The sequence below is a fragment of the Methanolapillus ohkumae genome (genome assembly GCF_032594355.1).
GTDB classification, from domain to species: Archaea; Halobacteriota; Methanosarcinia; order Methanosarcinales; family Methanosarcinaceae; genus Methanolapillus; species Methanolapillus ohkumae.
Genome location: NZ_CP131061.1, coordinates 1,557,129 through 1,787,814 on the forward strand (window position 1 = coordinate 1,557,129; position 230,686 = coordinate 1,787,814).

Consider the following 230,686-nt stretch of genomic DNA (forward strand, 5'->3'; position numbering starts at 1 on the left):
ATTTATTTTCAAATTCATTCAAAACCATTATCATAAACCATAAACTCAACTTCAAATCGCAAGGTGAAAAAATGTCAAAAACTGTAGCCGTAATCCGTGGAGACGGGGTCGGACCCGAATTGGTCGACGCCATGATGAAAGTATTAAAAGCCGCCGGAACAAAAGCGGATTTTGTCATGTGCGATGCCGGTGAAACCTGGTGGAAAGCGCATGGCGGAAACTCATTGGTTCCCGACAAGACCTGGGAAATTTTAAAAACCGCCGATGCCTGCTTTAAAGGTCCGACCACAACACCCGGCGGAATCGGATCTCCAAAAAGCGTTGCGGTGTCCATCCGAAAAGCATTCAATCTTTATGCCAATGTCCGCCCCATTAAATCCGTTGATGGCGCCATTGGTCCGTTGGGAAAAGTCGAACACGTCTGCGTCCGGGAAGGAACAGAAGGACTCTACATCGGCGAAGAAATCGAATTATCCGACGATATGGTGATTGCCATTCGAAAAATCACAAAAAGCGCCTCTCGGAAAATCGCGATTTACGCCTTTGAAGAGGCCCGCCGCCGTGGATACAAAGCGGTTGTCCCGATTCACAAAAGCAACATCCTCAAAAAGACATGCGGCACATTCCTTGCTGTGGTCGAAGAAGTCGCCAAAGATTACCCCGACATTGAAGTTTGGGAATACCACATTGACAATGTCGCAATGCAGCTCATTAAAAACCCGCAAACCTTTGATAAAACAGTTCTTCTCTCAACGAATTTGTTTATGGATGTAATCAGCGAAGAGTGTTCGGCCTTGGTTGGCAGCATCGGCATGATTTATTCCGCCAACATCGGCGACAACTACGCCATGTTTGAGCCGGCACACGGTTCCGCGCCGAAATATGCCGGTATGGACAAAGTGAACCCATATGCGACAATTCTCGCGGGCGCTTGGATGTTGGATTATTTGGGTGAAAAAGAACAATCCAAAAAGATATTTGACGCTTCCGAAAAAGCAATTGCGCAAGGATACGTGACTTACGATTTGGGCGGGGATAAAAAACTCAGCGAAGTCGCCGACAAAATCATTGAAATCATGAAAAAGAATTAAAATATTTGAAAAAACCGATTTTGAAAAAAAATGAAAAATCGAGTTTCTCGATTTGAATTCAACTTGAATTAAAAGAAAAATATAACAATAAAATAACAAACAAAATGCAACCGCATTTTGTTATTATTTTTAAAAACAGAAACAAATCCTTGTTTTTTTATTTTTTGAGTGTAGTTTCAAAAAACATTAACCCGGTTCTATTTTTGGATATTAGTTTCAAAAAACATTAAACCGTTTCTGTTTTTTCGACTTTTTTTGTTTTTCCCGCCTTTTCTTTTTTATTTTTTTTGCTTTTCTTTTTATTGTCACATCCGCATATTCCATCGAGGCAGCCACATTCTCCCATATGACCTTTAATAAAAGAATACGCTGCGGCGGCGGCAAAAACAACAAGGATGATTTTGAGCAATTTTTTGAATTTCATAGGGACTCTCCTTTTTATTTTTAAGTAAGATATCATAGATTTGACTCATATATAAGAGCTAGGGTCCATGAAATTACATTTATAAACATATTTACAGTTATTTTATAGATATATTTATATAATTTAATGAATATTTTTATCCCAGATCGTTGAAAATTCAACTGATTCACCAAAAGGAGGAACATCTCATGAGAAAGATGATGAAAATATTAAAAATCGCTGCCCTTGTTTTAATTCCGGTGGCAATCGTTGCCCTGGTAAAATACCATCACATGAACGGCTTGTGCTGTTGCGGAATGTGCAGCAAAGACAAGAAGAAAAAAGAAAAATAACCAATTTGTTGCATGTGTTTTTGTAAAACCATTTGAAAATAATTTGAATAAAGAAAGCAAAAACAAAATGAATTCATTTTGTTTTTGATTTTTACTTTTGATTTTTACTTTTGATTTTGAGTTTATATTTATGTTTGACAGATCCGACATTGTTTTTAAAAATGTTCTTTAATTTTTTTCGGATTACTTGTTTTTTCGGGACGCTTCCCGAGCGAAAATAAATTCACGCATGAGTTTTGCCGCAATGTTGGCCGACATGCCGTTATCGTATTCAGGTGCAATTTCCATGACGTCAAATCCAACCGTATACGGCGCGATTTGCCGGAGAACTTCACGGACTTCGCGGTCGGTCATCCCAAACGGCTCCGGCGTGCCGAGTCCCGGACAGAAAGACGGATCGAGCGCATCCATGTCAAGCGAGAGATAGATGTGGGTGCTGTCCAAATATTCAAGAGTTTCCTTGATCACGTTTTGGATACCCATTTCAAAAACGTCGTCGGCGGAGAAATATTTCAAACCGGTGTCGCGCGCGTATTCCCATTCTTCCTGCGGACCGCTCCGGATTCCAATCGAAACATATTTTTTGGTGATGTCGTCGATGATGTGGCGGGACACGCAGGCATGATTGTTTTTAAGGCCTCTAAATTCGGTTCGAAGGTCGAAGTGGGCATCCAGGACAACCACCGCAAAATCATCTTTGTCATCGCAGGCTTCGTAGCACGCTTTGACCGGCGCGTATGTCATCGTGTGTTCGCCGCCAAGCATGATTGGGAATTTGCCATCGTCGACAATTCTTTTCGCGTCTTCGTAAACCCACCCCAGCGTTTCGTCGGAATTGACGGAAACTTCGGAATTTCCGGCGTCGTGGACCAAAATGTCCGTCATGTTGAGATTATATTTTGGGCTGTACGTTTCGAAATTAAAAGCCATTTTCCGGATGGTATCCGGCGCCCAGCGGCTGCCGGTTCGAAAAGAGGATGTGTTGTCAAATGGGACGCCGAAAATAACATATTCAGCATCGTCATACTCGTAAATCGCGTCATACATCGTTGGTGGGAGAATCATTTTTATGCCTCGATATCCATCGTTTCAATAATTTCAATAAGTCATTTCAATTTTTCAAGAATTCAAAAATTAAGATTTGAATTGTTATTCAGAAACATAAATATTTAAAAATTGCTACGGAATATTTTATGGAACGGACATGCGTATGTCACAAAAATTCATTTCCAAAGACAAAATCGCAAGCGAGTAAATTTTTAGAGAAATAACGAATATTTAAAAATGTCAAAATAGAGGAATAAAAAGAGGAGAACAGAAAGAGCCGGCTGGAATGTTATGCCAACTTTACAGCCATTCGTATCCGAAAAATGATTCAAGATTATAATTATTCATCAAAGTCAGTTCGTAATATCCAAAAAACTGGCAACCGTCACAAGTCTTTATTTTTTCCATCCGCTCAGCTTTGCTTTTGTTCCAAACTTCAGTGATTCCGTTCTTTTGAATGGTTCCATAATCATCCAAAACGGAAGCTTCGAGAACATTTCCAAGCGGCCGGTTGTGAATGCGGCAATTGTACATATTTTCCTGAGAGTCAATCGCCAAAATTCCGGTATCCACCCGGCAATTGGAAATCGGCTTTTGGTCGCGGATTTTTTTTAAATAGGTTTTAGAATTAATCAGCGGATACCCTTTTTTCTTCATATCGATGAGTTGATTCATCAACCCGATAAATTTTTCCCGCTGTGTCTCTTGAATCATGAGATCGTCCCAAGAGGTGTCATTCATCCGTTTAAAAAGATAAATGGGCTCGACCGCCATTTTGACATTCAGTTCCTTTGCGGTCTTTAGCAAATCCGCCACCTCATCCAAATTTTTGGAGCTGATGACACAATTCATCAAGAGCGACCGGTTGAGCTGACCGCTTTTTGCCGCAAATCGAATGCCGTCCATAATCTTTTCATAATTCGCCCCCCGAATTTCACGCGTGGATGTCGGACCATCCATCGACACCGAAATGTAGTCCACGTCTTTTAATTCGTTCAGCCTTTTTTGAAGCAAAATTCCATTGGTGATGAGAAAAGTTGTCATGCCTTTGGATTTGGCGTACGCCATAATTTCCGGCAAATCTTTTCGAAGAAGAGGTTCGGTGGACCAGGCATTGTAAGACAAAATTCCAAAATCACATGCCAGGTCAATAATTTTGAAAATGTCAGAAAGAGATGCATCGGAATAAGAATCCGCGGAAAAACAATCCAACGATGATTTCTTTTTCCACTCGTCGCAAAAAACGCACCGTAAATTGCAATCCGCATTAATGGAGTGAGACAAAATAGACGGGCGTCGTCTTACTTTCATTTGCCAAACGTTCTTGGCCATAAAAACCGGGTCAAACTTGGACACACAAGGAAAAAGCGTTTGCCTGTTCAAATAGTTTGTTCAAAAAAACAGAAATTCCCGAATTTTTCCGATTTTTTTTCAAAAAAAGATCCGTCGTGCGTGCGACAAAGCGAAAAACATCCTGCCGTCTTTTGATTGAGTTTTTAAAAAAATGCTGCCGTAACGCGCGCGGTGCAGATACAAAATAAAACGAAGAAAGAAAAAAAATTAAAAAAAATTAAAAAAATAAGAATAAAAGAATAAAGAAGGACGAATTTAAGATTCGTCCGCTTCATTCACATCAGCGGCAACTTCAACCGTGTTTGCCGGAGCGGCAACAGCTTCTTGTTGCGGAATTCTTCTTTGGCTCGGGGTCTTGACGACTTCGGTCTTTCTGACTTCGACACGTCTGAGCGGGTAGATGTTTTTGGTTTGTTTGTAAATCGCGGAAGACATTTTTCCGGTGACGATTTCTTGAATCAAGTCTTCAAAATTGGATTTGACAGCCCGGCGGACAACGATTCTGGTCATCATGTTGCGGATGGCTTTGATTTGGCTGGTTCTGGCTCTTTTGACAGTAAAACAGGTCGGCTTGATGTTGATAATGTAGCCGTCAGCGGTCCGGACGGTCAAAATCGCGTCGATTTTGGAGGTCTGGCGTTTCACAATGGAGCGGAGGTAGTCGTTGGTGAGCATGTGTCCCAAAAAGGCGGTTTCCGCGACATCGCCGTTGACGCGGACGATTCTGAATCTCATTTTCATGTTGTTTTTGGACATGTCGTTGGTCATTTCGCCGACGGTCGTCTCAATGATTCTATCCATCATGAGAGCCGGGTCGGATGCGATTGTTTGACCGACTTGGGTTCTGTTTAAAAATTCCGGCGCAACAATGTTGTACCATTTCTTTTCTTTCCAGCTGTCCACTTTCTTTTGTTGTTTTCTTGCCATAATTCGTTCCTCCGAGTATGAAATTTAGGATTTATTGAATGAGTTGATAAATTGAATTAAAATTATTATAAATTGAAAATTTTGAAAATAACGATTCAGACGACTCAAAAAAGATGCAAGCATCCGGGATAAATAAAGAACACAATTTTTTTTTCAGAATTTGAAAAAAACAAGGTTGACTTTAAAATCCATGCCGATTGGACAAAATACAATCATTTGAAGTGATAGATCAATCAAAACAAAATTGCGGACTGTTGTCCCTTGGATTTACAAGAGTCGTTTTCGATCCCAAGAAATGGAAAATCGAGATAAATAAGAAAAACTTGGATTGGCGAAAGAAGAAACCCTTTTTTGTATATAAAGAATATGGTTCATTTGGCTTAAAAACAGGAAAAGAAAAAAACCGGAGAAAAAAATAAACAAAAAAATAGAAAAAAGAAGTGAACTGAAAACTTCAATTACACTTCTTCCGCTTCAAAAAACTCTTTTCCTTCCCCGCAAATCGGGCAGCACCAATCATCCGGTAATTCCTCAAACGGGATGTCACCGTCATAAACATATCCGCAAACCGTGCAAACGTATTGTGTTGCCATATTTTTACACCTCAATTTTTAATATTCTTATCTTCAATCAAGAAGTGCATAATTTCATGACTTCCAAAGGAGTCATGAAATTTAAACACTTTCTTGGCCTGTTATTCAGCCACTCTTCTAATTCTTTCACTTGTTTTATTGAAATCAATGAAAAATTTGTACTTTTAGGGAATATTCTTCTAATTATCCCGATCGTGTTTTCCACCGTTCCTTTTTCCCAACTGGAATAGGTATGACAGAAATAAGTATCAATATCCAACTCATCCTTCAATCTCATATGAGCAGCATTCTCTGTCCCATTATCGAAAGTGATTGTTTTTCTGAATGCCGGATCCAGTTGTTTTAAAGTAGCAATCGCCTTTTCCATCATTTCATGAGCAGATTTATCATTCAACAAATTAATCCAGGTATATCGCGTAACCCGATCCACAATTACCTGAAGGCATGATTTAGATTTTTGTGACCCCAAAGTGTCAATTTCAAAATCGCCCACTCTGATTCTGAGATTTACAAACTCGGGTCTATCCTCAATTGAAACTCTGTTTGATATCTTTCCTTCATGCTTTTTTGATTCCTTTCCTCTTTTCCTTCTGATTCGATGATGTCTTGGCAGATACTGAATTAATTCTTTCCCGACAGAATAGATGTATCGATAAATTGATTCATAATTGGTCTTGAGATTTGGATAATCCATGGATATTCTTTTAGCAATTTGTTCCGGCGTCCATCGGTTTTTCAATTTTTCATGAACGTACCGGCGAATATATCTATCCTTCAATATTTCCTTCTTTGCAGCATCATACTTTCGTTTTTCGCTTCTTTTATGTGCTTGGAGAGGATTATAGCACACATCATTATGTGGTGGTTGATTCCGCTTTAATTCCCGGGAAACAGTTGATTGTGAACAGCCAATCACGGTTGCAATCTGAGTTTGAGTACATTTCTATGATTTGTACATTCCAATGTCTATTCGTTGTTCTAATTCTAGGTGCGAATATTTTTTATCTTTCAATGTGTTTTGCATCATGGGTGCTTTCCTCTTCTTTTTGTGCAAGAATTAGATAAGTTAAGCACCCACATTATTTTTTCGGAGATTATGCACTTCTCCATTGAATGTGGGTTTCATTTATTTTTAATTTATTTTCATTTATTTTACATTTATTTCTTTAAATTTTAAATTTCCTTTAAAACGAAGTTTTCCTTTCCTTCCCCGCACGTCGGGCAAACCCAATCGGCCGGCAATTCTTCAAACGGAATATCCCCGTCATAAACATGTCCGCAAACCCGGCAAACATATGCTTTTTTCTTTTCCGTTTTGGATTCGGACTTTGTTTCCGAACTTGTTTTCAAACTTGTCTCTATCCGGTCTGTGTTTTGTGCCGATTCCGCGGGTTTTGTCGGATCCGCCACATCCGGATTGAGATGAGTCGGAGCGTTTTTCGGAGCGTTTCCTTTGACCACATGGTGGTAATAAGCGTAAGTCATCGGCGTTTCCCGTTCAAGAATGCCGCTGTCTGAAACTTTGGAGATGAAAACAGTATGTGTTGGAAGTGAAACGGTTTCCATCACTTCACATTCCATCCATCCGCACATTTTTTCCGTAACATATGGCAAGCCGGATGGCAAAACTTTGTAGGAGACGTTTTCAAATTTGTCGGTCTTGCGTCCGGTTCTAAATCCGAATGTATTAATCACGCTGACCGGTGTATTTTCAGAAATTACGGAGGCGGTAAATCTTTTTTCTTTCATGATTAAATCATGCGTATAATTGTCTTTGCTGATGCTGACACCGATTATCGGTGGCTCGGATGTTAATTGAAAAACCGTATTCACGATACATCCTGAAAAACGGTCGCCATTTTTAGTTCCAAGAACATACATCCCGTAAGATAATGTTCGAAATATGGATTTGTCCATGTCTTTTCCCTCTCAAAAGTTAAACAATTTGCTTCGTTTTTTTGAAAAATAAATTTATGAAAAATAAATTAAGAAAAATAAATTATAAAATAGATAAATCTATAATTAAATCAGAATTTATTAATAATTATTCCGACGAATAATTATCATAGTATTAATTATATATTTTTAATGCGCCATTTTACAGTTATATAATTAATCTTGCGATTATTTAGATGAAAAAAAAGAGAGAAAAAAGAGAGAAGAAAATGGCTTCAGATTCGCTCCAAACCTTTTACTTTGCTTCCGGTTGTTTTTGGGGAACAGAGTATTATTTTCAAAAATTAAACGGTGTCGTGTCAACAACCGCCGGATATACCGGAGGGTGTGTTTTCTTTCCGACTTATCTGCAGGTTTGCACCGGAGAAACCGGACACGTCGAAGCGGTTAAAGTGGTTTATGATGAGAAAATCATTTCAGAAGACGCACTCGTCCGGCTTTTTTTTGAAACCCATGATTTTACTCAAAAAAACGGACAAGGCCCGGATATCGGTTCTCAATATTTGTCTCGCATATATTATACGACGGATTCTCAAAAAAAAACCGCGGAAAAATATGTCAAGCAGCTTGCCGAAAAAGGATACAATGTCACAACTGAAATTTTGCCGGCCGACCTTTTTTGGGAAGCGGAAGAATATCATCAGAAATATTATTCCAATAGAAACAGCCGTCCATACTGTCATTCCTACAAAAAAATATTTTAATACATTATTTTTAAGATTTTTAATAGTTAGGATTTTAAGGATGGAAAGGACGGGCACTGCGCCGAAAATTCACACCACCGGCAAAAATTCCCGACAGATGCGGGAAAATTGTTTTCCCAAGACGCTAATTCCACCGTTTGGATCAATCCGACAATCTTCTTTTTCAAGTCTTCCAATTCTTCTTCCGTTTTTTGAAAGCGAATTTCTTTTTTATATTTTAAGAAATGATAAACAATATCGCAATCTTTACCGTCAAAATTGTACTTCCTTTGAACCCCGATTTGATAAAGAGCCAACTGGCGGTCTTTTAAAAGGTCCGAAACTTCCGGCAAATTTCCCGACGTTTTATAATCATGAATTTCAAGCCGGCCGGTTTCCTTATTGACGGAAACCCTGTCAATAAAACCCATCAATTTAAATCCTTCAATTGAAATGTCAATCCGCTCTTCAACCGAAAGCGTTTCGTCTTGGTCAAACGGCTGATAAGTATGGAAATATTCCGACAAAATCAATTTACCCTGGTCCAAATAATCAGCAGCCGTCATTCCTTCTTTGATTACTTTCACGTCGTCCGACCATTTATTTTTCCATATGAAAGTATAATAATTCAGGATTTCGGACAGCGTAATCTTTTCAAGAGGGGATTTTTTGCGCTGTTTGTACACATATTCCAATGTTTCATGAACGCGGGAACCCATAAACATTTCAATTCCAATAAAACCAACTTCCGGCTTGATTTTGTCAATGTAGCGGAATTTGTAGGCCAGCGGACATTTTTCATACAGAGCCAAGCGGGTATGGGAATAAACAGTCATCCGATTCACCTGATAATGAAAACAAACAAAATGAAAACATGAAATAAATAAAAACTAAACAAATGAAAACTCAACCAAATGAAAAACATGAAATAAATAAAAATGAAATGAGATAAATGAAATGAGATAAATGAAATGAGATAAATGAAATGAGATAAATGAAATGAGATAAATGAAATGAGATAAATGAAATGAGATAAATGAAATGATAGAATAAAGTAATCGGATGTGTTCGCTTTCATATTAATCTTTGCCATCCGGGGTGAAACTAAATATTTTTGCATTTCAGAGGTTATATATAAAAAGCCGATTTAATGTTGATGAAAGAACAAGTAAGCTAAAAGAATAAAAAAACAGAGAAAAAAGATAAGTAAAAATGAATTTGAAGTTATCGTAATATTCAAATGAATTGATTTGATTTTTATGAGAAGTTAACAAATTAAATCAACCCAAATCCCCGTGTTAAATCAAAATTATCGTTGGAAACAAGTATCAATCATTTCCGGCGACTGAAAAGAATAAAAACAGGATGAAACGTATGAATTCAACGGAAGAGAGAAACGGCGCGCAAAAACCAAAATCAAAAGACCCGATCGTTGCAGACGCACCTGACGGTGAATCCTTTGAAGAGTTTGATGCAAGTAATGTCATTATTATCCCGGTGAATGACGATTCTAAAAAAATCCGGCAAATTTTATCAAATGAAACCTCCATGAAAATTTTAGAGACGCTGAAAAAAGAAAGCATGTCCTCCAGCGAGTTGGCGGAAAAATTGGGCCTCCCGCTGACGACCGTCAAATACAATCTGGACATTTTGGTGGAAAACGGATTGGCCAACGTCAAAAAAATAAAATACAGCGAGAAAGGACGTCAAGTCAAAATTTATGAAGCGCCGGAAAAAGTAATTGTTTTCGCGCCGGAAAAAATCAGCCGCATTTCCATTATTTCCATGCTTCAGAAATATGCATTCTCATTTGCTTGTGCCGTTTTTGCAGGACTGGGTTTGGGATACATTTCCAAAATGCACAGATCCGGCGTCGAAAATGCAACCAATGCCAAAATCGCAAATGATTCCGGTCTTTATTATGATACGGTTTCTCAAAATCGACTCATGGAAGAAGCATCTCAGATGGCAACCACCGTTATGGAATCCCCTGCACCATCATCTGTGCCTTCCGCCATGGTGCCGGAGAGCGTGTCAATCGCCGGAGCCGGAAGTACGTATCCAAATATTCCCTATGGCGGAGAAATTGACACCTCCTTTATTTCCGAAATTCACAATTTGCACCCTGCGGCACTTATGAGTCCGGCGCCGATGGATCCCACTGCCCTGCTGAATGAAAGTACCTATACTTATGTAAGTGAAAACATGTCGGTTGCCACACAGACAGCGGTACAAACCGTCGCCGACGTCGGAAACAGTACAGACATCCATGGCGGTCTTGCGTCGCTGAGCACTTGGATTTATGATACCATCGGATACCAAGCCTTCTGGTTTATCTTAGGCGCCCTTTTCGTCTGCGTGATTATTTGGCTGGCGGAATATGTTTCCGTTTCAAGAAACCGGCACCAAGATGGAAATCAAGGATGAGACGGTGTAATGCCAAAAAGGAAATGAACAAATCTGCGTTGGGAAAAAATGAAAATCGCTTTAAAAATCGGGTACGAAGGAATGAATTTCTCGGGTTCTCAAATTCAGCCCGATAAAAGAACGGTTGAGGGAGAGCTTCTGACGGCCCTCAAAAATGCGGGCGTCATCGACAATTTTGAATCGGCAAATCTATCTTCCGCCGGAAGAACGGATGCAGGTGTTCATTCTTATGGCCAAGTTGTTTCTTTTTTTGCCACCCGGCCGGAACTTGCGCTTCCCCGTGTAATTAATAACAAACTACCCCGTGATCTTTGGGCGTGGGCATCCGCAGAAGTTCCCGATAATTTCGACCCCAGGCGGCATGCTGTCCGCCGAAAATACCGCTACATTCTCACCGGCGACTATGACATTTCTAAAATGCGGGAAGCTGCCAAACTGATATTAGGTGAACATGATTTCTCCAATTTTTCCAAAAAAGATAAAAAATGCCAAAAAACAACAATCCGCCGGATTGAAAAATTAGACATTCGGACCGGAAATGGAATCATCCGAATTGATATTGAAGCCAATGCGTTTTTATGGAATATGGTTCGAAAAATTGTTACCGCATTAACCTACGTTGGAAGCGATTACCGGTCAGTCGAATGGATTGAACAGATGCTGGACCCGGAAAATTATGAAGAAGGAATTGAACCGGCGCCGGCTTACGGTTTAACGTTAACGGAAGTTGGGTATAATCCGGAACCGGAGTGGAGTATCGACGGTTATGCCATCAAAAGCATCAGCGATTATTATGCCAAAGAAGCCGAACAGCACAAAATCATGTCAACCGTTATGGGATATGTTGTAGCTTTCGGAAAACAAAAAACAGAATAAGGCGAATAAATGAAACGGTCTTTGAACTGATTTTTCTTATTTTTTTTCCAGAACCGTAATGGTCCGCGTCAGACTTCTGTGAACCCGTTGTTTGTATGTGTTTTGGATTTCAAAACCGGCATTTTTCGCAAAAACCTCTACTTCAATTTCTGAAACGACGACCGCTTTTTTATTTTTCTTCAGCAGCCGAAACATTTCCAAAAATGAATCTGAATACAATCGTTCTAAGGATTCGGCTTTAATCGCTGCCGAACGGCCATATGGTGGATCTGTGAGGATCACATCGGCGATTTCATCTTTAAAAGGCATCCGACAAGCATCTCCGGCAATTAATTCATAAACAATATGGCTGCCGACCGGACCGCCGCTTCGTTCTTCTTTGGGCAGCAGTTCTCCGGTAATGGAGTAGCCGCTCATGTTCATGTCGGCGCCGGCAATTATTTTTTCTTGAGCGTCCGTTCCAAAAACTCGGGCGCCTAAAAGTCCCGCTTCCAGCAAAATTCCGGCGGTTCCGCAAAACGGGTCAATAACAATGGAATCTTTGGTCACGCCCGCCATATTGCAAAGCACGCGGGCAACCCGGGGCATGAGGACTCCCGGATAAAAAAACGGTTTTCTTTGCGGGGAACGAAATTCATAAGAGCCGCGGTCAACTGTTGCAACCAAAATCCCAAAAACCGCTTTGTCCGAAAGTGTCAGCCGGAAAACAACCTCCGGATTTTTTAAATTGGCGCGAAAACCGCGGCGGAAAATACGTCCCCCGATCCGGCCTTCGATGTCAAGGGATTTAAGAGCGGAATTGTCCCCCAGCCGCCGGACCCGGACCGCAAACGTCTGGCCGGCTTTTAAGTAATCCCCAACCGGAAATTGTTCGGCAAAATGAAGAACTGCCTCTTCATCCACCTCCGTTATTCCGATAACTTGAGAAATCGAGTGGGACATCGCCAACACATTTGCAACGTCATCCTTTAAAAGAGAAAAAATTTCAATATCCGATATCGATTCGGAAGAAATATCCAAAACCAAACATTGTTTGTATTCGGCAAAAATAAAAGAGCGTAACCCCCGAGATTCCAAAACACCTAAAATTTCCGCAACCGGCAAAGTTTGATGTTCTCCGGAAAGCTCAAACGTGTACAACATGAAGCATTAAACGAAAATCGGGTATAAAAATGTACTTAAAAATTCGCTCCCTTCGGTCGCGAATTTTTCAAAGGGCGGGGGGACAACTGCCGCCAAAAAGTTTGCTTCGCAAACAGCTCCCTTCGGTCGCGAATTTTTCAAAGGGCGGGGGGACAACTGCCGCCAAAAAGTTTGCTGGCGCAAACAGCTCCCTTCGGTCGCAATTCGGTTCTGTTTACTATTTCTGTTCATGATTTTACAGTTCGCCGCATTTCTGTTCATGATTTCACAGTTTGTTTCTGCCACATTTTTTGCCGCTGCCACCCGCGCGCGTTATAGCATCATATTTTAGACGAAGGCAACAAAAAATGAGAGACGGTTTTTTATAAAAAATGAGAAGGATGAAAAAAATTCAAAATAAATTCAAAAAAAAACCAAAAAAAAGTCCCGCAGGAAAAACCTGCGGGACTTGGGAGCACTGAAAAAAAAACGCTCTTTAGAATTAGCCGAAGAGGGCACCAAGGCCGGCCATTCCTTCTTCTTCGGAGTGGTCTTCTTCTTCAACAACCGGAGCTGCGGCGGCAAAGGCTGCTTTGGAGATCGCGTCTTCGATGTCGATGCCTTCAAGCGCAGAGACGAGTGCTTTTACACGGGCTGCGTCAACATCGCTTCCGGCTGCTTTAAGGACAGCTGAGACTGATTCTTCTGTGATTTCTTTTCCGCTCTTGTAGATTAAAAGTGCTGCATAGATGTATTCCATTTGTATTCACCTTTTGTTTAATTTTATTATTTAATTTTGAAATAAGATTGTTTGAACAATTTGATTGATTGAACAATTTAATTTAAAGATTTTTCAATTCGTCATCAACGGCATTGGCGTCTTTTGCGGCCACGGCGGACGCAACAGTTGCCATTTGCATGTTTGCTTTTCCGATCAACAACTCAACGACATCCCCTTCAAGAATGACGGCTTCAACACCCAAGTTGACCGCTTCTCTGTGAGCCTTACCGAGGATGGCTTTAATGGTGTCTTTCGTTGGAATGGCGGCATTCACCGACAAGTTGTTGGCCTGCTGAACAGCAGCAATGATGTTGTTAAAGATCTGGTCTTCATCCACCGCCAAGACGTCCGGCAAATAAATGGTTCCGTTCTCGTAAACAGCTCTCAGATTTAATCCGACTTCAAGCGGATAAATTTCAAGCTTGTTGAGCGCGGCCGCCAATTTTTGAGAAACTTTCTCTCCGGCCTTACAAACAACTTTTGTTTCCTTAATTGCAATTTTTCCGGCTTCGACAGCGGTCGGGATACCAGCGGATTGGAATTCTCCAAGCAAAGGTCCCGGCGGGAATCCGGTCGGACCCTTGGTCACACTGATGTCGGCCGGGGCGATAGCTCCTGCTTTAATCGGGGAAGGGGTCTTTGTTTTTGAAAGGGTTTTGTATAATCTGAATGGGTTGTCATTGGTAAAAATCAGAGCGCTTTGCCCTTCAATGTACTGAACCATGTCCGGAACGTTACCATCGCTTTCATTGAGTGCTTTGGCGTTTAACGTGTTTCGGGTCACTTTCAAAACAGACGTTTCTTTTAAGTCCCGTCTCATCTTTTGAAGCTGATCCGCCATGATTCCTTCAAAACTGACAACTCCGAAAATTTTGTAGGATTTGACCAAGTCTTTCAACGTGTTGACTTCGTCCATTTTCCATTGCGGAATTTGTTCTGCGCCACGTGATTCTGTCATCAGATCACCTTCTTAGAAGTTCCCATAGTCGTTGTCACATAAACGGACCGGATGTTGAACTTTCCTTTAACCAAAGAGCGTTCAATTCTTGCAATCACGGTTTCAATGTTTTGTGCCAACTTCTCAGGCGGCATGTTTTTGCGGCCGATCGCGACGTGGAAGGTCATTTTGTCTTTGGATCTGATTCGAACAGCGCTTTGTTTGGTTTGAATCATGTCAGCGATGCTTTTTCCCGGAAGAAGCGGAACCGGCATTTTACCGCGCGGACCGAGGACCGTTCCGAGGGTTTTACCAATTACCTGCATGTATTGCGTTTCCGCAATGAAGAAATCACATTCTTCCGCGATTGTTTTAGCGTAAGATTTGTCGTCTTTCATGGCTTCAATGGCTGCGTCATCAAAAACATAAGCCGCACCGGCTTGTTTTGCTTGAAGACCAACGTCTCCTTTTGCGAAAACTCCGATTTTTAAGTCTTTTCCAAGACCATTCGGAAGAAAAACCTCTTCATCGATTCTGTTTTTTGGTTGGTTTAAATCGATGTTTTTGAGGTTTATCGCAAGGTCGACGCTCTCCATAAAGTTTCTTTGAGGCGACTCCTCTAATAATTCTTTTACGATTTCTGCGATAGATACATCTGCCATTTTAAGGCCTCCCCGTAGTCTTCTAAATTTCATAAATTTGGCCGGATTAATATTGAATTGACAACAGTAAAAACAATAAGATCCGATAAAATTTCCAATTTTTAGACGCAGCCGATTTGGCTTTCTACGGTTATTTTAAAATAAAAACAATCCGATGGATTGTTTTTATAAATGGGATAGGGAATGATTGAGTAAATGAATCATGAACAGAATCATGAACAGAATCATTTACCGGTTTTTTCATTTACCAGCTTTCTTTGCTGAGAATATCGTCGTATTTTCCGGCATCAACAGCCTTTTGGAAATCGCGAACGTCCATGCCTTCCACCGTCACGCCGACGGAAACACCGGTTCCGGTGACTTCTTTGATGGCGGACTTTAAGTCGTAAGACAAAATGGCGTCTTTTTTCATGCGGGCGATTTTCGCAGCTTGTTGAATCGTAATGTTTCCGACTTTTTCGGCGTTTGGTTTTCCGGAGCCTTTTTGGACGCCGGCTTCTTGAAGAAGAAGAGAGGCGGTCGGCGGGGTTCCGACTTCGATTTGAACGCTTTTGTCGTCGGCGACGATAATTTTAACCGGAACTTGCATTCCGTTGTAGTCTTTTGTTTTCTCGTTAATCTGTTCGATAACTTGTTTAATGTTGATACCGAGCGGACCGAGAGACGGACCGAGCGGCGGACCCGGTGTTGCTTTTCCCCCGGGAACTAATGCTTCGACAACGCTTACCATTGCAAATCACCATTTTTTGGTTTTAATAATAAATAAGTGTAAATAAGTTAATAAATATCATTACAGTAACCGATAATGAATTACGGTAATTATTTTTCCGCACGAACGCACGGAAAAGTTTGGGGTTCTTAATAAATCGGATTATTCGATTTAAACTTTTCTCATGAAATCTTGGTCATGCCTTCTTTTCAGATATTTTGTTTAAACGATAAAAATAAAAAACAAAATGAAATAAATGAAATAAAAATCAAAAAAGAACCAAAACAATTTTTAAAAATGAATTGAAAAAAATTTAAAAAGATTTAAAAAATATTTTTACTTTTTTAAAAGGATTTAAAAAATATTTCTACTCTTTTTAAAAACATATTTAATTATTTTTAAAAAATTTTGGTTTTTTAATTTTATTATTTTTTTTAATTAATTCTGCTTCATTCTTTTTTTCCAAATCATTCTTCTTCCTTTTTCAGAACCCGGACCGTGTCGCCGCGAATTGTAATCGGGATCGGCACGACCGCATCAAAGAGTTCCACCGTAATTTCATCATGTTGACCGGTACCGATACGTTTGACTTTAGCTTTTTCGCCTTTGAACGGACCGGATGTAATTTCGATGATGGAACCTTCCGTAATGCCGGTTGAAATCGGCTTGGGTTTTAAGAAGTGTTCAATTTCGGCAATAGAAGAATGACTTTTGAGCATGGATTTGGCATGAGGAACCGCTTGGATCAAGCTGTCAATAACGGCGGAACGCGGCGTTTCGACAAAAACGTAACCTTTCAACTCTTCGGGAGCTAAAATGGCACGTACGTCCAAATGTTCCTTTTTGGCAACCATGGCCATGGACTTTGCCACGGACTTTTCCTGGTTGACGGTTGTCTTCACAATGAAGATCTTCGTTTCGTCATTCTCTTCGTATTCGCTCATATAATCATCTGCGGGAAAACATCCATTAACACATAGAAGAGGAAGCCCAAAATACCGATGGCCAAAATGCCGACGGCTGCGACTTTCGCGATGGTCATGAACTCCTCACGTGTGGGTTTTTTTGCCAATTTCAAAATTCTGAAATAAGAACGAATGGTCGGAACGATGTTTGATGCCGATTCCTTAATTTGTTCTGTTTTATTGCCTGCTTCCGACAATTTTTCACATCCGATATTATCAATCAAAAAGTAACGTGTGTTACTCTCTTATCATATATAATTAAATCCTTTTTATTTGCCAAAACCGGCTCATCGGAAAAATCCGAAAAAGCGAGGAACCTCACAGGTATCCGAGCAAAAACTCAAAAAAGATATTCCCGTTAAATACGTTTCTCCTAAATATACCTTACCATATTTAAAAGAAAATCAAAAAAATGAAATGAAAAAATCAATCATCAAAAAATCAAAGCCTGACCGTCGCTTTTATAAATATTTTTAAAAACTTGTGACCATAACGCGCGCAGCGGCACAATACAAATAAAAAAAGAAAGAAAGAAAGAAAGAAAGAAAGAAGAGAAATGGGGAAAATTCCCCATGTCCAGAATTATTCAACGAAATCGATGCCGTATTTCATGGCGATGGATGTACCGCTGCCTTGTCCGTAGATTTGAGAGGATTTAACGCCGGTCACAATAATCATGGTTCTGATTTTGTTTTCCAGTTTCGGGTCAATCCGGGCTCCCCAAATGAGGCGGGCGTTGGGGTCAATCCGATTGTGAACTTCTTGGACCACGGTTTGCGCTTCCTCAATTGTCATGTCGGGACCACCGGTTACGTTGACAAGCGCGGAAGTCGCGTCGGAGATATCCACATCCAAAAGAGGGCTTCGGAGTGCCTTTTGAATGGATTCGACCGCTTTGTTTTCGCCGGACGCTTCGCCCAGGCCAATCATGGCAACACCGCCGTTTTGCATAATGGTACGGATATCGGCAAAGTCGACGTTCACAAGTCCGTCTTCGGTGATGGATTCTGTAATTCCTTTGACGGCCCGCATGAGAACCTCATCACAGACTTTAAAGGCTGCTTGAAGCGGAAGTTTGGGAACCATTTCAATCAAACGGTCATTTGGAATCACGATCACGGTGTCGGCCACATCGCGGAGGCGTTCAAGACCGGCTTCCGCATTGGATCTTCTGACACGGCCTTCGACCGCAAACGGCAAAGTCACAACAGCAATGGTTAATGCACCAGCTGCCCGTGCGGCTTCGGCAACAACAGGCGCGGAGCCGGTTCCGGTTCCGCCGCCAAGACCGGTTGTAATAAAAACCATGTCGGCAGAATCAACCGCTTTTCTGATGTCATCCACACTTTCTACCGCCGCGTCTTCTCCGACTTGCGGCAAGCTTCCGGCGCCCAACCCGCGTGTTTTCTTTTTGCCGATGAGAATTTTTTTGTTGGTTCCGATTTTTAAAAGGTGCTGAGCGTCGGTGTTCACGGCATAAAGTTCCGCGCCGGAAATGCCTTCTTCAAGCATCCTTTGGATGCTGTTGGAACCGCCGCCACCGCAGCCGATTACTTTAATATTGGTTTTTAAACCTTCCAAAAAAGCACGAAGTTCTTCATCAACATCTTCTCCGGTGAGATTGGTGTTGGTGTTGTAGGAGTAGCGGGAGGATTCGCGGTCCTCTCTGGCGGTACGAGCTAATGCTTCTTCAACGATGGATTTCATGTGTGAACCTCTGGTTTTTAAATATCCTGATTTTCTACCAAAAAAATTGGTACAAAGTGGGCAATCAGTTTTGAAAAATTAATCGAATAATTAAAATTATGTTAAAAATTATGTTGCAAATTAATTTTGGATAATTTATGATTAATTTTAATAAATTTTAATTTTAAATCAGCGTAAATTGACTTAAAAATTATTCTGAAATATTGGGTTATTGGTATTAATACTTTTTATTCACCGTTTGAACGAATAAAGTAATAATTTGGATTATATATTTCCATGGTATAATATATGTTTTTTGATACAAGAGTCCATTTTATCAAAAAAAAAGAGATTTAACAGAGAATTAAAAAAGAGATTTAACAGAGAATTAAAAAAGAGATTTAACAGAGAATTAAAAAAGAGATTTAACAGAGAATTAAAATAAAGAATAAAAACAGAAAAAGGAAATCATTGAAAAAATAATAGACATTCTCCTATTTTTTCAATGATTTCATGGAAATTACGTGTGTTTTGAAGTTATAAAAACATGTTTTCCGGAACCGGAGGAATGTTTTCTTTTTTCTTGGAACTCATCACTTTTTCTTTCGCGCTCACGAAATCGATTTTTCCGATCGATTCTTTTTCTTCGCGGACGGCAAACATGCCGGCTTCCGTCACCATCGCTTTTAAATCGGCGCCGCTTGCCCCTTCCGTCATTTTGGCAATTTCTTTCAAATTGATATCCGGAGACATTGTCATTTTTGAGGTGTGAATCTTTAAAATCGATTCCCGGCCGGCTTCGTCCGGAAGCGGCACGTAAACCATCCGATCAAACCGTCCGGGCCGAAGAATGGCCGGATCCAAAATGTCCAGCCGGTTGGTCGCAGCAATAATTTTCACATTGGAGCGACGGTTAAACCCATCCATTTCCGCCAAAAGCTGCATCAGTGTCCGGTGAATTTCTCGGTCGGCGCTGGTTGTGTCATCCAAACGCTTCGACGCAATCGAATCCACCTCATCAATGAAAATGATGGAAGGCGCTTTCTTTTGAGCCATTTCAAATAATTCATGAACCATTTTTGCGCCATCGCCGATGTATTTTTGAACCAATTCGGAACCCACGACCCGGATGAATGTTGCATGCGTCTTATTGGCCACCGCTTTTGCAATCAATGTTTTTCCGGTACCGGGAGGACCGTAAAGCAAGGCGCCTTTGGGCGGCTCAATGCCGATACGCTCAAAAATTTCCGGCTTAATCAGCGGCAATTCCACAACTTCTCGAATCTCGCGCAGCTGGTCGGAAAGACCGCCGATTTGGTCATACGTCACATCCGACGCCTCAATCAATTCCAAAGCCGACACTTCCGGCTCTTCCAAGACCGGAATCACTTTCGCGATGGAAAAGGTCTGCTGGTTGAGAGCGACATTTGCTCCGGGCGCCAATTCTTTTTCCGTCATTTCAAGCGGTGCGCTCACCACAAGCTGCGGGCCTGCGGAACTGCGGACGACGACGTTTTCATTGTCAATCATTTTCACGACTGTTCCCAAAAGGAGCGGTGTTGTTTTCATCCGGTCCAATTCCGCGCGAAGGCGGCGGGTTTCCCGCTCAAAATGAATGCGTTCGTAGTCGGCGGTTTTTTTGTCCGCTTCCAAATGCTGAACTTTTTCACGAAAAAGCGTGTTTTCTTCAGCGGTTTTTAAAAATTCTTCCCGGCTTTTGGATAAATCATTTCGGACGTCTCCTAAAATGTCTTTAATCGCCGAAATTTCCTTTTTAGACCGTTCCAGCGCCCGTTTTAAATCATCTCTTTCTTCCAAAAGACGGTTGAAATCTTCTTGGATTTCACGGGAGACCGTATTGTTTTTTTCTATTTCGTCTTGGAAAATTTTACGTTCAGTTTCAAAAGTTTCCTTGAGAATCTTGACTTCTTCCAGTCGTTGTGCCGAAATTGTTTTTGTTCTTTTCAGCAAAGTTTCCGTCTTTTTCAATTCATTTTGGAGACGGCTGATTTCTTGACCGGAGATATCTTCCGATAAGGGTTTTAAATTACCGGATTCTGAATAAATGGGTTTATTTTTCGGGTTGACCATGTTTTCCATTTTTATCCCCTTCGTCACTGTTTTTATTAAAAGTTGAAGTGTTTCAAATGACTTTTCAAAATTTGATTTTGAATAAAATTTAGGTATACCAAATAAATTTGGTAGATATATATTCCTTTCTCATTTATTTTCCTTAAAGAGATGAATTTATGCCAAAATACAGCGAAATTGGTGGACATACCACGAACAGAAACGCAATATTAAAAAATATTATATTTAATATATTAAAAAGACAATAATAAATATCTTTTCCTTGAAAAAACCGGGAAAAAGTTTGCCCGCAAGAATTAAAACCGATCCCTCGGCGGAAAAAGGCAAAACCAATGACAAAACCCCAACCAATTCAACAAAATCAATTAATTATCAAATGCGAATCGAAATAGATATAATCTTTTAATTCCACATTTGCAACTACTTAAAAACTCTTAAAACGCCTATTTTTTTGAATAAACAGAAAAGAACAAATCAAATAATAAAAATTAAAAACAAATGGATGAGTGATGATTTTGGAAACAAACGAATGTGAGATTTGCGGTAAAAAAATAAGAGGAGAGACGGTTGCCGTTAAAATTGAAGGCGCGCAGTTCAACGCGTGTCCGGAATGTGCGAAACTCGGAGTTGTCGTCGTTAAAAAAACAACCATTGCACCTCTTAAAAGTTCAGGCATACCGACCAAACACGTCAAGAGCCCGGGTTCGGGTCCGACCGCCGGCCGGCCTCCCAAAAACTACTTCGCCGGCCTTGACAATGAAATCATCGAAGATTACGACATTGTCATTAAAAAAGCACGCGAAGCCAAAGGTTTGACCCAAGAAGAATTGGCGCTTCAAATCAAAGAAAAAGCGCCGCTGATTAAGAAAATTGAGAGAAAGGAAATTCACCCGGAAGAAGCCGTCATTCAAAAATTGGAAAAAGCGTTGGGCATCCAATTGATGGAATCAACCAACACCGGTGAAACCTTTAAAAGCCACAAAAGCAATGAAATGACCTTAGGAGATATCGCTTTCGTGAAAAGAAAATAAGGCGGACGAACTTTCGTCACATGTCACCTATTGAATAATAAAAGATGATTTTTGAATCATGAATCCATTTCCTAAAGATTATTAATAGAAGAAAAACATAAACAAATTTCATGTCTCGCATTATTCCGGAAGAAGAACGTTCGGCGGAGCCGTTGGATACGGAAAACATCATCTATCACCCCGACATGATCCGCGCCAACGAATGGATTGTGACCGAATACGAAATTCCGGTCCGAAAAATTTGCATTTTTGTTCCGTGTTCCAAGAAAAAACCATATCATGAGAGCCCATCCCATCGTCAGTTCGACAAAGTGATTTTTTCCATGCTGGAGCAAGATGACGTCCATATTGTGACGTTTGGAACCTGCGGGGTAACGCCGCGGGAATTGGATACGGAATATCCATTTATGAATTACTCATTCATGATGGGAAAATGCAATGTGACCAAAATCAAAAGCGATTTTTTAAAAATCGAAACTAAACGGCTTTCCGAATATCTTCTCCGGACCAAAGACAATTATGAGTACCGGATTGCGTATTGCATCGGAGATTTCCGGGAAGCGATGACGCGGGCGACTCAAGAAACCGGAATTGACGTCAAAATTGTCCCCGATGAGGAAACCATCCAAAAGAACATCCAGCCGAATAAAAAATTTGTTTTTAGCAGCCTATCTTGCCCGGATTATTTAAAAGACTTTAGAAACGCGATTCGAAAAGGCATTAAAAAAACCGGCCTGCCGCAAAAAGAAAAAATGAAAATTGATTCGGAAGGAGATACGAACGACACGGAATGGTACGAGTTCTGATTTTTAACTTTTTTTCATTTATTTTTTCTTTCTGCTTTTTTCTTTCTGCTTTTTTCTTTCTGCTTTTTTCTTTCTGCTTTTTTCTTTCTGCTTTTTTCTTTCTGCTTTTTTCTTTCTGCTTTTTCTTTCTTCTTTTTTCTTTCTGCTTTTTCTTTCTTCTTTTTTCTTTCTGCTTTTTTTCTTTCTGCTTTTTTTCTTTCTGCTTTTTTTCTTTCTGCTTTTTTTCGTTTGATTTTTGCTATAATTCTTCCGTGTTTTATATTTCATCATTTTATTTAAAAACAAATAAATCCGGCATAAATTTTTACCCAATATGTTCTCAGATTATTTTTTCATAAAAACCGTCCTTTGTTTTTTGTTTTTGACCGCCGCAGGATATCAAGACATTCGGACGCGGACGGTTCCGGATTCACTTTGGGGAAAGTTGCTGCTGCTGACATTTCCAATTTTAATATTGGAAACCATGAAAATCGGAGCAGAAATCGGGATTGGATCCGGATTTCAATATATTTTTCAAATCTTTTTTTCCGGACTTTTGATGTTTGTGGCCAGCACCGGACTTTTTTACATGAAAATATTCGGTGGTGCCGACGCCAAAGCACTCATTTGCTTGTCTCTTATTTTTCCGGTTTCGTTTGCGGACATTTTCTCCGCTTTGAATTCCATCGCTTTGGCAACGCTTTTGAATTCCGTTCTTTTTGTGTCTTTCTTGCCAATCTTGTTTTTTTTGAAAAATCTATTCCATTTAAAAAATCAAAATCAAACTCAGAAAATGAATTTTGACCTGCTTTTGTGTGGAATCGGATTTAGAACCGATATCCCAAAAATAATTCAAAAAAGTAAATCCGGGAAAGATTTTTATTATTTGCTGCTCCTGGAACGGTATGATTTCTCAAGTCCGGACCCAGCGTCAACAAAAAAAATCCGGCTGCAAGGAATAGATTTTCGAGACGAGAATGAAACGGTGTACACTTGCCGGCTTTTGGAATCCATCCAAAGCGGAAAAATCAGCAAAAGCGGATGGGTGACGGTGGGATTGCCGTATTTGGTTTGGATTGCCGCCGGATTTGTTGCCGCCCTATTTTTTGAAAACTTAATTTTAAAAATTATTTTAAAAATCATTGTTTTATTTTGATTTTTTGCCGGATTCATTTTTTGCCGGATTCATTTTTTGAAGAAGAAAAGCTTTGACCAAGCGGGTTTCGCCGTCAGAACAATCTTTGCCGGACCGCTCGACAATGACGGAAGTCTCCAACCGTTTTAGAAATTCCAACTGAAGGCTTTGGATAATATTTTCAATTTCCGCCTGCCTCTTTTCAAAAACAAGACCGGATAAATGAGTAATCCGGCCGGCCAAAATCAACGCTTCCAAATGAGCCGTGATTTTAGAGACGGAAAGACCACGAATCTCAGAAATCTCACCAGCGGATAAGCCTTGGGAATATAATTTGTAGGTTTTATTCAAATCATCTTCGGAAAAAGACTCACCCGATGCGAAATTTTTTTTCAAATCCATGCCCAAATCAGAATCGGAATCCAAATTCATATCCGAATTCATGTCCGAATTCATATCAGGATCAAACTCAATTTCCGAACTCAATTCCAGATCTGAATTCGATTCAGAATCAGACCTCGATTCCAAATCCGAATAAGAATTTGAATCAAAATCCGAATCCGGTTTTGATTTTTTTATTTTGGATTTGCTTTTATCCGAACCGGAAACATTTTGTGAACTGCCGGTAGCGGATTCCTCTCCCAAATAATCGACGATTTCCACAATAAACAGGCGTCCATACTTATGAAGTTTGTATTCGGCAACGCCTGAAATTTTCAAGAAGGAAACGTCATCCGTCGGAAAATCAGTCGCCATCTGGCGCAAACTGGTGTCCGCAAAAATGATGTACGGCGGAAGATTCTTTTCGCTTGCGATTTTTTTCCGAAGGATTTTGAGGCGGTCAAACAAAACCGGATCAAAGCTGCCTTTTTTAACTTTTCTTGCCGGCGGCTTATCAAAAGAATCCAAAGCGGAAACCTTTGTCTTCGATTTTGGTTTTGAGCCGGATTTCGGAGAAACGGGTTCCTCAAAGGACACCGGACCTTTTTTAGAGGCGGGAACCGAAATCTGATTTTTCTCCAATTCCTCCGACAAAAGAGAGCGTTTGCCGTTATAGACCATGGCCCCGCCGGATTCATCCGCCCCATCTTCCGATTCATTGTCAAAGCCTGCATCAAAATCAGAATCGGATTCGTTGAAATCAGCCTTAAAATCAGAGTCCGGTTCTTTGGAATCAACAAGTTCGCCGGCAAATTCATCATTGTCAAAGTCAAGCGGTTCAGATTCAAAATCCGACGGGTCGGCGTTAAATACGTCCGGCTCGGGTTTCTTCCCGGCTTCGGAAATATGAGAAATCAGCGGCTGTGTCAATTCAACCGTCAGCGTTCCCGCCGTAATTTTTCGGCTCTTTTCATTCAATTTGACAATCGGGTACCGCTCCCCGCTGACACTTAAATATCCGGACTGAATGAGTTCATTTCCGACACGTTTCCACTCGTCCTTAGAATAATTCTTTCCGGAACCATGAGCGTCCAACCGGTCGTGCCGAAATTCTTTGACTTTTTTGGTTTTGGCGCCGTACAATACATCAATCACATGCGACAGCCCGAATTTTTGACCGGTCTGGGAAATACAATCAATCAAAAGACAGGCTTGCGCCGTTCCGTCAAACTTTTTCCGGGGGCGCAGACAAGAATCACAATTGTCGCACGGCTCCGTCCAATTTTCCCCGAAATATCTCAAAAGTGTATTTCTGCGGCACTCCGTACTTTCGCAATAGCTCATAATTTGAGACAGCTGTTGGAAAGCCAAATCGCGCTCCTTTTTGCTCGGCTTTTTCTCAATGAAAAAACGGATTTTGTGCCAGTCCCCGCGGTTGAAAAAGAGAATACATTCGCATTCCAACCCATCCCGACCGCCGCGTCCTGTTTCCTGATAATAGCTTTCCAAATTTTTCGGCAAATCGTAATGAATCACGAAACGAACGTCGGGTTTATCAATGCCCATTCCAAAAGCGACCGTGGCAACAATGATATCCACATCGTCGCGGATAAATTTTTCCTGGTTTTTGGAACGTTTGGAATCCGCAAGTCCCGCATGATACGGCAAAGCCGAAAAACCGGCTTTCGTAAGCCTTTCCGCCAACCGCTCCACCGTCTCCCGGCTTTGACAATAAATAATGCCGGATTTTTTGCGGTTTTTTTTCAGATAAGAAATAATTTGTTCGTTGGGATCCTTTTTTTCAATAATTTTGTAAGATAAATTCGGGCGGTTGAAACTGGAAATCACCACAACCGGATCTTTCAGGTGCAGAACTGATACGATATCCTTGCGCACCCTCTCGGTTGCGGTCGCCGTCAGCGCAATCATGCTGACATTTGGAAAATGAGTCCGCAGTTCGGACAGTTTTCGGTATTCCGGGCGGAAATCATGCCCCCATTCGGAAACGCAATGCGCTTCATCAATCGCAAACAAACTGATATTGATTTTTTGAAGCAAAGAAAGAGTTCCCGGCATCATCAGCCGCTCGGGCGCCATATAAAGGATTTTGAGTTTTCCATCCGTTAATTTTTTTCGGACTTCCACAAATTCGGAGTCGGATAGCGTACTGTTCAAATACGCGACGGAAATTCCGTCCGCCAAAAGTCCGTCCACTTGGTCTTTCATGAGTGAAATGAGCGGTGAGACCACAATTGCCGTTCCTTTCATCATCAGTGCCGGGATTTGGTAACATAAAGATTTACCACCTCCGGTCGGCATGAGAACAAAAACATCTTTTCCCTGCAAAACGGATTCAATCACTTCTTCTTGGTTCGGGCGAAAAGAAGTAAACCCAAAGTTTTTTTCAAGAACCGTTTTCATTTCAGTCCGAAGGCTTGTCATTTCAAAACCATTAGAACATTACTCCTAAAAGGGCTTTTGGTTAGCGCAGTGAAAGTAAAAAGTAATCCAATAAGAAAGTATATGCGGTGAATTGCAATAAATTGCGGTGAATTGCAATGAATTGCGGTGAATTGCAATAAATTGCGGTGAATTGCAGTAAATTATGGTGAATTGCGGCAAATACCCAAGAAAATAGGTTTTATAGATTTAAAAGTATAATATATGAAAATAAAAATAAAACCATGAGTCAAAAAGGTTTTTTCAAATGAAGAGGAACGGAAAAAAAAAAGGAGACGTTAAAACGGCAAACGCATTGAACAGTGAAATGGTAAAAGAATATGGACTTAAGGCCGGAGCGCATGTCGTTAGAATTGCCGCTGCCAAAGATTTTGGTTTAGCGCCGGACGGATTTAAACCGACGGACGTTCTGGAAGGATTCCTTTCTGTGATTGTTTTTGGTTCCCCTTTTCCAAAAGAAACTCTCCTCGGCGATTCAGACTCATATATTGACGTACGAACCGCAATGAATGAAAATGTGTTGAAATGTGTCCGTCCGGAGCACTTGACAATCCGGCCTCATTCGGAAAGAAAAGTTGTTCCAAAACGATTGTTTAAGATGGTGAATAAAAAGTGGAAAAATAAAGTGTTATTTATGCCGTACTGTGTGCCCCCATCGTTTTGGTAAAATGGGCTGATCGCATTTATAGAACAGTTTCATCGAGTGTGTTATTATGGAAAATATGGAAAAATCAAAACTTGCAATATTTCTGACATTTTCGGGACAGGCGGAAGAGGCGATGCAATTTTATGCGTCCCGCCTCCCGGATGCAAAAATCACAACGCTTGTGCGTTACGGAAAAAACCATCCCTTTGCCGGAGACGGTGACGAAAATAAAATTCTTCACGGAGCTGTGTCTTTTATGGGACAGGAAATAATGTTTTTGGACATGGACGCTGCCCATCCGGCTCCGAATTTTAGCTGGGCGTCGTCCATCTACGTGAATTGCCAAAGCGAAGAAGAGTTTGATGCCGTTTTTGCCGGATTGGCGAAAAGTGGCACAGTTATGATGGGACCGGAATCGGTCGGACATATTCGCAAGTGCGCGTGGGTGACTGATAAATTTGGAGTGACCTGGCAGCCGGTTTGGGAATAAAAAAACCGGATGGATCCGGTTCTTAATTTTGCAGCTGCTGTATTTACTATTTTATTGCCGCATCTCTACGGTTTTAGTTTGCTGCGTCTCTACGGTTTTAGTTTGCCGCATCTCTACGGTTTTAGTTTGCTGCGTCTCTACGGTTTTAGTTTGCCGCATCTCTGCGATTTTAGTTTGCCGCATCTCTGCGATTTTAGTTTGCCGCATCTTTACGGTTTTAGTTTGCCGCATCTTTACGGTTTTAGTTTGCTGCAATCCGCATATTATTTTCAGCATCGCTGCGACTGTTTCCATCGACATATCTATTCATAATTGCAATCCAAGAAATTCGGACGCGGGAACGCGTCCGAATTTTCGGGAGGGTTTGTACGGAATAAAAAAATGAAATGAATCGAAATGAAATGAATCGAAATGAATCGAAACAAATAGAAAAATGAAAAATCGGATTTTAAAAAAATTAAAAAAAGCTGCCATTCAATCTTGTTTATCTTTTCAAAATTTGCGGTCGTAACGCGCGCGGCAACGCCTCAAAACAACAAACAAAAAAAATACCCGCCGGTAAATATTTAAAATAAAAAAGAAAAGACGGGCTTTTGAAAAAAATCAAAAGCCGAATGAATGAATAAAATTAAAATACTTTTTTAAAATCAGTATTTGGGAGCACGTCTGACTTTTCGGGTCACATAGCCGGCCACTTTGTTGCGGATGACTTTGCTTTCGATGGTGGTGTACTTGGACACGAGCAATTTGTTTTCGTCAAAGTCACCGGTAAAAGCGTCACCGTATGTGTTTAAAAGTTTAAATGAAATCGTTTTGATATTTGATTGTCTTATGTTTCCCATAATATCTCCTTCTGCTAGTGTTTAATTCAAATTTAATATTATTTTATTTCTTCTTTTAAGTCGATGAAATGATCAATAAAATGAAAATGTTATCTTTGGATTTACATTTGAATATCTGATAATCTCCGTAGAGGTCATCCAAATGATTGTCCTTATTTAAATAAATTCCGTTTCAAATCAAAACTCAGAATTCAAACTGAAATTCAAAATTCAAAACTCATCCCATCATATGCCAGCGGATAATTTTTGCAATCAATATCGTACGGCTTGTAATAATGACTCAAATGTGTAAAAACCGTATTTTTAGCGCCGATTTTTTTGGCCGTCTCAAATGCGTGATCCGAATTCATATGCTTTTTCACATCCATAAATTCGGGAACAATCGCGTCGGCAATAAAAAGATCCGGATTTTGAATGTAATCTAAGCTCTCTTGCGGAATATCTACCTCACAGTCACCGCTGATCACAATTTTATGCTTCCCGTCCGAAATAACAATTCCGGCAGGATGTTTTTCCGGAAAATGCTTGACCTCAAACAACGAAAATTCAAGTCCGATAAGCGAAAACGGCTCATAGAATTTCACATAATTTTTAGAAGCCGTCAAGAAAAAATAAATGTTTGTAATGTAGTCGACCGTCTCTTGAATGCCATAGACGGGAACATTCGACTGAACCCGGTAAAATTCGGCAAATCCGCCGTAGTGGTCATAATGGCCGTGCGTCCAAACAACCGCGTCGACACGTGAAACATTCGAGCGGAGAAGCTGTTCGCGCATGTCGGGACTCGTGTCAATAAGAACATTCCCAAGATCGGTCGAGACCAATATCGAAAAACGGGTGCGTCGACTCTTACTACCCGGATTTTTCGCATCTGTGCAAGCCGGACAAGAACAATTAATCGTCGGCGTTCCCGGAGCATCCCCGGTTCCAAGAAGTGTAATTTTCATGAAAAAGCCACCCGCTTTTTTAAATTATTTATATTTCTTTTTTCATACTTGTGAATTGAATGAAATCAAATTCTTTCGATGTAAGACGCCGATTTTAAGCCGGAGCGCCGGTCAAAGGATTTGATGGCGTTGTCCAAATCCGTCTGGATGAGATTGTACCGGTTTTCCAAAAGTGCCGACAAAACAGCTTCCCGGACAACCATACGCAAGTCGGAGCCTGTGTATTCTTCCGTTTTTCGGGCAATCGATTCCGTGTCGATTGTTCCTTCAATTTTTTTGAGAATGGAATCCAGAATCTGGCGTCTCATTTCAAGCGTCGGGCGCTCAAAGTCGACGATTTCGTCAAACCGTCGCCAAACCGCATCATCCAACCTTTTGGTGTGGTTGGTGGCGGCAATCAGCAAAACCCCATCTTCGACCAAACTGATGTTGTCAATCGCTTTTAAAAGTGTGTTGACGGCTTGTTTGATGGCGGCATGCTCATCGGCGGAACTCCGCGACATGGCGATAAAGTCAAATTCATCAATAAACATAATGCATGGATTGAATCTTTTGGAAAGCGCAAACACCCGGTCGATATTTTTGGACGTTTCGCCCAAATATTGATCGGTGATCATGGACAGATGAACTTCAATAATCGGAACCGCAAACCTTTTGGAAAGCGCGCGCGCGAATGATGTTTTTCCGGTTCCGGGCGGACCGACGAATAAAACTTTTCCGATATCGTAAAGGCCGATTTGTTTCAAATGTTCTTTGTTTTTAATCGCCATTTCGATTTTTTGAAGCTCATTCTTTTGCCGCTCGGTTAAAATCAACTCTTCCATCGTCTCCCGAACTTCTTCCGGTGCCTTGATGTATGCTAATTTCAGCCACTCTTTGCCGTTTCCTTTGTCGTCCTCCAATTCTTCAATAATGGATTGAATCCATTCCCGAGATGCTTCTTTGGGCGGATTTTTGGACGCCGTATCTTCATAATTGACGTTGCTGCGCTTTAAAATTTCTTGGAAATAATAGGCCAAAACCGGATTTAAATTAATTATTTCCTGTGCCCCCTCTTGTTTTTCAAACCATTGGGCCGCCGCCTCAAGCCCGCCATCGGTCAGCCGGACGGTGCCCGAATTTTCGTCGATGATGGCATAGCTGAATTTTTTGCCGTTGATTTTTAAAGCCTCTTCCACGTTGTCGATATCGTAAATCTTTTTGACCACCGCTTTCGTAACCTTAATCGGTTTTTGGATACCGCGGATTTTGCTGTCCCAAAACGAGCGCCGGATTTCGGACGGGATGTCGTTGGCAAACAAGCGGTCTTGTGTGTTATAAATCTCAGCCGTCAAAAGCAATTCGATGACGCTTAATGATTTTTCAGTCATGTTTTTTCCCCGGGTTCTCTTGAATTTGGATTCGAATAAAATTGAAAATTTTCAAATTGATTTGAAGTCAATAGAAAAATCAACCTAAAGATTACCGATTTTTTCAAATTCAAAGGTTTTAAAGTGAATAAAGGATTATTTTTTGAAATAACACGGTATATACTTAAACGTAATAAAATTTTGCTTTCGATTTTGCAGTTTTTCTGTTTTCAAAATAAAAAAATCAGTATCAAAAAAAGATCCAAATGATTGTCGAAAAAAATTAAATTCTGACAAAATCATCCATTAGCAATGGAATAATTCATCCATTAGCAATGGAACAATTTATTCATTCACTATGTAGAGACAGAAAGATGATTCGGCACATGAATACATGAGCGGTTAAAAAAATATATAAGAACCAAATCTATTCATCCATCAATTCATCAAAATAATTTTATCCAACATATCAAATTAAAATTCAAATAAAATCAATCCGATCAACTCAATAACTACAAAATCAATAAAAATATCAAAAACAGGAGCAATCATTATGGTGTCAAAAGACCTGCCGTTTAGCCTGGAAAAAATCGAAAAAGTAATTCAAACCTATCCGACTCCGTTTCATATTTATGATGAAAAAGCAATCCGTGAGAATGCAAAAGATATGTTGCGCGCCTTTTCGGCCGTGAATGGATTTAAAGAGTTTTTCGCCGTCAAAGCGCTTCCCAACCCGTATATTTTAAAAATTCTCAAAGAAGAAGGATTCGGCGCCGACTGCAGCTCACTTGCGGAACTCCTGCTTGCGGAAGAGGCAGGAATTACCGGCGAAAACATCATGTTCAGCTCCAACGATACGCCAGCGGATGAATTTATCAAAGCAAAAGAACTGGGCGCTATCATCAATTTAGATGATATCAGCCACATTGAAGTGCTTGAAAAAGCCGCCGGCCTTCCCGAAATATTGTGTTTCCGGTACAATCCCGGACCTCTCAAAGAAGGAAACGCACTCATTGGAAAGCCGGAAGAAGCAAAATATGGTTTTACCCGCGAGCAACTCTTTTTGGGCTATTCGATTTTGAAGGAAAAGGGTGTTAAGCGATTTGGCCTTCATACAATGGTTGCGTCTAACGAACTGAATCCTGATTATTTCGTGGAAACCGCCCGCATTTTATTTGAAGTCATTGTTGAAATTTCAAAGAAAGTCGGCATTGACTTTGAATTTGTAAATCTCGGCGGCGGAATCGGAATCCCGTACCGCCCGGAACAAGACCGTGTGCCGTTTGATAAAATCGCCGGCGGCATTCAAAAAGCCTATGAAGAAATCTTGTCCAAAAACGGCTTAAACCCGAAAGTTTATTTGGAATGTGGCCGCGTCATCACCGGTCCTTACGGCTATCTGGTTACAACCGTCCGCCATCTGAAATCCATTTACAAGGATTATGTCGGAACGGATGCCTGCATGGCGAATCTGATGCGCCCCGGAATGTATGGAGCCTACCACCACATCACGGTTCTCGGGAAAGAAAACGCCCCCCGAAATTTCAAATACGATGTCACCGGATCCTTATGTGAAAACAACGACAAATTCGCGGTTGACCGAATGCTTCCAAAAGTAGAGCGTGGCGATATTCTTGTCATTCACGACACCGGCGCTCACGGCTACGCCATGGGCTTTAATTACAACGGAAAACTCCGGTCGGCCGAACTTCTGATGCGGTCCAGTGGAAGCATTGTCCAAATCCGCCGGGCGGAAACCATTGCCGATTATTTTGCTACGCTGGACTTGAAAGGATTGAATCATTTCAAATAAGAATCCGTCGCTGTTTTTGTTGAAAAATTTAAAAGTTGTTGCCGCCGAACACGGCGGCACAACACAAAAACAAAACCAACAAAAACAAAACCAACAAAAACAAAACCAACAAAAACAAAACCAACAAAAACAAAACCAACAAAAACAAAACCAACAAAAACAAAACCAACAAAACCAACAAAAACAAAACCAACAAAAACAAATTAAAAGGTATTACACCTTTTGATTTTTGTATTTGCGTTCTTTTTTAAAATATATATAAAATTATTCGTATTGTAATATTCTTAGGGATTTGTTTTTATCTGATGGGGAACTTTGCTTATCATTCACTCTTTTTTCTGAGTATAATAATCAATGAATAAAGATTCCCGGAAAAAAAAATGGCAAGGACAGTGACCTGCCGGGAATTTACGGAAAAAATAAATCCGGAGGAAATTATGGTTGAAATGAACATTATCGAAGAGGTGGTTGTCGTTGATAAAGACAAAATGGATGTCGAAATCAGCATAGATGCGATGATCATCGATGATAAAAATTCCGAAAAAACGCAGGAAGAAGCCGAAAAGAAAAAGGCGTTTGAGATGGAAAAATGGTCAGCGCTTTCAATTCGCCACAACCAAATCGATCCGGAACTTTTTGTCAAATATAAAGTAAACCGAGGCCTTCGGGATGTGCAGGGAAACGGCGTTTTAACCGGACTGACCGAAATCAGCGAAGTTCTTTCCGGCCGCGCCAAAGATGGGGAACCGGAAGGACACGGCCGCTTGTTTTACCGCGGAATTGAAATCAATGACTTGGTCGATGGTTTTGTTTCGGAGCGGCGGTTCGGATTTGAAGAAGTCACTTATTTGCTTTTATTTGGAGAACTGCCCACTCAAGAAGAGTTGGAAGAATTTAAAAACCGGCTCGGTCAAAACCGGACACTTCCGATCAGTTTTGTTCGCGACATCATCATGAAAGCGCCCAGCGACGACATGATGAATACACTTGCCCGCAGCGTTTTAACACTTTATTCTTACGACAAAAACGCAAACAATACCTCCATCCCAAATGTTCTCCGCCAATGTTTGGAGCTCATTGCTCTTTTTCCACTTTTGGCAGTCTACGGTTATCAAGCCTACACACATTTCCATGACGGCAAAAGCCTGTTTATTCACAGTCCGAAACCTGAGCTTTCCACCGCGGAAAATATTCTTCACATTTTACGCCCGAGCAGCGAATACACCTTCTTAGAAGCACAATTGTTGGACTTGACACTGGTTCTTCATGCCGAACACGGCGGCGGAAACAATTCAACCTTCACCTGCCGGGTGGTCAGCTCATCCGGAACCGATACATATTCCGCAATCGCGGCCGCATTGGGAAGTTTAAAAGGCCCAAAACACGGTGGCGCCAACATAAAAGTCGTCCAAATGTTTGATGACTTAAAGAAAAATGTCGGCGACTGGAAAAATGAAGAAGAGGTCGGAAATTATTTGCGTGCGCTTTTGAACAAAGAAGCGTTTGACAAAGCCGGTTTAATTTACGGAATCGGCCACGCCGTTTATTCTAAAAATGATCCGCGAGCGGATATTTTCAAAAAATTCGTCCGGGAACTATCCAAAGAAAAAGGTTGCTATGAAGAGTTTTTGCTGTATGATTTGGTGGAAAAACTTTCCCCAATCATAATCGGTCAAGAAAAACGCATTTATAAAGGCGTTTCCGCAAACATTGACTTTTACAGCGGTTTTGTGTACAATATGCTGGGGCTTCCCGCGGAACTGTATACCCCGATTTTTGCGATCAGCCGCATTTCCGGATGGAGCGCTCACCGCTTGGAAGAACTCATCAATTCCGGAAAAATAATCCGACCGGCCTACAAAGAAGTGTGTGCACGGCGCCCGTATGTGCCCTTGGATCAAAGAACACCACCGGGCGAATGATTTAGAAGAATAATATTTCATTTTTATTTTTTGGGATCTTATTGATCTGATTTTGTTGTTTTTACGCTGCTGTCGCGCGCACTATTGCGTCGGTTTTTAATTATGAACCACAAATCAGAGAGCGGTTTTTTTTTCAGTTTTTATTTTAAATTGTTTCCATTTTTTAATTCTGTGCAAATTTTAAAAAACTTCGTTTTAAGATATATTTTTTAAAGTTAATTTTTCATTTCAGCTGGTTGTCATTTTTCATACATCCTTTTTATAATTATTTGTTAATAATTATAAAACGATTATTATTTATAATATTGTCAAAAATAGTTTCTTGTGGAAATTCGTGATTGATTTGAAAAAAAGAGTCATGAATTCTGCTGAATGAGGTTCATTTTGAATAAAAATAAGCACTCACCATTCTGATTATTGTCAAGTAGAAGTTGGCAATAATCACTTGTTTGATGGCGAGTTAATTTTTCAGTGCATACCGAAAATTCACTCCTATTTTGATTTTAAGGTATATTAAATAAATGTTTGTAATTGCCGATTGGCAAGAAGGAGCTACTAGAAACCTGATCAATAAAACAGCAACTTGTTATGGGGGAGGTGAGTTTGGGATTGCACCTTATGCTTACAAATCTAATATAAGAGTAGAACTAGTATGTAATGCAAATGGAGTGGTAACTCCTATTATAACTCCCCAATGATTAAGGTATTGAATAATAGATTTCAAATCTATTATTCATTTTTTTAATGGATGTGATAAAATGGATCTTACATATGAATCAATTTATTCTCTTGTTGAAGCAGGTTTTATTTTTTTATTTATTGTTGGCATTATTTCGTTTGCTCTTTATATCCTAATCAAACGGATGATTCAAAAAGAGCGAAAAAAATAGTAATTTTTTTATTTTAATCAGCATTTCATTTTTTTATTCCAAGCAACCCCTCCCGAAAATTCGAACGTGTGCCGTGTTTCAAATTTCCCGGATTGTCATTTAAGGAAAGATATATTGGTGAAAATGTAGCAATGCTCAAATGCAAATGATTGCAGCAGTTGTAAAATAATAACAGATTACAGCAGTTACAGTATCAGCAGTTACAGTATCAACAGTTACAGTATCAGCAGTTATTGTGAACAAATATGGCTTTGTTCATGAGAGCTTGAAACATTTGGTTTTAATAATCAAGTTCCGTCAGCTTGAATTGCTTGGTTTTCGGTTTTTTAGAGATACCAAAAAAGTCATAGGCCGCCTTGGAAACAACTTCCAGATGCTCTTTGGGAGAAAAAACACCCATGCGCCAAGCGCCGGCCTGTGCGGTTTCCATGACTTTGACAAAAGGAGACGCGTCGGAAAGCCTCTTGACCGTCCGGTCCATAATAAGCGCTTTCATTTCGGCCAGTTCCGGTTTTTGCGGGATGTCCACCATAACATATTCCGGATCGACGCCGGCATTTTCAGCAATCTCTTTTTCAACACGGGGAATGTTTTTCCGGTGTTCAAAGACACCGGTCCCGACAACTTCCAGTCCATCGTAAAGCGCCCGCTTGTATAAATTCCGGTTGTCAAGGCGTTCGGCAATTTCGCCGGGGAAGCCATCTGCGTTTCGAAGGACGCACATGAGTCCCAAATCATCCAGCCGGGAAAAATCGGACGGCCGAATCGCACCCGATTCCAGCAATCGTCCGCATGCCCGCGAACACATGGTTTCCGAAATCCGGGAAACGTGGTGATAGTAAACGGATGAGTTCATCCAATACCGTGACACCAATAAGGATTCCGCTGCCCGGATCGCGTTGTTGGACAGCACCAATTTGTCTTCATAATAATTCATGTGGTTTAAAAGCCGCATGTAGTCCACGCTTCCGGAAGAAACACCGGTGTAATGCATATCACGCGCCAGATAATCCATTTTATCGACATCGATTTCGCTGCTGAGAATTTGACTTTGTGGCGTGTCGCCGGCGATATGCTTTGCGATTTTGGAGGGCGTAAACCCGAAATCTTTTAAAACGTCTCCGACTTCGTTTTTAGAGATCAGATGAAACACATCGTCGTGCTTTTTGTGGGTATAATTTTCAATAAGTTTTTCGGTCGCATGCGAAAACGGCCCGTGTCCGATATCATGAAGAAGGGCAGAGACAACGATTTCATCTAATTTGCTTTCGCCCACGTTTTCATCCAAATTTTGAATTTTTAAAAAGAGAGAAGCAAGATGCATCGCACCCATGCTGTGTTCAAAACGGGTGTGATTAGCACCCGGATACACCAAATTGGAAAAGCCGAGCTGTTTAATCCGGCGCAGACGCTGCATTTGCGGTGTATCGAATAAGCGCTGCTCCAACTCATGAAATTCAATGTAGCCATGAATCGGGTCAAGAATAACGCTTTTTTCCATAAAATAACATCCAAATTTTTAAAACATTAAACAATAATGGGAATGAATAATGAAAATAGATAAGCGATGTATATGAAACGATGTATTTAAAGGTTCATTTTTTGAACCGGATAAATCCGATTTTTTCGCAATCAATGTCCATATTGTTTACCGGCATGATTTTACGGCAAGTGAACGATAAATTAACTATATATAGGTTTAGAATTTTGAAATAGTCGGAGATTTCCGATGGATCCAAATAAATTCAAAAACAAAGAGATGTCAAAACGGGAATGTTTAGAACTGTTTGAGAACGATGCGATTTTTTTTGACACTCTCCATGCGGCCGACAGTGTCCGCCGGGATCTTTGCGGAGATGTTGTTACCTACATCCTAAACGCCAACATTAATTTCACAAACGTTTGCACCGGAACATGTCAATTTTGTGCGTTTAAGGTTTCCAAGAATCATCCGTCCGCGTTTTTTTTAACGCCCGAGCAAATCGGACAAAAAGCCTGCGATGCGAAAATGGCAGGCGCGATTGAAGTGTGTGTCCAGGGAGGATTGCTTCCGGAAATTGATACGCATTATCAGGTTGAAATTCTCAAAAACATTCGCAAGCAAACCGGTCCGCTCGGCGGAATTTCCATTCATGCGTTTTCACCCATGGAGGTTTTTGCCGCTGCTGAAAATGCCGGCCTGGATTTAAAAACCGCTCTGACGATGCTCAAAGAGGCCGGATTGGATTCTATCCCGGGGACCGCTGCCGAAATATTGGTAGACGATGTTCGAAAAACATTGTGCCCGGATAAAATTTCAGCGGACGAATGGGAAAAAGTAATTACTGCCGCGCACAAAACAAAAATTCCGACCACCTGCACCATCATGTACGGTCATATTGAAGAAAATGAAGACCGTGTGGAACATTTATTCCGGCTTAAAAAGATTCAGGAAGAAACCGGTGGATTTACAGAATTTATCCCGCTTACGTTTTTACATGAAAACACGCCGCTTTCCAAAAGAGGACTTGTGGAAAGCGGCTCTTCCGGGCTTTTGGATTTGAAAATGTATGCAATCCCCCGTCTTTTGTTTAAGGAAAAATTGCCCAACATTCAAGTGTCGTGGGTCAAATTGGGAACCAAGTTCAGTCAAGTCGGGCTTTGCGCCGGCGCCAATGATTTTGGCGGAACGCTAATGGAAGAGAATATATCAAGAGCGGCCGGCTCAAAATATGGATCTTCCATGACCCGGCAAAAAATAGAAAATTGCATCCGGCAAATCGGACGTGTTCCAAAACTTCGAAACACGCAATACAAAATCATTGATGAATCTCAACAAAAAGGTTCGATTCCGGTCTATTAAATCAAAACCAATCGTAAAATGAAATGAAGAGCGACACGAAATGAAAAACGACACGAAATGAAAAAGGCGTAGAATTAAGATTAAATAGAACTTCCAACTCAATGGAAAATCCTGTTTATTCAAATGAAAATTATTCAAACTGCTTCAATCGTGATTTCATGGATATTATTTTTGTCATTGTGATTTTGATTTTACTGGGTTTTTTTCTCAAATATTTCGGCATTCTTTCCGAAAAGGATAAAGTGGCACTGAATAATATTGTGATCTATGTGGCGATTCCCGCCACGCTTTTTTTGTCTCTTCTCAGAAATGTCGACGCGAAGGATTTGGGTTCTTATTTTAAATTAACGATTTTCATTTTAATCATTACCCTTGCCTGTGCTGTCCTCGCTTATGGAATCGGAAAACTTTTAAAAATGGATATTAAGTCGTTGGCCGCCTTTATTTTGGTGGCGTGTTGCGGCAACACAGCCTTTATGGGATTTGCCATCGCCACCGGATTTTATGGCGTCGACGGCTTTATCCGCGCGATTTTTTGCGACACCGCCACTCTTTTTGTCATCATCATTTTAGGAACGTACCTGGGGATTAAAGTGAGCGGGCGAAAGGTCAGTCTGCTTAAACAGGTTGTTCGATTTCCGCCGATGATTGCTTGGGTCGTGACAATTGTTTTGGTGATTCTCGGATTTCAAATCAGCATGCTTCCGGCGTTTGTCGTCACAACGCTTGGGTATTTATCCGGAATTATGGTTCCCTTGATTATGATTTCATTGGGACTGTCCTTGTCTCCCAAATATCTCAAAGTTGCCGCCATTCCGGCGATTCTTGTCACCGTCATTCAATTATTTTTCGCGCCGGCTCTTGCGGTTATTCTTTCCAATTTTTTTGCATTATCGGGATTAGACCGAAACGTCGCCATTTTGCAAGCCGGAATGCCGCCGGCAATGACACCCCTCGTGTTTTCCGAAATTTATGGCATGAATTCAAAACTCATCTCCGGTGCCACTTTTTTGGCGACGGTTGTGTCCTTGGTTTCAATTCCGGCTTTGCATATGATGCTGGATGCGGGATGGATTTAAAAAACCAAAAAAAAACAAAAAAACTAAAAAAAATGAGGACAATTAAAATAAGAGGAGCCAAAATTAAAATATTTTGACAATTTATTTGAAATGAAATTATTTTTTTATCTTTAAAAAAGGTTATATTAAAAAATGACATTGTGAGGCATTTTTTCAAATGATTGTTCTTTCCGGCGGAACCGGCACCCCAAAACTGATTGACGGCCTTCGGGCCTGGCTTCCCGATGAGGAAATTTCCGTGATTGTTAACACCGCCGAAGACATTTGGATTTCGGGAACATTTGTCTCGCCGGATGTCGATACCGTTTTGTATCTTTTTTCCGGTGATTTGGATAAAAACCGATGGTGGGGGATGACAGATGAAACGTACACGACTTACAACCAACTCAAAAAGATGGGAAAGCCCGAACTTTTGATGCTTGGGGACCGAGATCGGGCAAACAATCTGATCCGGACCGAACTGCTTAAAACCAAAACGTTATCTTACGCGACCTTGGACATCGCAAAAAAACTTGGCGTGAACGCGAACATCATTCCCATGTCGGATGACCCGGTCAAAACCCGGATTTTTACGCCCGAAGGCGTTATTCATTTCCAGGATTTTTGGGTCGGAAAAAAGGGCGCTCCGGATGTTTTTAATTTCAGTTACTTTGGCATAAAGAATGCGAAAATTTCTCCAAGAGCGAAGACGGTCCTTTCCAAAGAGAACTATGTGATTATCGGTCCCAGTAACCCGATGACCAGTATCGGTCCGATGTTAGCGCTTCCCGGGATGCGGGAAATTTTGAAAAATAAAAAAGTGATTGCGATCAGCCCGATTATTGGAACGGAACCGATCAGCGGGCCGGCGGGAAAACTCATGAAAGCCAAAAAAATGGATGTGACGGCAAAAGCCGTTGCCGAATTTTATCAAGATATCATTGACATTTTCGTGTATGACATTCGGGATACCGTCATCAATCCGGAAGAGATTCGAAATATGGGAATCAAACCGGTTGCGTTTGACACGTTGATGACAGATTTTGAGAAGAGAAAAGATTTGGCGGAAAAGGTTTTGGAATTGTTGGATGTATCCAAAAATAAAAAGCAGGCCCAGGCTCATCAACTCAACCGGCCTTTGAAAAAACCATCCGGCCGAAAGCCGTGTCGCCGAATTGCCTGATTTTGAAAGAGAAAAAATCCGATTACATATTTAAAAAATACAAACAATGATGAGGATTTTGAAAAATATTTGGATTTAAAAATCTTCCGATTTGAAACAAATCAATATATTTTTAAATTATTAGGTTGTGGTTCTAACAAAAGTGACGAGGTTTTTAAAAATGGACGACAAAATAAAAGAATTGGGAAAGGACGCTTTAACAGTCATCGCGATTGTCACTGCTTTTCTGATTTTTTGCCAACTCTTTTTCGGCCTTTGGACACCTATGTATGTCGTCCAATCCGGAAGTATGGAACCGCATATGAAAATAGGGGATATTATTTTTGTCAAAGACAGTGACCGTGTCACCATCGAAACAAATGCCCAAGCCGTTTTATCTGAAAACTCGAAAATAAAATTTAGCGGATATGGCGATGTGATTTTATACCGCCCAAACGGCAATAAAAACGCAATTCCGATTATTCACCGTGCGATGTATTACGTGGAAGCGGGCGAACCCATGTGGGAAGGCGGCCCTGCGGCTCCACATGCCGGCTACATTACAAAAGGAGACAACCCACAGACAAATCCGCTTTTTGACCAGCAAACCATGATCAGCTATAACACCCCAATCAAAGAAGAATGGGTCATCGGCGTCTCAACACTCAAAATTCCATACCTCGGGAAAATCCGGCTGATTTTCTCGTAATCTTTTTACTTTCGTTTTTATTTTTTTACTTTCGTTTTTATTTTTTTACTTTCGTTTTTATTTTTTTCATTCTTGTTTTTGTGCCCGCCCGCGCGCGTTACAGCGGCATATTTAATTTTTTCCAACAAAATCCGGGATTGGCTTTTTCTTTTTTCAGGATGAGAGCAAAATCAATCAAAACAAACATTTGGCACTCAAATCGTGACCATACGGAGGAAAATGGTCAGAACCATTTCTTTTTTTTGAAATAAAGAAGCATCCCCATAAAAATTAAAAACATGCCGCTCAGACAGATATAGTATCCGTATCTTGCTTCAAGTTCCGGCATATAATTAAAATTCATGCCGTAAATTCCGACAATAAACGTCAGCGGAATGAAAATGGTGGAAATGACGGTTAAAATTTTCATGGTTTCATTCAGCCGCTTGGAAGTTCCGGAATTATAAATGTCAAAAATACCAGTGACGGCAACCCGTCCGGATTCAATGGATTCAATAATTCGGACCACATGGTCTTGAACGTCCCGGAAATAAACACGGGTTGACTTTTTAATGAGCTTGGAGCCGGATTTTTCCCAATTGTCCGCCACGTTGGTGAGCGGCCAGACCGATTTGTTGAACCGGAAAAGTTCGGAACGCATGTGTATAATTTCACCGACAGATTCTTTTTCCGGTTGATTGATCATTCTTTTTTCGACTTCGTCAAACCATTCTTCAAATTCTTCCAAGACAAAAAAATAATGATCGACGACAATGTCCATCAAAGCATATGTCAGGTAATCCGTTCCGTTTTTTCGAATCCGTCCATCCTTTTTGATTCTTTTGAGGACCGGTTCGAAAATATCCGCCTCGTTTTCAAAGAACGTAATGACTGTTTTTTCCAGGGTCACAATGCTGATTTGATTGTCTTGCAATTCTTTTTTCGTATCGTCAAAAACAGTATGCTTTAAAACCGTATAGAAATAATTGTCAAATTCTTCCATTTTCGGACGCTGCTTCATGCTGAGAATATCTTCCAAAGTCAGCGGGTCAATATCGTATTTTTCACCGATTTTTCGAACCGCTTCCGGGTCATTCAGTCCGGCCGCATGAATCCAAGAGAGAGTATCCGGAGAAAATTCCGCACGAATCAATTCATCCACCGTTGCGTATGTTTTCTCAGAGAATCCGGATTCGTTGTACAATATTACAAAAAACGGATTCATAAATACCGGGACCGATTCAATATTTTGTGGTTCTCCGTCATTTCCGCCGGCCGGGTCATTTTGATCTCCGGGAACATAAATTAAAGAACCCGGCGGCAAGCCGGCTTTTTTCGATTGTTTAGATACGGCAGACAGATTCATAATCGCATTCATTTTCATATGTCATCCCCATTTTCATACCCATTTATCTTTATTTTTTTACTTTTCTATTGTTCATTTAATCTCATTTTCCAATTATAATTGAATAAATATAGATATTCAGATATATTAGAAACTTTTATATAATTATAATCATATATCATCGGTAAGCGCATAATAAAAAATTGTGCGTGTCCAGAGTTGTTATTTTTGTGTATATTTTTAAAATGAGTGTGAGGATATCAATATGGATGAACAACAAAAGAAATACTTAACTTATGGCGCCGTTGCGATTGTCATTATTTTAATCGTTGCGCTTGCGGTTTATTATTTCTATTACATGTAATATTTTTTTTCCGGTTTCTTAATTTTGATTTTACGTTAATATTTAAACCGGAGTTTTTAATATTTAAACCGGATGGTTTTATTTAAAGGAATTGTCTCAAAAATCGAAACGACTAAACTCGTTTTTGATTTTTGTTTCTTTTTTATTCAAATTCAAAATCAATCAACTTAATGCGATGAAAGGCACTTGGTCGATTGATCCGTCCGGCCCGTGTTCCTATGTTTTTGATGTGGACAATAGCGAGGAGGACTTAAAAGCAAAAATGGTTGGAAATGTTCTTGTTTTTGAACCGTTTGATTATTCCGGTAATAAAGAATGGAATGTGAAAGAATTCGTTTTGAGCCATCCAATTATCTAACACTCAAATCATTAGCGAACAAGCACAAATTTGGATTTTGAATTGAAAATCAAAATCAATTCAAAATCTTTTTTTATTTTTTCATAAATGTGAAGCGGTTTTTCATATATTTTTTGATGTTTCTTGATTTTTTTCTTGTTGAAACAGCATTATCTACTAATTTTTATAAGTTTGCGGAAAAAAAAATGTGAAATTGATTTAAAATCCGCGTAGTTGTTGTCATTGTCTCATTTTTCTGATTTATAGTAATATTTGTGTAAGAACTTGTTTTTTGATTATATATTATTAAAAATATTTATATACCGTTTTGACAATCTATTGTCGATGCATAATGATTTTTGCATCAACAATATTTACAGAATAATGAGTTAAATTGACATTTATGGGGCGATATTTATGAACTCGAAAAACACAAAAACATTATTCGCAATTGCGTTGATTGCAATTGTTATTTTTGCGGTCGCCGCAAGCGGCTGTACGACCAAACCCCCTGTCGAAAATGAAAGTTCGACACCAACCCCTCCGGAACAACCCAAGAATGAGTCAAATGGTTCCGGTTCAGCCGATGGAAATGGCTCATCCGATGGAAACGGCTCAACGAATGAAAGCACGCCGGCCACGGGTAGCAACACCGATAAACCGGTCATTCATGTGATTCCGTCAACCGGTGGCGGCGGCTCTTCTTCGGGTCCCTCCTCCATTGTCGGATTTTGGAAGGTGAACAGTTTGGCTGGAACGATTGGTGAAACAGATGTGGATGAAACGGATGTGAGTGGTGGAAGATATTTCATTGTTTATCCGGACAATACCTGCGACTTTGAAATTGGAATAGAAGAATATGTTTCAGGAGATACGGGGACTTGGGAAACAGGTGGTTCCGGCTATGTTTTCACATTTGGCGGAACGGATGTCAATGCCATATTGAATGCGGATGGAAATTTGGAATTTGTTGACGGTTTTAATTTCCACGATGAAGGGATTGACGGTGAAGTCACCGAACTCATTTTGGAAGAAACTCTTCCGGAAAATTGGAAAGTCATCACAATGAACGCAACTGTAACAACTCCTGTGGGTGACGATCTTGACCTGACTGAAGAAAACATTAGTGAAGAGGGCAGTAACTTCTTCACATTCACGGTTTCAACACCCGATAACACATTTACTGAAAGCCTGGACTTGTCCGTCGACCTGGACGGGGAAGGAGAAGATGGTCCGACTGAAGGCAATATCGAAGTGAGTGACGGAACCTGGGAAGTAGACAAATCGACCCGCGATTCCGGAGATTTCATTTTGAAATCTGTCGATGGAGCCGTCATAACTAAGGCTAAATTGACATATGATTCAGAAAGCGAAGAATCCTATCCGTGGATTTTAACATTTACACCATATGACTTCACAACCCCTGGAAATTATGTGTTTGATTTCGAGGAATTTGTTTTGAAATTCTTGGGTTTTGAATTATAAATTCAATCAAAGTGGTTTGAATTGATTTTTAAAAAATCAATTCAATTTTTTATTTTTAAATGTCGTAAATATCATTTTTTGAGCATCTTGTTTTTGTTTTTGAGTGAATATTTTTTTCTGAATGCAAATTCTTATTCTTAAAAAAAATCAAAAACGGAATTTACAGAGGTGAAAAATTATGGATTATGAAAAATTAAAAGTTCCTATCGGGGTCCTTATTATTCTTCTTTTTATTATTGCCGCTCTTTTTTTAATCAGTTCAAGCGGCTGCTTTAACAGCCCGGAAAATGAGACAATTAATGAAACGAATGAGACCGGCGATGTAGCGCCGCCAAAACCCGACCCTGAGCCGTCCAATGGTACAGAGAATAGAACAGAGAATGAAAAACCGGTCATCCAAGTGATTCCAACGATTGGCGGCCGGTCCACATCAGACTCGGCATCCATTATCGGATTTTGGAGAGTGAAAACCATTGTTTTTGAAGAAACGCCGGATTCTTTCCACCAGGGTCAAATTATTGCCGTTTATCCCAATAACTTGTGGGCTCGCAATGAATACGACACCCCCATGTGGGCCTGGAGACAATCAGGCTCGGACTATATTTTTACGGTTGGTGAAGGAGAAGGATCCTTTGATATTACTGCAAAACTGAATGATGATTGTGAGTTGGAATTTGACCCCTATGACGACTCTCCCGAAAACCCGGTGACAACTCTTGTAATGGAAGAAACACTTCCGGAAGATTGGTACGTTGACTCTTTGGAGGCAATGGTCGAAATTCCGGATACCGGTGAGATCTCTATTGGTGAGGGAAATATCGTGATGGATCCAAATTATTTTACTTTCGACGTTGACATCTATTTTGATCCGAGCGATTTTTCCGGAAAGTTGGGATTAAAAAAATCAGTGGAGGGGGAGGATCCAGACGGCATCGTTGAATATGGCGGAACCTGGGCCGTTAATAAATCCACCCGTAATTCCGGAGATTTCATTCTGACCGTGAGCGAAGGTTCAAGTGCGGGAAATTACAATGTGAAATTAGAATGTGATATTTCCAATGAAAACCCCTGGTCATTGGTATTTGAAGAACATAAGTTTACGACGCCTGGAGAATATAAATTCGATGTGGATGAGTTTATTTTAAAACTAAAATTTCCGGAACCGGAATAATGATTTTTGAATTGATTTTTTCAAAAATCAATTCATTTTTTCTTTTTTTAACTTTCTTTTTTTAATTTTTTTAACTTTCATTTTTTCTTTTTTTAACTTTCTTTTTTTAATTTTTTTAACTTTCATTTTTTCTTTTTTTAACTTTCTTTTTTAATTTTTCAAATGAATTCTTTTTTCATTTTTGACTCTTTTTTTCCGCTCGCTCTCATTGTTTTTATATTTCAGCCATGAAATAAAAAAATGAGACTATTTTTATTTATTTCAATTCATTTATTTAATATATTTTATAAAATTTTAGAGGAAGTGCAAAAATTATTATACAATTATTCCCTTGAAATAATTATCACACAATTATAATTTTTCATAAAAATTATAGATGTGATTAAACGAGTGAATATTTTTTATATGGGGTTGACATTATGGACAAAAATACACAAAATTATCTGATTGTGGGTGCCATTGTTGCCATCGTAATTGTTGCCGCTTTATTATTCTTTTTCTATTCCGGCAATGACGACAACACACCGCCCGCAACAAATACCACACCAAACACACCATCCAACACATCAAATACATCCAACACATCAAATGCGACAAATGAAACCGCAAACACAACAAACAGTACGGGAGCCGGTTTATCGAGTTTGCCGCCGATTGTTGTCACGCCATCTCTTGGTGGCGGCGGTTCTACGTCTTCCAAGGTTTCTCCGGTCGGATATTGGAAAATCAACGATGCTGACATCTCCGTCACATATGGAGAGGAGGGTTCAGAAGATTTGGATGAAGGCGATTATACTGACCAATATATGTGGATAGACTATGATGGCACATGCTATATGGAAATTGAAGCATTTGGCATATCCATGGACAGCGACGGCACTTGGAACTACACCGGCTCGGACAGCTATGAATTCTATATGGAAGACTTTAATGCCACCGCCCGTGCAACAATGGACAGTGAGGGAAACTTAGTCTTTGTGAGCGGCATTCATTTTGAAAATTCCACCGATACTGATTACGGAGTAATCGAAGGAACCATTTCAACGCTCGTTTTGGAAGAAACGCTTTATAATGAATGGTATCTGAATGAATTAGAAGCAACGGTGACCGTTGATGAAGAACCGAGAGATATCACTGATTCCGATGTTGGATTTGATATTGATATTTTAGAAAGTACATTTGATATTGATATCAACACGGACTTTGGATCCGCGACCTATGCCGGTGACTGGCGAGTCGATAAAAGCACACGCAATGCAGGAGACTATATTTTTATAGCCGAGGATGGTATTGAACAAAAAGCAAAATTAAACAGCTCAGACATTCATTGCATAGAAATTGTAACACCCTATGAATTCGAGATTGAAGAGGGTTATTTCATCAAAGTCAATAAATGTATTTTAAGTTGGGCAACTTGAATAAGTAATCCATTGAATTGATTTTTTTTCAAAAATCAATTCTTTTCTCTTTTTTAATTTCTCAAAATTTATTTTTTAGATTTTGATTTTTGTAATTCATTTTTTAAGATTTTCCATTTTTTCAAAACCCCCCTCAATATATCTTTTTTAAAAAATATTTCACATTGAATAATATTTTGGAAATTTTTTTATATAAATCCATGATTTAATTAACATGCATAATGCCAATTATGCATACGTTAAAAAAATCAAATTTATGTGTTTTAAACGGTTTTAGGGGTTAAACTTATGAACGCGCACCAAAAGAGAATATTATTGACCGCTGCTGTCATCGGGATTGTCATCTTGTCAGTTTACGCCGGCGGCTGCATTTCGCTTAAAAATTTCACCGGCCCGGATCCCACACACGGCGACCTGAACGATACAAACAATACCGACGCAAACAACACCAACAACACAAGCAATGTGACCGGAAACCCGGCATATAATGAATCCAATGTGAACAACACCTCCGACAATATTACCTTCCAATACACAAAATTCCCATTCGGCGGATGGGTTGCCAGCATTGACCAAACCCTTGTTTATCTTTATGTGGATGAATACGGAAACGGCTTTACGACAAGAAACTTGCAAAACACGCCACCGGACGAAACCGGTGTGGAATACAAATTCAAAGACAATGAAACCGTCATTGAAGTTTACGACAATTCTCCGCTCAACAACTATCCCAACAGCTTTGATACCACCTATTTGAATTTCATCGGAACCGCCAAATTTTTGGATGACGGCAGCATGCTGATTACGTTTTTGACAGGGGACACCGCCCTTTACTATCCGGCCCGGTTCCCGACTCTGCAAAACGCTGTCCCAAAAACAATTACAGTAGATGGAAAAACAGTGACAAATCTGTCGGACATCCGTGTCACGATCGACAAAACCGGAAAGGGAAAAATTGTTCTGAACGCAAACACGACCGACCCGGCATTAAAACCCGTCGTAAACGGACTTGAAAAAACAACCTTTGACTTGGAATTGATCTACACCCAAGATTTCTACAAATTCAATGGAACCTGCGACGAAACAAAAGTCAAAGATATTGCGCTCTTAGATTCCCCGCAGAAAAATTATATGACGATGAAACTCACACCGGTTGGCATGACGTTAAGCGACGTTACCCTGACGTTTGACCATTACGGCACCCTTGTACCGTCGTAATTTAATAATTTCATCAGAATCAACTGTTTAAGAACAAATAAAGCTCAAAAACAAATGTGAAAGGCGATTTTGAATTCATCCGATTCAGTAACCGCCTTTCTATTTTTCTGATTTTGCGTTTTATATTTTCTCTGATTTTGCGTTTTATATTTTTTTCTAAGTTTCATTTTTTATAATTTTATATTCGTTTTACGGAAACTTTTATATTCTTTTCAACTCAGTGAGCGTATCTTCTTTTTTTGTAATGCTTCTTTTATTTCTCTCTTTTTTGTAAAAGGAAATTCCTTTTATACATCGTTTGTGTGTTCTTCTGTCCTTTTGACTTTTTGAGGCAAAAAATGCCGCCGGTTTTGCCGGCGGAAAAAAACTAAGTTGAACTTAATTATTCGAGGTGGACCTTGTGGATTTTTCAGAGATTCTCATGTATGTTTTATTTGTTTTCGGTCTTTTGTTGATTACAAAAGGAGCGGACTGGTTTGTGGATGCCGCCGTCAGTATTTCAAAACGCAGCGGCATTCCAAAAGCCGTCATCGGCGCGACCATTGTAAGTTTTGCGACAACAGCTCCCGAATTTTCGGTCAGTTTTATGGCGGCGATTTCAGGACACGCCGACATGGCGGTTGGAAACGCGGTCGGGTCCACCATCTGTAACATCGGAATCGCGATTGGTTTTATTGCGGCCATGCGGGCGATTACCGTAGATGACAAAGCGTTTAACGTCAAAGCCATTTTACTCCTTTTGTCCGGCGGCGTTTTGGTTCTCTTGTGCTTGGATGGAATTATTACAGCCTTGGACGGAATTATTTTGCTCATGATTTTTGCCGCCTACATGATTTACACCTACATCGCTCAAAAAAAGAACTCGGATAGCAACGTTTGCGAAACGCCGGATGAGAAAAAAGGAATCTGGGCGAAATTGCCACTTTCCGGCTATCCACTCGATGCCATCATTTTTTTGGCCGGCGCAATTTTTGTGATTTTAGGAAGCAAATTGGTTGTAGACAACGGCATTTCCATTGCGCAACACATAGGCATTCCGGAAATCATCATCAGTTTGACGGTCATATCCGTCGGAACGTCACTTCCGGAAATTGTGACTGCCATTACCTCTTTTCGTAAAGGATGCCAGGAACTTTCCATTGGAAACATTGTCGGCGCCAACGTTTTAGACATCACCATGATTTTAGGCGTTTCATCCATTTTCGCACAGCTTCCGATTAATCACCAGCTGATGGATTATGATTTTATCTTTATGATGATTTTATTTGTTCTGCTTGCGGTTTTTGGCTACAAAAAAAGAATTACCCGAGGACAAGGCGTATTGATTGCCGCAATTTACATTGTGTATGTCATCGGACTTTTTGTTTGGTATAAATGACCGGACTCTTATTTTTCCGGCATTTTTCTTATTTTTTATTCTTGTTTTGCTGCGTTGTTGTTTGATTTTTTGGATTTATGTGTTCGCTGTCGCGCGCGTTACAGCATCATTTTTTTAAAAAAATCAACAAAATCCATCGTCTGGTTTTTTGTTTTTTTTGTTTTTTTGTTTTTTTGTTTTTTTGTTTTGTTTTTTTGCTTTGCCATATTTACTCCCGACAGTGTAAATATTTTACAATCCATAATCATTAATAAAATAAGGCATAACTGATGAGAAAAGGAGATATTATGAACAGTGCCGCATCTTTAATCGAAAAATCAACAGGCGCCACGGATGAAAAAATTCAAAAGTTGCAAGACCTGGCCAAACAGGCGGCGGAACTGATTCAAAAACATTCTTTTGTTTACCTTTTTACGCACAACGATGCCGACGGACTCACCAGCGCTGCCATTATGATTCAGGCATTGACGCGGGCACGCATTTCCTACCAACATTTTGTCGTTGCCAAACTGGACAACGGCATTGTTTTTGGATTTAAGCAGAACTTGAAAAAAGACGCGCTTTTGATTTTTTGTGACATCGGAAGCGGCCAATCCCGGGCACTTGAAATTTTGTCAGAAACAAATCCGATTCTGGTTTTGGACCACCACGTTCCCTCCGGAAAATCGCCCGCAAAAATCGTCGTAAGTCCCATGGAAGTCGGACTTGAGGGCGCCAATATGATTTCGGGCGCCGGTGTGACGTATTTGACCGCCAAAGCCATGAATCCCATTAATGTGGATTTGTCAACGCTGGCCGTCGCCGGAATGATTGGAGACCGCCAACTGATGATTTCCGCCAACGCTCTTATTTTGCAGGACGCAAAAGAAGGCGGCTATTTAACGGTCCGAAACGGCTTAAAAGTCGGAAACGGATCTTTGTTTGACATATTTATGACGACAACTGAGCCTTATTTAGATATGACGGGAAACCCTGAAAAAATCAAATCGTTTTTGTCCGGCTTTTCATTTTCGGATAAAACCATCGAAGAGTTGACGGACGCGGAAATGAAAAAACTAACGGACGCAATCCTTTCCGAAATATCGGCGCATGGCAGCCCGGACGCGGTGGAAGCGGCCGCCGGAGAAATATATTATTTAAAAAACAGGCTGATTGAAAATGTTTTTGATTTTGCCGGCATTTTAGGCAGCTGCGGAAAAGACGAGGAGTTTGACATCGCCGTCGCGCTTTGTTTTGGAGATGCGGCTGTTCTTGAAAAAGCAAAAGAAATTCATTTCAAAAACCAAGAATATTTAATCAAAAGTTTGAATGAAGCCATCCCGCAAGTGCGAAGTTTGGACAACATTTCCTATATTCACGGAAAAGATTTGCAATCCGCCGGAGAAATTTCCACGACATACATTCGCTATATTAATCCCGAAAAACCATTTGTTTGTCTCAATGAGAATGATGACATCATTAAAATTTCAGCCCGCGGAACTCGGGATTTAATTCAAAAAGGACTGGATTTCTCAACCGCTGTCAAAACGGCGGCGGAGTTTGCCGGCGGGAGCGGCGGCGGGCATAATATTGCGTCGGGCGGAGCCATTCCGCTGGGGACCGGAATGTTCTTTTTGAAAAAATTAGACGAACTGGTCGGTCTTCAGATGAACAGAAAATTAATTAAAAATTCGAAGTGATTTTTTTGCCTTCCATCAAAATTTCAGGAACAATCCGCTTCATCGAGGAAACAGATGATGAAAAAAGAGAAAATCTTTCCCAAAAAGTCATGAATTCTTTAGCCCCTGACAATTTTTTGGGAATGACCACCGTAATGGAAGAGGAGTATGCCGAAATCCACTTAAAATCCGAAAAGATCGGATCGGTTTTGGCAACGGCAGACGACCTGCTTATGAACGCGGACGGGGCGGTTCGCGTTAAAAAGTCCTCCCGGAAACAATAAATAACTTTTAATTTTCTTTTTTAATTTCATCCCAAACTTTAATTAAAGGGAAATGCTTTTTTCTGACTCATTTATAATTCATTTATAATTTTACATTCATTATGAAAACCAGGTGTTTTTTCATGGAATTTTATCTCAAATGTTCTTTAAAAACAAGCGCGAATCCGGCAGCGGCAAAAGCTGCTGTTGAAACAATTATGAACCAAGCCGAAACCGGACTTTTGGCAAAAGGAGCGCCGGCCGGTGAAGGCGCCAAAATCAAATCCTGGTCACTCGATGACAACCGGATTCATATCGAACTGACTTCCGGAAAACATGTCCGGGTTCATGACGCCTTGATGCGCCTTAAAAAATCCATTTCTGAAGCCTTGGGAAAAGAAAAAATCGGTGTCCGGGGCGTGGAAGTTGAAAAATTCACAATTGTCGTATCGTCCGCCCATGATTTGAAAAACAAAACCATTCCGTATGTCAAATCCGTTTTCTTTGACGAAATCCAAAAAATCCTTTGCTTGGAATTGGACGTTGGGGAAGCCGAGATGAAAAACCAGGTTCCGGACCGTATTTTGACATTGATTGAAGATAAATTGGAACAAGGCGACTATGGCGCAAAAGCCGAGCACTGGAATTTGCTTTGGGAAAGTGAAGACCGTCCGTTTTCTTATACGGCTGACCCAACCGAAGACATGCTTAAACTCGGCTGGCTCAAACGCGGCTCCGGACGCGGACAATGGATTCACGGACCGGTTTCCACCAAATTGTTCCGGACATTTGAAAAAATCGTCGTGGACGAGATTTTAAATCCGCTCGGCTACAATGAAATGATTTTCCCCAAGATGGTTATGTGGGATATTTGGAAGCATTCCGGTCATGCCAAAGGGATTTACCCGGAAATTTATTACGTCTGTCCGCCCAAAACCCGAGACCCGGCTTACTGGGAAGATGTGATGGACTACTACAAGGTCACCAAAGAAGTTCCGGTCGAATTGATTAAAACAAAAATCGGCGACCCGATCGGTGGCATGTGTTACGCGCAGTGTCCGCCCTGTTGGGGATTTTTCCAAGGAGAAACAATCTCAAAAGACAGTCTCCCAATTGCTGTTTTTGACCGTTCCGGAACGTCACACCGCTACGAAAGCGGCGGCATTCATGGAATCGAACGGGTGGATGAATTCCACCGGATTGAATTGGTGTGGATCGGAACCAAAGAGCAAGTGGTTGAAACAACGCAAAAGTTGCACGAACGCTACATGCATATTTTTAATGACATCTTGGATTTAAAATGGAGAAAAGCCTGGGTGACGCCTTGGTTCATGGCCCAGGAAGGAATCGCAGGCATCGCCGCCGACGAAGTCACCGGAACAACCGACTACGAAGCACCGCTTCCGTACCGTGGAAAAGATGGGGAGTGGCTGGAATTCCAAAACGTCAGCATCAATGGCGACAAATATCCGAGCGGCTTTAATGTGAAATGCCAAACCGGCGAACAGCTTTGGAGCGGTTGCTCCGGCGTTGGTTTGGAGCGGTGGACCGCCACCTTTTTGGCGCAGCATGGACTGGACCCCGACAACTGGCCGGCGGAATTTAAGAAACGATTTGGAGAAATGCCGAAAATTGTGAAATTCCTGTAAAAAAAATCGCTCCCTTTCGATTGTGAATTTTTCAAAGGGCGGGGGGACGAAACATAACTACGGGCGCTTCGCGGGAATTTCTCGCTGCGCTCGAAATTTATTTTTTGATTTACTTTTTTCATATTTCTATCTTTTTTTTCAATTTTTCGCTGCGCGAAATTTAGGCTCGCAACACTTGCAAGGACTGTTTGCGCGAAAAGGCGTACGCGCGCGTTATGGCAACACATTCGTTTAAAAATCGAAAACCTGACAGCTGTTCTTTAAAATAAAAATGAACAGACGGCTGCTTTTTTTAAAAAAATAGAAAAACCCGCAAATGTTGCAGGTTTTTAAAAAAACATTCAAAAAATCGAATTTAGGTTTTCTTGGATTTGGCTTTTGCTTCCGGCTGAGACTGAATCATTTTAAATCCGCGGAAAACCAATGCAGCCAAGGCGCCGCCAATGAGCGGGGCGACAATAAAAACCCAAACTTGCTGAAGAGCGACACCGCCGATGAAAATTGCGGGGGCAAGACTTCTGGCCGGGTTTACGGAGGTTCCGGTAAGCGGAATTCCCATGATGTGCACAAAGACCAAGACAAGACCGATAACAATTCCGGCAACAGCCCCGTATTTTTCGCTTTCGGTCACACCCAGAATCGTGAAGACGAACACGAAAGTTAAAATGATTTCAACGACAAGCGCGCCGACCATATTGAGGCCGACGGCGGATGCGGCATCAAAACCGTTTTGTCCAAGACCGGTGGCATGAAATCCGCCAAGGTCGGCGGAATTAATGAGGAAAGCTAAAACGGCAATTCCGGCAATGGCTCCCAACACTTGGAACACGAGGTAGGCGGCAAAATCTTTTACGGAAATGCGCTTGTCAATCAACATGGCGATGGAAACAGCCGGGTTAATGTGGCATCCGGAGATTCCGCCGATGACATAAGCCATTGCAACAATTGAAAGACCAAAAGCCATCGCAATGCCCAAGGTTCCAAGGGTGGAGCCGGCAATTGCCGCGCTTCCGCAACCGAAAAGAACCAAAACAGCCGTTCCGATGAATTCGGCAAGATATTTTTTCACATCCGACATTAATAATTCTCCAATTATTTTATAAAATCTTTTGAATTGAAATAAAATAACATAATAATTTTTAAAAATATTACAAATAGTCGTTAGAATATTACAAATAGTCCGTTAGAATATTACAAATAATATATAATTGGTTCATGAGATTTATTTTTTAGAAATAAGCTTCTTGTACCGCTTTTTAAAGAGGCAAATGGAGTATATATAACTTTCACTCCCCTCTGAAAATTTAAAACTAAAAAGATTTTGCAATAATTTTAAGTTATATTTTGTAAATATTATATATATCAACTCATTATTGACTATATATATAAATAATTTTATGATTTTTTTTAAAAAATTTGCTTCCATTTTGTGTTCACTATTTTTAACACCCGATTCATTTTATTCATCAATCGTCCGATTTTTTGATTTTTTTTCAAAAAACTTGAGAGTAAAAAAGGATTTTAATCTTTTTTCCGCCTCTTTTTTTAAAATTTCAAAAAAATAGACTTAAATATGATAACTTCTTTTAGATTCAAAAGTTCAGGACTTATTTTTATGGTAGTTACAAAAGAACACATTTCCAATATTGTCAAGTCATACGATCTTGAAAATATTACAATCGCAACGATTTGTTCCCACTCCAGCCTTCAAATTTTCGATGGCGCTCGAAAGGAAGGCTTTAAAACTCTCGGGATTTGCCTTCGGGAACCGCCGAAATATTACGATGCCTTCCCGCTTGGAAAACCGGACGAATTTCTCATTTTAAAAAGATATGATGAACTTTTGGATCACATTGAAGAACTCAAAGCCAAAAACGTCATCATCATCCCGCACGGATCCTTTGTTGCCTATATGGGACCGGACACATTTGTCAAAATGGACCTCCCCACCTTCGGAAACCGGTTGGTTCTCGAATGGGAATCCGTCCGCAAAAAAGAAAGACAATGGCTCGTCGGCGCCGGTATTCACATGCCGGACGTCATTGAAGACCCGCACGACATCGATGGTCCGGTCATGGTGAAATATGACGGCGCCCACGGCGGAAAAGGATTTTTCATCGCCAAAACCTATGAAGACTTTATGGAACACGTGGACTTAACCAAAACCTACACCATCCAAAGATTCATTGTCGGAACCCGGTATTACATTCACTATTTCTATTCCCCGGTGAAGGAAACCGGTTACACCCTCAGCAAAGGCAGCCTGGAAATGCTCAGCATGGACCGCCGCGTCGAATCCAACGCCGATGAAATTTTCCGTCTCGGCTCCCCCAAAGAACTCTTAGAAGCCGGCATCATTCCAACGTATGTGGTGACCGGAAATACGCCGCTTGTCGCCCGCGAATCGCTCCTTCCGTTGATTTTTGAGCTCGGTGCTCGTGTGGTCGAAGAATCCATCAAACTTTTCGGCGGCATGATCGGATCTTTCTGTTTGGAAACAGTCTTTACCGACGACTTGGAAATTAAAGTTTTTGAAATTTCCGCACGAATCGTTGCCGGAACCAACCTTTATGTTTCAGGCTCGCCCTACTCCGATTTATTGGAAGAAAACATGTCCACCGGACGAAGAATTGCCCGCGAGATTAAAAACGCCAAGAATATGGATAAATTGGACGACATTTTATCGTAAAAAAAATTCGCTCCCTTTCGGGACCGAATTTTTCAAAGGGCAGGGGGACAACTCATAACTTACGGGCGCTTCATGGGAATTTCTCGCTGCGCTCGAAAGTTATTTTTTGGCTTTTTTGACTATTTTTTCCCATATCCTCTGTTTTTCACTTTTATTTTATTTCTGTTTTTTATTTTTCCGCTGTGCGAAAACTTACGACACTTGCTGAGGATTTGGAGCGGCGGCATGCGCGCGTTACGGCACCCGTCATTTAAAATCGGAAAAATCCAAGGGATGATTTCTTTTAATCGGAAAAATCCGATGGATGATTTTCTAAAATCGGGAATTAAAGACAGATAAAAATGCCGCCTTAGATTTCATCGAATGTGTTTGATATATAATTATATATAATTTAGTTCTTTATTATTTTTCAGATTTATTTTAATTTTAATTTTATAACAAGGAACGTTATTTTTTTTGGATCCGAAATTTGGTGTTTCATCATGTTTACAATAATTGATTTATGGGCCGGAGCAATGACCGGAGCCTTCTCTTATTGGATTATCATTGCGATTTTGGCGGTCAATTTCGTCTTTATCATGACCCTGATTTTTATGGAGCGGGCAGACCCGCGCAGTACTGTGTCGTGGATTATCATTTTAGTCTTGGTGCCGATTCTTGGATTTATTGTCTATTTGTTTATCGGGCAGACCTTTTACCGGAACAAACAATTCCAACTGAAAAAGAAAGACGATGACCGGCTCCTTTTAGCAAAAGAAAAGGTTATTGAACTTCTCCGGACTCGGGAAAAGGAGGATATGCCGGCGGAGGAGCGAGAAATTTACCGGGTCGGCGAATCATTGATGAATGCCGGCGGCTCTTTTTTTACGGAAAACAATGACGTTGAACTCTTTACGGAAGGAGAGAAAAAGTTTGAGCGCATGTTTGATGACTTGCGCCGTGCGAAAAATTTCATTCACATTGAATACTACATTATCCGAAATGACCTGCTGTCTTATGAATTCATGGACATTTTGATTGACAAAGTCAAAGAAGGTGTGAAAGTCCGGCTGATGATTGACGCGGTCGGAAACAACAAAGGTCCCAAGAAAAAAATTATGGAATTTAAGAAAGCCGGCGGAGAATTCGCAACGTTTCACAAAACAGTCACCGTTCTTCTCAGTCCGAAGAAAAATAACCGCAACCATCGAAAAATCGCCGTCATCGATGGAAAAATAGGATACGTCGGCGGATTTAACATCGGGGATGAATACCTTGGAAAAGGGCCGCTCGGCTATTGGCGCGATTCAGCCGTCCGGGTGGAAGGAATCGGGGTCTACACCATGAATCTTCGGTTTATGATGGACTGGGACTACGCCACAAAAAAGATGCTTTCCGCGGATGAAAAATATTATCCGGAAATGGAACAAAACCCGGCTTGGACCCAAAAATTCCAGCTCATTTCCGGCGGCCCGGACACGCAAAGAAATCCGATTCAGACGGAATACTTAAAATTAATCAACATTGCCAAAAAATCCATTTACATTCATACACCTTACTTGATTCCGGACACAACCATTCGAGACGCTTTGATTTTGGCCGGTTTTTCCGGCGTGGATGTTCGAATCATTATGCCGGACAAGCCTGACCATCCGTTTGTTTATTGGGCAGGACTTGCCTTTGCCGGACAATTGATTAAAGACGGCTCCGTTCGTGTTTATAATTACAACCGCGGATTTGTTCATTCCAAAACAATGGTCGTCGACGGCAAATATTGTTCCGTCGGATCCGCGAATTTGGATGAGCGCAGCCTGAAATTGAATTTTGAGACAAACGGTGTGGTTTATTCCGACGAGATCGGAAAAGAAATGATGGACGCCTTTATGGAAGATTTAAGCTACTCGTCCGAATACACGGAAGAAATGTATGACCACCGCAGCCTTTGGGTTCGGATAAAAATGGGTGTTTCAAGGCTTGCCGCCGGTTTGTTGTAAAAATCCCCCCATTTTGAAATTTTTCAAAAGGGAGAGGACGTTTGGTTCTAATGTTCACGATTGAGATCCTTTTTTTGGTCTTTCAAAATTACCAAAATAAAAAAGAACGGGGAAATGCTTTTGGATATGCCATCCAAAAAAACATTTCCCGCTTTTTGTGATTTTTATGAATCGATTGCCGTAACGCGTATATGACCGCCGCAAACCATCCATCAAAATACGATGATTTGATCAAATGGTTTGGTCAATAAATCGATCAATGGTTTGGTCAATAAATCGATCAATGGTTTGGTCAATAAATCGATCAATGGTTTGGTCAATAAATCGATCAACGATTCAAATTACATGAAGCGCTTTTTGTTGATTTCGGCAACCGCGCGTTCCACATTTTCATTCAAGCGGGCAATGTTGTTCTCCAAATCCGCTTCGACTGTCATGATACTGACCCGGATGGATTTGTCCCGGGCTTCCATGCGTCCTTCCAATTCTTTGAAGCGGGTGTTGATGGACAAAATCATCAGCGAGAGAATTCCGATGACAATTAAAAGGCAAAGAATGATCACCCAGTTAAACGGGTTGTAAACGAATCTTTGGAACCAGGCGTATGCCATAACAAGTGTGGCGACTTCAATTAAAATGAAAGCAATAATGTCTTTTGTTTCCATATTGTTTCCTCAAATGTTCTTCTTTTGAAAAATTGTGTGTGACGAATGAAAAAATGGATATTTGTGTGACAAAACCATCCAAACGATTTTGAAAAAGATTGTGACAAAATCAAATTCAAACAGCTGTAACGTTATTTGAATTCAATAATAATATACAACACAAAATAATGAATAAATCCCGCGAAACTATATAAATATTGACTCTGTATTTGATTTAACATTTGCGGAGTTTTTCACGTGGAACAAAAACAATCTTCCGATTCTCTTTTAGAGCGGCTCAAAGAAATCATGCCGATGATATTCATGGGACTTTTGATTTTGACCGTTCAGCTTGGCTCTCTTTGGCTGTCGTCGCGGGAATACATAACAGAGCAGCCGGTTTTTGAAAATCCGGAAAGTATCGGAAACGCGATTTATTACATTTTGGTTTTGCTGATTTTTTCCGCCATTGTTGTTTTTGCCGTCAAGAAAAACAAGTCCGGATTTATTCGAGGCGTTGTTTACCTCTCGATTACGGTGACTTTTTTTTATGTCATCAATTCCATCCTGTCCGAATTTGTGCCGCCGGAAGGAATTTTCCTGCTTTTGTCCGGAATTTTAGCGGTTCTGCTGTCCGTTGTTTTGTACAAGCATCCGGAATGGTATGTGATTGATCTCGCCGGCCTTGTGATTTCAATCGGTGCCTGCGCGATTATCGGCGTTTCTTTGTCTATTTTGCCGATTTTTATTCTCCTGCTGGCACTTCTCATTTATGATTTTATTTCCGTTTACAAAACCAAACACATGCTCACGCTGGCCAGTGGCATGATGAATCTCAAACTTCCGATTCTGTTCGTCATTCCAAAGCACTTGAATTATTCTTACATCGATGACGATTTTTTAAAAGAAATCGATGGGGAAAGTAACGAAAAAAGTGAAAAGAAAGCCGATAAAGAAAGTGATTCAACAGATATCGAAAAAATGAATTTTGATGAAACGGCTTCAGAAAAAACAGGTTCTGAGAAGACAGATTCCAAAAAAATAGATTCTGAGAAGATAGATTCAGAAAAAACAGATGCGGATAAAAAAGAGCGAGGCGCTTTATTTATGGGTCTTGGCGATGCCGTCATTCCAACGCTGCTGGTCGTTTCCGCCAATTATTTTATTCCACACACCGGTTTTATTTCAACACCCGCGCTTTTGACAATGATTGGGACGTTTGCGGGTTTTGCGGGTCTTATGTATGCGGTCTCCAAAGGAAAGCCGCAAGCAGGGCTTCCTTTTTTAAACACGGGGGCCATGGCCGGATTTTTAATCGGGGCGGTTGTGTCCGGAATTTCTCTGATGAGTTTTTTGCCGATTTGATAAATTGAACTTTTGCCGTTTTAATAAATTGAATTTTAGTTCCGATTTTGTTAATAGGTTTTGAACGTCAAAACAAATTCAAGCAACAAAATGACAAAAACACAGGCGGCATAAATTAATTTTTGAACTTGGTCATTTCCTTTTTTGGCGGCGAAATATCCCGAAAAACCCCAGACAACAGAGAAAAGAAGTGTTTTTGGAGCGAAAAGAAAATCCAATCCACCTGCAAAATTCGAATCAATCATTGAAGAAATAATAAAATCAAATATTTCCATTGCTGGAAGAAGTAAAAATCCGAAGAGGAATGATTTGATTGAATTTTTTGAAAAAAAACCGAAAACAATCGGCGCAAAATACATGAACAAAAAGAGAACAACTCCAAAAATTCCGGAAAAGTAGCCGATTCCGAGAATAAGCAAGACTAAAAACACATAGGATAAAACAAATAGAATGTTGTTGGCTTTTTCATTTTGATTCAATAAACGAGTCATACTATCCACTCGAATAAATTAAAAAAATAAGAGTTTATAATATAAGTTATAAACTCTCGAAGTTATGCATATTTATATGTATTGTTCTCGCTCTACCCAGTCTACTTTCTCTCCATATGAGTTAACAATAGTATCATTGTCAAGTACAAGCAATTCCCCTTGAACAGGATAAGCGAAATAAAATTCCGATTTTGATACTTTTGTATTTTCAATGTCTTTATATAAATAGAGAATCACATCATCATTTTTTTGATAGTTGATTGAATCTAGATTTATTCTAATTGTATTGTCTACCGCTCCCCCGATCTGTCTAAAAATAACAGTTTTATTTTCAGTTTTTCCCTTGTAAATCTCATTTATTTCAATGACAACATCATGATAAATTTCATATTTTTGTGATTCTTCCCCATATTTATCTGAAGGAGCAAAACCATCATCTGTATTCCAATAGGCCGGCAGAACGTTGATTACTTTTCCCCTCACGATCAAATCAGCATTATTTGCCAAGTCTTCTTTAGAGATTGGTTGATATGTAAATGTAATTACCACAATATCATCAAAATTTTCAAGATTCTTATCATTTAGAGTACTGCCATAAGATTTATTAAATTCATGATTTAAATTCAATTCTAAGGTTGAATCTAATCCAATTGATTTTAGAGCACTACGGACCCCATAAATATACTTAACTCCGTTTTTATCATCATTACCTAAAGTTCTTTGGGTCCAAAATGGTGGTGGTGTCATCATAATTGATCCAATTGCATATGATTCATTTAACCCCAATGTATGACCAAACTCATGGAGAGTAACTGTTTCCACATCATTTTCAAAAAATTGTATTAAACCAGGATTTGTTGTCCAATTTCCAGATGAATTTAAAGTAATAGCACATCTATCGAATTGAGACCGATTAGAGGCATTTAACCATCGAAGTGTTACAGCTGCTATGCCGGGATATTGTTGTGTTGATTCAAAAGCAACGGTAATATTTGCATTAGACGCACTTGATGTGTTATAATAAGAAAAATTTGCACCCGCTTGATTCCATGTAGAAGAGGCATTTCCCATTGCGGTTTTGTATTGTGAAGGTACTGATGATTTATAATAAATTGATGCTCTATGATCGGACCATTTGCAACCAAAGGGGACGTACCCAAAAACTGATGGTGTTAACAAACAGACAATAAGTATCAAACAGAACGAAATTTTTAAGACAGATTTTAATTTCATAATATTTTCTCCATATCTTTATATATTTTTAAATTAAAGATCGGAGCGAATTCTATGGCAACTACCTTGAATTCGCTCACAAAAAACATTGAATTTTGATAGTATCAATATCAAAATTCAATGGTGAGGTTTCGTCTTTTTTAACGAAAATATTCACAAAACAAAATTAATTATAATGTATAAATAACTATGGTTTTGTTGAATTTATTAATATAATTATGAATAAAAAATACATATGAATTGAATTTTTTATCTATGTTTTAAAAAAAGTCGATAAAAAAAGGCGCATTCCAGCGCCTTTTCTTTTTTAATTAAAGAGGTAAAAATATTCAATTTAAAAACAAAAATTAAAATAAAATTAAAATAAATTTAAAAAATCAATCCATTGAAATTAAACACGGATATCGATTTTAGTTTTCTCAAGAGCGGACAAATACTGAACTTCTTCGCCTTCCTTGACTTTTCCTTGGTATTCTTCCGGAATCGGAATTTCAAAGGTGGTGAAATCGGCAAGGTCCATCAGTTGGGCCATGGTGCCGGAAATGGAAAGCACTTGAGCGCTTTTTCTCTCGACAATCGGAATGTAAACTTTGGACGAAACCGAACTCACAATGGAACGTTTTTGATTGTCAAAAACACCAATCGCGTCAATTCTCGCTTTGGCAGCGCCGTGTTTTCCGGGCTTCGATTTCGCAATGCTTTTGATAATACATGCTTCATCGTCAATGATAACATATCGTCCTTCTTTTAATTCCTTCACTTCAACTTGCTCTTTCATTTAGGATTCCTCTCAAATATACAATAGGATGCGTGATAATTGAAAAATAATAATTCAAATCTCATTTCAAAAAAGTGATTTTTGTATCGCGAAAATGATAAAAATGATAATTTTGAAATTTAATTACCTTAAAACAGAAGAAGGAGTATATAATGCTTATTCTGAAAGGTAAAATGAAAAATGCGGCAAACGGTCATATTTTTGGAAATAAAAACGGTCTGCCAGCCTTTTTGAAAAATAAATCTAAAAATTACCGCCATAACGCGCGCCGCCGCCGCCAAAAATAGAAAAAAATAAATGAAATAGAAAGAAAATAAATGAAATAGAAAGAAAATAAATGAAAATAAAAAAAAAGTTGAGATTTGATTTTTCAAATCTCAAACCCGACTTCCGATTTTGGTTTTATTTGAACCAAAATGTAGTCGTTTAGTTTTGATTTTGTGATGTCCGCGATATCGGAAAGCTTAGGTCCCTCGTCAAATTCCACATTTTCCACTTTCTCATGGAACAAATCATATGGCAATTTGACCCGGATGCCCGTTAATTTCAGAGATAGCGGGGCCGGCGCCAAACTGCGCGTAATTTCCGGAACCTGGTTTTCAATTTCCTTCATCGCCCGGGCAGGAAGCACAGCCGGCGGGTCTTTCGCAATGATGTCGCGCAATTTATCGGTGAGTTCCGACACCTTTTCATTTAAAACATCCAGAGAACTGATTTCATCCGCCCCGCGCCAGCGGTGGGAAGAACGTCCCAAATGCCCGACATACAAATCCGCGCCGTCAATTTCTTCCGTTTCAATATCTCCGGGACCGCCTGTTGCGACAATCGGAACCTCAATGCCCTCAAACAAACGGATTTTGTAATTCATAATGCAATCCCGAAACGATCCGAGACAAAAAACCGCTAAGTCGTGCTCGTTAATCAGCCGCCGCTCATAATCATCATTAAGCGACACACGTTTCCCCATCCCGCGGGCGAGTCCGATCATGGTGGTTTTCGCACCCGGATGACGCAGATATTCCGCAATGTCACACGCCGAGTGCGGCAAGTGGTGAGAAGCAAGCGTCGGGGACACAACAGCAATTTCCACACCGGTGAGCGGTGATTTAGTAAGTGTTCCAAGCAAGCTTTTGGCCAGCGCCTCCAAAAGCGGCACATCCTCGCGTGGAACCATCATGTCCATCGTGACTTCCGCGACCGACACGATTTTGCTGACCAAATAACCGCCGACGTCCTCTAAAAGCTCAATTACAAGACCATGCTTGTAAACGCCGCCGTTAAAAACATAAGGCTCAAAAACAGTTGCCATTCTTTATTCCTCCGACCGTCCCGGACGGTATTTGTAGGGTTTTTTCACATCACTTTCATTGCCGTTTGGCTTCTTATCCAAATCCGCCCGGATTCCATCCTCAGCGTCCGCCCCGATTTTCATGGTTTTGAGTTCCGCAACCATCGCAACCCCCCGGTCCAGCCATTCTTTTTCCAAAATGTCTTCCGACGCGACAAACATAAAGGCGTTGTTTTCAAACGTATGATACCGCACCCGAAAACCTTCCGGAACGGACCGGATGGAAAACTCAATCATGTTGGCATGCAAACTTTGAGAGGGGTTGGCAATAATTTCGTTTTGAATTTTTCCGGCACTTTCCACCGGATCATCAACGGTGACCAAAATTGTCCAGCGATCCGTCTGATTCACATTTGCCGGTGTAAACTGTTTCCACAAAAACCGCGTAAGCTCCGGCATGTATTTTTCCCGCTCAATCGTCAGGCGCACAAATCCTTTCCCGCCTTCGTAGACGGTATCCACTTGGGCGGCATCCGATACCCGGATTGGAATTTCAATATCCCGCAAAAGCGCCGCCAGAATAAACAGCGCCTTTTTGGGAACAACTTCCACATGAATGCGACCGATAGCGGACGCAAGCCTTAAATCCGACATCACATCGGCGACAACGTCCTTATACACCTGCGCTTCGCTGGGAATTTCCGAGTCCACGACAAAATATTCCAGCGGCTCCATGACAACCATGACGGCTCAATCCTCCACAAATCCGGATGACAAAAGCGCCGCGCCGACGGCGCCGATATATTGAGAGTTTTTCGGAACCACGACTTTGACGTTAAGCAAATTTCCAAGTTCTCGCGGCACACCTTTAATGAGAGAGGAGCCGCCCACCAAAATAACCGGCTCGCGCACATCCACTTCTTGAAGCTGCTGCTGGAAAATCTGCTCGACGACGCTGCGGCAGGCGGCGGCAGCAACGTCTTTAGGAAGCGAGCCTTTCGCAAGCGAATTGACCAGCGACTGCGTTCCAAAAACAATACAGTAACTGTTCATGTTCACTTTCGCTTGGTCGCCCTGCATTGCCAAGTCACCCAGTTCCGTAATGTCGACATTCAGACGCTTGGCAACGGTTTCAAAGAACCGGCCGGATGCGCCCGCGCAAATGCCACCCATCGTAAACATGCCGGGAATTCCGTCTTCGACCGAAATCGCTTTGTTGTCCATTCCACCAATATCAATGACGGTTGCCGGACCTTTTTGACAGTCCGCCAGATAAACCGCCCCTTTGGAGTTGACCGTGATTTCTTCCTGAACCAAATCCGCATGAAATCCTTCCCCGACCAAATACCGGCCGTAGCCGGTCGTCCCAAGTGCTTGCACGTCTTCCCGCCGAATTCCGGCCATCGTCAACGCAGCGGAATAAGCCGCTTCGGCGCTGGCCAAAACTTCATTGGTCGGCACCCAGCCAAATCCGACAATTTGATTGTCCTTCATTACCACCGCTTTCGTGGTCGTCGAGCCGGAATCAATGCCGGCCGTAATTCCATGCTGTGTCTCCCGGGCCAGTAAATGACGGCGTTTGGCCACGGTGGTCAGCGCCTCAAACCGGGTATACAGCGTGGCCGCATCCGTCTGCTCCGTAAAAGAGTAACTGATGACCGGAATGTTGGAATTTTTGTGAATATAGCGCCGCACCTCATTTCGAACAATCGCTGCTTCCGCGCACCTGAAACACGTGGTCACGAAAACACCATCGGCCGTAGTTTCCCCCCGAACGACCGCTTGCGCGCGCGCCATCATCAGCCGAAGGTCGCCGCTGGCCGCTTCAATTCCAAAATCCTTGCCGATCGTATCCAAGCTTGCGATATTAATTTCCGGATAAATAAACTCGGCGTTGACTTTCGCCGCCGCCGCCTCAAACGCCGCCTGAACGCCGCCGTATTCGGTTCCGCAGGATACAAGCGCGATTTTGACTTTAGCTTCCTTTTTTTCTTTTTTCGGAGCCGGCGGAACGGTTTCCGGACCTTTTTCAAAATTTTTCGGCGGCTCGGAATCCAAACACAATTTTTCCTCGCCGGCATTGGCCAATTTCAACGGAATTTTTTCACTCATTTGGGGCCCCCCCCATGTTTTCGCCGGCCGGAAGCGTCTTTAAAAAGTCCAAAATCACGTACACGAATTCATGCATCTGCTCTTCGTTTTCCGGATATTTGATTTCCAAAATTTTTTCTTTCCCCACAAGCGTCCGCACTTGGTACTTGGAGAGTTCATTGGTCCGGTTGCAGCCGGAACAACCGAAATCCGCGGGCGCGCCTTCGACAATGATGGCAGCCTGTGCTTTTTCCGCAAGCGGACCCAAAAGCGCCATACGTCCTCGAACTCCAGCCGGAACCTCAATCGCCGCGTATTTTAAGCCAGCTTTGGGGTCTTCCGCCGTAATATTCAGAGGCGGAGAATCCACACTCAACTTTGTCACTTTCTCCCGAACTTGGTTCATGATGACCAGCGGCTCATGGCCGGCACGGGTGACCAAATCCGCCAAAATAAAACTGTTGGTCGGATACACGAAAACTTTTACCAAAACTTCCACCTCATATCGAAAAATTTATTTTTTGATTTTGTTCATTTGTATAATTGATTGATAAAACATAAAACGAATTGAAAAAAACAAATTGCAAACGGTTTGAAAACCGAATTGAAAGCCGGATTAAGATCCGTTTCAACCGAGTTATTCTTCAGCCGTGTCCTTTTTTTCATCCAATGTTTGATGAATGAAATCCTCCATGTCAAAAGACGATGGTTTTTTGGGCCATTTCGCCGGCGGTTTCTTGACTTTTGCGTCGTAGTCGTCTAAGGCGTCGCCAACCATGCCCATTCGGGAAATTTCGGCGTGCAGCGTATAAAATCCGGGGCGTTGTCCTCCGTTTCGGGCCGCGCGGCAGCGTCGTTTGTCCCCCGCCGGAAAACCGCGGTCTTTGACAAAAATATGATTGTAATCCAACGCTTGAACCGCTTTGACGACGGCGTTGACATTTTCTTCTTTTCCGGTCACCACAAGCCCGTAACATGTTTCTTTAAGAGATACCGGATACCCGGACGCAAAAGCTGCCCGGGCGGCATCGGCCGGAAGAACACTGTCGGAGCTGACCGCGATAATTTTTGTAATTTCACCGGATTTTTGCTCAGGCATTTCATCACTTTCAGATGCGGATAACATATTTTCCGGATTTTTTGGAGTCGGAGTTTTTATTTTTTCCGTTGATTTTTCTATTGACTTTTCCATTGACTTTTCCGTTGGATTGTCCGCCGATTGTTTCATCATTTCATTACTCCCCCGCCGGTTTTTGTAAAGATTCGTTATCCAACTCGTCGCCGATTTCCGAGTCGTCGCCGGTTTTTATTCCCAAAATTAACCGCTTTGCGCTTTCGCCGTACACTTCTTTAATGTAAATCCTGTCGCCTTCTTCCAACGTTTTTAAATTTTCAGGATTGAGCACACGTCCGATGATGTTGGTCGCGTCAAATTTCTCGCCGGTCGGACCAAACATGCTTTCATCCGCAAGCCGGACACCGACGTAACCCATTCTTTTCGCCGACTGGTTGGTCACCCCCAAATCACACGCTTTGACTACGTCTTTGGGTGTGTTTTCCGGCATGATTTCCTTGTATTTTTCCGCCTCTTTTTCCGCTTTGAAAATGTAAGTATCCTCATAAATCATGGACGACGGCAAGGCACCGATCGGCTTTGTTTTAAGCTCAATCGCATGCCGGAAAAATTCAATCGTTTTTGGGGCTAAATCGTAATAAAATTCAACTTCAATTAATTTCGAGCGGGGAACAGCTGTCACAAAAACTTCTCCCTTTTGCAACACTTCCAAAGTGGTTGCCGGATCCTGATCCACAATAACATTGTCCGGACCGTCGTACCCATCATGTAAAAATTTCACGTCGACCGTATCCAATAACTCTTTGGACTCTTCCAGCGTGTGCCCAAGAAGCATTATGTGCGGTGGGCTTGTTTCCACCGAAAATTTGCCACCGGCACCGGAAAAGTAAGGCAGTTCCATGCCGTGGACCACATGCCCGATGACCGAATGCAAAAGACTGGACGCCCGATTGGCGGTGGAAATATACACCCGGCCACGTCCGGTTCCAGCCGTCCGGATAGAAACGGTACCGGTTTTGCGCGGCTCAAAATTTTCATAGTCGCACGGCTCGCCCTGGAGCGTGTCATCCGACCGAAAAGCAAAAGCTGTGGAATGAATTTGATAGGTTCCGTCTTTGGTGAGCGCATAAAAAGTTTCGGCGCCTTTGGGAGAATGCGGGGAGAGTTCGATTTCGGCATACGTAATTAAACGGTCACCGTCCTCTAATCGAACCGACAAATCCGACGTGCAAAATCCCTTCAAATCAGCATCGTCTTCCTTGTGCGGTTCAATGGATTCGATCACATCACCGCGTTTTAATTTTTCCAAATTCGTCCGGCCGGCAATCAACGTCGCAAAAACACCGTCCGCCGGAGTCCCGTATTCTGCATAATGTTCTTTTTTACAAAAAATCAGAGTCGTCTGCGCCGGATCAAAACCGCCGGCACCCAGAAGCACATCAAATTTCCGGAAACGTTTGTTGGCTTTTTGGACATCGTAATCGCATTCAAACGGGCCAAAGGAAACCGCATTTGAATTTTCCAAAAGGACCGGGAATTTCAAATTTGAATAATTTTTCATCCAAATTTGGGAAGAAATCGAATTCGGGTCCTTGAGTTCAATCACCAAAACACCTTTCGACGTCTGAATGGTAAATTCTTTTGTCGGGGCGGATTCTTCTTTTGTTTTCTTTTTGACAACACAGACAGACGCGCCGGACGCATACGGATGTCCAAACAACGGAACAGCGTCGGAAATGGTTGATTCCGCCTCCACCGCGCAAACCAACCCGTCAATTTCGACATTAATTTTTGTCATCTTCTCAATCCCTCAAACTTGATTATGCCGGTTCATGACCACCTTTATGACCACATTCATGCCGATTTTATCAGATACAACAGCCGCCGTCTGTCTTTACGTCGCCCTTTGCTTCGTCTTTTTCGGACAAATCATCCAAATCAATACCATCCGGTCCTTTTTTATCACCGTTGTTTTTGTCCGTCTTTTTCTTGCCGGTTGTTTTCTCCGATAAAAGCTGCGCCACAATGTCTTTGGGGTTCCCGGTCGAGACGATTTTGCCGTTTTTCATGAACGCTGCCCGATCACAAACCTCTTGGACGAAATCCATGTCATGCGACACAATGATGAAAGTTTCCCCGAGTTTTTCACGGGCGTTTAAAATGGAATGTGTAACCGCCGCCCGCGTCAGCGGGTCCATGGTTCCGGTCGGCTCATCCATAATCACAATGAGCGGCTCTTTCATCAACACTTGCGCCATGGCGACGCGGTGCCGTTCTCCTTCGCTCAGCTCAGAAGTTTGTTTTTCCAAAATTCCTTTGGCAACTGCTTCCGAAAATCCGGCAATTTTAAGCGCTTGAATCGCTTTTCGGACGCCGAGTTCATACGGCAAATCGAGGCTGATAGATTCCGTTAAATTTTCAATGATGCAACTATGCGGGTACAGGCTGTACTCTTGATACAAAATGCCCATATATTTCGTTGCCCGCCCCTTGTGGTCCACGCCGGGAACCGTCATGTCCACCCACTCTTCGCCGATTCGGACATTAATGGACCCGCTGGTCGGTGGCACGGTTCCAATCAGCATTTTGGATGTTGTCGTTTTTCCGGCACCGGAAAGACCGATCAGTCCGAAAATTTCCCGTTCGTAAACATCAAAAGATATATTTTCAACCGCTTTGACAACACCACGGTCGACCGACACGAATTTTTTGGTCAAATTTTCAACCTTGATAATCGGCTCGCCGAATTCATTGGGTTTTTTAACGTCGATGCCCGTATAATTTTTCATGAATTTGCCGACGATTTCTTGGGGATCCCCGGTGTCGACAATTTCGCCGTTGTCAAGAAGCACCGCTTTATGCGCAAGTTCTAAAATGACATCCGGCCAATGAGAGGTAATAATCATGCTCATATTGCGGGTTTTGACGGCATCCATAATGACTTGGTGAACCAAATCGGCGTTCATCGGGTCTAAGGTTCCGGTGGGCTCGTCCGCAAGCAAGATAAGCGGCTCTTTCACAAGCTGACGCGCGAGAACCACACGCTGCTTTTCGCCACCGGAAAGTTCGCGGGCGATATGAATCATGCGGTGGGACATGTTGACTTCTTCGAGAAGGTCCGCCGCTTTTTTGACGGTGTCCGTTCCTTGGTACCCGACTTCGGTGAGCGCATTTAAGATGTTTGTCAGAACACTGTCATCGCCGTAAAGCGCAAATGTGCGCTGAATCATAATAGAAACACGTTTGGTGACGTCTTTTCGCTCTTCGTCGTAAAGACCACATTGGACAAAATCAACCGTATATGGTTTTAAAACGTCGCCGCAGCCACAAGTACATTTCTTGCCGGCAAAACCGGGAAATTCCACGCGGTGGCAGCCGTCGCACTTGGCGATGTGATACAAAACTTCGCCGGTTGCGTGTCCGACGTTTTCCGTTCCTCTCAAAATGTGCATGAGAATTGTTTTTCCGGCACCGCTTTTTCCGAGAATGCCGATGACTTCTCCTTCGTTCACCGTTAAATTGATGTTTTTGAGGACAGCTTTTCCGTCAAAGTCGACAGATAAGTTTTTGACCTCAATAAATGCTGACATGAAAAATTTCCTCCATCTCTATCAACCCGCCCTTTTCTCCGAAATTTAATCGGATGTATGCGTTTTGACTTTATTCTGATGATTTATGATGATTTTATTTGACTGAAATAAAACTAAAAAAATGGATTCTAAAATTAATTGGTTCTAAAATGTAAATTAAAATATAAATTGTAAATTGTGTTTATTTATTGGTCTAAAATGTAAATTAAAATATAAATTGTAAATTGTGTTTATTTATTGGTTCTAAAATGTAAATCTAAATTATAAACAGTGTTTATAAACAGTGTTTATAAATAATGTTTATAGATAGTGTTTATAAATAATGTTTATGAGAAATACCGGATTGGAATAACCATATCATTTTAGCAGAATTATATATAATTAAGATTATTAATATTATAAATTTTGGATAATTTGATAATTTATTCATTTAATGCATATTTTTTCTCATTATCAGATTCAGCTTATATATTTCATTTACGTTTCCGAAATCTTCTAAGAGGTTATTATTGATAATTGTTTTCATTTAGAAGTTATAATTATTAGTTTTTTATAATTTCTTAATTTTAATGTAATTTTTTAAATTAATGTAATTTCTTAATTTTCCAATTTAAACTTCCCGAAGAATCTCCACACATTGTCCTAAATCGCTGAGAATGTAATCGGAAACTTCTTTGAGTTCGTCGGGCGTGTAGTAATTGTGCCGGCTGATTAAAATTCCGCAATCGGATGCTTCCAGTGCCAATTTGTCGTTGAGGCCGTCACCGACCATTGCGACATATGGATAATGGTTTTCCAAATCCAGGACGATTTCCAGCTTTTTTTGGTCGTTGCAAAGCCCAAAGACATGATCATCCGGAATTCCTAATTTTTCTGCCACCCGGTATAAATTTTCATAATTGTCACCGGACGCGATGAAAATATCAAATTCATCCCGAAGCGCGTCCATGACTTCCCGGGCGTTGTCAAACAGTTTTCCGCCCGTGCTCATGACATAGGAAATTTCTCCGGCGTTGGAGTCGGCGACGAATCCGGAAACTTCGTAGATGATGTCTTCAAAAAACGCAACGGCCTTTTCATTGGTTTCATGGAAATGACATATTTTTGTCATATCGGAGAGAAGAATTCGAGAGATATCACTTGTTTCAAAGCCTTTTGTCGCGTAGGCAATTCCAAACGGAACTTGTTCCGTACGCAGGAAATCCGATAAAAGCGCATCCGGGTCTTGAGATTTAATGAGGTCAATCGGGGTGTCTAAAATAATCAGTCCGCAACGTTCCACTCCGGAAACCAGCTGCAAATTGTCCGCATCGGAGAGAACAATTCCCGTTTTGAGTTCCTTTGTCACACGGTACATTTCAACAAGCGTCCCCGCACAATCAAAGACCACGGCTTTTTGTTTAAAAGATTCCATAGAGTCCATAATAGGAGAAAGAAATCCATACCTAAAAACCCTTTTCATAGGAGAAAAAAATTGCCGGTTTTTTAAAAAAAGAACACATTTTTTAAACATCAACAAAAACGGTCTCCCGAATTTTACGGAGAGGTTTTTTAATTGATGCGTCCGAATCGGCTTTTCAGTTTATGGATGCAAAATTCATGCACCGACAAACACACGAACAAAATTCATGAAATCGTGTTTTATTCCTTTAAAATCAAGTTTTATTCCTTTAAAATCGTGTTTTATTCCTTTAAAATCGTGTTTTATTCCTTTAAAATCAAATTTTATTCATTTAAAATCAATTTTACTTGAGTTGATATGAAAAAGTAATTTTAAAAATAATTTAATTTTAATTTTTAGAACTCAAAACATTATTTGAAGAATGAATAATCAAAATTAATTGAGTTAAAAACAATTAAAATTTTTGAATATATTTATAAATAAGAAATACATTTTATTTTTACTGCTGTGCCGGAAAAATAATTTCCATTGCGCTTTGCTTTCTGAAATGAAGATTTTGAAATGAAGATTTTGAAAAAATAAATAAATAAAAATGGTTTTTCCACGAATCAGGGATGAATCAATGAATCAGAATCTTGTCCGGCATGTCTTTTTGATTCGATTTTAAGTAAATGAGTGGATTTAAAAAAAGGAGTGTTAAAATATGTCGATTGTTACTGATGCAAAAGCCGGCAGAATCACGGAAGAAATGAAAATCGTCGCTGCCAAAGAAGAATTAGATCCTGAATTTATCCGCCGCGGAATTGCCGCCGGCAGAATCGTCATCCCGCTGAGCCCATACCGCAAGGTCAAATACGGCGGAATCGGACAAGGATGCCGGACTAAAATCAATGCTTCCATCGGCGCGTCCTCCGACATCGTCGACATGGAAATGGAAGTTGCAAAAGCCCGGGCCGCTGAAAAAGCAGGCGCCGACACCTTAATGGAACTCGGAACCGGCGGCGACTTCTTGGGCATGAGAAAAGCGGTTTGTGACGCCATCTCCCTTCCGGTCGGCTCAGTCCCCTTGTACCAAGCATTCATCCAAGCCGCTGAAAAATACGGCTCAATCGTTCACATGACCGAAGACGAACTCTTTAAAGCCACCGAAGAACAAGCCAAACTCGGAACTTGTTTCATGGCAATTCACACCGGAATTAACCAAGTGACCTTAGAACGGTTAAAAAAGCACGGCCGTTACGGCGGACTTTGTTCCCGCGGCGGCGCTTTCATGAGCACCTGGATGCTCCACAACGAAAAAGAAAACCCGCTCTACAGCCAATTCGATTACCTGTGTGAAATTTTAAGCGAGCACGAAGTCACCCTTTCCACCGGAAACGGAATGCGTGCCGGCGCTGTCCATGACGCGACCGACCGGGCTCAAGTTCAAGAACTTATCATCAACTCCGAATGTGCCGAAATCGCGCACGACAAATACGACCTCCAAGTCATTGTCGAAGGCCCCGGACACGTTCCGCTTGACCAAATCAAAACCAATGTCCAATTAATGAAAGTCATGAGCAATTACAAACCGTTTTACATGCTCGGACCGCTCGTCACCGACATCGCGCCGGGATACGACCACATCACGACCGCTATCGGTGCAGCTGTTTCCGCATCCTACGGCTGTGACTTCTTGTGCTACGTGACACCGGCCGAACATTTGGCACTTCCAAACTTGGAAGACGTTATTACCGGCGTGAAAACCTCCAAAATTGCCGCCCACATCGGCGACATGATCCGTCTCGGCAAAAGAGACGAAGACTTGGCCATGGCCCGTGCCCGCCGTGATTTGGACTGGGAAAAGATGTACAGCATCGCGATTGACGGCGAACACGCCAGAGCCGTCAGAAACAGCCGTGCTCCGGGCGACGAAGACGCTTGTACCATGTGCGGTGACTTCTGCGCTTTAAAAATCGTCAACCAGCACTACGACCTTGCGAAGTAAGGCAAAACAAATCAATCAAAAATAAATCAATAAATGCAGACGCATCAACCAATATCACAAAAATGAATTTAATAAATAAATCGTCTCGCCGTCAGAATAATTCGAGTCAAACGGGCCGGTTTATTTATTTCAAAAACGATCCCCAAAAAACGAAATTCCCGAGTCGGGATTCTTAAAAATTAAAAAATCCCGATTTAATTCCCTCCTCAACAATCGACCCTGTTTTTTTCAAAAACGGATGGTTTTTACAAAAACATTTTTTATTTTTTTCAGATCTTGTTTTCATGCCTTGTTTTCATATCTTGTGTTCAGATCTTGTTTTCATATCTTGTGTTCATGCCTTGTGTTCATATCTTGTTTTCATATCTTGTTTTCATGCCTTGTCATGCCCTGTTTTTCATTCCAAAGCACATGCGTTCGTTTGGATGGCAATTTTTTAAAGATACAGAAAAAAGATGCCACACATTTGATATTATGAGTAAGAACCGGATACCATAAACATGCACATATGCCATTCTCAAAAGTGAAATGAATGAGAATAAATGAATGAGAATAAAATGGAAAAAAAAGACTAAGTAGAAAAGAGAAAAGAAGATAAAAACAGAAAAGGAGATTTAATAATAAAATAAAAAAGGCAACCACCTCCGACTAAGGAAGAAGTTGCCTTTAGTTTTTCAAGCGTCCAGACCGGGATTCGGACCCGGGTCGGGGCCTCGACAGGGCCCCATGATAGTCCCCTACACTATCTGGACAGGTTGGACATATTGATTATTCAAGCAAAGAACGCTTAAGCGTCTCTAAAAAGAGACTTTTGCTATATATAGATTTCCCGAAAAATTCTCTCTTCAGAAAGAAAGTAACTCTATTTTGAACAGAGAAACCTTCTTACTGAAATTATTGAGTCCCGCCTCCCAGACTCGAACCGGGGGCATCGCGGTGCCTGCGCGATTTTCGCGAATAATCGCAAAAAGACCAAACTACAGCCGCGCACTCTACCACTGAGTTAAGGCGGGAAACTGAAAAGAAAAACTGTGAATTTAAAGAAATTCAAAGGATTCCAATCATTCCTTAACTTGGGAGCCGTACGGGAAAAACCCATACGGGACGATTCTCTGAAAAGAGAAAACGTACCCTTTCCAAAGGATTCTTCATACTTATATATTTCGCTGAATTTTTCGACAAAACGACACACCAGAAATTACATCGAATCCGGCGCGTCGATTCCAAGAACAAAAAGCACGTTTGAAATCGCGATTTTCCCGGCATAAACCAAAGCCAATCTTGATTTTCTTAATTCCCAATCATCTACATTTAAAACCGGAACATAACGATAGAATTGGTTGAAATCATCCGCCAGTTCCCGCGCATAAATTGCAATCGGATGTGGTTTTAATTCACGGGCACATTCCATAATCACATGCTCAAAGCGCGCGATTCTTTTAATGAATGCGATTTCATGCGGCTCAATCAAAAGATCAAAATCAACCGAACCGTCGCACAAATCGTTTTCTGACCGGATTAAGCCTTCCTCTTTGGCTTTGTTTAAAATGTTGGACGCTCGGGCATGAGAATATTGAATAAAAGGCGCGCCTTGTTTTTCAAAATCAAGCGCCGTTTTCCAATCAAAAACGGTCGATTTTTCCGGCGACACTTTGATAATATCATACCTTGTCGCGCCGACGCCAACCATCCGGGCGACGTTTCGCTTAAATTCTTCCGACTCTTCCGGCCGCCGCTTTTGGATTTCCTCATACGCTTTATCCATCATTTCTTCCAACAATTCGTCGGCGGAAATGAAAACGCCGCGGCGGGTACTCATAGACCCTTCCGGCAGCGATACGAATTCAAAAATAACGACTTCGGGGATTTTTTGACCCAATAGGTCCAACGCCGCACGCAATTGTCCGGAAATGAGTTTGTGGTCTGCTCCAAAAACATCGATCATCCGGTCGCATTGCGGACCTTTCCATTCATGGTAAGCCAAATCCCGGGTAGTGTAAAGCGACGTTTTGTTAGACCGCTGGATTACCAACGTTTTCTCAAAGCCGTAGTCCGACAAATCCACAACCAACGCCCCGTTTTCATCCTTGGTTTTTCCGGTCTTTTTCAAATCATCAATGATTCGCCAAACGTCGCCGTTTTCGATAAATTTGGATTCCCGTATAAACTTGTCATGTTTGACATTTAAAAGCGTCAGCGTCTCTTGAATTCCGGAAACGGCCAAATCCACGGCGGTTGTAAAGCTGTCGATGGTTTCCTTGTCCCCCGATTCCACTTTTTTCATCAAATCCTCAATATGTTTGTTGATGGATTCATCTTTGGACAAATCAGCATTCGCTTGGATATAAACGTCAGCGATCGCGCTGTCGGACTTTTTGGATGTGTCTAATTTATAGCGGGAACACGCCCACGAAACCACCGCAATCTGGCGGCCGATATCGTTGACATAGTATTGAACTTCCACGTCATATCCCGATTTTTTAAGAATTCGAGAAAGTGTGTCCCCGATGGTAGAATTTCGGATGTGTCCGACGTGAAGCGGACCATTGGGGTTGGCTGACGTGTGCTCCAATAGAATTTTTCCGGAATTTTTGCCGGTTCCATACTTTTCCTTGAGCATGACCGTGTTTTCGACGGTTTTGGACAAATAAAAATCAGATGCAAAAATATTGATATACGGACCGGTTGTCGTTATTTTTTGGACCAGACGGCATTGGGAGAGGTCCTCGGGCGTGATCGCCGCGACGATTTTTGCCGCCAATTTCGCCGGATTTTCTTTTTCTTTTCCGGCTTCTTTGGGTTCTTTTTCACTTTCCGGGCGGGCGGACATTAATTGAAATGCCAGGCGGGTGGATAAATCCGCATGTTCCGACACTTCAAATAAAATATCATCACGAGAAAGGTTATACCCTACGGACGCAGCCGCCTTTTGCAGAAGAATCTGAACCTGGTCTTTAAGCTCAACAAACAAAAATCATCACACCTTGACATGAATTATAAATGAGTTTGAAATAATTATAAATTAAATGAATATGAACGGATTGAAATGAATCAGATCATAAATGAAATATAAAACACAGTTACTTGCAATTGAAGAACTAAATTGAATATTTGGACTTAAAGATTTCTATTTTAATCTGATTCAAGAGAATTCTGAAAAAAAAAAATACAGAAAAAAATTAAACATCTTATAAAACGTTCCTATAAAACGTTCCTATAAAACGTTCTTAATTAAATGGACTTATAAAACGCTCCTATAAAACGTTCTTAATTAAATGGACTTATAAAACGTGTTATAAAGCGTACCTAAAATGAGCTATAAAACATGTTTATATACCTCTTGTTCATAATTGCATATACCGATTTCATTTTTATGCTTAAACTCACTTTTTAAAAGGATACTATGCCGATTTCGACAAATAAAAATGTGTGGATTGCGCTTTCCGCAATCTTTTTGCTTCTTTGTCTGGTCTTGGTCACGTTATTTTATTTTCAAGATATTTTTCTGATTTTTCTTGCAGGTCTTTGCCTGATGGTGATTGTTGACAAATGTGTTCGTTTCTACAACAAACATACCACCCGGCTGACGTATCTCCAACGCATTACGGGCGCCGTCGTTGTCATTATATTTTTGGCAGTCACCCTCTTCTTGTTTATTTCCTTTCAAATGGAAAGTTTTGCCGGCATTTTTTCCGACATGTCTCAAGTTCAGGGCATGATTGACGAGGGAACCAATCTTGTTTTTACAACATTAAATATGCTTCCCGAATCACTGTCCAAAATGCTGGAAGATTACTTCATCAATTTTACCAACAACATATTTTTATCGCTGACACAAAGTTTTTCCGGATTATTGTCCCGGGCATTGTATTATGCGTTTGCCGCAATTTTGTTGTACCCGATTATGTTTAAACTTTATTTTAAGGACGGGGAACAAATTCAAAAAAGAATTGAAAGCTACATCCCCAAAAAATTTAAAGAAACTTATACATCCGCATCCAACGCAATTTTGACGCAATCCAACAATTTCTTTGTGTCCAAAATCATTGAATCCATTTGTATCGGTGTCATGTCAAGCATTGGTTTTTATCTGGTCGGAATCCCCGGATGGCTTTTCTTTGGCGTTTTGTCCGGGCTCTTGAACAACGTTCCCTACATCGGTCCGGCCCTTGCGGCAATTCCGCCCGTTTTAATCGGATTGTCCATCAGCGTTGAAACCGCAATTTTAGCCGGTGTCGTCTCCATTATTGCTCAGGCCGTTGACAATTTTTATTTGATCCCATACATGATTTCCGACAAAATGGATGTCAACCCGCTGACAACCGTTTTAGTGGTTTTGGTTTTTGCTCAAATATTCGGTGCCGTCGGCATGATTTTAAGTATTCCGATTTATGTGATTTTTAAAATCATTCTCAAAGAATCCTATAAACAGCTTGTGGAAATGTTTCCCGACACATCCAAACAAAAAGAAAACGCGTTTGAATCGGCAAACGGATGAAGATCAAACTTTTTATTTTATTGCTTTTGTTTTGCATTTGGTTTACTGCAAGTTTTTTTTGTAATGGTTTACTGCAAGTTTGTATGGTTTACTGCAAGTTTGTATGGTTTACTGCAAGTTTGTATGGTTTACTGCAAGTTTGTATGATTTACTGCAAGTTTGTTTTGTATTGGTTTGTATTCAATAATTATTTTTATATATTAATGAGAAATATATGTCTTTGACATTTTGGATAAACAAACCATTTTTATTTTTATTTTTATTCTTTTTCGTTTTTGGAAAGATGTGACAACATGCCGATTTCAACCAATAAGAACGTATGGATTTCCATGACGGCGATTTTTATTATTCTTTGTTTGATTCTTGCCACGTTATTTTATTTCCAAGAAATTTTCATGATTTTGTTGCTCGGACTTTGTCTGATTGCGGTTGTGGACAAATCCATCAAATTTTACAACAAACATACCGTCCGCCTGACCAAGACACAGCGCCGGATCGGTGCCGTTTTGGTCATTGTTGTTTTGATATTGGCTGCGTCTTTTTTCGTGTCCACTCAAATGGAAAGTTTTTCCGATTTGTTTGCGGATATGTCCGACATTCAAACCATGATTAACGAAGGAATTCAATTTGTTTTGACCGCCCTGAGCATTTTGCCGGATTCCATCATCAACGCGATTGATAAATTTATAACCAGCCTCCTCAATTCGATTTTTGCGGCCCTGGTGCAAATTTTGTCCCAAGCGTTTTACTATATTTTCGGGATGATTCTTTTGTACCCAATCATGTTTTTGCTGTATTTTAGGGACCGAGAAAAAGTAAAAAACATTATTATCAGTTTTGTTCCGGAAAAATTCAGCGCGTCTTTTACAAATACGTCGACTGCTATTTTGACGCAAACCAATAAATTTTTCGTGGCGAAAGTCATCGAAAGCATTTGCATGGCAACGATTACAAGTGTCGGTTTTCTCCTGCTCGGAATTCCCGGCTGGCTTTTTTTGGGAATTTTATTCGGACTTCTCAACAATGTTCCCTACATCGGGCCGGTGATTGCGACCATTCCACCGTTTTTAATTGGGCTGGCAATTGGTTGGCAGACTGCGCTTTTGGTCATTGTCGTGTCCATTATCGCCCAAGCCGTTGATAATTATTACTTGGTACCGTATATGATTTCCGACAAAGTCAGCGTCAGCCCGTTTACCACGGTCATTTTGGTGCTGGTTTTTTCCCAACTGTTCGGAGCACTTGGAATGATTTTGAGCATCCCGTTCTATATTGTTTTTAAGATTATTTTGACGGAATCTTACAATCAATTGATTCAAATGTTCCCGGACAAAAACATAAAACCAACCGGCACAGAAAGTATTTCAGATTAAAAATCAAACCTTGCAAAATCAAACAATTACAAATTCAAACAATTGCAAAATCAAACAATTACAAATTCAAACAATTGCAAAATCAAACAATTACAAATTCAAACAATTACAAATCAAACAATTGCAAAATCAAGCATCTTCACATGATTTATTTGTTTTTACATTTTTGGCAAATATTCCCGGCAGAAGTTGTGTCCTGTAAAGTTGTTTTTCCGCATCAGTTTTTTATCTTCTTCGAGTTTTCCCAGCAATTCAATCACGGAATACGCCGCTCTTGTCACGCCCATGCTGCGTTTATCGGTATCGGTTCCCGCCATATACAGATTTTCAATCGGCGTCCGGTTTTCCGCGAATTCACCGGAAATCGTAATCGCCGCTTTTTCGGGAATGGTCACTTGTTCATGACGCATGACCACATGTTTTTCAATTTTCGGCGTCACTTCAAAAATTTGGTCGTACGCGTCTTTCGCTCGCGCTTTAATATTTTTTTGCGGCTGCGGAATGAACGCAAATCCTGCTACCATTCCGCCCGACGGCGCTAAATTTTCATCATACGTGCTGGTAGGTCCGCCCCAGTACGGCATTTTTTCAAACTGAACTTCCGACCCGACATAATCCAAATCGGAAACCTTCTCATCCAAGCCCAGCCAAACACTTAAACTAATGGTATGGTCGATGTGTTCTAATTTTGAGAGATATTCCGGCGGCAATTCCATCAAATGCGGGAGTTTGCTTGCAAAAGCCGTGTAAATAATCAAATCCGAATGATATGTTTCGCCATCCGCGACAACACCGATTGCTTTTTGTTTTCCAAATTCCTTGGCCTCTGTCAGGATTTTTTGGACGGAACAATTGGTCAGGATGTTCACTGATTCCGGCATGGACGATAATACAGAATTCGTAATTGCCTGAATGCCTCCCGTCGGATATCCTTGATTGACAAAACCGCCGCTATGCGTCATCATTTTTTTCGTGATGGCCAAAGCGGATATTTTTGTTTGATTTGCTTTTTGTTCATTGGTTTGCGTTTTGTTGGTTTGTGTTTTGTTGGTTTGCGTTTTGTTGGTTTGCGTTTCAGCCGCTTGTACTTCATGGACTTGTTCTTCGCCGAATTTTAGTTCGTTCGATTGTGTATTAAGATCGGAATTCCCTTGAACAATCGCTTCAAATTCTTCCATGCTCAAATTTTTTTCCAAAACCACGCCGCTTCCCGCCAGCATTCTTTGGACGGATGTTTCTTTCATGCCGCGCCCGGACATGAACATGGAAAACGTATTCGCAAATGCCAATGTTTCCGGCCCCAGCTTTTTTGGCAAACATTCGTAAACTGTTTTTTGAGAATAATCGGTGCCCATTCCGGCTTTGGCAAAAACGGTTGCAATCGTTGACGTCAGTTTGAGCCGGTCGGAAAGCGGCAAATATTTACAGCTGAGAAAATCGCGCACATTCGTAGGGCAGCGAACCAATGATTTTTTAGTCCGGATGTAATAATCGCCGTACGGATGAAAAACAGGAACAGAATCGAAATATTGATTCATAAGATGCGGAAGCGGCCCGTTTCGAAGTGCCGTAATCGCATGTGGACCCGTGTCCACCATAAATCCGTCCACATTGTAGGACCGGCAATTTCCGCCGACAACGCCATCTTTTTCAAGAACCAAGACCCGGTTTCCGTGTTTGGACAACACCAACGCCGACAAAAGACCGCTGATGCCGCCGCCAACAACAATTGCGTCGTAATTTTCATTTTTCATAAAGAAACACCAATAAAAAACAATAACAATAGCAATAACAACAAACAATAACAATGATCTCAAACAACAACAATAACAACAAACAATAACAACAACAATAACCATAAACAATGATTGCAATAACAACAATAATGAAATTAAGAATAATAAACAAATTATATGATTTTTTGAATGAAAAGGAAAAGAAAGAAGATATATAAAAATGTGAAGAGGAAAAAGGAGAAAAGAAAAAGGAAATGACTTTTATCACATTGAAATAAATATATTAAAATTATTATATATATATATTCGTGTCACAAAATAGATTTTGAAAAATTAATTTCGACATGCATTATTTAAAAAAAATGGAGGAAAATGATGGGACTCATAATTGAATTAATCATTTTTGCTATTCTGATTTTATTTGCCGTTACTTTCTTTGGGATACTATATATTATCATAAAAAAGCAACAGCTTCCGGTATGAAAAGACAAAATGAAAAATTGTAACACATCAAACAAAAAAGTAAATCAAAAAAAAGAAAAACGATTGAAAAGAACATAATTAGATTTAAAATGAGTGACGAAGTCACTCATTTCTTATCTAATCTACTTATGAATCCATTTTGAATTTTTCATTTAATAATGGTTTTAGAAAATTTCCGGCACCAATTTACGGGCGACGATTTCATAGGTTTTGGACGGATCGCCTTTGTCAAACCGGAAAACGTCTTTGTCCAAAGATTGTTTGGTTTCTTTGTCCCAAATCCGGCAGGTGTCGCAGGAAATTTCGTCCGCGAGAACAATTTCTTTGTTTGCGCCGCGCCGCCCGAATTCTAATTTGAAATCCGGAAGCAAAAATCCGTTCTTTTCAAAATAGGCTTTAAGAATTTCATTGATTTGGAGGGCCATTTTTTTAATTTCCGCCATTTCCTCAAAAGTCGCAACGCCTAAGGCATATGCGATGTCTTCGTTAATCATTGGGTCTTGGTACTCGTCGCTTTTGTAGTCAAACGCGACAATTGTTTTTTCAAAGACTTTTCCGGGCGGCATCGGATACTTTTTGGTAATGGAGCCGGCCGCGATGTTTCGGACGATGACTTCCAATTTCACGATGTCGACGACATCAACGACCATGTCGACATCGGATGCCATTTTCACATAGTGTGTTTTAATGCCATTTTCTTGCAGCATTTCAAAAATTTTCCTTGAAATTTGCGCGTTGTAGTAACCTTTTTTGGGAGCTTCGCTTTTTTTGCCGCCGTTAAAAGCGGTCAAGCTGTCCCGAAATTCGGAAATGAGTTTCGTCGGATCATTGGTCCTGTAAAGGGTTTTTGCCTTACCGGAATAAATTTGTTCAAGCTTTTGAATTTCTGTCAAAATATCACCAAAAATTCTGGTTCATATGGATTTGTAATTGATTTGTTAAGAATAAAGAAAATGTCATTTAATGAATGATAGTATTTAAAAAGATTGTTAATATCAAACATGAAAAAAATGAGAGATAAAAAATAGAAAGAAGAAAAATAGAAAGAAGAAAAAGTTGAAAAAAAGAAATGAAAGTTGAAAAAATAAACAAAAAAGAAGAAAAAAATTAATCTCCAAAAAATAAAAAATAGAAAAATAAATTTTTCAAATTTTTGTCATTTTCATTTCTGCTTTGCTTCTTTGTTTCCGTCCCGAACTGCTTTTTTGATAATATAGTAAAGAAGAACAAATGGAATACAAATCATTAAAAGAACCATCACAATTAAAATGAGTTCCATCGGGCCCAATCCGCCAATCATGTTTATCACTCCTATTACGTGTTAATGAAATGTTTTTCAGATTAAAAATTATAAATTATTTGGATTCTCTGATGCCGTCGCGAACGGCCGCTTTAATGACATAATAAAGAATCACAAAAAAGAGAATCGGTGCCGCAATATAAAGGATTGCTGCCAAGACAATTAAGATATTTGAAAACATATTTTTCTCCAACTTTTTTATTCATTTGTTTTTTCATTTGTTTTTTAATTTGTTTTTTAATTTTAATTTTTTTAAATTTCTTCATTTTCCCAAAAACTTGAATTTTGTCAAAGTCTTTTATTCCGTTCTCTTTGAAATCCATTGGATAATAAAATAAAGAATTGCCAAAATAATAACAATAAAAATCAAAAGGAGAAAAACAGCCGTCCCAAGAGCGATGAGTGATTCATATGTCAGGTCCATTTTATTCCTCAGGGGGTTTGTTTACACCGGTAAACTTGCAAATGCTAAAAAAATAAAAAACCAAAAAGAGATTCATCCGATGGATAAATAAAAAAATTCCCATGCCGGAGATTCGTCATGATGTACTTTTTTGATGGCCTATATCAAGAGGCATGACCCCATAATCACGCCTAAAAGAGAGAAGAAACCAAACACTCCAAGTAAAGATGTAATTGAAACCATTGATATTTCCTCTTTCATTGAGCGATTTTTTATGTGAATCGCGTTCGTTCCTGTTTTTTAAGCCTTAATATTTATTTTTTGGATTCATATTTCAATTTCCGATGGGACCCACATAATATGTTCTATTCTGTACAATTTGATTTTCAAATCCATTGACCGCTTTTAAATAAACCGGATCCGCTTGGATTTGCGATAAATCCGAAACGTCGGTGGTTTGGATTTTTTGGGTAGATTGAGACCCGGACGCGAGCAGCTTTCCATCCGGCTGCGCATAGATGTAGAAAACATAAATGCTGCCGGGTTCCGGCAAAGAATCATTGACATACAAAGTAAGTGTTTTTCCGTCCCGGCTCAGTCCGCCGTCTTTCAAAACAGAAACTTGCTGATTCAAAACCAAATCGCCTTTGATGTTATCCAGAACCGTAACCGTGTAGTTTGTGAACGGATCTTCAATTGTTTCACTCCAACCCATTCCGTCAATAACGGCGACCGGTCTGTAATTTGTGCCAATCAATTCATCGACGTTTCCGACAAAAACATAATCAACCGCTCCAACCAATTCAGCCGGATTGTAAATATCAATAACCGAATCTTCCGGCAAAAAATTAATTTCCACGGCTACAACATCTTTGTTCATTTCATTCAAATAAATGACAGCTATTGCTGCTACGATTAAAATCAAAAGAACGGCGGTGACAGACAATAATATTATTTTTTTGTTGGCGGAAGTCATAGTCATAACGATTTTTCCACTTTTCGTTCATTATATTTTGAATTCATTCTGAATTCGTTTTTATCGTTTCTGAATTCATTCTGAATTCGTTTTTTAATTGAAATAAAATATTTGAAAAGTAAGAATATCCCAACATATAAATATTTTTCGAATTTTTTTTAAAATTCTAAAAGGTACGGTTTTTCCTGCTCCGCATCAGGCTGATGGTAATAGGAAATGAAAAAATTAATGCCGCCGTCTTTTGGCATGATTCGGGTTGTATAGATGCGATAAGATCCTTTTCCCGATTCGTAATATTCACCCGAAGCGTCAAGTGTGTGAACAAGAACAATCGGACCCCGGTTGCCTGAAAAACGAAGATTTTGGTCAAATACTTCCCAGGATTCGTTGGAATAATTTGCCGGAGGAATTAAATTGTATTTTCTATCTCCTACAAAAGAATAGGGACTGGGTTCCCATCCCTGCATTTTGACAATTCCTTCTTTTGTCAACCCGGAAATCGGTTTTGTATTCCAGAAATATTCATAATGAACAACAGCGGATGACTCTTCTAATTTGCCAAAATAGCCTGAAACCCGGTCTATCCGGATTTGAATGGTGCATTCGGCGGCGGCTTTGGACAAGTCCGGATTTTTATCCAAATTCCGGATGACATAAATTCCTGCGTCGGTGTAACCCAAATTTTTCAAGTCATCATCCGTGCAGGATGAATTCAACTCTTTCAGCTGCTTTTTGAGATGAATTTTGTAAAAATACAAGTGATACAACTCGCTCAAATTATAACGCTCATCCGCCAATTTCAAAAAATCAAATTTCATTTCATGAACAAAATCATATTCATTCACGACAACCGTAGACACGGTAATGGAATCCGAATCCGTCACCATCAACCCTAAGGGAACATATGGAGCCGGATTTGGATTTTCATTGGCAGCGGCCGGAAGAGTAAAACTAATCCAACAAATTAAAATGAATAGAAGGAACAAAATGGTTTTGAAAATGGATTTCGTTTTTGACTTCATTTTTGATTTCATTTTTAGCTCCTTCATTGTTGAGTCCATTGTTGAATCCATTGTTGATTTATTCATTGTTGAGTCCATTGTTAATTTATTCATTGTTGAGTCCATTGTTGATTCCTGCGTTTTTGACTCCTCCGGTTTTTTTAAAAAAATCAATTCAAATAAATCTCAAAGTTTCTTCCCGCTTTTTTTATTCATTTTGATTATAACATAAAAAACAAACAAAACAATTGCAACAAGAATCAAAAATGTTAAACCGGCTTTGACAAGTGCATAAGTTGATTCGTAGGTCAAATCCATTGTTCTCCCCTAAATTTCAAAATACATAGAATTGTTTTTGGATATAGTATTAATAATAATCGTTTTATAATTTTTAGCAGATAATTATAAAAAAGATTAGAAATAACATTCAGCTGAAATGATTTATTCATTTTAAAAAATACTGCAAAAAATTAACCGCCGGCTTTTGTTTTTCACAATTAAAAATTTGATATCATAACGCGCGCGAGATGCCGCCACAAGACGAAAAAAATAAAAAAACTTGCGTATCTCCACGATATCCGAGTGTTTTTACCAAGGTTTGTAAATAAAAAAGCGGAAGAAAATGAATAAGAGAATTAGGATAACAAGAACATAAGCCACAGTTTTCCATTTATTTTTGTAATCATTGGCCATATAATATCCAAGAAGTCCCAAAAAAACAGAAAGCAGCAGAGTCCCTTCCACGGAAAATAAGTTAACCTCCGAATTCGAAGGGAGAATAAAAGAAAAAATTAACACAAATATTTTAAGAACCGGAGCCATTAAAAATCCGAAAATAAGAGACTTTTCCACATTTCGAGAAAACAAACCGTAAATAGTTGAACTCAAAAGCCAAAACAAATACAAAACAAAAATAAAATATCCACCATTTAAATAAGAATAACAAAAGTAAGAATAACAAAATGAAAGAAAAATACCCAATAAGTAAAGTCCGGCAAAGAGAAGGTTATCATTTTTCTCATTTCTTTGGAGCATGTGAATCATTACGACCGCCTCACTGAAAAATAAAAAAATGACATAAATCAGATTTTACTCATATTGTTTACCATCGCTTATTTTTGATGATTTCAAAATTAAAAAATGAAAATAGCAATGAATGAATTCATTGCTATAATTAATTAGGGAGCAGGCAAACTTGCAAATACCATGAGAATCCAAAACCAAAAACAGAATGTGCCGACAATTAAAAGTAAACATTCTAACAAGCATTTCTCTAATAAACACATTAAAAGTGGTGATGTATTATTGATGCACTTTTTCATTATCGATACGAATAGAAATGGTATAATGAACATTGCGATGAGAGAGACGATCGCAAATATCGAAAATGCTGTTGCTGAATCCATGTTATCAAATCATTGTTTCTCAAAATTAATTTCCATCGTAAATATCATAAGTTTCTTGTTTTAAATCTTTTCTGTTTTTGAAAAACATTTTCAGGCTTAAAAAACCAAAACAAATGACAGAACACTTAAAAAGAAATAAATGAAATAGTAAAGTCCCCTCACATCGCTTTGTTGTTCATTTGTTGAAGCGCACCAGCCGGCCAGACCACCTAAAAATCCTGCTGTCAAATAAAGAATCATATAGAATTGCAAAAAATTAGCTGAATCATACCCGACTAGAAAATAAGAACACACAGGCATTAAAAACCCCAACAAAATGGATAAAATTCGACTTTTGGTTAAGACCCCAAAACCAAAAACGCCGACATAAAACAAAGAGTACTACAATATGAAAAGGAGAAGGGAGACTGATGAATATAAGAAATAACTGTCCAGTAAAAATAACAGAAAAATAAAGGATAAAATAAGCACAACAAAAAGGATAAGGTTATTTTGGGGTGTAGGAAAATATTTCATTTTGATCAAACGCCTGTAATTTCAATTATTAATAATAATAAAACAAAAAATAAAAGAGATAAATGATGAATAAACTAAAACATCATTTAACTCATTTTCGATTTTAAATATCATTGACCAAAAATAATATGAATCGGATTTGCATGATATGCGTCAGCTGCATTTGCATCAGGAGTCAAGCTAAAACCCATGCCGATTGAAGGAGTTGGAATACCACCAAACGAAAGCCCAATACTTCCTGTTACATCATGCTTTTGATGAATATATGAAAAATAAATATCCATGATTCCATCATCCGGCATTAATGCAGAAGCGCGTAGACGTATTGAACCCTCCCCTTCTTTTGCATAACTTCCAAGGGGTCCCGGTTGATCATTTTGGACAAGTGGATAGAATATACCTCTAGTATACATACCATCTACTTGAGACCAATTGTTATAATAAAACACTTCATCCCATTGAGATAAATCTTCAATCCAATACCATATTTCTGCTGTAATATTATAATTGGGATCCACATGAAAAGTCGAAGGAGAACTTTCCCATCCAATTCCAAGTGCTTCAGTTAAATTTGAAAATGGTTTAACGTTCCATGAATACTCATAATAAAGAATTGCAGAAGATTCTGGACTGCCGTTTGGATAATATCCACGAATCCAATCTGCATGAGTTTGGATTGTACATGTGGCTGATGCAATTGACAAATCTTGAGCTGAATCCAAGTTTCGAATTGTTTGAATAGCTTCATCACCATATCCCAAACTTTTCAATTTATCGTCAGAATAGGAGGAATTCAAATTTTCTAAATGTTCTCTAAAATTATCCGCATAAGATGAAAATTCTCGGATCTCTTCCAAGTTGTATCCTTCTGATACTAATTGATTTGTGGATTTAGAAAGTTGCTCTTCAATGAAATCATATTCATTAAAAACAACTGTTGATATTTCAGTCGTCCCTGAATCAATAACCGTTAAATTTTCGGGGACGTACATTTCGTCCTCTCCCGCAAAAGCAGGAGCAATAAGGGCCATTAAAACAATTAAGGCACATATTAAACTCACAAATTTAGTTTTCATATTTAATCTCCTTAATGATTTTATCAAACATTTATTTAATATACCTTAAAATCAAGATAGGAGCGAATTCTACGAAGACCGTTTGAATTCTACTCACCATCAAACAAATGGCTATTGCCAACTTTGACTTGGTAATAATCAGATGGTGAGTGCTCATTTTTATTCAAAATAAACCCACACATTAAGCAGAAAAATTCATGATTTCTTTTTTTCAAATCATTCATGAATTTCCACAAAAAATTATTTGAGGCGATTTTATAAATAATAATCGTTTTATAATTTTAGAAATATAATTATAAAAACGATGTATTAAAAACAACATTCGGCTGAAATGAAAAATTTACTTTAAAAAATATTATTTCAAAAAGAAGGTTTTTTAAAATAGTATTTTTTCAAAAACAAAAAACAAACGAAAAACAAAAAATTAAACAAATCAAAACCGAGCGAACGGAAAAATCAAATAACACAGAAAAAAACCACCCTTAACTTTTTTGTTTTCACGAAAAAATCTGACGCCATTGCGCGCGCGAGATGCCGTCCCAAAACAAAATGAAAGAAGAAAAAACAGAAAAGGAAAGAAAAAACGAAAAAAGAAAAGCAAAAAAAAAAAGTAAAAAGTTAAAGAAAACTCTTTAACTTTCGGCATCCGCCATTGCTTTCTTTTGTTTAATCTTTTTCAAACTGGACATGCTTTCACGTTCCATTTCCTCAAGACGGAGGCGGATGAACTTGACCTGCTCTTGGAATTCCGGAATCACCTTAAATTCCAGCGCGTTCACACGGCGCTTGGTTTTCTCGATATCATCCAAAAGTCTCTTCATGGTGGTTTCAAGTTCCACGGCGACGATGATTTTTTCCACGAGAACTTCGTAGGCGTCGGCCACCTCATCAATGTATGTGTCCGTTCCGAGGAGACTGTAGCCGCGTTCATGGAGCGGTTTTTTAACCGAGCTCGTAAATGAATTTATTTTTGTTCATATTTTGCACTCTTTGATCTAATTATAAATTCCAAAATAGAAACAACAAGTAGAAGAGGAAACGAAACAATTGCCACAACGAGTAAAAAATTTTGTAGAGGTTGAGGCAAAACAAAGTTTTTGCCGATCAGGACATGACCGATCATCAAAAACGCACAGATAAACAATAGAATAACACATATTTTTCCAATTGTGCTTAAAATCTTGATCCATTGAGAGAAATTACTCATTGACGGTCACATCTCTGAAAGAAATTAAAAACTAACAACAATATTCGAATACTTTACGGATTCTCCGTTGTTATCCATATCCCATGGACCAAAATCAGATCCGGCTTCACCAGCTCCATACGTCGCTGCACTTCCAGAAATCTTTAAATATGCAATATATTGATGGCCCCCTTGTAAATTCACAGTGACACCGTTGTTGAAACTACGATTTACTTCAGACCATGAAACTGCACCACCTGATTGTTGATAAATGGTTGTGGAGTAAGACGTTCCTGTTGTTTGGTCCAATACAACTAACTCTACAAGAGTGTTACTTGATCCACCACCAAAAGCTGTTGTAAGCCCATAAAGCTGACCACTCATTCGAATATTTGCTGCTTTTGACCCCGTACCATTCACATAAAAAGATTTTCCAACCCAAGACCATGCGCCACATCCACCAGCTCCAGCCGGTCCAGACATTGCGACTTCTCTTGCTTGCCTGGATGAGAGATTGTAGTCGGAACCATTGAACATTATAGATGACCCCCATCTTGATTTTCCAAAATCCCCACAATCAGCCGTTGTAAAAGTTACATTAGTTCCCAATTTAATAGGAGTGGCGGTAGTAACCGCTGCCAATTGAGATTTTTGAAGAAATTTTTGTGAATTAACATTTACAGACGATTGAATCTCTTGTTCATTTTGTTTTTCAATTGCCCATGTAATTTTCTGAGCCATTTTAAATGCTTCTTGTTCTGAGATATTCTGTGTATTAGAAACACTAATTACAGATAATTCAGAAAGATCAAATTTTTCATTATTGCTGATTTGAGCCATACTTGGAACAACCAATGCCATCAAAACAATGAGAGAAATGATTAAATTCATAATTTTTTTCATATTTATCTCCTTATCTTTTATTTTTTTTTAAAACGTCCTATTTAATATACTTTTAAATCAAGATAGGAGTGAATTCTACTAAGCACTGAATTCACTCACCATCAAGCATAAGATTATTGCCAATGCAACTTGTCAATAATCAGATGGTGAGTCCTCATTTTAATTTTATTGGATTTTCACAAATCACTAATATATTTGAATGTATAAATATTTTATGGGCATTTTGAAACTAAAATTACCTACATGAATCTGTCCAAACGAACATTTTTCATGTCGACAATACCATTTTTCAAAAAAAAAAAAAAAGATATACAAGTATAATTGATTTTATCATCAAATCAATACACAACCGTAAGAATTTATATTCATTCAAAAAAAGAAAAATTTAGAAAAATCTAAATTTTTAAACAAACAAGAAAATGAAAAAAGAAAACGAAAATAGTTTGAATGAGATTTCTCTCATTCTGAAACTTCAATTGCCGCTTTCTTTTGTTTAATCTTTTTCAAACTGGACATGCTTTCACGTTCCATTTCCTCAAGACGGAGGCGGATGAACTTGACCTGCTCTTGGAATTCCGGAATCACCTTAAATTCCAGCGCGTTCACACGGCGCTTGGTTTTCTCGATATCATCCAAAAGTCTTTTCATAGTGGTTTCAAGTTCCGCGGCGACGATAATCTTTTCAACAAGAATTTCGTACGCGTCAGCCACATCATCAATGTAGGTGTCCGTTCCAACGAGACCGTAACCCCGCTCATGGAGCGGCTTTCGGACACGGCTTCCGTGGATTTTCGGAACGACGACACCCATAATGTTGGTGTTCTTGAGTTCAATGGTCGGGACAGCATCAACGGCAAAAGACGCGGATTTGAGCGTAAACGAACCATCGACCGCGCTGGCCAAATTTGATTTTTGGACAGCGAACGCATAGGCTTTGTCTAACTCTTCTCGGACGCCTCTTGCTTGATTCAGAATCTTGAAAAATTCAAGAATCAAACCGTCCCGCTTCATTTTGAGCAACTTGTACCCATTCTGAGACAATTTGATTTTTTTCTGAACGTCCTGAAGCTCAGAACGCGTCGGCTTTACATCTTTAACAGCCATTGATATCACTCGGCTTTCTTCGGATAGTACTTGTCAATGTATTTGTTATCGATTCTGTGCAAATACTGTTTTGGAAGGCTTCCTAAAATTCCCCAGCCCACATTGAGGGTGTCCTCAATCGTTCTGTTTTCCATTCGTCCCTGGCGGACGAATTTGTCTTCAAAGAGGTCGGCAAATTCCAAAATCTTTTTGTCACGGTCCGAAAGCGCTTCCTTTCCAACGATTGCGACAAGCCCGCGGAGGTCACGTCCTTCGGCATAACCGGCATACAGCTGGTCGGAAACCGCCTTGTGGTCTTCCCGGGTCTTTCCGTTTCCGATACCAAGGTTCATCAAACGGGAAAGAGACGGCAAAACGTTAACGGGCGGATAAATTCCTTTTCTGTGCAACTCACGGGAAACCACAATCTGTCCTTCGGTAATGTATCCGGACAAGTCAGGAATCGGGTGGGTGATGTCGTCGCCCGGCATGGTCAAAATCGGAATCTGAGTGACAGATCCTTTGTTTCCTTTAATGACACCGGCACGCTCGTAAATACCGGCCAAGTCGGTGTACATGTAACCCGGGTAACCGCGGCGGGCCGGAACTTCTTCACGGGCCGCACCCATCTGACGGAGCGCTTCACAATAGTTGGTGACGTCCGTTAAGATAACGAGAACGTGCATATTGTGTTCGTAAGCCAAATATTCGGCAGCGGTGAGCGCCATTTTCGGCGTAATCAACCGCTCGACCGCAGGGTCGTCGGCTAAATTCAAGAAGACGACCGCCCGTTCCAGAGCGCCGGTCTTTTCAAAGTCAGCCATTGCGTATTGAGCTTCTTCATTCGTAATACCCATGGCGGCAAACACCACGGCGAACTTCTCTTCAGAACCCGGAACACGGGCCTGACGCGCGATCTGAAGCGCAATTTCCATATGCGGAAGACCGGAAGCGGAGAAAATCGGAAGTTTTTGGCCACGGACGAGTGTATTTGTCCCATCAATGGTCGAAATACCGGTTTGAATGAATTCCTTGGGTTGCGCCCGAGAGTATGGGTTCATCGCAGCACCGTGGATATCCATCACTTTTTCCGGAATGATTTGCGGGCCGCCGTCTCTGGGTTGACCGGAACCGGACAGAATTCTGCCAAGAAGATCAATCGATGCCGGAAGCTTTAACGTGTCGCCGGTAAAGACCACACTGCAGTCCGAATTGAGACCGCCCGTACCTTCGTAAACCTGAACGACCACAACATCTTCGGACGTATCCAGAACTTCTCCTCTTTTGACGGAACCGTCAGCCAATTTAATGTTCACGAATTCACCATAGCCGACCGGCTCTGTTTTCTCAACGAAAATCAACGGACCAGCCACTTGCGTGATTGTCTTGTATTCTTTGACCATTTTAATAACCTCCGCCGATGTTTGCGAATTCGGTTTCCATCTTGTTCATCACTTTTGTGAGCAACTCATCAAAGTTTTCTTCGTACTTGACTTTAGCCAATTCCGATTTGGATTCCATGTTGATGAGCGTTTTAACCAACGCGCCGTCCGCCAAGCGGGCTTGAGCGGTGTCGCCGTAGTACATAATGCTCTTGAGAAGCTTGTACTGGTGGTCAAAAGAACAATAGGTGTCGACCGGGTGGAAAGAGTTCTGTTGGAGGAAAATTTCCCGAATCATACGGGCCGTCTCAAGCGTCACCTGTTGGGATTCCGGCAAAGCGTCGGAGCCGACCAACTGAACGATTTCTAAGAGTTCGGATTCCACTTGGAGAATTTCCATCGCTTTGTTGCGCAAATCATTCCATTCCGGAGCCACGTTTTCCGTGTACCACGGGGCCAACGTGTCCATATAAAGCGTGTAACTGTTGAGCCAGTTAATCGCCGGGAAGTGTCTTTTCTGAGACAATTTGGAGTCCAAAGCCCAGAACACTTTTACGATACGGAGCGTGTTTTGCGTCACCGGCTCAGAGAAGTCGCCGCCAGCCGGAGAAACCGCACCGATAACGGTAATCGAACCGGTTTTGTTACAAAGCGATTCGGCCACACCGGCACGTTCATAGAATTCGGCAAGCCGTGCGGACAAATAAGCCGGATAACCTTCTTCACCGGGCATTTCTTCAAGACGCGAGGAAATTTCTCTCATCGCTTCGGCCCAGCGGGAAGTAGAGTCTGCCATTAAGGAAACGTCGTATCCCATGTCACGGAAGTATTCGGCAATCGTAATGCCCGTGTAAACGGAAGCTTCACGCGCTGCCACCGGCATGTTGGAGGTGTTCGCAATCAAAACCGTCCGTTCCATCAAGGGGCGTCCGGTTTGCGGGTCTTCGAGTTCCGGGAACTCGTTTAAAACTTCCGCCATTTCATTGCCACGTTCACCGCAACCGATGTAAACCACAATGTTTGCGTCACTCCACTTTGCAAGCTGCTGCTGAGTGACGGTTTTTCCGGAACCGAATGGACCCGGAATAGCTGCCGTTCCGCCTTTTGCGACCGGGAAGAGCGCGTCAAGAACACGCTGACCGGTAACGAGCGGAGTTTTCGGAGCCATCTTTTTGCTGACCGGACGCGGTCTTCTAACCGGCCACTTGTGGGCCATTTTGAGTTCCGTGCCGTCTTTTAATTTACCGATAACATCCACAACCGTGAAGCTACCGCTTTTAATTTCAGCAATTTCGCCACCGGCAAGGTTGGCCGGAACCATGATGCGGTGTTCAATGTTTGCGGTTTCTTGAACCACACCGATAATGTCTCCCGGTTTGACTTTGTCGCCTTTTTTGACGGTCGCTTTAAATTCCCAGAGTCTGTCATGGCTCAAGCCGTCAGCGGAAACTCCCCTGTGGATGAAATTTCCCATTTCATCTTTAAGGACGCTGAGCGGTCTTTGAATACCATCATAGATACTTTCGAGCAATCCCGGTCCAAGTTCAACCGAGAGGGGAAGACCTGTGTTTTCAACGGGTTCTCCCGGTTTGATTCCGGACGTATCCTCATAAACCTGAACGATGGATTTGTTTCCAACAATTTTAATGACTTCTCCCATAAGCCCTTCGTGACCGACTTTCACCACGTCATACATTTTTGTGTTTAAGCCGATAACGGTAACCACGGGACCCGCCACTCGATAAATTTTACCTTTTACTTCCACAGATCAACACCTACCGCCTGTTTGATTTTATCCCTTAAATTCGTTGAGCCGGCCCCCGCGCCACCCAAAGCAACAACTGTGGGCGAAACGGAATTGTTCAACATGACTTTTAAAGAGTCCGGCAGTTTTGAAATATCATCATTATGCATCACCAAAATGCCGACATCCTTGTCTTCAAGGACGGTTCGGACGGCGACATCAATGCCGACATTGTCGGTATCGTAAATTTTCCGGATACCGGCAAGACGAAATCCCGTCACGAAATCACTGTTTCCAACAACCGATATTTCCATCAGAGAATCACCAACTGGTCCTTGATTAAATCATTATCCATACCGACCGACTTACCGCGAACGATGATTCTCAAATTGCGAACCTCGTTGGATTTGTAAATAATGTATTCTAAAATCGGAATAATTGAGAGCAAATGACGACGAGAATTTACCGTCGCTTTCGTCAAATTGTACCTTAAAAGGCGGGTTTCAGCTTCTGTTAAAGAAACCGAAGTTCTGCTGTCAAGAACCGGCGCAACGGCACCCCAGTAAGGTGTTTTTTGAAGAGCAACAATAAAGTCATCATAACACAATTTTTCAAACTTTTCCGCATCAAAGTCAAGTCCGTTTGGAATCAACATTGAAGAGACATCACCGATAACACATGCGTTTTCCGATGCGTTGCCCGCCGCTTTTGTGTCATGTTTTTTGACACGGAGAAGGAGCAATAAGTTTTTAATATCAATTTCCCGCCGGACAAACTGGTCAAACTGTCTCCGGTCGGCCGAGCCGGCATAGCCGATGGCTTCAAAGAGATGGTTATAATAAAATTTGTCCAACTCATTTTCGATTTCCGGAAGGTTGGATCCGTCAAACTTTTTCAAAATCGGTGCATAAATCGAGTCGCTAAAAGCCGCCAAGATTTCTTCCATGGATTTTGACACAAGCCCGGACAAAAATGTGTATCTCAGCATGCCGCCTGTGACGAGGGATTCTAAGATTTGTTCTTCGGAAATATGGTGAACTTTTCCGCGGAGAATGGTTTTGATATCATCGATATCGAAATACCGGAGATATTCTTGGACAAGTTCGTGCGGTTCGCCTTCGGTGATCCGTAAGATTTTCTGATAGGAGACCGCCATGTTTCTGTTCAGGGCGTGTTCAATCAGGTTGACGCCTTTAGATTCTCTTGAGAGGTCATCGATATCTTGTTTGTACTCGGATTCCCCGATTTTGCGTGTGATTTCATCCAAACTCATGTTAAGAAGTCTCGGATACGCATCGCGCGGCATGAGTTTTACCCGCATGGCTCGAATACGTGTCACAGCATACGGATAATTGGACGAGCCTTTTCCAAAGGACGGAAGACGCGTTGGAACGTATTTGGCGACGCTTTCCGGAAGTTTTTTCCGGGCGCTGACCGCCCATTCCTGAATCTTTTGCGAACTCTGACCCATTCAAATCACCCGTTGAGAATGTCCGATATGGATTTTAAGGAGCGGTCATAAACGGTTTTGATCATTAAGTCGTACGTAAAATCCAAGCGAACGTTGCCTTCCTTGTTTTCAATGACGATCCCGCCGATACAGTCGAGGTTGCCGCCATATTCCAATTTGGATAATTTTTTGACGATGTCTTCGGATTTTGCGTTGGAGTAAATTTTGTAACCGCCCTTCTCATGATTTTTAATCAGCGTTTTGAGATATTTTTCATTCTCATCGGCAGGCATGTTTTTAATTTTTTCAAGAGCCTGATCATAAACTTGATCCAAAAGGGCTTTGCGTCTGTTTAAAACAATCCGTTTGACCTCTAAGTTGGCACTTGACAATACCTGCTGGCGCTGCTGCTCGAGTTTTTCTTCGACCTCTAAAAGACGGGACCCCAATGCTTCTTTGGAAGCCTGACGGGCTTCGCCGATGATTTGAAGAGACGCAGCATCCGCTTCTTCTCCAATTCTTCGGACATCTGCTTTGGCGCCCTCAGTAATATCATTTAATACGATTTCCAGTCCCATTGCTAACACCTTTAAAAAATGAAGAGCAGAAAAAAATCTGCTCTTAACTTTTGTTTTCTTTTATCGATTCGAAATTACATCATGAGCGCAACGACGAGCCCGAAGATAACGATGGTTTCCGGGAGAACGGTTAAAATGAGCGCTTTACCGAAAAGACTTTCATTTTCAACCATGGCACCGATTGCGGCTGCACCGATGACTTTTTCGCCCCAGGCGGTGGCAAGTCCTGTTCCAAAGATTGCAATTGCTTTTGATAATGCGACGACTGATTCTGTTGTAAGTTCCATAAAATTATTCCTCCGTATATTTCTTAATATGTCCAAATGGTTTGTAAATTCTGCCCCCGCCTGTGTAGAATTTGCTGAACAATTCCACATACTGCAATCTGAGTGCGTGTAAGCCGGGAGCAATAATACTCAAAATGCAGTTTAAAGAGTGCCCGAGAATAAAGATCAGGAATGATACGATAATCATCAGGCTGAATCCGTCACTTGGCGTCCAAATGAAACCGCCAAACGACATATAATTCACAGTGGACGCGATATAGATGGAAGAAAGACCCACCGCAATAATACGGGTGTAGGACATGATGTTTCCGAGAAGTCCCGGAAGTTCGATCGGTCCTTTGATTCCTTCTCCTTTGTAAAGCATAACCAATCCGATCACTGTGACGAGTGCAAAAACGACCGTAAGCGGTAGAGATCCGAGTAAAACATAGGATGCCGCTGCGGCAATTACGCCAATCTCAATAATGACCCAGCTGAGCTTTTCGTTGGCGGCATGCATGATACCGTGTTGTTTTTTCACATTAAAGAATCCGACGATGAACCCGGCGTTAATGTGTAAAAATCCGAAAGCGGCTGTTGCGATTAAAAGTGTCATAATCATGTGTGTTCTGTGAATCGGGAACATGAAGGGTTCGCCCGGAACCAATGCGAAATTGGTAACGAGGGTGTCCCATCCCGGAATAAGTCCGGGCGTATACACGCCGTGCGATTCATATCCCGCAAGCGGGAATCCCATGAACTCACCATATATGATACCAAAAATCAAGGCTGAGATTTGACAATAAATAAGGACGTACATTAATGGTTTGATACCGTCTGATTTCATGAATTTTAAAACCAGGAACGCAACCGACATCAAAATAAGAGCGTATCCGATATCCCCAAGAATCATACCGTAGATGAGGGGGAAAGAAATCGCTAAAAGTGATGTGGGATCGATTTCGGTGTATTTGGGCCGGGAATACAAGTCGGTGACTGTTTCCATCGGGCTTGCCACTTTTTTGTTTTCATACGCGACCGGAACTTTCGCCGTTTCCTTTTCGTCGTGCATGTCAATTTCTTCGGTGGTAATAAAAACGCCGTTATCGGTTTTTGCGGCGATGGCTTGGACAAATTTGTCGTAATCATCGGCCGGGACGTAGCCTTCCAGTAAAAAAGCGTGTTCAGACGTGGCGATTCTTAAAGGCAGTTCGGATTTTTCGCTCAAAATACTTAAGAATTCATCGCTGGCAAGGATGAAATTTCCGTATTTTTGGTTGAGCTCTGAAATTTCCGCAGATAATGTCTCTATCTGTGCGTGTATGTCTGATTTTTCAGAATCAAGCTCTTGAACTAAGTCTGACGGTTTTCCGACTTTGTCCGGTGCCTTGGTTTCTTTGAATCCCATATCGGCAAGGAGTGATGCCACTTCTTTTTCGAATATTTTAGAGACAAACAAAACAATGAATTTGGAACCGGGTTCGCTATGAAGTTCATAAACGTCAGTAACTTCCCGCAGACGGGATTCGTTAAAAGAGGAGATTGTTCCGGAAAATACGGCCAAATTGTCGTATCCGCGGTAAGCGCTCAAATCAATATCAAAAGCCATGAACGGTGTAAGTTCCCGTTTGGCGGCATCAATTTCTTTGACACGTCCGTCGAGTTGGGACATTTTGTGGGTATTTTGGGTAATCTCGGCATCTATTTTATCAAGTTTTGTGTCCAGATCGCTTTTGACCGTCGATGTTTTCATCGGAACGGTTTCATCAGTCGGCTGAACGTTTAAAACGTTGGAAATAGAGCGGACTTTAACGAGTTTTCTTGAGACTTCTTCTCCGTATTCAATCGGGACCCCGATTGTAAAATCAGATTCGTCACCTTCAACGAAATCTTCGACGTGAAAAATATCCAGATCGTGTAAAACGTCAATCGTGGGTTGAAGATTTTTCTTGTGACCGGCGATTAAACACTTGGTCATTCGTTTCGAGTAACTCATACGCGTATCTCCCTCTCAAATTCCTCGAGTAAAAATGAAACTGCTTTTGGAATGTTTGATTGGGATTTCACAGCTACAGATTCAGCTTCACGAAGGCCTTCGTTGATAATGGCAGTGCGTTTGGCATCGAGTTCTTGCTCGCCTTTTCTTTGGGCTGCTTGTGCGGCTTTGACGGATTCTTCTTCTCCGTCTTCCAAGATTTGGCGGGCTTCGGCGCGTGCCTTTGCGATTTTTCTGTTCTTATCTTCGATAGCATCGCTTGTTGCTTTTTTTGCATCTTCTTCTGCCCTTTTAATTTCAGATAAGATTTCATTGTTAGCCATGCGAATACCGTCTCTAATTTTTAAAAAAATGACTCAATCAATCATTTCCAATCATTGAAAATAATTCAAACGGCAAAAACAGCTGTCAAACAGCCATTCATCTTGCCGAATTGTTTTTTGGACTTGCCGTTGTCAACCGCCGTTTTAAAACAAGCTGTTAACAATGAAAATCGTTGTCAAACAATCGTGATGAATTTGATCGATTTAAACCTAAGGGTAAGTAGACAATAATTACCCAATATATAAGCACATTGGTTACATTTTTCAGGCAACTTTTCGAATTTTTTGGGCCGTCTTTTTCACGAAATCTTTTTTTGGATATTCATGATTGTTCATGATTATAAAAATGATCAAAAGAAAAGCCGGAGATTATTGGTTTTTAAAAAAGGTGCCTGAATTCAAACGGATAAAAGACCCGCTCTGTTAAATACGTTTTGGAGAGGGAAAAATTAAGCTGAATGAAAAAATCATTTATCCTTTCCGAGAATGAATTTATATGTACCGAAAAGGATTGTAAAAAGCCCTGAAAAAAAGATAAAATCCTTGTGATACGGGTAATTTTGATCCGGATCGATGAAATGAAAAACATAAATCGAAACGGCCAACAGTATGAAAAAAATATCCAATCCCTTTTGCGTTTTAGCCGGAGAAAGTGAAAAGAAAATCATGAACGGTGCAAACATAATAATATCCATATTGAATTTTTGATCGATCAGATAAGAGTAAATAAGTCCACCAATGATTAAAATCAGTCCGATAAAACGCGCCAAAATTTCTTTTTTCATAAATAACACCTCGATTTGAAAAATTAAAATGGCAAGTATAACTTACCATTAAAATTTAAGAGATATAGTAATCCAATTCGAAATAGGCACACACAGGAGGAGGGAACCAAATCCCATAGGCGTTTGAACATGTTGGCGTATAAACTGGCCACAAGTAAGTAGAACTAAAGACATCTACAAAAATATCAGAATATTCCACACTACCTGCAGAAGCCCCGCTCAACAGGTAAAGCTCCATACCAAGTCCTACCAAATCAAGTGGAACAAGCCCTGTTAACAAACCAATAATTCCTAATGCCAGTCCCGTGTAAGAGATCATTTCTTCTACGGTGACATCATTTACAATTAAATTTGAATTGGATGGTGGACAACTTGCAAAATCGTGTACCTGATTAATCCCCGTAATCATTTCTGAAGAGGATCCAATTGTATCAATTTGTTTTTTACAGGAAAATGTTTGGATCTCTACATCTGAAACCCCATTTTTAATATAAGTTTGTTCAACTCTATATTCAACCGACTTTTTATTTTCATCCGTCTTGTATATATGAGTATTGAAATATTGTGAATCAGACTTGGAAAATATCTCGAATGAATTATTCAATGTATTCTGAGAAACATAAATTTCAAGTTTTTGGGGACTGTTGTCGATGCTAAAAGTTAATGATCCCGCAAAAACTGTATATTGATTCTCTTTTAAAACATTTAATTTGCTCACATCGAGATTTGAAATCTGAATTCCTTCTGCTTTTAAGAGTAATGTAATAATGTTTTCAAGATCCTTCGTTTCATCTTCATTCAATGAAGACATTTGAGACAAATCATACGCAGGAATAGCATTATTAGAGAAGGGGCTTTCATCTTCTTTCGCCATGGCAACCGGAACAAAAATTGCACAAACCAGAACGAATGCCATAAGGCATGACATAAAACTTAGTTTTTTCATAATTGTGGCCTTCTTTTTATTTTCACATATTTATTAACCTCTAATCTATTTTTGACAAGGATCAAGTTTCAAATAAGGATGTACAGAACTTGGCAAAAAATAGAACGTTATTGAGATATATATATAACTATATATTTTAATTAATATTTAATAAAAATAAAATATTTGATTGAATAAAGATTACAAGAATCTAGATTTAAACTTTTGAAATGAAAAAAGGAATAAACAAAGGGTCTTATCCCCATATTTTGAATTTTTTCCGATACCAACCTTCATACAAAACGAATCCGATAAAAGAAAGGAAGATCAAGAGAATTGTTGCCAGTTGAATTTTCGGATACCAATCAGCATCCATAAAATAAAACGCAAACAAGAACATGGATAATAAAATAAACAAGCATTTCCATAAAATAGAAATTTGCGGGACCACCAGAATGAAAGGGAGCACCGCCCAAGATATAACAAGCATGTCAACGGAATTGCCGGCAATATCCATAACATAAGTATCATACAAATGAAGGAGCAAAAAAGCAATTCCAAAAAAACTTAAAACCATTATTCGTTCTTTTTTTTCGTGGTTCATAAAATTCACCTGAAATTAAAAATAAAAAAAATAATTGCCAAGAGGCAATTATTAATATATATCAAACTGGAACATATTTATAATAGTGTGTTATTTCCAAATATATTCCAGGTGTTACAAAACCAGTAGGCATTGATACTGACATCCCATAAACACCTGACCCAGGATGATACATAAACCATGAAACCATTCCATAAAGAGAGGTATAAATGTCGGAGGTGTTGACATCTGAAAAATTGTTGAAGAAAATATTAACTATTTCTAAAGCAAGACCAACTATTACTAAAGCTACCGCAGTGGTAAGACCGCCAGAAAAAACTCCTGATAAAATAGTAATAACTGATGCTGCAGATAACAAATTTGAAAGTTTGATATCCTTTTTTAATAAAACACTAAAACGTGGAGGGTTGCTTGGTAAATTAAATTTTTTAAAAACATATTGAGTTGCATATAATAATTTGACATTATCTTCCTTATCTAAATTGACACTTTGCTTTAATGAATTCACATCTTTTTGCTGAGATATGTATTCATTTGATTTTTGAATAATACCATTTTCAATCAGAGTGGATTCTACGTTATATGTAATCAAATCATCTGATTCAAAAATTTGACTAATCATCACATTTAAGTAATCATTTTTTGATTTTGATATTATTTGGAAAGATTGATTTTCGAAATCAATATTTGTGTAAATATCATAGACTTTCACTTTTGAATCATTAATTTCGACGCAAGACATTATACCTGCCATAATAAAATTAGTTCCATCTTCTTGAATTTTTATATTGCTTAAATCAAAATTTGAAACTGAAATATTATCCATTTTTAAAAACATATAGACTAACTCTTCAACCTCAGCTAAATCTTCTTCATCCAAAGAAGACATTTTTGAGGTATCAACAACAGGCATTTTCATTTCAGCTAAAACTGCTTTTTCATTTTCTTTTGCCATAGTTACCGGAACAAAAAGTGCACAAAGAAGCACTAATGCCATCAGACATGACAATAAACTTATTTTTTTCATATGAATATTCCTCTTTTTATGTTATGCAAATAATTTATCAAAAATTCCGGAAAAATTTGACATATCCATATAAATTTTTAACATATATATATATATTATTGGGTGTAAAATAAGCGAAATCAAGCAATAGTTAAACATCCATAAAATTTAATTTATTCAAAAAATAATAAATTCATCAAAAAAATTCGGAGAAAATATTAAATATGTATAGATAAAACAATATTTTTTAAAGAAAGATATTTTAAAAAAATGTGTTTTGCAGTTAACAAAAAAAAATTATTAAATTTGAATTTACTAAAAAAAATACAATGGTTTTGCCAAACATAATTTGGATAAAATAAAAATTGTTTTTATTGAGAAAAAGAAAAAGAGGTCAAAGCTCCTTTTCACTTTCATAATTCATTTTTTAATAGAAAGAACCGGATTTGAATCCAAAAATAATACAACCCGCCGCCCCGGCCAAATAAATTCCAAGAAGCGGATAATGAAGGAAATCCGGTAAGAACGGATCTAAAAGCAATACGCAAAAGGCATAAGCACCCACGCTGAAAATAAACATTTTCCATGAGTCGGACATGGAATTTTTAGAGAGAATAGATTCACGAATGAATGCCGGCCACAGCGCATAAAATATACTGTATGATGGGAAGGATATGTAATCCGTGTAAAGGTCCAAACAGACCAAATAGGCCAGGCTGATGAAAGTAAAAACAAGATAAAACAAATTTGCAAACATTTTTTGGTTCATGATTTTGATTTCTCCTGTTATTCTCTTTTTTCAAATCTTTCCTGTTTTTCCTGTTTTTCCTGATAATATGCAAACGCGATTAAGAATAAAATAACAAGCCCCGTATAAACCGCGACCAGATAAAAACTCCAATCTTGCCCGAAAAAATAAAGGATATAAAATCCAGCCGCTGAAATTGTAAACCCGAAATACCACGCAGGAGATAATTTGAAACCGGACCCTAACCAGAAGAGAACCGGAACAAAAAATATAACGATTGTGTCATAAGGCAGCGGATGATTCAACAGATTTGTTGAGAGCGAGGGAAATAGAAAACCAAGAATAACAAAAAAGGAAGGAAAAAGGACGGATTTTTTAAAATTCAAAGAAAATTCCAACGAAATTTGTAAATAAAAAACCAAGAAGGTTAAAACAAACGCAACGATGAAACCGAGAACAACACAAATAAATCCGGATGGCGGAGGTTGTTCATAATTTAATGAAAAGGAGATTTCTGAAGCAAAATATCCCAACAAAATTAAAATAGTCGGGAGAAAAAATCTTAATTTTTGATAGATTGTATTTTGATTCATGTTTTGATTCACCGTCATTCTCCAAAAAGTTTACCGCAATTCTCGGACGAAAACGGATTCTCCGACATGATTTGTATACTTTCCTTCGCCGTCGGCATTAAATTTGGCGTACGGATACACTAAAACGTAATGATTCGGACCCAAATCCGGAGCAAGCCAAGAGTCTTCTTCCACATAAATCAAATACTTCTGCCCGACCACATAATCTCCCGGACCGCCGTTTTCCGCGCTCCACCATGTAAAATCCCCGACCGTCCCGCCGGAAGAACGCAAAAGAATGTATTTGGAATCTTTGAAACCTTTGGAATCTTTGGAATCCAACTTTCCTTTGTGAATTTTATTTACTTCAAGGACAGTATCCCAGTAAATAAACTCCCCGGGTCCGGTTATCGTTGAAAAATCAACAATCTCATCCCCGTTTTCATCCGTGTATTTTGAAATAGAAATACCTTTGGGCAGCGTGTTGTCCGGCGTGCTCCACCGGGCCGGCATTTTTTCCATGACCGTCACTTCCGCGACAATTTCTGCTTCGGTTTTCATCATGTCCGTTGACATATAAATCAGAGAAAACATCGGCCCGATCACCGGCACTTCCGGCAAACCCATTTGGGTCGCGATGTCGGAGCCGGAATCAGCCGCATCGTTGGGATAAAATGACAAATACTTGTCCAGATGGGAAACATAAGGAGTGTTTGGGTCCGTTTCTGAAAAAAGGTCGCGGGCCGGGTCAAAGGAAGAAACTTGCGCATCCTCTCTGAGGTCCAAGCCCGAATCGGGGTCTGAAAAAGAAACATATTCGGTATATCCGAGATATCCGATTCCGACGATGACAAAGAAAAAAATCGCAATAAAAATGGAATAATGAATGAGTTGCCGGTTGTCCACAATATCACACACCTTTGCCGCGGTTTTAAATTTTGATGAAATTTCGACGATTCCTGAGCATTGTTGTTTTGGTAGTTTTTTGAGTTTTGAGTTTTGAGTTTTTGAGTTTTTTAAATCGGTCTGTTTTTGAAAAAACAACCTGTAATATTTTATCAGACTTGATCCCTATAAATAATAATTCTTTTATTATTAATTTTAAATTATAAATTTTTAAATATGAAATTTTTATTTTGACAAAAATGAAATGAAAAAGAAAGAAAAACAAAATAAAAATGAAATAAATGAACAAAGAATTGAAAAATTAGGACTCAAAGTCCTTAAATTTTTTGAGATGGACGCCTTCATAAAAAACATAAATCAAAAAAATGATTGAGCCGGCAATTGTTATTACAAGCTGGGCATCCGAATACCAATTTTTTCCCATAAAATAAAAAACATAAAGAACAATGGAGAAAAAAATAGTTCCGATTTTCCACCCGATGTGAATGTTATTCAAAGGAAGCGTACCAGCCAAAAGAATTGGGACAAGAAGAAAAATAGAAAAACTGCTACGCATAGGATCATCCAAATAATAGGAATAATATCCGAAAATAAGAAGACCGATGATTAAAAAAAATGTGTAAACCGCAAGATATTCTTTTCTTTTTGCATTCATAAAAATCACTTTTTCTGAAATATTTTATAGGTTTTATAGGATATATACTTGTAAATTTTTAACTGTTTTTCTATTTTTCTTTTAATTTTTCATTTTGTTTCATTTGTTCCATTTTGTTTCATTTGTTCCATTTTGTTTCATTTTGTTTCATTTTGGTTTCATTTGTTCCATTTTGTTTCATTTGTTCCATTTATATTTTTGTGATGTAAAAGAAAATCTAACAAAATCAATGGTGTTGGACGCAAATGTAAAAAATGATAACATATTTCAAAGATTTTTCTGAAAAATATGTTAACATTTTCATTATTTAATGGCTACAATTCTTTGATTATTTTGTTTGATTGTTTGTTTTTGTTATTTTATTACTTGTAGTAGTAGTCAATTTCTCCGTAAAGCGGAACAGTCGGGTGTGCAAATCCCCAAGCCGGTGACGAGTTGTAACCGATGCGCGGGTAAATCGTAAAGAAGAAATCAATGTAGACATCGCGGGTTGAAACCCCAACTAAGCGATACATGAATTCATCAAACAATAATTCAGCGATCCAAAGAACAACTGTTGCGGTAATTCCCGTTGCGGTTCCGCCGGTTGCTGCTGCAGATGCTGCAACGCTGACAGCCAATGATGTTCCGGCCAAGAGATAGTAGAGGGATGCATCATTGTAAATTTTAATAGACCCGGAAGGGGCTTTAGTTGGCAAATCATATTTTGTCGCTTTTGCTCCAAAAGCCGGTGACGAAGATGTTATTTTCGGCTGCGAAAATGTTTCAACATTTTTTTGTGTTTGCCCGTTTTTGGTAATGATTTCCTCCATTTTGTATTCAACCGACGTCAAAGATTCCGAAGTCATGAAAAGATTCATTTCATACGTTTCGTCAGCGGATGTTGAAATAACCGTTGCGGATTTGTCGGTCCGGCTGAAATGCGAAGAAATTTCACGTTCGTTGGAACTGGATTTTAAACTTTGACCCGAAACATCATAAGTGATTTTGCCGGTTAAAATGAAATCCGTTTCATTTTCCATAATTCGGATTTGACTCAAATCAAGATTTTCAATTTGAATGCCTTGCAATTCAAGCATAGAATATGTCATTTTTTCGATTTCTTTTCGGTCGGTAGAATTTAAACCAAACGACACAGAACCCGCTTTTTCATTTGCTTGTGCCATTGCCATGGGTGACAAAAGTGCACAAAGAAATACCATGACCATCAAAGCCGATACTAAATTTAATTTATTCATGTTGGACCTCTTTTGATTTTTTTAATTTTTTAATTTTTAAGTTTCTACGTACTTTATTTCACAAAAATTTTGCAAGAAATTTTTTCCGGAAAAACACTTGACAAAAACCAAAAGGAGGCAAACTTTTATAAATACTTTTAATTTTACAAAATCAAAAGACTTATTACCATGTTTTTAAAAATAAGTCTGTTGATTGCGAATTATGTCTAAAATTGATTTCGTCCAAAAAAATGAAAAATTATTTTTCAATTCATTTTGTATACAATTGTTAAACAATATTAAAAATGAATGATGATTCTTAAATCTTTTGTTCCTGTTAAAAAGTTGAAAGCATGCCCAAAAAAATAAAAAGGGAGAAAAACCACCGGTTTAATCCGTTTTGAAAAAAATGTGTTGCCGTAACGCGTGCGAGTGCCGCTGCAATAAAAAAAAAGAAAAGAAAAGAAAAGAAAAGAAGAGTGAAAGACGGAAGATGGATTTGTTTTTTAAAACAGATCTTCCACCTTTAATTCATAAAGCGCAACGCCTTCCTTGGTCGGCGGCGCCAGCCACTCAATCACTTTGGCAAGACGAGCCGGCGAATCCGCTTGAATTTCAAGCTCAACCGAGCCAAGCGGTTCGGCATCCGCCGGAAAATTCAACCGCTTCACATAAGCCACCTGTTTGTTCAAAAAAATCACCGTTTTGGAAATTTCATCGCCGGAATCCGACTCCTCCAAAATTCCATGCTCCAATTCCGACCGCATCGTATCAATAATTTCTTCTCGCCGGACCAAATAATGAATTCCAAAAAGTAAATCAAGACCTCCAAAAAGACTGAGCTTTTGAACCAGAATCCCATCCGCCGTTGCCGGCGTACAAACGATCGTATTTTCCAAAACCGGAACTTCTGTTTTCGGGCGGCCGTAATTGACCAGATTTAAAATGGAACGCATGACTTTTTCCGGGTTTTCCGTCGGGAAAACAAATGCGGAAAAAGAAATATCGAATGGAGAATTTTGTGATGAACGAGAAGATAATTGAGAAGATAACTGAGAAGACAACTGACTCACTCCCTTTTTACAAATTTTTCCGGCCTTCATCCATCATTTCTTCGAAAAGCTTTCGGATTTTTTCTCGGTATTCGGAAAGAGAAGACTTATTTTCAATCACGCGGTCGGACGCCAAAATCGCGTCACCCATACCCCACCCGATTTCACGGTCATCACGCTCTTTAAGCTTTTCAATGGAATCCATATCATCTTCACGTTTTCGAATCACAATCCGCTCAAACCGCTCTTCCACAGGAGAATCAATCGCAATGGACACCAGCATAAAACCAGCGCCTAAATGTTCTTTGAAATAATCCACTTCCGCGATTCCGCGCACCCCATCAATCACCAAAACATTAGAACCGCTCACATTCATTTTTTCCTGAATCATAACCATGCAGCGTTTCGCAATAGCATCCATGCCTTCCGTTTTTCGAAGTTCCGTCGCGATTTTTCCGCCGTCGGCCGGATCAGCCCCGCGCAATTCCACTTCCCGGCGAATGACATCACCCATGGTCACGACCGGAATTCCCATTTCCCTCGCGACGTTGGACGCTTCTGATTTTCCTGATGCCGGCATGCCGACAAATGCAATAATTTTCAAAAAAGATCCCTCAAAAAGATAAATGGAGTTTTAATCCGAAACCCTCGGATTTATTTCACAAAGTAAATTGTGGATTACTTGTGGATTAAATCTTTTCATCCATTTTAAACCTATTCATTCCTTTTTCCCGTATTTAAAAAACCGCCGAGTTGCATTCCGGACAGAAAATAAAAAATATGGAAATGAAAACGGAGAAAAAAACAAAAAATAAAAAAAATGAAAAAACAAAAAATGAAAAGCGAAAAATGAAAAGCGAAAAATGAAAAACGAAATATCAGAAAATTATATATTTTTTAGGTCCCCCAATTTCATTTCTTTAGACCGTTCCAGATAATATTGGAATAATTTCTCCCCCCACTGAATAGACGATTCTTCAAAACTCATCATGGAGTGATTGTGATAGACTCCGTTGTTGTTAAACAGTGAAAAGGAAAAGAAATGGTCGGTCACAACACTTGACGCCATTTCAATCGGTTTTTCATAAACATAAATTTTCGCATTCGGGCGCGACAAATATTCTTCCAAAAGGAACGGATAATCGTGACTGAACCGGTCAAAAACGGAGACGGGAATAATAATGGAAATTTCTGTTCCTTTTCGAGCCAATTCCAAATAAGCGGAATGGTAAGACGGGCTGAAAAATGATGAAATTTCCCGAATGTATGCGGATTTAAATAAATTTTCTTCAAATTTCAGCGGCAATTCATAGAGGCGGTGAAGTTCCGGCTCCACCAAAACACAATTTCTAAGCTCATCCATCCGGTCTAAAAGGTCCGATGGAATCGCAGAAAGTTTATGGTCGCTCCAATAAGTTTTGTTTTCAGAATACGTATCCAGCATATTCAGAAGCGGCAACATTTTTTGAACAATGACGCTACCCATGACCGATAAAGAATAAAGATTGTCGGAATAAACAATTAATCCCTGGTCCATTAAAATTTTCATTTGAGTCATCAGCGCGCTCGTATTGACATTCAGTTCGATTTTAATCTCATCGATATCCTTTGGACCCGACAGCAGAAAAATCAAAACATTCTTTCGTTTTTCCGATAAAAAGAGCGTGCCGATCAATTCGGTTGTCATTTAAATCCCTCCGGATTTGGAAATATTAAATTCTTGGGTCCGTTTTTGATCTTGTTCTTTGTGTTGGGTTTTTGATTGTTTTTCATCTTGTTGGCGTTGGGTTTTTGATTGTTTTTCACGAGATGTGTCTCGCTTTTCATCGTGTTCTTCGTGTTTCTTTTGGCCGGAAATTTCTTCTTTTTCCGAATTTTTCGAAACATTTGTCTCATCGGCCGAATCCCTTAAGACCGGCAGCCGAACGATAAAAGTCGCGCCGGATTCGTGCGTTTCTCCCCAAATTTGCCCTTTGTGCGCCAAAATGATATTTTTCGCGACATAGAGACCGGATTCCACCCCTTCCATGTGATTGGAGTACGAACGATTCGAATCAATAAACGTAATGCTTTGGAAAAGATAGGGAATTTCCGACTCCTCTAACGGTTTTCCGGAATCACTGATTTGAATTTCGACCGCTTCTTCTCCTGTTTTCCCGTCTTTTAAAAAAGAGATTCCCAAAAAAATTTCTCCGCCCTGCGGCGTGTTAATACAAGCATTTTCAATCAATGTCGTGAAAACAACCAGCAGCCGTTCCGGGTCGCCAAGTATCGCCGGCATTTTTTCCGGAATCTTTTTCCGAAGACAGATTCCCTTGTCCTCGATAAATAAAATTGTATTCAACCCCACTTGTTCAAAAAGAGACCGAAGATCCACCCGCCCGAACCGGTAATACAGCATTCCACTTCTTTCCATGCTCATGTAAAGGAGAGAATCCACCAGATGTTTGACACGGTTGGCCAATACCAACCCTTGCTCGATGACGCTTTGTTGTTGCTCATAAGACATCAGAATGAACTCATCCGCCAGAATATTCTTGTATTTGTAAATGTTGTGCTTGTCTGCGATTTCTACGGATTTTTGAACGTCGTCCAAAAATTCTTTGGACATGACCGACATGGTTCTCAGTTTCGCATAGTGGTCGGAAAGCTCTTTTGAGCGCCGTTGAAGTGCTTCTTCCAACCTCTTTTTTTGAATCAATTCCCAAAGCCCTTCCATCAAAAGGGTCAGATGCAAAACGTCGCTGTCGTTATAATCCGTTTCTTTGTTGCCGACACCGGCGACAATAACAACGCGTCCGCCATCCATAATGGGAACGTGCATATAACGGTAAAGTGTCACGTGCCCTTTTGGATATCCTTTTTTGAGCGGATTGGACATCGTGTAATCATTCAGAATCAAAGGTTTTCGTTGTCGAACAGCCTCCCCCCAAATACCGGTACTGTGCAGCGGATACACATAAGGGCGGTTATTTTCATCAATAGAACACTCTTTGACAGATGTTTGGGACCAGGAATGCATAATCAAAGTTAGTTCGTCCGGCGTCGGAAACGCCAAATACCCGATTTTACTCTTGGATAAACGGACCGCTTCTTCCCGGACAAAATCAACAATTTCCTGAAGCGGGGACGCGCTCATTTTTTTGAGCGTCAACAATACTTCCTGACGGGCGACATTCAGCGCAAGTTCCTCTTCCGCTTTTTTTTGCTCCGTCACGTCAAAAACAAGACCCTGATAATGTGTAATGTTTCCGGCATCATCGCGCCCAATAATCGTTCTTTGTTCAACCCACCGAACGGACCCGAATTTGGTATAAATGCGGTAGGTAATCGTAAACCCAAACAAACCCGATGCTGAAGAATATTTTTTAAAACTTTGGCGGACGTTGTCCAAATCATCCAGATAAATGATGTTTTCATAATTGTAATGGTAATCCGAAAATTCTTCCGCCGGATACCCGAGCTGAATGACGTTTTTTGAGATATATTCCACCGGAAGTCCCGGTGCGGCCCGGAACCGGAAGACAATAACCGGACTGCTATTTAAAATAAATTCAAGTTCATTTTCCATATCGGAATCTGTCATAAATCCCACCTTCTTCACAAACTGAGCATTAAAGGGTTTCAAGGTAAATAAATTAGAAGGAATGGAAAAAAAAAAAAAAAAAAAATGAAAGATGGAAAATGGAAAATGGGAAATGGGAAATGGGAAATGGGAAAATAAAAAAAAGGAAAGCAACTTGCATGATTTTTTTTATTTTAAAAAAATGTGTTGCTGTAACGCGCGCAGCGGCACCGGCACAAAAATGAAAATGAAAAAGAGAAATAGAAATAGAAATAGAAAGCCGTTATTGCCTTCCACTTTCTTTTCCCATTTCAAAAGCTTTCAAATTGACCTCTAAGAATTTGGGCGGGACCAAAGCCCGAATGCATTCTTTAAACGTCTGCTCCGGAATCGGAATAAAATTCGATGCCGCCCCGATCATGATAACATTGGTCGCTTGTCGGTTTCCGGCTTTTTCCGCAATCTTTGTCGCGTCCATCGGAATGACTTTGAAATGAGCCGATAACTTTTGAATCATTTCAAAAACATCCGGATAAGACGCTTTTCCGGTTGTCACTGTAAACGGATAAACCGGTTCCGTGTTCAATAAAATGATACCGTTTGGTTTCATGAGGTGCGCATACCGGACGGCTTCCACCGGCTCCAGCGCAATCATAAGATCGGCGCTCTTTTGCGGAATCAGTGACCCGTAAGCGCTTCCGATTCGGACATGATTTTCCACAGAACCGCCACGTTGCGCCATCCCATGCGTCTCCGCCGCTTGAACCGCCATATTTTCATAAGTCGCCGCTTTTCCCAAAATGTCGGACGCTAAAATCGCACCCTGCCCGCCAACGCCGCAAATCACGATATCATACTTCACATCCGTCCGCCCGTCATTGGGAACCGACCCAAAACATTGAATATTATTGTTCACCGGAATCATTTCGCCACCTCCGAAATGGCATGGAACGGACATATTTGCGCACAAACACCGCAGCCGATACACTGGGAATTGATGTGCGCTACCGCACCTTTCACGTCAAATTCCGTTGCCGGGCAACCGAATGAAATACATTTTTTGCAGCCTTTGCACAATTCTTTTGAGACCGCGTACGGATTCTTTTTTGCCCCGGTTTTTTTCGCGACAATCGCACACGCTTGCTTGACGATGACCACAGAAACCCCGGACACGGAAAATGCTTTTGCGTCTCTAAAAACATTTTTGAGTTCGGCATAATCGTAAGCATCAACCACTTTGACAAACTGAGCGCCGACTGCTTTGCAAATTTCTTCGAGGGAAACGGATACCGTTTCTTCGCCTGTTGCCGTCAGCCCGACATTCGGATTGGGCTGGTGGCCGGTCATCGCCGTAATCCTGTTGTCTAAAATCGCCACCGTGATATGAGATTTGTTGTAAACCGCATTCATGAGCGAATTCACGCCGGTATGCAGAAAAGTGGAATCCCCAATCGTACAGCAAATCGGCTTTTTTTCGCCGGCGGCCGACATTCCGGAAGACATGCTGATGCTGGCTCCCATGCAAATGGTTGTATCGACGGCGCCGCTGTGAATTCCAAGCGTGTAGCAGCCGATGTCGCTTGGAAAAACCGCGTTTTTCCCAAAAACTTCTTTTATGACCTGAAAAGCCGAGCGGTGGGAACAGCCGACACAAAGCGCCGGCGGCCGTGGCGGAAGGATAATTTCTCCCAAGTCCGGAGGAACCAAAGACGCATTCGGCACCACAATGGAACCGATCCGGCTGGAATCAAGCGTGGAAATCACTTCCGGATCACAATATTCTTTAAAAGCGGAAAGGACAACGTTTCGGCAGATGTCAAAATTCAGTTCGTTCATGCGTGGAACCAATTCTTTGCCGATGATTTCCGTCTCTAATTTGTATTTTTGCGCAAGGACACGGACACTGTTTTCCACAATCGGTTCAAGCTCCTCAATCACCAGCACTTTTTTGCACCGGGACAAAATATCAAGAATCAAGTTTTTTGGAACCGGATAGGCCGTAATTTTTAAAAATGATGCGTTGACGCCCAAAAAGTGAAGCGCTTCTTTGGCGTAAACGGACGCGATGCCGGAGGAAATGACACCGATTTCGGAATTGCCGCACATTTCAAGAACGTTCCAGGGGGATTTTTCAAGCGCTTTTTCCATTTCCGGCTGCTTTTCTAAAATGATTTTGTGGCGCACACGTGCGTTGTTGGGCATCATCACCCAGTGTGCCGGATCTTTGACAAAGTCTGCTTTATTGGAATTGGGTTTGAGTTCGCCGAGAACAATTCCGGATTTTCCGTGGCTGATGCGGGTCGTCGGCCGGAAGAGAACCGGTGTTTCGAATTTTTCCGAAAAATCAAATGCGTATGGGATCATATCTTTGGCATCTTGCAGCGTTGCCGGGTCAAAACAGGGAATTTGAGCAAATTCCGCATAGCGCCGCGTGTCTTGTTCGTTTTGGGAGGAGTGAAAGGACGGGTCGTCGGCCGATACGATAATCATTCCGCCCTTGACGCCGGAATAAGAAAGCGTCATGAGCGGATCTGCCCCGACGTTGAGTCCGACGTGTTTCATTGTTACCAAGGACCGGACACCTGTGAAAGCCGCGCCGATCGCGACTTCAATAGCCACCTTTTCGTTGACGGACCACTCCACATAAAAATCACAATTTTTTTGTGCCCGCAAGATGTCAATGATTTCGGAAGATGGTGTTCCCGGATAGCCGCAAACCACCCCCACCCCGCTTTCCAAAATACCACGTGCGATGGCGGCATTTCCAAGCATATATTCTTTTGTCATAAGACAGACTCCGATTTTTAATCAATTATTATTTTTAATCAGTTATTATTTATAATCAATTATTATTTTTAATCAATATTTTTTAATCAATATTTTTTAATCAATATTTTTTAATCAAATTTTTTATTCTGAACTAAAAAATGAAGTATTCCTTTTGAAGTTTTGTGATGATTTTTGTGATGATTTTTGCGACTTTTAATTTTACAATATTCCGACAATAAAAGCTAAAAGCGCAAGCAACATCGCAACTTTTAATAATTTGGAGGATTTGGAATAATTTTTTTCCCGGAGGAGAACATAAACCGTGTACAAGAAACACAATTCTACCGGAATCAACGCATAAAGATAATAAACCCCGAATTCGTCCATCCAATACGGAAGCGGGCTGAGAATCATTGCGACAATTCCAAGGGCGGCCGCCAGATAAGAAGCGGTTTTTGTGCCGAATTTAATCGGAAAAGTAATTGCGCCATCCCGAGCATCTCCTTTCATGTCTTCAATGTCTTTGACGATTTCTCGAGATGCCGTCGCAAAGAAAGCTAAAATGGCGAGCGGCAAAAGCGCAATAATTCCGTCCCATCCAAAAAACGCCGCTCCAAAGAGAAAAGTCGAGCCGGTCAAATAGGCAATGGAAAAATTGCCGATGAGAATGGTCCGTTTGAGGGATTTGGCGTACCAAATCAGCATGAATACATTTAAAAATCCGAAAACGCCGGCAATCGGATTGATGAAAAAGGCAATCAAAAGCGCGATGGAAAAACAAAGAATTGCCAAATAAACCGCTTCGGTCAAACTGACCCGCCCGGACGGAAGCGGGCGGTCCGGCCGGTTGATTTTGTCAATATCGATATCATAGTAGTCATTCAGAACATTTCCGGCGCCCGACGCTAAAAAAACCATGATGAAAATGTCCAGCAGAATAAAAATATCATACAAAGAATAGATTTCACTCAGCGAATAATCTAAAATGGACATGGCAATAAAAACGGCGATGACCGATGAAAATCCGGCCATGACACAGTTTTTGTACCGCATTAATTCCAGATAATCCATTCCTTTTTGAACGATATTTCGTGCCATTGCAATCCTTTCAGGTTTTTGATGATGAACTAATGATGAATTGATGATGAACTGATGACAAATTGATGATTGAATCAGATGACAAATTGATGATTGGATCAGATGAATTTTATTTTTTCGGAAGAACTTCCAGCATGCGGTCCAATGCATATTTCGCGCGCATTCGGATGTCTTCCGGAACCGTCACCGCCGTGTTTTCGGTTTCCAGCGCCTTTAAGATGGAGGGCAGAGTTGCCATTTTCATGTTGGAACAGTAGGCGTATGGAGACACCGGATAAAAAATCTTGTCCGGACTGTCCTTTTTGAGTTTGTGAATCATCGCTTGTTCGGTTCCGATAATGAACTCTTTTTCGTTGGAAGCCGCCGCATATTTGATGATTCCGGCCGTGCTGAAAATGCCATCGGCCAACTCCAAAACGTCGGGACGGCACTCGGGGTGTGCCAAGAACAGGGCATTGGGGTGTTCGGATTTTGCGTCGAGAACGTCTCCCTGTGTGATTTGTTGGTGAACCGGACAGTGCCCGTTCCAAAAATGAACGGTTTTGTCGGTATGGAGAGAAATGTAGCGTCCGAGATTTTTGTCGGGAATAAATAAAATTTCATCTTCGGAAAGGGAAGCCACCACTTCTTTTGCATTGGCGGACGTGCAGCAAATGTCGGACTCCGCTTTGACCGCCGCCGAGCTGTTGACGTAGCAAACCACCGCAGCGTTTGGAAATTTTTTCTTTTCCGCACGGAGAGATTCAACCGTCACCATGTCCGCCATCGGACATCCGGCATCGGCGTCGGGCATCAACACTTTCTTTTGGGGCGACAAAATATAGGCGCTTTCCGCCATGAAATGAACGCCGGCAAACACAATGATGTCGCAATCCACATCTACCGCCGCTTGGCTGAGTGCGAGCGAATCGCCGACAATGTCGGCGATGTCTTGGACTTCCGGCCGGGCATAGTTATGCGCGAGAAGAAGCGCGTTTTTTTCCGATTTGAGCGCGCGGATGCGTTGAATGATTTCCGAATTGTTCATGAGAATCACGCAAAAAATACCAAAATAAAATGAATGTTAGAACATAAACACAATGATTCAGCTTTTATAAATTAAGCCGTCGACTCTTTTTTACCGTGTTTATCAAACTTGGTATTCATATTAAACCATTTCGGGAAAAATAAAAGTGGAAAAAATAAAAAAAGTTGGAAGTGGAAAATATTTTAATGTTTTAGAAATTAAACCAACATCAAATTGCTAAAAATAGAATAAATTCAATTGTTGGAGGAAGATATAGAAAAGCAGCAAGAATAAAGATGATAAAAACAAAAAAATAAAAAACAAATGAACAATAAATATCTTTTTTGCTCGGCTTGGATTGAACAAATTAGATAGTTTATTTTCATTCTCTTTTTTTGCTTAAAAATTATAACTCATTGTTTGAATCATAATCTGAAACAAATCGTTCCCTTGTGGAAATTTTTTGATTTTTATAGGCATTCAATGTATCTTGGTATTCAGTTGTGTTTTGAATACTATCTAAATCAGTATTCATTGTTGATTTGATTTCAATATTGGAACCGGGTCCCGTGACTAAAAGTGAACCATCTGGTTGTGCATAAGCATAGAAGATATAAACTTTACCAACTTCTGGCAAAAAATCGTCTTCTAACACTGAATAATAACGTTTATTCTGACTGATTCCTCCTTCTTTAAGAATGGGGATTGATTGATATTGAATAAGATTTCCTTTCATATTTTCAAGAACGGTAATTGAATAATTTGTAAATGGTTCTTTTACTTCTTTTCCAACAATCTTTCCACGTTCTTCCGTTTCAATCATAATTGGATATTTATACTCGGTTTCAATAACCTTATCAATTTTCCCGATAAAGATATAATCTGCATGACCTGCACGTTCTTCTGAATTGTAAACATCAAATACATAGGAACCGCGACTATAATAAAGTGGAATTTCAGTGTCATCTATTTTGTTGGCATTGTAATAAGTCATTGCACATAATGCAAATAGAAAAATTGCTCCAATTGCAAATATAGAAAATATTGTTTTCTTATGAAGAATTATTTTTTTCATGGATTTACACCCTTAATAATTTGAGTAAGCTGCATCATAAGATGCTTTGTCGTTTGCAGATAATGTGCATACAGATGTTACTTGAGAATGCATAACATCACCTTGCTGATTGTGATCTAGCCCTAGTGCATGCCCTAATTCATGAGTACAAACATTTTTCCGAACATTTGTATTAAAATCGACCATATAATATTTATTAAATTTCAATGTTCCACTTGAAGATGTAACACCAGCTTTACCATCGACTGCTGAATAATCTGAAATTGTAACATCTTTAAGGTTTAACACACTATCTTTCCTGATAACTCCTGATTTGTAATTGTTCCAAGTTGTAACAGAAGAGTTAAATTCTGATTGATATGCAGTGCTGCCACCCCAATCGAGATGTTTGCCAGAATCAACCAAGTCCCAGTTTTGAAGAACAACAGTAGCCCCAAAAGTCGGAGCAACCATCGAAATCATAAAAGTTAACAATAATAGTACCAAAATAATTTGATGATAATTTTGCTTATAGTTCATATTTATCTCCTATTCATTTTATTTAAAGTTAAACATTTATTTAATATACTTTAAAATCAAGATAGGAGTGAATTTTCGGTATGCCCTGAAAAATTCACTCACCATCATAAAATGATTCATTGCCAATTACGACTTGACAATAATTCAGGTGGTGAGTCCTCTTTTTTATAGAAAAAATTTCACTAATTTCACTATTTACAACTAGAATCGGAGTGTTTTTTACTGCATATTTTTGAGAATAATGATCAACAATATTTTTTTTCAAAAGAAGGCATTTCCGCCTCAATGATTTACAAAACGAATAAAATATTTATTTTCAAACAAAGGTTTAAAAAAACCAAAAAATGAATGATAACGACTTTCCTTGAGTTGATATTTATCATCCGTCCCCATGACAATATTGAGACAGCCGTTTACAAAAACAATCGGAACATCCTCGATTCCTTCTTCAATTGCATATTTTTCAATGACTTGTTTCATATTTTCGATGTCTTGAGATGTTTTTAAATCCGCTACATTCGGATTTAAATAAACCATAAGAAAGCCATTGATGCCGGCCGAATAACCGCAAATCGGACCACCATTTACAGCCAGATATTTTTCAAATGCTTGATCTTGCTGAATGGATCTTGAGATTCTTTGTAAGGAAAGACCCCAATCATAAGCGTCTTCTCCGGTTTTGAGCGGAACGGTTCCGTAAGAAGCAAGAGCACTTTGTGATTTTGAAACCTGTTCAAAGTATTCCGGATTTGTCGGCGGCGTTTGATCGACAGATTTTTGGATTTCACTATCGTTAAGAGGCATTTCTGTGAAAACACGAATATCTTCAACTCCTCTAACATCTTCTTTTGCAAAACAAATGCAGGTCATTCCAAAGAAGATAAGGAAAAGAACCAAGAGAAAGCAGATTGTTTTTTCACTTTGATTGAAGAGTCCTGTCATTTGAGATTTCTCCGATTGAGATTGAAAAAATAAAAATGAGATTTAGAAATTATTTTAATGATTTATTTTTGATTTTAAGTAGCTGCTAAGTGTGTAATGTTTTTCAACAGAAACAATAAAACATACTTTTTCATCTGTAATCAAACTTGAAGGTGTTTCTGTGATAAAGATAACCGGGATTTCTTCGACTCCTTCTTTTTTTGCATATGCATCCACAATTTGATAGATATTTTCCATGTCATCCTTTGATGTTTGTGAATCAAGTATTATTGTCACAAAACCGTAATAATTTACATTATGACTAAATAAGGAACCTTTGTTTTTGATCAAATACGTGTTGAAATGTTGGTCTCCCTTCAATGATTGATCTATTTTTTGGATGGAATTCCACCAATTTTGGACATCTTCCAGTACTATGGAAATGAAAGTACCATCGTAAGAGGAAGGAGCTGAAACTTCAACATAAACTGGAGGGAAAGAAGGAAAGCAACCATAAACTTCAAGATTGTGTTCATTGCCTGACATGCTTTCAAACCTGTTTTGACCTTTGCCCCATGTATAAAACATCATTTTACCCGTGTCATTGAGTGAACAGGGCCATTCCTTTTCAATTGCGGTCCAGCCATGAATTTGTAAAAAAAGAAGTCCTGCTAAAATAATAATAGCAAGAAGAACAAATAAAAAAATATATTTTGGATTTAGTTTCATGATATCACCTATAAAAAATAAAAAACAATTGGATTTTTTCACTTTTTAAATTATGACCATTTTAAAGAAATAATGTCTCAATATTATATATTCAACGAATGGAATAGATTCCGGCCGGCATAACTTTGTAAGAGCCGTCCGATTCGTCCAAATACAATAAATACCGGTCTCCTTTTTTAAAATCCCAGGCCGTCGGCATTTCCAAATCATTTGTAAAATAAAGTTTTGTCCCATCGTAATTGCCGGCATAAACCTCAACGGAAATGGCCTTATTGACCGGTCCTTTGATTTGTTCGTCCACCGTAAAAACCACATCGGACATGAGAATCAAGCCGGATTCCGTTTTATCTTGAAGTAAAATTTTGGATGCTTCCTCTTTGACCGTGCCATAAAATACAAAATCCGAATGAACAATTAAATCGGTTGCAACTTCGTGAGCGGACGGAAAAGAAGGAACGGCAGGGGCAATATTCGATTTGGATTGAAGGGATGTATTGGTTGTTGCATTACCCGGTGAGGAGCCTGTTAAAGAGCCTGTTGAAGAGTTTATTGAAGAGCTCGTTGTGGAAAATGTAAAATCTTTTTGAATCAAAGAAAGAGTTTCTTTGGAGATTCCCGACAGTCCGGCGGAAGAAAATTGCCCGAGTTTTTTATGAGACGGATTGAGTCCGTATGTGGTCGGGTCCATGCGTGATGACAAAATAAAATCCTGACCGGGCCGAGATTCCAACAATCCGATTGGCAAAGAATGATACAATTCTTCGTAGGTGACCGATTCATTCAAAGCGTTCACCTAAGTTCCGTTTTGGCAGCGGATTTGACCGCGCGGTGTCATAATCAGATAATGCATTGGGCCGACATCTTTTGTTACACCGGGGTCTTCAATCAAATAGAAAACGAAAAAGTCTCCCCAATTATAATTGTCATAAAAATTGTGGTCAAATATGCGAATAACAGCAAAATCCGAAATGGACGAGCCTTGATAACATTGGTTCACCAGAATGGTCACATCTGAATAAGAAGATCCGCCGGAAATAAAATCGTGGGAAGAAATTTCGGGAGACGTTGAAGTGGACTTGTTGATCGGAATCGGGTCCGCTACATGAATGACAACGCCGGAAAGAACCACATCGCTTTTTTGGCTCAATTCAGGATACGTGATATTTGAAAAAGTATACGAATAAACCGGTGAATCGGAACCATTCGGATTCAAAGATTGATAATAAACAATTCCGAGAAGAACAAGCAATAAACAGCCGAGAAAGACAATAATAGTAACTTGCTTTTGATTCATGTTTTCACCTTAAAGTATTATATAATAAAAGAGGGGTATTCCCCTCTAAAAATTAATTCGCCGTCGCAAATAGAGACAGAATATCTTTTTGGATGTCGACAGTCTCACCCAAGGCATTCATTGCTACACCATTGCTTTTAACATAAATTTGTCCTTGTTCATTTAATTCAAAATAATGTTCAGGTTCATTTTTTGATGTCAATGGTATAGTATCTTTATTCAAAAACAAAATCACTTCTTGTCCTTTTTGATAATCTGGCGTCATCGTTCTACATCGAGTATTTTCAATGACTCCTCCAATTTTTCGAACATGAATTTCATTCTGTTCGTTATTCAATTTTCCCTTGTAAACATCATCAATTTCAATGATAACGTCATGGAAAATGTAATAATCAGAATCTTCAGAAGAGGGAGCTTGACCATCTGGAGTATTCCACAAAGCTGGTAAGATTTCCCTAACCTTTCCGTGAATAACGAAATCTGAAAAATCATCCATCATCTCTGTTTGAATAGGCGCATAATCTGTGATAATTAGAATTTCAGTTTCATACATTTCGTCTGAAATGATTTCAAATTCAGATGATAATGCTCTATTGTTTTGAAGGCTTTTTGCTAAAATTTTATTATAAATTTCACGCAAATCGCTTTCATCGTTTGGAGCGGGATTGGCAAGCGTCCTGATTGCTCCAGGATACATGACACATGATTCATAGAATGTTTGTTTAGGGGTATGACTTAAACCGACACAATGACCAATTTCATGAAATGCAATACTCTTAACATCATATCTGCCCCAATTTTTTATTGTTCCATTGGGATATGAAGTTGGCTTTTCCATTGTTCCGTTTGTACTGAAGTTGTGATTGGTGTTAAAAGTAACTCGAGTACTGTCGATATATGTTCTACCACTTACTGTTTTTTGTGTGTAACTCGTCTGAGCTATTGCACTTTGGGCTGGTAAAGAACCTTTATTAAAAGAAATCTAAAAAAATGTACAAAATGAGGTATTAAAATGGTCAAGCTGGTAAAGAACCTTTATTAAAAGAAATCCCAACACTTTGGTTGTAAGTACTTGAATTGGAAAAAGAAAGTTTTCGCGCATTAATTTGACTGTAATATCCCCATGTATTTGCTGCAGCCATAATTTCAGTTTTCCAAGTGCTATTATAATCACCTGAAAAACTCACATTGATACTGGTATTGTAAACTCCATTTGGATAAATCGGTGCAGCATTTACTGGAATTATTGATATTAAAAACATCAAAACCAATAAGTATGGTACTACTTTCATATTTTATCTCCTATTCATTTTATACAAAGTTAAACATTTATTTAATATACTTTAAAATCAAGATAGGAGTGAATTCTACGCGAACGTTTGAATTCACTCACCATCAAAAAATGATTCATTGTCAACTTCTACTTGACAATAATCAGGTGGTGAGTCCTCTTTTTTATAGATAAAGATTTTTCACAATAGACTAACATAATTTACCCCTATAAATAATCGTAGGTTTTTTGAAACTATATTTTATAGAAATGAAGTAGTTTGTTGAACCTAAATAAGATAAATTGATTACGTTTTTTCCCAAAAAACAAGTAAATTTGTGCAATAGGCAAAAGTAAAACAGGTGCATAAGGATTTTTATAAAGATAAAAAATAATTTTTGAATAAAGATTAAAAATTTGGAAACTTAAATTGATAGAAAGCCAAAAACACTTAAGTTTATTTTTTGTTTTTTGAAAAAACAAACCTGAAATTAAAAAATAAAATAAAAAAAGTAAAAAAGTCAAAATAAAAAAAAATTAAGGATTCAAATAATCCTCAATTTCCGATTCAAAAAAGAATTCTTTTTCCCCAAAAGCCGGCTTGAGCTGGTCAAACCAGGTCGCTTCCGGATCGTATTTCGCAAAAAATGGTTTCGCTACCCAATTCGGATTGCGGCCTTGCAAAAAGCGCAGCACGAATATTTTTTCGCCATATACCTCGCTGGTTCCGAGAATTTGAATTTTTCCGGCATGGTCGCTCATGCTGGGACCGCGGACGGTCCGGCAAATCCCGCTCACGCTTTGATACGCTTCCCGAAAAACCTGTTGGGCGCGCTCAAGCGGAACTTCAAAATAATGCTTAGCGCCAGTGTCACGCGCGACAAACATGTAATACGGAATACAGCCGAGATCGGCTTGCCGCCGCCACATGCGTGCCCAAAGGGCGGGGTCGTTGTTGATGTGGTTGAGAACCGGAGATTGTGTCCGGATTTGTGCGTTTGTGCATAAAATCCGGTGGATGGCCTCCTTGACAGCCGGCGTTTCCATTTCTTTGGGATGATTAAAGTGCGCCATGACCGCCAAATGCTTTTCCGCGGCCACGATTTTTTCAAACAATTGAATCATGCCATCGGCATCGTTGTCGGTCGTAAACCGATACGGCCAGTGCGCCAAAGATTTAGTGCCAATCCGGATAGTTTTGATTTGCTTCATATCTTCTTCCAAAAGACGATCGACATACTTGGAAAACACATTCGTATTCATGGTCATCGGGTCGCCGCCGGTAAACAAAACGTCGGTGACATCGGGTTTGGATTTGATGTAGTCCATATACATTTCATAATTTTCCCGAATGGAAAATTTGTCTTCGCCGGCCATTTTTGAAAATTGCGGCCATCGGAAACAAAAAGAACAATAGGCGTGGCAAGTTTGCCCCGGTCCGGGAAAAAAGAGAACAGTCTCCCGATATTTATGTTGCAAGCCGGTGAGTTTAACGCCGTCTAAAACCGGCATGTTGTGGGATTGTCCCGATGAATGCGGGTTAAGCGACATTCGGATTTGTTCCACCGCGTCGTCCAGTTTTTGGCGGACGGACGGGTCTTCCGACTTTTTAAATTCAAACAAAAGAGATTTGACCGTTTCATATTGTTCAGGCGTCAGCATGTCCCGACGCGGAAAATGAAGCGTAAACATCGCGTCGGACGACACATTGTCCCAGTCGATTAATTCATGAGCGGCATAATTATTTGTTTTAAATGGCAAAACTTGGCCGACCACCTCGACTGCTTCCAAGTCTTCTTCGGATAAGTGCCGTATTTCATCCAAATCATTAAAATTACGTAATGTATAGGCTTGATATGCCTTTTTGTTTTTTGAGTCCATCGATTGACCTCCTTTCATCTTCATCGAAATTTCAAACGCTTCATCTTTAAAGCTCACCTTTTATAAGTTTTACGAAATCTTTCAAAAAAAAGAAGACAAGAAATAAATTGAAAAGGAGGGTGCTTTGACATTAAAATTTATATTTTCATAAAATATTTAAATATGAAAGTGAAAATGAAATGTAAAAATAAATGTAAAAATAAGAGATTTTAAAAATCAAAACTTTAAAAAAACAAATTTTTAAAAAAACAAATTTTTAAAAAATTAAAAATGAAGCTTCTTAAAAGAAGCTTCTGAGGAAAGCCGCTTAAAAATGAAAAGAAACCCCGTTTAAATATAAACGATTTTATTTTTCATTTTTACTGTTTTTCTTTCATTACGTTTTTCGTGATTTTATGGTTGTTGTGGTTGTTTTTATTTTTTGTATTTTTTATTTGTTTTTTATATTTTTTTGTTTTGATTGTTTTTGTTTTGATTGTTTTTTTGTTTTGATTGTTTTTTTGTTTTGATTGTTTTTGTTTTGATTGTTTTTTTGTTTTGATTGTTTTTGTTTTGATTGTTTTTTTGTTTTGATTGTTTTTTTGTTTTGATTGTTTTTTTGTTTTGATTGTTTTTTTGTTTTGATTGTTTTTGTTTTGATTGTTTTTGTTTTGATTGTTTTTGTTTTGATTGTTTTTTTGTTTTGTTTGGTTTTTTGTTTTTTTAATATTTCGCTTTGTTCGCTATTGTTTTCTATTTTTTGTTTTTGTTTTTATATTACGGATTTTGTCGGAACGTAAAAGATGTGAGTGTTTTACTCAATCATGCCGATTTATTCGTGTTTATTCGAAAATTCGGCCAGTCCCCCTTTTTCAAATCCATAACTCTTGAGTGAATGTCCCATTATCGGGACCCGAGCCGCAAATATGGCCGGTGTTGATAAACATAAAATCATAAAACGTGTGTTTTCAGATTCAAAATGAACGAAACCGGAACCGAAATGGCTGGAACCAAAAATGTCGGAGTTGGAATTTTTAGAATTAGAATAGCCGGACTCCAAATCATCCGATTCGGAAGCGTTGAATTCAAACCCGCTGAACGTTGAGTTTCCGGGTTTAAACAATTCATCCGCCGCATCTGTTCCTTTCAGGGAACGGATATAAAAAGTATAGGAATAACCCTGCGGATTTAGAATTTCGTGTCCGCTGTCAAACAAATCTAAAACAGGCTCTTGTATTGTTACAAGATAAGTGTTTGTTCCCGAAAATAATTCAAAGGAAACGTGACTGCTGTTTACAAAGCCGCCGGACCCGGGGAGAGTGTAATAAACTTTTAATTCTCCCGGGTGAATGGTTTCACCGTTATCGGGGGTGAGCAAAACCCTCAGATAAGAAGTAGATTCACGTTTCTCATAGTCATAAAATGAAACGGTAATGTCAATCGGATCGGCCGGAGGCGGATGAGCCAACGTGGTTGGATTAATTTCGCCTTCCAATGAGACCTTCGTTTTGGAAGGAAGACTCAAAGAGGAGTAAAAGTCACCGGAAAAGGAAGCAGATTCCACGCTTTGGGGATGTTCTTCCTCGTAAAGGTCGTTGCTGACCGTTCCTGCCGTAATCGTACAATTGTGACAGGTAAATTCATGAGAAGGATCCACCGGATCGGAGGCCACATACAGGACCAAAAACAAAGCTATCAAACTCAAAAGTCCGAGTCCAATTTCGTTTTTAATCAAATTTCTCATGAAGGCCGCCTCGAAACATATTGAAATGTTTTGTCAAAAGAATACCTGTAAAGAATTAAATGATAATTATTATTAAATAGAAATATATCAAAATATATAAAATTTTCTGAAAAAATCATAGAAAAACAAAATTTATTTTTAAAGTTAAACCGATAGATAGAGAGGCTAAAGTTGAAAAGTTTTGTTTATTTTTTGTGAAAAAGATATATCAGACAACACGAATAAAAATTAATTAGATGCCTGAATTTATGGAACCACTATTTAGATGCCTATATAGAATAAATTGTTAGAAAAATGCCTGTTATTTAAAAACCAGAGTCAGAAGAGATTTCAATAAAACCGGTCAATAAAACTGGTCAATAAAAACAAACAAAAAAAATAAAAAAAAATAAAAAAACGAACAAAAAAAATGAACAAAAAATAAAGAGATGGCAGAAAGATTTATTCTGCCGTCAGATTCCGATCTGAATCGGATTGGTAATTCTTTTCAGCATGGAAATGGTGGACAATGCCGCCAGATAACTGGTTTTCGGATTTTGCGGAGAAGGTTTGTTTTCAATGGTCATTTTCATGTGTCCGAACTCACCGAAAACCTCCAGCTCGTGAATGTTTTCATGAATATTCGGGTCGGCAATAATTCGAACGACCGTTTTTTCAAAACCGATACCGCAAAGACTGATTGTCGCACAGATGTTGACGTTTTTGGGAAAGGCCACCACCGCATCTGCCGCCTTTCCTTCAAAAAGAAGAATCGGTTCTTTGATTTGAGACAAATCGATTTTTTTCTCCAAAAGGTACGGAGAACCAATGAGTCCGGAAACTGGCTTTCGTGTCGTGACCGTGACGGAATTTAAGCCGGCGACAGCTGCGGATTTTAAGCCGTCTGTTCCCGCAATGGCCCCGGACGGAATATAAACTTTACAATCATGTTGAAGCGCCGTCTTTTGAAGCAAGGCGTAAAAATCCCGGTTTTGAAGAGCGCCGGCGCTTAAAATCATCAGGTCGCATCCGTTGCTTAAAATCGGCGGCGCGTACTTTAAAACCGCCTCTTGGGATGCACATTCGACAATTAAATCACATATTTCAGATAATTGTTCCGGATTTAATTTTTGGGGAGAGGCATTCTTTAATTCCGACAAAACGGAATTCACTTTTTCGCCGGAAAAATCAAAAATTCCGGTAAGCTCGGCCTCAATAAATCCGGAATCAATAGCCATGCAAATTTGAGAACCGATAAAACCGCATCCGATCACTCCGATTTTAATCACGAAATCCTCTCCAAAAATCAATTTTTACGAAATCAAAAACCCCATTGAATAATTTGAATTTATTTGGATTTATTTGAACAAAATATTGAACAATATACAATGACAAGATATACAAACGTTGTATAAAACAACGTAAAACATCACAAGCAATGTACAATAATAATATACAAAAAATAAAATGATTCGGTTTGAATGAAAAGAATAAAACGATTAGATATACTTTTTGAGTGAGAACTAAAAGTTCGGAAATGAAGTTAAAATCAAAAGGATTAAAAAGATTAAACGGATTGAAATATTGATTCAACTCAATCATGATACTTTTCGAAAAAAGAAGGAATGAAATGATATTCACAAAGGAAATTGAGATTTTCTTAGAAGAAGACCTCAAAGATGACGATCTTTCTTGCACGCTTGTTTTCAATAAGCCGGTCAATGCCGTCATATTCACAAAGCAGGAGTGTGTGGTTTCCGGAATTGAAATTGCAACGGCTGTTCTGGATTACCTGAATATATCTTACAGTGTGAAAAAAAATCCGGGAGACTGCGCAAAACCAAACGATGTTTTGTTGGAACTGGCCGGAGACTCGGTTGCGATCTTACGGGCGGAACGCCTGGTTTTAAATTTCCTGTCCCGGCTCTGTGGAATTGCAACCAACACCCGCAGCTATGTGGAAATTGTTGAAAAAAGTGTTTCAACGTACAATATCCGGCAAAAAACTAAAACCGGCTCACCGAATCCATCTTCTCAAACGAATCAAACCGCTTTGCCCCTTCTGCCGCCCAAAATTGCAGCTACCCGAAAAACCACACCCGGAATCCGCAAATTTGAAAAGAAAGCTGTTGTGGACGGGGGTGGAGACGCGCACCGTTCCAATCTGGCGGATTTGGTGATGATTAAAGACAATCATATTGAAATTATGGGATTGGAAAATGCTTTTTGGGAAGCGAAGAAAAAAGCATCGTTTTCTAAAAAAATAGAGATAGAAGCCGAAAATCCCGAACAAGCACTTTTGGCCGCATCCTTAGGTGCCGATATCGTAATGTTGGACAACATGACTCCGGCGCAAATCCGAAAAACCGTTTCTCTTTTGACGGAAAAAGGATGGCGGGACAAAATCCTGATTGAAGTATCGGGCGGCATTTCAAAAGAGACCCTCAGCGAATATGCCATTCTTGGTATAGATGTCATTTCGCTCAGCGCCGTCACCAACGACGCCAAATGGGTGGACATCAGTCTGGAAATTCAAAAAAAATGAGACGTCTGCAAATTACCTTTTACAAATAATTTTCATTTCATAAATATTAAATAAAATAAATTGGTTTAAGACATATACAACAATATTTTTAAAGGAACTTGAAAAATTGTTTTCACCTCCATGTTCCTGTTTTTAAATTTGTCGTGGATAAATTCTCATTAAATATTCTGAAATAAATTTGTCGTGGATAAATTCTCATTAAATATTTTTGAAATAATCCATTGAAATGACGCGGAATTATTGAATGATTACGGATGATTGTGGATTTTGGTTATTATTGAAAAGAAACTATTCTTAAAAAACGAAAAACAAAAAAGAGAGGAATCACTTTGAAAACTAAAAATGTTGCCATACTGGCTGCACTTCTTGTATTATGCTTTATTTTTGCGGCAACGCCGGCGACAGCCTATGAAGTTACGGATTGGATCAATAGCGGTGACGGGTACCAAATGAATAATATCGTCATTGATGCGATTGTCGGGGTTTCCGATGACGATGTCAATGACAGCAGCGCTCAAATATCCATTTGGGAATGGAAAAATGACAAATGGACACAAATCGGCAGCGCTTCCAAACTTCAAATTAACGGAACCGCCAACTTCACCGCCACCGATGGAAACTATACCATCAAGGCCGAAGATTTCCGGGCCAGCGGCCGTGGAAGTGTTAAATTAAACATGTGGACAAATGCTGAAGTGACCACCAACCGGTATGTAACCGGCGGGCACACCAAAGTAGAAGGAACCGGAAAACCGATTTTGAAAATAACAAAAATCGCGAGCCCAACCACGATGAGTGTGGACGGAATCGTCACTGTGACCGTGTTTGTGGAGAACACCGGAAAATATGAAGCGTTGAATGTCACCGTGTCGGACCCGTCTCAGGAAATGTTCGTGTTAACCGGAACGTCCATCAATAAAACCAATATCAAATCCATTGATATCGGGGAAAATGAAACCGTTCTGATGTATACGTTAAAAGCGACGGCGCCCGGGTCTTATACGCTCAAAAATGTGACAGTATCGGCCGCAAACTCTGCCGGAACCCGGTATGATTACACGCCGAATGGAACGGTAACGGTGACCGTTGAAGAACTTCCGGCACTTGAATTTAATAACAGTTTCAGCGGAAATACGGTGGACTATCAAACCCGTTCCAAAATTGACGGTGTTCTCCGGATTCGAAATATTGGAACGGCGCCGGCTCAATTCGTCAGTGTTGAATTTATTTTGCCGCCCGGAGCGACCGTGAGCGGAAAAAACATAACGGAAGCCAATGGTAAATCGACGGTGTACATCGACCAGATTTCGCCCAACAATGAAAAAGTGATTGAGTATTCCATCGGTGCGACATCGGAGGGATATTACAATATCACGGGAACGTATAATTACACCTACAACGGCGCCGCCAAAAGCGGTAATTTGGGAACCATCACATACACCGCGGTGGGCAACAATGCCATCCAAACCGTGACAGACCTTCCCGGATACCCGTATATTTTCATTGTTCCGGTCATACTTGTTTTGGCTGTCGCGTTCTTCTTCTGGAGACGGCACAGAGAATACAAGTTTTAACGACCCATGACAACGTTAAATTAAATTTTAATTAAAAAACGAACTGCTCCCAAAAAAGGAGCAGTGATTCCTTATTTTTTGCGGGATATTATATTCTAAGTAAATATATATAATTATTTCAACTTATTATTTAGGAACGTGAGTTATTTAACCGAAAAGTTTCCTTAAAGTATAAAGTAACTCTAAAGTATGAAGTCCCCTTAATTCAACAGCCATATAGAAATCATAATCACATAAATTACAAATTATCACAATTTATGATTAACTCGTTTTACCTTTTTGGAGGAATTTTTTTTGCTGAATGTTTTAATTATCGGAAACGGTCAATGCGGAAACCGGATTTTAGACGCGATTAACAAACAAGCGATGAATCGCGGATCTTCCGCCAAGGAAGCCAGCGGCGGACTTGCGAAATATATCTCAAAGCACAAATATCACAGCAATGTTCAAACGGTGGCCATCAACACGGCCATTAACGACTTAAAGGAAATGAGATACACCAAAGCGAAAGACCGGATTCATATCAAGAACCTTCACGGGGTCGGTGCAAACCGGACTTTGGGAAAGGAAGTTTTTGAGCAGCAAAAAGGAACCATTTTAAGAAACATTGAAGAGCGCGGCAATTTCGATGTGGCTTTTGTCATTACATCCGCATCCGGCGGAACCGGATCTTCTTTTACGCCACCTTTAATTGACGAACTGAAAAAAGTTCATGATTTCCCGATTTATGCTGTTGTGGTTCTTCCGTTCCGGGAAGAAGGGACGCTTTATCTTCAAAACGCCGCATTTATGCTTAAAGAGTTGCGGGACGGTCCTTGCGACGGTGTGATTTTGGCCGACAATCAATATTTAAAATCCATCGGCGGAAATGTTCAGGACGCGTACGACGGAATTAACGCGATGATTGCGCGCCGTCTCATTTTCCTCTTAGATTCGTTGGACAGCGAAATGATGATGGTAACGGATTTGGGAGACTTTAAGACGGTGATGAAAGGTGGCGCAGGTCTTGCAACCATCGGATATTTCAGGCCGGAAAGTGAAATGCCGATTCGAAATGTGATTCAAAACGCATTGTCTCCGCGTGGTCTTTTGTTCTCTACGGACGTTTACAAGGAAGCGGGCCGTGCCATGATTATTTTAAAGGGCGACAAAAAATACTTGGGAATGGATGATGTCTCCGCCGAAGTTGAAAAATTAACCGGCGCTGTCGGCCATGTCTTTAAAGGATTGATTGTCGAAAACGGAAGCCTTCCGGAAGCCCTGTGTGTTTTGACATTAAATTCCGCCGAAGAATTGGAATCTTTATATGAAGGCGCTGTGACAGCGATTGGTATTGAAAAAGACAAAAAAGACCGTGTGAAGAAGAAAAAAGAATTGGAATCCACATTCATGACAATTGATGGAATGGACCCGGAATACTAATTATTTAAAGTATTAAGAGTCAAAACAAAAAATAATTTTTCTCTTTTTTTGTTTTTTTCCGTTTTCTTTTTTTCCCGTTTTCTTTTTTTCCCGTTTTCTTTTTCCAGTTTTCTTTTTTTCCCGTTTTCTTTTTCCAGTTTTCTTTTTTTCCCGTTTTTTTCTTTATTCTCTCATTCTCTTTTTTTAATTTTTTTGTTCAGCGGCATGCGCGCTCGATGATATAAGTTTTTAAATTATTTTTCAATAAAACCACGGGTTGTTTTTCAAGATTTTATAAAACAGAGAGTTATTTTTCAAGATTTTAAAAACCAGGGGGACTATTTATGATATTTTATGAAAAATGTGGTCAATCTTGAATATAATTTCAAGACCGATGCTGGCTTTTAAATATAATTTCAAAAAAGAAGAATCGAATAAAAAAGAGAATTTTTCAATTCACGGATGAGGTGAATTGAAAAATATGATTATTTTTGATTTAAACTCGAAAAGAGTTTGTTTGCGGTCTTAAAAACCACGCAAATTATTTCTTTTTAGAGCCGCATGCTGATTTACAGTCTTTCTTTGCATCTGCTTTTGCCGGTGCTGCTTTTGCGTCTTTCTTTGCTGGTGCTGCCATGGAGATTCACCCCCGCATATTTCTGCTTAGTGCAGTAATTTGTCAAAGAATTCAGAGGTATAAAACCTTTTCGGGAAAAAGGATGCAAGACCCTTGAAGAAAAGGACATTCGGATAAAATTTATATTTTAAAGTGACGATACCGATAATTAATTCCATCCTAAAAAGAAAAATGAAATAAACGGCTCCAAAATGACCAAAATATTAATATGTTTGATTTGTGCGTATGCCAGCCCATATTGAAAATAAAAACCCGACAGAAAAAGAAATGAAAAACAAGAAAATGAAATAAAACAAAGATGAGATTAAAAGAATGAAATAAAAACAAGAAGAGAAGAATGAAAATGTTTTTCAAATCTTTTTCGACCCTTTCTTCATACTTCCTTTTTTCATTTCCCGTTCCACAATTTTCATCGCGCATAAATCCCCGCACATGGAACATGCACCGGATTCCGAATCTCGGGATTCTCGAACCGCCCGGGCATGAGCCGGATCAATCGACAAACTGTATTGCGTCTCCCAATCCAAATTTTTTCGGGCTGCCGCCATTTGGTTATCTACAATTTTTGCCCGCTCCCTTTGTCCGTCTTTGACCAAATCCGTCACATGTGCCGCGATTTTTGTTACTTGCATTCCGGTTTTGATGTCGTCCGCGGTCGGAAGTGCCAAATGTTCGGACGGACTGACCATACACAAGAAATCAACACCGGAAGCGCCTGCAACGGCGCCGCCGATTGCGGATGTAATGTGATCAAATCCGGGCGCAATATCGGTCACAATCGGCCCGAGAAGATAAAGAGGCGCGTTGTGACATGTTTGTTTCATGAAAGAAACAATCGCCTGAATTTGGTCGATCGGAACATGTCCCGGTCCTTCGACAAAGGTTTGAACATCTGCGGCACGCGCCCGAAGAACCAATTCTCCGAGAACCAAAATTTCCTCATACATCGGTGCGTCTGAAGCGTCATGAATGCAGCCGGGACGCATGCCGTCGCCGAGACTGAGCGTTACATCGTATTCGCGGGCGATTTCAAGCAAATAATCGAATTCTTGGTAAAACGGGTTTTCAAGAACATTGTGAAGCATCCACGCAACCGTAAAGGAGCCGCCCCGGCTGACAACATCGGTAAGCCTCCCGGATTTCATCAGCTTGGAAACGGTATTTTGATTGATGCCGGCGTGAACGGTCACAAAATCCACACCTTGTTTTGCGTGGCGGCGAACCGCGTTAAACAAATCGTCCGAAGTCATGTCAACGACGACCGACGCGGTCGCGGCGGCATCATAGATGGGAACGGTCCCGACCGGTACGGAAATTTCCGATAAAATCCGGGAGCGGATGGCTTCCAAATCGCCACCGGTGGACAAATCCATGATGGCGCCGGCCCCGTACCGGACCGCTGTTTGTGCTTTGAGGATTTCATCTTCCAAATGAACATAATCGCGCGAGGTTCCGATGTTGGCGTTGATTTTGGTGCTCATCATTTTTCCGATGCCGACCGGCTTTGTATTTCGGCGCACATTTACGTTTTTGGGAATGGTCACCCATCCTTTGGAAATAAAAGAACAGAGTTTTTCCGGATCAACTCCTTCATCGGCTGCGACCGATAGAACCGAATCACTCAAAATTCCGTTTTTACAATCTTTCATGAGAGTCATGGAAAACGCCTATGCTTTTGGGAATATATATCTTTTCGTATCAAATAAATGTCAACGCCGGATAATGAAAGAAATAAATCAAAAAAACGAAACGGAGGAAACTGGCAAAAATCAGAAAAGCGGTACCCGGATTGATTAATTCATAGTTTTAAAAAAAGCCGCCGTTTTTGTTGAAATATTAAAATTTGCGGCCATAACACACGCAATGGCGGCACAGACCCGGAAAAAAAGAGATCAGAAGAGAGGAAAAGAAAAAGGAAAAGAAAAATAAGAAGGAAAAAAAAAAGGAAAAGAAAAAGGAAAAGAAAAATAAGAAGGAAAATAAGAAGGAAAATAAGAAGGGGAAGATTCATTTCTTCGTTTGTTCTTCCGAAAGCCGAAGATTTTCATCCACATTTTCATAATCCGGAGAGATGAATTTTAATTCTTTAAATATTTTTGCCGCATCGGCATATCGCCCCAAATTAAAAAGCGCCCTTGCGTAATTGTCCAATATTTGCGGATTTTGAGGGTCTTCCAAAAGTGCTTTTTCGAAAATGGGAACCGCCTTTTCGTATTCATTCGTTTTCACCAAAATAAGCGCCTTGTTAAAATAGGCCTTGGGATTGAACGGGTCGGCGTGAATCGCGCGGTCAAATTGCATCAGCGCCGACTGATTGTTTTCCTTTCGGGCATAAGCGATGCCAAGCATATTCATAATTTCATAATTAAACGGATCGAGATTTTGCGCTTTGGACAAAACGGCAATGGCCTCATCCAATGCCGGCGAATCTTTGTTGTCCGCAAGCTCCAACTTTAATTTACCGATTTCCTCGTACACCGGAATAAAAGAAGGATCCATCTGCAAAACATAATTAAAAGCGAAAAGCGCCTTTTGCATGTCATTGAGATACAAATAAATTTTTCCCGATTCATATCGGACACTCAAATTTTCAGGCTCGACCGCCAGAATCGAATCAAAAACCAAAATCGCTTTTCTCAAAGAATCCTTGCCGTTCTCATGCATTTCATGCACCCCCCATTTGGAAAGCGCAAAACCCAACCGGATACGCGCGTTCATAAATTGAGGGTCAAGCTCGGCCGCCTTTTCAAAAGAAGCAATCGCTTGCGAATATTTGCGGGTCGCGTCTTGCATGAGACCCAAATAATAATAAATTCCGGCATCGTCCGGACAAAATTCCAGCTCTTTTTGAAGAACCTGTTCAGATTTTTCAAAAGCGCCCAGCTTCATAAAAGCAAAAGACTGATAACTGTACAGCCGGCGGATGTCGTCTTTTAAAAGAGGCATATCGGAATCTTTGCCAAAAAGCATCCCTTCCCGGTCTTCTTTACTTTCATCCGACACCAACCCTTCGAAGCGGTCAATAAAAAGAATGCAGGAAGCTGCCAATTCATCATAAATTCCCAAAGACATCAGACAAACACATTTCAAATCCGCGGCCGAAAATAAATACGGATCCAGTTCAAGCGCGCGGTCAAAATACGCAATAGCCTCATTCAATTTCTTTTGCCGGTACAAAATAAATCCTTTGGAATAGAAATATTCGGCATTTTCCGGACCATATTTCAATGCCTTTTCAACCGATGCCAAAGATTTGGAAAAGTCACCGATTTTTTCCTCCAAAACCGCCTTTTGATTCCAAAAAACATGGTCTTTCGGATAACGAATCAAAATTTCCTCATAGCATTGAATCGCTTTGTCGTACTCATTGAGCTGAACATAAACATAAGCCAAGCTTTCCCATGCCTTTTTGAATTTCGGCATTTCCTGAGACAGCTGCGTAAAAATGTCTTTCGCCTCTAAAAATTGGCCATCCAAAAGAAGCGTCCTTCCTTGCTCAAAACGATTATCCGGCGGATTCATTTCTAAAACCTTTGTCATTTGTCAAATCATTTTAAAAAATTATTCACCACAATACCTGATTTGGCACTTGATCTTTTTTTCCAAAAATCAAAATGGGCCACGAAACATTTTTTAAAAAAATTTGGAAAATCTTACGGATAATTCACAGGCTTCAAAGATTGATAAACATTATTGTCCAAACCCTTCTGAAATAGCCGAAATTTTTAACCGGAGTTTTTCAAATTCGTAACACAAAGTTTTTATTTTATGATTTTCCTCTTTGATAGGTTTCGCATAATTTTGACAGAACAGAAAAACAAATCAGAACAAAACAAATTAAGACAAGCAGATCAGACAAACAAGTCCGAACAAACAAATTAAGACAAACAATAATTTTTCAAAATTGTTGAAAAAGGCTGTTGATTTGTTTTTATGTATACCATTTAAACATACCATTTATACATACCATTTATACATATCATTTATGCATACCATTTATGCAGATTGATATTATTTTTTCCGTACATTCATATTTTTTCGTAGTCATATGATTACTGTATTTTTCATGGATTGTAATTGATATTTAAGAAATCCGAATCGGATTTTTGAAAAAAATAGTGGTGATTTTTTTGGTCAAAAGAGCACTCATCAGTGTTTCCGATAAAACGGGCATCGTCGATTTTACAAAAACATTAGTCGCTCACAACTTTGAAATTATTTCAACCGGCGGGACTGCAAAAACCCTTCGAGAAGCCGGGATTTCCGTCATGGATATATCGGACGTCACCGGATTTCCTGAAATGATGGATGGGCGCGTCAAAACCCTTCATCCGAAAATTCATGGCGGCATCCTGTATTTAAGAGACAATTCCCAACATGTCAACCAAGCCGGAACTCACGGAATTTCCCCCATAGATATGGTCGTCGTTAATTTGTACCCGTTTAAAGAAACCGTTGCAAAAGACGGCGTGACACTCAACGATGCCATCGAAAATATTGACATTGGCGGACCGACACTTCTTCGGGCGGCTGCAAAAAATTACACCTTCGTAACCGTTGTATGTGACCCGGCCGACTATTCCAAAATTGAAAATGAATTAAAGGCGGGAGAAATCACCCTGTCTTTAAAAGAAAAATTGATGGTCAAGGCTTTTCGGCACACCGCGGATTATGATGGCGCGATTGATACGTATTTGAGCCGGACGCTTCTCCAAGAAAAGGTCAAACGTTTCTCGTTTGTCGGCGGCGAAAAATTGCGCTACGGAGAAAACTGGCATCAAGACGCATCTTTTTATAAAGACGTACGGTGCGGCGGCCCCAGCCTTTCCAACGCGACACAGCTTCACGGAAAAGAACTTTCCTATAACAATTACATTGACATTGACAACGCACTCCTGACATTAAAAGACTTAAACAGTGAAAATCCAAGCGTTGTTATTGTCAAACACAACAACCCATGCGGTCTGGCCACCGGAAAAACCCTTAAAGACGCCTTTTTGGCGGCTTGGGACGGGGATCCTGTATCGGCTTTCGGAAGCATTATTTGTGTCAACCGGATTTTTGACGTGGAAACTGCAAAATGTTTGGAGAAAAAATTTATTGAAATCATTATCGCACCCGGTTTTGACAAAACCGCCCTTGAGATTTTGAAAAACAAAAGTGAAAGCCTCCGGTTGCTGGAACTCAAAGATTTTGAAAAACCGTATGATAATGAATTTACATACAAACATGTCACAGGCGGCCTTTTGGAGCAAACGCGAGACATCGGTTTGTTTGAAAAATGGGATTGCGTCACAAAAGCTCAATTCCCGGATTCCAAATCCGGACTTTCAAAATTCGCAATGAGCGCCTGCAAATGCATCAAATCCAATTCCATTTCCATCGCATTTGAATATGAATCGGGATACTACATGCTTCTCGGAATGGGGGCGGGACAACCCAACCGTGTCGACTCCATTCGTAAGCTGGGCGCGCCCAAAGCCTGCGCCAACTTAAAAATCATGTACGACCGGATGAATGCCGTAACACCGATGAAAATTTCGTTTGACGAATACAAGACTCAAGTCTTTTCGGAATGTGTCATGGCGTCAGATGCCTTTTTCCCGTTTGACGACAGTGTGGTTTACGCAAGCGAGGCCGGACTGAAATACATTTTGTCACCGGGCGGATCCATCCGGGACGACGAAGTCATTGCCACCGCCAACCGTCTTGGTGTTTCGCTTGTGTTTACCGGCATGCGGCACTTCTTACATTAAATGGACCGTTGCTGATTTAAGATCGAATGTTTATTTTTTCGATTTTTAAAATAATCCCCTGAATCGCTATGACCAACAAACTGGATTTAATGGAAAACGGAAGCGTCAAAAAAGCACTGGCTTGGCTGGCCGCACCGGCAATCATCGCTTTGGTGATTCAGACTCTTTATGGGGTTACAGATACTGTTTTTGTCGGCCATGGTCTTGGAGACAACGGTGTTCTCGGACTGGGAGCGCTGACGATTGCATTTCCGATCGTATATCTGATTATTGCCGCGTCTTCCGGTGTCGGTGTCGGTGGATCTTCTTATATTTCCCGTGGTTTTGGCGCGAAAGATTTGGACCGCGTCAAAAAGGGTGTCGGGAACATGATTATTTTAGGATTGGTTGTCAGTTTGATTTTTACCGCCGGCGGAATTTTCCTGTTGGAACCGCTTCTCAACCTGTTTGGAGCCACCGAAAGCATTTTGCCGTTTGCCAAAGAATACATGTTTTGGATCTTGCTCGGATGCGTGTTTCAAGTCATGACGATTGTCTTAAGTGCCGTGGTCATGGCGGAAGGGAATTCAACATACATCATGGTCATGTATATTGCCTCCAGCCTGACCAATATTGTTTTAGATTACGTTTTCATCTTTATTTTCGACTGGGGAATTGCCGGCGCCGCAATTGCAACTGTTATTGCCCAAATGCTCAATTTTATTATTTTGATCGTATACCTGTATTCTGTCAGCAGCTTAAAATTCAATATCCGATGGATTGTTTTTAACAAAATTGTTTCGTTTGATATTGTAAAAGTAGGCGTTTCCGAGTTTGTCCGGGAAGGATCTTTGTCCATCATGTTTATTCTCATCAATCACAATTTGGTGGTCTACGGGGACGATGCCGCAATTGCGATTTTCGGGCTCATCAACCGTATTTTCGGAGTCGCGATTTTGCCGGTCATTGGCCTGATTCAGGCCATGATTCCGCTGACCGGATTTAATTACGGTGCCAAAAATTATGAGCGGGTGCGTGAGTTTTTCAAAACGGCAACTTTGTGGGCTGTGGCCAGCAGTCTTGTTTTGGGAATTATCAGTTACGTGTACACTGCCGAAATTTTCGCGCTTTTTACAACCGATGCCGTCCTCATTGAAGAAGCTGTGATTGCGTATTGGATTGCGGATTTGAGCATTCCGATTGTTGCATTTATGATTGCCGGATCCGCATTTTTGCAAGCGCTTGGAAAAGCCAAAGAGTCCTTCTTTTTGACAATTGCGCGTCAAGTATTGATTTTGCCGGTCATTGCCGTCGTCCCGATTTTTTTGGGACTGATGGGCGTTTGGGTGTCATTTCCAATCGTGGATACGCTGGCCGGGATTTTGACATTGTGGTTTGTCCTACGGCAATGGAAAATACTCAAAAAAGAAGAAGAGGAATACAAGGAAAAGAAGGCATCCGTTTTGTAAATTTTTGAAATCCTGCCGGATTCTTTTTGTTTAATTTTTGTCTTTTTGGTTTAATTTTTATTTTTCAGTTTATTTTTCTGTTTTGTTTTTCTGTTTTGTTTTTCTGTTTTGTTTTTTCTTGCTTTTAGCGGCGGCACGCGCGCGATGGCTGCAATTTTTTGAATTATTTTCAATAAAAACGACGGTGAATTTTACACATTATTTTCAACAAAAATAGCGTTAATTTTTTACTTTATTTAGATTTTGTCTTTTGAAAAAAATCGTAATGGATATATAGGAATTCTTCCTTTTTTTTAAAAGAAGAGGGGAAATAATGATTCGAATAAAAGTTAAAGATTTTGTTTCCACCGCATTTTCGTATAGCGACGCTGAAATTGTTCGTTTGGAAATGGATAAATATCTAAAAGCCGGAGAAAACGTAACCGTCGACTTTTCCGAAATCGATAATTTTACAGCATTGTTTTTAAAAGTCGCGTTAACCGAGCACCTCAGTTCAATGTCGGTTGAAGAATACAATCAGCGGATTCAAGTTGAAAATTTGACGGATCTTGAAGAACTTGTGTACACCCAATGTTTCAAAACGGCCGCCAAGTTTTACAGTTTGACGCCGGAAGAAAAAGAAATACGATTGCAATGCATTAATGAAGCTATGGAAGAACTGGGGGGTTCCTATTGATTTACCCTATTTATCCGGTTTCTGAAACTAAGAAAAATGAAAATTTTTTTATCGATGCGAATGTCCTTTTATTTCTTTATGTGGATGATATGGACCAATATCAAAATGCTCACAAGATTCAAGTGTATTCGGATTTTGTGAAAAATCTTCAAAGAAATGGGAACTCTTTATTTGTTTCCGTACTGAATTTACAAGAAGTGCTACATGTCATTGAAAAACAGGAATATGTGAACTATTGCAAAATCAATCATTCCAAAATAAAAATGAAAAGTTACCGCCGAAATGATAACGAAAGAAAAGATTTAAAAATCAAATTGGGTTCCGTTCTTCAACAAATTGTGAAAAATTATTCCATTCAAGGGGGCTGCGTAACACTCCAGGAAATCGATAAATTTGTTTCAAGCTTCGACACGCACCTGTATGACCCGATTGATTTTTTTGTCATTGATGCGCAATGTTCCAAAACACAATGTTTGGACCAATATTTTAATTACGTGACGGATGATTCCGATTTCAAAAGTAATTTTATTTTTAAAACGAATCCGTATGTGAATTTATACACCTTAGGAGGTTAAAACAAAAACAGTAAATAAATTTATTTTTTCAATTCTTCTTTTCAATTCTTCTTCCAATTCTTCTTCCAATTCTTCTTCCAATTCCTCTATCATTTATTTTCAGTTTATTTTTTATGTTTAATTGCATCTTTTGACCGATTCATCCAAAGATTCAAATCTTTTCTTTTTCTTTTTATGCTCATGACAAATATTTCCAACAAGAATGATTTTTCTCAAAAATCACCCCTTCTTCTTATGATTTTAGATGGCTGGGGATTTAAACCGGAGGAGGACGGAAACGCTGTTGCCGCCGCCCGCACTCCAAATCTGGATTTTTACGAACAACATTATCCGGTTTGCCTTTGCGAAGCCTCCGGCGAAGCAGTCGGACTTCCGGCAGGCCAGATGGGAAATTCCGAAGTCGGGCACTTAAATATGGGTGCCGGCCGCATTATTTACCAAGACTTGACGCTGATTCACAAGGAAATCCAAGACGGAAATTTCTTTAAAAATCCGGTTCTGCTCAAAGCGATTGAAAATGCCAAACAAAATGGAACCGCCCTCCACCTCATGGGTCTTGTGTCCTATGGCGGTGTTCACAGTCATTTGGACCACTTAAAAGCGCTCCTGACGCTTGCGAAAAAAGAAGGACTGGACCGCGTTTTTGTTCACGCGTTTTTAGACGGGCGGGATGTTGCGCCGACGTCGGCACGCTCGGATTTACAAGATTTGGATAATTTTATGGTTCGAGAAGGCGTCGGAAAACTCTCGACCGTCATGGGAAGATATTATGCGATGGACCGTGACAAACGCTGGGAGCGGACAAAAATCGCGTATGATGTCCTGACCATGGAAAAACCAATAAGTCCGGTAAATGTTGTTTACACAGATGATTGGAAAAGCGCACTCGAACAATCTTTTGAAAAGGGAGAAACGGATGAATTTGTTAAACCGATTGCGTTAACGGACAGCGCCAAAAAACGTATTTCCGCGATTTCAAACAAAGATTCCGTCATATTTTTCAATTTCCGCCCCGACCGCGCCCGCCAGTTGACATACGCTATGACCCTCCACGATGATGAATTTACAGGTTTTGCCCGGCAAAACCGTCCGGATGTGTATTTTGTAGGCATGACTCAATATGATGAAGAATTAAAAATTCCGATTGCGTACCCTCCAAAAGACATTCAAAACACACTTGGAACCTATCTTTCATCCTGCGGCAAACACCAACTTCGGATTGCTGAAACCGAAAAATACGCACATGTCACTTTTTTCTTTAACGGCGGCGTAGAAGAGCCAAATCTTTTGGAAGAGCGGATTTTGATTCCGTCCCCCAAAGTGGCAACTTATGATGAAAAACCGGAAATGAGCGCCTACGAAGTCACCGACACCCTTCTCTTGGCCATAGATGAAAACAAATATGACTTTATTGTCCTGAATTTCGCCAACATGGATATGGTCGGACACACCGGGATTTTTGAGGCGGCCGTTTGCGCGGTGGAAACTGTAGATATTTGTGCCGGAAAATTGGTAAAAAAGGTTTTGGAAAAAGACGGCGCCGTGATTATTACGGCCGACCACGGAAACGCGGAACAAATGGTGGATGAAAAGAAAAAACCACACACCGCCCACACGACAAATCCCGTCAAGATCATTTACATCAATGACAAAAATAAGGATGAGAAGGGCTGTCCGGTTCAAACTCTCAGAAGCGGCGGTAAATTGTGCGATATCGCGCCGACGCTTCTTGAGATTATAGGACTGGAAATCCCGAGAGAAATGACGGGGACGTCGCTTTTGAAAAAATAAATTTAATATTTTTTATTTATTAGAGCTGAGGAAAGATGCATGAGTAAGAGAAAAATGGTTATGAATAATCTGCTGAATAATTCTATATCAGCTTATCACCTCATTATGCAAAAAACAATCTGTATGGTCGTTGACAACGCCGACCGCTTGCAGATAAGCATAAACGATGGTGGAGCCGACGAATTTAAACCCGCGTTTTTTCAATTCTTTGCTGATTTTGTCGGACAAATCTGTTTGTGCCGGAATTTCAGATATGGATTGCCAACTGTTTTGAATGGGCTTGTTATCCGTAAAAGCCCATAAAAAATTGTCAAAGCTTCCAAACTCTTCTTGAATTTTCAAAAAAGCTTGCGCGTTTGTTACGGCTGAATTGATTTTGAGTCGGTTTTTGATGATTCCGGAATTGGTCATGAGCGCTTCGATTTTTTCCGAATCATAGGTTGCAACCACAACCGGATCAAAGTTGTCAAAGGCTTCCCGAAAGGTTTCCCGCTTTTTTAAAACCGTGATCCAACTCAGACCCGCTTGCATGCCTTCCAAAATCAGCATTTCAAACAAATGGCGATCGTCATGGACAGGTCGGCCCCATTCATTATCGTGATAATCCTGATACAAAACATCGCTGTTGACCCAAGCACACCGAACTTTATTTTCCATATTTTGCCGTCCTTGTTTATTTTTTATTTATTTCATACATTTCCATCTTTTGAAAGCGAAACTTTAAGAATGAACATTCATGTAGAGATAAAAATAAAACATCGGATGTTCATATAATTAATCACAACTCAAAAATTTAAATTTTTGAAAAATTCCAGAGTTTGAAAATATGGAAAATGTTTTAAAAACGCTTTTGATTACCGCCAACGAATGCGATTACCTTGAAGAGGGAACGCTTTTCAAAATTGGCGGCCATATTTCATTCATCCAAGAATCCGGAATTGAAAACGTTATTTTCCACGTCGACATTTTGAATGAGATCGGCGGCGAAGACCGCAAACGGTTGATTCGTTTTTTTGAAACGGAAATTGACCGGCATTTTGGAAAACAAGCGGTAATTGTCAGCGGTGACACAAATCTGCCAAAAAATGCCATCCGGCCGGATTTTCCGGTTTATTTCGTCTTGGGACTTGACGGCCGTGCGGAGCTGAAAATGATTTTGTCAAAAATGATTCAAGAAAGCCGGGACAAAACTCTTGACGTTGAAAACATGACAACGGAAGACGTTCAAAAATTCATCGCCGACCACCTGATTTTGCCGATGGAGCCGGATTTGATTTTATCCTGCCATGAGGAAACGTTGACCGATTTTATGCTTTGGCAGACGATTTATTCAGAATACGGTTTTGTTCAAAAAAGTCTGGGCGAACTGACGAAAGCCGATTTAGAAAAAGCGTTTTCGGATTTTAAAAACCGGCAACGGCGCTATGGTGTTTGAAAATTATAGAGGGATTTCATGTATCTTGTTTTTGTTTGCCCAAAATGTAAAAGAAATGCCCAATACTTGATTCCGGGTCATAAAACTGTTGGATGCCAACGCTGTAAATCTATCCTTAAAACGCAATCATTGAATTGGATAGATTCATTCGAAAAAGTTGAAGATGCTCGAAATTTAATGTCAAAACTGCAAGCTGAACTTGATAATCAACCAGACGGAAGCTTCGTTGAAAGAAAAGAAGATGGGACAGCTTACAGAGCATCAACATTTTCATATACAGACCGGCCAAAAAAAGAAAAAATTAAAGAAAAAATATCATTATTAGAAGAACTCAAAAAATACGATGAATTCAAAGAGGATAAAAATTACGAAAAATACAATGATGAGAGTAGCCTTGATGAAGCACAATTTATTGAGAAAAGAAAAATTGAGAAAAACATTAGAGCATTGGAAATAAATGAAGAAGAAATCCAAAAAAAAGATTTAAATAAAAAAATAAGGAAACCACATGAAATATTTTGCCAGATCCTTCTGGAAAAAGGACCTATGACCCGAGAAGACTGTGAAAATTACTGCAAAGAAAAGGGGATTGAACCTGAAAAGTTTAGGATTTTGGAACAAAAACTAAAAGATGAAGGAGAGATCTGCTTTCCAAAAATCAACACGGATGAAAAGAAAACAGTTATCGCTCACGTTTCCAAAAGACATTAATTTTACTTCGCCGTCGACACGATTTTAATCACGTCACCATTTTTCATTTCATGCTTTTCCGCCAGTCTCATTTTCGTTCGGGCGTCGACCGCATACAAAAATTTGTCGCCGATTTCCGAATGGATTTTGTACGCCAAATCTTTACACGTCGATCCCCGCTTGACCAAATACGCATCCGGAAGCATTTCCCCAAGCTTATTCGCCCACTTGCCTTCGTCTTCCACCGGATAGACCACAATCATATCCAAAAGCTCAAAAACCGCATGATGAATGCAATTTTGAACGCCGGTTCCGCCATTTACTTCCAGCAAATGCTCAACCGCTTTTAAGCCTTTTTCCTGAGCCGGACTTAGTGCCGTTTTAATTTCAAACCGGCAATCTCCCGGAATGTAGTTGATGATGCCGGCTTTTGACGCGGATTTTAAAGCCAATTCCGCTGCCGCGCTGATAAAAACAACCGGCTTTTCAATACCGTTGAGTTGATTTCTTGTTTTTTCCGGCGCAACATCGCATTTGTTGGCCGCAATCATCATGGGTTTGCTTTCTTTTCGGATCGCTTGACATACCGCAATCATATCGTCTTCCGTCCAATTTTGAGCTTCCTTGTTGCCAAGTTTCGTTTCATGAAGCGCAAAAAGCGCATGCTCTACCGTCACACCGGCCCCGCTGAGCTGGTCGGCAATCACGTCTTCCAATTTCAAATTCTCCGCCTTAATTTTCCGGGAAAGCTTTGACCAATTCCGGTTGAGAATTTCAAAAAGCCACATTTCAAGTTCATAATCTAAAAAAGCAACATCTTCCGCCGGATTTCGAGACCCGATGTCCACCGGATTTCCTTCCGCGTCGGTGCCGCCTGACGCGTCGACGACATGAATAATTGCCTGTGCCTGCCGGAGGTCATCCAAAAATGAATTCCCAAGGCCTTTTCCTTTGTGCGCGTCTGGAACCAAACCCGCGACATCAATGATGTCAATCGGGACAAAACGAAGGCCATTATCGCATTTGTGACAACGGGATTCTTTTTCCAAACAAGGACACTTCACTTGAACATAAGCGACTCCATGATTGGCCTTAATTGTCGTAAACGGATAATTCGCAATTTCCGCCTCCGCAAGAGTTGCGGCTTTGTAAAATGTTGATTTTCCGGCATTTGGCTTTCCGGCAAGTCCGATGATCATTGACATGTGTCATAAAACGGACTCCAAAGATTTAAACTTTTTACACTTGCATCTATTACAATTTCCAAAAAAAGCAAAAAACTCTATAAATTCGGTCAACAAAAAATTATATTAAATAAATTAATATATTAAACATGAGTTAGGATATAAATAGATAAATAGAATTAAGTGATTCATTTCAAAATGATTTTTAATTTTTAAAATTTAATGGTTGAACAATTTTTTAACGAAACTGTTTTGGTGAATTCAAATGGAATTATCGGTCAACAAAAAAGTTTGGCAATACATGTTCCTTATTTTTGTGCTCTTAATCATTGCAGTCTCGTTTTTGTTTTACCTCAGAGTGGTTTTCATCTCTCTCGTCATTGGTGTTTTGGTCATCATTTTCATTGAGCGTTTGTCCAAAATATTCAACCGGGTCACGGTCAACTATTCCCCGTCCAAAAGAAAAATCATCGCATTCAGCCTTTTTACCATCACTCTGCTATCTGTCGGCGCTGTTGTTGTCAGTCAAGCCTCTTATTTTTCAGATTACTTTAACAGTTTTACAGAAAGTTTGGACAAATTAGATGCGGATTATAACGATACGGCCGGCGAAATCGCCGAAAATTTGACAAATATTTCCGTCGGAGAATTGGGCGAAATGGTTCCCGGAATTGAAAATAATTCCAATTCATCCAAACCGCCGCCGATAAAAGTGAATGAAATTAATAATTCAACCGCCAGCGGTAATGGGAGCAATAATGTCAGCAATAATGGGAATAATACCGCAACCGGAAGCGGCAATGTGAGCAGCCCCGCCGCAAGTAATAACACAACCGGCAGCAATGCGAGTAATAACACAATAGGCGGCAATGCAAGCAACCGCACCGCAAATGAGACAACGCCGACAATTCCCACATTTGATTTTGCAATTACTCGGCAGGATTTGATCCGGTCCATTTTAGTTTCCGGAAGCGGCATCCTTTCTATGACAAAAGAATCCGTCTCCATGTTGATTTCCATTCTTTTCGCGTCATTTTTGATCATTCCGATTATGACCGGCTACTATTTCAAAAGAAAAGGAAAATTCGGAGATAAAATCATCTTCTACACGCCGGACCAATACAAAGACGCCGCCACCCAAACCATCAAACGGATTTTGAAAGACTTGGACACATACGTGTCCATGAAAATTTTGGAAGTTTTTGTTGTATCCTTCCTCTACTGTGTCGGATTTTACATTGCCGGACTGCCGCACTGGCTGATTAGCGGCATCCTGATGGGAATATTTAATACCGCGCCTTACATCGGATTTATTATCCCGGCGCTCCCCATTATTGTTTATTCATATACATTTGGAATGCCCACCATGCTGGCCGTCATTGGAATCATCATTGTCATCCAACTGTTTGACTACTTCTTTATTTTGCCCAACATTGTCACATCGACCATTAAAGTCAGCTCGTTTACATCTGTCATTTTGGCCCTGGCCGGCCTGAAACTGTTTGGTGTATTCGGTCTAATTTTTGCAATGCCGCTCTATATTTTCTGCAAAATTATTTTGATTTCCTTTTATGAGCAATTGGTCATTTTGTACCCGGATCCTACCGATTCTGAAAAATCAGACCTCGTCTCAAAAATAAGTCCGCCCGGCGATGAAAAATTGTCGTCTTAAAATCAAAAAATAAAAACAAAAATAATAATAAATAAAAACAAAATAAAACAAAAATAATAATAAATAAAAAAAACAACTTAAAAATCCATCTCGCGTCAAAAATGACCTGAGACAGCAAAGACCGTCTTTTTTTAAACATGAAAACAAGTTAAGAATAAGATTTATATCATAGATTGCCTATTTGTTGCTCTGTGTCCTGATAGGGTAGTGGATATCCTGGAAGCCTGCGGAGCTTTCGACCTGAGTTCGAATCTCAGTCGGGACGTTCATGTGCGGATTTTTGTAACGGATTTTTAATGCAAAAAAATGTATTAAATTTAAAAGTTGTATTAAAAATCTAAAAATTAAAATCCGCCAAACACCTTTAAAATTAAAATGATTTTCTAATGATTTTTTTATTTATTTAATTCATGTATTCATGTCCCGATAGGGTAGCGGATATCCTGAGAGCCTCCGGAGCTTTCGACCTGAGTTCGAATCTCAGTCGGGACGTTGATTATTATTTTTCAAAGGGTTCATTTTATTCTTAAATTTCTTGTTTTTCGCCGATTTTTGAAGAATTGTATTTATATTTGCGAATTATTTTTCTCATTTTTCAGATTGGTTTATAATTTATGAGTTCATTTTATCCAAAAATTCTATAACGAATCTTTTATTTTTCAACATAATTTTTTAAAATCATTTTAATCATTAATCATTCATAATTTTTCAAAACCCAAAACATAAAATTCAAATTCAAAATTTAATTACTTATTCGGAGTCTTATTCATGGCAGAAACGTCAGCGCATGACAAATATGAATTCAAAAAAACTTTAGAAATTATCCGCGACAAACACGGACGCGGGACGGAATTGGTATCGCTTTATATTCCGGCGGACAAACAGATATCGGATGTCACTGCCGACTTGCGGGAAGAGCACAGCCAAGCGTCAAACATCAAATCCAAATTAACAAAAACAAATGTCCAAGGCGCGATTGATTCTTTGCTGTCCCGCCTGCGCTATTTGGATAACGTTCCGGAAAACGGCATCGTTTATTTCACGGGTGCCGTCGACGTCGGCGCAAACAAAACCAACATGGAAAGTTACGTTATTCATCCACCGGAGCCGATTGTCACTTACAAATACCACTGTAATTCCGATTTTTACCTCGAACCGCTGGAAGAAATGCTCAAAGAAAAAGGAACGTTTGGGCTCTTAGTCATGGATCGCCGGGAAGCCACCGTCGGGCTTTTGACCGGAAAGAAAATCGATTCATACCGACGGTTGACGTCAACCGTCCCCGGAAAGCAGAGAAAAGGCGGACAGAGTGCACAACGTTTCCAAAGCTTGCGTTTGATTGCGATTCATGAATTTTACAAACGAATCGGAGACGCCGCAAGCGAAGTGTTTTTGGCGGTCGAGCCAAAGCATTTGAAAGGAATTTTAATCGGCGGACCGTCCCCGACCAAAGAAGAATTTTATGATGGGGAATTTTTCCATCACGAATTGTTAAAAAAGGTGATCGGACTCTTTGACGTTGCCTACACGGACGAATCCGGTCTTCATGAACTTGTGAACGCTGCCAGCGAAAAATTGACCGATTTGGAGCTCATCGAACAAAAAAACATCATGAAAGGATTCTTTAAAGAACTCATCGCCGAGTCCGGACGGGCATCTTACGGCGAGCGGAGCGTTCATGACAATTTGGAAATCAATGCGGTTGAGACTTTAATTTTATCGGAGGATTTGCGGGCGGAAAAAATGTCGGCCGTTTGTCAAAACTGCGGAGAGCAAAATCATAAAACAAGAATGTGGCGGCCCGGAGAACATGTTCCGGATATCGGTGCCTGTTCCAAATGCGGCGCCGTTTTGGAAAATATTGAAATAAAAGACGTGGTGGATGAGTTGTCCGAATTGGCCGACAAATCCAACGCGAAAGTGCATTTCGTGTCCACCGATTTTGACGAAGGAAACCAGTTGATGGCAGCTTTTGGCGGAATCGTCGCGGTCCTCAGATACAACACCGGACAGTAATTCGGCGGCAAAACATGAATTTCAAAAAACCATTACAATTATTTCAAATAATTATTCCAATTACAAATTCCAATTACAAATTTCATATTAATTATTCCAATTACAAATTCCAATGAAAAGCGAGAGGAAAAGATGACGGCGGCGAAAACACCGGTTCTTTTTGCAACTTTTAAAGACCCGCATCATCCGGACAATGCGGACGCGTTGGAAGATGTCGTTGAAAAAGCCACAACCGCTTTAAAAGCCGGAAAAGTTGTCGCTTTTCCGACCGACACGGTTTACGGTCTGGGCGCAAGTGTTTTTAATTCGGAGGCCGTTGAAAAAATATATCAAATCAAAGAGCGTCCATCCGAAAAACCGCTCAGCGTTCTCATCGGATCGGCCAAAGAGATGGACAACGTCGCTGCAAAAATTCCAAATGCGGCGGTTTTGCTTGCAAAAACTTTTTGGCCGGGACCACTGACCATTATTTTAAATAAAAATTCAAAAATTCCGGACACGGTCACCCGCAGCAAAAAAACAATCGGTCTTCGAGTCCCGAACCATCCGGTTGCTTTGGCGCTCATTCAAAAAGCCGGGCCTTTGGCTTGTCCAAGCGCAAATATTTCCGGCAAAACCGATCCGACATCCGCTCAAGATGTTTTGGCAGATTTGGACGGAAAAATTGATCTTTTAATTGACGGCGGAGAGACAAAAATTCAAATCCCGTCAACCATTATTGATATGACAGAAAATCCCCCCAAAATTTTAAGAACGGGCGGCCTTTCTATTGATGAAATTAAAAAATGTATTGGAGATGTCCAATGAACGCGGAAAAGAAAGCAAAATTAAAGACCCGGCAGCAAGAAAGGCAACTGGGCGAATCGGTTCGGATTTTAAACATTATTAATCTGGTGATTATGGTCGGCGGTGTGCTTTTGTACATGCTCAACATCAGCCCGCTGATGACACAAATCGGAACCGGACTCATTATTGCCGGATCGGTGATGATTGTTGCCACCATCGCGATTCAACTATTGACGGCATCCAAAATGAGAAAAAAGAAATGAGAAGAAGACACTTTCTTCTTATTTTTGGTTCCGCTCTTTTGTTTTTTTAATTTTTAATTGTTTTTGAATTAATTATTTTTGAATTAATTATTTTTGAATTGAAAAGTGAATATTCCCGGGTTTTGGACATGGAGAAAAAGGTAGCTGTCAGCGATGAAATGGCGGAATATTTCAACCGCTTGGAATCCAAACTGCTTTTGGAAATAAATGTCGCAAACGCTGCCCGCGCCAACGGCGAAGACCCCAAACCGCATGTCGAAATTCCGCTTGCGAAAGACTTGGCGGACCGGGTGGAAAATTTAATCGGTGTGAAAGGGGTTTCCACCCGCCTTCGGGAAATTGAAGCGGACGGAAAAAACCGAGAGGAATCCGCCCTTCAAATCGGAAAGGAAATCGCTGAAGGAAAAGTCGGCAAATTTTTTGACAAACAAGATGCTGTGGACGCTGCAATTCGAGTATCGATGGCGGTGCTCACCGAGGGCGTCGTTGCGGCGCCCATTGAAGGAATTGCCGAAGTTAAAATTGACAAAAACCGGGATGGGACAGAATATCTTCGGATTTATTATTCCGGACCGATTCGAAGCGCCGGCGGAACCGCGCAAGCACTTTCTGTTTTAGTCGGCGATTATGTGCGCCGAAGCATTGGGCTGGATCGGTTTAAGCCCGGAAAAGAGTTAGTCGAGCGCTATGCTGAAGAAATCCGAATTTACAAAAGAACAGCATCTTTGCAATATTCTCCGACCGATGATGAAATTCGGTTGATTGTGGAAAATTGTCCGGTGTGTGTGGACGGCGATGCGACGGAAGACGCGGAAGTTGAAGGCTACCGGAATTTGCCGGAAATTCCGGGAAATCGTGTCCGTGGCGGAATGGCTTTAGTCGTTGCGGAAGGCATGATTTTAAAAGCGCCCAAAGTCAAAAAACATGTTGATACGCTTAAAATGGATGGCTGGGAATTTTTAGACAAGCTTATCGCCGGAACAAAATCAGGCGATGGCGACAAAGATGCCAAATCCGATGCCGGGAAAGACTCCATCATCAAACCGGGACAAGTCACCAAAAAAATAAAGCCCAAAGACAAATACCTTCAAGATTTGATTGCCGGGCGCCCCTTATTTTCTCATCCGTCCCGCCCGGGCGGTTTTCGGCTCCGATATGGCCGAGCTCGAAACACATCATTTGCCGCCGCGGGAATCAGTCCCGCATCCATGTGCCTGTTGGGTGATTTTATCACCAACGGGACACAATTAAAAGTCGAGCGTCCCGGAAAAGCCGCCGGAATGGCCGCCGTGGATTCTTTGGAAGGACCAACCGTTCGCTTAAAAAACGGAGATGTTCTGCGTGCGGATGATGACGAAATCGCCAAAAAAATCAAACCGGATGTCGAATATATCATTGATCTCGGAGAAATTTTGTTTAATTTCGGGGATTTTTTAGAAAACAATCATCCGTTAATGCCGTCTCCTTATGTTTTGGAATGGTGGATTTACGATTACGAAGACGGATACCGCCGGGAATCGGAAAAAGAAACCTCTGCAACCGATTTTAATTTTTCAAAATATCCCGACCCGAAAAAATTGTTTGAGGGCGACGCGACGGAACTGTTGAGGATGCTCAAAAATTTGCCGGCACAAGATGCTGTGGAACTGACCCGATATGGCATCCCGCTGCATCCGAATTACACGTATTTGTGGCACGACATCTCCTTGGAAGAATACAACCGGCTTTCGGATTTCGTGGCGAAATATGGAAAAATGGAAACGGTGGAAGAAGCCGGAGAATCGGGTGAATCCGGCGAGCCGGACTGCTTGACGCTTCCCTACGATTCTGCCGTGGAAAATGGAATCAAGCCGATTCTGGAAATTCTTTTGATTCAACACCGCATTCGAGAAATTAAAACTTCGAACGGTGTCCCTGAAAAAAGAATCATTATTTCGTCCCCTGTTCCGTTTTTGTGCTGCCTTGGAATTTGGGAAGGAAATTCGATTTTCCCGCGGGACTTGAAAAAAGATTTGGAGTTATTGGAAAAAAACAATGCGGACACTTGCCTGGAAGCCGTGAATCTTTTCTCCGGCATGATTGTTAAACCGCGTGCCCCATCTCGAATCGGTGCCCGAATGGGGCGGCCGGAAAAATCGGATATGCGCAAAATGTCGCCGGCGGCACAAGCGCTTTTTCCCATCGGAGAGCATGGCGGAAAAACCCGAAACATTGTCAACGCCTCCGAATATCGGGAAAACATGAACAGTACCACCGGTCAATTCAAAGTGAAAATGGGAACTCGAACCTGCCCGCGTTGCGGCCGGGAAACCTACAAATGGCGCTGCGGTTGCGGTGAGCATACGATTGAAAAATTGTATTGTCCGCGCTGCACCCTTGAAACATCGGAAGAAAAATGTCCGAAATGCGGGAAACCAACAACAGGAGTTCGTCTTGGAACGATTGATTTTCGGCCGATTTACAAAGAAGCCATTGAGCGGCTGGGGGTTCGGGACAATTTCGACATGATAAAGGGTGTCAAGGAACTGATGAGCCGGGCAAAAACGCCGGAACCGTTGGAAAAAGGAATTTTACGGTCGCTTCATGATGTTTACATGTTCAAGGACGGAACGGTCCGGTACGACATGTCCGATATCCCGCTCACCCATATTCGGGCGGATGAGCTTGGAATTACGGTGAAAGACCTCCAAAATGCCGGATACAAAAATGATATTTACGGAAGAAATTTGGAATCCGGCAGTCAAGTGGTTTGCCTGTTTGTTCAAGATTTGGTCATATCGGTGGATTGCGCCGAATATTTGCTGAAAACCACACGTTACATCGATGATTTGTTGGTCCGGTATTATGGCGTGGAGCCGTATTACAAATGCGAAAGACGAGAAGATTTAATCGGCACGCTGGTCATCGGTCTTGCACCGCACACATCAGCCGGCGTTCTTGGACGGCTTATTGGGTTTACCAGCGCGTCCGTGGGTTTTGCACATCCGTATTTCCATGCGTCCAAACGCCGGAATTGCGATGGGGATGAGGATTGTGTGATGTTGCTTTTGGACGGAATGTTGAATTTCTCCCGGTCCTATTTACCGGACAAACGCGGCGGGCAGATGGATGCGCCGCTTGTTTTGACAACACGGATTGATCCGAATGAAATTGATAAGGAAGCGCACAATATTGATGTATGTGCCCGCTATCCGCGGGAATTTTACGCGGCGGCTGAGAATTACAAAAATCCGGGAGAAATTTCAAAAGCCATGGATTTAATCAGCAGCCGGTTAAAAACGCCGGAACAATATGAAAATTTCATGTACACGCATGCGACTACGAATATCGCGAGAGGTCCCGCGTATTCCGCATACAAAACATTGGAAAGTATGACCGATAAAATGGAGGCGCAATTGAATTTAGCGGAAATTATCCGAGCGGTGGACGCGTCTGATGTGGCCGAGCGTGTTTTAAAATCTCACTTCTTGCCCGACATTACCGGAAACTTGCGGGCATTTTCCAAACAGACATTTCGATGCATCAAATGTGAAGCCAAATTCAGGCGTCCACCTTTGACCGGGTCTTGCCCGAAATGCAACGGCGGAAATGTGGTTTTGACCGTTCATGAAGGTGCTGTTCGAAAATACATTGAAGTATCGAAGCATGTTGCGGAAAAGTATCATGTGTCGACCTATACCAAGGAGCGGATTGAACTTCTTGAAAAAGACATTGAAGATACGTTTGAAAACCACCGGATCAAAAAAACATCATTGTCGGACTTTATGTAAAACTTACAGAAATGGGAAAAAACCAAGAGAAAAGAGGTTATTGTAAATGGATGTCGCCGACAAAAAATATTTTATGAAATACAATGATGCCACAGGCCGGAAATTGCGTCCGCTTATTCATGATTTTGAAGAGTTTTTTCAGACCGGATCCGACTTGGAGGAATCCGATTTGGAAATATTAATGTCCCTGGCTTATTATTTATGGAATCTGGATGGAAAAACAGATGTCATTTCGGAGAAAACGGATACAACCATAATGAATGAGCCGACGGTGGATGAAATTGAACGTGCGATGCTGGCGTACGGAATTATTTTTGAAAAAACATTATCGGAAAAGAATTTTCATGAATTGGTTTATGATTTGTCCGGCATTTTAAAAGGTCCGAACAAAAAAACACCGGTGGTGGAATACCGACGGGTTCCGGTCGCGATTTTTGACCGGCGCAGGCGGCGGGTTTATACACCGCCGGGACCGGAATTTTTAGGCGCGTTAATGAACGCCGTTTTTTCGCAAACGGTTCTTCTTTTAAAACAGGAGCTTTCGGTTTCTGAAATATTTTACCATGCGTCTTTAATTCACCTGCGTGTCATTCAAATCCACCCTTTTGTGAAAAATAATGTCAAAGCCGCGGTTTTACTGGAAAAATGGTTTTTAAAAGAAATGCTGGGAAAAAGTTTTGTGAAGCTGCCGTCGGAGAAATATTATTTTGAAGAGAAGGACCGATACAACATGAATACCCTCACCGGAACTGCGTTTAATAACATTGACGATGCGCGTTGCCTTCCGTTTTTGCAAATGCTTCCGGAAAGTTTGAAAATTCGGGAAATTTAAAAAATTAATTTAAAAACATATTCGCAATTTATTGAAATAAAATAAAAAATTGGCGCACCCCACGCGACGGCGGCGGCGCTCAGAAAACGAAAAAATGGGAACAAGAGAAAAGAGAAAAAAAGGGATAAAACCGTCTTTGGTTTTATCCGAATCTGTTTTAAAAAACACGACTTGAAATAATGTTTCGCTTATTTTGATTTGGACGTCGTGTAGAAATAATAGATTCCGGCACCGGCAATGATGATGACAACGACTCCGATGAGAATCCAAATCCAGGTGGATGAGGAGGAGGAAGATGCATCATCAATGCTTGTCAACTCGACATTAAATGTGGAGGAGCCGTTTGGGGCCGGACGGTTGCTGCTTGTAATCGGAACGGTTTCGGCATTGTAACCGGGTGCTTCAACGATTATTTTACTGATTGTGGTATTGTCGCTGTAAACGTTAATGGAAACAGAGCCCGCACTGATGAATCCGGTATAAGCGACTTGGCCGTTTGAATTGACCAAGGACACTTTGGCGCCGTCAACATTACAATTGACGATATACGTGCTGATGTTTCCCGGCGGCGGGCTTGAAATCGGCGTCAACGTGGCAATCACCGTGACGACTTGGCCGGTGTCCATCGGATATTGGACAATCGGGACGGTTTGGTTGTAATAGCCGCTGGCGGAAACCAAAACTTCATAAACAGGAGTGGCCGGGATGTAAATCGGGAACAGGACATATCCGTTGTGGATGGTTCCGGTGTAAACCACGACGCCATTGATGTTTACCAATTGAACAAAGGCGCCTTCGACATTACAATCCACTTCAATAAAAGCAATGTTTTCCCCGGTGTATTCGTCATCATCATCGTCGTCCGTTGGAGATAAACTGACGGAAATGGTGGTGGTTTGGCCGGCGGCCGGAGCGATTACCGGAACAACCGCCGTGTTATAGCCGTCGGCCGAAATGACAGCTTCGGACATGGGGGACCCGGTTGTGAAAACCGGAATGGCCGCGTAACCATTTTGGATGGTTCCGGTGTATTCAACACTTCCGTTGCTGTCCAAAAGCTGAACAATGGCGCCGTTTACGTTACAATTCACCATGATTGTTCCTTGGTCGCCCCCCAGCGCACCGGCGCCGGGAAGTACAAGCAAGAAGAGCAAAACAAAAACAAAAGAAAGTTTTCCAAGAGTTCTAAGATTGCGATTTTTCACAATTTTTCCAACCTGTGATTGTTTTCAATTAATAAAATTAAATCATAAATTATACAAAATATTATATTGAATATTATATTGAATATTATATTAATATTTGAATTTTAATATTATTTTAATAAAATATTTTTTTTCAAGATTCGTAAAAAGCATGAAAAATTTGAATATTTTTATTAAAATATATTTATTAAATACAATATATGTTATTTATATATTTTTAGGAGATTATTATTTTTCAATATCAAAAAAGCCTATAAAAACAAAAATCATTATGTATCCCAATCTTTTGGGTTACAAACATGCTTCTTAATTATTCAACCTGTTTTTTCAAATCAATCCAGATACTCTCAAAATTCCAACCTGTTTTTTCAAATCAATCCGGATACTCTCAAAATTCCAACCTGTTTTTTCAAATCAATCCGGATACTCTCAAAATTCCAATCGGATAAAACGTCCGATTCAATCAGATGCGGGACGCATCTGACTGAATCGAGGATTGTTATTTTGAATCGAATGTGGACCAAAAAATACAACAGCAACCCACAAAATTAGAAACAGACGCAGCAATTTTTAAAACAATCAGCAATTGCAGCAATTCTTAAAACCATCAACGGTTGCAGCAATTCTTAAAACCATCAACGGTTGCAGCAATTCTTAAAACCATCACCGGTTGCAGCAATTCTTAAAACCATCAACGGTTGCAGTAATTCTTAAAACTATCAACGGTTGCAGCAATACTTAAAAAAGTTAACAAACGCAGCAATACTTAAAACTGTAAAACAGAAAAATAGAAAACAAAAAAAAGATGAAACCATTTTTGGGTTTCATCCTTGATTATTTAGTTTAGTTTGTTTAGTTCGGACCGTTCATTTTCTCTTTCTTGTCCTTGTAGTAAAGGTAAGCAAGAGCAATCACCAAGAGAATGATTAAAATAATCAAAATCAGCGGAATCCACGGGAAAGAAGCCTTACCCATTTCAATCTTAATGGTGGAAGTTTGGTTTGCCAACGGGCGGCAGTTTTCCGTGATTGTGACAACGGTGGTTGTATATCCTTTGGCTTCAGCTTTCACTTTGTCAATCGGGGTTCCGGTCAGGTAAACCGGGAAGGATACTTCGCCGTTTTTAATGGTGCCATTGTAAGCCACTTTTCCATTGATGTCAATTAAGGAAATGGCTGCGCCTTCGACATTGCATTGGATGATGTAAGTTCCGATGCTGCCGCCGACCGTTTTAAAGTTAGCCGTCACGACGAGCGGTTCGGTTGTTGTCGGATAAGTTGTCATCGGAATGGTAATCGGGTTGTAACCGTCCGCACTGACGACGATTTTGTCGACCGGTGTGGCGGTCAAATAAATCAAGATATCAACGGTTCCATTTTGAATGGTGCCGTTGTAAGCAATGTTTCCATTGATGTCAATGAGTTGAACGGTTGCGCCGTTCACGTCGGAATTCACACGAACGATTCCTTGGCTTCCGCCAATCGGGTCGGCCGCAACGGCAACACCCAACATGGCAAACAAAACCAAGAAAACCGCAAGTGCGGAAAATAATTTTTGAATTTTTTGCATATTTTTGCCCTCAGTTTGAATTATTTTTTGAATTAATAAGGAAAGAGTGATATTGAGTTGTTCTGAAAAATCAGACATGAATACTCTACTCTATCCCAATTATAGATTGATAATATAAAAACATATGAGTCCTCAATATAAATAAGACAGGTATTATAATAATAATACAAAAAATATACAATAAATTGAATAATAAAAGGATTTCATTCTGCATTCATTCTGCATTTATTCTATTTATTCTATTTATTCTATTTATTCTATTTCTGCATTCTTTTGGATGATTCGTTCAAAATTAATTTTTAGATGGCAGACCGAGAGAATTAATTTGTCCGATCAGTTCTGAAAATGCCAAAATTTCAAAATCAAGAACGTCTTCCCGTGTCATTCCGGGCGACATTTCTCCATCCACCGATAGTGTATCCGGACCCCGCCGGACAATCCGGGAAACACCATCGGATTCCATCCACTCCTTCAGCTCACGGTCATGAACAAACGCGCGGCCCGGGATGAAAACGGTTTCTTTTATTTTTCTCATATCGGCCGGACTTAATTTTTTAAAATCTTCCATTGTAATCAGGCAGCCGATATCTTTGTCCACCGCAACGACATTGACCAACCCGCCGAGTTTTTCAAAAATATCGGCGAGAAGCGGAGCGGCCGCGTTTCCGGTGATAATTGTTGCCTCTTTGGTGATTTTCGGCAACTTTGAGAGGGAGGCCGGATCATTTCGAATCGTGAAAGGAGAATCTAATTTGGAATCCAGAAGCGGCGTTCCTGAAATTCGGAGATTTGGATGGTTTTGGGCCGCCTCCCGGACAATTTGTGAAAATTCCTCAATCGAATGGGAAACCACCCCGGGGATGACCGGTTCATTTCGAAGAATGAGACCATTCTCGTATTTGTTTGCAAAACGCATTAAAAGCGCACCCTTGGCACCGGTTTTTTCCAGCCAGGAAAGTGTTTTTTTAAGAACAGCGCCGTCATTGACGCCCGGAACCAAAACAATCGCCGCGTAAACATCGCAGCCGGCACACAATTCCTCAAAAACCAAAAGAGACATTTCCGGCTCAGGGTCGCCCATGTATTCCCGCCGCAACATCGGGTCGGATGAAAAAAGCGTAAAATTGACTTCCGAAACACCCGATTGAAGCAAAACCGGCGCTTCTTTTCCGAGGAATCCTTTTCCACTCGTATAACCGATTTTCACCGGAAGTTCAAATTCGGACAAAAAAGACAAAAGTGCGTAAAAATCCGGATAACAACTGACATCGCCACCCCCCGTAATCATAAATCCGTGAATATCTTCCGAATTCATCCGCGTCAGTTTCTGAGCCGTCTCGTCCAAAACTTGGCGAAGCGGCTTAAACCCTGAATAGGATTCCCGAACGCTTCGGGTACAATAATCACATCCTTTTTTAAACGGCAGACAGTATTTGCATCCGAGTGGCTCGGTATCTTTTACTTTTTTAAAATAACAATACCGACAAAATCCCCGGCAATCCGTTCCGGGGTTTCCACCGACATCCACTAAAATATCCATAAACCCAAAAGAAAAGCCATCTATTAAAAAAGTTCGCTTACAGATTTTTAACGCCGTTATAGAAGAGAGAACAAAACAAAAATTAAAGCACTCAGACAAAAAAACGCAGCCCAATAAATCAATAGGGGCAGATTTGAAAAATAATGATAATTCGTGTTAAATGATAGGCGTAAAAAAGAAGAAGAAAAGAGATTTTGAAAAATCCGGAAAAATAAATCCGAGAATGGACATGATTTTTGGACATAATTTTAAATTTTTTCACAGATTATTTTTGAAGGATACATGAACATTAATTAAATATGTTTTGATTCGATTTTTGAAAAATTTTCTTTCAAAAAAGATCTTTTTGGAAAAACGAAGACTTTGGGGGATTGTTAACACTTTTTTGTTTTGAAATAATACCCTGTGCTAAAAATAGAATGTGTCGTATTCCCTGATTGTTTTTTAAAATGATTTTTGGTTAACAAATCTCAAAAGCTTTAAGTATAGAACTTACGATTTGTTAGGTAATTGGAATGATAAAAGTCAATCTCTCAGAAGCCTTCGCTTTTGAATTTGATTTATATATTGTTTATCATAGCCAATTTCCATTTTAAATATTTAAGGAGGATATATCCGTGTCTGACACAGTAGATATCTACAGCGATAGAGGAAAACTCTTAGAGAGCAACGTGAATATCAGAGACCTTGCTCCAACAAAAAACAAGGCAGTCCAGAAAATTATCATGGACACTAAACGTTCAGTTGCAGTCAACATTGCCGGAATTGAAAAATCACTTTCAACCGGAAAGATGGGCGGTGCTGCAAAGCAAATTCTCGGACGCAAACTTGAGTACAAATTAGTTGCAGACTCAGGCGCGCTCACCGACGCGATCAAAAAACTCGTCCAAGTGGACGAAGGTGACGACACTGTTGTCAAACCCCTTGCAGGCGGAAAACAACTTTTGATTCAAATCCCGACCTCAAGATTAACTGCCGGCGCAGAATCCACCGCCTCCATGACGGTTTCCGCCGCAGCGGTGACACAAGCTATTCTTGACATGTACAACACCGACATGTACGACTCCATGATGGTGAAAGCCGCCATTTGGGGAAGCTACCCGCAAACCGTCGGTATGGCCGGAAGCCCGATTAAGAGCATTCTCGACATCCCGCAAAACAACGAAGGTCTCGGATACTCCCTCAGAAACATCACATCCAACCACGTTGCCGCTATTACCAAAAGAAACGCGATGAACGCAGCCGCGCTCTCCTCCATTTATGAGCAAGCCGGTATCTTTGAAATGGGCGGTGCCATCGGCGAATTCGAGAGACACCAACTTCTCGGTCTTGCCTACCAAGGCTTAAACGCCAACAACCTCGTCTACGACATCGTTAAAGAAAACGGTAAAACCGGAACTATCGGAACCGTTATCGAATCCATCGTTGAACGTGCGATCGAACAAAAAATCATTTCCGTGGACAAAACAGGTCCATCCGGATACAAATTCTACAAAGCAAACGATGTTGCCATGTGGAACGCTTGCGCAGCTGTCGGAACCCTTGCCGCAACCATGGTGAACTGTGGTGCTTCCCGTGCCGCACAAGACGTTGCCGCAACAATGCTTTACTTCAACGACGTCCTTGAAAAAGAAACAGGCCTTCCGGGCTGTGACTACGGAAAAGTTCAGGGAGCTTCCGTCGGATTCTCCTTCTTCAGCCACTCCATTTACGGTGGCGGTGGACCGGGTATCTTTAACGGTAACCACGTCGTTACAAGACACTCCAGAGGATTTGCCATCCCTTGTGTTGCCGCAGCCGTTTCACTCGACGCAGGAACACAGATGTTCACAATTGAATCCACATCCGCCATCATCGGTGACGTGTTCGGAACAATTGATGAGTTCAGAGAGCCAATCAAAGCCGTCGCAGGAGCCGTCTAAAATAACCAAGACAAGGTCTGATGTTTATGACAAATCCCACAGAATCAGGTATGAATTGCCCGGAACAACCGGAACTTGGGGACACCGTTCAAATTGAAATTGTCCCGCAGCGAATTTTGAGTCCTGAAACCTCGGAAAAACTTCTCGGAAAGATTTACGATTGCGAAGGGATTGTCAGAGTAATGGTTCAAGGATCACGGCTGCCGGATGCGGTCGGATACGGACCCGGAAAAGGCAAAAAAGTCAGCCACCCGCTCAAAAAGTCAATTGAAGTGGAAGGCCAAGAAATCAACATGCGTGTCAGTCTCGGACGCTTGCGCGTCGAAGTGATGGGCGAAGAATATGTGGAAGAAATCCGGCAGGCTTGTCAAGAGTCATTCGGTTTCCCGTTTGAGTTCTATGTTGGAACATTCTTCAAAAAGCACGCCACCGTTGTGGACTATGCCAAAATGGGGCCCTGTGCCGATGAAACGCTTCTTGGTATGACGGATCCGAAAGCAAAGCTGGACCAAATCGTCTACATCAAAAAAGAGAACGGCTCCGAAGAAAACAAAACTCAAACGCAACCCGACGAAGAATGTAAAAGCACTTGCGGATGCGACCGGGATTAAACAAAATCGATAAAGGATTGCAAAAGATATCTCAAAGACGTCTTTTTCAAAAAAAATTAAAAACACGTGATTCAAATGCTTAACTTTGACCGAACCACACAAGTTGTCGACTGCCGATGCGGCACCAGCCACGGAAAAGGTGGCAGCCTTGCCCGCGCGGGAACTCTTTCCCAAGCCGGAAAGCTGGAAGTCGTCGTTGTGGCGATGGGATCGGGCCGAAGACACGTGACCAAACCGATTTGTGAAATCACCTATGCCATCCGGCGGGAAAATATTCACACCGGCGTTTTGGTTCTTTACGCGGGAACCGGTTATCCGGATTCCGGTACAATGGGTTCCTTTGGAATTGACCCCAAAGAACTGGACCAAATCAACATGCACAAAATGGCGGTCATCCATTTCGGAAATGTCCGAAACCATTTTGTTAAAAAAGCCCGGGATATTTTCAGCGGCGTACACATTCCTGCCATCATCATTTGTCAAGCGCTTGTGGACTTTGAAGACTTCGCGAAAGTCGGTATCAAAACACGCAACGTTAAACCCAAAGAGAAAGACATGATTTCCGACGGTATGATCTTGGATATCATTACGGGAGTCGCAAGAGGCGATGCCTGTTCAAGAGAAAAACTGAGCGAGATTATTGTCAAAACAAAAGAAGCATTAGGCCAAATCCAATAAGGAGTTAATAATATGGCATACAAAGCACAATATTATCCAGGTACAACCTCTGTTGCAAAGAACAGAAGAAAACACATGGGTCATGACTTAGAGAAATTAAGAGAAATTTCCGACGAAGACTTGACCGCAATTCTCGGACACCGCGCTCCGGGTCAAGACTACCCCAGCACCCACCCGCCACTTGCGGAAATGGAAGAGCCGCCCTGCCCGGTGAGAGAACTCGTCGAGCCGACCCCCGGCGCAAAAGCCGGCGACCGTGTCAGATACGTTCAGTTCGTTGACTCCATGTACAACGCGCCGTCCGTTCCGTACATCCGGTCCTACTACGCCGCCATCAACTTCAGAGGCGTCGACCCGGGAACCCTTTCCGGTCGTCAAATCGTTGAGGCCCGTGAGAGAGACATGGAAGTTATCGCGAAAGACCAACTCGAAACCGAAATGACCTGTCCGGCCCGCTCAAGCATCCGCGGCGCAACCGTTCACGGACACTCCGTTCGTCTCCAAGAAGACGGCGTGATGTTTGACATGCTTGACAGAAGCAGAAAAGAAGGCGATGTCATTGTCATGGACAAAGACCAAGTCGCAATTCCGCTCGACAGAAAAGTCGTCCTCGGAAAACCGATGTCTGAGGGAGAATTAGCCAAGAGAACAACCATCTACCGCGTGGACAATGTCCCGTACCGGTCCGATGCGGAAGCAATCGAATGGGTTCACAGAGTTTACTTACAGAGAACTCAATACGGATTCAAGCCGGGATCAAAGAAAACCCAGTAAGGAGAGACAAAGATGGCACAAAATGATATTTTTGCAAGATTTAAGAGATCCATGGAAATCAAATTCGGTGAGGACTATGGAGACAACAGACAGGCCGGCACGGACATCACCTCAAAAACCGCAAAATTCTTGAGATTAGGTCCTGAGCAGAGCCCGAGAAAACGTGAAATGATCAAAGCCGGTAAAGAAATCGCAAAGAAAAGAGGTCTTGCCGGTTACAACCCCATGATGCACACCGGAGCCCCGCTCGGTCAAAGATGCATTACCCCGTACAGAATTTCAGGCACCGACATGGTCGTAGACCCCGATGACCTCCACTACGTCAACAACGCTGCGATGCAGCAAATGGTTGACGATATTAAGAGAACCAACATCGTCGGTTTGGACATGGCCCACGAGACCCTTGAGAAAAGACTCGGAAAGGAAGTCACTCCGGAAACCATCAACAACTACCTTGAAAACCTCAACCACTCCCTCCCCGGAGGAGCAGTCGTTCAGGAAATGATGGTCGAGTGCCACCCGGGACTTGTTGACGACTGTTACGTCAAGATCTTCACCGGAAACGATGAACTTGCCGATGAAATCGACAAGCAATTCTTAATCGACATCAACAAAATGTTCCCGGCCGAACAAGCCGCGCAACTCAAAGCCGCGATTGGAAACACTTCCTGGCAAGCACTCCACATCCCGACAATTGTTATCCGCTCCACTGACGGTGGTCAAACCAGCCGCTGGTCCGCGATGCAAATCGGTATGTCTTTCATCTCCGCGTACAACATGTGCGCCGGTGAAGCCGCTGTCGCCGACTTGTCCTACGCTGCCAAACACGCCGGAGTTATCAACATGGGAGAACTTCTCCCGGCCAGACGTGTCAGAGCCCCGAACGAGCCCGGAGGAGTTTCCTTCGGTCACCTTTGTGACATTGTCCAGTCCAGCCGTGTCAACGTGGACGACCCTGCAAAAGTCGCCCTCGAAGTCGTCGGCGCAGGCTGTGTCATGTACGACCAAATCTGGCTCGGCTCCTACATGTCCGGTGGTGTCGGTTTCACACAATATGCAACCGCAGGATACACGGACGACATCTTGGACAACAACTTGTACTACAACATGGACTACATCAACAGAAAGTACAACAACGCTGCCAAGACCGGAACAGCCAACAAAGTCAAAGCCACCAACGATATCATCAAGGACATCACCACGGAATCTACGCTCTTCGGTATCGAGGAATACGAAAAATACCCGTCCGCCCTTGAAGACCACTTCGGAGGCTCCCAAAGAGCAACCTCCCTTGCGGCCGCAGCAGGATGCGGTGTCTCCATCGCAACCGGAAACGGTAACGCCGGTCTCTCCGGATGGTACCTCTCCATGTACCTCCACAAGGAAGCCTGGGGACGTCTCGGATTCTACGGATACGACTTGCAAGACCAGTGCGGTGCGTCCAACGTTTGTTCCTACCAGGGCGACGAAGGATGTCCGGCAGAACTTCGCGGACCGAACTACCCGAACTACGCCATGAACGTGGGTCACCAGGGCGGTTACGCCGGTATCACAATGGCTGCTCACTCCACCCGTGGAGACGCATACACTGTGAGCCCGCTCGTGAAAGTCTGTTTCGCAGACGACCTTTTGCCGTTTGACTTCACCAGACCGAGATATGAATTCGGCCGCGGTGCACTCAGAGAATTCGAGCCGGCCGGCGAGAGATCTTTGATCATCCCCGCAAAATAAGCGTGCAGCAAACACAAATAAAAATTAAAAATATGAAATCCGGAAATGAAAATTCCGGCATTTCAAATCTGCCGGACAAACGAAAGTTTGTCCGGCTTTTTTTTTGGATTTTTTTTTGCAAATTCGGCTTTTATACATATTCATAAATATTCAAAATCACATTTTTAAATCAAGGATAAAATAACACAAATTGACCAATCGGTCGTGACAAAATGTTCAAAAATCGAATTGCTGCCGGATTGTTCGTTCTTTTCTTTTTAATATTGTATCTCCCATCCTGTTTTGCAAAAAACGAACAATGTACAATCGGGACCGGTTATTCCCTGCCGGAAACAACCGTTCATATTTGGATGGCGGGAATTGCTTTGGTTGTTCTTTTTGGGATTGTCAGTTTTCTCATCAAATTAAAACTTGACCGGATGAAAGAAATAAAAAAGAGATAAGGAAGATTGGCAAGATATAAAAAATTAAATCAAACTATTTTTTCAAGCTGATTCATCGATTATTTTTAAATATTTAAAAAATAATTTATTGAAACTTAATTTTATTATATTGTTTCATCCGCCAAAGATTCTTATCGGAAAATCCGCTCAATCCTTGATCTTCACGGGACAGATAATCCGCAAGTTCTTTGACAACCGATTGACCCCATTCTGATTTTTCAATACGTTCGCTGATATATTGGCCGACATTCCAATACAGGTAAATAAGCTCGGTGTTGACCATTTTTATAGCGTTTTGACGGGATTTTCGGATGAGCGACACGACATCCATAAACTGTTTTTGCTTTGTACTGAGTTTCATAAACGCTCAAAAGAGCAAAGATTTAAAAATATTTATAAATGAATCATAAAATGAGTTAAATGAATTAAATAGAAATTAATTGAATAAATATGATTATCCAAGTGGTGAGAGTTTTGAAGAAAAGAAAACAATAAGCGTTGCCACAAATGAAAGCAAAATAATTCCCAAGTGGTGAGAGTTTTTCAATATAAAATATATTTTATAAATTTTGAGAAAGAATGAAGTCAATTAAAGAAAGGTCTTACAAGAGGACAATTACAAGATAATAATGCCGATTGTACTTGTTTATGAAGGACATATTCAATGATTGAAGGGAAAGATGAGATTTTTTTAAAAGAGAATCAGATATGAAAATAGAAAAATAATCAAAAAACATGTCATTGCATAGTGGTGAGAGTTTTAGACAATAGAAAACAGAATCGATAGACGGATTTTAAAAATAGAATAAAACAAAGTGATGAGAGTTTTTAAATATAAAATTATCTTGATTCCGAATTTATTTTAATTTAAATGAATGGATTAAAAATCTAATTTCCCAATCAAATTTTCAATGTTTGGCAAAAAAATGAAAAATCCGATAAAATTTGCCACCCACTATTTTCATTCGCTCATGGATGATTTTATCAATCTCATTTTCATTTTAAACTTCAATTTCATTTGCAGTTTAAGTAAAGGCTTTATAAAAACGAATTCTTTTGGAGTTTAGATTTTTGTTTAGATTTTTGTTTAGATTTTGAATTTGTTTTACAAAAATCAGTTCGAGCAACAGGTGAAAAGAGATGGATGAGAAATCACACATGAAAATATGGATCATATTGTTAGCGGTCTTTTTTATTGTTATTGCGGCCGCCGGCGTCTATGCGGCGACATCCGGACAAAAAAATAATTCGGCCAATGAAACCGATTTGGGAACAATCATGATTAACTGGTATTTCCCGGAATACAATCAACTGATTGCAAAATCGGATTTAATTGTCGTTGCCAATGTGACGGATGAAAGGGGCGTTTGGGATACGGCCGACGGCAAAAAACCGGAAAATATTTCAAACTATGAAAATGAAACCGGCAAAAAAGCGACCATCTCCACGGAATACACCTTTAAAACCAACGAGATTTTGAAAGGAACGGTCAACGACACATTCCTCGGGCGCGTCAAAGGCGGAACCGCCGATGGTTATACATTTGCGGCCATGAAAGTCCCATCGTTTGACAAAGGCGACATTGTCCTTTTATTCATTCAATATCCGAAAGATGAAAACGGAAACATCATTCCGATGGACTACATTCAAATCGGGGAACCGGATGCGTTTATCCAAACAAGCGACGGCAACTTCTCGAATGATTATTACGGCGAGATTTCACTCGACCAATTGAAAAAAGATATTGCAGCCACCCCGGCTGCCTAATCTCTTTATTAATTTAATTATGGATAAAAAAACAGGATCGAAAAAAATGAACAATTTTCAGAAAAACATACTGATTGCAGTGGTTACCGTCTGCGTATTATTAATTTCAACGCTCACCGTCTATGCCGGATCAGAAAAAACCGATCAGATAGAAAACATACGGGCGCCGATGCCCGAACCAATCATTTGTTATGCCGATCCGGCCGAGGAAATAATTGTAAATACAGACGTGCCGGAACCAATCATTTGTTATGCCGATCCGGCCGAGGAAATAATTGTAAATACAGACGTTCCGGAACCAATCATTTGTTATGCCGGCCCGATAGAAGTGATGAATCTAAACATTTGAATTCTAACGTTTGACTGTAACAAATCAATTTTAAAGATCTGAAACACTGCGTTTGCATGTTTCCGATCAATTTTTTTGTATTATTATTTTTGATCTTACTTGATTCTACTTCGATTTTACTTTGATCTTACTTGATTCCACTTTGATTTAGATTTTATTTGATTGGATTTTTACTTGATTGGATTTTTACTTGTTTTTTATTTTTGATTCATTGAAAAAAAGAGCGGAGATTATGAACAAAAATCAAAAGATCATAGCCGGAATAATTATTGTGATTGTCCTTGCCGTGATGATTTCAGTCGTTGCGGTCTATATCGGCCACACCAAAAAAACAGGAGAGGGGGACATATCGCTTGGCGGAATGTGCATTTGTTACGTCGGAGTTCCGGTTGATGAAAAAATATCCGATTCCGACACTATTGTCATCGCGACACTAACGGATTCCAAAGGGATATGGAATTTGAAAAATTGGGCCGGCTCACGAGATGCAATGCCTTATGACATGCCGATTAACACAGAACATACTTTTAAAACCGATACCGTTTTGAAAGGAAAAATGCCGGCGGAATTTAAAAAGCAAATGTGGGGTGGAACCATTGATGGATTTACTTACGGCAATTGTTCACAAGAGCTGGAAATCGGCGGAAAATACATTTTATTTATCCGCAATAGCGAGACTGAACCGGAATATTTCATTTCCGATCTGTACATTGAACCGGCCGGAGAAAACGCGGAATTTTGGGACGGAACCAAATACATCGGCTTTGAGGAATTGATGAATAAAATTCAAGCGCAGAAGAACTAAAAAAGAAAACAATACCGGCACCGGCAAAACAGTAAAGTTGCGGCAAACAAAAAAATAAAAACCAACCACGAGTTTTTGTTGAAAAACAAAGCGAATAAATTTATTTTTTGTGTTCCCGTTTTTTAGACAATGCACTGGCAACCATAATTGCTTTTGTATAATGGCCGGCCGACCGGGACGTATCCACAAAAACATGATGGTCCATAAGAATCGGAGCGCCAAGGCCATCTCCGCCGCCTAAAAAAGTCAGCGCCCGAAAAATTAAATTCCCGGAAATGCCGTTGGGCGCGATAATATAATTGGAATTTTCAAATGCTTTTTCAAGATTCATATGGTAATCCACCGCATGAATCCCTTTTTCTTTCATGGCTGCCAAAATAATTTCCGATTCGGCTTTTCCGGCCGCTGTCGGTGCGGAAATGAGTCCGACACACGGGGAAACGCCAAGACGTTTAAGCAAATGCGTTCCAAGGCAGATGAATTTGACTTTGTCTTCCGCCGTCATTCCTTCATCAATGCCGACCGGCGCGAAAAAATAGGGGTTGCCTTGTTTTGTCAAAAGAATGGCGATTCGATGAATTTCATGGATATCGCAGGCATTTTTTAAACGTGACAGCGAATCGCCGGCTTTTGCCGTCCCCCGAATTGCAGCGTCCACTTCGCCCGACATCAAAAGAGAGACAAGCTTTTCTTCCGGCTCATTCGTATCAATGATTTGAAATGGGAGCGGTTTTTCGCTAAAAACGGATTTGGACACGCGTGTGATTTCATCGACATTTCCAACCAAAATCACATCCGCATACCCGTTCTCAACCGCGCGGCGGACGCATTTGATGGTATCGGTATCCGGCTCCCGAATTCCCATGGCAACCGTCGCGTGTTTTTGAACCGCGTAACGTTCAATCAGTCCGATAAGTTTACGCATTTCCTTAGAATCCGCAACTTGTTCCGGCCCGGATAAAACCGCCTCCGCCTGTTCGTTTTCAGACCGGTTCGAAGAATTGCTTGGAGTCATTTACTGCTGCCGCCGTTATTATTTGAATGCGAATGATTTAAGAAAATTATTGCAATGATTTGTTGTTATCGATTATTGTTATCGATTATTGTTATCGATTATTGTTATCGATTATTGTTATCGATTATTGTTATCGATTATTGTTATCGATTATTGTTATCGATTATTGTTATCGATTATTGTTATCGATTATTGTTATCGATTGATTGTTATCGATTGATTGTTATCGATTGGTTGTTATCGATTGGTTGTTGTCAAGCGCTTCTAAAACCGCCTGCCTCATGACGGAAATATCCGATTTTTGACCGGTCCAGATTTCAAAAGCCAGAGCGCCTTGAAATACCAGCATCATCATTCCGTTGATTGTTTTTGCGCCGGCTGCCCGAGATTCTTTTAAAAATTTTGTTTCCTTGGGATGATAGACAATATCAAAAACAACCTTGTCCGAAGTTAAATATTTTTTGAGTAAAACTGCCCTTTCCTCCCCCGAACAAAAATTCGGAATTTGATCAAAAACGGAAAAAGATTCATACACTCCCATCCCGAGTTCCGTTGTTTGAAGAATAATGTCCGCATTTGAAATATCGTTTAAAATATCAGCAAAACCGCCGCCGGATATTTTTTTATTTTGAAGATCCTCCGGCAGATGAGAAAAAATGTCGGCCGCTAATTTTTCTGCCCGTTCCGCCGTTCGATTGATAATTTTGAGTTCGCTTGCGATTTTTGAAAACAAAAAGGACAGAGAGCGAGAAGCGCCACCGGCTCCAATCACGAGTATTTTTTTGCCGGCCGGATGAATCTCCTCATATTCCAGTGCAAGCATGGCGCCGCCGGCATCCGTATTAAATCCTTCAATGAATCCATTTGAAAACCGTAAGGTATTGACAGCACCGGCCATTTTGGAGAAAGAATCGGGATTCAAAAAATCGAATTTTAAAACCGCTTCTTTGTGCGGAATGGTTAAATTAAGTCCCATAAAACCATCCGCTTGCGCCTTTAAAATAGAAGACTCCAACTCTTCCGGCTTAACTTCAAACGCCTGATAAACAGCCGGCAGACCCGCTTTGGAAAAGGCCGAATTTTGCATGACAGGGGATAAAGATTGAGAAACAGGATATCCGAAAACACCGTATTTTGAAACGGAAGATTTTGTTACGGAGTTTATATTCGGCATTTTCAAAAACCCGGTTTTTAATGATATTCTTCGTTTTATTTAACGTATTTATTTTTCGTTTTATTTAACGTATTTTTCGTTTTATTTAACGTATTTATTTTTCGTTTTATTTAACGTATTTATTTTTCGTTTTATTTAACGTATTTATTTTTCGTTTTATTTAACGTATTTATTTTTCGTTTTATTTAACATGTTTTGTCTGTGATCAACAGGTTTTTTCTTTTTCGAGAAGTGATGAACTCAAATTTAAACTTTTCATTCCGGCTTTGATTTCATCGACTCTTAATTGCCCCGGCGCTGCCGGCTCCGTAATAAATCCGTAGGAAAAAACGGAACCGAACAGGGGCGCAATAATTCTGGAATATTGGAAAGGTTCCCCCATCGCAATCAAACATAGATTTGCGGGCCCTGATTTTGATTTTAAGATCTCTTTTTGAGAGCGTGCGCCGGCTTCAAACAATTTTAAAACATCAGTATTGTCTTTAGGTGTGACCGCAATTTTTGAGACACATGCCCCAAACTTTTGAGAAACGGACAGCATTTTAACCATCTCTTTTTGGGACGGCATTTTTCCAAAATAATGAGAAGAAATAATCACGCGTGTGCAAGATTTTTGAGCGTGCTCGATCGCTTTTTTAAGCTTATTTTCCGAACTTGACCACTCCAAATCAATAAAATCGACATATGGCGTCACAAATCGGATCCACTTAAATAAATCACACGCATTCAAATCCATTGCGCCGCCTTCCTTTTTGGAACGAAACGTCCCGATAATGAAAAGACCGGTTTCTTTTACTTTTCGAATCAGAGAAAGAATTTCTTTCTTGGCCGCTTTTTCATCACCGTTTTTCATCAAATCCGCCAAAATCAAATCAAAACGAATTTCCAAAATATCGGCACCCAGTTCCCTCCCCACAAAAGCAGAATAAACCGGGTCACGGACAATTGTCCCGACAACAGACGGATAAACAAGATCTGAAGAACTCATAATAATCCCTGAGAAAAAATGAATGAAAAATAATATCAATTTGAACAGCAAATCTTTTTTCAAATATTTTTTCGAATTTTCGATATTTCATTAATTTTCAAATTTTTTTATTAATTGTTATAATTGTTTAGAGATTTAATTTTCAATAATTTTTTCATTGACACTCATCCCGAAATGACGTCCGGGCTTTTCTGTTTTGACCAAAACTTTGTCGCTTTCCTTTAAGCTTGTAATCGGGACGCTTTTTCCACCCGGCTGAATCAGCCGAATCGTTTCCGCATTTTGAAGAATCACTTTAATTGTTTTTCCATCGACTTGGGCTTCCACGAGCATCATCGGGCGGGATTCGATTTTGACACGTCCGACAATTCCGGGACGCGTCTCTCCTGACTCTTTTACAATTGTCACATCGTCCCCGGCTTTAAGTTCCGAAAGATAACGCATGGAATCCCCGACTTTCACATAAGAATAAACTGCGCCCGCATTGACTCGAAAAGGCCGGGATGCCACATATTGGCTTTCTTCCGATTCGGCCTGAACCAAAAATAAGCCGGAAGATTGAGAGCCGATGAGCATTCCCTCGCCGGGAACCATGAGATTACAGGTATCCACACACACCCGGTCGCCCATTCCCAAAGATTGGACTTTGGTGACCTGTGCCGTGCTTAAACTTTCCACCGCAAAATCCAGAGATTTCACTAAGGAAACGGCTTCTTTGATGTCGCCCACATCTTCGCAATCAATCAAAACACCGTCCACCCCTTTTTCCAAAATTTGAACCGCGGTTTGAACTTCAGAAACGGAACCGGCACACGCAATGATTTTGACATCATATTTGTCCAGCACCGCAATCAAATTTTCCAGCGGAATAATCCGCCAATCGCTTGCGGAAATAATCAGATAATCCAAATGCTTTCCAGCCTCAGCGGCATACTGTTCCGCTTTTTTGTTCCGAATGTCCACATATCCGGCAATTGTTTTTCCGGAGCGTTTCAACTCTTTCATCATTTTGACATTGAGCGCCTCGGTGTAATCATCCAAAACATCCCCGTTTTCAGGGGTTAGGTCCATAACCAACACATCGGCGCCTTCTTGATCTTCCTCAAAAAAACAGGCCACTTTAACGGTCCCGAGTTTCTTGATTTTGGAAATGTCCACCGAACCCGCAAAAACAAAATCGATTCCGGATTCAAGACCGACGGTAATCCGCCCTTTCTTTTGTTCCCAGTCGCCTTCATCTGCTTTAATCCATGCGGTTTTCATGACATTTCCTCTTTTTTAATTTTTCAATTGAATTCAATAAAATATTTCCAATAATTCTATCAAATTATTCTCATGAATTCAAATCGAATATATTTTTAATTCTTTTTATTCTTTTAATCTTTACATTCTTAAGACAAAACTCTGACTTAGACAACCTTTGATTTTCCATGATTTAAACTTTGTTTACGTTTTTTTTATTTTGCTTAAAGTTTGCTCTTAAAGTTTGCCTTTCTTCTCTTGATTTTCCCGTGCTTTCTTTTGGCTGTTTTTCAATTCGGCCGGCTTATTGCTGCTGGAAAATTTATGCGTATTTTCCTTGGATTTGGAGGACTGAGACGGTGCGGTATTTTTCGGTTTTGGCTTTGAGGAGGAGCTGCCGGAATTGCTGCCGGAATTGCCGCTACCGGACCCGTTGGAGCCGCCGCTTAAGAATCCGAATGTTGATGATTTCTGAGACGCATTTGCCGGTTTGGAAGATTTCGACTTGGAAGGGGTTGCCGATTTTGCCGATACTGATTTTGCCGATTTTGTCGATTTTGCCGGCTTTTTTGTTTTTTGGTTGCCGCGTTTCTTTTGCGTGAAATACCAAACCCCGCCGGCCAACACTAAAATCAACAAAAGAATGCCGCCGCCGATTGCAAGCATGTCCCAAGGAACGGCTGGTTTGCCGGATTCGTTCGAATAAAACGCAAACGATTGGTTGCCCACCGTAATCACATTGTATCCGGCTGTAAGAGGCTTTACCGTGTATGAAATCGTTTTAGATTCCCCCGGCTCAAGCGTCACTTTTTTGGTCGTGTTTTGATCATTAAAAGAGATGGAGACTTCCCCGACCCCTTTTTCTTTGCCGACGTTGGTGATTTCAAATGGAATTTTCGTCCGCTGGTTCATGAAAAATTCAAGTTCGGACAAAGGCGCGTTGGTCACCGCAAAGTACGGGCCGTAGGGCAAAATGTTTTGGCTCATGGCTCCCGGACCGTATCCTGATTTTGTGGCTTTGTATTCAAATGAGCCGGGCGCTTTGGCGGTGACGGAAACCGATCCGTTTTCATCAGACATTCCAATCAAAACATTATTTTCATAGACAGACGCACCGGTGACATATGCGTAAGAATCGTCCCGGACAAAAATCAGGAAAGAATCACTTTCAAAAATATAAAGCGGTGCCGTCATTGTCAGATTTTTTTCCGGATCCGTCGTGGATTTCATTTGGAAGGCGGAGGTGTACCCGTCTTTTTCCGCGGAAAAATTGTAAGTGCCGGATTCCCCCACCGTATATTGAATTTGTCCGGAAGAATTTGTTGACCCAATACTGTTTCCATTGACACGGACTTGGACGCCTTCGGCATTTATCCAATTGCTGCCATCAGACGCCTGCACCCGAATGTCTATGTCTTGATACGGATAAACCATATCCGGAAGGATTATTTTTAAGGATTTTTGCGTGGTTGACCCATTTTGATTGAAGAAGAAAAAGCGGACGTCATCCGAATCTGCGACGTGAAGAGATAAATTTCCAACCAACCGAATGTCGCGGCCACGGGACAAATCAATCGTGTCATTGTTCAGCAAATAAAATCCGGTCCGGCTGGTATATTCCACCCGCATGTTGTCTATGCGGCGGCCGGCAGTCACGTCGGTTGTGTTGTCGGAAATTTGGAAAATTCCGGAAATATTAATTTCGGTGCTGCTGCTGCCGACAAAAATAGATCCGACTCGGACAACGATTTGCGGAACGCCGCCGATTTCTCCAAAAGTGGTTTTGCGGATATAATTTTCGTTTTCGGACAGACTGGCATTTTCTACCGCCGATCCGTTTTTAAGAAGCGTCAGATTGAGCTTTTTGCTGCTTCCTTCGCCTTCTATTTTGTTTAATTTAAGCGCGTAGCCGTCTCCAAGGGAAATTTCGGAGCCGACGGAATAACTTCGGCTGCTGTTATTATTGACCAAAACTTTAGAAATCAGTCCTTTTTCAAGAATATTGTAATCGCTGCTTGTGAAATTGGTCGTGTTGTTCTTTTCAGAAGAATTGTAAGCGGTGTAGCCGGCAAAGTATTCGTCTCCGGCAATACGAACGGACTTAAAGCCGCCCCAATCGGAATAATTAAAAGAGGAGTTGTAAGACAACACTTCATAGCTGATTTCTTTGGGATTGAGCGTTCGACCGATATTTCCTTTGACATCCACCGTTAAGTTTTCGGGCGTCATTCCATTACTCCAAATGTAAGAGAACTCGCCATAACTGCGACCGGTCCAACTTTTCATATTGTTGTCATAAATGTCATAGACGGAGCTTCTGGAAGGGTATTTTTTTTCGGCAGTAGTAATCGGATCTGAAATCAAGCCGAAACGGAGTTTTGAGGAGTCGCCGACTTGAATTTTGATGTGTTCCATGAGGGTGATGTTGCGGTTGGCGGACAAATCAATCCGGCTCGGATTTTTCATGATAATGGATGTGTTGTTGACGTTTGTGATTTCCATGGCATCTACACGTTTTCCGGAAGAAACGTCTTTGGAATTTTCAGATATTTGGAAAATTCCGTCGATGACGGCTTTTCCGTCGGTGACGTCTCGGACGTGAACGGCAATAATGGGGATGCTTCCGGAATTGTCCAAGCTTTTCTCAAAGACAAATGTGGAATTGGAAGAGACGGTTTCGTTTTTGACCGCGCTGCCGCCTTTTTCAAGCGTCAGCCTGAATTCACGGTTGTTGGTATTGATGTCTGAAATCCGGAGTTTGTAATCGTTTTCCAAATTGTGAGTGTCTCCGGAACTGATTTTTCGTTCGGATTTTTCATTGATGAGAACCTCATACAATCTTTTGTCGGAAAGGGTACTGACATTGGATTTTGCAAAATAAGCCGTATCGTTTTTGTCGCCGGAATCATATTTTTCGTAGCCGGCGAAATAGGGTTTTCCGATCCAAGCAATAAAATCATAGCTTCCCCAATCGGAATACGCAAATCTGGCCGGTTCGACTTCCGTCATGTATCGGGCGTTTGAGGATTCGATTGTCCGGCCGGATGTGGAAATTGTCATTTCGAGGGATTCGGTGTATAAATCGGAATCGGTATCAAAATAGAATCCGGAATACAAATGCGGTGTCCAGTTGTAGGTGGACGGCATTCTTTGTTCTTCGTCCCAAATGTTGCTTCCTTTGGTATCGGCGGCGGCGGTGGCGCAAAGGCACCCGGCCAAAATGGTAAAAAGAATCGACAACAGGAAGAGCTTTCTTAAGGATAGTTGTGTTGTGGAATTATTTTTCATTCTCGAATACATGGACAAGTCTCGTTTATCTTTGTGGAATTGGAATAAAATCGTGTGAAAGAGAGAGGATAATGAAAGTTGGCGTTAAAGACATTAAATACGTGGCGTTAAAGACATTAAATAAGTGTGGCGTGGAATTAAATATAAATCGATTTAATTTAAAATTAAATTTCCGATTCGGGTTTTTAACTCTTTATAATTATGCCTCCCTTTTGGTATAATACTTTTTTGCTCTCCTGCCTTAGCAAATTGTGATTTTGACAAAAAACCGTATTTTGCTTGTTTTTATTGTTTTTTAATTTTTATTTGTTTTTCTTATTTTTTATTTTTATTTGTTTTATTTGCTTGTTTTATTTGTTTTTGAATAATATTTTAAAAAATTATTTAAAAAGACGGAAATACTTGAGGGGTTTTGTTGAGGCAGAGGATGAAAATGAGACACAAATTTTTCTTTTTCCGATTTTTAAAGAACCGGTCCGGCGTTTCCGCTGTTTTTGGCGCTTTGTTGCTTTTGGGAATTTTAGCGGTTGCCATTTCTTTAATCACTGCCAATGTTCTTCCGGCGCGGGCTCTTTTAGAAGAGGAAAAGGAAGAAAAAATCTTTTTTTCATCCGTTCTTCTTTTTGCGGAAAAAATCAATCTTTTGATGAAAAAATCAATTTCATTTACGGGACAAAGCGATTTTGTCTCCGAAACCCAAATTATTGTCTCTAAAAACACATCAGTTTTTGCGGATGAAAACGCCGGATATTTTTTTGTGCGGACCAACGCAACCCTACCGCCAAATTCCGTATTTATGATTGCAGATTCCAACGAGCATTCGTTTTTGGAAGCGGATTTTTTGCCGAAAAAAAACAAAAATGGAAACGAGATCAGAGACGGAAACGAGAACAAAGATGAAAACGAGAACAAAAATGAAAACGAGAACAAAGATGAAAATGAAAATGAAAAAAAGTTCGAAGTTTTAACACTCAGCCACGGGTCGGTTTTGTTTTCCAAAAAATATGAGCAGCTTCCGGACCAAATGTATTTTTACGGCCCGTCTTCTTGTGTTCTCGGCCAAAAAAACGGCGCCGTTTTTGTATCGTCTCCTTCCATATCGGTCCGGCGGGGGGAAAACAACCAAACCATGTTCACTTTTTCCGGACAAATTTTCAAAAGCCGAATGCCGCCGGTGGAAGCCGAACAAAAAAATCTCCGATTTTATGTGACAAAAACCGCAACCGTCCGGGACCGAGTCAATCTCCTGGAAATCCAATACAAACCGGAAACCTCCATTTTTGAGAAGGATGCGGAATATTATGAAAACCACAATCAACTTCTGGAGAATTGGATGATTTCTTTTTCCGAACAATTAAAAACAGATTTTCCGGCGTGGGAGATTCAATATGATTCCGAAAAAAGGACTATCCGAATAGAATCAGACACAACTTTTGAAATGGAGATGACCGTCTCGGAAATTGAAATAGAATGGGGCGGTGGTTGATGATAAAAAAGGCAAGACACAAAACAATAAAAAAATAACAAAAACGAAAAAACAAATAGCAAAAACAAATAACAAAAACGAAAAAACGAAAAAACGAAAAAACGAAAAAATAAAAACAAATAGCAAATAAAAATCCATAAAGAGAAAAACGGGCCCGGGAGGATTCGAACCCCCGACGTTCGGGTTAGAAGCCCGACGCTATATCCTGGCTAAGCCACGAGCCCAAGTGATTTACATCGACTGGGGGAGAGAAACGTTTCTTTTTCCTTATATAGTTTATGTTCTTTAAAATTCAATCCGCCGGCTAAATTGACAATTCGGTTGTTTGAATTCTATTTTTGAATTTAAATCTCATCATTCTAAAAGGCAAGCGGACGAAAAACATTTAAATGAATTGATATTTTTGTATGTTTTGTAGGTGTTGATTTTATATTTTAAATGAAAATGATTAAAAACAAAATCAATGGAAATGATTCAATGAGTGAAAAAGAAAATTTAATTTATGTGAACGGCAAGTTTGTTCCCCAAGGTCAAGCTTGTGTGTCCGTTTTTGACCATGGTTTTCTTTACGGAGACGGTGTCTTTGAAGGAATCCGCGCGTACAACAGCCGTGTTTTTAAATTAAAAGAACACGTTGACCGGTTATTTGACTCAGCGAAAGCCATTGATTTAAACGTCGGCATGACCAAAGAACAGATGTCGGAAGCGATCTTAGAAACGCTGCGCGTCAATGATCTCACCGACGCCTACATCCGCCCGCTCGTTACCCGTGGAAACGGTGATTTGGGACTTGACCCGAGAAAATGCGCAAAACCCAACGTTTACATCATTGCCAAATACTGGGGCTCCATGTACGGCGATTTGTACACAACCGGCTTAAAAGCCGTGACGGTCGGTGTCCGCCGTGTGGCGCCCGACGCACTTCCGCCCAACATCAAATCGATGAATTATTTGAACAACATCTTGGCCAAAATCGAAGCAAACGCCAAAGGCGCCGATGAAGCCATTTTCCTGGACAACTGCGGCCGAGTCGCCGAAGGTTCGGGAGACAACATTTTCATCATTAAAAACGGTGTTGTGTACACCCCACCGACGATTGGAAACTTAAAAGGAATTACCCGCGCAACCGCCATTGAACTTTTGCAGGAAGCCAAAATTCCGGTCAAAGTGGAAGAAATCGGAATTTTTGACGTGTACACCGCCGATGAAATTTTCGTAACCGGAACCGCCGCCGAAGCCGCGCCCGTCGTTTATGTGGACGGCCGGACAATCGGAACCGGAAAACCCGGACCCGTCACTTTGGATATGGTAAAAAGATTTGAAAAAATTACGCAAACCACCGGAACCCCGATTCAAAAATAATCGGGACTTCCGCTTCTTTTTTTGTTTTCTTTTTTTTCTTGTTTCAATTTTTTTGTTTCTTTTTTTCTTGTTTCTTTTTTTCTTGTTTCTATTTTTTATTTTTCCTTTTTGATGCTGCCTCCGCGCGCGTTACGGCAACAAAATTTTTAAAAATCAATAAGAACCGAGGTGTGTTTTTATTTTTAATTTTTACAAGCCTGCGTTTTAGTTTCATATTTTTAAAAATATAAAATTAATTAAAAGAAAGTGTTTTTGGAATAAACGTATTATTTTTAATTATTTTGATGAATTTATTTTAAATAAATTATTTTTAAAAATAGGCTGGAATCTATTGATATTCCATTGGAAAAAACGGGGGAGAAATACTTCAATAGAGTTCTTTTATTAAAATATAAATAAATAAGTTGTTTATTAGTTACTTAATGATATATGTTTGAAAATAAATCATAATTTTTCGGATTTTTTAAGACCTAAATACCAAACAACAACATAAACAACAAAAGCGGTCAGAATAAAGGCAACAATCTTTGGATCAAATTGATTCGGAAAAAGAAAAAGCCATGCAACAGACCCATAAAAGCAAACTCCGAAAACAAAAAACAAAAAAAACCATATTTTAGGCAAACGATAAGAATGGGGGTTTAATGAAGTATAAATACAAAAAGCACCCAAGCCCAAACTCTTAAACATAAAAAATCCATGTGGTTCCTGAAATTTCCAAATAAAAAAAATAATACTCGGTATGAGTAAAACCAGTAAAATAACTTTTTTTTGTTTTTGGTTCATCTTCAACACCTTTTCTATTAGCAATGAGTAAGTTTTTCAACTTACTCACTGTTTTTTTGCTCACCATACCGCATACGATGCTTCAATATATATTTTAATAGACGGAACAGTTGGGACACCAGAAAGAGCTCCTAACTCATTATTCAATATATTTGGAATCCAAATCTGCGTTAATGTAGAGTAAATATTTACATACAAATCTATGTCATCAAACCCCAAAAACTCTTCACCTAAAGCAATAAGGGTAGTTATCGTATCAATTACTGCAAGAGCCGCCCCAGTGCCTGCTGGTCCCCCAACAACACCTGCAAGAATGGTTGCTAAGTAGGAAACACTTACTAGTAAAACCACTCCAGAAGCATTACTAATAAGTAATGTTGAATAGGGGGGATAACTGCTATTGAAATAATGTGAACCGCGCAATGCATTAATTACAGGAAAATTGCTTTTATCAAGAGATTGTTGCGAGCTTTCAATTTGAATAATTTCCCTATCTCTTTGCATTAACTCCATTTATCGATGAAATTGTTACCAATTCATATGTGTTGTTACTGCCATTATTTTGAATTTTGGTAGAGAGAATCTCATAACACACATCTTCTTTATTTGTTACGAGATGATATGAATTATTGGAAATATCAATATTTGAATACATTTCTGCTTTTTGAGGAATGGATTTACTATCATTGATAGTATTGTATGTAATTTCTCCAAAAAGAATCAGATTCGTATCATTTGCTTTTATCTTTGTGTTGCTAATATTCAAGTCATTAACTTGAATTTCATACAAGTTTAAAAATTGGTTTACAATTTTTTCCATTTCTTCTGTGTCTTCGTTGCTTAATGTCTCCGCATCAGAATATTGGACACTTAAATCATAAATTTTTTTGGTTGCGATTTTTTGATTTTCCTCAGCCATGACCGCCGGAATAAAAAATGAAAATATCAAAACCGACACAGTAGAATTGAGGTTACTTTTGTTTTTTTCATTTTAATGACTCCTGTTGTTTTTAATTACCATTTTAAAAATAAAATGGCAATTAATCAAAAATCATCAAAATATATATATATGTTTGAATATAATATTTTAGAGATAAAAATGTATTTAATAAAAACATATTTTATATTCAATGATATAATGCATGCAATAGATCTTACAATACAAAAAATATCTAAGCATAATGATTTTTTGAAATAAAAGCACTATATATAATTTTTATATCAGAACTCACCTTAACAATTTTTAAAAATTGTATGATTATCTAAAACATACAAATTTTAATAATATGTGGCCGGTTTATTTTTCAAAACAATTTCGGATAAATGATGGATAAACTTTATGGATGATGGTTTCAAGGTTGACAATATCTTCTTTGTTGTACTGCAAAAGCGTATCCAGCGCTTCTTCATCCCCGCGCTCATACCGCCGCCAAAGACGGACCGCCTCAAACCCGTCCACGTTTTTGACATTCTCATCCCGCTCAATTCCCAATTGTCGTTCAATGCTTTTTAAGCCGCCCGAATAGCCGATTCGTTTGAGCGGATACATCAAATCCATATGCAAATGATTGAATTCAATTTCCGGAAATTCCCGCTTAATAAACGGCAAATCAAAACGTGCGCCGTTAAACGTTACCAGCATTTTGTATTTTGACAAGGCCGGGACAATTTCTTCCAAATCAATGCCTTTGACATATGTTTTTGCACATTTTCGGTCGTAAATTCCAACAACCGTGATACTGTCGTAGCCGGGCGCAAGTCCGGTCGTTTCAATATCAACAAAAGCCACGGACTCGGAAAATTCGGAATAAGCGCGCCAGTGTTCCGCCGACGGCAACCGCTGCGCGAAAAAAAGATGGTCTTCATCTTTCAAATGCGCCGCCGATTCGTCGATTCCTTTTTCAACGGCCGCTTTTTTGGTTTTGGAGACCGGAAGGCGATCTAATTGAGCAACGGCATCCTCCCAAGATTCGATGCCAAAATCCCAAATACTTTTTTCAGCGCCTTTGCCGATTCCATCCATTTGAATGTAAGAATTTCGAAGCATAAAGGAAAGTAACGGATTTCAAGTATATTGAATTCTGCGGTGGCTTTTCGGCTGTTTTTGGTACTTTTTTTTCAAGTTGTGTTCTTTTTGGGCTTGCAAACGTAAAAACCAAGAGGAATCACAAATACGGCTGAAATAAAAATAAATACCAGCTGCGTTGTGATGTCCGGTGGAAGAAAAAACAATGCTGTAAAATAAAAAAAGCAAACTAAAATAAAAAACAACAAAATTTTTGTTTCATTCTTCATGGAATTCCCCTTTAACTTAAATGTTTGAACCAAAAACTTAGTTTAAACGCGATCTATTAATATTTTTTGTTTTGGAACCGCCCATGCGCGTTATGGCACCGGATTTTTAAGACTTTTTCAAAATTATGGTCCGTTTTTTATTTTTTATAATTTTCAACCGGTTGATGCTTGTTTTTTTGCTCCAAAGCAAAAGTGAGCGCATTGATTTGCGTTGGAATCGCGCCGATTGCCGTGCATGTTTCCAAGGAAATGCGTTTGGATGTGATGTCCAAATGGTATTCCGCCCGCTCAAATAAGTCTTTAGGAAGTCCTTTTCGCCCGAGGCCGACCAAAAACATGTAAGACTTCTTTTTCAAATTTCCATCCGCCACATCCAAGGGCGTCAATGCTTTTTGCAGATATGGCTTAGACGTCGTCACCACAATGGAGCCGAAATGCGCCGGAAAGCCCTTAGCCGGCATATCCGACACATACAAATGATGCTCCTTGTTCAGAAGTTCCAAATATTTCCCGGACTCGCCAATTGTAGTCTGCTCGCGAACAAATTCTACCAACTCGTCTTTTTCCATTTTAAATGGAAAATCAAAGAGCGCCAAAGAAAAATCATAAGCATAACAAATCGGTGCCGCCCGCGCAATCGCGCGGTAATGGGCGTCCACGATTTTAATTTTATCATACATATTGACAATGCCAAGCGTTAACATAAATTCACATCAATAAACTCAATGAAAAATAAAATAAAAAATAAAATAAAATGAAAAGTAAAATAAAAAATAAAATAAAATTTTAATTTTAAATGTTTATACCGCCGCCCCGGATTTTTCCGGTTTTGTCTCCAGCAACTTTTGAATTCCGCGAACGGAGACGGAAAATCCAAGACCCAAAAGCAAAACGGCGAAAATCAACTGTAAACCGTCGCTGTAGATAATAAAGTCATGGGTAATGAATATTTTTTGAAACATATCCACAAGAGTCAAAAAGAGAGCTGAAAATGTCACCGCCATCATAAATACCATCGGAATGTAAAGCATCGCTCCTCTTCGGTTTGTTTTTTTCAAAAAAACGGCCAAAACAATCAGTGTAAGAGCTGCCAAAAGCTGATTGGCGGAACCAAAAAGCACCCAAATGTTAAGATAACCGCCCAAAGACAGCAAAAATCCGAAAAATAATGTCACCGCTGTCGCAAAATATTTATTGACAAACAAAGCGTAACCAAGCGGACTTTTATTTTTTAACCCATCGCCGGCAAAAAGTTCGGAAAATGTCAGCCGCCCGATTCTGGCAATAGAGTCAAGGGATGTCAACGCAAACGCTGAAATCGCAAGCGTAACCAATGTAAAAGAGAGTTCTGCCGGAAATCCGGCGGTCATCAAAAATCCGGAAATGGCCGTCGCAAAAATAACCGGCGGCGTTCCCGATGGCAGCACCCCTCCCATGGAAATCGCACCGACCGCAATAATCGCCGTGATTGCGAGAAGCACTTCCGCAAGCATCGCGCCAAAAGAAATCGGAAGAATATCCCGCTCATTATCGATTTGTTTGGATGTGGTTCCCGAACAAATCAGACTGTGAAAACCAGAAACCGCACCGCACGCCACCGTTACAAACAGCATGGGAAACAGGAATTGACCGTTGACAATAAACCCGGAATACGCCGGAAGCTGGATTTCCGGATTGGAAATAAGAATTCCGACAAATGCCGCCGCCATCATGGCCAGCAGCAAAAACGAATTCAGATAATCCCGCGGCTGAAGCAAAATCCAAATCGGAGTGACCGACGCAATAAAAATGTAAATAAAAACAATGTAAATCCATGTGGTTTCCGTTAAATAAACCGGAAACGTCAGGCCTACCGCCATACAAAGGCAAATTAAAACAATAGCTACCACCGTTGAGACGACCGATTTGGGATTAAATTTGTAAACAAATAATCCCATGAGAATGGCCGCAAAAACAAACATAATGGACGTCGATGCCGTCGCGGCATTGGAATAATTAGAAACGATTGTCCCGCCGTCCACGACCGTAAATCCGGAAAATGTACCGGCAACAATGTTGGAAAACGCGGCAATAACTAAAATAGAGAGCAGCCAAACAAAAACTAAAAAAAAGATTTTGCCGCTTTTTCCGATATACATTTCAATTAAATATCCAAGCGACTTGCCCTCATTTTTGACGGATGCGTAAAGGGAACCAAAATCGTGAACAGCACCGATAAAAATTCCGCCAACTAAAACCCATAACAGAACCGGAAGCCAGCCAAACATCGCCGCGATAATCGGACCATTAATCGGACCCGCGCCCGCGATGGACGAAAATTGGTGTCCGAAAACAACATTTCTTTTCGCCGGAACATAGTCGACGCCATCTTTTTTTGTGTGCGCCGGTGTTTGTTTTTTGGGATCAATCCCCCACGTTCGCTCCAGCCACTTTCCGTACAAAAAATAAGCCAATATCAAAAGAACAGCGGAGCCGCCCATCAAAATAAGCCCGTTCATTTTTCCACCCCAATCTTTTACCTCACGGTTACTTAAATTATTGTTTTTGAAAGCAATTTTTGCGCGCAGGAATCAAACTTTTCGCAAGATTCGCATTCTTCAAAAAGCTGTTTTTTTTCATTCGGATCAGCCATTGAAAAACCCATATGCAAAAAAAAATCGGGTGCTGTTGTCCGTGTATAAACCGTCTTTGATAAATCCGGATCGTCTAAGCCGGATATTTCATTCATTAAAATATTCAGCAATTTTTTTCCGTACCCTTTGTTCTTATAAGAGGGCAAAACCGCAATCGTGTGGATTTCACAAAAAGAAAAAGCGCTGTCTGTTTTGGATAAAGAATTGCCGGCCATACGGCGAACATTGTAAACGCCGCAGCCAATCACTTTGGAAGAAGAAACAGATCCAATTTCCGCGACCATAAATCGTTCATGTGAGATGTCGTCCCGGTCCAAAAAATAAGTGGAAAGAATGGATTCAATCGGCAAAACATCTGCCGGAGTTGCCGGTCGAATCTGAAATTTGTCGTATCCATCCGGCACAGGCTGTTTCATAGATCCATGCTCCCGCTTCTGAATCCTTCCAAATCCAATGTGACGTAGGAAAAACCTTTTTCTTTCAAAAAGCGAATGACCGGCTGAATTTTAGAGTCTTTGGATAATTCTCCCGCTTTGCAATCGAATAATTTTCCCATTTCATCCTTATCAAGTTCGATTCGGGCAAACTTCCGGTGCTCTTGGTCCGTGTGGCACCGGATCCGGATTTGAGAAAAACCGGCTTTTGTCATCATTTGTTCGGCATCGTCCACCGTTTGCAAAAGTTCGGGCGTCAAAACCGTCCCGTAGGAAAAACGTGTGGCTAAACACGACATGGGTGGCTTGTCCGCCGGAAGGGTGCTTCTTTTCTTGGAAATTTTTAAAATATCACTCTTTGTAATTTCAAGATCCACAAACGGCATTCGGATGTCAAATCCCGGCTTGTTGTTCAGATCCATAATCGCATTGTATCCGGGGCGAGAAACATTACCGGTCACGTCGGAATAATTGGTGCCTTCCAAAATGGTGTCAAATCCTTGAGTCCGGGCAATTTGAGACAATGTCTCCATGACTTCCTTTTTACAAACATAACACCGGTTCAATTCATTTTTCCGAATTCCTTTTAAATCCAGCATCCGCTTTTCGATAATTCGAAGAGTAATTCCGATGTCAGCCGCTATTTTTTTGGCGATTTCAATTTCCCGTTGCGGAACAAGCGGGGACATGATAGTCACCGCCATCGATTTTAAGCCGGGAGTCTCCGCGGCGACCGAGGCCAAAAGAGAACTGTCGGCTCCGCCTGAAAACGCAATCAGAACACTGGATTGTTGAGAAAAATATTCCTTTAAATTTTGCTCCTTTTTCTCAAGTTGAGGGGAATTTAAAACAGACATGACATCACCTGAATTTCTTGAATTTTCTAATTTTTCTGAATTTTTGAAGTTCTTGTTTTTGAAGTTCTTGTTTTGGATTTCCTGATTTTTTTGATTTTTCGGATTTTTTGAATTTCCCGGGCTTGAATATTCCAGATTTTTTGAAATTCCCCGGGCTTGAATTTTCGGATTTTTTGAATTTCCCGGGCTTGAATATTCCGGATTTTGCTTTTGACCCGCCGGACCCATTTTGCAATGTTAACCGCAGACTCAAATATAAATATGGGTAATTATTGTAATTTCCTGAGATTATTTAAAATTATTCAATACAATAAATTTAAATCAAATTATGAAAAAGGAATTCCTATGAAAAATAAAACATCCCAATCCTTTCAAGGCACCGCCCATAAATTCGGAGACAATGTGGATACCGATGCGATTATTCCCGGAACTTGCCTGATTTACAACACCGCCGAGGAGCTGTCAAAATTCACATTTTCCGGCGTCCGCCCCGAATTCGCAACCCAGACTCGCCCGGGAGATATCGTTGTCGGCGGCAGCAATTTCGGATGCGGATCCTCTCGGGAACACGCTCCGCTCGCGCTGATCGGATCCGGCGTCAGCTGCGTGATTGCCAAGTCGTATGCCCGCATCTTTTTCAGAAATTCCATCAATATCGGTCTACCGCTGGTCGAATGTGAAGACGCGGACCGCATATCGGAAGGCGATATTTTAGAAGTCAATTTAGGCGCGGGAACCGTTAAAAACATGACCAAAAATGAAGAATATAAAGCCGTTCCGATTCCGGATTTTCTCATGGAAATCGTCAACGCTGGCGGACTGATTTCACACACCCGGCAGGAATTGTTTGAATAAACCGCCAAGAGATTGGAATTTGGTAAACCATAATCAAAATATAATCAAACCTATCAAATTAATCAAAACATAATCAAAATACAATTAAACCTATCAAAGAATCAAAACATACTCAAACGTAACATATTGGAATAAAAGTTGATTTAAAAATTAAAAACAAAATCGGAGTTTTAAAATGACACAATACAAAATACCGGTCATCGGCGGGGACGGCATTGGTCCCGAAATTGTGCGTGAAGGGAAAAAAGTGATTGACGCGGCCGGAGAAGTTTTCGGGTTTGACGTGGACTGGATTGACTTTCCGCATGGCGCCGACCATTATTTGGAAACGGGAGAACTCATTTCCGAAGAAACACTTCAAGAATTGTCCCGTCACAAAGCGATTTATTTGGGCGCGCTTGGAGACCCGCGTCTCTCCCCCGGTATTTTGGAAAAAGGAATTTTGCTCAACCTGCGTTTTTCGTTTGACGAATACATCAACTTGCGTCCGATTAAACTTTTGGAAGGAATTGAGTGTCCGATTCGCGGCAAAACCGCAAAAGATATTGATTTTGTCGTCGTCCGGGAAAATACGGAAGATTTCTACATCGGAATCGGCGGTCGTGCAAAAAAAGGCGAAAAAAAGGATCTTCTGGAAGTTCATCGGAACATGTATTCCGCCAAATTTGGATTGGACATTGAGACCGACAGCGAAGAAATCGCGTACCAAATTGGCATGATTTCCAAAGAAGGCACCCGCCGTGTGATTGACTACGCGTACGGTTTGGCGAAAGATCGAAACAATCATTTGTCCTCGGTCGACAAAGCAAATGTTCTCTCCGACATTTACGGTTTTTGGCGGGAAAATTTCACGGAAATCGGAAAAAAATACCCAAGCGTTCAAACGGATTTTAATTATGTAGACGCCGTCACCATGTGGTTTGTGAAAAATCCGGAGTTTTTCGATGTGGTCGTAACGCCGAACATGTTCGGAGATATTATTACCGACCTCGGCGCCATGATTCAAGGCGGACTCGGCCTTGCGCCCGGCGGAAACATCAACCCGAAAGGAACGAGCATGTTTGAGCCGATTCACGGTTCCGCCCCAAAATACAAAGGAATGGATAAAGTCAATCCTTTGGCAACGATTTGGGCGGGCGCTCTTTTGATGGAGACACTCGGGGAAAAAGAAGCGGCAAACGCGATTGTGTCCGCGATTGAAAAAAATGTGTCGGCCGGAATTGTCAAAACATCAGACATGGGCGGCACAAACAAATGTTCCGAAGTTGGAACAGATGTGGCGAGAATTGTAAGAGAAATCGGGAAAAATTAAAAATTGATTTTCCCGATTTTTTTTCATTTTTAAATGGCTTAAAACAGATTTTTAGATTTATAGATTTTTAATTCAAAAAAAATCTATAAAATTTAATTCAAATTCAATTTAATTTTTATTCTTCCGCTTCTTTTTCATTTTCGTCTTTTTTGTAGATCATGGTTCCGACACCGATATCGGTGAACAGTTCCAATAGAAGCGAATGTGGGGAACTTCCGTTAATAATGTGAACGCCCTCAACACCGCTTTTAACGGCCACTTCGGCGCCGCGAATTTTTGGGATCATGCCGCCCGTGATGATTTTGTCATCAATAAAACCGTCAATTTCGGAAAGCTCGATTTTGGAAATCCGGCTGGTTTTGTCTTTGACATCCCGCAAGACCCCGGAAATGTCGGTCATCATTATGAGTTTTTTGGCGCCAAGAGCTGCGGCAACGTCACCGGCCACCGTATCGGCGTTGATGTTGAGCATGTGTCCTTTTTTATCGGTCGCCACCGGTGAAATGACCGGAATGTAGCCGTCTTCAATCATTATTTTGAGAATTTTCGGGTTGATAATTTCGGTTTCGCCCACCCATCCGATATCGACATCTTCTTCATTTCCATCGACAACAATTTTTTGGGATTTTTTCTTTTTCGCCATGATTAAATTTGCGTCAACACCATTTAATCCGACGCCTTTTCCACCGAACCGGTTAATCAAAGAAACCATTTTGGTGTTGATGTTTCCAACCAAGACCATGGTGGCGATTTCAAGCGTATCGTCATCGGTGACACGCAGGCCGCCGATGAATTTGGGTTGCTTTCCCATCTTTTCCATTTTTTCATTGATTTCCGGGCCGCCACCATGGACAACCACCGTTTTAATGCCGACAAAATGCAAAAGAACAATATCTTGAATGATTTCTTCCATTAAGTTAGCGGCCGCTTCCGGTCCCATCATCGCATTTCCGCCGACTTTGATGACCATGACCGATTCCGAAAAATCCCGAATGTAGGGAAGGGATTCGATTAAAACATCTTCAAATTTTAATCCCATTGTTGGTCCTCATGATGATTTTTGTGGTTATTGTGATTTTTGAAAAATTTATGTAAATGAACTTAATCGTAGAATTTGAAAAGAACCGGTTCCATTTGAGCCGCTTATAAAAATCCCTAATCATTGCAATGTCTTAAAGATTTTGATGAGAATGCGGATTAAAGACAAAAAATGAAAAAAATGATTGGTTAAAAAGTAAAAGTACAAAAAATATGAACATGAAACCACTGTGAAATAACTATGAAATAACTGAAAATAACCATGAAACTGTGAAATAACTGAAAATAACTATGAAACTGTGAAATAACTGAAAATAACTATGAAACTGTAAAATAACAATATAGAGTTTTGTCCATTAATATATTTTTAATGTTTTTAGATTTTTAAAAAAAAGCAAAAGCGGATCACCGCTTTTGCTTAAAAGAGTAGGCATAACTATGAAAAAAATAACTTAGTCGTGCTTAGATCTCGTCGAGTTTGACGATTTCGACTTTTTTCACGAAGGGCTTGTTGATCTTCGGGGGCATCCAGGACGGTCTGTTCTTCGGAGCGTCAACGAGCTCTTTCCATGCCTTGAAAACGTGGACTTTTTTGGTTCCTCTCTCGCGGAGCATGATTGTTTCCGGTTTCTTTTTGTTGCCGTTGCCGCGGTTTGCGACTTTTAAGGCAGCTTGCCGGGGTTGTTTGCCGGTAAAGACACCGGATTCTGTACCATCTTTTTCTCTTAAAACAAAGTTTCTTGTTTCTGCCATCTTAATCACCTTTGCAATAAAATATATTGCTGGTGAATGAATTGTAAGTTCGTGTATATATAGTTTATCTATATATTGTCTCTTTTAACGCCGTTTTAACGATTTTTTTATTTTTTTTCGCAAAGAGGATAATTTTATACATACTATGCGAATATTTTTGATAAAAACGTTTTAAAATAAGCCGACTAAATTTGTTTTTCGAAAAATGGAAATTTAGAGAAATTATATTTATTTTAAGTCGCATCGAAACCGTGTAAATTTTTTAAAAAGTAAAAACACAATTGATCGACGGAACTATATAGTTCCGAAAAAAATCTGTAAAAACGACAAAATCGGCAAAAATAATAATAAATCCAATCAAAAACAACAAACCAATCAAAAACAACAAACCAATCAAAAACAACAAAAATCAACTACAAAAACAACAAAAAACAATAAAATCAGCAAAATAACAAAACAATAAATCAAAAAACAATAACCAATAAACAATAAACAATAAATCAAAAAACAATAACCAATAAACAATAAACAATAAATCAAAAAACAATAACCAATAAACAATAAACAATAAATCAAAAAACAATAAACAATAAATCAAAAAACAATAAACAATAAATCAAAAAACAATAAACAATAAATCAAAAAACAATAAACAATAAATCAATAAATCAAAAAACAACAAATAAAATAAACAGAAAAAAACTAAAATGAAAGGATATCATACAAGCTTTTATATCGACGGAAAATATTTGATATCACAAATTTTTAAATTATTCTTTAATTTTTCAATTTATTGATGATTTTTAAACCGAACTTAATTTTATTTTCGGTTTTTCTTTTACAGATCATTTGAATCATTTTACAAAAACAAATCATTCAATTTCATAACAGTAAGCGCAGGCATTTTTTTGAATATTTTGTTTTTAAAAACAATAGAGGTTAACACGAAATGAAAGTATGCCCGATTCTTCCGGACGTTCAGGCCAACAAACCCAGCGTTCCGATTAATTTGACACGTGTCGGCGTGACCGATGTCAAAAAATTGGTTGAAATCAAACGGGATAAAAAACGCCCGATTATTTTAATGTCCTCCTTTGACATTTTTGTCGATTTGCCTTCCGACCGCAAAGGAGCCAACCTGTCACGGAATTTTGAAGCGATTGACGAAACGCTCAACAACATATTCCATTTACCCATTTACGAAATTGAAGATTTGTGCGGAGACATTGCCGAAAATTTAATCGGCCGGCATGAATATGCGTCCCGCGCGGAAGTCCGCATGCGAAGCGAATACGTTCTCAAAAGAAAATCCCCGGCAACCGAAATCGAATGCCAGCAATTTGTAGACATTTTCGCGGATGCCGTCGCCGAGCGCGGGGAAAATGACCAATGTGTCCGTGTTCAAAAAATGATTGGCGCCGAAGTTATGGGAATGACGGCCTGCCCGTGTGCGCAATCCATGATGCAGGAAGAAGCGCAAATCCAATTGGAGAAGCTGGGAATTGAGCCGGACAAAATCGCCGAGTTTTTGAAAAATGTGCCAATGGCCACGCATAACCAACGTGGCCGTGGAATTATTTCCATTCAGACCACCGACACAAAAGGAGTCAGCCTGGACCAAATTATTAAAATTATCGAAGAATCCATGAGTTCCAACGTGTTTGAAGTACTCAAACGCGCCGATGAAAAAGTCGTCGTCGAACGCGCGCATAAAAACCCGAAATTTGTAGAGGACTGCGTCCGGACCATGGCCAAAAAAGTCGTGGAAACGTTCCCTGATTTGTCCGATGACTCTTTGGTCACGATTAAGCAAATCAATGAGGAAAGTATTCACAAACACAACGCTTTTGCCGAAAGAATCGCCCGGATCGGCGATATTCGAGATGAAATCGCAAACGGCTGAATAAATAATAAATACGGCAAAAAAATGAACCCAAAATTCGGGTCCATAAAAAAATGAAACAAAATATATAAATCCGTGAAAGACTAAAAGGAAAAAACATGGCAAATAAAGACCAAGAAAACATTCCGGTTGCGGATATCCGCGGCCTTGAAATGAACGTCGGGGACTTTGTCCGCTACATCAACACGGGGACCGTCGGTCATATTCTTGAAATCATGACCGATGACGAAGGAACTTGGGCATTTTTAGATTCCACCGAACTTTATTATAAGATTGAGTTTTTGGAAATAACACCGGAAACCAAAGCGGCAATCGATAAAAGAAAAGACTTGGAAGAAGACATCCAAGAAAAGATCAGCCGCCGCGAAGAAATTGCCGGCTCGGCGACAACTGAAAATGTGGAAATGGGTGGCGCGGGTTAAATTAAAACTCCCCGCTGTTTTATTTTTTTATTTTTTAGTTTTATCAAGTTTTATTTTATTAATTTATTATTTTTAGTTTACAATGGGATTGATTTTATTTCAGATTTGGCATTGGAAGTCGTTTTTGACGGGTCGTTATGCAATTTGCCGTTGTCGTTCTCTTTCTTGTTTTTTTATTAATTGCCGTCCGCCGGATTGGAAGTTTTCGGCTTCCGATTTGGGGAATTATGACCGCCGGTGCCGTCTTGGTCCTTTTGACCGGACAAATAACAATTCCAGACGCCTTTTTATCCATTCAATGGGAAACCATTCTCTTTTTATTCGGCATGTTTGTCATCGGTGCCGCCATTGATTTATCAGGGCTTCTCCGGTCTTACGCCGATTCTGTTTTTTCGGACGTACATTCACAAAAGAAAATGCTGCTGGGTTTTATTTTTGCCGCCGGCTTTTTTTCCGCGATTTTGATGAATGATACGATTGCGATTATTGGAACGCCGTTTGCGCTGTGGTGCGGCAAAAAGTACCAAATCCCGGCAAAAACCATGCTTTTTGCGCTGGCAGCCGCCGTGACAACCGGAAGTGCCGCATCTCCCATCGGAAACCCTCAAAATTTATTGATTGCGTCAAGCAGTCTTCACAATTCGTTTTTAGTCTTTTTGTATTACTTATTTATCCCAACCATCATCGGTCTTTTCATGATTTATGCCCTTTTGTCATGGACGCTTCCCAAAAATAAAAATGAAAAAAAGAAGGAGAAACATGAAATAAACCGGAATGAAAAACGGAATGAAATAAACCGGAATGAAAAACGGAATGAAATAAACACGGGCAATGAAATAAACACGGGCAATGAAATAAACCCTGCCGGTGATAAAAATGCGCAAGATAGTGAAAAGAAAAAATCCCGCTTCAATCTTTTATTTTTAACAAAATGTTCCGTCGCGCTTGTTTTTTTAATGATTGCCGTACTGATTGCCACATCTTTGTTTTCCCATGAATTTTCATTGGTCTACATCCCACTGGCCGGCGCTGTTTTGCTTTTAATCCTATCAAACCGTCGAAAAGAACTGCTTCAAAAAACAGATTGGTCGACACTTTTATTTTTCATATCCATGTTCATATTAATGAAAGCCGTCTACGTGACCGGGTTTTTCCAAAACCTTTTGCCTGAAAATTTTGAATCCTCTGTTCCGATTTTGTATTTGACAAGCCTCATCATCAGCCAATTCATTTCAAACGTTCCGTATGTCACCTTTGTTCTTCCGATTCTGGAAAATGCCGGATCGTCCGTCATCAGTTATATGACGCTCGCCGCCGGAAGTACTCTTGCCGGAAACTTATCTGTCTTTGGCGCCGCCAGCACCATTATTATCATTCAAAACGCGGAAAAACAAAACGAGACCCTGACTTTTTTGGATTTTCTCAAATTCGGAATTCCACTGACCATCGCCCAGACCATCCTGTTTATCGGCTGGTTGATGCTTCTTTCATAAAAACAGAGAGAGAGAGAAAACAGAAAAAGAAAGAAAAACAGAGAGAAAGAGAGAGAAAAAGAGAGAGAAAAACAGAGAGAAAGAGAGAGAAAAACAGAAGAGGCAGAATGGATTTTTTATTTTTTATTTTCCCCGCTGATACATCATCCTTTCGCCTAAAATGCATCCACCCCCATGATTTCCCCCGAGCGGATTTTTCGGGCAACCCAAAGAATTCATGCACCGGGCCATCACCGCGGCTCCCCGCGCAAGCCCGTCTTCGGCAAACAAAATCCGGCCTTCCGGATTTTTAATGTGGCGGCTCATTTTTTTAAGAATTAAATCCGGCTTTTTGCCGGTGGTTCCTGCCCGCCCCGTAATGCCGATGCAGGCGCCGTCCAAAAACAATCCGGAATCCATGACGCAGCGAATTAAATCCACCACGATGTCTGACATGACCGCGTCCATTAAATCCGACACCGCCGAAATCCCGCCGGTCTCATAAACAGACCGGCCGATGTCGCAAAGTTCAAGCAAACCGGATCCATTTTCACCCACGTCGCAACCGATTAACACAAAGCCGCTTTTTTCGGCCGCTTTGGAATTGACAGCAAACGGGCCAATCCGGGAACGCGTTTTGGGGATTTCAAAAACATGAACCAAAGAACTCACTTCATGATGTGCCGACCGGATTTTTCGAGCGGAAGAGGAGGATAAAAACGGCAAAACGGAAGAAAGAGAAGAAAAGGATGAAAGAGAAGAAAAAGATGAAAGAGATAATGAAGATTCTGATGAATTCGTTTGCTTTTGATTTGCGGACATTTCAGATTGACCGATTTCAGATTGACCGATTTTAGACCGACCAAACAGTTCAAAAGCACTTTGCTTTTCCGGATCAATATTTTTTACCAAATAATCGGAAACCGCGCCGGCATACCCGCAGAAATTGCCATGTGTTTTCGCATATGGCTTTTCATTTCCGATAATCCGTCCGGAAAGTGTGGTTCCCATATCTATGGCCAAACACGGATTTCGAAAATCAATGTTTGTGTGTTTGGCCGCTTCTTTTAAACCGGCGGCTGCCAGTTCCCCTTCCATTTCGTTGGAAACGATATTGTCGGCAAAACTTTTCGGCAGAAGAGCGCCCGCCACCGCGCCGTCAAAATAAACACGGTCCAGCAAAGAATAAGAACGAAACTGCGCCGGCATTTTTTCCAAATTCAAGTATCCGGTCATTTTCCGGGGAACAAAACCCGCCATTAAACATCCTTCCGCCAAAGCTTGAACGATGGATTCCATATCTTGGAATCCGGAATCATTGCCGGATTTTTGAACGGTACTGCTGTCATACGGTTCAGGTTTGGACTGGGTCACGCCGGTGGAACGAACCGCGAAATGGACATCTTCAACCGTCAACCCGGTTTTTAAAAGTGCATCCGATACCGTTTGAGAAACCAATTCCGCAAGGGATTGTTTTGTCAGCTGAACACCCGCAATTGTTTCTCCGAAAACAGGTTCCTCCGAATTAGGCCGCCGGACATTGCGCGTCAGACAGATATGTTTTCCAATCAGTTCAGCTTTTCCCGTTTTTAAATCGGTTGCCGAAAGAATACATTTCGTGGTCGTGTTGCCGACTTCAACGGACGCGACAACAAAAGAAGAATCTGTCGGCAAAAATTTAGTTCCTAAATAACGGCTGCTGATGAGTTCCGACATAGTTTTTTCTCAAAAAACAAATACGAAATAAAACATGATGGGCAATAAAAATATCAACTTCAAAATCTAAACATCTGCTTAATATTTAATTCATCGGTAAAATCAATCATTTCATATCAGCATTAAGTTCCATGGCGGTTTTTGTACAGGCTGCCGCAGCATTATATTTATTCACAATGGCGACCGCATTTATAACATTTGCAAAATTTACAATATTAGCTGCAACAGCAGCAACCGCAACCGTGACATGAGATAATAACAGCGCCGGCACAGGCATTCATCATTGCACCGGTTTTAACATTTTTTTAAAAATGACCCTTCGATTTGACGATATTTTAAAAAATGATCCGTTCTTGGACGAAAATTTAAAAATGACCCATCGGTTTGAACTATTTTTTTTAAATGATCCCGTCGGTTGATGAACATTTAAAAACTTGGACCTGCCGAGATGGATGAATTTTAAAAACATTGGATTCTATTTGATTTGAAGACAGATCAGGATTTATCGGCTTGATTTTTAAAAACGAATTTGTTTGAAACAATAATTATAATTTGAACTGATTTATTTTTTTCAACAAATCCGAGAGAAAATATTTGATGAAAGAACCCCTTTTCGGATTTGAGTCAAATGTCCAAAAAATTGAGTCGTCACCGATTCGATTAATAATCATGACGATTTTTTATGCAGATAGATAATGTTTTATTAGATAACAGTTACACATAAAAATAGTATAAATATTGTATAAATATTAAGAGTCAATCAAAACCGAAATGATCAACCGGACTTTTCTGCCGGTGGTTGGAGGGAGCGAATGATGATTCAAAAAGATGAGACGAAAAACTTAGCCTGGAACGCACGAATCGCCGTCAAAGAAGAAGACCTTTCCGAATATACCGACAAACTGAATGAAAAAATGGAACACTATACCCTTTTAAGCGACGTCTCAACCAACGATGTCAAACCCACCATTAACCCGTCAAAACTCGTCACTGTTCTTCGAAAAGATGTAGTGGTTCCATCCATGAGCGTGGAGGAAGCCCTCAAAAACGCACCCGAAACTTATGAAACGTCTTTTAAAATCCCGAAAATTCTCTAAGAGGAATAAAAATGGCAAAAGACATTGCAGAATTTAGAAAATCCGCTTCAAAAAGTGTGGAAAAAACCATTGCCAAAAGCATGGATAAAATAAAAACCGACGATTTAAACACGGTGATTGCGTTTTCCGACGCCGCGGTCTCTCTTGCGGAAAAAGAAGAGGGATGCCAACTTTTGGGCGATCCCGACCGTGCTCTTTTTGGAGTTCCCTACCTGGTTTCCGATAACATTTCCACAAAAGGAATCACCACCACCTGCGCATCCAAAATCATGGAAGGTTACATTCCGCCTTATGACGGTTTTGTCATCGAACGCCTGAACGAAGTCGGCGCGGTTCTTTTAGGAAAAGCCAACATGATGGAATTTGGAATTTTGGGCGCGCACGGCAAAGACGGCCTTGCGAAAAACCCGTGGGATAAAAACAAAAAGTCCGGACCCAGCGGCGGATGTGCAGCCGCTGTCAGCGCCGGAGAAGTTCCGTTTGCACTTTCTTCCGACGCCGGCGGAATTTTGCGTGTTTCCGCGTCTTACTGCGGCGTTTTCGGATTCCGGCCCAGTTACGGTGCCGTTTCCCGATTCGGACTGATTTACTGTACCGGATCCATGGACCAAATCGGTGTCGTTGCCTCCACCGTATCCGATATTGTAACCGTCATGGAGATAATTTCCGGAAATGATAAGCGAGATACAACTTCTCTGCCGGAAAAGATTGAGTTCCGAGACGAAACCACCAAAAAATCCGATAAACCGCTTTTGGGAATTCGAATCGGCGTCCCGTCGGAATACTTCAAAGGTATTGAACCGGCCGTTGAAAAAGCCTTTTATGAAGCGCTTTCCGCCTTTGAAAAAGCCGGCGCGACCGTCAGCAAATGTTCCCTTCCAAATACAAAATACTCGATGGCGGTGCATGACATTATTTTCTCCGGCGAATGTTCGGCGATGCTTGCGAAATACGATGGAACCCGATTCGGACCGCGGGAAACCGCCGACAATTGGCATGAAATGGTCGCCAAAACACGCGCCTTGTTTGGTCCCGTCGTTCAAAGAAAAATCATGCTCGGCGTTCACTTATTATCTGTGGGCCAATACAACGATTACTACGTCAAGGCGTTAAAGACCCGGACTTTGATTGCGGCCGAACTCGAAGAAGCCTTTTCCTCGTTCGATATTTTGGTGTCACCGACAACGCCGATCACCTCACCGCCTTTAGACGGCACGTGCTGTTACGGTTGTTCTCATGAAATGAGTGCGTTTTCTCCTGCCATTGCCGGCGTGGATTTGGCCGGTCTTCCCGCCATTTCCATTCCCTGCGTCTTGTGTGACATGCCGTCCGGAATTCAGCTCATCGGCGGATACAAAAAAGACGCTGTGATTTTAAAAGCGGCGGAAGTCTTTGAAAAACAAACCAACTGTGTCAAAACACCGGATGTGATCTAAAATGGTTTACGAAAACCCGGACCAAGTGATGATCGGCCTTGAGGTCCACGTTCAATTGAACAAAGCCAATACCAAAATGTTTTGCGGCTGCACGACCAACTATACGGATGAGGAAGCCAACACCTGCCTGTGTGCCGGCTGCTTGGCGCTTCCCGGAACAACACCGGTTCTCAACGAAAAATCCGTCGAGTATGCCATCAAAATCGGACTTGCGCTCAACGCGGAAATTTCCGATGAGACCGACTTTTATATGAAAAATTACTTTTATCCGGATTTGGGAAACGGATACCAAGTGACTCAGTTTGACAAACCGATTGTCAAAAATGGGCACATCGTGATTGAAGGCGAAGACGGTGAATTAAATGTTCGAATCCGCCGCGCCCACATGGAAGACGACCCCGGAAAAATGGCGCACTTTGGGTCGATTGAAAAATCGACCGGCAGCATTATTGACTTTAACCGGTCCGGAATGCCGCTTGTGGAAATCGTGACCGAGCCGGACATGAGAACAGCCAAAGAAGCCCGCCGCTTTTTGGACAAACTCCGAAGCATTTTGGAATACTTGGATGTTTTTGACGGTTCCCGTGAAGGTGCCATGAAAGCGGATGCCAATGTTTCCGTGTATTTGGGAACCCGCGTGGAAGTGAAAAATATTTCATCTCACAAATCGGTGGAAAAAGCGATTAATTATGAAATCATGCGTCAAAAAGATGCTCACCGGAAAGGAAAAAAGTTGGTCCAGGAAACCCGCCACTATGATGAGGGACGCAATGTCACCATCAGCCTCCGTGTCAAAGAAACCGCCGATGACTATCGTTATTTCCCGGACTTTGATTTGGTGCCGTTGTATGTGGGCGGCCGTGTGGAGGAAATTCGGGCAGCTATGCCGGAATTGCCGGATGCGAAACGGGAACGTTTTGTGGCACAATATGGAATTTCCGATGCGCACGCCAAAAGCCTGACGTCTGAAAAAGCCTTTGCTGACCTTTTTGAAAAAGTCGCAACAAAAGTGGACCCCAAAATTGCCGCGTCATGGGTAGCCGACATTGTCAAGGGCGAGCTCAACTATCGGGATTTGCCGGTGACAAAATGCGATGCGGACGATATTGCTTGCATTATTGATTTGGTGGGCTGCAAAAAAATCAGCGAGGAAAGTGGTGTGACAATTGTCCGGACGATGCTGGATGACGGTGGAAAACCGGATCAAATCGTTGCCGCCAAAGGACTTTTGATGGTCGGGGACGACTTTTTAGCAACCGCCGCCAAAGAAGCGATTGCTGAAAACCCAAGCGCGGTTGCGGACTATCGGGCCGGAATTGAAAAAGCGCTCAATTTCTTAGTCGGAAAAGTCATGCAAAAATCCAAAGGAAAAGCCGATGCCAGAACCGCCCGAGAACTCGTTTTAAAAGAACTGGGCGAATAAGCGGGCGGCTTTTGCAATTGTGATTGAAAAAATGATTCAAAATTAAATTTAGAAAATCTCAAACCTGTTTTTGTTTGAGATTTTTGTTTTTCTTTTCTGTATTTTTGAATTTTGAAAAAGCGGCACGCTCGCGCGTTACGGCGGCAAATTATTAAAGAGTCAACAAAGCGGATGAGCCTGCTTTTTTTTCTGTTTTCCAACAAAATGATTGGTGGCTTTTTTGTAATTTTTTGTTTTTTACCCGGATGGTTTGTTTAAAAAAGGGAGAAGAGCGGTCGGGAAGACCGCTCTTTGGGTTGATTATAGATTCGTTTTTTTGTTTTTATTATTTTGATTTTATTCATTGTGAAAACACAATTCTTCTAAAATCAAAATTCTGTAAGGTCCAACCACGAGGAAGGGTTGGTGGAAGCAACCGGACCGCCAAAAAGGCATAAGTTTTTCAGATTGCAATAAATGACATGGAATTTTTTTCTTTTTGAAAAAATAGAATGCAAATAATACATGACCCTTCAGACATACTTGTGTGAATACTATATACATAGTATAAATATATAAAATATTCTAAAATACCACAAATATAGTATAATTATAAAAATGATATATATATAGTACAAACTATAATATTAGTATGAATGGTCAAAATTCAAAGCATGGATGTAATAACCCAAAGAAAAAAAGCAATTTCTTTAACGGTGAGCCAACTGCTGCTCAATAAGATGAATAAACTCATGAAAGAGAACAAATTTTCATCTATATCGGATATTGTCAATGTTTCCGTATCGATGTTCATCGGTCAACTTTCCGTCTATGAACAAAATTCAAATTTTGACCGTACCCGATTCGCCGACGCTTCCCAAGAAGACAATACGCCGCGAATAAAAATTTCTGTCTCATACAGCGTTTTTTTAGACGACGAACTTGAAAAACTTTGCCAAACCACTCAAAAAAACAAATCCTTTATTGTCCGAATTGCCTTAGACAATTTCTTTGATTACTACGCGCATCCTGAAAAAAAGAAAGAAATTCAGAAAAAAACAGATTTTCCGGCTTCCCGAGAAGAGCTTCTCGCAATTATTCAAGAAATGATTGACGCCAACAAAACAGAACACATGTAAATGAAAAATGATTAAATTCGCATAAATGCCGGACCTTCGGCCGATTTTGAAAAACGATTAAGCGATTGAAAAAAAACAGAAATCGCCCCGTAATTCCCAAGAGAAATCTTTTGCCAAAAACTGCGTCTGATGTTTATTTTTCAATCGCGTTTGCCCCGATTTTTTTCATATCCTCAAAAAACCGTGGATAAGAAATACGGACAGACTCCGCCGTATCGATTGTGGTGCCACCGGTCATGAGCCCGGCCACAAAAAGCGCCATCACAATTCGGTGGTCATCCCATCCGCAAAGATTTGCTCCAAAAAGACCCGCGCCGCCTTTTCCCGAAATAATCAAACCGTCCGCGGTTTCAATGATTTCGGCACCCATTTTTGACAATTCCGTTGCCATCGCATGGAGACGATCGGTTTCTTTAAAACGTACATGTCCGGCATTTTTGATTTCCATCCTGCCCTCTGAAAACGTTCCTAATACAGCAAGCGTCGGAACCAAATCCGGAATTTCTCCAGCGTCCACGCAAATCCCGGTCAACGTTTTTCCGGAATTGGAAACATGCACGGTCCCTTCTTTTTTATCCCAAGAAATGTCGGCCCCCATTTCCTTTAAAATATGAATAATCGCAAGGTCCCCTTGTGCCGATGGAAACAAATTTTTGACATCAACATCCGACCCGGAAATCATGGCGGCGGCGGCCAAAACATAAGAGACGGATGAAAAATCCCCGGGAACCGTGTAGTTCTCCAAATGATAAGCTTGATTGCCTTTGATTTTGTAAGAAATTTTGCCGCCGGTTTTCGCCGAAACCGAATTCTTATTTTGGTCGGTTGGGTCGGTTGGGTCGGTTGGGTCAGTTTGTTCAATTTGCTCCAAAATTTCAATGCCGGCTGCTTTTGCCACATCCATTGTGATGTCCACGTATGGTTTGGATTTCAGTTCCCCGTGAATGGAAAGTTCGGTCGGCCCATCCAAAAGCGGACAAACTAAAAGAAGCGCTGAGATAAACTGAGAACTGACGCTGCCGTCAATGGAATAAATCCCCGGCTTTATTTTTCCTTCAACGACAAGTGGCGCACAGCCGTTGTTGTTTTTGGAATAGGCCCGTGCGCCCATTTTTTGAAGCGTTTCTAAAAGAGGCGTATTGGGACGTTTTTGAAGAGAGGCGTCTCCTAAAAGAGTAATTTCAGAGCCGCAAAGCGCGGAAAGCGCCGTCATAAAACGCAATGTTGTTCCTGAATTTCCAACATCGACAATCTCGTCGGGAACTTTTAACCGCTTTCCAAAGCCGGAAACATAAATTTTATCGGATATTTCCTCAAAAGAACCGCCGAAAAGGCGGCAAGCCTTCATGGTCGATCGAGTGTCTTCTGAAATCAGACAATTGGATAAACAACATTTGCCGTCCCCAAGCGCCGCGGCAAAAACTGCCCGATGCGTATAACTTTTAGAAGCAGGCGCACTCACTTCTCCGACAAGAATGGACTTTTGGACAGAAACAATCATGCGTCCCATAAAACCTTAAAAGATTATAAGGCTTTCAGCCGATTGGATGGATAACGAAAATAATAGAAATAAAAAAGATAAAAATGAAAAAATAAATTGGATCCGCTGGTTTTGCCGAATAAATTAAAAAATTGTTGCGATAACGCACGCGGTGGAAAAACTCAAAAAATGAAAAAATAAAACAAATAAAAAATAAAACAAATAAAAAAAGATGAGCCGGTTTTTCACAGTCATCCGGCTGCATGAGAATTATTTCTTTTTGCCGATTTCTTTAGATTTTTCGGCGCTCGCAATCACCGCATTCATAAAAGCCGCCCGGATTTTGTAATCTTCCAGCGTTTGAATGCCGACAATTGTTGTGCCGGCCGGTGAGCAAACCATGTCTTTGAGTTCTCCCGGATGGTCGCCCGACTCAATCACCATTTTCGCGGCACCGATCACGGTTTGCGCCGCCAGAATCTGAGCGGTTCGCCGGTCCAGTCCTTCATAAACACCGCCGTCGGCCAGCGCTTCAATCACCGGGAAAATGTATGCCGGACCGCTTCCGGAAAGACCGGTCACCGCGTCTAATAATTCTTCTCCGATTTCCATCGCGACACCGACCGTTGAAAAAACAGCTTTTACAAGATCAATATCCTCCTTGCTTGCGTTTTTTCCGGGACAAATTCCGGTCGCGCTTTCAAGAACGGTCGCGCAAATGTTGGGCATCACTCGGACAACCCGCGCGTTTTTGCCGGCCATTTCTTCCAAACTTGCGGTGGTCACGCCGGCCGCAATGGAAATGAATAATTTGTTCTCCAAAGATCCGGCTGTCGATAAGGCGGCCGCAATGTCTTTGGGTTTGACGGCCAAAATTAAAACATCGGATCTCTTAACGATTTCCGCGTTGTCGCCGGTCACAAAAATACCGAAATCTTTTCGGGCCGTTTCCGACGCCGGTTCATATTTTTCGCCGGCGCAAATGTTGTCTTTGGAAATGCCGCTTTTAATCAATCCGCGAATGATGGCGGACGCCATTTTTCCGGCCCCTAAAAAGCCGATTTTTTGTTCATCCAGTTTCATAAAGATTCTCCCAAATAAATTGATAAATTGTATTTGACAAGGAATGAAAAATTTAAATTATTTTAATTAATCCAAAAGCGCAATGTTCTCTTTTCGAATCACATTGTCATAATCCTTGTGCCCGAGGATTTTTTCTATTTCGTCGGTGTGAACGCCTTTGATTTTTTCAATGTCTTGCGCCCCGTAATCCGTAATTCCTTTGGCAAAAATTGCGCCGCCGCACTCCAATGCGACAACATCACCGCGATTGAAGTTTCCGGAAACAGATTTGATGCCTTTGGGCAAAAGACCGCCTGTTTTGATAACGGCATCCATCGCGCCACGGTCAACGGAAATGGTTCCTTCCGCCTTGGAAAAAGAAATCCACCGGCTTTTGTTTTTAGATACATTTTCCTCTTCGGCATAAAACAACGTTCCAATATTTTCGCCCGCCACCACCCGCTCAATGACATGGTCAATGCCGCTGTTTGCAATCACCATGTGGCACCCTGCTTTTTCACAGATTTTTCCGGCAATCAGTTTGGTCCGCATGCCGCCGACACCTTTCATGCTGGTCGGATCACCGCCATACGCTTCAATTTCAGGCGTAATTTTAGAAACGAAATGAATCAATTTCGCATCGGAGAACACTTTCGGATTTTTATCATAAAGGCCATCGATGTCGGAGAGAATGATGAGAAGATCCGCTTCAATTTTACTGGCAACCATTGCCGATAAACGGTCGTTGTCTCCAAAAACGGTTTCAATTTCATTGGTGCAGGTGCTGTCATTTTCATTCACGATTGGAACAACTCCATATCCGAGAAGGGTAATGATACTGTTTCTCAAATTCAGATACTTCACACGGTCGGAATAAAAGTCATAGGAGAGAAGGATTTGAGCGACTTTCGTACCGTAATTTTGATAAGCTTCGCTCCAATACCGCATCAATTCACTTTGCCCAACGGATGCCGCAGCCTGCCGGATCGGAATTTCTTTGGGTTTGGTCGGAATGCCGAGCATCAGTAAACCAACACCGATTGCGCCGGAAGTGACAATAATTACTTCTTTGCCACGGGCAAGAAGCGCGGCGGTCTGAGAGGCAACGCTGTCTAAAAAGGCGATATTGATCGTGGAATCGTCATTCATGATGGAAGTCGTTCCGATTTTAATGACGATACGCGACAAATCGTCCAATAATTCTTGTCGATTGACGTCACCGGATTTGGCCTGGGGAATATTTTTGTCCGACATAATTTTTCACGAAAATTTACAGAAATTAAAAAGTATCAAAATTGAAAAAGAATTACTGCAGCCGGCAATATTTTTCATCCGTCCGGCGGTGAATGTATTTTTTCGCGCCGGTTCCGGTGTAGTTGGCAACCACTTGACCGCTGCCGGAGAGGATATATTTGTAAATCATCAGGCCTTCCATGCCAACCGGTCCGCGGGAGTGAATTTTGTTGGTACTGATTCCGACTTCCGCTCCTTTTCCGTAGCGAAAACCATCCGAGAAACGGGAAGATGCATTGACCATCACGTTTCCGGAGTCGACAAGTCCCGTAAATTTGCCGATTGTCTTTTGATTTTGAGACAAAATGACATCGGTGTGGTGTGAGCCGTGTCGGTTGATGTGATGAATCGCATTGTCTGCGGAAGAAACAATCTTTATGGAAAGAATCAAATCGTTGTACTCGGAATCCCAATCCTTGTCGGACGCTTTCGTAAAAGAAACCCGGCTTCCGGCTTTTTTCATGACTTTTTCAGCGGCGTCATCCAGCCGAAGTTCGACCCCGTTTTGGGCATAAATTTCCGCCATCGGCGGCAAGAATTTATCGGCGATTTTTTCATGAATGAGAAGTGTCTCTATTGCGTTACAGGCCGCAGGATACTGAATTTTAGAATCCAGGCACACTTTTTGGGCAAGCACCAGGTCGGCGTCTTCGTCCACATACGCATGGCAAATGCCGCTGGAATGTCCAAGAACCGGAATTCTTGTGTTGTCTTGAATGTACTTGACAAAATCGTTGGAGCCGCGTGGAATGAGTAAATCGATGTAATTGTCCATGTCCAACATTTTGGCGACATCTTCCCGGCTTTCCGCCAAGTGGAAAGCCTCTGTGGGGATTTCCGGAACTTTGGAGAGGGCGCGAATCAGTGTGTCAAAAAGAATACGGTTGGAGTTTTTGGCTTCGCTGCCGCCTTTAAAAATCGTTGCGTTTCCGCTTTTTAAGCACAAAGACATTACTTGCGCAACGACGTCCGGACGCGCTTCAAAAATGACGCCGATAACACCGATTGGGCAGCTGATTTGGTAAAGTGTGAGCCCTTCGTCTAAAACAACGGTAGAGAGGGTTTTTCCGACCGGATCCTCCAGTTTGGCGACATCGGAAACTCCGCAAACCATATCGTTAAATTTGGCGTCGCTGAGTTTCAGCCGGTCAAAGAGGGACGCTGAAAGAGTTCCGGCCGCTTTTTGTTTTGCCGCCTCTTCCAAATCTTTCTGATTGGCGTCTAAGATTTGCTGTTTGCTGTTTAAAAGCTCTTCCGCCATCGCTTTAAGCGCCTTGTTTTTCAAATCCGTGGAAACGGTGGCCAAGTGAACGGAGGCCTGTTTCGCCAAATAAGCTTTCTCTTCAATTGTGTTTCCCATAAATAATATCCTGCCGATAACAAAAGCCGGCGGTTGAATAATGAAATTGTAATTAATGCTGAATAATAAAATAATAAAATATGAGGTGAATGAAAAGCAAATTACATTGCTTTTGAAATGATTTTATTTTTGCTGTGGAGTTGTCTGTGATATATAAATAAGTTATGAATCTGAAAAATCATGGAAACGAAAAGCAAAAAAAGATTCCTGAAAAGAGTTTTTGAAATGAAATCAATTTTTTATGACTTTTTGTCCAAATTAATTGAGTCTTCCGACTTTGCTTTGTAGACAAAAACCCGACAAGAATAACAAGAATATTTATAAGGGAATATATCTATAATATTGTGCTTAATAATTAAATAATGAAAAAAATATCGGATAATCATTCATTTTGGATAACGGCTCACAGATTTGCAGCAGTACAAACACATATGCAAAAATAATCCATATTTTTAATAAATATATATGAGAATTGCTTCAAGAAGCAGCTTGTGCAGAAGACCCCATATAGATTTAAATATATTAACATGATAATAAAAATAGATTAAAGATTTATGAGAAGATTTACATAATAAATAATTACATAATTCCCGAAAAATTTAAAAACATTTATAGGGAAAATATCATTAAGGTTCATGTCGCTTTATTATCAACAAAAAATTGGAAACGGATGACAGAATATTATTTTATAAAAATTGATGGAACATAAATAGAAGTTGAAGAAGATAATTCCGACAACAGAAAATTTATTTTTCAAGAATTGATATTATATAATCTAATATAATTCAATATAATTCAATATAATTCAATATAATTCAATATAATTTAAGACAATGTATAATAGATAATCATTTACAAAAACCATTCGTGGAAAAAATAAAAAACAATTCAACTAAAAAACCAAAAACGTCCATAAAAAACAAAATCAGTTAATTAAAAACGTCCATTGAAAACAAAAACGACTTAAAACCAAAAACAATTAAAACGGCAAAAAAACAAAGATTCGCAAAAACGGAAAATGGAAACAAATGTTTCAATAGAAAATGAGTTAAAAATGTAATATGTGGTGGATAAAAATGAAATCTTTCGCTTTAATTCGAGCAGATGACCCTGACAAAGTAAAAATTGCATTGCATGACTTAGAAACTTACGGGCACATGCAATTTAGTGACAATCCTAAAAATATCGCAACCAAATATGCCGACCAGATTTTGATGAATGTGATGAGTGTCACACTCAAAAATGAATGTTGTTCCGCGTCTCTTGTTCAGCTGGACACGCCGCCGGGGGCCGCCATCAGTAATCTGAAAAAGATTCATCCGCCGGCACACATCATTATCATCAGTCCTCGGCATGAAAAGGTGTACGACGAACTCATGAACAATTACGACAATTTCCCGGACTTTGACCGAAGATTCACAAACGCCATCAAGCCGCGAAAAGAAGATACGTAAAAAAAAATACAAATATAGAAGTAAAATTAAATCAACTTTTTTTTAATTTTAAGAATTTGTCATGTCCTGTTTTTTAGGTCATGACATTTTTTTTTCAAAATTTCAGATTTATCATTTTTCAATTAAAAATCATCCTCTTCCGAATGAAAATGAAATTCCCGACGATATTTTGAAACATATGAATAAAGGCTTTCGACATCTTTTATTTCTTTTTTGGTATAAAATAATATTTTTTCCCGAATTTCCAAATTGCACGTGACATCCAAATTTTTAAATTGTTCAAACAAACGGGACGCTAAAATTCCGCCGCGCCGGTCCCAATCTGTCAAAATGATGACTTCTTTTTTCAATTCGGCAATTTGTTCGCAAAATTTCGCCGTCGGTTGAAATGCGCATGGAAAAATCAAACCGCCGACTCCTAATTTTTGGAGAGATAAAATATCCCGGCGGCCTTCGACGACAATCACCGAGCGGGAAGAAACTTCTTCGCTTTTCAATCGAATTAAAAGATCTTCCAGCGCCAAAAGTGACTCTTTTTTTCGAATCGATTCGGAATCTAAAGACATAATTTTCATTCCCTGACGAATAAATACACAAATGAATGCACATCGGAAAAGTATTACAGTATCGTATTTATATTAAGACCCACACAACTCATTGAAATTTCACATTATTCAAAAATAAAACAAAAAATCAAAATAAAATTTAACAAAATTAGACAAAAATCAAATAAAATTAGCAAAATTACACAATATAATTAACCAAAATTAAATCAAATTACCAAAGAAATCTCGGAGAAATGGAATGCAAATTTATGATTATAAAGTGGTGAAGATCAACGCCGAAATTATTTCCGGAAAAGTTGTTTTTAATGCGATCGGCCCTCTTTCTTTAGCCGCCAAGCCGGTGATTGACCGGATTAACAAAGTTTTCCAAGAAGAAAAACCGATTTCCGTGACGGAAGATAAAATTATTTTTTCGACCTGGATTCCGCCGATTCCCGGACCTGTTTTTAGCCGTATGATTCATTCTCAAATTAATTTTTCCCTTTTCAAAAAAAGAATACCCGATCAATTTTCAATCGGCGTGACGCCCCGCTGTCCGAACAAATGTATTCACTGCGGTGCCGCCGACATGATGCAGCCCAACAAAGAAATGACATTTGAACAGGTAACCGGCGCAATTTCGCAGGCGCTCGATATGGGAACATATTTGGTGACTCTGGATGGCGGCGAGCCGATGCTTCGAAAAGACTTGCCGGAAATTGTTGCAGCAATTGACAAAGATCGGACGACCGTTTCCATGTTCACCTCAGGATTTCGTCTCAATGAAGAACGGGCAAAAGCACTTGCGGATGCGGGCCTGAATTCCGTAAAGATCAGTTTTGACAGCGCGGACCCGGAAGTTCATGACCGTTTCCGCGGACGAAAAGGTGCCTTTGAAGACGCCATTGCCGCTGTGAAAAACGCGAAAGCCGCCGGCATCATGACCGACATGTACCTGACCATTTCTCCGTACAATATCGACAACTTGGAAGAGTTATACGCACTTGCGACCGAACTTGAAATGGACGAAATGTCCATGACCGGAATCATTGCGGTCGGCAATTGGAAAAATCATGAAGATGAAGTCATCACGCGTGTCGATGCCAAGCGTCTGGAAGAATTCCATAAAAGAATTAATTCAACACCGGGCGGACCACGCGTTTCCGCGCTGCCGTATCTGTTGGGTCCGGACATGTTTGGTTGCTTTGCCGGAAGCCGCTGGATGCATGTCGCGTCCACCGGAGATGTTTTACCGTGCCCGTACACCCCCCTTTCTTTTGGAAATGTCACCCAAGAACCGCTGGCGGAAATTTGGGAAAATATCGGAAAATTCCCCGCCTACAAAAAACAATCCATGGTCTGCCTCATGCGTGACAAAGAATTCCGGTCCAAATACATCCACACCATTCCGGAAGGCGCCAAACTTCCGTATTATGTCGGTCCGAAAAATAAAGAAAAAGATGCGGAAAAAGTAAAAGAAAAAAATTAAAAATAATTTCCCGTTTTTGGTTTTTAAAAAACCGTACCCCGGTTTTGTTGAATTCATTCAAATGCGCCGCCATAACGCGCGCATGACGCCACCCGAAAAATAAAAAATGATAAAATAAAAAAGTGACGCCGGAAAAATTATTCTCCGCGCGCTTTTTTAATTTGGGCCGCGATTTGCCGAACCGCCGCCGTTTTGGGCTGTGTGTTTGAAATCAGTAATCGGCCGCTGTTTTCCCACCAGGAACGCGGGTAGGATTTATCCGATTCCAATTCCGGCTCCAATCCTAATTTTTGAGCGGCTTTTAAAATTTCATCAATCTGCGGCTCTTGGATGGCACTTTTTTTAGAAATAATTCTTCCGTCCGCCCGTGTTTTTGACCGGTCCAAACTGACGGGCCAAATAACTAATTTGCCTCTGTCCTTCATCATCATGATTATCCCGCCTGAAATTTAATTAATGATACGATAATATAAGATAAATAAAGATGCGAATGATATTAAATAAACGCTTTTGACACATATTCTTTTCCTAAAGGGATTTCATCCGTCGAAAATAATTCAAAATTAAAAATCCCATCGAAGCGGCCCAAATTTTTTAAAACGGAATAGTCAATAATTCCCTGTCCCGGACATAAATGTTCGTCCCCATTGTATTGTCCGGTGTTTCGGCCATGATTGTCATGAACATGAACATGAACAACATCCGGTGAAACCGTTTTTACGAATTCGGCTAATTTTTTTTGGTCTCCGCCGCATGTCAGATTCGCGTGACCGATATCTAAAACGGCACCCAGGTATTCGGAGTCCACCGCTTTGACAGCCGACATCAGTTCTTCCGCGTCGCAACATAAATTAAGTGGATCTGTTTTTTCCTTGTTTTCAAGACCCAAAAGAACGCCGGCATCTTCGGCATACTTGGCCAAGAGTCTTAAATTATGAACCATGCGCCAAAATGATTTTTTGGGAGCGTCTGTGATTCTTCCCGGGTGGAGAACCAAAACATCGCCACCCGCCAGTGCCGTAATATCAATGGCTTCCGTTAACAATCGAAGGTCAGCGCCATTTAAGTCGGACATGTCCACCGACAAATCCGGCGGATATTCTCCGGAAAAATCCGGGAAATACGGCGCGTGCGCCGTACATAAAAGATCGTAGGAAAAAAATTCGTCTAAAAACAAATTCAGACGGTCCTTTTGAAGAACCCGCCCGGAATAAAGATTCATTTTCGGAATGTAAAGTTCAATCGAATCAACCAAGACATTCAAATCGGAAAGAGAACCCGCAAAAGTAGAAGCACCGAATTTCATGCAGGCAACAAGGACACAAAAGGATTAAATCCTTTTGTTTTTGAGAAAGTTAAAAATAAAAAAACCTGTTAATTTTTATAAAAATTATTTTTCCTCTTTTGTTCATAAAGTTTTTAAAAGGATATGCCTTGTTCATAGAAAAACCGGCAATTTAACGAAATTATTCGGCAATGCCCTTCGAATTGACCGGATTTTTAAAAAAGAGGATACAAATGGACCCGTTTATCGGACTTGGCGTTTTGGCAATTATCGGCGCAGCGGCTGCTATCGCCGGCTGGTCCGAGGATTTGGAATCGGACGTCGGCTCACAAAGTAACCCAAATTCGCAAGTACAGCTGGCCCCTCAGATGGGATATCCGCACCGCTTATTTAACAAAGCCATTTCCGGAGAACCGCTTTCAAATGCCATGATGTGTACAGTTGGTGCTGTCATGGCGGTGATTTTCATGAACGTTCTCGGATTTACGGCCGTATTTTCCATTGCAGGCGGTGCTTTTGTTGCCGCGATGGTTCATGGCATGCTTTCCACCACGTCTTTTATGGGACGAATCGCCAGCCAAAAACGATTTAAACAACCCTTTTACAAAGACATTTGGCGGTCCCATCTGCCGGTTATTATGTCATACGCTTTTTTAACCACTGTTTTTGTCCTCATTATTTCCTACTTGATGATCGTTTACTTAAAAACACCGATTCCGCTGCCGATCATTGCACTGATTCTCGGCATTTCCGCCGGCTCCATCGGGTCATCCATCGGCGATATTCATTACGGCGCGGAAAGATTATTCCAAAATATGGAATTCGGTGCCGGTGTGAATGCCTCTTATTCCGGAAACATTGTCCGAAAAGCAGAATCCGGCGTTCGAACCGGATTTGACAATGTTTGGTTCTGCTCCAAATTCGGCGGACCGGCCACCGGACTCACCTTTTCCATAGTTCTTTTTACAACTTCGTGGATCATTCTTGTGTTTTCTCCGGAATATGGAAACCTGATCGGATGGCTCGGGGTTGGGACCGGACTTCTCATAACGATTTTTTTGTTTGCGGCCAACCGGATTTTGGAAAAAGCCGCCCGCAAAAAATACGGACCTTACCGGGAAGATAAAACGGAGGTTACCGAATGATTGCCACGGAAATTGGATACGTGTATTATCTCATCGATGATTTTTTCGAACTTTTGTGGCCGGTAATCTTTATTGCAGCCGGCGGCGTTTTAATTTCACTCAGTGTTCATTTCATTCCGGTCGGCGGCGCGCCGGCCGCAATGGCACAAGCCACCGGAGTCGGAACCGGAACCACACAGCTTGCGGCAGGCGCCGGACTGACCGGACTATTGATTGCGGCTGCCGTCTCCCTTCAAACCCATGATTTCGGACTGGTTTTATTTTTAGGCGCGATCGGGTCAACAATTATGATCGCTGTGGTGATGCTGATGGCAAACACGGTTTACATTTATGGTGTCGGCTGTCCGCCGGCTTCCGGAAAATCGGCAAAGGATCCCATTACCAAAGACCGACAAGATATTTACGTGTCCAAAGGAACGGAAGGGCATGGTATCCCAACCGTTTGCTTTATCAGCGGTCTTATCGGCGGATTTTTAGGCGGTTTGGGTGGGTCGCTCATTTTTGAAATCCTATTTACGTTATGCGGCGGAATGTTAGTTTTGCCGGTGACGGCCGCCTCTGTTGCCATCATGTTGTCCATCGCCTTATTTTTCATCAACGCGGTCATTGCGTCCTACAACATTTCCGGAACCATTGAAGGATTTCACGACCCGAAATTCAAAAAATGGAAAAAAGCCGCCTTGGTTTCCGCCATTATGACATTTGTTTTTGGCTTTTTGTGTGTTCTGGTCATTCAATTTATCGGAGGGGGAATATGGTTTTAATGAGTTTTGGAACGGTTCAAACCGTCCAAGTGGCACCTTCTGAAAAAGATTCGAAAAAAACTAAAAAGATTCCGCCAAAAAAAATTTCTTCCCAAAAAACCGTTGCCCTCCTTGGAATTTTGGGAGCGTTTGCCGGAATTATTTTGCCGGCCGTCTTGCCCCGAATTATTTTGGAAATTACCGGCGGAAACACATACATTCCCCCCGTCGCATTTTCATTTTTGGCCGGAATCGGTATGGTTTGCGCGCTGGTGTGGGCGGCGGGCGCTGTCCGGCGGGTCGCAAAATACGGACTTGGAACAGGTGTTCCGTCGATTGGTATGTACGGCGCCGGAATGAGCATGATTATTGCGCTTTTTGCGCTGTCTCTTCACACTTTGTGGGGAGCGGTGATCGGATTTGTTCTGGCTGCCGTTACCGGCTGGACCGGTGGATGGCTGGTCAATCATGTCATCGGCATGAAAATACCGGCGATGGAAACCCGGATGGCGGAGATTACAGCCGGAAGTATGCTGGCCTTTTACGCCTCTTTTATTCTCATCTTCGGAAGTGCGGAAACGATCGATATGCTCAATTATTTGACCGGCGGGATCATCGCCCTCGGATTTATCGGATGCGCGCTGGTTATTTTCCATTCCTACAATGCCGGTCTTGGACCGGACGAAATGCCGGACCGGACCCGGATGCTGACAATTTTGGATGGGTTTATGCTGATGCTGGTTTTTGGAATTGTATCTTTTATGTCCAAAAGTTTGACCGGACCCCTCGTCACAATCTTTATGTCAATTGTTTTCATAGGAATGTCATATCATCAATATTGGGCTTACGTCAAACGGGACGCCTACTCAATCAAAGAAGCCGGACTGCTTCCGGCCGAGGAGGAGTTATAACTTGAAAATTCAAATTTCACCGGAAACGGAACTGGTCATGGACCCGCTCACATCTGTCATTTCCAAACAAAAGCCGACGGCTCAACACCGCTCCATGATTGCGCTGATTAAAAAACTGGATGAAGCGGAACGTGCGGTGGATGGACTTGTGGATGCGCTGGCCCCGGATAAGCCGCTCCTCAATTCTTGGCGCGGCCGGGAAAAAACATCATTTGGCGCCGGATTTATTACGAATATATTTTATGGAATGATTGCCGGTCTGATTGTTGCCGGTATTTTTTTAATCGCGATTTATTTGGCAGGAGGCGTCTGAGATGCCTGAGAAAAAGAATGCTGCCGCCGGCTGGCCCATGTTAAAAGGAGAATACCGTTCCGGCGATCAAACGTCTTGTGTCGCGGTTGTGACCTGCGGGTCTCATTTGGAAGATGAGGCCTTGATTGCGGCGGGCGCGGCGATTTCGGGGTCCTGCAAAACGGAAAACCTGGGAATTGAAAAACTGGTAACGCATATTGTTTCAAACCCAAATATCCGGTATCTGATTGTTGCCGGTGCCGAAGTGAAAGGTCACATCACCGGAGAAGCGATTCTCATGCTTCACAAAAACGGCATTTCCAATAACCGGATTGTCGGCGCAAAGGGCGCAATTCCCTATGTGGAAAATTTATCAAAGAATGCCGTGGACAGGTTTATGGAACAAATCGAATGCATTAACATGATTAATGTGGAAGAGACCGGTTTGATTTCAAGTAAAATTCAAGAATGTCTTCAAAAAGACCCGGGTGCCTTTTCTAAACCGCCGCTTTTGCCGGATGTGAAAGAGAAAGACACGCAAAATTCAAAAGGCATTGGAAACGATCTTGAAAATGATTCAAAGAACGGGGTCGATCCGGCGGATTTTGCAAAAAGAGATGGAACCGGCGGAGAATATTTGGGAATTGAAAATGTGTCGTCTTTGGTGATGATGGCGCGGCTAAAAGCGATCGACCAAAAAATTGCCGGAATCGGCGACTACCACAAATTCCAAGCCGGATACCATGCCGGGCGAATGGAAGGTTTTGCGGTCGGATTTGTGATTATTTTAGCGATATTTGGTCTTTTACTATTGATTTTGTAAATTTGATTTTTTATTGTTGTAAACAGGATGAAAAAAATGGCCGGAAAAAAACAAAACATGGACAGCCTTTCCATTGACCGGATGGTGGAAAGCATTCAGCGGCGTTCTCAATTGACATCGCGATCTTTAAAATTAGATTCCGGAATTGAATCGACCCGATGGAGAGGTTTTTCGGTTGGATTTTTATTTTCATTTATGTTTGCGTTTGTTATCCCGATTTTGATTTTAGTTCTTCTCGGGGTTTTATAAGGACCGTATTTTAGGTTTCATTGAAAAAGGAATAAATTGCAATTCACCTTAATTTGTAGTTATTTTAGAAAATTTTTGGACAAAAGAGTTTTTGAGGAAAGGATGATGACGGAATCTCAGATTGCCGAGTATGAAGAAATACTGAACCGGCTGGACCGATTGGATGAGAAAGCGGAATTTGTCAGTTCCGAAGTTGCCCAGAGGATGGGAAAAAAACTCGGACGGGAAGTCGGTATTTTGTACGGAATTACCGCCGGTTTATTTTTAATTTTGGTTTACTTGCTGATTGGATGAGTTTTTGAAAAATGAGGAAATTTTATGTTTAAGTTTGACAAATCCCAGGAAATTTATGAGATCGGCGGCGTTCGTTTTGGCGGGCAGCCCGGCGAAGTTCCAACCGTCATTATCGGAACGATGTTTTACAACCGTCACAAAATTGTCACCCACGCGGAAGCGGGTCTTTTTGACAAGGCAGCGGCGGAAAAATTGTGGAACGACCAAGTGGAAATTTGTGACCAGACCGGCGTGGCTTGTGCCAATCAATTGGTGGGCGAAACGCCGGAAGCGATTAAAAATTATATCGATTGGTTTGTTGAAATCGAGGACAAAGCCCCGTTTTTGATGGATTCGTCCGATGGGGAAGTTCGGGCTTTTGCCGCGCGTTACGCGACAGAAATCGGCATCTGTGATCGTGCGATTTATAATTCGGTCAATGCCAGTATTGAAGAAAAAGAAATTCAAGCGCTTGCGGAAAGTGATATCGAATCCGCCATTATTTTAGCGTTTAATGCCGTCAACCCAACGGTTTTGGGAAAGGTTGAAATTTTAGAAAAGGGAGGGGCCGGCTTAAAAGGTGGATTGCTTCAAATTTCGAAAAATTGCGGGATTTCAAAGCCGTTGATTGACATTGCCGCCGTTCCGCTCGGATCCGGCGCCGGCGCGTCCATGCGCGGCATTACTGCTATTAAAGGACATCTCGGCTATCCGGCCGGTGGCGGCTTTCACAATACGGCGTCCGCTTGGGATTGGATTCGGGATTTTAAGAAAACGAAAGAAAATCCCAAGGAATATTATTTGCCGGCCGATGTCGGTACGAATCTGGTTGCTCAAACATTGGGCGCTGATTTTCTGCTGTACGGACCAATTGAAAATGCCAAATATGTCGCGCCGTCGGTGGCGATGGTGGATATCCTGTTGGAAGAAAACGCGAAAGATTTGGGAATTAAGTTAACCGATGAAGAAAAATTACCGATCGGGAAATTGATTTAATTCCCGGTTATTCTTTTTCGTTTATTTTTTTCGCTTTTTCTTTTTGCTTTTCGTTCTCATTTTTTATTTTTGGCGGCATGCGCGCGTTATGGCGACATATTTTTTTAAAACTTTAACAAAAGCGACGAGCTGTTTTTAATCTTATTTTAAAGTCCGGCATGCGATTTTACTTTTGTTGCTGCATTTGTTTACAGTAAATCGTTTACACCATTTGTTTCCAGTTTGTCGTTTATTGTTTTGCGTCATTTGTTGTTTGTTAATTTTATCTTTTTTTCAAAAAAGACTGTTTTTAAATTCAAAAATAAGAACGAAAGGCAACATCAATAATTATATATATAATAATATAATATAGTGGTTTTTAATTGTTTCAGAACCGTGTTTTGAAAAAATTAATAAATTGTAAAGTATATTGAATCATGTTTATTTTATTATATTTGCATAATTCGAGGGATACATCATGGATGATATGACAACACCTGAAAAAATGATTGAAAAACCGCCTGCTGCCACAAAACCAGCCACCCCGAAATCAACAGCAAAACCGGCCGGAACAAAAGCCGCAGCAAAACCAAAAGCTTCTCCGGCCGCAAAGACCGCCGGTACAAAAGCGGCAGCAAAGACCGGCACAAAATCGACAAGTGCCAGACCTGCCGGAACAAAATCTACCGGAACGAAGACAACCGGTACAAAATCAACCGGTCCACGGACGGCTGCGAAAGCGGCGGCAAAACCGGCAGCATCCAAATCAACAACCGTTAAGACCACCGCAAAAAAGCCGGCGGCAAAACCAAGAGCCGGTCCGGCTGCAAAACCGGCCGCAAAAGCTACAACAAAAGCCGCAACAAAATCTACGTCCGCCGCCAAGAAAATTCCGGTCAAAAGCACGGACAAAGATAATGAAATTGATGAAATAATTTTCTTTGAAGAAGATGAAGAAATCATCTTTGATGATGAAATGGAGGATGAAAATATGTATGGCAAAAAAGAGAAAAAGAACAAGAATAGAAAATTAAAGGAAATCGAAAAGCTCGCCTACTATGGAATTATCATAGGACTCGCGGCAATGATTCTTCACTTTTTCGCGGCCCACCATCACAAAAAGAAGTGAAATTTAAAAGATGAATAAATAATTTTAAAAATTCAATACCGGTTAAAGAGTTTTTCTGAAATCTCTTTAACCTTTTTTTTGAAAAATGCAGACTTTGTTCATTTTAAAGGAATGTTCTGATGAATTCACAAATCTGTTAATGAAAAATTGAAAACAAGAAGAAATCAAAAACGGGTAAAAACAACAGATGAGAAAACAAATAAAAACAAAAAAATGTTGAAAAATATTTCAACATTTCTTAAAAAAGCATTTTGCTGCCGAATTATTCGACAACTGTTGCAAAAGCGTATTTCGGAAGCACGCGTGTGATTTTAACGGTGACTTCTTCTCCGGCTGCGGTGTCCGGAACAAAAATGACATAGCCTTCAATTCTGGCAATGCCGTCGCCTTTTTGGGCGATATCTTCGATTTTGACATTATATGTCTTGCCTTCGGAAACCGGGGCGGTGACATTTTCGTTACTGTTCTTAAACATTGAATTTTTAAACATTTTAATCTACCTTTGAATTCATTTGCCAAAAGTTGCTTTTTTCATTCTCAATCCAAAAACAAAATTTGACGGCTTAAAAACTAATTTAAAAGAGAACAAACCATATATGTCAAATTGCGAAAGCAAAAAGAGAAGGCTTAGTATAATCTAATAAATTAATTAGTCACATCATATCAAGGATTATATAAATAGGTTCCGACATTACCGCCGATTATATAAATTCCTCCCGATTAATAAAAATGATTAAAATAAAATCCGAAAATATTTTAGAAAAAAATAGTAAAACAAAAAGCAACAAATAAAAATTTAGGCAAAAAAACAAATGAAAACAAACAAAAAGGTCCATCTAAATGTTGTTCTACTCATCGAAAATGGTTTTCGGAAACATTTATATAAGGTCAAGCGGATTATGGGATATTCGTTTCAGGACGGTTTCTTAAAAATCAATCAAGACAACGTTTTTGAATAACGATTTATTTTTAAAATGAATCTTCGGATTCAAACTTAAATTAAAAAATCAAGATGGGCCCGTGGCTTAGTCAGGCAGAGCGGTGGACTCTTAATCCATAGGTCGGGGGTTCAAATCCCTTCGGGCCCGCTTCACTCTTTTTTTAGAATATTAGATTCCATAATCACAGATTTTTTTCTCGTTTGTTTTCTCGATTTATATTATAGGTGACATACTCAAAAAAATCGTCCACGAAACAAAAAATAAAAGTTAAACACTAAAACTGTCAAGACCGAACCGGATGTGCCGACACAAACCGTCCGGAAATCCCAAAAGACAATCCTGCCACCGATTTGAAAAGCGAACTTCGGATGATTAAAAACGTTCTTCATGTTCACAGAAATCCGGATGAGGACTGATTTGGATGATTCATCCACGCCAGGGCTTACATTTTTCTCCTCCTTTTTTCATTGATGGCGTACCCAATCAACAATCTGAAAAACGATACATGCTTGTCGTTGACTGTGCCATTTCCGACGACGGAAAAAGGAGACATTTCTCTTGTTAATTTGACAAAACGTGAGAAAAGCAAACCGCGTGTTTCGGGAAGATTACGTTTTGATTATTCGGCATGATCCGCCATTTCCGAAAAGATCTTTTGCAAAAACAGATGGAATTTATAACTTAGAATATTTCAGCGATTTGGATAAACTTCTGCTCTCCAATGGAGAGAAGTTGCATGAAATTGATTTCGGAGATGTTATTGACAACATAACATCTCCAAAAGTGATCCGGTTTTCTGAAAATGACATACGCCGATTGAACCGATTCGGTTCAAAATAAATCAAATTTAAAAAAAGAGATGGTCCTCTTTTTGGAAATATTTTTTGATTTTTCAGTTTATTTTTAAAAATAGTTTTTCATTTTATAATTTATCCGTAGATGGAACCGTTGTTAATTTGGAAAATTTCACGCCGTTTAAAGACAAGATTTTTTCCGCGAGCAATTTGATTTCAACACCGTCTCCTTCCAAAACAACAACTTCCAGACAGTTTTCATGGTCCAGGTGAACATGAATAGATGTCTTGATGATGTTGGAGTGCTCGTGCTGAATTTCCGCCATCATATTGGAAAGGCCACGCTTCGTATGGTCGTAAACCAAAGAGATCGTTCCGACACGCTTTCCCTTGATGTCGTTCATCCATTCGTAATGGTTGATGTAACTGCGAATCGCATCACGGATGCCTTCTGACCGGGAAGAATAGCCACGCTCCTCAATAATATTATCAAATTTCGTCAGGAGATTATCCGGAAGCGAAACACCGATTCTCATTAATTCTTTTTCCGATACTTTTTTTTCGTCGATCATTTTTCCACCATTGATCTTAAATGAATTTTTTAAAAATAAACCAGAATTCAAAACCGTAATTAAAATGAATCCGATTCATTAAGAATAACCATAGTAACCTAATAACCATAAATATTTATTTCGTTTTTATAAGACTTTGTGTTATTATTGTCTATGTATTTAACACTTATTCAACGAAACGTAAAATTTTGTTTTATTAAAAATTACGAAAATTTAATTGCGTAAAAACACAATTTATATATACGGAAGAGCTTATTTGAGGAGACGGATTACTTCCAAATTATACAATAAATATGAAAAATAATAGAGCTGACCGAATAAATCGTAACACTGAATATAAAGAAAAAAACAAAAAAATCAAAAATGAAACAAATCAAAAAAAACAGAAAATGAAAGCAAAAAATGAAAGCAAAAACGAAACAAATCAAAAACGAAACAAATCAAAAAAACCGAAAATGAAATCAAAATCAATATGTGATGGACGTGACAAAAACTCAACAAATTGCCGGTAAAAATTATGCGGTCATTTTGGCTCTGACCGCCGCTCTTTTGTTTGGCCTCAACGCACCGTTTTCAAAACTGTTTTTGGAAAGATTGCCGCCCATGCTGATGGTTTCTCTTTTGTATTTGGGCGCCGGAATCGGCATTTTGGCCCTCAATTTGATGACCCGGGCGGCCGGACAAGAAAAGGCGGAAGCAAAAATCACAAAAAAAGAATTGCCTTGGACCATTTTCATGATTCTTTTAGATATTGCCGCCCCGTTTTTCTTAATGCTCGGGCTTTTGACCGCGACCGCCAACACCGCATCATTGCTGTTTAATTTTGAAATGGTCGCAACTTCCGTCATCGCCCTTGTTTTTTTCAAAGAAGCCGTGGGGAAAAGAATGTGGATGGCGATTGGAATCATTACGCTGGCATCCATAATTTTATCTTTGGATTGGACCGACATTTCTGCCATTGCGTTTTCCATGGGATCGGTTTTTGTTCTGTTGGCGTGCTGCTGCTGGGGACTTGAAAACAATTGCACGCGCAACATGTCGGAAAAGGATCCGGCGCAAATTGTGATTCTCAAAGGATTCGGTTCCGGCCTTGGTGCCGCGCTTATTTTCTTATTCTTTGAGCGGGCGGAGCTGACAAACTTTTCAATCTATTACGTTTTGGGTGCCTTGATTCTCGGGTTTATATCCTATGGCCTCAGTATTTTCTTATATGTCAAAGCCCAGCGCCATTTGGGCGCGGCCCGGACAAGTACTTATTATGCGGCGGCGCCTTTTATGGGCGTCATTGTTTCATTTATCATCTTTGGAACGACGCTGGACATTTCTTTTTGGCTGGCCGCCGTTTTAATGGTCGCCGGAACATATTTGGCGGTCCGGGAAAATCACGACCATGCGCATGTGCATGAGGAATTGGTTCACGAACATTTGCATGGACATGATGACGGGCACCACAGCCATAAGGAAAATAACTCTAATCATGATGAGAGGGAGAACGTTCACAGCCATGAACATACCCACAAAACTGAACAACACAGCCACAGCCACAATCCGGATATTCACCACCGGCATTCGCACTGAGAAACAAAAAAGCAAAAAAAAAAATAAAAAAGCAATGAAATGAATTCATTGCCCCGGCAGATATGAAAATGTGGCAATTAGCCAGAACCATAAAACAAAACCGCCAACTGCCAATAAAATGCATTCCATATTTGGGAATTTCTGATTATGAATTTTTTTATTGCCGACATTAAAATGAATGGTGCCAAAACCATTACGAGAAGAGATAAATAACCAAATATTGCATAATCATACGATTCCTCTTTTTTTAGTTATAGGGTCAAGATGAGTTAAGAGGATTTATTCTTATAATCTTTAGAATTAAAAGATATAAATCCTCGTTTCTATAATTGTACCTAAATTCACATTCCTTTAAGTGAAGTTTCAAAGTATTCTTTTTTAACTCCTTTATGCTTTGCCAATCTTGATTTTGAGAAACGTTCCGATTAAATGGAGAGCCGGTTTTTACAATGAAGAATCGCGAAAAATACTGAAAAAAAAGAGGAAGATTTAAAAAAAGAGAGGGATAACACTTTTGTGAAATCCCTTTATTTTTCGTTTTTACTTTTCGTTTTAATAATTCAAAAATTACTTTCTCCGGACCAGCAAAATCACGCCGACGACTGCCAAAATACCGGCAATGAGTTCAAATCCGGGCAAGGACGTGTCGGTTGTTTTTTCGGCGGAATTCATGCCGGAAAGCGGTTCCAAAACCGGAACCGTAAACGTAGTTTTGTAAGTTTGATTGCCTACGGCTTCTCCGGTTGCGACATACATCCAAACACCCGGCTCATAAACGGTGGACACGAAATTACCGTTGTTGTCGGCAAAGGACCGCTTGGAATAAATCAAATAAATATCGCCGCCGTCTCCGATGGATGGATATTTTGTTGTGATTTCATTGAGTTTTTGTTGGGCGGTGGTCAGATTGTTGACTTGTTCCGCATAAAAGGAAATATTGGTCACGGGACTGCCATTGCTTGTGATTTGCCCGTGAATGGTGCCGCCGGCTTCAACGGCGCTGAGGCGTGTGTACGGATCAAATTCAAGCGGAAGTCCGAGATTTTTGGAATAATTATCCCAGGTGCCGTTTCCGACAAACAGCATCATTTTCGAAACTTCTGTGGTGACCATCCCGGAAGTCGTATTTGTCGTGGACTGGAACGTGTAGAGGTAATAAATCCCGTCTTGGTCAAATGTGACAGTGGCTTGCTGGTAGCTGACTGGGGATGTGACATTTGCGAAAATGTCGGTCACATTTTCTATTTTTGTGGCGGTGGTGATATTTTTGACAGTCCCATCCGGCGCGACCACCGTTAATGTCAGCGGATTTTTTGTGTCGACATATTGGTATTCGTAACCATGTCCACCGGCAATAATAATGGATTTTGTGGTGCCGGCCGGAAATAAGTAGTCGGAAATATCGCACTCCGACGCGTCGGCGATACTGTCACCGGACATCATCATCAAAGAATGGGCGGATGCCGGCATGGCGGCGCAAATCAGAACAAAAAGGGCAACAAGTGCCAAAATTGTCATTTTTTTCAACATAATCATAACTCCGATAAATAAAATTAAAGTTCTTTTATCCAATTGAAACAGAAAGTTATTAACACGATTTTTAAAAATCGTGGTAAAAGTTAAGATGAAAATTAAATTATTTAAAACTTTTTCTATTAAAAAATAAAAGACTAAGACTAAAGAACAAAAATAAATTGAAAAACAGGATTTATTTCAAGGAATGAGAACAAAGAATGAAAACAAAGAACAAAAATTAAAAAACAATATCTGACCAAGTGCGTGATTGAATGAATTGGGATGGAAAAACATCCCCGTTTTTAAAAGATTTAAAGAGGCGTAGAGGGGTTTCTGTCAACAATATTCTTTTTGGTCAATATTGTTTTTTAGTAACACAAAAATTGAATTTTGTATTAATAAGTGGAATAATATTTCAAATATTTAAAACTTATTCTGTAAATTTGAGATCTGAAATATTTTTTAAAAAAATCAAACAAAAATTCAGAAAAATAAATAAAAAATCAGAAAAACAAAAAATCGCCTTGGTTTTTTGCTGATTTTTTAAAAAACACGGCATAACGCGCGTGACGGCGGCACAAAAAAAATGAAAAGACATTATTCCTTTTTGTCTTGTTCATCATTTTCGCGCATGGATTTTAATTTCTTTTCAGGAATGGACGTTGATAATTCCGGATTTTCCTCCAGTTTATCTTTAAGTTCTTCTTTCGAAAATCCTTCCGCCAACTCGGGCTTTTGTTCCAATTCCGTCTTGGAAGATACATTTTCCGGCTCTGAAATCACTCCATCCAAATCATCCATCCCCGGCTCAGATTCAAGTTTGGACTCAGACTTGAATTCCAATTTGGATTCAGGTTTAGATTCGGGTTTAGGTTCAAATTTGGATTCGGACTCGGGTTTGAATTCCGGCGCAGATTTGGATTCCAAGTCTGCTTCCTTTTGCGCAGCGGATAAATCCGGCGTTGTTTCCACCATATCGGAAGTCAAATCCGTAAGCTCTTTCGCGAATTGACTGGTCAGGTTTTCCTTGTATTTGTTAAAAGAATGGTCATGGTCACGCTTGTCCAAATCCACATAAACATAAGCGCCTTCGTGATAATCGAAATCGTCGCAGTAATCCCCTTGCCGTTTTCCGCAATACGCGTCAAAAACCGTCTGGTCGCACGGCGGAACATTAATGTTGTATGCGGCCCGCGCAATCACGTGCCCCGCCACCGGTGCGGTCATGAGAAGGAAAATGGCAATCGCGATAGATTTAATTCCAAGCGGCGTGAAACCATCCGCAATTAAAATGCCGAGTAGGACAAAAAACGCACCAGTCGTCGCAATTTTTGTCGTCGCGTGAAGACGGTTGTAAATGTCCGGCAGCCGGATAAGACCAATCATCCCAATCAGGATGTCCAAAACCCCCAAGAGCAGGAAGAAATAACATGCCCAGAGACGAATGGTTGAAAAATCAATGTCCACCTTAAATCACATCTCCCCGGTCAATGTATTTGGCAACCGCCAGCGTTCCGATAAAAGAAATTAATGCGAGCAGCAAGGAAATGTCAATCAAGAATTGAGAATCTTGCGCAAACGCATAAATCGCCAAAATAATCACAATCGTATTTCCAATTGCGTCCGCCGCCGCCACTCGATCCACAATGGTCGGACCGACAAAAACCCGGTAGACGGCCATGAAAAGTGCGGCCGTCGCGACGAAAAGCGCAATAGATACGGGCCAGCCGAATGTTGCCACCGGGTCAATCATTCAAAAGCCTCCAAAACCGGTTTTTCCAAGTCTTCCCGAATCGTGTCACGCACATCTTTAGGGCGGTCAATGTAAATGGAGTGAACATAATAGATTCCCGGACCTTTCAGCGTCGGATTTTTGATGTGAACGTCAATAATCAACGTTCCCGGCGTCAATGAAATCGTGTTGGCAAGCATTGTTGTGGAAATATTTTTTTGGGTCGCGAACGGATACGCGATAATTCCCGGCCGAATATCCAATTTCGGTTGAAGGATTTTGTAGGCCATAAAGAAATTGGCCTTGATAATTTCCCGAAACAATATATAGATGTAGCGGAGCTTTTTGGGAAGCTGGCGCAAGAAATGCCCAAAGGAATCCGTAAACGTAAACATGTCCCGAAACGGATACAAAATGAGATACGAGAAAAAGATGCCCAGCAGGAAGTTGCCGATGGAAAAGCTGCCGCTGATGAATACCCAAAGAAGGCCGAGCATCGCATAAACCAACAATCGCATGAAATTCATTTTAATTTTTTTCTTCATCTCGGACCCCTCTCAAGAACGGTGGAAATATACGCGCTCGGGTCAAGTATTTGTCCCGCGATTAAATTGGAAACCATATAAAGCGGCTCCGGATAAATGCCCAGCAAAAAAACAACGGCACACAAAACAACAATCGGAATAGCAATTTCAAAGGAAATTTTGTGCTTCTTGTGTTCCGGCTCCGGCAAAGCAGGCGCTGAATGAACATTATGCAAATCAACATGCGGACCGGCGGGCGAATCCGTGTGTGAATCAGTGTGCGGACCGGCAGACGAATCAGTGTGTGAATCAGTGTGCGGACCGGCAGGCGAATCGGAATGCGATTCTGTCAGATGTTCGTTCGAACTCACATCGGCCTCTGTTTTTAAGAAAGAATCGTTCCCCCGGTTTTCTCCCCAAAAGATGGAAATCCAAGTGCGGAACATGTAAAAAATGGTCGCGATCGCGCAGACCAATGCAATTAAAAACGGCAAATAGAATTGCCCCAAAACCGCCGACTGGAAAAGCGCAAATTTCGCGATAAATCCGCCGGTCGGCGGAATTCCCGCAATCGACATGGCACCGATCAAAAACGCCATGGAAAATAGCGGCAAAATCGTAATGAGACCCCCCATTTTTCGAAGGTCGCGGGTTTCCGTTTCATGAATAATACCGCCCGCCGTCAAAAACAAGAGAGACTTCGCCACCGCATGGTTTACCAAATACATGAGGGCTGCCGCAATCGCTCCAACCGTCCCAAAAGAAAGGCCCAAAAGAATGTAGCCGATTTGAGAAACGCTGGAATACGCAAGCACCCGTTTTAAATCCGATTGGCCGATTGCGGAAAACGCGCCAACGGCAATCGTGATCAACGCAAAAAACATGACAATCGGCAAAACAAAAGACAAAGCCGGCGCCAAAACGACAAACAAAATCCGAAGGATTCCGTAAATACCAACTTTAATTAAAACCCCACTGAGCATGGCACTAATCGGCGTCGGTGCCGTTGGATGCACATCGGGAAGCCAGAAATGAAGCGGAACCAAAGCCGCCTTGTTTCCAAAAACCACCACGAAGAGAAGAGCGGCGGCAATCACGACCCAAGGAACAGTTCCGGCATCCGTTAAAATTTGAATTTTCGCGGCCAAATCCGCAATGTTGAGAGAGCCGATGGACGCATAAATTGTCGTAATCGCAATCAACATGAGGAAAGAGCCCAGCATTCCAAGAACCAAATATTTGTACGTCGCTTCCAATTTGTGAGATGAATCCGTCACGCCCAGCGACTCGTTTGCCATAATGAGACCGGTTGACGACAAAAACATAATTTCAAAGAAAACGAACATGTTAAACAAGTCACCGGTCAGGAAAATACCGTTGATTCCGCCCAGCATCAAGAAAAATAAAACGAAATAGCTGTCGCTTAAAGACTTTCTCTCAATATAGTCCAGCGAATAAATCAACACCAAAAATCCGAGAAACGTATTCAAAAGAACCAAAAGCGCCGACAGCAAATCGCCAACAAGGACGATGCCGTACTTGCCGAATTCTCCGATATCATACACCAAGATTCCGTTTTTGTAAACGTTCAAAAACAAAACGATTCCGGTCAACAAAAGAAATGCGGAAACTCCAATCGCGATATATTTTTGCGCTTTGGCGGTGTTTCGAAGAAGAATCATCACCGGCGCCATCAGTAAACAGATCGCGATCGGAAGGACGACGATATTGGACAAAAATAAGGACATCACATAGTCGAGCGGTGATGAAAAAATAAGACTTGGGTCAAAGTTCATCCGCGCAGCCTCCTGAGCTCATCCACGTCGGTCGTCCCGTATTCTTCACTAATCCGGTATGCAAGCGTCAGAAAAATGGCGGTGGTCGCAAAACTGATGACGATGGCCGTCAATACCAGTGCCTGCGTCAGCGGGTCGGTAAACAAATAGTCTTCCGAATATCCCAGAACAATCGGCGCGAGGATGCCGTTTTCATAATCATCGCTGAAAACAAAATACGCGTATTTGTTAATCGTGCTCATCAAAATCGGAACGAGTGTGCCGTTTAAAATGCCGGATGTAACGATCGTTAAATTGATGGAATGGCTGATTAAACCAAACCCGATTGCGATTTTTATAATGTCGCGGCGCAAAATCAAATAAATTCCGATACCAAAGAGGAGCGAAATTGTCAATGCCATCCAAACGTTTGTCATTTTTGTTCCTCCAAAATAATTTTACCGGTATCATTTTTCGCATTGACCGCCTTAAAATCCGGATTTTTAAAATCCGACGCGCGGTTGACATCATCAATATTTGAATCCACATAAAGGTGGTGGCGGGTTGGAATTAAAGAATCCGACGGCAAGTTTAAAACGATTTTGGGAGGATTTTCCCGAACCGGCCCGTCCGCCGAGCCTGTGTATTTGAATGGAATTTCAGGGTCCGATTCCCGGATTTTGTCCGACGCGATGGACGAAACAATAAATAGAAGACCGCCGACAACGGTAAAGTAAACGCCGACATCAAAATACATCGACGAAATCAATTCGATATGCCCGAGATGAATTCCTAAAAATTCCACCGGAAAATCATCAAACACGCTTCGGAAGTAGTTATGCCCGACAAAAAGCGGCGCAATCGCCGTCAGCGACGCAAACAAAAGACCATAGCCGACCCATCCGAGCCAGTCCGGACGAATGCGGTTGTTAATGTATTTCATGCCGTACGTTACGTAAACCAGCGCAATTCCACAAACGAACAACACCCCGCCGACGAATCCGCCGCCCGGATAATTGCCGCCGTTGAGCAGCAAATAAATCGAGAAGAGAAGGCAGATCACCAAACAGGCTTTGGAGATGGTTTTGGCGATAATGGTGGTCATTTCTTCTCCTCCGGTTTGCTTTCTTGCTTTGCGGTACGGCTTTTGATAATATTATAAACGGCAAGCGCCGCGATACAAATGACGGATATTTCTCCGATTGTATCATAACCACGAAAATCCACAACGATTACGTTGACAATATTGCGACCGGCGGTCATTTCAATGCCGTTTTCAATGAAGTAATGAGAAAAGGTTTCAAACGGCGCCATTAAATCGGCTCCGGCCAGCATCATAAATAAAACAAACGCGCATGCTCCGGCAATAATGGCATTTTTTAATTTAAATCTTGTTTTTTCCGGACGGATCGCTTCTTTGTTTTTGAGTTTCATGATGACGACCAAAAACATGATCGTAGAGAGCGTTTCAACGCAAAGCTGCGTCATGGCCAAGTCCGGCGCTTTTAAATACGCGTAAAGAAGCGAGACAAAAAATCCGCAAGCGGACAGGGAAATAATCGCGGACAAATATTTCGGGAGCGAGGCGGCACCCCATGCTGCCAAAAGAATCAAAATAAAGACCAAAACTTCGGACGCAATGGCGGAAAAATCCAGCGTTTCCGGAAAAATCGGCTTGCCCAAGAGAAGGAAATACAAAACCGGAATCAATGCCAATGTTATCGAAAAAATCAGCAGCGATTTGACATATCCGATCGGTGGTCCTTTTTGAAGCATCCCCCCAAGTTCCGCACCAAAGTCAAAAGCGTTGTTCACCAAGACATTATAAACCCGATTGATGCTGATTTTGGGATGCTTTTCCCGAATTTGTGTTTGCCATGCCGCAATGGCATCATATTTCCAATAAACCAAAATCCCCAGCGCAAATGTCACCAGAGTCATGATAAACGGCCAAGTTATGCCGTGCCAAAGTGCGGCGTGCAGATGCGGCGCGTCTTGTAAAATGGCGTTAATGGCGGGTTGAACCAAATAATCAATAAATGGCGTCGGGAAAAGTCCGATGAGAATAATCAGCGCCGCTAGCAACACGGCAGGTCCTAAAAGAATCCAGGACGGGTCATGAACATGTTGGGGAACGTCGGGATCTGTGGTCCGTTTTCCGCAAAACACTTTTAAGATCAGGCGGAAGGAGTAGGCAAATGTAAAAACACCGCCGACAACGGCCAGAGCCGGGATGATGTAGGCCAACCCGCCGCCGAGCGCCTCTGCCATGTGAAGAGAGGATTCATAAAACAATTCTTTGCTCAAAAAACCATTGAGCGGCGGAATTCCGGCCATCGCGGCCGCGGCGATAATGGTCAAAATGAAGGTGATCGGCATTTCTTTTCGAAGGCCGCCCATTTTTCGGATGTCGCGGGTATGTAGTTCGTGTGCGATAATGCCAACTAAAAGAAAGAGGCAGGCTTTAAATGTCGCGTGGTTGAGCAAATGAAAAGTCGCTGCCGAGACACCGATTCCGGGTTCTGCCGCGGTTGTAAATCCGTACATCGTCATGAGATAGGCAAGCTGGCTGATGGTGGAATACGCTAAAATTCCTTTCAAATCATTTTGCCGGAGCGCTAAAAATCCGGCTCCGACCATGGTTACCAATCCCAGGCCGCAAACGAGAACAAACCAGTCGGTTGTTCCGGAAAACATGGGATGCATCCGGGCGACCAGAAACACGCCGGCTTTGACCATGGTGGCCGAGTGCAAAAAGGCACTGACGGGTGTCGGGGCTTCCATGGCGTTGGGAAGCCAAATGTAAAACGGTCCTTGGGCAGATTTGGCAAACGCGCCGATGAGAATGAAAATAAGAATAACGGTAAAGAGCGGGCTGTTTTTGACAGTATCAATTACGGCAGGATTGGTCAGCATATCGGAAATGCCGTAGGTACCGGTCACGGAAAAAAGAATCATGAAGCCGGCAAACATAAAGAGTCCGCCGCCACCGGTAATCAACAAAGCTTTTGTGGCGCCGTAGATGGATTCCGGTGTTTTTCGATAGTATCCGATCAGCATAAAGGAGCTGATGCTGGTGAGTTCCCAAAAAATAAACAATTGGATGAGATTATCGGAAAACGCAACTCCAAGCATGGACCCCATAAATACGAGCAAATATTCGTAATAGCGGACCAGATCTTCGTCTTTGGAGAGGTATTTGTTGGAATAGGTAAAAATCAGAATTCCGATAAAGGAGACGATGACTCCAAGCAAAACGGAAAGACCGTCGGCGTAAAATGCCAAATTTACGGAAAGTCCGGGAATCCAAGAAAAGTTTCCGGATAAAACCTCGCCGGCATATGTTTTAGGGATAATGGTTGCGATCAAAACAAAACAAAAAAATGCAACTGCTGCCGCAAACCATCCGACTTTGTCTTTTAACAGTTTATAGACAAGCGGTACGAACAGTGCCATGATAAACGGCAAAAAAACAATCCCCGCTAAAAAATAAAACGCATTCAAGAGAAATCCCAACTTTAACCGTGTTCTAAAAAGATATTGTATGTTATGATTCACCGTATATAAATTATTTGTAAAATTAAAATGATAAAAGAGAGAGCGATAAAAGATAATATTATAGAATAAAGCAAAAAAAGATGATTGAGAAAAAAGATGATTAAAAAATGGATGCCGAATTTTATTGGTTTTTTAAAAATCTGTTGCCATAACGTGCGCGGTGGCGGTGAACCAAAAAAAAGACAAGACACGAGATGAAAACAAAAACACGAAAGAGATGAAAAATAGGAAAGCAAGGAAGAGATGAAAAATAAGAAAGCCGGAAAATAAGATTCAAAAACAAGAAAAATAAAAGAAAATGGGGCTGCTGAGATTCGAACTCAGGTCGCAAGACCCCCAGCCTTGCAGGATGGACCAAGCTACCCTACAGCCCCGGATTGAAAAAGCAAGTCTTAAACCCTTTTTTATTATATAAACTTTTCATTTTGCCGCTTCTGCCAAAAAACAATTACGGAGAGGATTATTCATAATAATACATTTACAAAAACGTTCAAATAATATCATTTGTATCCGAATAATTATCATAAAAAATCAAAGAAATCAGAAAAAATATAATCATGAATCTAAATCATGAACTAAAAATCGGGAGCGGAGATTAAAATGGAAAACGTGAAAGAATTTATTGCGGCAGAAATTGAAAAAATGAAAAAACAAATTGATGGAAAA

The 230,686-nt window shown here is 40.7% G+C and carries 215 protein-coding genes, 7 tRNA genes and 3 pseudogenes (1 of these 225 running past the window's edge); 93 read left to right on the plus strand and 132 right to left on the minus strand.

Going from position 1 to position 230,686, the window contains the following annotated elements; translation table 11 throughout:
• The first annotated feature begins 71 nt into the window (after nucleotides 1-71).
• The gene (locus MsAm2_RS06805) at nucleotides 72-1,091 is read left to right on the plus strand and encodes an isocitrate/isopropylmalate dehydrogenase family protein (protein ID WP_338097498.1); all 1,020 of its coding nucleotides are present in this window, start codon (nucleotides 72-74) and stop codon (nucleotides 1,089-1,091) included.
• 226 nt (nucleotides 1,092-1,317) lie between these two features.
• On the opposite strand, the gene MsAm2_RS06810 is transcribed toward MsAm2_RS06805, so the two are convergent.
• Nucleotides 1,318-1,515 carry a hypothetical protein gene (locus MsAm2_RS06810; RefSeq protein ID WP_338097499.1) on the minus strand — a complete coding sequence of 66 codons (198 nt, stop codon included), beginning with the start codon at nucleotides 1,513-1,515 and terminating at the stop codon, nucleotides 1,318-1,320.
• Nucleotides 1,516-1,703: 188 nt separating this feature from the next.
• On the opposite strand from MsAm2_RS06810, the gene MsAm2_RS06815 reads away from it, so the two are divergent.
• Nucleotides 1,704-1,847 carry a hypothetical protein gene (locus MsAm2_RS06815; RefSeq protein WP_338097500.1) on the plus strand — a complete coding sequence of 48 codons (144 nt, stop codon included), beginning with the start codon at nucleotides 1,704-1,706 and terminating at the stop codon, nucleotides 1,845-1,847.
• 183 nt (nucleotides 1,848-2,030) lie between these two features.
• On the opposite strand, the gene speB is transcribed toward MsAm2_RS06815, so the two are convergent.
• The 3 genes from speB to MsAm2_RS06830 all read right to left on the minus strand — a co-directional run bounded on the left by speB (nucleotide 2,031) and on the right by MsAm2_RS06830 (nucleotide 5,174).
• Nucleotides 2,031-2,912 (minus strand): agmatinase, encoded by an 882-nt coding sequence (speB, locus tag MsAm2_RS06820; RefSeq protein WP_338097501.1) that lies wholly within the window; start codon nucleotides 2,910-2,912, stop codon nucleotides 2,031-2,033.
• Nucleotides 2,913-3,194: 282 nt separating this feature from the next.
• Nucleotides 3,195-4,205, minus strand: a complete 1,011-nt coding sequence (locus MsAm2_RS06825) for a radical SAM protein (RefSeq protein ID WP_338097502.1) — start codon at nucleotides 4,203-4,205, stop codon at nucleotides 3,195-3,197.
• A 297-nt stretch (nucleotides 4,206-4,502) separates the two neighbouring features.
• Nucleotides 4,503-5,174, minus strand: coding sequence for a 30S ribosomal protein S3ae (locus MsAm2_RS06830; RefSeq protein WP_338097503.1), 672 nt, complete (start codon nucleotides 5,172-5,174; stop codon nucleotides 4,503-4,505).
• Between the two features lie 197 nt (nucleotides 5,175-5,371).
• Between MsAm2_RS06830 and MsAm2_RS06835 the strand changes: the two genes are divergently transcribed.
• On the plus strand, nucleotides 5,372-5,593 hold the full coding sequence (locus MsAm2_RS06835) for a hypothetical protein (RefSeq protein WP_338097504.1): 222 nt from the start codon (nucleotides 5,372-5,374) through the stop codon (nucleotides 5,591-5,593).
• 39 nt (nucleotides 5,594-5,632) lie between these two features.
• Here MsAm2_RS06835 and MsAm2_RS06840 read toward each other — a convergent pair whose 3' ends face one another.
• The 3 genes from MsAm2_RS06840 to MsAm2_RS06850 form a co-directional block, all read right to left on the minus strand.
• Nucleotides 5,633-5,767, minus strand: a complete 135-nt coding sequence (locus MsAm2_RS06840) for a rubredoxin (RefSeq protein WP_338097505.1) — start codon at nucleotides 5,765-5,767, stop codon at nucleotides 5,633-5,635.
• A 37-nt stretch (nucleotides 5,768-5,804) separates the two neighbouring features.
• Nucleotides 5,805-6,683 carry an IS30 family transposase gene (locus MsAm2_RS06845; protein ID WP_420846959.1) on the minus strand — a complete coding sequence of 293 codons (879 nt, stop codon included), beginning with the start codon at nucleotides 6,681-6,683 and terminating at the stop codon, nucleotides 5,805-5,807.
• 257 nt (nucleotides 6,684-6,940) lie between these two features.
• Nucleotides 6,941-7,684 (minus strand): flavin reductase, encoded by a 744-nt coding sequence (locus tag MsAm2_RS06850; RefSeq protein WP_338097506.1) that lies wholly within the window; start codon nucleotides 7,682-7,684, stop codon nucleotides 6,941-6,943.
• A gap of 248 nt (nucleotides 7,685-7,932) precedes the next feature.
• Between MsAm2_RS06850 and msrA the strand changes: the two genes are divergently transcribed.
• Nucleotides 7,933-8,427, plus strand: a complete 495-nt coding sequence (gene msrA / locus MsAm2_RS06855) for a peptide-methionine (S)-S-oxide reductase MsrA (protein ID WP_338097507.1) — start codon at nucleotides 7,933-7,935, stop codon at nucleotides 8,425-8,427.
• Nucleotides 8,428-8,453: 26 nt separating this feature from the next.
• Here the strand turns inward: msrA and MsAm2_RS06860 are convergent, their stop codons facing one another.
• Complete coding sequence (locus tag MsAm2_RS06860) at nucleotides 8,454-9,242, minus strand: RecB family exonuclease (protein ID WP_338097508.1); 789 nt, start codon at nucleotides 9,240-9,242, stop codon at nucleotides 8,454-8,456.
• A 529-nt stretch (nucleotides 9,243-9,771) separates the two neighbouring features.
• On the opposite strand from MsAm2_RS06860, the gene MsAm2_RS06865 reads away from it, so the two are divergent.
• Together MsAm2_RS06865 and truA are read left to right on the plus strand one after the other, a co-directional pair.
• Nucleotides 9,772-10,833: an ArsR/SmtB family transcription factor gene (locus MsAm2_RS06865; protein WP_338097509.1), complete on the plus strand. Its 1,062-nt coding sequence runs from the start codon at nucleotides 9,772-9,774 to the stop codon at nucleotides 10,831-10,833.
• Between the two features lie 48 nt (nucleotides 10,834-10,881).
• Nucleotides 10,882-11,709 carry a tRNA pseudouridine(38-40) synthase TruA gene (gene truA, locus MsAm2_RS06870; RefSeq protein WP_338097510.1) on the plus strand — a complete coding sequence of 276 codons (828 nt, stop codon included), beginning with the start codon at nucleotides 10,882-10,884 and terminating at the stop codon, nucleotides 11,707-11,709.
• A gap of 36 nt (nucleotides 11,710-11,745) precedes the next feature.
• Here truA and MsAm2_RS06875 read toward each other — a convergent pair whose 3' ends face one another.
• Entirely contained in the window at nucleotides 11,746-12,852 is a 1,107-nt protein-coding gene (locus MsAm2_RS06875; RefSeq protein ID WP_338097511.1) for a THUMP domain-containing protein, read from the minus strand.
• Nucleotides 12,853-12,881: 29 nt separating this feature from the next.
• Between MsAm2_RS06875 and MsAm2_RS06880 the strand changes: the two genes are divergently transcribed.
• Nucleotides 12,882-13,085, plus strand: coding sequence for a hypothetical protein (locus MsAm2_RS06880; RefSeq protein ID WP_338097512.1), 204 nt, complete (start codon nucleotides 12,882-12,884; stop codon nucleotides 13,083-13,085).
• A gap of 248 nt (nucleotides 13,086-13,333) precedes the next feature.
• Here the strand turns inward: MsAm2_RS06880 and MsAm2_RS06885 are convergent, their stop codons facing one another.
• The 6 genes and pseudogenes from MsAm2_RS06885 to MsAm2_RS06910 all read right to left on the minus strand — a co-directional run bounded on the left by MsAm2_RS06885 (nucleotide 13,334) and on the right by MsAm2_RS06910 (nucleotide 17,082).
• Nucleotides 13,334-13,591, minus strand: a complete 258-nt coding sequence (locus MsAm2_RS06885) for a 50S ribosomal protein L12 (protein ID WP_338097513.1) — start codon at nucleotides 13,589-13,591, stop codon at nucleotides 13,334-13,336.
• Between the two features lie 85 nt (nucleotides 13,592-13,676).
• Nucleotides 13,677-14,573: pseudogene (locus MsAm2_RS06890) on the minus strand (50S ribosomal protein L10); the annotation flags it as partial.
• Nucleotides 14,570-15,211, minus strand: a complete 642-nt coding sequence (locus MsAm2_RS06895; protein WP_338097514.1) for a 50S ribosomal protein L1 — start codon at nucleotides 15,209-15,211, stop codon at nucleotides 14,570-14,572. The pseudogene MsAm2_RS06890 and the gene MsAm2_RS06895, both read right to left, overlap by 4 nt.
• Nucleotides 15,212-15,455: 244 nt before the next feature.
• A complete protein-coding gene (locus tag MsAm2_RS06900) occupies nucleotides 15,456-15,941 on the minus strand; it encodes a 50S ribosomal protein L11 (protein WP_338097515.1) in 486 nt (161 codons plus the stop codon).
• A gap of 446 nt (nucleotides 15,942-16,387) precedes the next feature.
• Nucleotides 16,388-16,864 carry a transcription elongation factor Spt5 gene (locus tag MsAm2_RS06905; RefSeq protein WP_338097516.1) on the minus strand — a complete coding sequence of 159 codons (477 nt, stop codon included), beginning with the start codon at nucleotides 16,862-16,864 and terminating at the stop codon, nucleotides 16,388-16,390.
• A complete protein-coding gene (locus MsAm2_RS06910) occupies nucleotides 16,861-17,082 on the minus strand; it encodes a protein translocase SEC61 complex subunit gamma (RefSeq protein WP_420846962.1) in 222 nt (73 codons plus the stop codon). The genes MsAm2_RS06905 and MsAm2_RS06910 overlap by 4 nt, the downstream gene beginning before the upstream one ends.
• 76 nt (nucleotides 17,083-17,158) lie before the next feature.
• On the opposite strand from MsAm2_RS06910, the gene MsAm2_RS06915 reads away from it, so the two are divergent.
• On the plus strand, nucleotides 17,159-17,362 hold the full coding sequence (locus tag MsAm2_RS06915; protein WP_338097517.1) for a hypothetical protein: 204 nt from the start codon (nucleotides 17,159-17,161) through the stop codon (nucleotides 17,360-17,362).
• A gap of 105 nt (nucleotides 17,363-17,467) precedes the next feature.
• On the opposite strand, the gene ftsZ is transcribed toward MsAm2_RS06915, so the two are convergent.
• Together ftsZ and MsAm2_RS06925 are read right to left on the minus strand one after the other, a co-directional pair.
• The gene (ftsZ, locus tag MsAm2_RS06920) at nucleotides 17,468-18,592 is read right to left on the minus strand and encodes a cell division protein FtsZ (RefSeq protein WP_338097518.1); all 1,125 of its coding nucleotides are present in this window, start codon (nucleotides 18,590-18,592) and stop codon (nucleotides 17,468-17,470) included.
• Between the two features lie 516 nt (nucleotides 18,593-19,108).
• Nucleotides 19,109-20,671: a proteasome-activating nucleotidase gene (locus tag MsAm2_RS06925; RefSeq protein WP_338097519.1), complete on the minus strand. Its 1,563-nt coding sequence runs from the start codon at nucleotides 20,669-20,671 to the stop codon at nucleotides 19,109-19,111.
• A 500-nt stretch (nucleotides 20,672-21,171) separates the two neighbouring features.
• On the opposite strand from MsAm2_RS06925, the gene MsAm2_RS06930 reads away from it, so the two are divergent.
• On the plus strand, nucleotides 21,172-21,693 hold the full coding sequence (locus MsAm2_RS06930; RefSeq protein WP_338097520.1) for a multiprotein bridging factor aMBF1: 522 nt from the start codon (nucleotides 21,172-21,174) through the stop codon (nucleotides 21,691-21,693).
• Between the two features lie 110 nt (nucleotides 21,694-21,803).
• Entirely contained in the window at nucleotides 21,804-22,499 is a 696-nt protein-coding gene (locus MsAm2_RS06935; protein WP_338097521.1) for a DUF5591 domain-containing protein, read from the plus strand.
• A gap of 18 nt (nucleotides 22,500-22,517) precedes the next feature.
• On the opposite strand, the gene MsAm2_RS06940 is transcribed toward MsAm2_RS06935, so the two are convergent.
• Entirely contained in the window at nucleotides 22,518-22,769 is a 252-nt protein-coding gene (locus tag MsAm2_RS06940) for a hypothetical protein (protein ID WP_338097522.1), read from the minus strand.
• A 43-nt stretch (nucleotides 22,770-22,812) separates the two neighbouring features.
• On the opposite strand from MsAm2_RS06940, the gene MsAm2_RS06945 reads away from it, so the two are divergent.
• Nucleotides 22,813-23,634: an A24 family peptidase gene (locus MsAm2_RS06945; RefSeq protein WP_338097523.1), complete on the plus strand. Its 822-nt coding sequence runs from the start codon at nucleotides 22,813-22,815 to the stop codon at nucleotides 23,632-23,634.
• Here the strand turns inward: MsAm2_RS06945 and recQ are convergent.
• The gene (recQ, locus tag MsAm2_RS06950; protein ID WP_338097524.1) at nucleotides 23,626-26,436 is read right to left on the minus strand and encodes a DNA helicase RecQ; all 2,811 of its coding nucleotides are present in this window, start codon (nucleotides 26,434-26,436) and stop codon (nucleotides 23,626-23,628) included. The genes MsAm2_RS06945 and recQ overlap by 9 nt on opposite strands.
• A 325-nt stretch (nucleotides 26,437-26,761) precedes the next feature.
• Here recQ and MsAm2_RS06955 point away from each other — a divergent pair, with 325 nt between their 5' ends.
• Genes MsAm2_RS06955 through MsAm2_RS06965 form a run of 3 tightly spaced genes read left to right on the plus strand, consistent with a single transcriptional unit; the run spans nucleotide 26,762 to nucleotide 27,902 of the window.
• Nucleotides 26,762-27,121, plus strand: a complete 360-nt coding sequence (locus MsAm2_RS06955) for a hypothetical protein (RefSeq protein WP_338097525.1) — start codon at nucleotides 26,762-26,764, stop codon at nucleotides 27,119-27,121.
• Between the two features lie 46 nt (nucleotides 27,122-27,167).
• The gene (locus MsAm2_RS06960; RefSeq protein WP_338097526.1) at nucleotides 27,168-27,590 is read left to right on the plus strand and encodes a VOC family protein; all 423 of its coding nucleotides are present in this window, start codon (nucleotides 27,168-27,170) and stop codon (nucleotides 27,588-27,590) included.
• A gap of 9 nt (nucleotides 27,591-27,599) precedes the next feature.
• The gene (locus MsAm2_RS06965; RefSeq protein ID WP_338097527.1) at nucleotides 27,600-27,902 is read left to right on the plus strand and encodes a hypothetical protein; all 303 of its coding nucleotides are present in this window, start codon (nucleotides 27,600-27,602) and stop codon (nucleotides 27,900-27,902) included.
• Nucleotides 27,903-28,237: 335 nt separating this feature from the next.
• Here the strand turns inward: MsAm2_RS06965 and MsAm2_RS06970 are convergent, their stop codons facing one another.
• The 3 genes from MsAm2_RS06970 to MsAm2_RS06980 form a co-directional block, all read right to left on the minus strand.
• Nucleotides 28,238-28,432 (minus strand): 30S ribosomal protein S17e, encoded by a 195-nt coding sequence (locus MsAm2_RS06970; RefSeq protein WP_338097528.1) that lies wholly within the window; start codon nucleotides 28,430-28,432, stop codon nucleotides 28,238-28,240.
• 203 nt (nucleotides 28,433-28,635) lie between these two features.
• Nucleotides 28,636-29,379: an MBL fold metallo-hydrolase gene (locus MsAm2_RS06975; RefSeq protein WP_338097529.1), complete on the minus strand. Its 744-nt coding sequence runs from the start codon at nucleotides 29,377-29,379 to the stop codon at nucleotides 28,636-28,638.
• Nucleotides 29,380-29,444: 65 nt separating this feature from the next.
• Nucleotides 29,445-30,749 carry an ATP-binding protein gene (locus tag MsAm2_RS06980; protein WP_338097530.1) on the minus strand — a complete coding sequence of 435 codons (1,305 nt, stop codon included), beginning with the start codon at nucleotides 30,747-30,749 and terminating at the stop codon, nucleotides 29,445-29,447.
• Between the two features lie 532 nt (nucleotides 30,750-31,281).
• On the opposite strand from MsAm2_RS06980, the gene MsAm2_RS06985 reads away from it, so the two are divergent.
• The 3 genes from MsAm2_RS06985 to MsAm2_RS06995 all read left to right on the plus strand — a co-directional run bounded on the left by MsAm2_RS06985 (nucleotide 31,282) and on the right by MsAm2_RS06995 (nucleotide 34,463).
• Nucleotides 31,282-32,541, plus strand: coding sequence for a diaminopimelate decarboxylase (locus MsAm2_RS06985; RefSeq protein ID WP_338097531.1), 1,260 nt, complete (start codon nucleotides 31,282-31,284; stop codon nucleotides 32,539-32,541).
• A 16-nt stretch (nucleotides 32,542-32,557) separates the two neighbouring features.
• Nucleotides 32,558-32,767, plus strand: a complete 210-nt coding sequence (locus tag MsAm2_RS06990) for a hypothetical protein (protein ID WP_338097532.1) — start codon at nucleotides 32,558-32,560, stop codon at nucleotides 32,765-32,767.
• A gap of 154 nt (nucleotides 32,768-32,921) precedes the next feature.
• Nucleotides 32,922-34,463 carry a citrate/2-methylcitrate synthase gene (locus MsAm2_RS06995; RefSeq protein WP_338097533.1) on the plus strand — a complete coding sequence of 514 codons (1,542 nt, stop codon included), beginning with the start codon at nucleotides 32,922-32,924 and terminating at the stop codon, nucleotides 34,461-34,463.
• 1,170 nt (nucleotides 34,464-35,633) lie between these two features.
• Here the strand turns inward: MsAm2_RS06995 and MsAm2_RS07000 are convergent.
• Nucleotides 35,634-36,854 carry an HD domain-containing protein gene (locus tag MsAm2_RS07000; RefSeq protein WP_338097534.1) on the minus strand — a complete coding sequence of 407 codons (1,221 nt, stop codon included), beginning with the start codon at nucleotides 36,852-36,854 and terminating at the stop codon, nucleotides 35,634-35,636.
• 228 nt (nucleotides 36,855-37,082) lie between these two features.
• Between MsAm2_RS07000 and cofH the strand changes: the two genes are divergently transcribed.
• The 4 genes from cofH (at nucleotide 37,083) to MsAm2_RS07020 (ending at nucleotide 41,124) form a co-directional block, all read left to right on the plus strand.
• Nucleotides 37,083-38,195 (plus strand): 5-amino-6-(D-ribitylamino)uracil--L-tyrosine 4-hydroxyphenyl transferase CofH, encoded by a 1,113-nt coding sequence (gene cofH / locus MsAm2_RS07005; RefSeq protein ID WP_338097535.1) that lies wholly within the window; start codon nucleotides 37,083-37,085, stop codon nucleotides 38,193-38,195.
• Between the two features lie 158 nt (nucleotides 38,196-38,353).
• Nucleotides 38,354-39,274, plus strand: a complete 921-nt coding sequence (locus MsAm2_RS07010; protein WP_338097536.1) for an AEC family transporter — start codon at nucleotides 38,354-38,356, stop codon at nucleotides 39,272-39,274.
• Between the two features lie 157 nt (nucleotides 39,275-39,431).
• Complete coding sequence (gene cofD / locus MsAm2_RS07015; RefSeq protein WP_338097537.1) at nucleotides 39,432-40,436, plus strand: 2-phospho-L-lactate transferase; 1,005 nt, start codon at nucleotides 39,432-39,434, stop codon at nucleotides 40,434-40,436.
• A 160-nt stretch (nucleotides 40,437-40,596) separates the two neighbouring features.
• The gene (locus MsAm2_RS07020) at nucleotides 40,597-41,124 is read left to right on the plus strand and encodes a S26 family signal peptidase (RefSeq protein WP_338097538.1); all 528 of its coding nucleotides are present in this window, start codon (nucleotides 40,597-40,599) and stop codon (nucleotides 41,122-41,124) included.
• Between the two features lie 223 nt (nucleotides 41,125-41,347).
• Here MsAm2_RS07020 and corA read toward each other — a convergent pair whose 3' ends face one another.
• The gene (gene corA, locus MsAm2_RS07025) at nucleotides 41,348-42,487 is read right to left on the minus strand and encodes a magnesium/cobalt transporter CorA (protein WP_338097539.1); all 1,140 of its coding nucleotides are present in this window, start codon (nucleotides 42,485-42,487) and stop codon (nucleotides 41,348-41,350) included.
• 500 nt (nucleotides 42,488-42,987) lie between these two features.
• On the opposite strand from corA, the gene MsAm2_RS07030 reads away from it, so the two are divergent.
• From MsAm2_RS07030 to MsAm2_RS07070, 9 genes are all read left to right on the plus strand, one after another.
• Entirely contained in the window at nucleotides 42,988-43,170 is a 183-nt protein-coding gene (locus MsAm2_RS07030) for a hypothetical protein (protein WP_338097540.1), read from the plus strand.
• A gap of 396 nt (nucleotides 43,171-43,566) precedes the next feature.
• Nucleotides 43,567-44,634, plus strand: a complete 1,068-nt coding sequence (locus tag MsAm2_RS07035; RefSeq protein ID WP_338097541.1) for a hypothetical protein — start codon at nucleotides 43,567-43,569, stop codon at nucleotides 44,632-44,634.
• A gap of 178 nt (nucleotides 44,635-44,812) precedes the next feature.
• Entirely contained in the window at nucleotides 44,813-45,805 is a 993-nt protein-coding gene (locus tag MsAm2_RS07040) for a hypothetical protein (RefSeq protein WP_338097542.1), read from the plus strand.
• Nucleotides 45,806-46,224: 419 nt separating this feature from the next.
• On the plus strand, nucleotides 46,225-47,223 hold the full coding sequence (locus MsAm2_RS07045; protein WP_338097543.1) for a hypothetical protein: 999 nt from the start codon (nucleotides 46,225-46,227) through the stop codon (nucleotides 47,221-47,223).
• Nucleotides 47,224-47,511: 288 nt separating this feature from the next.
• Entirely contained in the window at nucleotides 47,512-48,441 is a 930-nt protein-coding gene (locus MsAm2_RS07050) for a hypothetical protein (RefSeq protein WP_338097544.1), read from the plus strand.
• A 400-nt stretch (nucleotides 48,442-48,841) separates the two neighbouring features.
• Nucleotides 48,842-49,819 carry a calcium/sodium antiporter gene (locus tag MsAm2_RS07055; protein WP_338097545.1) on the plus strand — a complete coding sequence of 326 codons (978 nt, stop codon included), beginning with the start codon at nucleotides 48,842-48,844 and terminating at the stop codon, nucleotides 49,817-49,819.
• Nucleotides 49,820-50,106: 287 nt separating this feature from the next.
• Nucleotides 50,107-51,498 carry a RecJ family nuclease gene (gene recJ / locus MsAm2_RS07060; protein WP_338097546.1) on the plus strand — a complete coding sequence of 464 codons (1,392 nt, stop codon included), beginning with the start codon at nucleotides 50,107-50,109 and terminating at the stop codon, nucleotides 51,496-51,498.
• A gap of 5 nt (nucleotides 51,499-51,503) precedes the next feature.
• A complete protein-coding gene (locus MsAm2_RS07065) occupies nucleotides 51,504-51,761 on the plus strand; it encodes a KEOPS complex subunit Pcc1 (RefSeq protein ID WP_338097547.1) in 258 nt (85 codons plus the stop codon).
• A 122-nt stretch (nucleotides 51,762-51,883) separates the two neighbouring features.
• Complete coding sequence (locus MsAm2_RS07070; RefSeq protein ID WP_338097548.1) at nucleotides 51,884-53,389, plus strand: serine--tRNA ligase; 1,506 nt, start codon at nucleotides 51,884-51,886, stop codon at nucleotides 53,387-53,389.
• Between the two features lie 355 nt (nucleotides 53,390-53,744).
• Here the strand turns inward: MsAm2_RS07070 and MsAm2_RS07075 are convergent, their stop codons facing one another.
• On the minus strand, nucleotides 53,745-54,467 hold the full coding sequence (locus MsAm2_RS07075; RefSeq protein WP_338097549.1) for an MIP/aquaporin family protein: 723 nt from the start codon (nucleotides 54,465-54,467) through the stop codon (nucleotides 53,745-53,747).
• Between the two features lie 537 nt (nucleotides 54,468-55,004).
• Here MsAm2_RS07075 and MsAm2_RS07080 point away from each other — a divergent pair.
• Nucleotides 55,005-56,078: a formate--phosphoribosylaminoimidazolecarboxamide ligase gene (locus tag MsAm2_RS07080; protein WP_338097550.1), complete on the plus strand. Its 1,074-nt coding sequence runs from the start codon at nucleotides 55,005-55,007 to the stop codon at nucleotides 56,076-56,078.
• A gap of 482 nt (nucleotides 56,079-56,560) precedes the next feature.
• Nucleotides 56,561-58,051 carry a cardiolipin synthase gene (gene cls / locus MsAm2_RS07085; protein ID WP_338097551.1) on the plus strand — a complete coding sequence of 497 codons (1,491 nt, stop codon included), beginning with the start codon at nucleotides 56,561-56,563 and terminating at the stop codon, nucleotides 58,049-58,051.
• A 341-nt stretch (nucleotides 58,052-58,392) separates the two neighbouring features.
• Here cls and MsAm2_RS07090 read toward each other — a convergent pair whose 3' ends face one another.
• Nucleotides 58,393-58,716 (minus strand): hypothetical protein, encoded by a 324-nt coding sequence (locus tag MsAm2_RS07090; protein ID WP_338097552.1) that lies wholly within the window; start codon nucleotides 58,714-58,716, stop codon nucleotides 58,393-58,395.
• 237 nt (nucleotides 58,717-58,953) lie between these two features.
• Here MsAm2_RS07090 and MsAm2_RS07095 point away from each other — a divergent pair, with 237 nt between their 5' ends.
• Nucleotides 58,954-60,060, plus strand: coding sequence for a presenilin family intramembrane aspartyl protease PSH (locus MsAm2_RS07095; protein WP_338097553.1), 1,107 nt, complete (start codon nucleotides 58,954-58,956; stop codon nucleotides 60,058-60,060).
• A gap of 50 nt (nucleotides 60,061-60,110) precedes the next feature.
• Here the strand turns inward: MsAm2_RS07095 and MsAm2_RS07100 are convergent, their stop codons facing one another.
• The 3 genes from MsAm2_RS07100 to MsAm2_RS07110 form a co-directional block, all read right to left on the minus strand.
• Nucleotides 60,111-60,551: a hypothetical protein gene (locus tag MsAm2_RS07100; RefSeq protein WP_338097554.1), complete on the minus strand. Its 441-nt coding sequence runs from the start codon at nucleotides 60,549-60,551 to the stop codon at nucleotides 60,111-60,113.
• Between the two features lie 72 nt (nucleotides 60,552-60,623).
• A complete protein-coding gene (locus MsAm2_RS07105; protein ID WP_338097555.1) occupies nucleotides 60,624-61,784 on the minus strand; it encodes a matrixin family metalloprotease in 1,161 nt (386 codons plus the stop codon).
• 391 nt (nucleotides 61,785-62,175) lie between these two features.
• The gene (locus MsAm2_RS07110; RefSeq protein WP_338097556.1) at nucleotides 62,176-62,562 is read right to left on the minus strand and encodes a translation initiation factor IF-5A; all 387 of its coding nucleotides are present in this window, start codon (nucleotides 62,560-62,562) and stop codon (nucleotides 62,176-62,178) included.
• 152 nt (nucleotides 62,563-62,714) lie between these two features.
• Here MsAm2_RS07110 and MsAm2_RS07115 point away from each other — a divergent pair, with 152 nt between their 5' ends.
• A complete protein-coding gene (locus MsAm2_RS07115) occupies nucleotides 62,715-62,849 on the plus strand; it encodes a hypothetical protein (protein ID WP_338097557.1) in 135 nt (44 codons plus the stop codon).
• 83 nt (nucleotides 62,850-62,932) lie between these two features.
• Here the strand turns inward: MsAm2_RS07115 and MsAm2_RS07120 are convergent, their stop codons facing one another.
• The 8 genes from MsAm2_RS07120 to MsAm2_RS07155 all read right to left on the minus strand — a co-directional run bounded on the left by MsAm2_RS07120 (nucleotide 62,933) and on the right by MsAm2_RS07155 (nucleotide 72,029).
• Nucleotides 62,933-63,871, minus strand: coding sequence for a methanogenesis marker 7 protein (locus tag MsAm2_RS07120; RefSeq protein WP_338097558.1), 939 nt, complete (start codon nucleotides 63,869-63,871; stop codon nucleotides 62,933-62,935).
• 3 nt (nucleotides 63,872-63,874) lie between these two features.
• Complete coding sequence (locus MsAm2_RS07125) at nucleotides 63,875-64,594, minus strand: methanogenesis marker 17 protein (RefSeq protein WP_338097559.1); 720 nt, start codon at nucleotides 64,592-64,594, stop codon at nucleotides 63,875-63,877.
• A 6-nt stretch (nucleotides 64,595-64,600) separates the two neighbouring features.
• Complete coding sequence (locus MsAm2_RS07130; protein ID WP_338097560.1) at nucleotides 64,601-65,962, minus strand: methanogenesis marker 15 protein; 1,362 nt, start codon at nucleotides 65,960-65,962, stop codon at nucleotides 64,601-64,603.
• Nucleotides 65,955-66,431, minus strand: a complete 477-nt coding sequence (locus MsAm2_RS07135; RefSeq protein ID WP_338097561.1) for a methanogenesis marker 5 protein — start codon at nucleotides 66,429-66,431, stop codon at nucleotides 65,955-65,957. The genes MsAm2_RS07130 and MsAm2_RS07135 overlap by 8 nt, the downstream gene beginning before the upstream one ends.
• Before the next feature lie 147 nt (nucleotides 66,432-66,578).
• On the minus strand, nucleotides 66,579-67,172 hold the full coding sequence (locus MsAm2_RS07140; RefSeq protein WP_338097562.1) for a methanogenesis marker 6 protein: 594 nt from the start codon (nucleotides 67,170-67,172) through the stop codon (nucleotides 66,579-66,581).
• A 4-nt stretch (nucleotides 67,173-67,176) separates the two neighbouring features.
• Complete coding sequence (gene mmp3, locus MsAm2_RS07145) at nucleotides 67,177-68,814, minus strand: methyl-coenzyme M reductase-associated protein Mmp3 (RefSeq protein ID WP_338097563.1); 1,638 nt, start codon at nucleotides 68,812-68,814, stop codon at nucleotides 67,177-67,179.
• 70 nt (nucleotides 68,815-68,884) lie between these two features.
• The gene (atwA, locus tag MsAm2_RS07150; RefSeq protein ID WP_338097564.1) at nucleotides 68,885-70,606 is read right to left on the minus strand and encodes a methyl coenzyme M reductase system, component A2; all 1,722 of its coding nucleotides are present in this window, start codon (nucleotides 70,604-70,606) and stop codon (nucleotides 68,885-68,887) included.
• Between the two features lie 610 nt (nucleotides 70,607-71,216).
• Nucleotides 71,217-72,029, minus strand: a complete 813-nt coding sequence (locus MsAm2_RS07155) for an HAD family hydrolase (RefSeq protein ID WP_338097565.1) — start codon at nucleotides 72,027-72,029, stop codon at nucleotides 71,217-71,219.
• Nucleotides 72,030-72,711: 682 nt separating this feature from the next.
• Between MsAm2_RS07155 and thiC (MsAm2_RS07160) the strand changes: the two genes are divergently transcribed.
• Nucleotides 72,712-73,995: a phosphomethylpyrimidine synthase ThiC gene (thiC, locus tag MsAm2_RS07160; protein WP_338097566.1), complete on the plus strand. Its 1,284-nt coding sequence runs from the start codon at nucleotides 72,712-72,714 to the stop codon at nucleotides 73,993-73,995.
• A gap of 679 nt (nucleotides 73,996-74,674) precedes the next feature.
• Here thiC (MsAm2_RS07160) and MsAm2_RS07165 read toward each other — a convergent pair.
• From MsAm2_RS07165 to argS, 3 genes are all read right to left on the minus strand, one after another.
• A tRNA-Asp gene (locus MsAm2_RS07165) sits at nucleotides 74,675-74,747 on the minus strand.
• Between the two features lie 150 nt (nucleotides 74,748-74,897).
• A tRNA-Tyr gene (locus tag MsAm2_RS07170) sits at nucleotides 74,898-75,008 on the minus strand.
• A 185-nt stretch (nucleotides 75,009-75,193) separates the two neighbouring features.
• Nucleotides 75,194-76,966, minus strand: a complete 1,773-nt coding sequence (argS, locus tag MsAm2_RS07175; protein ID WP_338097567.1) for an arginine--tRNA ligase — start codon at nucleotides 76,964-76,966, stop codon at nucleotides 75,194-75,196.
• Nucleotides 76,967-77,398: 432 nt separating this feature from the next.
• Between argS and MsAm2_RS07180 the strand changes: the two genes are divergently transcribed.
• Complete coding sequence (locus MsAm2_RS07180; RefSeq protein ID WP_338097568.1) at nucleotides 77,399-78,493, plus strand: AI-2E family transporter; 1,095 nt, start codon at nucleotides 77,399-77,401, stop codon at nucleotides 78,491-78,493.
• Between the two features lie 293 nt (nucleotides 78,494-78,786).
• Nucleotides 78,787-79,866, plus strand: a complete 1,080-nt coding sequence (locus MsAm2_RS07185) for an AI-2E family transporter (protein ID WP_338097569.1) — start codon at nucleotides 78,787-78,789, stop codon at nucleotides 79,864-79,866.
• A 158-nt stretch (nucleotides 79,867-80,024) separates the two neighbouring features.
• Here the strand turns inward: MsAm2_RS07185 and MsAm2_RS07190 are convergent, their stop codons facing one another.
• The 47 genes and pseudogenes from MsAm2_RS07190 to MsAm2_RS07420 all read right to left on the minus strand — a co-directional run bounded on the left by MsAm2_RS07190 (nucleotide 80,025) and on the right by MsAm2_RS07420 (nucleotide 127,262).
• Nucleotides 80,025-81,620: a phytoene desaturase family protein gene (locus MsAm2_RS07190; protein WP_338097570.1), complete on the minus strand. Its 1,596-nt coding sequence runs from the start codon at nucleotides 81,618-81,620 to the stop codon at nucleotides 80,025-80,027.
• Nucleotides 81,621-82,249: 629 nt separating this feature from the next.
• Complete coding sequence (gene purC / locus MsAm2_RS07195; RefSeq protein WP_338098525.1) at nucleotides 82,250-82,969, minus strand: phosphoribosylaminoimidazolesuccinocarboxamide synthase; 720 nt, start codon at nucleotides 82,967-82,969, stop codon at nucleotides 82,250-82,252.
• Between the two features lie 278 nt (nucleotides 82,970-83,247).
• A complete protein-coding gene (locus tag MsAm2_RS07200) occupies nucleotides 83,248-83,385 on the minus strand; it encodes a hypothetical protein (RefSeq protein ID WP_338097571.1) in 138 nt (45 codons plus the stop codon).
• Nucleotides 83,386-83,440: 55 nt separating this feature from the next.
• Complete coding sequence (locus MsAm2_RS07205) at nucleotides 83,441-83,566, minus strand: hypothetical protein (RefSeq protein WP_338097572.1); 126 nt, start codon at nucleotides 83,564-83,566, stop codon at nucleotides 83,441-83,443.
• A 117-nt stretch (nucleotides 83,567-83,683) separates the two neighbouring features.
• A complete protein-coding gene (locus MsAm2_RS07210) occupies nucleotides 83,684-83,809 on the minus strand; it encodes a hypothetical protein (protein ID WP_338097573.1) in 126 nt (41 codons plus the stop codon).
• A 313-nt stretch (nucleotides 83,810-84,122) separates the two neighbouring features.
• Nucleotides 84,123-84,770, minus strand: coding sequence for a hypothetical protein (locus MsAm2_RS07215; RefSeq protein WP_338097574.1), 648 nt, complete (start codon nucleotides 84,768-84,770; stop codon nucleotides 84,123-84,125).
• A gap of 152 nt (nucleotides 84,771-84,922) precedes the next feature.
• Complete coding sequence (locus tag MsAm2_RS07220; protein ID WP_338097575.1) at nucleotides 84,923-85,798, minus strand: hypothetical protein; 876 nt, start codon at nucleotides 85,796-85,798, stop codon at nucleotides 84,923-84,925.
• Between the two features lie 1,469 nt (nucleotides 85,799-87,267).
• Nucleotides 87,268-87,471 carry a hypothetical protein gene (locus MsAm2_RS07225; RefSeq protein ID WP_338097576.1) on the minus strand — a complete coding sequence of 68 codons (204 nt, stop codon included), beginning with the start codon at nucleotides 87,469-87,471 and terminating at the stop codon, nucleotides 87,268-87,270.
• 326 nt (nucleotides 87,472-87,797) lie between these two features.
• Nucleotides 87,798-88,763 carry a hypothetical protein gene (locus MsAm2_RS07230; protein WP_338097577.1) on the minus strand — a complete coding sequence of 322 codons (966 nt, stop codon included), beginning with the start codon at nucleotides 88,761-88,763 and terminating at the stop codon, nucleotides 87,798-87,800.
• Nucleotides 88,764-89,395: 632 nt separating this feature from the next.
• Nucleotides 89,396-89,719, minus strand: a pseudogene (locus MsAm2_RS07235) (V-type ATP synthase subunit D); the annotation flags it as partial.
• Between the two features lie 275 nt (nucleotides 89,720-89,994).
• On the minus strand, nucleotides 89,995-90,852 hold the full coding sequence (locus MsAm2_RS07240; protein WP_338097578.1) for a hypothetical protein: 858 nt from the start codon (nucleotides 90,850-90,852) through the stop codon (nucleotides 89,995-89,997).
• Between the two features lie 459 nt (nucleotides 90,853-91,311).
• Nucleotides 91,312-91,956: a V-type ATP synthase subunit D gene (locus MsAm2_RS07245; protein ID WP_338097579.1), complete on the minus strand. Its 645-nt coding sequence runs from the start codon at nucleotides 91,954-91,956 to the stop codon at nucleotides 91,312-91,314.
• A 5-nt stretch (nucleotides 91,957-91,961) separates the two neighbouring features.
• A complete protein-coding gene (locus MsAm2_RS07250; RefSeq protein WP_338097580.1) occupies nucleotides 91,962-93,338 on the minus strand; it encodes a V-type ATP synthase subunit B in 1,377 nt (458 codons plus the stop codon).
• A 1-nt stretch (nucleotide 93,339) separates the two neighbouring features.
• Complete coding sequence (locus MsAm2_RS07255; protein ID WP_338097581.1) at nucleotides 93,340-95,082, minus strand: ATP synthase subunit A; 1,743 nt, start codon at nucleotides 95,080-95,082, stop codon at nucleotides 93,340-93,342.
• Nucleotides 95,073-95,375 (minus strand): V-type ATP synthase subunit F, encoded by a 303-nt coding sequence (locus tag MsAm2_RS07260; protein ID WP_338097582.1) that lies wholly within the window; start codon nucleotides 95,373-95,375, stop codon nucleotides 95,073-95,075. Before MsAm2_RS07260 ends, MsAm2_RS07255 begins: the two co-directional genes overlap by 10 nt.
• Complete coding sequence (gene ahaC, locus MsAm2_RS07265; protein ID WP_338097583.1) at nucleotides 95,375-96,532, minus strand: ATP synthase A1 subunit C; 1,158 nt, start codon at nucleotides 96,530-96,532, stop codon at nucleotides 95,375-95,377. Before ahaC ends, MsAm2_RS07260 begins: the two co-directional genes overlap by 1 nt.
• Before the next feature lie 5 nt (nucleotides 96,533-96,537).
• A complete protein-coding gene (locus MsAm2_RS07270) occupies nucleotides 96,538-97,089 on the minus strand; it encodes a V-type ATP synthase subunit E (RefSeq protein WP_338097585.1) in 552 nt (183 codons plus the stop codon).
• Between the two features lie 74 nt (nucleotides 97,090-97,163).
• Nucleotides 97,164-97,376: a V-type ATP synthase subunit K gene (locus tag MsAm2_RS07275; protein WP_338097586.1), complete on the minus strand. Its 213-nt coding sequence runs from the start codon at nucleotides 97,374-97,376 to the stop codon at nucleotides 97,164-97,166.
• A 4-nt stretch (nucleotides 97,377-97,380) separates the two neighbouring features.
• Entirely contained in the window at nucleotides 97,381-99,351 is a 1,971-nt protein-coding gene (locus MsAm2_RS07280; RefSeq protein ID WP_338097587.1) for a V-type ATP synthase subunit I, read from the minus strand.
• Nucleotides 99,348-99,674, minus strand: coding sequence for an ATP synthase archaeal subunit H (locus MsAm2_RS07285; RefSeq protein WP_338097588.1), 327 nt, complete (start codon nucleotides 99,672-99,674; stop codon nucleotides 99,348-99,350). The genes MsAm2_RS07280 and MsAm2_RS07285 overlap by 4 nt, the downstream gene beginning before the upstream one ends.
• Nucleotides 99,675-100,141: 467 nt before the next feature.
• A complete protein-coding gene (locus MsAm2_RS07290) occupies nucleotides 100,142-100,459 on the minus strand; it encodes a hypothetical protein (protein ID WP_338097589.1) in 318 nt (105 codons plus the stop codon).
• Between the two features lie 55 nt (nucleotides 100,460-100,514).
• On the minus strand, nucleotides 100,515-101,375 hold the full coding sequence (locus MsAm2_RS07295; RefSeq protein WP_338097591.1) for a hypothetical protein: 861 nt from the start codon (nucleotides 101,373-101,375) through the stop codon (nucleotides 100,515-100,517).
• A gap of 265 nt (nucleotides 101,376-101,640) precedes the next feature.
• Nucleotides 101,641-101,988, minus strand: coding sequence for a hypothetical protein (locus MsAm2_RS07300; RefSeq protein ID WP_338097592.1), 348 nt, complete (start codon nucleotides 101,986-101,988; stop codon nucleotides 101,641-101,643).
• A gap of 61 nt (nucleotides 101,989-102,049) precedes the next feature.
• Nucleotides 102,050-102,985: a hypothetical protein gene (locus tag MsAm2_RS07305; RefSeq protein WP_338097593.1), complete on the minus strand. Its 936-nt coding sequence runs from the start codon at nucleotides 102,983-102,985 to the stop codon at nucleotides 102,050-102,052.
• A gap of 436 nt (nucleotides 102,986-103,421) precedes the next feature.
• Nucleotides 103,422-103,763, minus strand: a complete 342-nt coding sequence (locus tag MsAm2_RS07310; RefSeq protein ID WP_338097594.1) for a hypothetical protein — start codon at nucleotides 103,761-103,763, stop codon at nucleotides 103,422-103,424.
• Nucleotides 103,764-104,365: 602 nt separating this feature from the next.
• A complete protein-coding gene (locus MsAm2_RS07315) occupies nucleotides 104,366-105,220 on the minus strand; it encodes a hypothetical protein (protein ID WP_338097595.1) in 855 nt (284 codons plus the stop codon).
• Between the two features lie 301 nt (nucleotides 105,221-105,521).
• Entirely contained in the window at nucleotides 105,522-105,875 is a 354-nt protein-coding gene (locus tag MsAm2_RS07320) for a hypothetical protein (RefSeq protein ID WP_338097596.1), read from the minus strand.
• 362 nt (nucleotides 105,876-106,237) lie between these two features.
• Nucleotides 106,238-107,113 (minus strand): hypothetical protein, encoded by an 876-nt coding sequence (locus MsAm2_RS07325; protein ID WP_338097597.1) that lies wholly within the window; start codon nucleotides 107,111-107,113, stop codon nucleotides 106,238-106,240.
• A 485-nt stretch (nucleotides 107,114-107,598) separates the two neighbouring features.
• Nucleotides 107,599-108,195 (minus strand): RNA-binding domain-containing protein, encoded by a 597-nt coding sequence (locus tag MsAm2_RS07330; protein WP_338097598.1) that lies wholly within the window; start codon nucleotides 108,193-108,195, stop codon nucleotides 107,599-107,601.
• Nucleotides 108,173-108,748, minus strand: a complete 576-nt coding sequence (locus MsAm2_RS07335) for an AAA family ATPase (protein WP_338097599.1) — start codon at nucleotides 108,746-108,748, stop codon at nucleotides 108,173-108,175. Before MsAm2_RS07335 ends, MsAm2_RS07330 begins: the two co-directional genes overlap by 23 nt.
• Before the next feature lie 282 nt (nucleotides 108,749-109,030).
• Entirely contained in the window at nucleotides 109,031-109,831 is an 801-nt protein-coding gene (locus tag MsAm2_RS07340; protein WP_338097600.1) for a helix-turn-helix transcriptional regulator, read from the minus strand.
• Entirely contained in the window at nucleotides 109,832-111,730 is a 1,899-nt protein-coding gene (locus tag MsAm2_RS07345; RefSeq protein ID WP_338097601.1) for a sensor histidine kinase, read from the minus strand.
• A 262-nt stretch (nucleotides 111,731-111,992) separates the two neighbouring features.
• On the minus strand, nucleotides 111,993-112,634 hold the full coding sequence (locus MsAm2_RS07350) for an indolepyruvate oxidoreductase subunit beta (protein ID WP_338097602.1): 642 nt from the start codon (nucleotides 112,632-112,634) through the stop codon (nucleotides 111,993-111,995).
• Nucleotides 112,631-114,496, minus strand: a complete 1,866-nt coding sequence (iorA, locus tag MsAm2_RS07355; protein ID WP_338097603.1) for an indolepyruvate ferredoxin oxidoreductase subunit alpha — start codon at nucleotides 114,494-114,496, stop codon at nucleotides 112,631-112,633. The genes MsAm2_RS07350 and iorA overlap by 4 nt, the downstream gene beginning before the upstream one ends.
• A gap of 201 nt (nucleotides 114,497-114,697) precedes the next feature.
• Nucleotides 114,698-115,576 carry a geranylgeranylglycerol-phosphate geranylgeranyltransferase gene (locus MsAm2_RS07360; RefSeq protein ID WP_338097604.1) on the minus strand — a complete coding sequence of 293 codons (879 nt, stop codon included), beginning with the start codon at nucleotides 115,574-115,576 and terminating at the stop codon, nucleotides 114,698-114,700.
• Between the two features lie 109 nt (nucleotides 115,577-115,685).
• On the minus strand, nucleotides 115,686-116,603 hold the full coding sequence (nadA, locus tag MsAm2_RS07365) for a quinolinate synthase NadA (protein ID WP_338097605.1): 918 nt from the start codon (nucleotides 116,601-116,603) through the stop codon (nucleotides 115,686-115,688).
• A 385-nt stretch (nucleotides 116,604-116,988) separates the two neighbouring features.
• Nucleotides 116,989-117,657 carry a hypothetical protein gene (locus MsAm2_RS07370; RefSeq protein WP_338097606.1) on the minus strand — a complete coding sequence of 223 codons (669 nt, stop codon included), beginning with the start codon at nucleotides 117,655-117,657 and terminating at the stop codon, nucleotides 116,989-116,991.
• A 12-nt stretch (nucleotides 117,658-117,669) separates the two neighbouring features.
• Nucleotides 117,670-118,176 (minus strand): M57 family metalloprotease, encoded by a 507-nt coding sequence (locus tag MsAm2_RS07375; protein WP_338097607.1) that lies wholly within the window; start codon nucleotides 118,174-118,176, stop codon nucleotides 117,670-117,672.
• Nucleotides 118,177-118,458: 282 nt separating this feature from the next.
• A complete protein-coding gene (locus MsAm2_RS07380; RefSeq protein WP_338097608.1) occupies nucleotides 118,459-119,118 on the minus strand; it encodes a hypothetical protein in 660 nt (219 codons plus the stop codon).
• Between the two features lie 54 nt (nucleotides 119,119-119,172).
• A complete protein-coding gene (locus MsAm2_RS07385; RefSeq protein ID WP_338097609.1) occupies nucleotides 119,173-119,826 on the minus strand; it encodes a hypothetical protein in 654 nt (217 codons plus the stop codon).
• 91 nt (nucleotides 119,827-119,917) lie between these two features.
• Nucleotides 119,918-120,610 (minus strand): hypothetical protein, encoded by a 693-nt coding sequence (locus MsAm2_RS07390; protein ID WP_338097610.1) that lies wholly within the window; start codon nucleotides 120,608-120,610, stop codon nucleotides 119,918-119,920.
• Nucleotides 120,611-120,619: 9 nt separating this feature from the next.
• On the minus strand, nucleotides 120,620-121,120 hold the full coding sequence (locus MsAm2_RS07395; protein WP_338097611.1) for a hypothetical protein: 501 nt from the start codon (nucleotides 121,118-121,120) through the stop codon (nucleotides 120,620-120,622).
• Between the two features lie 52 nt (nucleotides 121,121-121,172).
• Nucleotides 121,173-121,958, minus strand: a complete 786-nt coding sequence (locus tag MsAm2_RS07400) for a hypothetical protein (RefSeq protein ID WP_338097612.1) — start codon at nucleotides 121,956-121,958, stop codon at nucleotides 121,173-121,175.
• Nucleotides 121,959-122,136: 178 nt separating this feature from the next.
• Entirely contained in the window at nucleotides 122,137-122,412 is a 276-nt protein-coding gene (locus tag MsAm2_RS07405) for a hypothetical protein (RefSeq protein ID WP_338097613.1), read from the minus strand.
• 515 nt (nucleotides 122,413-122,927) lie between these two features.
• Nucleotides 122,928-124,271 (minus strand): KamA family radical SAM protein, encoded by a 1,344-nt coding sequence (locus MsAm2_RS07410; RefSeq protein ID WP_338097614.1) that lies wholly within the window; start codon nucleotides 124,269-124,271, stop codon nucleotides 122,928-122,930.
• An 811-nt stretch (nucleotides 124,272-125,082) separates the two neighbouring features.
• Nucleotides 125,083-125,994, minus strand: coding sequence for a hypothetical protein (locus MsAm2_RS07415; protein ID WP_338097615.1), 912 nt, complete (start codon nucleotides 125,992-125,994; stop codon nucleotides 125,083-125,085).
• 452 nt (nucleotides 125,995-126,446) lie between these two features.
• Nucleotides 126,447-127,262 carry an aspartate dehydrogenase gene (locus tag MsAm2_RS07420; protein ID WP_338097616.1) on the minus strand — a complete coding sequence of 272 codons (816 nt, stop codon included), beginning with the start codon at nucleotides 127,260-127,262 and terminating at the stop codon, nucleotides 126,447-126,449.
• A gap of 341 nt (nucleotides 127,263-127,603) precedes the next feature.
• Here MsAm2_RS07420 and MsAm2_RS07425 point away from each other — a divergent pair, with 341 nt between their 5' ends.
• From MsAm2_RS07425 to MsAm2_RS07435, 3 genes are all read left to right on the plus strand, one after another.
• Complete coding sequence (locus MsAm2_RS07425) at nucleotides 127,604-128,518, plus strand: nicotinate-nucleotide diphosphorylase (RefSeq protein WP_338097617.1); 915 nt, start codon at nucleotides 127,604-127,606, stop codon at nucleotides 128,516-128,518.
• Nucleotides 128,519-128,847: 329 nt separating this feature from the next.
• The gene (locus MsAm2_RS07430) at nucleotides 128,848-130,092 is read left to right on the plus strand and encodes a COG1361 family protein (RefSeq protein ID WP_338097618.1); all 1,245 of its coding nucleotides are present in this window, start codon (nucleotides 128,848-128,850) and stop codon (nucleotides 130,090-130,092) included.
• 294 nt (nucleotides 130,093-130,386) lie between these two features.
• Nucleotides 130,387-131,514 carry an FtsZ/tubulin family protein gene (locus MsAm2_RS07435; RefSeq protein WP_338097619.1) on the plus strand — a complete coding sequence of 376 codons (1,128 nt, stop codon included), beginning with the start codon at nucleotides 130,387-130,389 and terminating at the stop codon, nucleotides 131,512-131,514.
• A gap of 966 nt (nucleotides 131,515-132,480) precedes the next feature.
• Here the strand turns inward: MsAm2_RS07435 and thiC (MsAm2_RS07440) are convergent.
• Nucleotides 132,481-133,788 (minus strand): phosphomethylpyrimidine synthase ThiC, encoded by a 1,308-nt coding sequence (thiC, locus tag MsAm2_RS07440; protein ID WP_338097620.1) that lies wholly within the window; start codon nucleotides 133,786-133,788, stop codon nucleotides 132,481-132,483.
• A 349-nt stretch (nucleotides 133,789-134,137) separates the two neighbouring features.
• A complete protein-coding gene (locus MsAm2_RS07445) occupies nucleotides 134,138-135,670 on the minus strand; it encodes a tetratricopeptide repeat protein (protein WP_338097621.1) in 1,533 nt (510 codons plus the stop codon).
• A gap of 590 nt (nucleotides 135,671-136,260) precedes the next feature.
• Here MsAm2_RS07445 and purH point away from each other — a divergent pair.
• The 5 genes from purH (at nucleotide 136,261) to gpmI (ending at nucleotide 142,376) form a co-directional block, all read left to right on the plus strand.
• Nucleotides 136,261-137,886, plus strand: a complete 1,626-nt coding sequence (gene purH, locus MsAm2_RS07450) for a bifunctional phosphoribosylaminoimidazolecarboxamide formyltransferase/IMP cyclohydrolase (protein WP_338097622.1) — start codon at nucleotides 136,261-136,263, stop codon at nucleotides 137,884-137,886.
• Between the two features lie 68 nt (nucleotides 137,887-137,954).
• On the plus strand, nucleotides 137,955-139,334 hold the full coding sequence (locus MsAm2_RS07455) for an MATE family efflux transporter (RefSeq protein WP_338097623.1): 1,380 nt from the start codon (nucleotides 137,955-137,957) through the stop codon (nucleotides 139,332-139,334).
• A gap of 313 nt (nucleotides 139,335-139,647) precedes the next feature.
• On the plus strand, nucleotides 139,648-140,010 hold the full coding sequence (locus MsAm2_RS07460) for an STAS-like domain-containing protein (RefSeq protein WP_338097624.1): 363 nt from the start codon (nucleotides 139,648-139,650) through the stop codon (nucleotides 140,008-140,010).
• Nucleotides 140,007-140,585, plus strand: a complete 579-nt coding sequence (locus MsAm2_RS07465; protein WP_338097625.1) for a hypothetical protein — start codon at nucleotides 140,007-140,009, stop codon at nucleotides 140,583-140,585. Before MsAm2_RS07460 ends, MsAm2_RS07465 begins: the two co-directional genes overlap by 4 nt.
• Before the next feature lie 180 nt (nucleotides 140,586-140,765).
• Nucleotides 140,766-142,376: a 2,3-bisphosphoglycerate-independent phosphoglycerate mutase gene (gpmI, locus tag MsAm2_RS07470; protein ID WP_338097626.1), complete on the plus strand. Its 1,611-nt coding sequence runs from the start codon at nucleotides 140,766-140,768 to the stop codon at nucleotides 142,374-142,376.
• Between the two features lie 87 nt (nucleotides 142,377-142,463).
• Here gpmI and MsAm2_RS07475 read toward each other — a convergent pair whose 3' ends face one another.
• Nucleotides 142,464-143,033: a DNA-3-methyladenine glycosylase I gene (locus tag MsAm2_RS07475; protein WP_338097627.1), complete on the minus strand. Its 570-nt coding sequence runs from the start codon at nucleotides 143,031-143,033 to the stop codon at nucleotides 142,464-142,466.
• A 169-nt stretch (nucleotides 143,034-143,202) separates the two neighbouring features.
• Between MsAm2_RS07475 and MsAm2_RS07480 the strand changes: the two genes are divergently transcribed.
• Entirely contained in the window at nucleotides 143,203-143,811 is a 609-nt protein-coding gene (locus tag MsAm2_RS07480; protein WP_338097628.1) for an undecaprenyl diphosphate synthase family protein, read from the plus strand.
• 18 nt (nucleotides 143,812-143,829) lie between these two features.
• A complete protein-coding gene (locus tag MsAm2_RS07485; RefSeq protein WP_338097629.1) occupies nucleotides 143,830-144,522 on the plus strand; it encodes a hypothetical protein in 693 nt (230 codons plus the stop codon).
• Between the two features lie 2 nt (nucleotides 144,523-144,524).
• Here MsAm2_RS07485 and MsAm2_RS07490 read toward each other — a convergent pair whose 3' ends face one another.
• Nucleotides 144,525-145,706, minus strand: coding sequence for a redox-regulated ATPase YchF (locus tag MsAm2_RS07490; protein ID WP_338097630.1), 1,182 nt, complete (start codon nucleotides 145,704-145,706; stop codon nucleotides 144,525-144,527).
• Nucleotides 145,707-145,950: 244 nt separating this feature from the next.
• On the opposite strand from MsAm2_RS07490, the gene MsAm2_RS07495 reads away from it, so the two are divergent.
• The 8 genes from MsAm2_RS07495 to MsAm2_RS07530 all read left to right on the plus strand — a co-directional run bounded on the left by MsAm2_RS07495 (nucleotide 145,951) and on the right by MsAm2_RS07530 (nucleotide 155,024).
• Nucleotides 145,951-147,357 (plus strand): AI-2E family transporter, encoded by a 1,407-nt coding sequence (locus MsAm2_RS07495; protein WP_338097631.1) that lies wholly within the window; start codon nucleotides 145,951-145,953, stop codon nucleotides 147,355-147,357.
• 193 nt (nucleotides 147,358-147,550) lie between these two features.
• Nucleotides 147,551-147,622, plus strand: a tRNA-Arg gene (locus tag MsAm2_RS07500).
• A 155-nt stretch (nucleotides 147,623-147,777) separates the two neighbouring features.
• Nucleotides 147,778-147,849 (plus strand) — tRNA-Arg (locus tag MsAm2_RS07505).
• A 276-nt stretch (nucleotides 147,850-148,125) separates the two neighbouring features.
• Entirely contained in the window at nucleotides 148,126-149,373 is a 1,248-nt protein-coding gene (gene prf1 / locus MsAm2_RS07510; RefSeq protein ID WP_338097632.1) for a peptide chain release factor aRF-1, read from the plus strand.
• A 132-nt stretch (nucleotides 149,374-149,505) separates the two neighbouring features.
• Nucleotides 149,506-150,180 (plus strand): L-threonylcarbamoyladenylate synthase, encoded by a 675-nt coding sequence (locus MsAm2_RS07515; RefSeq protein ID WP_338097633.1) that lies wholly within the window; start codon nucleotides 149,506-149,508, stop codon nucleotides 150,178-150,180.
• Nucleotides 150,177-150,422, plus strand: coding sequence for a hypothetical protein (locus tag MsAm2_RS07520; RefSeq protein ID WP_338097634.1), 246 nt, complete (start codon nucleotides 150,177-150,179; stop codon nucleotides 150,420-150,422). The genes MsAm2_RS07515 and MsAm2_RS07520 overlap by 4 nt, the downstream gene beginning before the upstream one ends.
• A 128-nt stretch (nucleotides 150,423-150,550) precedes the next feature.
• Nucleotides 150,551-154,192 (plus strand): DNA polymerase II large subunit, encoded by a 3,642-nt coding sequence (locus tag MsAm2_RS07525; RefSeq protein ID WP_338097635.1) that lies wholly within the window; start codon nucleotides 150,551-150,553, stop codon nucleotides 154,190-154,192.
• 46 nt (nucleotides 154,193-154,238) lie between these two features.
• A complete protein-coding gene (locus MsAm2_RS07530) occupies nucleotides 154,239-155,024 on the plus strand; it encodes a Fic family protein (protein ID WP_338097636.1) in 786 nt (261 codons plus the stop codon).
• Between the two features lie 188 nt (nucleotides 155,025-155,212).
• Here the strand turns inward: MsAm2_RS07530 and MsAm2_RS07535 are convergent, their stop codons facing one another.
• From MsAm2_RS07535 to mmp10, 3 genes are all read right to left on the minus strand, one after another.
• Nucleotides 155,213-156,229, minus strand: coding sequence for a hypothetical protein (locus tag MsAm2_RS07535; protein ID WP_338097637.1), 1,017 nt, complete (start codon nucleotides 156,227-156,229; stop codon nucleotides 155,213-155,215).
• Nucleotides 156,230-157,081: 852 nt separating this feature from the next.
• Entirely contained in the window at nucleotides 157,082-157,798 is a 717-nt protein-coding gene (locus tag MsAm2_RS07540) for a hypothetical protein (protein ID WP_338097638.1), read from the minus strand.
• A gap of 292 nt (nucleotides 157,799-158,090) precedes the next feature.
• Nucleotides 158,091-159,338 (minus strand): methyl coenzyme M reductase-arginine methyltransferase Mmp10, encoded by a 1,248-nt coding sequence (gene mmp10, locus MsAm2_RS07545; protein WP_338097639.1) that lies wholly within the window; start codon nucleotides 159,336-159,338, stop codon nucleotides 158,091-158,093.
• Nucleotides 159,339-159,955: 617 nt separating this feature from the next.
• Between mmp10 and mcrB the strand changes: the two genes are divergently transcribed.
• The 6 genes from mcrB to MsAm2_RS07575 all read left to right on the plus strand — a co-directional run bounded on the left by mcrB (nucleotide 159,956) and on the right by MsAm2_RS07575 (nucleotide 165,497).
• Complete coding sequence (mcrB, locus tag MsAm2_RS07550) at nucleotides 159,956-161,260, plus strand: coenzyme-B sulfoethylthiotransferase subunit beta (RefSeq protein WP_338097640.1); 1,305 nt, start codon at nucleotides 159,956-159,958, stop codon at nucleotides 161,258-161,260.
• Nucleotides 161,261-161,286: 26 nt separating this feature from the next.
• Nucleotides 161,287-161,871, plus strand: coding sequence for a methyl-coenzyme M reductase operon protein D (gene mcrD / locus MsAm2_RS07555; RefSeq protein ID WP_338097641.1), 585 nt, complete (start codon nucleotides 161,287-161,289; stop codon nucleotides 161,869-161,871).
• 75 nt (nucleotides 161,872-161,946) lie between these two features.
• Nucleotides 161,947-162,549 (plus strand): methyl-coenzyme M reductase I operon protein C, encoded by a 603-nt coding sequence (gene mcrC / locus MsAm2_RS07560; RefSeq protein WP_338098526.1) that lies wholly within the window; start codon nucleotides 161,947-161,949, stop codon nucleotides 162,547-162,549.
• Between the two features lie 12 nt (nucleotides 162,550-162,561).
• Nucleotides 162,562-163,323: a coenzyme-B sulfoethylthiotransferase subunit gamma gene (gene mcrG / locus MsAm2_RS07565; protein ID WP_338097642.1), complete on the plus strand. Its 762-nt coding sequence runs from the start codon at nucleotides 162,562-162,564 to the stop codon at nucleotides 163,321-163,323.
• A 12-nt stretch (nucleotides 163,324-163,335) separates the two neighbouring features.
• Nucleotides 163,336-165,054 carry a coenzyme-B sulfoethylthiotransferase subunit alpha gene (gene mcrA, locus MsAm2_RS07570; RefSeq protein ID WP_338097643.1) on the plus strand — a complete coding sequence of 573 codons (1,719 nt, stop codon included), beginning with the start codon at nucleotides 163,336-163,338 and terminating at the stop codon, nucleotides 165,052-165,054.
• Between the two features lie 212 nt (nucleotides 165,055-165,266).
• Complete coding sequence (locus MsAm2_RS07575) at nucleotides 165,267-165,497, plus strand: hypothetical protein (protein ID WP_338097644.1); 231 nt, start codon at nucleotides 165,267-165,269, stop codon at nucleotides 165,495-165,497.
• Nucleotides 165,498-165,582: 85 nt separating this feature from the next.
• Here MsAm2_RS07575 and MsAm2_RS07580 read toward each other — a convergent pair whose 3' ends face one another.
• Nucleotides 165,583-165,858 (minus strand): DUF1016 N-terminal domain-containing protein, encoded by a 276-nt coding sequence (locus MsAm2_RS07580; RefSeq protein WP_338097645.1) that lies wholly within the window; start codon nucleotides 165,856-165,858, stop codon nucleotides 165,583-165,585.
• A gap of 779 nt (nucleotides 165,859-166,637) precedes the next feature.
• On the opposite strand from MsAm2_RS07580, the gene MsAm2_RS07585 reads away from it, so the two are divergent.
• The 3 genes from MsAm2_RS07585 (at nucleotide 166,638) to MsAm2_RS07595 (ending at nucleotide 168,418) form a co-directional block, all read left to right on the plus strand.
• Nucleotides 166,638-167,264, plus strand: a complete 627-nt coding sequence (locus tag MsAm2_RS07585) for a hypothetical protein (protein WP_338097646.1) — start codon at nucleotides 166,638-166,640, stop codon at nucleotides 167,262-167,264.
• A 169-nt stretch (nucleotides 167,265-167,433) separates the two neighbouring features.
• On the plus strand, nucleotides 167,434-167,613 hold the full coding sequence (locus MsAm2_RS07590; RefSeq protein ID WP_338097647.1) for a hypothetical protein: 180 nt from the start codon (nucleotides 167,434-167,436) through the stop codon (nucleotides 167,611-167,613).
• Nucleotides 167,614-167,845: 232 nt separating this feature from the next.
• Nucleotides 167,846-168,418 carry a hypothetical protein gene (locus MsAm2_RS07595; protein WP_338097648.1) on the plus strand — a complete coding sequence of 191 codons (573 nt, stop codon included), beginning with the start codon at nucleotides 167,846-167,848 and terminating at the stop codon, nucleotides 168,416-168,418.
• A gap of 100 nt (nucleotides 168,419-168,518) precedes the next feature.
• Here MsAm2_RS07595 and MsAm2_RS07600 read toward each other — a convergent pair whose 3' ends face one another.
• From MsAm2_RS07600 to MsAm2_RS07620, 5 genes are all read right to left on the minus strand, one after another.
• On the minus strand, nucleotides 168,519-169,433 hold the full coding sequence (locus MsAm2_RS07600; RefSeq protein WP_338097649.1) for a methyltransferase: 915 nt from the start codon (nucleotides 169,431-169,433) through the stop codon (nucleotides 168,519-168,521).
• A gap of 223 nt (nucleotides 169,434-169,656) precedes the next feature.
• Nucleotides 169,657-170,607 (minus strand): shikimate dehydrogenase, encoded by a 951-nt coding sequence (aroE, locus tag MsAm2_RS07605; RefSeq protein ID WP_338097650.1) that lies wholly within the window; start codon nucleotides 170,605-170,607, stop codon nucleotides 169,657-169,659.
• A 205-nt stretch (nucleotides 170,608-170,812) separates the two neighbouring features.
• Nucleotides 170,813-171,595, minus strand: coding sequence for a type I 3-dehydroquinate dehydratase (aroD, locus tag MsAm2_RS07610; protein ID WP_338097651.1), 783 nt, complete (start codon nucleotides 171,593-171,595; stop codon nucleotides 170,813-170,815).
• Nucleotides 171,596-171,730: 135 nt separating this feature from the next.
• Nucleotides 171,731-172,858: a 3-dehydroquinate synthase II gene (locus MsAm2_RS07615; protein ID WP_338097652.1), complete on the minus strand. Its 1,128-nt coding sequence runs from the start codon at nucleotides 172,856-172,858 to the stop codon at nucleotides 171,731-171,733.
• A gap of 216 nt (nucleotides 172,859-173,074) precedes the next feature.
• Nucleotides 173,075-176,125 (minus strand): S-layer protein domain-containing protein, encoded by a 3,051-nt coding sequence (locus MsAm2_RS07620; RefSeq protein WP_338097653.1) that lies wholly within the window; start codon nucleotides 176,123-176,125, stop codon nucleotides 173,075-173,077.
• A 433-nt stretch (nucleotides 176,126-176,558) separates the two neighbouring features.
• On the opposite strand from MsAm2_RS07620, the gene MsAm2_RS07625 reads away from it, so the two are divergent.
• Together MsAm2_RS07625 and MsAm2_RS07630 are read left to right on the plus strand one after the other, a co-directional pair.
• Nucleotides 176,559-177,611, plus strand: a complete 1,053-nt coding sequence (locus tag MsAm2_RS07625; protein WP_338097654.1) for a hypothetical protein — start codon at nucleotides 176,559-176,561, stop codon at nucleotides 177,609-177,611.
• Nucleotides 177,604-177,741, plus strand: coding sequence for a hypothetical protein (locus MsAm2_RS07630; protein WP_338097656.1), 138 nt, complete (start codon nucleotides 177,604-177,606; stop codon nucleotides 177,739-177,741). Before MsAm2_RS07625 ends, MsAm2_RS07630 begins: the two co-directional genes overlap by 8 nt.
• A 19-nt stretch (nucleotides 177,742-177,760) precedes the next feature.
• On the opposite strand, the gene MsAm2_RS07635 is transcribed toward MsAm2_RS07630, so the two are convergent.
• Nucleotides 177,761-177,835: transfer RNA gene (locus MsAm2_RS07635), tRNA-Arg, on the minus strand.
• Between the two features lie 253 nt (nucleotides 177,836-178,088).
• On the opposite strand from MsAm2_RS07635, the gene ilvE reads away from it, so the two are divergent.
• Complete coding sequence (gene ilvE, locus MsAm2_RS07640) at nucleotides 178,089-178,973, plus strand: branched-chain-amino-acid transaminase (RefSeq protein ID WP_338097657.1); 885 nt, start codon at nucleotides 178,089-178,091, stop codon at nucleotides 178,971-178,973.
• A gap of 444 nt (nucleotides 178,974-179,417) precedes the next feature.
• On the opposite strand, the gene MsAm2_RS07645 is transcribed toward ilvE, so the two are convergent.
• From MsAm2_RS07645 to larE, 8 genes are all read right to left on the minus strand, one after another.
• Nucleotides 179,418-179,759 carry a hypothetical protein gene (locus tag MsAm2_RS07645; protein ID WP_338097658.1) on the minus strand — a complete coding sequence of 114 codons (342 nt, stop codon included), beginning with the start codon at nucleotides 179,757-179,759 and terminating at the stop codon, nucleotides 179,418-179,420.
• Nucleotides 179,760-179,819: 60 nt separating this feature from the next.
• Nucleotides 179,820-180,272 carry a hypothetical protein gene (locus MsAm2_RS07650; protein WP_338097659.1) on the minus strand — a complete coding sequence of 151 codons (453 nt, stop codon included), beginning with the start codon at nucleotides 180,270-180,272 and terminating at the stop codon, nucleotides 179,820-179,822.
• The gene (locus tag MsAm2_RS07655; protein WP_338097660.1) at nucleotides 180,250-180,678 is read right to left on the minus strand and encodes a hypothetical protein; all 429 of its coding nucleotides are present in this window, start codon (nucleotides 180,676-180,678) and stop codon (nucleotides 180,250-180,252) included. Before MsAm2_RS07655 ends, MsAm2_RS07650 begins: the two co-directional genes overlap by 23 nt.
• 378 nt (nucleotides 180,679-181,056) lie before the next feature.
• A complete protein-coding gene (locus MsAm2_RS07660; protein ID WP_338097661.1) occupies nucleotides 181,057-181,806 on the minus strand; it encodes a ribonuclease H-like domain-containing protein in 750 nt (249 codons plus the stop codon).
• A gap of 385 nt (nucleotides 181,807-182,191) precedes the next feature.
• Nucleotides 182,192-182,758, minus strand: a complete 567-nt coding sequence (locus MsAm2_RS07665) for a DUF531 domain-containing protein (protein ID WP_338097662.1) — start codon at nucleotides 182,756-182,758, stop codon at nucleotides 182,192-182,194.
• A 96-nt stretch (nucleotides 182,759-182,854) separates the two neighbouring features.
• Nucleotides 182,855-184,552: a carbon starvation CstA family protein gene (locus tag MsAm2_RS07670; RefSeq protein WP_338097663.1), complete on the minus strand. Its 1,698-nt coding sequence runs from the start codon at nucleotides 184,550-184,552 to the stop codon at nucleotides 182,855-182,857.
• A gap of 32 nt (nucleotides 184,553-184,584) precedes the next feature.
• Nucleotides 184,585-185,103 (minus strand): GNAT family N-acetyltransferase, encoded by a 519-nt coding sequence (locus MsAm2_RS07675; protein WP_338097664.1) that lies wholly within the window; start codon nucleotides 185,101-185,103, stop codon nucleotides 184,585-184,587.
• Complete coding sequence (gene larE, locus MsAm2_RS07680; protein WP_338097665.1) at nucleotides 185,100-185,978, minus strand: ATP-dependent sacrificial sulfur transferase LarE; 879 nt, start codon at nucleotides 185,976-185,978, stop codon at nucleotides 185,100-185,102. The genes MsAm2_RS07675 and larE overlap by 4 nt, the downstream gene beginning before the upstream one ends.
• A gap of 345 nt (nucleotides 185,979-186,323) precedes the next feature.
• On the opposite strand from larE, the gene MsAm2_RS07685 reads away from it, so the two are divergent.
• Nucleotides 186,324-186,833 (plus strand): 3-isopropylmalate dehydratase small subunit, encoded by a 510-nt coding sequence (locus MsAm2_RS07685; RefSeq protein ID WP_338097666.1) that lies wholly within the window; start codon nucleotides 186,324-186,326, stop codon nucleotides 186,831-186,833.
• Nucleotides 186,834-187,008: 175 nt separating this feature from the next.
• Complete coding sequence (locus MsAm2_RS07690) at nucleotides 187,009-188,145, plus strand: isocitrate/isopropylmalate dehydrogenase family protein (protein ID WP_338097667.1); 1,137 nt, start codon at nucleotides 187,009-187,011, stop codon at nucleotides 188,143-188,145.
• A gap of 115 nt (nucleotides 188,146-188,260) precedes the next feature.
• On the opposite strand, the gene argB is transcribed toward MsAm2_RS07690, so the two are convergent.
• Nucleotides 188,261-189,184, minus strand: a complete 924-nt coding sequence (gene argB / locus MsAm2_RS07695) for an acetylglutamate kinase (protein ID WP_338097668.1) — start codon at nucleotides 189,182-189,184, stop codon at nucleotides 188,261-188,263.
• A gap of 461 nt (nucleotides 189,185-189,645) precedes the next feature.
• Nucleotides 189,646-189,936 (minus strand): non-histone chromosomal MC1 family protein, encoded by a 291-nt coding sequence (locus MsAm2_RS07700; protein ID WP_338097669.1) that lies wholly within the window; start codon nucleotides 189,934-189,936, stop codon nucleotides 189,646-189,648.
• A gap of 949 nt (nucleotides 189,937-190,885) precedes the next feature.
• Between MsAm2_RS07700 and mptA the strand changes: the two genes are divergently transcribed.
• The 3 genes from mptA (at nucleotide 190,886) to MsAm2_RS07715 (ending at nucleotide 193,754) form a co-directional block, all read left to right on the plus strand.
• Nucleotides 190,886-191,839, plus strand: coding sequence for a GTP cyclohydrolase MptA (mptA, locus tag MsAm2_RS07705; protein ID WP_338097670.1), 954 nt, complete (start codon nucleotides 190,886-190,888; stop codon nucleotides 191,837-191,839).
• Between the two features lie 98 nt (nucleotides 191,840-191,937).
• Nucleotides 191,938-192,261, plus strand: a complete 324-nt coding sequence (locus MsAm2_RS07710; RefSeq protein ID WP_338097671.1) for a DUF2098 domain-containing protein — start codon at nucleotides 191,938-191,940, stop codon at nucleotides 192,259-192,261.
• Between the two features lie 137 nt (nucleotides 192,262-192,398).
• Nucleotides 192,399-193,754, plus strand: a complete 1,356-nt coding sequence (locus MsAm2_RS07715) for an ArsB/NhaD family transporter (RefSeq protein WP_338097672.1) — start codon at nucleotides 192,399-192,401, stop codon at nucleotides 193,752-193,754.
• Between the two features lie 123 nt (nucleotides 193,755-193,877).
• Here MsAm2_RS07715 and MsAm2_RS07720 read toward each other — a convergent pair whose 3' ends face one another.
• Complete coding sequence (locus MsAm2_RS07720) at nucleotides 193,878-195,449, minus strand: methanogenesis marker 14 protein (RefSeq protein ID WP_338097673.1); 1,572 nt, start codon at nucleotides 195,447-195,449, stop codon at nucleotides 193,878-193,880.
• 106 nt (nucleotides 195,450-195,555) lie between these two features.
• Nucleotides 195,556-195,726, minus strand: a complete 171-nt coding sequence (locus tag MsAm2_RS07725; RefSeq protein ID WP_338097674.1) for a hypothetical protein — start codon at nucleotides 195,724-195,726, stop codon at nucleotides 195,556-195,558.
• Nucleotides 195,727-196,261: 535 nt separating this feature from the next.
• Between MsAm2_RS07725 and gatC the strand changes: the two genes are divergently transcribed.
• From gatC to MsAm2_RS07745, 4 genes are all read left to right on the plus strand, one after another.
• Nucleotides 196,262-196,546 carry an Asp-tRNA(Asn)/Glu-tRNA(Gln) amidotransferase subunit GatC gene (gene gatC / locus MsAm2_RS07730; protein WP_338097675.1) on the plus strand — a complete coding sequence of 95 codons (285 nt, stop codon included), beginning with the start codon at nucleotides 196,262-196,264 and terminating at the stop codon, nucleotides 196,544-196,546.
• Nucleotides 196,547-196,557: 11 nt separating this feature from the next.
• The gene (locus tag MsAm2_RS07735) at nucleotides 196,558-197,982 is read left to right on the plus strand and encodes an amidase family protein (protein ID WP_338097676.1); all 1,425 of its coding nucleotides are present in this window, start codon (nucleotides 196,558-196,560) and stop codon (nucleotides 197,980-197,982) included.
• A 1-nt stretch (nucleotide 197,983) separates the two neighbouring features.
• Nucleotides 197,984-199,405 carry an Asp-tRNA(Asn)/Glu-tRNA(Gln) amidotransferase subunit GatB gene (gene gatB / locus MsAm2_RS07740; protein ID WP_338097677.1) on the plus strand — a complete coding sequence of 474 codons (1,422 nt, stop codon included), beginning with the start codon at nucleotides 197,984-197,986 and terminating at the stop codon, nucleotides 199,403-199,405.
• A 731-nt stretch (nucleotides 199,406-200,136) separates the two neighbouring features.
• Nucleotides 200,137-200,523 carry a hypothetical protein gene (locus MsAm2_RS07745; protein WP_338097678.1) on the plus strand — a complete coding sequence of 129 codons (387 nt, stop codon included), beginning with the start codon at nucleotides 200,137-200,139 and terminating at the stop codon, nucleotides 200,521-200,523.
• A 133-nt stretch (nucleotides 200,524-200,656) separates the two neighbouring features.
• Here the strand turns inward: MsAm2_RS07745 and MsAm2_RS07750 are convergent, their stop codons facing one another.
• The 4 genes from MsAm2_RS07750 to MsAm2_RS07765 form a co-directional block, all read right to left on the minus strand.
• On the minus strand, nucleotides 200,657-202,033 hold the full coding sequence (locus MsAm2_RS07750; RefSeq protein WP_338097679.1) for a 3-phosphoshikimate 1-carboxyvinyltransferase: 1,377 nt from the start codon (nucleotides 202,031-202,033) through the stop codon (nucleotides 200,657-200,659).
• 240 nt (nucleotides 202,034-202,273) lie between these two features.
• On the minus strand, nucleotides 202,274-203,086 hold the full coding sequence (proC, locus tag MsAm2_RS07755; RefSeq protein ID WP_338097680.1) for a pyrroline-5-carboxylate reductase: 813 nt from the start codon (nucleotides 203,084-203,086) through the stop codon (nucleotides 202,274-202,276).
• Between the two features lie 66 nt (nucleotides 203,087-203,152).
• The gene (gene proB / locus MsAm2_RS07760) at nucleotides 203,153-204,319 is read right to left on the minus strand and encodes a glutamate 5-kinase (protein WP_338097681.1); all 1,167 of its coding nucleotides are present in this window, start codon (nucleotides 204,317-204,319) and stop codon (nucleotides 203,153-203,155) included.
• A gap of 52 nt (nucleotides 204,320-204,371) precedes the next feature.
• Nucleotides 204,372-205,718 carry a glutamate-5-semialdehyde dehydrogenase gene (locus MsAm2_RS07765; RefSeq protein WP_338097682.1) on the minus strand — a complete coding sequence of 449 codons (1,347 nt, stop codon included), beginning with the start codon at nucleotides 205,716-205,718 and terminating at the stop codon, nucleotides 204,372-204,374.
• Between the two features lie 1,076 nt (nucleotides 205,719-206,794).
• On the opposite strand from MsAm2_RS07765, the gene MsAm2_RS07770 reads away from it, so the two are divergent.
• Nucleotides 206,795-207,172 carry a DUF356 domain-containing protein gene (locus MsAm2_RS07770; RefSeq protein WP_338097683.1) on the plus strand — a complete coding sequence of 126 codons (378 nt, stop codon included), beginning with the start codon at nucleotides 206,795-206,797 and terminating at the stop codon, nucleotides 207,170-207,172.
• Between the two features lie 122 nt (nucleotides 207,173-207,294).
• Here MsAm2_RS07770 and MsAm2_RS07775 read toward each other — a convergent pair whose 3' ends face one another.
• Entirely contained in the window at nucleotides 207,295-207,738 is a 444-nt protein-coding gene (locus tag MsAm2_RS07775) for a toprim domain-containing protein (RefSeq protein WP_338097684.1), read from the minus strand.
• Nucleotides 207,739-207,976: 238 nt separating this feature from the next.
• Between MsAm2_RS07775 and MsAm2_RS07780 the strand changes: the two genes are divergently transcribed.
• The gene (locus MsAm2_RS07780; RefSeq protein WP_338097685.1) at nucleotides 207,977-209,206 is read left to right on the plus strand and encodes a radical SAM/SPASM domain-containing protein; all 1,230 of its coding nucleotides are present in this window, start codon (nucleotides 207,977-207,979) and stop codon (nucleotides 209,204-209,206) included.
• 137 nt (nucleotides 209,207-209,343) lie between these two features.
• Here MsAm2_RS07780 and MsAm2_RS07785 read toward each other — a convergent pair whose 3' ends face one another.
• Complete coding sequence (locus tag MsAm2_RS07785) at nucleotides 209,344-209,637, minus strand: signal recognition particle protein Srp19 (protein ID WP_338097686.1); 294 nt, start codon at nucleotides 209,635-209,637, stop codon at nucleotides 209,344-209,346.
• Between the two features lie 65 nt (nucleotides 209,638-209,702).
• Nucleotides 209,703-210,512 carry a sugar phosphate isomerase/epimerase family protein gene (locus tag MsAm2_RS07790; RefSeq protein WP_338097687.1) on the minus strand — a complete coding sequence of 270 codons (810 nt, stop codon included), beginning with the start codon at nucleotides 210,510-210,512 and terminating at the stop codon, nucleotides 209,703-209,705.
• Nucleotides 210,513-210,724: 212 nt separating this feature from the next.
• Between MsAm2_RS07790 and mtrE the strand changes: the two genes are divergently transcribed.
• The 9 genes from mtrE (at nucleotide 210,725) to MsAm2_RS07835 (ending at nucleotide 217,031) form a co-directional block, all read left to right on the plus strand.
• Nucleotides 210,725-211,636, plus strand: coding sequence for a tetrahydromethanopterin S-methyltransferase subunit E (gene mtrE, locus MsAm2_RS07795; RefSeq protein ID WP_338097688.1), 912 nt, complete (start codon nucleotides 210,725-210,727; stop codon nucleotides 211,634-211,636).
• Nucleotides 211,633-212,400 carry a tetrahydromethanopterin S-methyltransferase subunit D gene (gene mtrD / locus MsAm2_RS07800; protein WP_338097689.1) on the plus strand — a complete coding sequence of 256 codons (768 nt, stop codon included), beginning with the start codon at nucleotides 211,633-211,635 and terminating at the stop codon, nucleotides 212,398-212,400. The genes mtrE and mtrD overlap by 4 nt, the downstream gene beginning before the upstream one ends.
• Nucleotides 212,391-213,290 carry a tetrahydromethanopterin S-methyltransferase subunit MtrC gene (gene mtrC, locus MsAm2_RS07805; protein ID WP_338097690.1) on the plus strand — a complete coding sequence of 300 codons (900 nt, stop codon included), beginning with the start codon at nucleotides 212,391-212,393 and terminating at the stop codon, nucleotides 213,288-213,290. Before mtrD ends, mtrC begins: the two co-directional genes overlap by 10 nt.
• Before the next feature lies 1 nt (nucleotide 213,291).
• Nucleotides 213,292-213,603: a tetrahydromethanopterin S-methyltransferase subunit MtrB gene (gene mtrB, locus MsAm2_RS07810; RefSeq protein ID WP_338097691.1), complete on the plus strand. Its 312-nt coding sequence runs from the start codon at nucleotides 213,292-213,294 to the stop codon at nucleotides 213,601-213,603.
• 1 nt (nucleotide 213,604) lies between these two features.
• The gene (mtrA, locus tag MsAm2_RS07815; protein WP_338097692.1) at nucleotides 213,605-214,405 is read left to right on the plus strand and encodes a tetrahydromethanopterin S-methyltransferase subunit A; all 801 of its coding nucleotides are present in this window, start codon (nucleotides 213,605-213,607) and stop codon (nucleotides 214,403-214,405) included.
• Nucleotides 214,406-214,441: 36 nt separating this feature from the next.
• The gene (mtrF, locus tag MsAm2_RS07820; RefSeq protein ID WP_338097693.1) at nucleotides 214,442-214,654 is read left to right on the plus strand and encodes a tetrahydromethanopterin S-methyltransferase subunit F; all 213 of its coding nucleotides are present in this window, start codon (nucleotides 214,442-214,444) and stop codon (nucleotides 214,652-214,654) included.
• A gap of 105 nt (nucleotides 214,655-214,759) precedes the next feature.
• Nucleotides 214,760-214,948, plus strand: coding sequence for a tetrahydromethanopterin S-methyltransferase subunit MtrG (mtrG, locus tag MsAm2_RS07825; protein WP_338097694.1), 189 nt, complete (start codon nucleotides 214,760-214,762; stop codon nucleotides 214,946-214,948).
• Between the two features lie 24 nt (nucleotides 214,949-214,972).
• Nucleotides 214,973-215,923 carry a tetrahydromethanopterin S-methyltransferase subunit H gene (gene mtrH, locus MsAm2_RS07830; RefSeq protein ID WP_338097695.1) on the plus strand — a complete coding sequence of 317 codons (951 nt, stop codon included), beginning with the start codon at nucleotides 214,973-214,975 and terminating at the stop codon, nucleotides 215,921-215,923.
• A gap of 457 nt (nucleotides 215,924-216,380) precedes the next feature.
• On the plus strand, nucleotides 216,381-217,031 hold the full coding sequence (locus MsAm2_RS07835) for a hypothetical protein (RefSeq protein WP_338097696.1): 651 nt from the start codon (nucleotides 216,381-216,383) through the stop codon (nucleotides 217,029-217,031).
• Nucleotides 217,032-217,293: 262 nt separating this feature from the next.
• Here MsAm2_RS07835 and MsAm2_RS07840 read toward each other — a convergent pair whose 3' ends face one another.
• Entirely contained in the window at nucleotides 217,294-217,521 is a 228-nt protein-coding gene (locus tag MsAm2_RS07840) for a TRAM domain-containing RNA chaperone (protein WP_420846964.1), read from the minus strand.
• Between the two features lie 524 nt (nucleotides 217,522-218,045).
• Here MsAm2_RS07840 and MsAm2_RS07845 point away from each other — a divergent pair.
• Together MsAm2_RS07845 and MsAm2_RS07850 are read left to right on the plus strand one after the other, a co-directional pair.
• Nucleotides 218,046-218,119, plus strand: a tRNA-Lys gene (locus MsAm2_RS07845).
• 429 nt (nucleotides 218,120-218,548) lie between these two features.
• Nucleotides 218,549-218,812 (plus strand): hypothetical protein, encoded by a 264-nt coding sequence (locus tag MsAm2_RS07850; protein ID WP_338097697.1) that lies wholly within the window; start codon nucleotides 218,549-218,551, stop codon nucleotides 218,810-218,812.
• Nucleotides 218,813-218,894: 82 nt separating this feature from the next.
• Here MsAm2_RS07850 and nikR read toward each other — a convergent pair whose 3' ends face one another.
• Entirely contained in the window at nucleotides 218,895-219,338 is a 444-nt protein-coding gene (gene nikR, locus MsAm2_RS07855) for a nickel-responsive transcriptional regulator NikR (RefSeq protein WP_338097698.1), read from the minus strand.
• Between the two features lie 293 nt (nucleotides 219,339-219,631).
• On the opposite strand from nikR, the gene MsAm2_RS07860 reads away from it, so the two are divergent.
• On the plus strand, nucleotides 219,632-219,850 hold the full coding sequence (locus MsAm2_RS07860) for a hypothetical protein (protein ID WP_338097699.1): 219 nt from the start codon (nucleotides 219,632-219,634) through the stop codon (nucleotides 219,848-219,850).
• On the plus strand, nucleotides 219,816-220,916 hold the full coding sequence (locus MsAm2_RS07865) for a DMT family transporter (RefSeq protein WP_338097700.1): 1,101 nt from the start codon (nucleotides 219,816-219,818) through the stop codon (nucleotides 220,914-220,916). Before MsAm2_RS07860 ends, MsAm2_RS07865 begins: the two co-directional genes overlap by 35 nt.
• 259 nt (nucleotides 220,917-221,175) lie before the next feature.
• On the opposite strand, the pseudogene MsAm2_RS07870 reads toward MsAm2_RS07865, so the two are convergent.
• Together MsAm2_RS07870 and MsAm2_RS07875 are read right to left on the minus strand one after the other, a co-directional pair.
• Nucleotides 221,176-221,332, minus strand: a pseudogene (locus MsAm2_RS07870) (IS1595 family transposase); the annotation flags it as partial.
• A 151-nt stretch (nucleotides 221,333-221,483) separates the two neighbouring features.
• Nucleotides 221,484-222,446 (minus strand): DUF4198 domain-containing protein, encoded by a 963-nt coding sequence (locus tag MsAm2_RS07875; RefSeq protein WP_338097701.1) that lies wholly within the window; start codon nucleotides 222,444-222,446, stop codon nucleotides 221,484-221,486.
• A gap of 257 nt (nucleotides 222,447-222,703) precedes the next feature.
• On the opposite strand from MsAm2_RS07875, the gene MsAm2_RS07880 reads away from it, so the two are divergent.
• A complete protein-coding gene (locus MsAm2_RS07880; RefSeq protein ID WP_338097702.1) occupies nucleotides 222,704-222,970 on the plus strand; it encodes a hypothetical protein in 267 nt (88 codons plus the stop codon).
• Nucleotides 222,971-223,028: 58 nt separating this feature from the next.
• On the opposite strand, the gene mnhG is transcribed toward MsAm2_RS07880, so the two are convergent.
• From mnhG to MsAm2_RS07920, 8 genes are all read right to left on the minus strand, one after another.
• Nucleotides 223,029-223,898: a monovalent cation/H(+) antiporter subunit G gene (gene mnhG, locus MsAm2_RS07885; protein WP_338097703.1), complete on the minus strand. Its 870-nt coding sequence runs from the start codon at nucleotides 223,896-223,898 to the stop codon at nucleotides 223,029-223,031.
• Nucleotide 223,899: 1 nt separating this feature from the next.
• Nucleotides 223,900-224,184: a monovalent cation/H+ antiporter complex subunit F gene (locus tag MsAm2_RS07890; protein ID WP_338097704.1), complete on the minus strand. Its 285-nt coding sequence runs from the start codon at nucleotides 224,182-224,184 to the stop codon at nucleotides 223,900-223,902.
• Nucleotides 224,181-224,708 carry a Na+/H+ antiporter subunit E gene (locus MsAm2_RS07895; RefSeq protein WP_338097705.1) on the minus strand — a complete coding sequence of 176 codons (528 nt, stop codon included), beginning with the start codon at nucleotides 224,706-224,708 and terminating at the stop codon, nucleotides 224,181-224,183. The genes MsAm2_RS07890 and MsAm2_RS07895 overlap by 4 nt, the downstream gene beginning before the upstream one ends.
• The gene (locus MsAm2_RS07900; protein WP_338097706.1) at nucleotides 224,705-226,483 is read right to left on the minus strand and encodes a proton-conducting transporter transmembrane domain-containing protein; all 1,779 of its coding nucleotides are present in this window, start codon (nucleotides 226,481-226,483) and stop codon (nucleotides 224,705-224,707) included. The genes MsAm2_RS07895 and MsAm2_RS07900 overlap by 4 nt, the downstream gene beginning before the upstream one ends.
• Nucleotides 226,480-226,899: an NADH-quinone oxidoreductase subunit K gene (locus MsAm2_RS07905; RefSeq protein ID WP_338097707.1), complete on the minus strand. Its 420-nt coding sequence runs from the start codon at nucleotides 226,897-226,899 to the stop codon at nucleotides 226,480-226,482. Before MsAm2_RS07905 ends, MsAm2_RS07900 begins: the two co-directional genes overlap by 4 nt.
• Nucleotides 226,896-227,567, minus strand: coding sequence for an MnhB domain-containing protein (locus tag MsAm2_RS07910; RefSeq protein WP_338097708.1), 672 nt, complete (start codon nucleotides 227,565-227,567; stop codon nucleotides 226,896-226,898). Before MsAm2_RS07910 ends, MsAm2_RS07905 begins: the two co-directional genes overlap by 4 nt.
• Nucleotides 227,564-230,020 (minus strand): hydrogen gas-evolving membrane-bound hydrogenase subunit E, encoded by a 2,457-nt coding sequence (gene mbhE / locus MsAm2_RS07915; RefSeq protein ID WP_338097709.1) that lies wholly within the window; start codon nucleotides 230,018-230,020, stop codon nucleotides 227,564-227,566. The genes MsAm2_RS07910 and mbhE overlap by 4 nt, the downstream gene beginning before the upstream one ends.
• 299 nt (nucleotides 230,021-230,319) lie before the next feature.
• Nucleotides 230,320-230,394 (minus strand) — tRNA-Pro (locus MsAm2_RS07920).
• A 226-nt stretch (nucleotides 230,395-230,620) separates the two neighbouring features.
• Here MsAm2_RS07920 and guaA point away from each other — a divergent pair.
• Nucleotides 230,621-230,686 carry the 5' end (the start) of a glutamine-hydrolyzing GMP synthase gene (guaA, locus tag MsAm2_RS07925; RefSeq protein ID WP_338097710.1) on the plus strand. It continues 849 nt past the right edge of the window, so only the first 66 of its 915 coding nucleotides appear in the window; its start codon is at nucleotides 230,621-230,623; its stop codon lies beyond the right edge, outside the window.

Excerpts from the sequence above, each read along its gene's own strand:
- MsAm2_RS06805 (WP_338097498.1), top strand. The coding sequence starts at position 72 with ATGTCAAAAACTGTAGCCGTAATCCGTGGAGACGGGGTCGGACCCGAA.
- MsAm2_RS06810 (WP_338097499.1), bottom strand. The coding sequence starts at position 1,515 with ATGAAATTCAAAAAATTGCTCAAAATCATCCTTGTTGTTTTTGCCGCC.
- MsAm2_RS06815 (WP_338097500.1), top strand. The coding sequence starts at position 1,704 with ATGAGAAAGATGATGAAAATATTAAAAATCGCTGCCCTTGTTTTAATT.
- speB (WP_338097501.1), bottom strand. The coding sequence starts at position 2,912 with ATGATTCTCCCACCAACGATGTATGACGCGATTTACGAGTATGACGAT.
- MsAm2_RS06825 (WP_338097502.1), bottom strand. The coding sequence starts at position 4,205 with ATGAAAGTAAGACGACGCCCGTCTATTTTGTCTCACTCCATTAATGCG.
- MsAm2_RS06830 (WP_338097503.1), bottom strand. The coding sequence starts at position 5,174 with ATGGCAAGAAAACAACAAAAGAAAGTGGACAGCTGGAAAGAAAAGAAA.
- MsAm2_RS06840 (WP_338097505.1), bottom strand. The coding sequence starts at position 5,767 with ATGGCAACACAATACGTTTGCACGGTTTGCGGATATGTTTATGACGGT.
- MsAm2_RS06850 (WP_338097506.1), bottom strand. The coding sequence starts at position 7,684 with ATGGACAAATCCATATTTCGAACATTATCTTACGGGATGTATGTTCTT.
- msrA (WP_338097507.1), top strand. The coding sequence starts at position 7,933 with ATGGCTTCAGATTCGCTCCAAACCTTTTACTTTGCTTCCGGTTGTTTT.
- MsAm2_RS06860 (WP_338097508.1), bottom strand. The coding sequence starts at position 9,242 with ATGACTGTTTATTCCCATACCCGCTTGGCTCTGTATGAAAAATGTCCG.
- MsAm2_RS06865 (WP_338097509.1), top strand. The coding sequence starts at position 9,772 with ATGAAACGTATGAATTCAACGGAAGAGAGAAACGGCGCGCAAAAACCA.
- truA (WP_338097510.1), top strand. The coding sequence starts at position 10,882 with ATGAAAATCGCTTTAAAAATCGGGTACGAAGGAATGAATTTCTCGGGT.
- MsAm2_RS06875 (WP_338097511.1), bottom strand. The coding sequence starts at position 12,852 with ATGTTGTACACGTTTGAGCTTTCCGGAGAACATCAAACTTTGCCGGTT.
- MsAm2_RS06880 (WP_338097512.1), top strand. The coding sequence starts at position 12,882 with ATGTACTTAAAAATTCGCTCCCTTCGGTCGCGAATTTTTCAAAGGGCG.
- MsAm2_RS06885 (WP_338097513.1), bottom strand. The coding sequence starts at position 13,591 with ATGGAATACATCTATGCAGCACTTTTAATCTACAAGAGCGGAAAAGAA.
- MsAm2_RS06895 (WP_338097514.1), bottom strand. The coding sequence starts at position 15,211 with ATGGCAGATGTATCTATCGCAGAAATCGTAAAAGAATTATTAGAGGAG.
- MsAm2_RS06900 (WP_338097515.1), bottom strand. The coding sequence starts at position 15,941 with ATGGTAAGCGTTGTCGAAGCATTAGTTCCCGGGGGAAAAGCAACACCG.
- MsAm2_RS06905 (WP_338097516.1), bottom strand. The coding sequence starts at position 16,864 with ATGAGCGAATACGAAGAGAATGACGAAACGAAGATCTTCATTGTGAAG.
- ftsZ (WP_338097518.1), bottom strand. The coding sequence starts at position 18,592 with ATGAAATCCATCGTTGAAGAAGCATTAGCTCGTACCGCCAGAGAGGAC.
- MsAm2_RS06925 (WP_338097519.1), bottom strand. The coding sequence starts at position 20,671 with ATGGAAAACATGGTCAACCCGAAAAATAAACCCATTTATTCAGAATCC.
- MsAm2_RS06930 (WP_338097520.1), top strand. The coding sequence starts at position 21,172 with ATGATTTTGGAAACAAACGAATGTGAGATTTGCGGTAAAAAAATAAGA.
- MsAm2_RS06935 (WP_338097521.1), top strand. The coding sequence starts at position 21,804 with ATGTCTCGCATTATTCCGGAAGAAGAACGTTCGGCGGAGCCGTTGGAT.
- MsAm2_RS06940 (WP_338097522.1), bottom strand. The coding sequence starts at position 22,769 with ATGATGAAATATAAAACACGGAAGAATTATAGCAAAAATCAAACGAAA.
- MsAm2_RS06945 (WP_338097523.1), top strand. The coding sequence starts at position 22,813 with ATGTTCTCAGATTATTTTTTCATAAAAACCGTCCTTTGTTTTTTGTTT.
- recQ (WP_338097524.1), bottom strand. The coding sequence starts at position 26,436 with ATGACAAGCCTTCGGACTGAAATGAAAACGGTTCTTGAAAAAAACTTT.
- MsAm2_RS06955 (WP_338097525.1), top strand. The coding sequence starts at position 26,762 with ATGGTAAAAGAATATGGACTTAAGGCCGGAGCGCATGTCGTTAGAATT.
- MsAm2_RS06960 (WP_338097526.1), top strand. The coding sequence starts at position 27,168 with ATGGAAAATATGGAAAAATCAAAACTTGCAATATTTCTGACATTTTCG.
- MsAm2_RS06965 (WP_338097527.1), top strand. The coding sequence starts at position 27,600 with ATGGATCCGGTTCTTAATTTTGCAGCTGCTGTATTTACTATTTTATTG.
- MsAm2_RS06970 (WP_338097528.1), bottom strand. The coding sequence starts at position 28,432 with ATGGGAAACATAAGACAATCAAATATCAAAACGATTTCATTTAAACTT.
- MsAm2_RS06975 (WP_338097529.1), bottom strand. The coding sequence starts at position 29,379 with ATGAAAATTACACTTCTTGGAACCGGGGATGCTCCGGGAACGCCGACG.
- MsAm2_RS06980 (WP_338097530.1), bottom strand. The coding sequence starts at position 30,749 with ATGACTGAAAAATCATTAAGCGTCATCGAATTGCTTTTGACGGCTGAG.
- MsAm2_RS06985 (WP_338097531.1), top strand. The coding sequence starts at position 31,282 with ATGGTGTCAAAAGACCTGCCGTTTAGCCTGGAAAAAATCGAAAAAGTA.
- MsAm2_RS06995 (WP_338097533.1), top strand. The coding sequence starts at position 32,922 with ATGGCAAGGACAGTGACCTGCCGGGAATTTACGGAAAAAATAAATCCG.
- MsAm2_RS07000 (WP_338097534.1), bottom strand. The coding sequence starts at position 36,854 with ATGGAAAAAAGCGTTATTCTTGACCCGATTCATGGCTACATTGAATTT.
- cofH (WP_338097535.1), top strand. The coding sequence starts at position 37,083 with ATGGATCCAAATAAATTCAAAAACAAAGAGATGTCAAAACGGGAATGT.
- MsAm2_RS07010 (WP_338097536.1), top strand. The coding sequence starts at position 38,354 with ATGGATATTATTTTTGTCATTGTGATTTTGATTTTACTGGGTTTTTTT.
- cofD (WP_338097537.1), top strand. The coding sequence starts at position 39,432 with ATGATTGTTCTTTCCGGCGGAACCGGCACCCCAAAACTGATTGACGGC.
- MsAm2_RS07020 (WP_338097538.1), top strand. The coding sequence starts at position 40,597 with ATGGACGACAAAATAAAAGAATTGGGAAAGGACGCTTTAACAGTCATC.
- corA (WP_338097539.1), bottom strand. The coding sequence starts at position 42,487 with ATGAAAATGAATGCGATTATGAATCTGTCTGCCGTATCTAAACAATCG.
- MsAm2_RS07030 (WP_338097540.1), top strand. The coding sequence starts at position 42,988 with ATGAAAGGCACTTGGTCGATTGATCCGTCCGGCCCGTGTTCCTATGTT.
- MsAm2_RS07035 (WP_338097541.1), top strand. The coding sequence starts at position 43,567 with ATGAACTCGAAAAACACAAAAACATTATTCGCAATTGCGTTGATTGCA.
- MsAm2_RS07040 (WP_338097542.1), top strand. The coding sequence starts at position 44,813 with ATGGATTATGAAAAATTAAAAGTTCCTATCGGGGTCCTTATTATTCTT.
- MsAm2_RS07045 (WP_338097543.1), top strand. The coding sequence starts at position 46,225 with ATGGACAAAAATACACAAAATTATCTGATTGTGGGTGCCATTGTTGCC.
- MsAm2_RS07050 (WP_338097544.1), top strand. The coding sequence starts at position 47,512 with ATGAACGCGCACCAAAAGAGAATATTATTGACCGCTGCTGTCATCGGG.
- recJ (WP_338097546.1), top strand. The coding sequence starts at position 50,107 with ATGAACAGTGCCGCATCTTTAATCGAAAAATCAACAGGCGCCACGGAT.
- MsAm2_RS07070 (WP_338097548.1), top strand. The coding sequence starts at position 51,884 with ATGGAATTTTATCTCAAATGTTCTTTAAAAACAAGCGCGAATCCGGCA.
- MsAm2_RS07075 (WP_338097549.1), bottom strand. The coding sequence starts at position 54,467 with ATGTCGGATGTGAAAAAATATCTTGCCGAATTCATCGGAACGGCTGTT.
- MsAm2_RS07080 (WP_338097550.1), top strand. The coding sequence starts at position 55,005 with ATGGTAGTTACAAAAGAACACATTTCCAATATTGTCAAGTCATACGAT.
- cls (WP_338097551.1), top strand. The coding sequence starts at position 56,561 with ATGTTTACAATAATTGATTTATGGGCCGGAGCAATGACCGGAGCCTTC.
- MsAm2_RS07090 (WP_338097552.1), bottom strand. The coding sequence starts at position 58,716 with ATGGAAACAAAAGACATTATTGCTTTCATTTTAATTGAAGTCGCCACA.
- MsAm2_RS07100 (WP_338097554.1), bottom strand. The coding sequence starts at position 60,551 with ATGACTCGTTTATTGAATCAAAATGAAAAAGCCAACAACATTCTATTT.
- MsAm2_RS07105 (WP_338097555.1), bottom strand. The coding sequence starts at position 61,784 with ATGAAATTAAAATCTGTCTTAAAAATTTCGTTCTGTTTGATACTTATT.
- MsAm2_RS07110 (WP_338097556.1), bottom strand. The coding sequence starts at position 62,562 with ATGAAAGAGCAAGTTGAAGTGAAGGAATTAAAAGAAGGACGATATGTT.
- MsAm2_RS07115 (WP_338097557.1), top strand. The coding sequence starts at position 62,715 with ATGCTTATTCTGAAAGGTAAAATGAAAAATGCGGCAAACGGTCATATT.
- MsAm2_RS07120 (WP_338097558.1), bottom strand. The coding sequence starts at position 63,871 with ATGGCAACTGTTTTTGAGCCTTATGTTTTTAACGGCGGCGTTTACAAG.
- MsAm2_RS07125 (WP_338097559.1), bottom strand. The coding sequence starts at position 64,594 with ATGGTTGTCATGGAGCCGCTGGAATATTTTGTCGTGGACTCGGAAATT.
- MsAm2_RS07130 (WP_338097560.1), bottom strand. The coding sequence starts at position 65,962 with ATGAGTGAAAAAATTCCGTTGAAATTGGCCAATGCCGGCGAGGAAAAA.
- MsAm2_RS07140 (WP_338097562.1), bottom strand. The coding sequence starts at position 67,172 with ATGATGAAACAATCGGCGGACAATCCAACGGAAAAGTCAATGGAAAAG.
- mmp3 (WP_338097563.1), bottom strand. The coding sequence starts at position 68,814 with ATGACAAAAATTAATGTCGAAATTGACGGGTTGGTTTGCGCGGTGGAG.
- atwA (WP_338097564.1), bottom strand. The coding sequence starts at position 70,606 with ATGTCAGCATTTATTGAGGTCAAAAACTTATCTGTCGACTTTGACGGA.
- MsAm2_RS07155 (WP_338097565.1), bottom strand. The coding sequence starts at position 72,029 with ATGGACTCTATGGAATCTTTTAAACAAAAAGCCGTGGTCTTTGATTGT.
- thiC (WP_338097566.1), top strand. The coding sequence starts at position 72,712 with ATGTCGATTGTTACTGATGCAAAAGCCGGCAGAATCACGGAAGAAATG.
- MsAm2_RS07180 (WP_338097568.1), top strand. The coding sequence starts at position 77,399 with ATGCCGATTTCGACAAATAAAAATGTGTGGATTGCGCTTTCCGCAATC.
- MsAm2_RS07185 (WP_338097569.1), top strand. The coding sequence starts at position 78,787 with ATGCCGATTTCAACCAATAAGAACGTATGGATTTCCATGACGGCGATT.
- MsAm2_RS07190 (WP_338097570.1), bottom strand. The coding sequence starts at position 81,620 with ATGAAAAATGAAAATTACGACGCAATTGTTGTTGGCGGCGGCATCAGC.
- MsAm2_RS07200 (WP_338097571.1), bottom strand. The coding sequence starts at position 83,385 with ATGATTGGCGGATTGGGCCCGATGGAACTCATTTTAATTGTGATGGTT.
- MsAm2_RS07205 (WP_338097572.1), bottom strand. The coding sequence starts at position 83,566 with ATGTTTTCAAATATCTTAATTGTCTTGGCAGCAATCCTTTATATTGCG.
- MsAm2_RS07210 (WP_338097573.1), bottom strand. The coding sequence starts at position 83,809 with ATGGACCTGACATATGAATCACTCATCGCTCTTGGGACGGCTGTTTTT.
- MsAm2_RS07215 (WP_338097574.1), bottom strand. The coding sequence starts at position 84,770 with ATGACTATGACTTCCGCCAACAAAAAAATAATATTATTGTCTGTCACC.
- MsAm2_RS07220 (WP_338097575.1), bottom strand. The coding sequence starts at position 85,798 with ATGAAATCAAAAATGAAGTCAAAAACGAAATCCATTTTCAAAACCATT.
- MsAm2_RS07225 (WP_338097576.1), bottom strand. The coding sequence starts at position 87,471 with ATGCCTGTGTGTTCTTATTTTCTAGTCGGGTATGATTCAGCTAATTTT.
- MsAm2_RS07230 (WP_338097577.1), bottom strand. The coding sequence starts at position 88,763 with ATGAAAACTAAATTTGTGAGTTTAATATGTGCCTTAATTGTTTTAATG.
- MsAm2_RS07240 (WP_338097578.1), bottom strand. The coding sequence starts at position 90,852 with ATGAAAAAAATTATGAATTTAATCATTTCTCTCATTGTTTTGATGGCA.
- MsAm2_RS07245 (WP_338097579.1), bottom strand. The coding sequence starts at position 91,956 with ATGGCTGTTAAAGATGTAAAGCCGACGCGTTCTGAGCTTCAGGACGTT.
- MsAm2_RS07250 (WP_338097580.1), bottom strand. The coding sequence starts at position 93,338 with ATGGTCAAAGAATACAAGACAATCACGCAAGTGGCTGGTCCGTTGATT.
- MsAm2_RS07260 (WP_338097582.1), bottom strand. The coding sequence starts at position 95,375 with ATGGAAATATCGGTTGTTGGAAACAGTGATTTCGTGACGGGATTTCGT.
- ahaC (WP_338097583.1), bottom strand. The coding sequence starts at position 96,532 with ATGGGTCAGAGTTCGCAAAAGATTCAGGAATGGGCGGTCAGCGCCCGG.
- MsAm2_RS07270 (WP_338097585.1), bottom strand. The coding sequence starts at position 97,089 with ATGGGACTGGAAATCGTATTAAATGATATTACTGAGGGCGCCAAAGCA.
- MsAm2_RS07275 (WP_338097586.1), bottom strand. The coding sequence starts at position 97,376 with ATGGAACTTACAACAGAATCAGTCGTCGCATTATCAAAAGCAATTGCA.
- MsAm2_RS07280 (WP_338097587.1), bottom strand. The coding sequence starts at position 99,351 with ATGAGTTACTCGAAACGAATGACCAAGTGTTTAATCGCCGGTCACAAG.
- MsAm2_RS07285 (WP_338097588.1), bottom strand. The coding sequence starts at position 99,674 with ATGGCTAACAATGAAATCTTATCTGAAATTAAAAGGGCAGAAGAAGAT.
- MsAm2_RS07290 (WP_338097589.1), bottom strand. The coding sequence starts at position 100,459 with ATGAAAAAAGAAATTTTGGCGCGTTTTATCGGACTGATTTTAATCATT.
- MsAm2_RS07295 (WP_338097591.1), bottom strand. The coding sequence starts at position 101,375 with ATGGCATTCGTTCTGGTTTGTGCAATTTTTGTTCCGGTTGCCATGGCG.
- MsAm2_RS07300 (WP_338097592.1), bottom strand. The coding sequence starts at position 101,988 with ATGAACCACGAAAAAAAAGAACGAATAATGGTTTTAAGTTTTTTTGGA.
- MsAm2_RS07305 (WP_338097593.1), bottom strand. The coding sequence starts at position 102,985 with ATGGCATTAGTGCTTCTTTGTGCACTTTTTGTTCCGGTAACTATGGCA.
- MsAm2_RS07310 (WP_338097594.1), bottom strand. The coding sequence starts at position 103,763 with ATGAACCAAAAAATGTTTGCAAATTTGTTTTATCTTGTTTTTACTTTC.
- MsAm2_RS07320 (WP_338097596.1), bottom strand. The coding sequence starts at position 105,875 with ATGAATGCAAAAAGAAAAGAATATCTTGCGGTTTACACATTTTTTTTA.
- MsAm2_RS07325 (WP_338097597.1), bottom strand. The coding sequence starts at position 107,113 with ATGAATAAATTAAATTTAGTATCGGCTTTGATGGTCATGGTATTTCTT.
- MsAm2_RS07330 (WP_338097598.1), bottom strand. The coding sequence starts at position 108,195 with ATGAAGGCCGGAAAAATTTGTAAAAAGGGAGTGAGTCAGTTGTCTTCT.
- MsAm2_RS07340 (WP_338097600.1), bottom strand. The coding sequence starts at position 109,831 with ATGACAACCGAATTGATCGGCACGCTCTTTTTATCGGAAAAACGAAAG.
- MsAm2_RS07345 (WP_338097601.1), bottom strand. The coding sequence starts at position 111,730 with ATGACAGATTCCGATATGGAAAATGAACTTGAATTTATTTTAAATAGC.
- MsAm2_RS07350 (WP_338097602.1), bottom strand. The coding sequence starts at position 112,634 with ATGATTCCGGTGAACAATAATATTCAATGTTTTGGGTCGGTTCCCAAT.
- iorA (WP_338097603.1), bottom strand. The coding sequence starts at position 114,496 with ATGACAAAAGAATATATGCTTGGAAATGCCGCCATCGCACGTGGTATT.
- MsAm2_RS07360 (WP_338097604.1), bottom strand. The coding sequence starts at position 115,576 with ATGGCACGAAATATCGTTCAAAAAGGAATGGATTATCTGGAATTAATG.
- nadA (WP_338097605.1), bottom strand. The coding sequence starts at position 116,603 with ATGAACAATTCGGAAATCATTCAACGCATCCGCGCGCTCAAATCGGAA.
- MsAm2_RS07370 (WP_338097606.1), bottom strand. The coding sequence starts at position 117,657 with ATGAAAAAAATAATTCTTCATAAGAAAACAATATTTTCTATATTTGCA.
- MsAm2_RS07375 (WP_338097607.1), bottom strand. The coding sequence starts at position 118,176 with ATGAACTATAAGCAAAATTATCATCAAATTATTTTGGTACTATTATTG.
- MsAm2_RS07380 (WP_338097608.1), bottom strand. The coding sequence starts at position 119,118 with ATGACAGGACTCTTCAATCAAAGTGAAAAAACAATCTGCTTTCTCTTG.
- MsAm2_RS07385 (WP_338097609.1), bottom strand. The coding sequence starts at position 119,826 with ATGAAACTAAATCCAAAATATATTTTTTTATTTGTTCTTCTTGCTATT.
- MsAm2_RS07395 (WP_338097611.1), bottom strand. The coding sequence starts at position 121,120 with ATGAATCAAAAGCAAGTTACTATTATTGTCTTTCTCGGCTGTTTATTG.
- MsAm2_RS07400 (WP_338097612.1), bottom strand. The coding sequence starts at position 121,958 with ATGGAAAAGCCAACTTCATATCCCAATGGAACAATAAAAAATTGGGGC.
- MsAm2_RS07405 (WP_338097613.1), bottom strand. The coding sequence starts at position 122,412 with ATGAAAGTAGTACCATACTTATTGGTTTTGATGTTTTTAATATCAATA.
- MsAm2_RS07410 (WP_338097614.1), bottom strand. The coding sequence starts at position 124,271 with ATGGACTCAAAAAACAAAAAGGCATATCAAGCCTATACATTACGTAAT.
- MsAm2_RS07415 (WP_338097615.1), bottom strand. The coding sequence starts at position 125,994 with ATGAGAAATTTGATTAAAAACGAAATTGGACTCGGACTTTTGAGTTTG.
- MsAm2_RS07425 (WP_338097617.1), top strand. The coding sequence starts at position 127,604 with ATGATATTCACAAAGGAAATTGAGATTTTCTTAGAAGAAGACCTCAAA.
- thiC (WP_338097620.1), bottom strand. The coding sequence starts at position 133,788 with ATGACTCTCATGAAAGATTGTAAAAACGGAATTTTGAGTGATTCGGTT.
- MsAm2_RS07445 (WP_338097621.1), bottom strand. The coding sequence starts at position 135,670 with ATGACAAAGGTTTTAGAAATGAATCCGCCGGATAATCGTTTTGAGCAA.
- MsAm2_RS07455 (WP_338097623.1), top strand. The coding sequence starts at position 137,955 with ATGACCAACAAACTGGATTTAATGGAAAACGGAAGCGTCAAAAAAGCA.
- MsAm2_RS07460 (WP_338097624.1), top strand. The coding sequence starts at position 139,648 with ATGATTCGAATAAAAGTTAAAGATTTTGTTTCCACCGCATTTTCGTAT.
- gpmI (WP_338097626.1), top strand. The coding sequence starts at position 140,766 with ATGACAAATATTTCCAACAAGAATGATTTTTCTCAAAAATCACCCCTT.
- MsAm2_RS07475 (WP_338097627.1), bottom strand. The coding sequence starts at position 143,033 with ATGGAAAATAAAGTTCGGTGTGCTTGGGTCAACAGCGATGTTTTGTAT.
- MsAm2_RS07480 (WP_338097628.1), top strand. The coding sequence starts at position 143,203 with ATGGAAAATGTTTTAAAAACGCTTTTGATTACCGCCAACGAATGCGAT.
- MsAm2_RS07485 (WP_338097629.1), top strand. The coding sequence starts at position 143,830 with ATGTATCTTGTTTTTGTTTGCCCAAAATGTAAAAGAAATGCCCAATAC.
- MsAm2_RS07490 (WP_338097630.1), bottom strand. The coding sequence starts at position 145,706 with ATGTCAATGATCATCGGACTTGCCGGAAAGCCAAATGCCGGAAAATCA.
- MsAm2_RS07495 (WP_338097631.1), top strand. The coding sequence starts at position 145,951 with ATGGAATTATCGGTCAACAAAAAAGTTTGGCAATACATGTTCCTTATT.
- prf1 (WP_338097632.1), top strand. The coding sequence starts at position 148,126 with ATGGCAGAAACGTCAGCGCATGACAAATATGAATTCAAAAAAACTTTA.
- MsAm2_RS07515 (WP_338097633.1), top strand. The coding sequence starts at position 149,506 with ATGACGGCGGCGAAAACACCGGTTCTTTTTGCAACTTTTAAAGACCCG.
- MsAm2_RS07520 (WP_338097634.1), top strand. The coding sequence starts at position 150,177 with ATGAACGCGGAAAAGAAAGCAAAATTAAAGACCCGGCAGCAAGAAAGG.
- MsAm2_RS07525 (WP_338097635.1), top strand. The coding sequence starts at position 150,551 with ATGGAGAAAAAGGTAGCTGTCAGCGATGAAATGGCGGAATATTTCAAC.
- MsAm2_RS07530 (WP_338097636.1), top strand. The coding sequence starts at position 154,239 with ATGGATGTCGCCGACAAAAAATATTTTATGAAATACAATGATGCCACA.
- MsAm2_RS07540 (WP_338097638.1), bottom strand. The coding sequence starts at position 157,798 with ATGCAAAAAATTCAAAAATTATTTTCCGCACTTGCGGTTTTCTTGGTT.
- mmp10 (WP_338097639.1), bottom strand. The coding sequence starts at position 159,338 with ATGGATATTTTAGTGGATGTCGGTGGAAACCCCGGAACGGATTGCCGG.
- mcrD (WP_338097641.1), top strand. The coding sequence starts at position 161,287 with ATGACAAATCCCACAGAATCAGGTATGAATTGCCCGGAACAACCGGAA.
- mcrC (WP_338098526.1), top strand. The coding sequence starts at position 161,947 with ATGCTTAACTTTGACCGAACCACACAAGTTGTCGACTGCCGATGCGGC.
- mcrG (WP_338097642.1), top strand. The coding sequence starts at position 162,562 with ATGGCATACAAAGCACAATATTATCCAGGTACAACCTCTGTTGCAAAG.
- mcrA (WP_338097643.1), top strand. The coding sequence starts at position 163,336 with ATGGCACAAAATGATATTTTTGCAAGATTTAAGAGATCCATGGAAATC.
- MsAm2_RS07575 (WP_338097644.1), top strand. The coding sequence starts at position 165,267 with ATGTTCAAAAATCGAATTGCTGCCGGATTGTTCGTTCTTTTCTTTTTA.
- MsAm2_RS07580 (WP_338097645.1), bottom strand. The coding sequence starts at position 165,858 with ATGAAACTCAGTACAAAGCAAAAACAGTTTATGGATGTCGTGTCGCTC.
- MsAm2_RS07585 (WP_338097646.1), top strand. The coding sequence starts at position 166,638 with ATGGATGAGAAATCACACATGAAAATATGGATCATATTGTTAGCGGTC.
- MsAm2_RS07590 (WP_338097647.1), top strand. The coding sequence starts at position 167,434 with ATGCCCGAACCAATCATTTGTTATGCCGATCCGGCCGAGGAAATAATT.
- MsAm2_RS07595 (WP_338097648.1), top strand. The coding sequence starts at position 167,846 with ATGAACAAAAATCAAAAGATCATAGCCGGAATAATTATTGTGATTGTC.
- MsAm2_RS07600 (WP_338097649.1), bottom strand. The coding sequence starts at position 169,433 with ATGACTCCAAGCAATTCTTCGAACCGGTCTGAAAACGAACAGGCGGAG.
- aroE (WP_338097650.1), bottom strand. The coding sequence starts at position 170,607 with ATGCCGAATATAAACTCCGTAACAAAATCTTCCGTTTCAAAATACGGT.
- aroD (WP_338097651.1), bottom strand. The coding sequence starts at position 171,595 with ATGAGTTCTTCAGATCTTGTTTATCCGTCTGTTGTCGGGACAATTGTC.
- MsAm2_RS07615 (WP_338097652.1), bottom strand. The coding sequence starts at position 172,858 with ATGAAAACCGCATGGATTAAAGCAGATGAAGGCGACTGGGAACAAAAG.
- MsAm2_RS07620 (WP_338097653.1), bottom strand. The coding sequence starts at position 176,125 with ATGAAAAATAATTCCACAACACAACTATCCTTAAGAAAGCTCTTCCTG.
- MsAm2_RS07625 (WP_338097654.1), top strand. The coding sequence starts at position 176,559 with ATGAGACACAAATTTTTCTTTTTCCGATTTTTAAAGAACCGGTCCGGC.
- ilvE (WP_338097657.1), top strand. The coding sequence starts at position 178,089 with ATGAGTGAAAAAGAAAATTTAATTTATGTGAACGGCAAGTTTGTTCCC.
- MsAm2_RS07645 (WP_338097658.1), bottom strand. The coding sequence starts at position 179,759 with ATGAACCAAAAACAAAAAAAAGTTATTTTACTGGTTTTACTCATACCG.
- MsAm2_RS07650 (WP_338097659.1), bottom strand. The coding sequence starts at position 180,272 with ATGGAGTTAATGCAAAGAGATAGGGAAATTATTCAAATTGAAAGCTCG.
- MsAm2_RS07655 (WP_338097660.1), bottom strand. The coding sequence starts at position 180,678 with ATGGCTGAGGAAAATCAAAAAATCGCAACCAAAAAAATTTATGATTTA.
- MsAm2_RS07660 (WP_338097661.1), bottom strand. The coding sequence starts at position 181,806 with ATGCTTCGAAATTCTTACATTCAAATGGATGGAATCGGCAAAGGCGCT.
- MsAm2_RS07665 (WP_338097662.1), bottom strand. The coding sequence starts at position 182,758 with ATGTTAACGCTTGGCATTGTCAATATGTATGATAAAATTAAAATCGTG.
- MsAm2_RS07670 (WP_338097663.1), bottom strand. The coding sequence starts at position 184,552 with ATGAACGGGCTTATTTTGATGGGCGGCTCCGCTGTTCTTTTGATATTG.
- MsAm2_RS07675 (WP_338097664.1), bottom strand. The coding sequence starts at position 185,103 with ATGAAACAGCCTGTGCCGGATGGATACGACAAATTTCAGATTCGACCG.
- larE (WP_338097665.1), bottom strand. The coding sequence starts at position 185,978 with ATGTCTGTTTTAAATTCCCCTCAACTTGAGAAAAAGGAGCAAAATTTA.
- MsAm2_RS07685 (WP_338097666.1), top strand. The coding sequence starts at position 186,324 with ATGAAAAATAAAACATCCCAATCCTTTCAAGGCACCGCCCATAAATTC.
- MsAm2_RS07690 (WP_338097667.1), top strand. The coding sequence starts at position 187,009 with ATGACACAATACAAAATACCGGTCATCGGCGGGGACGGCATTGGTCCC.
- argB (WP_338097668.1), bottom strand. The coding sequence starts at position 189,184 with ATGGGATTAAAATTTGAAGATGTTTTAATCGAATCCCTTCCCTACATT.
- MsAm2_RS07700 (WP_338097669.1), bottom strand. The coding sequence starts at position 189,936 with ATGGCAGAAACAAGAAACTTTGTTTTAAGAGAAAAAGATGGTACAGAA.
- mptA (WP_338097670.1), top strand. The coding sequence starts at position 190,886 with ATGAAAGTATGCCCGATTCTTCCGGACGTTCAGGCCAACAAACCCAGC.
- MsAm2_RS07710 (WP_338097671.1), top strand. The coding sequence starts at position 191,938 with ATGGCAAATAAAGACCAAGAAAACATTCCGGTTGCGGATATCCGCGGC.
- MsAm2_RS07715 (WP_338097672.1), top strand. The coding sequence starts at position 192,399 with ATGCAATTTGCCGTTGTCGTTCTCTTTCTTGTTTTTTTATTAATTGCC.
- MsAm2_RS07720 (WP_338097673.1), bottom strand. The coding sequence starts at position 195,449 with ATGTCGGAACTCATCAGCAGCCGTTATTTAGGAACTAAATTTTTGCCG.
- MsAm2_RS07725 (WP_338097674.1), bottom strand. The coding sequence starts at position 195,726 with ATGCCTGTGCCGGCGCTGTTATTATCTCATGTCACGGTTGCGGTTGCT.
- gatC (WP_338097675.1), top strand. The coding sequence starts at position 196,262 with ATGATGATTCAAAAAGATGAGACGAAAAACTTAGCCTGGAACGCACGA.
- MsAm2_RS07735 (WP_338097676.1), top strand. The coding sequence starts at position 196,558 with ATGGCAAAAGACATTGCAGAATTTAGAAAATCCGCTTCAAAAAGTGTG.
- gatB (WP_338097677.1), top strand. The coding sequence starts at position 197,984 with ATGGTTTACGAAAACCCGGACCAAGTGATGATCGGCCTTGAGGTCCAC.
- MsAm2_RS07745 (WP_338097678.1), top strand. The coding sequence starts at position 200,137 with ATGAAAGAGAACAAATTTTCATCTATATCGGATATTGTCAATGTTTCC.
- MsAm2_RS07750 (WP_338097679.1), bottom strand. The coding sequence starts at position 202,033 with ATGGGACGCATGATTGTTTCTGTCCAAAAGTCCATTCTTGTCGGAGAA.
- proC (WP_338097680.1), bottom strand. The coding sequence starts at position 203,086 with ATGAAACTGGATGAACAAAAAATCGGCTTTTTAGGGGCCGGAAAAATG.
- proB (WP_338097681.1), bottom strand. The coding sequence starts at position 204,319 with ATGTCGGACAAAAATATTCCCCAGGCCAAATCCGGTGACGTCAATCGA.
- MsAm2_RS07765 (WP_338097682.1), bottom strand. The coding sequence starts at position 205,718 with ATGGGAAACACAATTGAAGAGAAAGCTTATTTGGCGAAACAGGCCTCC.
- MsAm2_RS07770 (WP_338097683.1), top strand. The coding sequence starts at position 206,795 with ATGAAATCTTTCGCTTTAATTCGAGCAGATGACCCTGACAAAGTAAAA.
- MsAm2_RS07775 (WP_338097684.1), bottom strand. The coding sequence starts at position 207,738 with ATGTCTTTAGATTCCGAATCGATTCGAAAAAAAGAGTCACTTTTGGCG.
- MsAm2_RS07780 (WP_338097685.1), top strand. The coding sequence starts at position 207,977 with ATGCAAATTTATGATTATAAAGTGGTGAAGATCAACGCCGAAATTATT.
- MsAm2_RS07785 (WP_338097686.1), bottom strand. The coding sequence starts at position 209,637 with ATGATGATGAAGGACAGAGGCAAATTAGTTATTTGGCCCGTCAGTTTG.
- MsAm2_RS07790 (WP_338097687.1), bottom strand. The coding sequence starts at position 210,512 with ATGAAATTCGGTGCTTCTACTTTTGCGGGTTCTCTTTCCGATTTGAAT.
- mtrE (WP_338097688.1), top strand. The coding sequence starts at position 210,725 with ATGGACCCGTTTATCGGACTTGGCGTTTTGGCAATTATCGGCGCAGCG.
- mtrD (WP_338097689.1), top strand. The coding sequence starts at position 211,633 with ATGATTGCCACGGAAATTGGATACGTGTATTATCTCATCGATGATTTT.
- mtrC (WP_338097690.1), top strand. The coding sequence starts at position 212,391 with ATGGTTTTAATGAGTTTTGGAACGGTTCAAACCGTCCAAGTGGCACCT.
- mtrA (WP_338097692.1), top strand. The coding sequence starts at position 213,605 with ATGCCTGAGAAAAAGAATGCTGCCGCCGGCTGGCCCATGTTAAAAGGA.
- mtrF (WP_338097693.1), top strand. The coding sequence starts at position 214,442 with ATGGCCGGAAAAAAACAAAACATGGACAGCCTTTCCATTGACCGGATG.
- mtrG (WP_338097694.1), top strand. The coding sequence starts at position 214,760 with ATGACGGAATCTCAGATTGCCGAGTATGAAGAAATACTGAACCGGCTG.
- mtrH (WP_338097695.1), top strand. The coding sequence starts at position 214,973 with ATGTTTAAGTTTGACAAATCCCAGGAAATTTATGAGATCGGCGGCGTT.
- MsAm2_RS07835 (WP_338097696.1), top strand. The coding sequence starts at position 216,381 with ATGGATGATATGACAACACCTGAAAAAATGATTGAAAAACCGCCTGCT.
- MsAm2_RS07840 (WP_420846964.1), bottom strand. The coding sequence starts at position 217,521 with ATGTTTAAAAATTCAATGTTTAAGAACAGTAACGAAAATGTCACCGCC.
- nikR (WP_338097698.1), bottom strand. The coding sequence starts at position 219,338 with ATGATCGACGAAAAAAAAGTATCGGAAAAAGAATTAATGAGAATCGGT.
- MsAm2_RS07860 (WP_338097699.1), top strand. The coding sequence starts at position 219,632 with ATGAAAAATAATAGAGCTGACCGAATAAATCGTAACACTGAATATAAA.
- MsAm2_RS07865 (WP_338097700.1), top strand. The coding sequence starts at position 219,816 with ATGGACGTGACAAAAACTCAACAAATTGCCGGTAAAAATTATGCGGTC.
- MsAm2_RS07875 (WP_338097701.1), bottom strand. The coding sequence starts at position 222,446 with ATGTTGAAAAAAATGACAATTTTGGCACTTGTTGCCCTTTTTGTTCTG.
- MsAm2_RS07880 (WP_338097702.1), top strand. The coding sequence starts at position 222,704 with ATGAATTGGGATGGAAAAACATCCCCGTTTTTAAAAGATTTAAAGAGG.
- MsAm2_RS07890 (WP_338097704.1), bottom strand. The coding sequence starts at position 224,184 with ATGATTGACCCGGTGGCAACATTCGGCTGGCCCGTATCTATTGCGCTT.
- MsAm2_RS07895 (WP_338097705.1), bottom strand. The coding sequence starts at position 224,708 with ATGAAGAAAAAAATTAAAATGAATTTCATGCGATTGTTGGTTTATGCG.
- MsAm2_RS07900 (WP_338097706.1), bottom strand. The coding sequence starts at position 226,483 with ATGAACTTTGACCCAAGTCTTATTTTTTCATCACCGCTCGACTATGTG.
- MsAm2_RS07905 (WP_338097707.1), bottom strand. The coding sequence starts at position 226,899 with ATGACAAACGTTTGGATGGCATTGACAATTTCGCTCCTCTTTGGTATC.
- MsAm2_RS07910 (WP_338097708.1), bottom strand. The coding sequence starts at position 227,567 with ATGACCACCATTATCGCCAAAACCATCTCCAAAGCCTGTTTGGTGATC.